Source organism: Enterobacter cloacae complex sp. HYC074_NIDB (assembly GCF_056673345.1).
Window position 1 is genome coordinate 3,833,937 of the sequence record NZ_CP114214.1, and the last position, 230,686, is coordinate 4,064,622.

218 protein-coding genes, 2 tRNA genes, 1 other RNA gene and 6 pseudogenes (2 of these 227 only partly in view) are annotated in these 230,686 nt (G+C 55.2%); 103 read left to right on the top strand and 124 right to left on the bottom strand.

Annotated features, from left to right (window positions below; genetic code table 11):
- A protein-coding gene (gene galR, locus O1724_RS18625) for an HTH-type transcriptional regulator GalR (RefSeq protein ID WP_003862806.1) crosses the window boundary here: on the top strand, window positions 1-722 show its 3' portion. The gene continues 301 nt to the left of window position 1, outside the view; 722 of the gene's 1,023 nt are visible here — the last part of the coding sequence; its start codon lies beyond the left edge, outside the window; its stop codon occupies window positions 720-722.
- Here the strand turns inward: galR and O1724_RS18630 are convergent.
- From O1724_RS18630 to O1724_RS18645, 4 genes are all read right to left on the bottom strand, one after another.
- Complete coding sequence (locus tag O1724_RS18630) at window positions 677-1,153, bottom strand: GNAT family N-acetyltransferase (RefSeq protein ID WP_023306858.1); 477 nt, start codon at window positions 1,151-1,153, stop codon at window positions 677-679. The two genes, galR and O1724_RS18630, sit on opposite strands and share 46 nt — an antisense overlap.
- Window positions 1,150-1,923 (bottom strand): GntR family transcriptional regulator, encoded by a 774-nt coding sequence (locus tag O1724_RS18635; RefSeq protein ID WP_003862809.1) that lies wholly within the window; start codon window positions 1,921-1,923, stop codon window positions 1,150-1,152. The genes O1724_RS18630 and O1724_RS18635 overlap by 4 nt, the downstream gene beginning before the upstream one ends.
- Before the next feature lie 78 nt (window positions 1,924-2,001).
- Complete coding sequence (locus tag O1724_RS18640) at window positions 2,002-3,429, bottom strand: glycoside hydrolase family 1 protein (protein WP_126296843.1); 1,428 nt, start codon at window positions 3,427-3,429, stop codon at window positions 2,002-2,004.
- 7 nt (window positions 3,430-3,436) lie between these two features.
- Window positions 3,437-4,762 (bottom strand): PTS sugar transporter subunit IIC, encoded by a 1,326-nt coding sequence (locus O1724_RS18645; RefSeq protein ID WP_003862812.1) that lies wholly within the window; start codon window positions 4,760-4,762, stop codon window positions 3,437-3,439.
- Between the two features lie 299 nt (window positions 4,763-5,061).
- On the opposite strand from O1724_RS18645, the gene O1724_RS18650 reads away from it, so the two are divergent.
- Window positions 5,062-6,099 (top strand): LacI family DNA-binding transcriptional regulator, encoded by a 1,038-nt coding sequence (locus tag O1724_RS18650; protein ID WP_126296844.1) that lies wholly within the window; start codon window positions 5,062-5,064, stop codon window positions 6,097-6,099.
- Here the strand turns inward: O1724_RS18650 and lysA are convergent.
- Window positions 6,069-7,331, bottom strand: a complete 1,263-nt coding sequence (lysA, locus tag O1724_RS18655) for a diaminopimelate decarboxylase (RefSeq protein ID WP_003862815.1) — start codon at window positions 7,329-7,331, stop codon at window positions 6,069-6,071. The two genes, O1724_RS18650 and lysA, sit on opposite strands and share 31 nt — an antisense overlap.
- Before the next feature lie 120 nt (window positions 7,332-7,451).
- Between lysA and O1724_RS18660 the strand changes: the two genes are divergently transcribed.
- Window positions 7,452-8,378, top strand: a complete 927-nt coding sequence (locus O1724_RS18660) for a LysR family transcriptional regulator (RefSeq protein WP_023323697.1) — start codon at window positions 7,452-7,454, stop codon at window positions 8,376-8,378.
- Here the strand turns inward: O1724_RS18660 and O1724_RS18665 are convergent.
- Window positions 8,373-9,065 (bottom strand): aspartate/glutamate racemase, encoded by a 693-nt coding sequence (locus O1724_RS18665; protein ID WP_023323698.1) that lies wholly within the window; start codon window positions 9,063-9,065, stop codon window positions 8,373-8,375. The two genes, O1724_RS18660 and O1724_RS18665, sit on opposite strands and share 6 nt — an antisense overlap.
- Before the next feature lie 135 nt (window positions 9,066-9,200).
- Here O1724_RS18665 and O1724_RS18670 point away from each other — a divergent pair, with 135 nt between their 5' ends.
- A complete protein-coding gene (locus O1724_RS18670; RefSeq protein WP_003862821.1) occupies window positions 9,201-9,524 on the top strand; it encodes a cupin domain-containing protein in 324 nt (107 codons plus the stop codon).
- A 33-nt stretch (window positions 9,525-9,557) separates the two neighbouring features.
- Here the strand turns inward: O1724_RS18670 and wzz(fepE) are convergent, their stop codons facing one another.
- Window positions 9,558-10,694 carry an LPS O-antigen length regulator Wzz(fepE) gene (gene wzz(fepE) / locus O1724_RS18675; RefSeq protein ID WP_023314779.1) on the bottom strand — a complete coding sequence of 379 codons (1,137 nt, stop codon included), beginning with the start codon at window positions 10,692-10,694 and terminating at the stop codon, window positions 9,558-9,560.
- A gap of 544 nt (window positions 10,695-11,238) precedes the next feature.
- Between wzz(fepE) and O1724_RS18680 the strand changes: the two genes are divergently transcribed.
- The 4 genes from O1724_RS18680 to O1724_RS18695 are packed head-to-tail and all read left to right on the top strand — an operon-like array spanning window position 11,239 to window position 15,464.
- Window positions 11,239-12,129, top strand: a complete 891-nt coding sequence (locus tag O1724_RS18680) for a carbohydrate ABC transporter permease (RefSeq protein WP_003862825.1) — start codon at window positions 11,239-11,241, stop codon at window positions 12,127-12,129.
- Complete coding sequence (locus O1724_RS18685) at window positions 12,122-13,024, top strand: carbohydrate ABC transporter permease (protein WP_003862827.1); 903 nt, start codon at window positions 12,122-12,124, stop codon at window positions 13,022-13,024. Before O1724_RS18680 ends, O1724_RS18685 begins: the two co-directional genes overlap by 8 nt.
- Before the next feature lie 12 nt (window positions 13,025-13,036).
- Complete coding sequence (locus tag O1724_RS18690; protein ID WP_003862829.1) at window positions 13,037-14,164, top strand: ABC transporter ATP-binding protein; 1,128 nt, start codon at window positions 13,037-13,039, stop codon at window positions 14,162-14,164.
- Window positions 14,165-14,177: 13 nt separating this feature from the next.
- Window positions 14,178-15,464: an ABC transporter substrate-binding protein gene (locus tag O1724_RS18695; protein WP_003862832.1), complete on the top strand. Its 1,287-nt coding sequence runs from the start codon at window positions 14,178-14,180 to the stop codon at window positions 15,462-15,464.
- Window positions 15,465-15,546: 82 nt separating this feature from the next.
- On the opposite strand, the gene araE is transcribed toward O1724_RS18695, so the two are convergent.
- The 3 genes from araE to kduI form a co-directional block, all read right to left on the bottom strand.
- Window positions 15,547-16,962 carry an arabinose-proton symporter AraE gene (gene araE / locus O1724_RS18700; RefSeq protein ID WP_003862834.1) on the bottom strand — a complete coding sequence of 472 codons (1,416 nt, stop codon included), beginning with the start codon at window positions 16,960-16,962 and terminating at the stop codon, window positions 15,547-15,549.
- Window positions 16,963-17,274: 312 nt separating this feature from the next.
- Window positions 17,275-18,036, bottom strand: coding sequence for a 2-dehydro-3-deoxy-D-gluconate 5-dehydrogenase KduD (gene kduD, locus O1724_RS18705; RefSeq protein ID WP_003862835.1), 762 nt, complete (start codon window positions 18,034-18,036; stop codon window positions 17,275-17,277).
- A gap of 63 nt (window positions 18,037-18,099) precedes the next feature.
- Window positions 18,100-18,936 (bottom strand): 5-dehydro-4-deoxy-D-glucuronate isomerase, encoded by an 837-nt coding sequence (kduI, locus tag O1724_RS18710; protein WP_003862837.1) that lies wholly within the window; start codon window positions 18,934-18,936, stop codon window positions 18,100-18,102.
- Between the two features lie 300 nt (window positions 18,937-19,236).
- Here kduI and O1724_RS18715 point away from each other — a divergent pair, with 300 nt between their 5' ends.
- Entirely contained in the window at window positions 19,237-20,412 is a 1,176-nt protein-coding gene (locus tag O1724_RS18715) for an oligogalacturonate lyase family protein (RefSeq protein WP_003862840.1), read from the top strand.
- A gap of 187 nt (window positions 20,413-20,599) precedes the next feature.
- On the opposite strand, the gene O1724_RS18720 is transcribed toward O1724_RS18715, so the two are convergent.
- The 3 genes from O1724_RS18720 to O1724_RS18730 all read right to left on the bottom strand — a co-directional run bounded on the left by O1724_RS18720 (window position 20,600) and on the right by O1724_RS18730 (window position 23,739).
- Complete coding sequence (locus O1724_RS18720) at window positions 20,600-21,283, bottom strand: oligogalacturonate-specific porin KdgM family protein (protein ID WP_003862842.1); 684 nt, start codon at window positions 21,281-21,283, stop codon at window positions 20,600-20,602.
- A gap of 318 nt (window positions 21,284-21,601) precedes the next feature.
- A complete protein-coding gene (locus tag O1724_RS18725; RefSeq protein ID WP_003862843.1) occupies window positions 21,602-22,780 on the bottom strand; it encodes an acetyl-CoA C-acetyltransferase in 1,179 nt (392 codons plus the stop codon).
- Between the two features lie 92 nt (window positions 22,781-22,872).
- Complete coding sequence (locus O1724_RS18730) at window positions 22,873-23,739, bottom strand: LysR family transcriptional regulator (RefSeq protein ID WP_003862845.1); 867 nt, start codon at window positions 23,737-23,739, stop codon at window positions 22,873-22,875.
- Between the two features lie 101 nt (window positions 23,740-23,840).
- On the opposite strand from O1724_RS18730, the gene O1724_RS18735 reads away from it, so the two are divergent.
- Together O1724_RS18735 and O1724_RS18740 are read left to right on the top strand one after the other, a co-directional pair.
- Window positions 23,841-24,305 carry a multidrug/biocide efflux PACE transporter gene (locus tag O1724_RS18735; protein ID WP_463726419.1) on the top strand — a complete coding sequence of 155 codons (465 nt, stop codon included), beginning with the start codon at window positions 23,841-23,843 and terminating at the stop codon, window positions 24,303-24,305.
- A 115-nt stretch (window positions 24,306-24,420) separates the two neighbouring features.
- A complete protein-coding gene (locus tag O1724_RS18740) occupies window positions 24,421-25,650 on the top strand; it encodes an amino acid permease (protein ID WP_003862847.1) in 1,230 nt (409 codons plus the stop codon).
- A gap of 33 nt (window positions 25,651-25,683) precedes the next feature.
- Here O1724_RS18740 and O1724_RS18745 read toward each other — a convergent pair whose 3' ends face one another.
- Window positions 25,684-25,956: a GNAT family N-acetyltransferase gene (locus tag O1724_RS18745; protein WP_003862848.1), complete on the bottom strand. Its 273-nt coding sequence runs from the start codon at window positions 25,954-25,956 to the stop codon at window positions 25,684-25,686.
- A gap of 10 nt (window positions 25,957-25,966) precedes the next feature.
- Window positions 25,967-26,197, bottom strand: coding sequence for a 4Fe-4S mono-cluster protein YjdI (gene yjdI, locus O1724_RS18750; RefSeq protein ID WP_003862849.1), 231 nt, complete (start codon window positions 26,195-26,197; stop codon window positions 25,967-25,969).
- Window positions 26,198-26,650: 453 nt separating this feature from the next.
- On the opposite strand from yjdI, the gene O1724_RS18755 reads away from it, so the two are divergent.
- The 7 genes from O1724_RS18755 (at window position 26,651) to O1724_RS18785 (ending at window position 33,004) form a co-directional block, all read left to right on the top strand.
- On the top strand, window positions 26,651-26,839 hold the full coding sequence (locus O1724_RS18755; RefSeq protein WP_022651794.1) for a con-10 family general stress protein: 189 nt from the start codon (window positions 26,651-26,653) through the stop codon (window positions 26,837-26,839).
- A gap of 90 nt (window positions 26,840-26,929) precedes the next feature.
- Complete coding sequence (locus tag O1724_RS18760; RefSeq protein WP_003862851.1) at window positions 26,930-27,427, top strand: YciE/YciF ferroxidase family protein; 498 nt, start codon at window positions 26,930-26,932, stop codon at window positions 27,425-27,427.
- Between the two features lie 62 nt (window positions 27,428-27,489).
- The gene (locus O1724_RS18765; RefSeq protein ID WP_003862853.1) at window positions 27,490-27,996 is read left to right on the top strand and encodes a ferritin-like domain-containing protein; all 507 of its coding nucleotides are present in this window, start codon (window positions 27,490-27,492) and stop codon (window positions 27,994-27,996) included.
- Between the two features lie 17 nt (window positions 27,997-28,013).
- Complete coding sequence (locus O1724_RS18770) at window positions 28,014-28,886, top strand: manganese catalase family protein (protein WP_032610071.1); 873 nt, start codon at window positions 28,014-28,016, stop codon at window positions 28,884-28,886.
- Window positions 28,887-28,956: 70 nt separating this feature from the next.
- A complete protein-coding gene (locus O1724_RS18775; RefSeq protein ID WP_003862857.1) occupies window positions 28,957-30,360 on the top strand; it encodes a cytochrome ubiquinol oxidase subunit I in 1,404 nt (467 codons plus the stop codon).
- Window positions 30,360-31,370: a cytochrome d ubiquinol oxidase subunit II gene (gene cydB / locus O1724_RS18780; protein WP_015571779.1), complete on the top strand. Its 1,011-nt coding sequence runs from the start codon at window positions 30,360-30,362 to the stop codon at window positions 31,368-31,370. The genes O1724_RS18775 and cydB overlap by 1 nt, the downstream gene beginning before the upstream one ends.
- A gap of 8 nt (window positions 31,371-31,378) precedes the next feature.
- Complete coding sequence (locus O1724_RS18785) at window positions 31,379-33,004, top strand: alpha-amylase family protein (RefSeq protein ID WP_126296846.1); 1,626 nt, start codon at window positions 31,379-31,381, stop codon at window positions 33,002-33,004.
- Here O1724_RS18785 and O1724_RS18790 read toward each other — a convergent pair whose 3' ends face one another.
- From O1724_RS18790 to O1724_RS18805, 4 genes are read right to left on the bottom strand one after another with little or no spacing between them, the layout of a single operon-like run.
- The gene (locus tag O1724_RS18790; protein WP_045337143.1) at window positions 33,005-33,991 is read right to left on the bottom strand and encodes an SDR family oxidoreductase; all 987 of its coding nucleotides are present in this window, start codon (window positions 33,989-33,991) and stop codon (window positions 33,005-33,007) included. It lies immediately after the preceding gene.
- Window positions 33,992-34,007: 16 nt separating this feature from the next.
- Window positions 34,008-34,526, bottom strand: a complete 519-nt coding sequence (locus O1724_RS18795) for a 2-oxo-tetronate isomerase (RefSeq protein WP_003862863.1) — start codon at window positions 34,524-34,526, stop codon at window positions 34,008-34,010.
- 10 nt (window positions 34,527-34,536) lie between these two features.
- Complete coding sequence (locus O1724_RS18800) at window positions 34,537-34,983, bottom strand: DUF421 domain-containing protein (RefSeq protein WP_023323704.1); 447 nt, start codon at window positions 34,981-34,983, stop codon at window positions 34,537-34,539.
- A gap of 9 nt (window positions 34,984-34,992) precedes the next feature.
- Window positions 34,993-35,496 (bottom strand): hypothetical protein, encoded by a 504-nt coding sequence (locus O1724_RS18805; RefSeq protein WP_032610074.1) that lies wholly within the window; start codon window positions 35,494-35,496, stop codon window positions 34,993-34,995.
- 139 nt (window positions 35,497-35,635) lie between these two features.
- Here O1724_RS18805 and O1724_RS18810 point away from each other — a divergent pair, with 139 nt between their 5' ends.
- Window positions 35,636-36,025, top strand: a complete 390-nt coding sequence (locus O1724_RS18810) for a YdeI family stress tolerance OB fold protein (RefSeq protein WP_003862868.1) — start codon at window positions 35,636-35,638, stop codon at window positions 36,023-36,025.
- A 61-nt stretch (window positions 36,026-36,086) separates the two neighbouring features.
- Window positions 36,087-36,971 carry an SDR family oxidoreductase gene (locus O1724_RS18815; protein WP_022651800.1) on the top strand — a complete coding sequence of 295 codons (885 nt, stop codon included), beginning with the start codon at window positions 36,087-36,089 and terminating at the stop codon, window positions 36,969-36,971.
- Window positions 36,972-37,004: 33 nt separating this feature from the next.
- Here O1724_RS18815 and O1724_RS18820 read toward each other — a convergent pair whose 3' ends face one another.
- Window positions 37,005-38,987, bottom strand: a complete 1,983-nt coding sequence (locus O1724_RS18820) for an alkyl/aryl-sulfatase (RefSeq protein ID WP_126296847.1) — start codon at window positions 38,985-38,987, stop codon at window positions 37,005-37,007.
- A gap of 171 nt (window positions 38,988-39,158) precedes the next feature.
- On the opposite strand from O1724_RS18820, the gene O1724_RS18825 reads away from it, so the two are divergent.
- The gene (locus O1724_RS18825) at window positions 39,159-39,557 is read left to right on the top strand and encodes a hypothetical protein (protein ID WP_045895020.1); all 399 of its coding nucleotides are present in this window, start codon (window positions 39,159-39,161) and stop codon (window positions 39,555-39,557) included.
- 59 nt (window positions 39,558-39,616) lie between these two features.
- Here the strand turns inward: O1724_RS18825 and O1724_RS18830 are convergent, their stop codons facing one another.
- From O1724_RS18830 to O1724_RS18850, 5 genes are all read right to left on the bottom strand, one after another.
- On the bottom strand, window positions 39,617-40,228 hold the full coding sequence (locus O1724_RS18830; RefSeq protein ID WP_003862873.1) for an outer membrane beta-barrel protein: 612 nt from the start codon (window positions 40,226-40,228) through the stop codon (window positions 39,617-39,619).
- A 100-nt stretch (window positions 40,229-40,328) separates the two neighbouring features.
- The gene (locus tag O1724_RS18835; RefSeq protein ID WP_003862875.1) at window positions 40,329-40,958 is read right to left on the bottom strand and encodes a winged helix-turn-helix transcriptional regulator; all 630 of its coding nucleotides are present in this window, start codon (window positions 40,956-40,958) and stop codon (window positions 40,329-40,331) included.
- A 63-nt stretch (window positions 40,959-41,021) separates the two neighbouring features.
- Window positions 41,022-42,197, bottom strand: a complete 1,176-nt coding sequence (locus O1724_RS18840; protein ID WP_058673066.1) for an OmpP1/FadL family transporter — start codon at window positions 42,195-42,197, stop codon at window positions 41,022-41,024.
- Between the two features lie 223 nt (window positions 42,198-42,420).
- Window positions 42,421-43,089 carry an isochorismatase family protein gene (locus O1724_RS18845; protein WP_017382881.1) on the bottom strand — a complete coding sequence of 223 codons (669 nt, stop codon included), beginning with the start codon at window positions 43,087-43,089 and terminating at the stop codon, window positions 42,421-42,423.
- A 259-nt stretch (window positions 43,090-43,348) separates the two neighbouring features.
- On the bottom strand, window positions 43,349-43,492 hold the full coding sequence (locus O1724_RS18850; protein WP_015571788.1) for a hypothetical protein: 144 nt from the start codon (window positions 43,490-43,492) through the stop codon (window positions 43,349-43,351).
- 375 nt (window positions 43,493-43,867) lie between these two features.
- Here O1724_RS18850 and O1724_RS18855 point away from each other — a divergent pair, with 375 nt between their 5' ends.
- Genes O1724_RS18855 through O1724_RS18865 form a run of 3 tightly spaced genes read left to right on the top strand, consistent with a single transcriptional unit; the run spans window position 43,868 to window position 45,172 of the window.
- Window positions 43,868-44,359 (top strand): Hcp family type VI secretion system effector, encoded by a 492-nt coding sequence (locus tag O1724_RS18855; protein WP_015571789.1) that lies wholly within the window; start codon window positions 43,868-43,870, stop codon window positions 44,357-44,359.
- Window positions 44,356-44,769: a polymorphic toxin type 44 domain-containing protein gene (locus O1724_RS18860; RefSeq protein WP_223825176.1), complete on the top strand. Its 414-nt coding sequence runs from the start codon at window positions 44,356-44,358 to the stop codon at window positions 44,767-44,769. Before O1724_RS18855 ends, O1724_RS18860 begins: the two co-directional genes overlap by 4 nt.
- Window positions 44,747-45,172 carry a hypothetical protein gene (locus O1724_RS18865; RefSeq protein WP_126296848.1) on the top strand — a complete coding sequence of 142 codons (426 nt, stop codon included), beginning with the start codon at window positions 44,747-44,749 and terminating at the stop codon, window positions 45,170-45,172. Before O1724_RS18860 ends, O1724_RS18865 begins: the two co-directional genes overlap by 23 nt.
- A gap of 251 nt (window positions 45,173-45,423) precedes the next feature.
- On the opposite strand, the gene O1724_RS18870 is transcribed toward O1724_RS18865, so the two are convergent.
- Window positions 45,424-45,497 (bottom strand) — tRNA-Gly (locus tag O1724_RS18870).
- Window positions 45,498-45,577: 80 nt separating this feature from the next.
- Window positions 45,578-46,318, bottom strand: coding sequence for an amidase activator ActS (gene actS / locus O1724_RS18875; RefSeq protein ID WP_022651807.1), 741 nt, complete (start codon window positions 46,316-46,318; stop codon window positions 45,578-45,580).
- 163 nt (window positions 46,319-46,481) lie between these two features.
- Between actS and idi the strand changes: the two genes are divergently transcribed.
- Window positions 46,482-47,024 (top strand): isopentenyl-diphosphate Delta-isomerase, encoded by a 543-nt coding sequence (gene idi, locus O1724_RS18880; protein ID WP_003863454.1) that lies wholly within the window; start codon window positions 46,482-46,484, stop codon window positions 47,022-47,024.
- 48 nt (window positions 47,025-47,072) lie between these two features.
- Here the strand turns inward: idi and lysS are convergent, their stop codons facing one another.
- The 5 genes from lysS to xerD form a co-directional block, all read right to left on the bottom strand.
- Window positions 47,073-48,590, bottom strand: a complete 1,518-nt coding sequence (gene lysS, locus O1724_RS18885) for a lysine--tRNA ligase (protein ID WP_003863452.1) — start codon at window positions 48,588-48,590, stop codon at window positions 47,073-47,075.
- A 9-nt stretch (window positions 48,591-48,599) separates the two neighbouring features.
- Window positions 48,600-49,698, bottom strand: a protein-coding gene (gene prfB / locus O1724_RS18890) for a peptide chain release factor 2 (RefSeq protein WP_096147815.1) whose coding sequence is annotated in 2 segments (ribosomal slippage) — window positions 48,600-49,622 and window positions 49,624-49,698 — 1,098 coding nt in all. Because the reading frame shifts where the segments join, the coding sequence is not laid out codon by codon here.
- A 90-nt stretch (window positions 49,699-49,788) separates the two neighbouring features.
- The gene (gene recJ / locus O1724_RS18895; protein ID WP_023314793.1) at window positions 49,789-51,522 is read right to left on the bottom strand and encodes a single-stranded-DNA-specific exonuclease RecJ; all 1,734 of its coding nucleotides are present in this window, start codon (window positions 51,520-51,522) and stop codon (window positions 49,789-49,791) included.
- A 5-nt stretch (window positions 51,523-51,527) separates the two neighbouring features.
- Entirely contained in the window at window positions 51,528-52,241 is a 714-nt protein-coding gene (dsbC, locus tag O1724_RS18900; RefSeq protein WP_003863443.1) for a bifunctional protein-disulfide isomerase/oxidoreductase DsbC, read from the bottom strand.
- 28 nt (window positions 52,242-52,269) lie between these two features.
- The gene (gene xerD / locus O1724_RS18905) at window positions 52,270-53,166 is read right to left on the bottom strand and encodes a site-specific tyrosine recombinase XerD (RefSeq protein ID WP_003863442.1); all 897 of its coding nucleotides are present in this window, start codon (window positions 53,164-53,166) and stop codon (window positions 52,270-52,272) included.
- A gap of 101 nt (window positions 53,167-53,267) precedes the next feature.
- Between xerD and fldB the strand changes: the two genes are divergently transcribed.
- Window positions 53,268-53,789 (top strand): flavodoxin FldB, encoded by a 522-nt coding sequence (fldB, locus tag O1724_RS18910; RefSeq protein WP_003863440.1) that lies wholly within the window; start codon window positions 53,268-53,270, stop codon window positions 53,787-53,789.
- 1 nt (window position 53,790) lies between these two features.
- Here fldB and O1724_RS18915 read toward each other — a convergent pair whose 3' ends face one another.
- Window positions 53,791-54,201, bottom strand: coding sequence for a protein YgfX (locus tag O1724_RS18915; RefSeq protein ID WP_022649305.1), 411 nt, complete (start codon window positions 54,199-54,201; stop codon window positions 53,791-53,793).
- A complete protein-coding gene (gene sdhE / locus O1724_RS18920) occupies window positions 54,182-54,448 on the bottom strand; it encodes an FAD assembly factor SdhE (RefSeq protein WP_003863437.1) in 267 nt (88 codons plus the stop codon). Before sdhE ends, O1724_RS18915 begins: the two co-directional genes overlap by 20 nt.
- Window positions 54,449-54,742: 294 nt before the next feature.
- Between sdhE and ygfZ the strand changes: the two genes are divergently transcribed.
- Window positions 54,743-55,723 (top strand): tRNA-modifying protein YgfZ, encoded by a 981-nt coding sequence (gene ygfZ / locus O1724_RS18925; RefSeq protein WP_126296849.1) that lies wholly within the window; start codon window positions 54,743-54,745, stop codon window positions 55,721-55,723.
- A gap of 85 nt (window positions 55,724-55,808) precedes the next feature.
- On the opposite strand, the gene trhA is transcribed toward ygfZ, so the two are convergent.
- The gene (gene trhA, locus O1724_RS18930; RefSeq protein ID WP_003863433.1) at window positions 55,809-56,468 is read right to left on the bottom strand and encodes a PAQR family membrane homeostasis protein TrhA; all 660 of its coding nucleotides are present in this window, start codon (window positions 56,466-56,468) and stop codon (window positions 55,809-55,811) included.
- Between the two features lie 266 nt (window positions 56,469-56,734).
- Between trhA and O1724_RS18935 the strand changes: the two genes are divergently transcribed.
- From O1724_RS18935 to O1724_RS18960, 6 genes are all read left to right on the top strand, one after another.
- Window positions 56,735-57,466 carry a MurR/RpiR family transcriptional regulator gene (locus tag O1724_RS18935; RefSeq protein WP_003863431.1) on the top strand — a complete coding sequence of 244 codons (732 nt, stop codon included), beginning with the start codon at window positions 56,735-56,737 and terminating at the stop codon, window positions 57,464-57,466.
- Between the two features lie 116 nt (window positions 57,467-57,582).
- Complete coding sequence (gene bglA, locus O1724_RS18940) at window positions 57,583-59,016, top strand: 6-phospho-beta-glucosidase BglA (protein ID WP_003863430.1); 1,434 nt, start codon at window positions 57,583-57,585, stop codon at window positions 59,014-59,016.
- Between the two features lie 124 nt (window positions 59,017-59,140).
- Complete coding sequence (locus O1724_RS18945) at window positions 59,141-59,500, top strand: hypothetical protein (protein ID WP_003863427.1); 360 nt, start codon at window positions 59,141-59,143, stop codon at window positions 59,498-59,500.
- 48 nt (window positions 59,501-59,548) lie between these two features.
- Entirely contained in the window at window positions 59,549-61,558 is a 2,010-nt protein-coding gene (locus tag O1724_RS18950; protein WP_126296850.1) for a protein-disulfide reductase DsbD family protein, read from the top strand.
- Window position 61,559: 1 nt separating this feature from the next.
- Window positions 61,560-62,162, top strand: coding sequence for a DsbA family protein (locus O1724_RS18955; RefSeq protein ID WP_003863423.1), 603 nt, complete (start codon window positions 61,560-61,562; stop codon window positions 62,160-62,162).
- Entirely contained in the window at window positions 62,152-62,652 is a 501-nt protein-coding gene (locus O1724_RS18960) for a protein disulfide oxidoreductase (protein WP_003863422.1), read from the top strand. Before O1724_RS18955 ends, O1724_RS18960 begins: the two co-directional genes overlap by 11 nt.
- Before the next feature lie 2 nt (window positions 62,653-62,654).
- On the opposite strand, the gene O1724_RS18965 is transcribed toward O1724_RS18960, so the two are convergent.
- From O1724_RS18965 to O1724_RS19000, 8 genes are all read right to left on the bottom strand, one after another.
- Window positions 62,655-63,398, bottom strand: a complete 744-nt coding sequence (locus tag O1724_RS18965) for an SDR family oxidoreductase (protein ID WP_126296851.1) — start codon at window positions 63,396-63,398, stop codon at window positions 62,655-62,657.
- 70 nt (window positions 63,399-63,468) lie between these two features.
- A complete protein-coding gene (gene gcvP, locus O1724_RS18970) occupies window positions 63,469-66,342 on the bottom strand; it encodes an aminomethyl-transferring glycine dehydrogenase (protein WP_126296852.1) in 2,874 nt (957 codons plus the stop codon).
- Between the two features lie 124 nt (window positions 66,343-66,466).
- A complete protein-coding gene (gene gcvH / locus O1724_RS18975; RefSeq protein WP_414538841.1) occupies window positions 66,467-66,856 on the bottom strand; it encodes a glycine cleavage system protein GcvH in 390 nt (129 codons plus the stop codon).
- 23 nt (window positions 66,857-66,879) lie between these two features.
- Window positions 66,880-67,974: a glycine cleavage system aminomethyltransferase GcvT gene (gcvT, locus tag O1724_RS18980; protein WP_003860107.1), complete on the bottom strand. Its 1,095-nt coding sequence runs from the start codon at window positions 67,972-67,974 to the stop codon at window positions 66,880-66,882.
- 397 nt (window positions 67,975-68,371) lie between these two features.
- A complete protein-coding gene (gene ubiI, locus O1724_RS18985) occupies window positions 68,372-69,574 on the bottom strand; it encodes an FAD-dependent 2-octaprenylphenol hydroxylase (protein ID WP_023314803.1) in 1,203 nt (400 codons plus the stop codon).
- 12 nt (window positions 69,575-69,586) lie between these two features.
- Window positions 69,587-70,765: a 2-octaprenyl-6-methoxyphenyl hydroxylase gene (gene ubiH, locus O1724_RS18990; RefSeq protein ID WP_003860103.1), complete on the bottom strand. Its 1,179-nt coding sequence runs from the start codon at window positions 70,763-70,765 to the stop codon at window positions 69,587-69,589.
- On the bottom strand, window positions 70,762-72,075 hold the full coding sequence (gene pepP, locus O1724_RS18995; protein WP_086527952.1) for a Xaa-Pro aminopeptidase: 1,314 nt from the start codon (window positions 72,073-72,075) through the stop codon (window positions 70,762-70,764). The genes ubiH and pepP overlap by 4 nt, the downstream gene beginning before the upstream one ends.
- Before the next feature lie 31 nt (window positions 72,076-72,106).
- The gene (locus tag O1724_RS19000; protein ID WP_003860099.1) at window positions 72,107-72,685 is read right to left on the bottom strand and encodes a YecA/YgfB family protein; all 579 of its coding nucleotides are present in this window, start codon (window positions 72,683-72,685) and stop codon (window positions 72,107-72,109) included.
- 167 nt (window positions 72,686-72,852) lie between these two features.
- Here O1724_RS19000 and zapA point away from each other — a divergent pair, with 167 nt between their 5' ends.
- The 3 genes from zapA (at window position 72,853) to O1724_RS19015 (ending at window position 74,028) form a co-directional block, all read left to right on the top strand.
- Window positions 72,853-73,182: a cell division protein ZapA gene (gene zapA / locus O1724_RS19005; RefSeq protein ID WP_003860096.1), complete on the top strand. Its 330-nt coding sequence runs from the start codon at window positions 72,853-72,855 to the stop codon at window positions 73,180-73,182.
- 41 nt (window positions 73,183-73,223) lie between these two features.
- A non-coding RNA gene (gene ssrS, locus O1724_RS19010) (6S RNA) lies at window positions 73,224-73,407 on the top strand.
- Window positions 73,408-73,431: 24 nt separating this feature from the next.
- Window positions 73,432-74,028 (top strand): 5-formyltetrahydrofolate cyclo-ligase, encoded by a 597-nt coding sequence (locus tag O1724_RS19015; RefSeq protein ID WP_126296853.1) that lies wholly within the window; start codon window positions 73,432-73,434, stop codon window positions 74,026-74,028.
- Window positions 74,029-74,130: 102 nt separating this feature from the next.
- Here the strand turns inward: O1724_RS19015 and serA are convergent, their stop codons facing one another.
- Both serA and rpiA read right to left on the bottom strand, forming a co-directional pair.
- On the bottom strand, window positions 74,131-75,363 hold the full coding sequence (serA, locus tag O1724_RS19020) for a phosphoglycerate dehydrogenase (protein ID WP_017692705.1): 1,233 nt from the start codon (window positions 75,361-75,363) through the stop codon (window positions 74,131-74,133).
- Between the two features lie 266 nt (window positions 75,364-75,629).
- Window positions 75,630-76,289: a ribose-5-phosphate isomerase RpiA gene (gene rpiA / locus O1724_RS19025; protein ID WP_003860091.1), complete on the bottom strand. Its 660-nt coding sequence runs from the start codon at window positions 76,287-76,289 to the stop codon at window positions 75,630-75,632.
- A 127-nt stretch (window positions 76,290-76,416) separates the two neighbouring features.
- On the opposite strand from rpiA, the gene argP reads away from it, so the two are divergent.
- The gene (gene argP / locus O1724_RS19030; protein WP_003860089.1) at window positions 76,417-77,310 is read left to right on the top strand and encodes a DNA-binding transcriptional regulator ArgP; all 894 of its coding nucleotides are present in this window, start codon (window positions 76,417-76,419) and stop codon (window positions 77,308-77,310) included.
- A gap of 48 nt (window positions 77,311-77,358) precedes the next feature.
- On the opposite strand, the gene O1724_RS19035 is transcribed toward argP, so the two are convergent.
- From O1724_RS19035 to tkt, 7 genes are all read right to left on the bottom strand, one after another.
- Window positions 77,359-78,099, bottom strand: a complete 741-nt coding sequence (locus tag O1724_RS19035) for an oxidative stress defense protein (RefSeq protein ID WP_003860087.1) — start codon at window positions 78,097-78,099, stop codon at window positions 77,359-77,361.
- A gap of 92 nt (window positions 78,100-78,191) precedes the next feature.
- Window positions 78,192-78,827, bottom strand: a complete 636-nt coding sequence (gene argO, locus O1724_RS19040; protein ID WP_003860085.1) for an arginine exporter ArgO — start codon at window positions 78,825-78,827, stop codon at window positions 78,192-78,194.
- Window positions 78,828-78,972: 145 nt separating this feature from the next.
- Window positions 78,973-79,827 carry a small-conductance mechanosensitive channel MscS gene (locus O1724_RS19045; protein WP_022651818.1) on the bottom strand — a complete coding sequence of 285 codons (855 nt, stop codon included), beginning with the start codon at window positions 79,825-79,827 and terminating at the stop codon, window positions 78,973-78,975.
- Window positions 79,828-80,014: 187 nt separating this feature from the next.
- Window positions 80,015-81,094, bottom strand: coding sequence for a class II fructose-bisphosphate aldolase (gene fbaA / locus O1724_RS19050; RefSeq protein ID WP_003860079.1), 1,080 nt, complete (start codon window positions 81,092-81,094; stop codon window positions 80,015-80,017).
- Between the two features lie 92 nt (window positions 81,095-81,186).
- The gene (gene pgk / locus O1724_RS19055) at window positions 81,187-82,350 is read right to left on the bottom strand and encodes a phosphoglycerate kinase (RefSeq protein WP_003860077.1); all 1,164 of its coding nucleotides are present in this window, start codon (window positions 82,348-82,350) and stop codon (window positions 81,187-81,189) included.
- A 49-nt stretch (window positions 82,351-82,399) separates the two neighbouring features.
- Entirely contained in the window at window positions 82,400-83,419 is a 1,020-nt protein-coding gene (epd, locus tag O1724_RS19060; RefSeq protein WP_003860076.1) for an erythrose-4-phosphate dehydrogenase, read from the bottom strand.
- Between the two features lie 337 nt (window positions 83,420-83,756).
- Window positions 83,757-85,748, bottom strand: coding sequence for a transketolase (gene tkt, locus O1724_RS19065; RefSeq protein ID WP_003860074.1), 1,992 nt, complete (start codon window positions 85,746-85,748; stop codon window positions 83,757-83,759).
- Between the two features lie 272 nt (window positions 85,749-86,020).
- Here tkt and loiP point away from each other — a divergent pair, with 272 nt between their 5' ends.
- Complete coding sequence (loiP, locus tag O1724_RS19070) at window positions 86,021-86,779, top strand: metalloprotease LoiP (protein WP_003860073.1); 759 nt, start codon at window positions 86,021-86,023, stop codon at window positions 86,777-86,779.
- A 45-nt stretch (window positions 86,780-86,824) separates the two neighbouring features.
- On the opposite strand, the gene O1724_RS19075 is transcribed toward loiP, so the two are convergent.
- The 14 genes from O1724_RS19075 to O1724_RS19140 all read right to left on the bottom strand — a co-directional run bounded on the left by O1724_RS19075 (window position 86,825) and on the right by O1724_RS19140 (window position 99,519).
- Entirely contained in the window at window positions 86,825-88,465 is a 1,641-nt protein-coding gene (locus tag O1724_RS19075; protein WP_100154207.1) for a thiamine pyrophosphate-binding protein, read from the bottom strand.
- Window positions 88,466-88,478: 13 nt separating this feature from the next.
- Window positions 88,479-89,948 (bottom strand): aldehyde dehydrogenase, encoded by a 1,470-nt coding sequence (locus tag O1724_RS19080; protein ID WP_414538833.1) that lies wholly within the window; start codon window positions 89,946-89,948, stop codon window positions 88,479-88,481.
- Between the two features lie 9 nt (window positions 89,949-89,957).
- Window positions 89,958-90,728, bottom strand: a complete 771-nt coding sequence (locus O1724_RS19085; protein WP_045337274.1) for an aspartate dehydrogenase — start codon at window positions 90,726-90,728, stop codon at window positions 89,958-89,960.
- Window positions 90,729-90,737: 9 nt separating this feature from the next.
- Window positions 90,738-91,532: an SDR family oxidoreductase gene (locus tag O1724_RS19090; RefSeq protein ID WP_045345620.1), complete on the bottom strand. Its 795-nt coding sequence runs from the start codon at window positions 91,530-91,532 to the stop codon at window positions 90,738-90,740.
- The gene (locus tag O1724_RS19095; RefSeq protein ID WP_058662848.1) at window positions 91,516-92,286 is read right to left on the bottom strand and encodes an alpha/beta fold hydrolase; all 771 of its coding nucleotides are present in this window, start codon (window positions 92,284-92,286) and stop codon (window positions 91,516-91,518) included. The genes O1724_RS19090 and O1724_RS19095 overlap by 17 nt, the downstream gene beginning before the upstream one ends.
- 9 nt (window positions 92,287-92,295) lie before the next feature.
- Entirely contained in the window at window positions 92,296-92,826 is a 531-nt protein-coding gene (locus O1724_RS19100; RefSeq protein ID WP_063944470.1) for a cupin domain-containing protein, read from the bottom strand.
- Window positions 92,827-92,836: 10 nt separating this feature from the next.
- Window positions 92,837-94,093 carry an MFS transporter gene (locus O1724_RS19105; protein ID WP_126296854.1) on the bottom strand — a complete coding sequence of 419 codons (1,257 nt, stop codon included), beginning with the start codon at window positions 94,091-94,093 and terminating at the stop codon, window positions 92,837-92,839.
- Window positions 94,094-94,118: 25 nt separating this feature from the next.
- A complete protein-coding gene (locus tag O1724_RS19110; RefSeq protein ID WP_022651824.1) occupies window positions 94,119-95,306 on the bottom strand; it encodes an NAD(P)/FAD-dependent oxidoreductase in 1,188 nt (395 codons plus the stop codon).
- The gene (locus O1724_RS19115) at window positions 95,303-96,229 is read right to left on the bottom strand and encodes a VOC family protein (RefSeq protein ID WP_003860055.1); all 927 of its coding nucleotides are present in this window, start codon (window positions 96,227-96,229) and stop codon (window positions 95,303-95,305) included. Before O1724_RS19115 ends, O1724_RS19110 begins: the two co-directional genes overlap by 4 nt.
- Window positions 96,230-96,307: 78 nt before the next feature.
- The gene (locus tag O1724_RS19120) at window positions 96,308-97,096 is read right to left on the bottom strand and encodes an IclR family transcriptional regulator (RefSeq protein WP_003860053.1); all 789 of its coding nucleotides are present in this window, start codon (window positions 97,094-97,096) and stop codon (window positions 96,308-96,310) included.
- A gap of 12 nt (window positions 97,097-97,108) precedes the next feature.
- Entirely contained in the window at window positions 97,109-97,858 is a 750-nt protein-coding gene (locus tag O1724_RS19125) for an SDR family oxidoreductase (protein ID WP_003860050.1), read from the bottom strand.
- Window positions 97,858-98,880: an aromatic ring-hydroxylating oxygenase subunit alpha gene (locus O1724_RS19130; RefSeq protein WP_126296855.1), complete on the bottom strand. Its 1,023-nt coding sequence runs from the start codon at window positions 98,878-98,880 to the stop codon at window positions 97,858-97,860. Before O1724_RS19130 ends, O1724_RS19125 begins: the two co-directional genes overlap by 1 nt.
- A gap of 10 nt (window positions 98,881-98,890) precedes the next feature.
- Window positions 98,891-99,199, bottom strand: coding sequence for a recombinase-like helix-turn-helix domain-containing protein (locus O1724_RS19135; RefSeq protein WP_022651826.1), 309 nt, complete (start codon window positions 99,197-99,199; stop codon window positions 98,891-98,893).
- Window positions 99,196-99,519 (bottom strand): Rieske (2Fe-2S) protein, encoded by a 324-nt coding sequence (locus O1724_RS19140; RefSeq protein WP_003860044.1) that lies wholly within the window; start codon window positions 99,517-99,519, stop codon window positions 99,196-99,198. Before O1724_RS19140 ends, O1724_RS19135 begins: the two co-directional genes overlap by 4 nt.
- A gap of 415 nt (window positions 99,520-99,934) precedes the next feature.
- On the opposite strand from O1724_RS19140, the gene O1724_RS19145 reads away from it, so the two are divergent.
- The gene (locus tag O1724_RS19145) at window positions 99,935-101,146 is read left to right on the top strand and encodes an MFS transporter (protein WP_048209713.1); all 1,212 of its coding nucleotides are present in this window, start codon (window positions 99,935-99,937) and stop codon (window positions 101,144-101,146) included.
- 3 nt (window positions 101,147-101,149) lie between these two features.
- Here the strand turns inward: O1724_RS19145 and speB are convergent, their stop codons facing one another.
- The 4 genes from speB to O1724_RS19165 form a co-directional block, all read right to left on the bottom strand.
- Window positions 101,150-102,070, bottom strand: a complete 921-nt coding sequence (speB, locus tag O1724_RS19150) for an agmatinase (protein ID WP_017382921.1) — start codon at window positions 102,068-102,070, stop codon at window positions 101,150-101,152.
- 209 nt (window positions 102,071-102,279) lie between these two features.
- Window positions 102,280-104,256, bottom strand: a complete 1,977-nt coding sequence (gene speA, locus O1724_RS19155) for a biosynthetic arginine decarboxylase (RefSeq protein WP_017382922.1) — start codon at window positions 104,254-104,256, stop codon at window positions 102,280-102,282.
- An 8-nt stretch (window positions 104,257-104,264) separates the two neighbouring features.
- Window positions 104,265-104,396: an acid stress response protein YqgB gene (gene yqgB / locus O1724_RS19160; protein ID WP_057979949.1), complete on the bottom strand. Its 132-nt coding sequence runs from the start codon at window positions 104,394-104,396 to the stop codon at window positions 104,265-104,267.
- A 94-nt stretch (window positions 104,397-104,490) separates the two neighbouring features.
- Window positions 104,491-104,631, bottom strand: coding sequence for a hypothetical protein (locus O1724_RS19165; RefSeq protein WP_418235904.1), 141 nt, complete (start codon window positions 104,629-104,631; stop codon window positions 104,491-104,493).
- A gap of 424 nt (window positions 104,632-105,055) precedes the next feature.
- Between O1724_RS19165 and metK the strand changes: the two genes are divergently transcribed.
- From metK to ruvX, 8 genes are all read left to right on the top strand, one after another.
- On the top strand, window positions 105,056-106,210 hold the full coding sequence (metK, locus tag O1724_RS19170; protein WP_003860037.1) for a methionine adenosyltransferase: 1,155 nt from the start codon (window positions 105,056-105,058) through the stop codon (window positions 106,208-106,210).
- A gap of 417 nt (window positions 106,211-106,627) precedes the next feature.
- Window positions 106,628-108,025, top strand: a complete 1,398-nt coding sequence (gene galP, locus O1724_RS19175) for a galactose/proton symporter (protein ID WP_015571832.1) — start codon at window positions 106,628-106,630, stop codon at window positions 108,023-108,025.
- A 58-nt stretch (window positions 108,026-108,083) separates the two neighbouring features.
- Window positions 108,084-108,581 carry a SprT family zinc-dependent metalloprotease gene (locus tag O1724_RS19180; RefSeq protein WP_003860035.1) on the top strand — a complete coding sequence of 166 codons (498 nt, stop codon included), beginning with the start codon at window positions 108,084-108,086 and terminating at the stop codon, window positions 108,579-108,581.
- 94 nt (window positions 108,582-108,675) lie between these two features.
- The gene (gene endA, locus O1724_RS19185; RefSeq protein WP_003860034.1) at window positions 108,676-109,383 is read left to right on the top strand and encodes a deoxyribonuclease I; all 708 of its coding nucleotides are present in this window, start codon (window positions 108,676-108,678) and stop codon (window positions 109,381-109,383) included.
- A gap of 51 nt (window positions 109,384-109,434) precedes the next feature.
- The gene (rsmE, locus tag O1724_RS19190; RefSeq protein ID WP_003860033.1) at window positions 109,435-110,166 is read left to right on the top strand and encodes a 16S rRNA (uracil(1498)-N(3))-methyltransferase; all 732 of its coding nucleotides are present in this window, start codon (window positions 109,435-109,437) and stop codon (window positions 110,164-110,166) included.
- A gap of 27 nt (window positions 110,167-110,193) precedes the next feature.
- On the top strand, window positions 110,194-111,141 hold the full coding sequence (gene gshB / locus O1724_RS19195; protein WP_003860032.1) for a glutathione synthase: 948 nt from the start codon (window positions 110,194-110,196) through the stop codon (window positions 111,139-111,141).
- A gap of 74 nt (window positions 111,142-111,215) precedes the next feature.
- The gene (locus O1724_RS19200; protein WP_100154209.1) at window positions 111,216-111,776 is read left to right on the top strand and encodes a YqgE/AlgH family protein; all 561 of its coding nucleotides are present in this window, start codon (window positions 111,216-111,218) and stop codon (window positions 111,774-111,776) included.
- On the top strand, window positions 111,776-112,192 hold the full coding sequence (ruvX, locus tag O1724_RS19205) for a Holliday junction resolvase RuvX (protein WP_003860030.1): 417 nt from the start codon (window positions 111,776-111,778) through the stop codon (window positions 112,190-112,192). Before O1724_RS19200 ends, ruvX begins: the two co-directional genes overlap by 1 nt.
- Before the next feature lie 10 nt (window positions 112,193-112,202).
- Here the strand turns inward: ruvX and O1724_RS19210 are convergent, their stop codons facing one another.
- Window positions 112,203-113,183 carry a type IV pilus twitching motility protein PilT gene (locus O1724_RS19210; protein ID WP_126296856.1) on the bottom strand — a complete coding sequence of 327 codons (981 nt, stop codon included), beginning with the start codon at window positions 113,181-113,183 and terminating at the stop codon, window positions 112,203-112,205.
- Between the two features lie 17 nt (window positions 113,184-113,200).
- Here O1724_RS19210 and O1724_RS19215 point away from each other — a divergent pair, with 17 nt between their 5' ends.
- From O1724_RS19215 to O1724_RS19240, 6 genes are read left to right on the top strand one after another with little or no spacing between them, the layout of a single operon-like run.
- Complete coding sequence (locus tag O1724_RS19215) at window positions 113,201-113,902, top strand: YggS family pyridoxal phosphate-dependent enzyme (RefSeq protein WP_032610102.1); 702 nt, start codon at window positions 113,201-113,203, stop codon at window positions 113,900-113,902.
- Window positions 113,903-113,923: 21 nt separating this feature from the next.
- The gene (locus O1724_RS19220; RefSeq protein ID WP_003860024.1) at window positions 113,924-114,490 is read left to right on the top strand and encodes a YggT family protein; all 567 of its coding nucleotides are present in this window, start codon (window positions 113,924-113,926) and stop codon (window positions 114,488-114,490) included.
- Window positions 114,487-114,783: a DUF167 family protein YggU gene (gene yggU / locus O1724_RS19225; RefSeq protein WP_003860023.1), complete on the top strand. Its 297-nt coding sequence runs from the start codon at window positions 114,487-114,489 to the stop codon at window positions 114,781-114,783. The genes O1724_RS19220 and yggU overlap by 4 nt, the downstream gene beginning before the upstream one ends.
- A 3-nt stretch (window positions 114,784-114,786) precedes the next feature.
- Entirely contained in the window at window positions 114,787-115,380 is a 594-nt protein-coding gene (locus O1724_RS19230) for an XTP/dITP diphosphatase (RefSeq protein WP_022651831.1), read from the top strand.
- Window positions 115,373-116,521, top strand: coding sequence for a radical SAM family heme chaperone HemW (hemW, locus tag O1724_RS19235; RefSeq protein WP_045332868.1), 1,149 nt, complete (start codon window positions 115,373-115,375; stop codon window positions 116,519-116,521). Before O1724_RS19230 ends, hemW begins: the two co-directional genes overlap by 8 nt.
- Window positions 116,522-116,577: 56 nt before the next feature.
- The gene (locus O1724_RS19240) at window positions 116,578-116,940 is read left to right on the top strand and encodes an endonuclease domain-containing protein (protein ID WP_023295414.1); all 363 of its coding nucleotides are present in this window, start codon (window positions 116,578-116,580) and stop codon (window positions 116,938-116,940) included.
- Window positions 116,941-117,006: 66 nt separating this feature from the next.
- Here O1724_RS19240 and O1724_RS19245 read toward each other — a convergent pair whose 3' ends face one another.
- Genes O1724_RS19245 through trmB form a run of 3 tightly spaced genes read right to left on the bottom strand, consistent with a single transcriptional unit; the run spans window position 117,007 to window position 118,826 of the window.
- Window positions 117,007-117,723: a YggN family protein gene (locus tag O1724_RS19245; RefSeq protein ID WP_003862419.1), complete on the bottom strand. Its 717-nt coding sequence runs from the start codon at window positions 117,721-117,723 to the stop codon at window positions 117,007-117,009.
- A gap of 57 nt (window positions 117,724-117,780) precedes the next feature.
- A complete protein-coding gene (locus O1724_RS19250; protein WP_003862421.1) occupies window positions 117,781-118,107 on the bottom strand; it encodes a YggL family protein in 327 nt (108 codons plus the stop codon).
- Window positions 118,107-118,826 (bottom strand): tRNA (guanosine(46)-N7)-methyltransferase TrmB, encoded by a 720-nt coding sequence (gene trmB / locus O1724_RS19255; protein ID WP_015571843.1) that lies wholly within the window; start codon window positions 118,824-118,826, stop codon window positions 118,107-118,109. The genes O1724_RS19250 and trmB overlap by 1 nt, the downstream gene beginning before the upstream one ends.
- 144 nt (window positions 118,827-118,970) lie before the next feature.
- On the opposite strand from trmB, the gene mutY reads away from it, so the two are divergent.
- The 4 genes from mutY (at window position 118,971) to O1724_RS19275 (ending at window position 123,072) form a co-directional block, all read left to right on the top strand.
- Entirely contained in the window at window positions 118,971-120,023 is a 1,053-nt protein-coding gene (gene mutY / locus O1724_RS19260) for an A/G-specific adenine glycosylase (RefSeq protein ID WP_176691007.1), read from the top strand.
- A 26-nt stretch (window positions 120,024-120,049) separates the two neighbouring features.
- Window positions 120,050-120,322, top strand: a complete 273-nt coding sequence (locus O1724_RS19265) for an oxidative damage protection protein (RefSeq protein WP_003862425.1) — start codon at window positions 120,050-120,052, stop codon at window positions 120,320-120,322.
- 124 nt (window positions 120,323-120,446) lie between these two features.
- Entirely contained in the window at window positions 120,447-121,523 is a 1,077-nt protein-coding gene (gene mltC / locus O1724_RS19270) for a membrane-bound lytic murein transglycosylase MltC (RefSeq protein WP_003862427.1), read from the top strand.
- Window positions 121,524-121,815: 292 nt separating this feature from the next.
- Complete coding sequence (locus tag O1724_RS19275) at window positions 121,816-123,072, top strand: nucleoside permease (RefSeq protein ID WP_003862429.1); 1,257 nt, start codon at window positions 121,816-121,818, stop codon at window positions 123,070-123,072.
- Between the two features lie 79 nt (window positions 123,073-123,151).
- Here the strand turns inward: O1724_RS19275 and citG are convergent, their stop codons facing one another.
- From citG to O1724_RS19315, 8 genes are read right to left on the bottom strand one after another with little or no spacing between them, the layout of a single operon-like run.
- Window positions 123,152-123,955 carry a triphosphoribosyl-dephospho-CoA synthase CitG gene (citG, locus tag O1724_RS19280; RefSeq protein ID WP_045332870.1) on the bottom strand — a complete coding sequence of 268 codons (804 nt, stop codon included), beginning with the start codon at window positions 123,953-123,955 and terminating at the stop codon, window positions 123,152-123,154.
- A complete protein-coding gene (gene citX, locus O1724_RS19285; RefSeq protein ID WP_023314828.1) occupies window positions 123,933-124,472 on the bottom strand; it encodes a citrate lyase holo-[acyl-carrier protein] synthase in 540 nt (179 codons plus the stop codon). The genes citG and citX overlap by 23 nt, the downstream gene beginning before the upstream one ends.
- Window positions 124,469-125,992, bottom strand: coding sequence for a citrate lyase subunit alpha (citF, locus tag O1724_RS19290; protein ID WP_023314829.1), 1,524 nt, complete (start codon window positions 125,990-125,992; stop codon window positions 124,469-124,471). The genes citX and citF overlap by 4 nt, the downstream gene beginning before the upstream one ends.
- Window positions 125,993-126,002: 10 nt before the next feature.
- Window positions 126,003-126,878 carry a citrate (pro-3S)-lyase subunit beta gene (citE, locus tag O1724_RS19295; RefSeq protein ID WP_003862436.1) on the bottom strand — a complete coding sequence of 292 codons (876 nt, stop codon included), beginning with the start codon at window positions 126,876-126,878 and terminating at the stop codon, window positions 126,003-126,005.
- Complete coding sequence (gene citD, locus O1724_RS19300) at window positions 126,875-127,168, bottom strand: citrate lyase acyl carrier protein (RefSeq protein WP_126296857.1); 294 nt, start codon at window positions 127,166-127,168, stop codon at window positions 126,875-126,877. Before citD ends, citE begins: the two co-directional genes overlap by 4 nt.
- 16 nt (window positions 127,169-127,184) lie before the next feature.
- Window positions 127,185-128,207, bottom strand: a complete 1,023-nt coding sequence (citC, locus tag O1724_RS19305) for a [citrate (pro-3S)-lyase] ligase (protein ID WP_023314831.1) — start codon at window positions 128,205-128,207, stop codon at window positions 127,185-127,187.
- Window positions 128,208-128,220: 13 nt separating this feature from the next.
- On the bottom strand, window positions 128,221-129,084 hold the full coding sequence (locus tag O1724_RS19310) for a fumarylacetoacetate hydrolase family protein (protein WP_126296858.1): 864 nt from the start codon (window positions 129,082-129,084) through the stop codon (window positions 128,221-128,223).
- A gap of 17 nt (window positions 129,085-129,101) precedes the next feature.
- Entirely contained in the window at window positions 129,102-130,463 is a 1,362-nt protein-coding gene (locus tag O1724_RS19315) for a 2-hydroxycarboxylate transporter family protein (RefSeq protein WP_022651841.1), read from the bottom strand.
- Between the two features lie 345 nt (window positions 130,464-130,808).
- Between O1724_RS19315 and O1724_RS19320 the strand changes: the two genes are divergently transcribed.
- Together O1724_RS19320 and O1724_RS19325 are read left to right on the top strand one after the other, a co-directional pair.
- Window positions 130,809-132,446, top strand: a complete 1,638-nt coding sequence (locus tag O1724_RS19320) for an ATP-binding protein (RefSeq protein WP_032660305.1) — start codon at window positions 130,809-130,811, stop codon at window positions 132,444-132,446.
- On the top strand, window positions 132,436-133,128 hold the full coding sequence (locus O1724_RS19325) for a response regulator (RefSeq protein ID WP_003862448.1): 693 nt from the start codon (window positions 132,436-132,438) through the stop codon (window positions 133,126-133,128). The genes O1724_RS19320 and O1724_RS19325 overlap by 11 nt, the downstream gene beginning before the upstream one ends.
- Window positions 133,129-133,227: 99 nt before the next feature.
- On the opposite strand, the gene O1724_RS19330 is transcribed toward O1724_RS19325, so the two are convergent.
- The gene (locus tag O1724_RS19330; RefSeq protein WP_126296859.1) at window positions 133,228-135,363 is read right to left on the bottom strand and encodes an ornithine decarboxylase; all 2,136 of its coding nucleotides are present in this window, start codon (window positions 135,361-135,363) and stop codon (window positions 133,228-133,230) included.
- Between the two features lie 181 nt (window positions 135,364-135,544).
- Between O1724_RS19330 and O1724_RS19335 the strand changes: the two genes are divergently transcribed.
- Together O1724_RS19335 and O1724_RS19340 are read left to right on the top strand one after the other, a co-directional pair.
- Window positions 135,545-136,258, top strand: a complete 714-nt coding sequence (locus O1724_RS19335) for a DUF554 domain-containing protein (RefSeq protein ID WP_003862452.1) — start codon at window positions 135,545-135,547, stop codon at window positions 136,256-136,258.
- 95 nt (window positions 136,259-136,353) lie between these two features.
- Window positions 136,354-136,429, top strand: a tRNA-Phe gene (locus tag O1724_RS19340).
- A gap of 77 nt (window positions 136,430-136,506) precedes the next feature.
- Here the strand turns inward: O1724_RS19340 and O1724_RS19345 are convergent.
- Together O1724_RS19345 and O1724_RS19350 are read right to left on the bottom strand one after the other, a co-directional pair.
- The gene (locus tag O1724_RS19345) at window positions 136,507-138,291 is read right to left on the bottom strand and encodes a hybrid sensor histidine kinase/response regulator (RefSeq protein WP_003862454.1); all 1,785 of its coding nucleotides are present in this window, start codon (window positions 138,289-138,291) and stop codon (window positions 136,507-136,509) included.
- Window positions 138,288-138,920, bottom strand: coding sequence for a response regulator transcription factor (locus O1724_RS19350; protein ID WP_048242078.1), 633 nt, complete (start codon window positions 138,918-138,920; stop codon window positions 138,288-138,290). The genes O1724_RS19345 and O1724_RS19350 overlap by 4 nt, the downstream gene beginning before the upstream one ends.
- Before the next feature lie 175 nt (window positions 138,921-139,095).
- Here O1724_RS19350 and O1724_RS19355 point away from each other — a divergent pair, with 175 nt between their 5' ends.
- Together O1724_RS19355 and O1724_RS19360 are read left to right on the top strand one after the other, a co-directional pair.
- A complete protein-coding gene (locus O1724_RS19355; RefSeq protein WP_003862457.1) occupies window positions 139,096-139,410 on the top strand; it encodes a lipoprotein in 315 nt (104 codons plus the stop codon).
- 116 nt (window positions 139,411-139,526) lie between these two features.
- Window positions 139,527-142,574: an autotransporter family protein gene (locus O1724_RS19360; protein WP_126296860.1), complete on the top strand. Its 3,048-nt coding sequence runs from the start codon at window positions 139,527-139,529 to the stop codon at window positions 142,572-142,574.
- A 61-nt stretch (window positions 142,575-142,635) separates the two neighbouring features.
- Here the strand turns inward: O1724_RS19360 and O1724_RS19365 are convergent, their stop codons facing one another.
- Entirely contained in the window at window positions 142,636-143,163 is a 528-nt protein-coding gene (locus tag O1724_RS19365) for a helix-turn-helix transcriptional regulator (protein WP_003862459.1), read from the bottom strand.
- Window positions 143,164-143,831: 668 nt separating this feature from the next.
- On the opposite strand from O1724_RS19365, the gene pgaA reads away from it, so the two are divergent.
- The 4 genes from pgaA to pgaD are packed head-to-tail and all read left to right on the top strand — an operon-like array spanning window position 143,832 to window position 149,971.
- Complete coding sequence (pgaA, locus tag O1724_RS19370) at window positions 143,832-146,270, top strand: poly-beta-1,6 N-acetyl-D-glucosamine export porin PgaA (protein WP_126296861.1); 2,439 nt, start codon at window positions 143,832-143,834, stop codon at window positions 146,268-146,270.
- Window positions 146,271-146,278: 8 nt separating this feature from the next.
- Window positions 146,279-148,216 carry a poly-beta-1,6-N-acetyl-D-glucosamine N-deacetylase PgaB gene (pgaB, locus tag O1724_RS19375; protein WP_003862461.1) on the top strand — a complete coding sequence of 646 codons (1,938 nt, stop codon included), beginning with the start codon at window positions 146,279-146,281 and terminating at the stop codon, window positions 148,214-148,216.
- On the top strand, window positions 148,209-149,540 hold the full coding sequence (gene pgaC / locus O1724_RS19380; protein ID WP_003862462.1) for a poly-beta-1,6-N-acetyl-D-glucosamine synthase: 1,332 nt from the start codon (window positions 148,209-148,211) through the stop codon (window positions 149,538-149,540). Before pgaB ends, pgaC begins: the two co-directional genes overlap by 8 nt.
- Window positions 149,537-149,971 (top strand): poly-beta-1,6-N-acetyl-D-glucosamine biosynthesis protein PgaD, encoded by a 435-nt coding sequence (gene pgaD, locus O1724_RS19385; protein ID WP_023323741.1) that lies wholly within the window; start codon window positions 149,537-149,539, stop codon window positions 149,969-149,971. Before pgaC ends, pgaD begins: the two co-directional genes overlap by 4 nt.
- A gap of 52 nt (window positions 149,972-150,023) precedes the next feature.
- Here pgaD and gss read toward each other — a convergent pair whose 3' ends face one another.
- Window positions 150,024-151,886: a bifunctional glutathionylspermidine amidase/synthase gene (gss, locus tag O1724_RS19390; protein WP_003862464.1), complete on the bottom strand. Its 1,863-nt coding sequence runs from the start codon at window positions 151,884-151,886 to the stop codon at window positions 150,024-150,026.
- 183 nt (window positions 151,887-152,069) lie between these two features.
- Between gss and yghU the strand changes: the two genes are divergently transcribed.
- Entirely contained in the window at window positions 152,070-152,936 is an 867-nt protein-coding gene (yghU, locus tag O1724_RS19395) for a glutathione-dependent disulfide-bond oxidoreductase (protein WP_003862465.1), read from the top strand.
- Window positions 152,937-153,012: 76 nt separating this feature from the next.
- On the top strand, window positions 153,013-153,762 hold the full coding sequence (gene fucR, locus O1724_RS19400; protein ID WP_023314843.1) for an L-fucose operon activator: 750 nt from the start codon (window positions 153,013-153,015) through the stop codon (window positions 153,760-153,762).
- 2 nt (window positions 153,763-153,764) lie between these two features.
- On the opposite strand, the gene O1724_RS19405 is transcribed toward fucR, so the two are convergent.
- The gene (locus O1724_RS19405; RefSeq protein ID WP_003862469.1) at window positions 153,765-155,312 is read right to left on the bottom strand and encodes a methyl-accepting chemotaxis protein; all 1,548 of its coding nucleotides are present in this window, start codon (window positions 155,310-155,312) and stop codon (window positions 153,765-153,767) included.
- A gap of 152 nt (window positions 155,313-155,464) precedes the next feature.
- Between O1724_RS19405 and O1724_RS19410 the strand changes: the two genes are divergently transcribed.
- Window positions 155,465-156,505, top strand: a complete 1,041-nt coding sequence (locus O1724_RS19410; RefSeq protein ID WP_032610129.1) for an aldo/keto reductase — start codon at window positions 155,465-155,467, stop codon at window positions 156,503-156,505.
- 58 nt (window positions 156,506-156,563) lie between these two features.
- Here O1724_RS19410 and O1724_RS19415 read toward each other — a convergent pair whose 3' ends face one another.
- Both O1724_RS19415 and O1724_RS19420 read right to left on the bottom strand, forming a co-directional pair.
- Window positions 156,564-157,052 (bottom strand): TIGR00645 family protein, encoded by a 489-nt coding sequence (locus O1724_RS19415; protein ID WP_003862473.1) that lies wholly within the window; start codon window positions 157,050-157,052, stop codon window positions 156,564-156,566.
- A 43-nt stretch (window positions 157,053-157,095) separates the two neighbouring features.
- Window positions 157,096-157,599 (bottom strand): ESA_00282 family adhesion-associated protein, encoded by a 504-nt coding sequence (locus O1724_RS19420; protein WP_003862475.1) that lies wholly within the window; start codon window positions 157,597-157,599, stop codon window positions 157,096-157,098.
- A gap of 102 nt (window positions 157,600-157,701) precedes the next feature.
- Here O1724_RS19420 and O1724_RS19425 point away from each other — a divergent pair, with 102 nt between their 5' ends.
- Complete coding sequence (locus tag O1724_RS19425; protein WP_045335726.1) at window positions 157,702-158,106, top strand: hypothetical protein; 405 nt, start codon at window positions 157,702-157,704, stop codon at window positions 158,104-158,106.
- A gap of 1 nt (window position 158,107) precedes the next feature.
- Window positions 158,108-158,533, top strand: coding sequence for a hypothetical protein (locus O1724_RS19430; protein WP_003862479.1), 426 nt, complete (start codon window positions 158,108-158,110; stop codon window positions 158,531-158,533).
- 80 nt (window positions 158,534-158,613) lie between these two features.
- Here the strand turns inward: O1724_RS19430 and exbD are convergent, their stop codons facing one another.
- Together exbD and exbB are read right to left on the bottom strand one after the other, a co-directional pair.
- A complete protein-coding gene (exbD, locus tag O1724_RS19435; protein ID WP_414538809.1) occupies window positions 158,614-159,039 on the bottom strand; it encodes a TonB system transport protein ExbD in 426 nt (141 codons plus the stop codon).
- Window positions 159,040-159,043: 4 nt separating this feature from the next.
- A complete protein-coding gene (gene exbB / locus O1724_RS19440) occupies window positions 159,044-159,775 on the bottom strand; it encodes a tol-pal system-associated acyl-CoA thioesterase (RefSeq protein ID WP_126296862.1) in 732 nt (243 codons plus the stop codon).
- A 251-nt stretch (window positions 159,776-160,026) separates the two neighbouring features.
- Between exbB and metC the strand changes: the two genes are divergently transcribed.
- Window positions 160,027-161,214: a cystathionine beta-lyase gene (gene metC / locus O1724_RS19445; protein ID WP_047053887.1), complete on the top strand. Its 1,188-nt coding sequence runs from the start codon at window positions 160,027-160,029 to the stop codon at window positions 161,212-161,214.
- Between the two features lie 142 nt (window positions 161,215-161,356).
- Window positions 161,357-162,016: a DedA family general envelope maintenance protein YghB gene (gene yghB, locus O1724_RS19450; RefSeq protein ID WP_023323743.1), complete on the top strand. Its 660-nt coding sequence runs from the start codon at window positions 161,357-161,359 to the stop codon at window positions 162,014-162,016.
- A gap of 43 nt (window positions 162,017-162,059) precedes the next feature.
- Here the strand turns inward: yghB and O1724_RS19455 are convergent, their stop codons facing one another.
- The gene (locus O1724_RS19455; RefSeq protein ID WP_003862489.1) at window positions 162,060-162,959 is read right to left on the bottom strand and encodes an AraC family transcriptional regulator; all 900 of its coding nucleotides are present in this window, start codon (window positions 162,957-162,959) and stop codon (window positions 162,060-162,062) included.
- 195 nt (window positions 162,960-163,154) lie between these two features.
- On the opposite strand from O1724_RS19455, the gene yqhD reads away from it, so the two are divergent.
- Together yqhD and dkgA are read left to right on the top strand one after the other, a co-directional pair.
- Window positions 163,155-164,318 carry an alcohol dehydrogenase gene (yqhD, locus tag O1724_RS19460; RefSeq protein WP_003862492.1) on the top strand — a complete coding sequence of 388 codons (1,164 nt, stop codon included), beginning with the start codon at window positions 163,155-163,157 and terminating at the stop codon, window positions 164,316-164,318.
- Between the two features lie 105 nt (window positions 164,319-164,423).
- The gene (gene dkgA / locus O1724_RS19465) at window positions 164,424-165,251 is read left to right on the top strand and encodes a 2,5-didehydrogluconate reductase DkgA (protein ID WP_023314848.1); all 828 of its coding nucleotides are present in this window, start codon (window positions 164,424-164,426) and stop codon (window positions 165,249-165,251) included.
- An 86-nt stretch (window positions 165,252-165,337) separates the two neighbouring features.
- On the opposite strand, the pseudogene O1724_RS19470 reads toward dkgA, so the two are convergent.
- The 3 genes and pseudogenes from O1724_RS19470 to O1724_RS19480 all read right to left on the bottom strand — a co-directional run.
- Window positions 165,338-166,348, bottom strand: a pseudogene (locus O1724_RS19470) (radical SAM protein); the annotation flags it as partial.
- Window positions 166,349-166,462: 114 nt separating this feature from the next.
- The gene (locus O1724_RS19475) at window positions 166,463-166,792 is read right to left on the bottom strand and encodes a hypothetical protein (protein ID WP_230246695.1); all 330 of its coding nucleotides are present in this window, start codon (window positions 166,790-166,792) and stop codon (window positions 166,463-166,465) included.
- A gap of 204 nt (window positions 166,793-166,996) precedes the next feature.
- Window positions 166,997-170,272 carry a P-loop NTPase fold protein gene (locus O1724_RS19480; protein ID WP_023314849.1) on the bottom strand — a complete coding sequence of 1,092 codons (3,276 nt, stop codon included), beginning with the start codon at window positions 170,270-170,272 and terminating at the stop codon, window positions 166,997-166,999.
- 858 nt (window positions 170,273-171,130) lie between these two features.
- Here O1724_RS19480 and O1724_RS19485 point away from each other — a divergent pair.
- Window positions 171,131-171,427, top strand: a complete 297-nt coding sequence (locus O1724_RS19485) for a helix-turn-helix transcriptional regulator (RefSeq protein WP_023314851.1) — start codon at window positions 171,131-171,133, stop codon at window positions 171,425-171,427.
- A gap of 423 nt (window positions 171,428-171,850) precedes the next feature.
- Complete coding sequence (acuR, locus tag O1724_RS19490) at window positions 171,851-172,507, top strand: acrylate utilization transcriptional regulator AcuR (RefSeq protein ID WP_023280966.1); 657 nt, start codon at window positions 171,851-171,853, stop codon at window positions 172,505-172,507.
- Between the two features lie 62 nt (window positions 172,508-172,569).
- On the opposite strand, the gene acuI is transcribed toward acuR, so the two are convergent.
- Window positions 172,570-173,553, bottom strand: a complete 984-nt coding sequence (gene acuI / locus O1724_RS19495) for an acrylyl-CoA reductase (NADPH) (RefSeq protein ID WP_023280857.1) — start codon at window positions 173,551-173,553, stop codon at window positions 172,570-172,572.
- A gap of 400 nt (window positions 173,554-173,953) precedes the next feature.
- On the opposite strand from acuI, the gene O1724_RS19500 reads away from it, so the two are divergent.
- The 5 genes from O1724_RS19500 to fghA all read left to right on the top strand — a co-directional run bounded on the left by O1724_RS19500 (window position 173,954) and on the right by fghA (window position 177,527).
- Window positions 173,954-174,651, top strand: a protein-coding gene (locus tag O1724_RS19500) for an IS1 family transposase (protein WP_223195083.1) whose coding sequence is annotated in 2 segments (ribosomal slippage) — window positions 173,954-174,203 and window positions 174,203-174,651 — 699 coding nt in all. Because the reading frame shifts where the segments join, the coding sequence is not laid out codon by codon here.
- Between the two features lie 113 nt (window positions 174,652-174,764).
- Complete coding sequence (frmR, locus tag O1724_RS19505) at window positions 174,765-175,040, top strand: formaldehyde-responsive transcriptional repressor FrmR (protein ID WP_017384071.1); 276 nt, start codon at window positions 174,765-174,767, stop codon at window positions 175,038-175,040.
- 34 nt (window positions 175,041-175,074) lie between these two features.
- Window positions 175,075-176,184: an S-(hydroxymethyl)glutathione dehydrogenase gene (frmA, locus tag O1724_RS19510; RefSeq protein WP_017384070.1), complete on the top strand. Its 1,110-nt coding sequence runs from the start codon at window positions 175,075-175,077 to the stop codon at window positions 176,182-176,184.
- 43 nt (window positions 176,185-176,227) lie between these two features.
- Entirely contained in the window at window positions 176,228-176,626 is a 399-nt protein-coding gene (locus tag O1724_RS19515) for a VOC family protein (RefSeq protein ID WP_012561111.1), read from the top strand.
- A gap of 64 nt (window positions 176,627-176,690) precedes the next feature.
- Window positions 176,691-177,527 carry an S-formylglutathione hydrolase gene (fghA, locus tag O1724_RS19520; protein WP_012561110.1) on the top strand — a complete coding sequence of 279 codons (837 nt, stop codon included), beginning with the start codon at window positions 176,691-176,693 and terminating at the stop codon, window positions 177,525-177,527.
- Window positions 177,528-177,726: 199 nt separating this feature from the next.
- On the opposite strand, the pseudogene O1724_RS19525 reads toward fghA, so the two are convergent.
- A pseudogene (locus O1724_RS19525) lies at window positions 177,727-178,860 on the bottom strand (IS3 family transposase).
- A gap of 616 nt (window positions 178,861-179,476) precedes the next feature.
- Between O1724_RS19525 and O1724_RS19530 the strand changes: the two are divergent.
- A complete protein-coding gene (locus tag O1724_RS19530; RefSeq protein ID WP_012561117.1) occupies window positions 179,477-182,128 on the top strand; it encodes an excinuclease ABC subunit UvrA in 2,652 nt (883 codons plus the stop codon).
- A 71-nt stretch (window positions 182,129-182,199) separates the two neighbouring features.
- Here the strand turns inward: O1724_RS19530 and O1724_RS19535 are convergent.
- Window positions 182,200-182,499 (bottom strand): annotated as a pseudogene (locus O1724_RS19535) (IS66 family transposase); the annotation flags it as partial.
- 569 nt (window positions 182,500-183,068) lie between these two features.
- Entirely contained in the window at window positions 183,069-184,202 is a 1,134-nt protein-coding gene (locus O1724_RS19540; RefSeq protein ID WP_022651297.1) for a glutathione-independent formaldehyde dehydrogenase, read from the bottom strand.
- Window positions 184,203-184,633: 431 nt separating this feature from the next.
- On the opposite strand from O1724_RS19540, the gene O1724_RS19545 reads away from it, so the two are divergent.
- Together O1724_RS19545 and O1724_RS19550 are read left to right on the top strand one after the other, a co-directional pair.
- Window positions 184,634-184,960 (top strand): four-helix bundle copper-binding protein, encoded by a 327-nt coding sequence (locus O1724_RS19545; RefSeq protein WP_022649401.1) that lies wholly within the window; start codon window positions 184,634-184,636, stop codon window positions 184,958-184,960.
- A gap of 447 nt (window positions 184,961-185,407) precedes the next feature.
- A pseudogene (locus tag O1724_RS19550) lies at window positions 185,408-186,004 on the top strand (LysR substrate-binding domain-containing protein); the annotation flags it as partial.
- 41 nt (window positions 186,005-186,045) lie between these two features.
- Here O1724_RS19550 and O1724_RS19555 read toward each other — a convergent pair.
- The 5 genes from O1724_RS19555 to O1724_RS19575 form a co-directional block, all read right to left on the bottom strand.
- Window positions 186,046-186,705 (bottom strand): SDR family oxidoreductase, encoded by a 660-nt coding sequence (locus O1724_RS19555; protein ID WP_007897903.1) that lies wholly within the window; start codon window positions 186,703-186,705, stop codon window positions 186,046-186,048.
- 294 nt (window positions 186,706-186,999) lie between these two features.
- Complete coding sequence (locus O1724_RS19560) at window positions 187,000-187,836, bottom strand: helix-turn-helix transcriptional regulator (protein ID WP_023279881.1); 837 nt, start codon at window positions 187,834-187,836, stop codon at window positions 187,000-187,002.
- Between the two features lie 75 nt (window positions 187,837-187,911).
- On the bottom strand, window positions 187,912-188,763 hold the full coding sequence (locus tag O1724_RS19565; protein WP_023279882.1) for a DMT family transporter: 852 nt from the start codon (window positions 188,761-188,763) through the stop codon (window positions 187,912-187,914).
- 106 nt (window positions 188,764-188,869) lie between these two features.
- Entirely contained in the window at window positions 188,870-189,745 is an 876-nt protein-coding gene (locus O1724_RS19570; RefSeq protein WP_017384065.1) for an MBL fold metallo-hydrolase, read from the bottom strand.
- 82 nt (window positions 189,746-189,827) lie between these two features.
- Window positions 189,828-190,760: a LysR family transcriptional regulator gene (locus tag O1724_RS19575; RefSeq protein WP_158002126.1), complete on the bottom strand. Its 933-nt coding sequence runs from the start codon at window positions 190,758-190,760 to the stop codon at window positions 189,828-189,830.
- A gap of 260 nt (window positions 190,761-191,020) precedes the next feature.
- Here O1724_RS19575 and O1724_RS19580 point away from each other — a divergent pair, with 260 nt between their 5' ends.
- Complete coding sequence (locus O1724_RS19580; RefSeq protein ID WP_023279877.1) at window positions 191,021-192,145, top strand: alkene reductase; 1,125 nt, start codon at window positions 191,021-191,023, stop codon at window positions 192,143-192,145.
- Window positions 192,146-192,240: 95 nt separating this feature from the next.
- Window positions 192,241-192,549: an ArsR/SmtB family transcription factor gene (locus O1724_RS19585; RefSeq protein WP_032415288.1), complete on the top strand. Its 309-nt coding sequence runs from the start codon at window positions 192,241-192,243 to the stop codon at window positions 192,547-192,549.
- A gap of 546 nt (window positions 192,550-193,095) precedes the next feature.
- On the opposite strand, the pseudogene O1724_RS19590 reads toward O1724_RS19585, so the two are convergent.
- From O1724_RS19590 to O1724_RS19610, 5 genes and pseudogenes are all read right to left on the bottom strand, one after another.
- Window positions 193,096-193,784: pseudogene (locus O1724_RS19590) on the bottom strand (IS3 family transposase); the annotation flags it as partial.
- 90 nt (window positions 193,785-193,874) lie between these two features.
- A complete protein-coding gene (locus O1724_RS19595) occupies window positions 193,875-194,303 on the bottom strand; it encodes a hypothetical protein (RefSeq protein WP_017384060.1) in 429 nt (142 codons plus the stop codon).
- A gap of 3 nt (window positions 194,304-194,306) precedes the next feature.
- On the bottom strand, window positions 194,307-196,424 hold the full coding sequence (locus O1724_RS19600) for a hypothetical protein (protein WP_017384059.1): 2,118 nt from the start codon (window positions 196,422-196,424) through the stop codon (window positions 194,307-194,309).
- Entirely contained in the window at window positions 196,412-198,178 is a 1,767-nt protein-coding gene (locus O1724_RS19605; RefSeq protein ID WP_007897920.1) for a hypothetical protein, read from the bottom strand. Before O1724_RS19605 ends, O1724_RS19600 begins: the two co-directional genes overlap by 13 nt.
- Complete coding sequence (locus O1724_RS19610) at window positions 198,165-199,412, bottom strand: tyrosine-type recombinase/integrase (RefSeq protein ID WP_007897923.1); 1,248 nt, start codon at window positions 199,410-199,412, stop codon at window positions 198,165-198,167. Before O1724_RS19610 ends, O1724_RS19605 begins: the two co-directional genes overlap by 14 nt.
- A 589-nt stretch (window positions 199,413-200,001) precedes the next feature.
- On the opposite strand from O1724_RS19610, the gene O1724_RS19615 reads away from it, so the two are divergent.
- Window positions 200,002-200,661 (top strand): hypothetical protein, encoded by a 660-nt coding sequence (locus O1724_RS19615; RefSeq protein WP_223861955.1) that lies wholly within the window; start codon window positions 200,002-200,004, stop codon window positions 200,659-200,661.
- Window positions 200,662-200,796: 135 nt separating this feature from the next.
- Here the strand turns inward: O1724_RS19615 and O1724_RS19620 are convergent.
- From O1724_RS19620 to O1724_RS19640, 5 genes and pseudogenes are all read right to left on the bottom strand, one after another.
- Window positions 200,797-201,972: pseudogene (locus O1724_RS19620) on the bottom strand (YgiQ family radical SAM protein); the annotation flags it as partial.
- A 130-nt stretch (window positions 201,973-202,102) separates the two neighbouring features.
- Window positions 202,103-203,515 carry a cell division protein FtsP gene (gene ftsP / locus O1724_RS19625; protein WP_003862496.1) on the bottom strand — a complete coding sequence of 471 codons (1,413 nt, stop codon included), beginning with the start codon at window positions 203,513-203,515 and terminating at the stop codon, window positions 202,103-202,105.
- Window positions 203,516-203,576: 61 nt separating this feature from the next.
- A complete protein-coding gene (gene plsC, locus O1724_RS19630; RefSeq protein WP_047654209.1) occupies window positions 203,577-204,314 on the bottom strand; it encodes a 1-acylglycerol-3-phosphate O-acyltransferase in 738 nt (245 codons plus the stop codon).
- Window positions 204,315-204,476: 162 nt separating this feature from the next.
- Window positions 204,477-206,735, bottom strand: a complete 2,259-nt coding sequence (parC, locus tag O1724_RS19635; protein WP_047654211.1) for a DNA topoisomerase IV subunit A — start codon at window positions 206,733-206,735, stop codon at window positions 204,477-204,479.
- 118 nt (window positions 206,736-206,853) lie between these two features.
- Window positions 206,854-207,255 carry a YgiW/YdeI family stress tolerance OB fold protein gene (locus tag O1724_RS19640; RefSeq protein ID WP_003862501.1) on the bottom strand — a complete coding sequence of 134 codons (402 nt, stop codon included), beginning with the start codon at window positions 207,253-207,255 and terminating at the stop codon, window positions 206,854-206,856.
- A gap of 139 nt (window positions 207,256-207,394) precedes the next feature.
- On the opposite strand from O1724_RS19640, the gene qseB reads away from it, so the two are divergent.
- The 6 genes from qseB to O1724_RS19670 all read left to right on the top strand — a co-directional run bounded on the left by qseB (window position 207,395) and on the right by O1724_RS19670 (window position 211,590).
- A complete protein-coding gene (gene qseB, locus O1724_RS19645) occupies window positions 207,395-208,054 on the top strand; it encodes a quorum sensing response regulator transcription factor QseB (protein WP_059294373.1) in 660 nt (219 codons plus the stop codon).
- The gene (gene qseC / locus O1724_RS19650; RefSeq protein WP_045895119.1) at window positions 208,051-209,400 is read left to right on the top strand and encodes a quorum sensing histidine kinase QseC; all 1,350 of its coding nucleotides are present in this window, start codon (window positions 208,051-208,053) and stop codon (window positions 209,398-209,400) included. Before qseB ends, qseC begins: the two co-directional genes overlap by 4 nt.
- A 103-nt stretch (window positions 209,401-209,503) precedes the next feature.
- The gene (locus tag O1724_RS19655) at window positions 209,504-210,085 is read left to right on the top strand and encodes an NAD(P)H-dependent oxidoreductase (protein WP_003862505.1); all 582 of its coding nucleotides are present in this window, start codon (window positions 209,504-209,506) and stop codon (window positions 210,083-210,085) included.
- A gap of 30 nt (window positions 210,086-210,115) precedes the next feature.
- Window positions 210,116-210,430 (top strand): putative quinol monooxygenase, encoded by a 315-nt coding sequence (locus O1724_RS19660; protein ID WP_003862506.1) that lies wholly within the window; start codon window positions 210,116-210,118, stop codon window positions 210,428-210,430.
- Window positions 210,431-210,582: 152 nt separating this feature from the next.
- A complete protein-coding gene (gene lysM / locus O1724_RS19665; RefSeq protein ID WP_003862507.1) occupies window positions 210,583-211,023 on the top strand; it encodes a peptidoglycan-binding protein LysM in 441 nt (146 codons plus the stop codon).
- Between the two features lie 39 nt (window positions 211,024-211,062).
- Window positions 211,063-211,590, top strand: a complete 528-nt coding sequence (locus O1724_RS19670) for a hypothetical protein (protein WP_003862508.1) — start codon at window positions 211,063-211,065, stop codon at window positions 211,588-211,590.
- A gap of 12 nt (window positions 211,591-211,602) precedes the next feature.
- Here O1724_RS19670 and O1724_RS19675 read toward each other — a convergent pair whose 3' ends face one another.
- Genes O1724_RS19675 through O1724_RS19685 form a run of 3 tightly spaced genes read right to left on the bottom strand, consistent with a single transcriptional unit; the run spans window position 211,603 to window position 215,930 of the window.
- Window positions 211,603-212,790: a glycoside hydrolase family 88 protein gene (locus O1724_RS19675; RefSeq protein WP_126297265.1), complete on the bottom strand. Its 1,188-nt coding sequence runs from the start codon at window positions 212,788-212,790 to the stop codon at window positions 211,603-211,605.
- Between the two features lie 28 nt (window positions 212,791-212,818).
- Entirely contained in the window at window positions 212,819-214,084 is a 1,266-nt protein-coding gene (locus O1724_RS19680; protein WP_126297266.1) for an oligosaccharide MFS transporter, read from the bottom strand.
- A 31-nt stretch (window positions 214,085-214,115) separates the two neighbouring features.
- Window positions 214,116-215,930 (bottom strand): DUF2264 domain-containing protein, encoded by a 1,815-nt coding sequence (locus O1724_RS19685; RefSeq protein ID WP_126297267.1) that lies wholly within the window; start codon window positions 215,928-215,930, stop codon window positions 214,116-214,118.
- Window positions 215,931-216,096: 166 nt separating this feature from the next.
- Here O1724_RS19685 and O1724_RS19690 point away from each other — a divergent pair, with 166 nt between their 5' ends.
- Window positions 216,097-216,933 carry an AraC family transcriptional regulator gene (locus O1724_RS19690; RefSeq protein ID WP_045332891.1) on the top strand — a complete coding sequence of 279 codons (837 nt, stop codon included), beginning with the start codon at window positions 216,097-216,099 and terminating at the stop codon, window positions 216,931-216,933.
- A gap of 101 nt (window positions 216,934-217,034) precedes the next feature.
- Here the strand turns inward: O1724_RS19690 and parE are convergent, their stop codons facing one another.
- Genes parE through nudF form a run of 5 tightly spaced genes read right to left on the bottom strand, consistent with a single transcriptional unit; the run spans window position 217,035 to window position 221,443 of the window.
- Window positions 217,035-218,927, bottom strand: a complete 1,893-nt coding sequence (gene parE / locus O1724_RS19695) for a DNA topoisomerase IV subunit B (protein WP_003862513.1) — start codon at window positions 218,925-218,927, stop codon at window positions 217,035-217,037.
- A 28-nt stretch (window positions 218,928-218,955) separates the two neighbouring features.
- Window positions 218,956-219,537 (bottom strand): esterase YqiA, encoded by a 582-nt coding sequence (yqiA, locus tag O1724_RS19700; protein WP_023314863.1) that lies wholly within the window; start codon window positions 219,535-219,537, stop codon window positions 218,956-218,958.
- The gene (gene cpdA, locus O1724_RS19705; protein WP_126297268.1) at window positions 219,537-220,364 is read right to left on the bottom strand and encodes a 3',5'-cyclic-AMP phosphodiesterase; all 828 of its coding nucleotides are present in this window, start codon (window positions 220,362-220,364) and stop codon (window positions 219,537-219,539) included. The genes yqiA and cpdA overlap by 1 nt, the downstream gene beginning before the upstream one ends.
- A gap of 27 nt (window positions 220,365-220,391) precedes the next feature.
- Window positions 220,392-220,814 carry a DUF1249 family protein gene (locus tag O1724_RS19710; protein ID WP_003862516.1) on the bottom strand — a complete coding sequence of 141 codons (423 nt, stop codon included), beginning with the start codon at window positions 220,812-220,814 and terminating at the stop codon, window positions 220,392-220,394.
- Window positions 220,811-221,443: an ADP-ribose diphosphatase gene (nudF, locus tag O1724_RS19715; RefSeq protein WP_003862517.1), complete on the bottom strand. Its 633-nt coding sequence runs from the start codon at window positions 221,441-221,443 to the stop codon at window positions 220,811-220,813. Before nudF ends, O1724_RS19710 begins: the two co-directional genes overlap by 4 nt.
- A 203-nt stretch (window positions 221,444-221,646) precedes the next feature.
- Between nudF and tolC the strand changes: the two genes are divergently transcribed.
- From tolC to O1724_RS19730, 3 genes are all read left to right on the top strand, one after another.
- Entirely contained in the window at window positions 221,647-223,125 is a 1,479-nt protein-coding gene (gene tolC / locus O1724_RS19720; protein ID WP_023314865.1) for an outer membrane channel protein TolC, read from the top strand.
- A gap of 190 nt (window positions 223,126-223,315) precedes the next feature.
- Entirely contained in the window at window positions 223,316-223,981 is a 666-nt protein-coding gene (locus O1724_RS19725; protein ID WP_003862522.1) for a DUF1190 family protein, read from the top strand.
- A 2-nt stretch (window positions 223,982-223,983) separates the two neighbouring features.
- Window positions 223,984-225,144: a glutathionylspermidine synthase family protein gene (locus tag O1724_RS19730; RefSeq protein ID WP_023314866.1), complete on the top strand. Its 1,161-nt coding sequence runs from the start codon at window positions 223,984-223,986 to the stop codon at window positions 225,142-225,144.
- 82 nt (window positions 225,145-225,226) lie between these two features.
- Here the strand turns inward: O1724_RS19730 and ygiD are convergent, their stop codons facing one another.
- Window positions 225,227-226,015 carry a 4,5-DOPA-extradiol-dioxygenase gene (gene ygiD, locus O1724_RS19735; protein WP_023314867.1) on the bottom strand — a complete coding sequence of 263 codons (789 nt, stop codon included), beginning with the start codon at window positions 226,013-226,015 and terminating at the stop codon, window positions 225,227-225,229.
- 130 nt (window positions 226,016-226,145) lie between these two features.
- Here ygiD and zupT point away from each other — a divergent pair, with 130 nt between their 5' ends.
- The 4 genes from zupT to O1724_RS19755 all read left to right on the top strand — a co-directional run.
- Window positions 226,146-226,919, top strand: coding sequence for a zinc transporter ZupT (zupT, locus tag O1724_RS19740; protein WP_023314868.1), 774 nt, complete (start codon window positions 226,146-226,148; stop codon window positions 226,917-226,919).
- A gap of 267 nt (window positions 226,920-227,186) precedes the next feature.
- Window positions 227,187-227,747 carry a fimbrial protein gene (locus O1724_RS19745; RefSeq protein WP_003862529.1) on the top strand — a complete coding sequence of 187 codons (561 nt, stop codon included), beginning with the start codon at window positions 227,187-227,189 and terminating at the stop codon, window positions 227,745-227,747.
- A gap of 76 nt (window positions 227,748-227,823) precedes the next feature.
- Window positions 227,824-230,268 (top strand): fimbria/pilus outer membrane usher protein, encoded by a 2,445-nt coding sequence (locus tag O1724_RS19750; RefSeq protein ID WP_063944488.1) that lies wholly within the window; start codon window positions 227,824-227,826, stop codon window positions 230,266-230,268.
- 9 nt (window positions 230,269-230,277) lie between these two features.
- Window positions 230,278-230,686: the 5' portion of a fimbrial biogenesis chaperone gene (locus tag O1724_RS19755; RefSeq protein WP_023323755.1), read on the top strand. 353 nt of this gene lie beyond the right edge of the window; 409 of the gene's 762 nt are visible here — the first part of the coding sequence; its start codon is at window positions 230,278-230,280; the stop codon falls past the right edge of the window.

The window sequence follows — 230,686 nt, forward strand, 5'->3', positions numbered from 1 at the left end:
AACAGAAAGAGCGCCAGGCCATTGAGCAGCTGATCCGTCATCGCTGTGCGGCACTGGTGGTCCATGCCAAAATGATCCCCGACGCCGAGCTGATCCATCTGATGAAACAGATGCCGGGGATGGTGATTATCAACCGTATTATTCCCGGTTTTGAAACCCGCTGCGTGGCGCTCGACGACCGTTACGGCGCATGGCTCGCAACCCGTCACCTGATCCAGCAGGGCCATACCCGAATTGGTTATCTGTGCTCCAACCACCCAATTTCCGATGCGGAAGATCGCCTTCAGGGCTATTACGACGCGCTGCGCGAAGCCGGCCTGCCCTGCAACGATCGCCTTGTGGCGTACGGAGAACCGGATGAGAGTGGCGGCGAGCAGGCGATGACCGAGCTGCTGGGACGCGGGCGGAATTTCACCGCCGTGGCCAGCTATAACGACTCCATGGCCGCAGGCGCAATGGGCGTGTTAAACGATAACGGGATTGACGTGCCGGCAGAAATTTCGCTGATTGGCTTTGATGATGTGCTGGTGTCGCGCTACGTGCGCCCTCGCCTGACCACCGTGCGTTACCCGATTGTAACCATGGCAACGCAGGCGGCAGAACTGGCGTTAGCGCTGGCCGAGCATCGCCCGCCGCCGGAAATTACCCACCTGTTCAGCCCAACCTTAGTGCGCCGTCACTCGGTGGTATCGCCCGCGGAAGCCGTGAGCGAACAGCGATAGAGATGGACGGTTTTATCCGGGTATTCCAGCGCATCGCCGATGTAGTGCCAGCCGTAACGTTCGTAGAAGTCGCGGCAGGCAGACCAGAGATGAAGCTCGTGATACCCGGCGCGTCGCGCGTAGCCGATAACATGCTGCTGAAGTTTTCCCGCCAGCCCGTTTCCCCGGGCGGCTTCATCGACATACAGCGCAGCCAGCCAGGGGTGGAGATCCTGCCGGGAAATTAAATCGCAACGCCACAGCCCAACGGTGCCCAGCAGCTGGTCATCCTCAACGGCAATAAAGGTGAGCGGTAACTCGCCCGGCGTCAGGCTGTGCTCGACAATGCTCTGGAAAAAGGCACGCGGCATACCTTCACCAAACGCGTTCCAGATCCAGTCGATCACCTGCTGTGTAAACTGCGGCGCAGCGTGAAGCGGCAGTATATTCACACCAGCTTCCCCTGGAAAAGAGGGACCGATTCGAAGAGGTAGCCGTCGAAATCGGGTGCGTCTTCGTCTGACAGCTCAAGCAGGCTCTTTTTGACGTTTTCAAGATGCTGGAACATAGCCTGCCACGCCCCCATCACGTCGCGGCGGCGGAGCGCAGCGAGAATGGTTTGCCTGTCGCCGAGCCATTTCAGCCGCCATGCGCGGCTGGCGATGTGGCCGTTGAATTGCTGCCACAGTGGGCTGCTGTCCATGTGATGCCAGACGCTTTCAACGGTCGCCAGCAGCATCTGGTTTTGTGTGGCCCCCGCCAGTACAAGGTGGAACATTTTGTTGTTGTCCTGGCTGCGATCGTCGGCGGCAATCGCCCGTTGCTCCTGCTCGATGATGCGGCGCAGGTTGTCGATATCCGCCCGCGTCGCCATTTTTGCGGCAAAGGCGGCAATGTTGCTTTCAAGCAGCTGACGCGCCTGGAGAATTTCAAACGGCCCCACGTCACTGTTCAGAAAACGCTCTTCCTCGTTTTCATGCTCCTCCGGAATGCGCATCACGTACACGCCAGACCCCTGGCGAATATCCACCGTCCCCTGAAGCTCAAGCATCAGCAGCGCCTCGCGCACAATAGTGCGGCTCACGCCATACGTCTCGGCGATGTTGCGCTCCGGCGGCAGACGCGATCCCACGGGATAATGCCCCTGGATAATCTGCGCCCGTAAATCCTCGCCAATCTCCTGGTACTGTTTTTTTTCCGGCAGGATGACAGCCTTATCCACGTTTTCACCTGTGTTTTTCAGTTAATGCGCGGGCCGGACGTCCTCCCGGCCAGTTTGTGCACTATTTTACCAGAAGGCTTACTTCCATTCATCGTCAACACTGAGCGTCAGCACACGCTCATCGCGCAGCTGGCGGAACCAGGACGCCGATTTCTTTGCCCGCCGTGTGCGTTGATTTTCAAGGTCGATCTCAATCAGCCCGTAGCGGTTTTTAAACGCGTTCATCGGCGAGACATTGTCGGTGAAGGCCCACAGCATATAGCCGTGACAGTTTGCCCCCGCCTCCCGCGCCAGCAGCGTGTAGTAGAGATGTTCGCTGATAAACGCGATGCGGTACGCGTCATCGATAATGCCGTCGCGATTGCGAAACTGCGCTTCGTTCTCCACACCCATCCCGCTTTCCGCTACAAACCAGTCAATGTTGCGATAGTCGTTTTTAATCCGCATCGCCATGTCGTAAATAATGCGCGGGAAGATCTCCCAGCCGCGGGAGGTGTTCATCCTCCGCCCCGGCAGCTCGAACGGCTCGTAGTAATACGCCGGGTGGAACGGCGTCTCCGGGTGCCAGGCGCGGGACGGGGCTTTGACGCGATGCGGGTAATAGAGGTTAATGCCCAGCTCGTCGACTGTGTTGTCGGCAATCAGCGCCAGCTCGTCAGCCGTGTAGTCCCACTGCACCTGATGCTGCGCCAGCAGGGTAAAGAGCGCCTGCGGATAGCGCCCGTGCACCAGTGGGTCGAGAAAGACGCGGTTGTAGAACAGATCGTACATCTCTGCCGCTCGCACGTCATGCGGTGCGCGCGAGCGTGGATAGGTCACTTCCGGGTTAAGAATACAACCCACTGAGCCGTCATACCCTTTCTCGCGAAACAGCTTCACCACTTTCGCCGTCGCCAGCACTTTATGGTGGTTCCACTGCATCCAGGTGCTGGTGTTCTGCTCATAGGGCCAGCGCAGTGCGTCAAGGTAGACGCGCGTCTGGACCACAATCGGCTCGTTGAAGGTAAACCAGCGGGTGACTTTGCCGTGAAAGCGCTCAAACACTTTTTCCGCATAGCGAACGAACAGCTCGACGACGTGCTTCGACGCCCAGCCGCCATAGGTTTCCAGCAGCACGCCCGGCAATTCGTAGTGTTCCAGGCAGATCATCGGCTCAATGCCCTGACGGTGCATTTCATCGAACAGCGCGTCGTAATAGGCGGCGTACTCTTCATCTACCGTCGCATTTTCATAGTCGGTTAAAAAGCGCGACCAGTTGATCGAGGTGCGATAGTGCGTCAGGCCCGCCTGCTTCATCAGCGCCACATCTTCACGGAAGCGATTAATAAAGTCGGTTGCCACCGCCGGGCCATAGCCGTTGTGCCAGACGTGACGATCGTTCTTGAACCAGAGATCGATCCACGAATCCTGCCCTGGCTTTTTGCCGCTCCAGCCCTCGGTCTGCCAGGCCGATGCCGCCGCGCCCAGCATAAAATCCTGCGGTATAGTTATCTGTTTTATGCTCATCCGGTCCTCATGCGTTATCGGTGGCTTGTTGCAGCGCGGCCTGCTCTGCGCGGCGTGAGGCAATTTTCACAAACGGCAGATAGATAATCACCGCGGTCACGATGCAGATAAACTGGGTGATCACCGCCCCCATGGAGCCCGCGGTTGACAGCCAGGCGTTGATCAGCGGCGGCGTGGTCCAGGGCACCATCACCACGGCTTTCCCGGCAAATCCGGTCACGGTGGCAAAGTAGCCAATCGAGCCCGTCACCAGCGGCGTGATGATGAACGGGATAGCCAGGATCGGGTTGAGCATGATTGGCATCCCGAAGATCACCGGCTCGTTGATATTAAAAATACCCGGGCCGATGGAGAGCTTAGCGATCTCCTTCATCTCTTTACGTTTGGTGGCAATCATGACGGCGATCAGCAGGCCGATGGTCAGGCCGGAGCCGCCGATGCTCATATAGACGTCCCAGAACGGCATGGTGATGATGTTTGGCACCTCTTTGCCCTGCTCGAACGCGCTCATGTTAACGGTGATTGCCCCCAGCAACAGCGGCTCGCGGATCGGCTTGATCATCTGGTTGCCGTGAATACCAATCACCCAGAACAGCTGGGCGACAAACATCAGCAGCAGGATCCCCGGCAGGCTTTGCACCACGCGCTCCAGCGGCTGTTGCACCACCTGGTAAACCGCGTCGTAGAGATACATGCCGGTAATCTGATGAAACACGAAGCCAAAGGTGGCGATGGCGGTGGTGGTGATAATGGCCGGGATCAGCGCAGAGAACGACGCGGCGACGTTCGGCGGCACCGTGTCCGGCATCCTGATTTTCAGCCCCTTGCGGTTTTCCAGCCAGCAGTAAATCTCCACTGACAGGATGGCGATAAACATGCCGAGGAACAGGCTGCGGGTATCGGAGAACTGGCGCAGCAGCACGTCTTTCACCACGTGCATCTCGCCGTCCACCAGCATTTCCACCGTGGTTGGCGTCACGCAGATAAAGCAGATCACCGCCAGCAGGCCGGGGAACAGGGACTTAATGCCGTTAATACGCCCCAGCTCAATGCCGATTAAAAACACCGCACCGATGTTGAGAAAGTTAAGCGTGGCATAGTTGAGCGCGCTGGTGATCGGCTTTAACGCCGCCAGAAACGACAGCGACTGAAAGCTCGCCAGGCCGTTTTTCGGATCCAGCACCATATTGGAGATCAGTACCGAGAACGCCCCCACAATGATGACCGGCATTAAGGTAATAAACGCAGACTTGATCGCCTGGATATAGCGATAGCTGTTGAAGGTGGTGGCAAAACTGCCCAGAGCGTCGATCAGTTTTTCCTGAAATGCCATAGGGTAATACCTCAGTAAAAGGGCTTTTATTGAATAAGATGGACAGCCGGATACTATTGGTATGCCAAAAATAGCGCCCACAGGCGCTTTGTTCTGTGATTAAGCTCTCAATGAGGTAAGAGGTATTCCAGATTGCGATTTATCACCATTTTGGCATGCCAATGACAGGCATTTATCCCGCTGGCGAGGATCGTTACCGAAAAGCGTGATCGTTATGGGGTTTTGCCCTTCCCACGTCGCTTATGCGCCGGATGGTCTGTGTTAAACTGCAAACCATTACGTGGAAACAGGAATTTCGAATGGCAACAATGCTGGATGTCTCACTGCGTGCGGGCGTGTCGAAGGCCACCGTTTCGCGCGTGCTGAACGGCACAGGTCAGGTTAAAGAGAGCACGCGTCAGCAGGTATTTCGCGCGATGGAGGAGCTGGGCTATCGTCCGAACTTTCTCGCGCGTTCGCTGGCTAACCAGACCAGCAACAGCATTGGTCTTGTCGTCTCGACGTTCGACGGTTTTTACTTTGGTCGTTTGCTACAGCAGGCGTCACGGCAGACCGAAAAGCACGGAAAACAGCTGATTGTCACCGACGGTCACGACGCCCCTGAACAGGAAGAACAGGCGGTGCAGATGCTCGCCGACCGCAAGTGCGACGCCATCGTGCTGTACACGCGATACATGAGCGAAAAGACGATCCTGAAGCTGATCAACCGCGTGCAGACGCCGCTGGTGATCATTAACCGTGAAGTGAGCCAGGCGGCGGATCGCTGCGTCTTCTTTGAACAGCAGGACGCGGCCTTCAAAGCGGTGGATTACCTGATAAGCCAGGGTCATCGGGAGATCGCCTGTATCACCGTCCCGATCCACACCCCAACGGGTAAAGCGCGGCTGATGGGCTACCGTAAGGCGCTGGAGAAGCACGGTATTCGTCTCGACGAGCGGCGGATTAAATACGGCGATGCAGGCATGACGCGGGGTTACGAGCTGTGCAAGGAGCTGATTGCGGAAAAGACATCGTTCAGCGCCCTGTTTGCCTGTAATGATGATATGGCCCTGGGCGCCTCCAAAGCATTACACCAGGCCGGGCTGAAGATCCCGCAGGATATTTCGCTGTTTGGTTTTGACGATGCCCCCAGCGCAAAGTGGCTGGAGCCTGCCCTGTCGTCGGTATATTTGCCGATCGACAACATGATCGTCACGGCAATCGACCAGGCGATCCGGCTGGCAAAAAACCAGCCGGTTGAAGCGATCCCGCCGTTCACCGGCACGCTGGTTTTACGCGATTCGGTGACAACAGGGCCGTGGTTTTATCAGACCAGCTCTAACGCCAGCAGCTCCTGAATGGTCTGGCGACGGCGAATCAGCCGCGCCACGCCGTTATCAAACAGCACTTCCGGCAGCAGCGGGCGGCTATTGTAGTTGGAAGACATAGACGCCCCGTACGCACCGGTATCATGCAGCACCAGATAATCTCCCGGTTTTACCTCTGGCAGCGAACGGGTTTCGACTTTCCCGCCTTCCTGCTGAGTAAAGACGTCACCGGATTCACACAGCGGGCCGGCAACAACGGTCTCGATGCGCGGCGCGTTGACCAGATCGCGGCCATCGGCGGCAAGCGCGGTAATGTGATGATAGCTGCCGTACATGGACGGGCGCATCAGGTCGTTGAAGCCAGCATCAATCAGCACAAAGTGACGGCTTCCCATCTCCTTCACGCTCCGCACCTGCGCCACCAGCACGCCAGCTTCGGCGACCAGGAAACGACCCGGCTCAATCTCCAGCTTCACCGCATGGCCCAGATGGGCAGCGATCCTGTCACGCGCGGCGCTCCACAGGCCGTAATAGTGATCCGTGTCGATCGCCTCTTCTCCTTCGCGGTAAGGGATCGAAAGCCCTCCCCCGGCGGAGATCGCCTCCAGATCCTGACCAAAATCGATAACCTGACGCACCATTGCGCCACAGACCTGCTCAAGATGGCCATAATCCACGCCGGACCCGATATGCATGTGAATGCCCACCAGCTTGAGGTTGTAGCGTTGTAAAACCTCCAGCGCCGCAGGCATATCGGCATACCAGATCCCGTGTTTACTGTTTTCGCCCCCGGTGTTGGTTTTCTGACTGTGGCCGTGACCAAAGCCCGGGTTGACGCGCAGCCAGACGCGATGGCCAGGAGAGACCTGCCCAAGCTGTTCCAGCATATCCACCGAACCAGCATTGACCGGGATTTGCAGCTCGTGCACGCGCGCCAGCGTGGCGTCGTCTATCAGGTCAGCGGTGAAGACGATCGCGTCGCTGTCGGCTTTCGGATCAAACCCGGCCGCCAGCGCACGTTCGATCTCACCCAGCGATACGGAGTCAACCTTCACGCCCTGCTCGCGCATCAGGCGCAGAATATGAATATTGGAGCAGGCCTTCTGCGCAAAACGCACCACGTCAAACTGATGCAGCGCGGCGATCTTCTCGCGGACAATCTGCGCATCGTAAACCCACACCGGACAGCCGAATTCGGCAGGCAGGCGCAGCAGGTTATCGGCGTTTAAATCGGTTTCGGTCTGGTTGAGCGGGCGTGGCATGGTCGTCTCCGGAAATCTGTTTTTTATCATTACGCCATAGCCTGAAGAGAATAAAAAATATCGTTTTATCGTGAGTCTATGCAAAAATGATATGGAACACGCTCAGCCATCAGGTGCCCTATGCCCGCCGTTAACCTACGCCATATCGAGATTTTTCATGCGGTGATGACCACCGGCAATCTCACTGAAGCCGCGCACATGCTGCACACCTCGCAGCCGACGGTCAGCCGCGAGCTGGCGCGTTTTGAGAAAGTGCTGGGGCTGAAGCTGTTTGAACGCACCCGCGGCAGGCTGCATCCAACGGTGCAGGGTTTACGTCTGTTTGAGGAGGTTCAGCGCTCCTGGTACGGGCTGGACAGGATCGTGAGCGCGGCAGAGAGCCTGAGGGAGTTCCGCCAGGGCGAACTGTCCATCGTCTGCCTGCCGGTCTTTTCCCAGTCATTCCTGCCGGTACTGTTACAGCCGTTTCTGGCCCGCTATCCGGAGGTCAGCCTGACCATCGTGCCGCAGGAGTCGCCGCTGCTGGAGGAGTGGCTTTCGGCCCAGCGCCACGATATGGGTCTGACCGAAACCCTCGTCACGCCAGCGGGAACGGAACGCACGGAGCTGCTGTCGCTGGATGAGGTCTGCGTGCTGCCTGCCAGCCACCCGCTTGCCCACAAAACGGTGCTGACACCGGCGGATTTTCACGGTGAGAACTATATCAGCCTGTCGCAGACCGACAGCTACCGGCAGCTTCTGGATGGCCTGTTTGCCGAACATCAGGTGAAGCGGCGGATGGTGATGGAAACGCACAGTGCGGCGTCAATTTGCGCGATGGTGCGCGCGGGCGTGGGTATTTCGGTGGTGAACCCGCTCACGGCCATGGACTACGCCAGCAGCGGCGTGGTTCTGCGCCGTTTTAGCGTTTCCGTTCCCTTTACCGTGAGCCTGATCCGCCCGCTGCACCGGCCCGCCTCAGCGCTGGTTGATGCCTTTAGTGAACATCTGATTGCGCACGCGCGTCAGGTGGCGCTTCGCTTACCTGACCTGCAAAAACCTTTATGACAGCATAAACTCCACCGCATCCGCGGCATGGATGGCGGCGGTATCGAAGACCGGTATCGGGCTTCGGTCTGCCGGCACCAGCAGACCGATTTCGGTACAGCCGAAGATGACCCCTTCCGCTCCCTGCTGCGCCAGTTTCTCTATCACGCTGACGTACCAGGCGCGCGAAGCTTCGCTGAAGGTGCCCAGACACAGCTCATCAAAAATAATCTGGTTAATGCGCGCCCGGTCAGCCTCCTCCGGGATCAGGCTTTCAATCCCGAACTGGCTGCTCAGCCGCCCGCGGTAAAAATCCTGTTCCATGGTGTAGCGCGTCCCCAGCAGCGCCACGCGCGTCATGCCGGCGGTACGTATGGCACGCCCGGTGGCATCCGCGATATGTAAGAACGGCAGCGAACAGCGGTCTTCAATGTGCGACGCCACCTTATGCATGGTGTTGGTACACAGCAGAATACCCTGCGCGCCCGCACGCTCCAGCCCGAGCGCGGCGTCCGCCAGTATCTGCCCCGCTTTGTCCCACTCCCCGCTCGACTGGCAGGCTTCTATTTCATGGAAATCCACACTGTGCAGCAGCAGGCTGGCCGAATGCAGACCGCCCATACGCTGTTTAACGCCTTCATTAATCAGGCGGTAGTACGGGATCGTTGATTCCCAGCTCATGCCCCCTAACAGACCGATCGTTTTCATCTTTCCTCCTGTGCGTTTCACCCAGTGAAGCAAACTTGTGATCGCCTTTCCAGTTATTTGGCTAAACGTTTCCTTTTCTCGGCGGGTGAGATAAGTTAATTGAAACAATGTTTCATTACATAACAGGGCGAAAATATGTTTATTTTCCATAAAGAGACCACGCTTGAGGATCTGGGCAACGGCGTGACGCGTCGTATTCTGGCGCACGACGGCAGGATGATGGCGGTGGAAGTGAATTTCGAGGAAGGCGCGATTGGCCCGATGCATAACCACCCGCATGAGCAACTCACCTACGTTCTCTCGGGGGAATTTGAGTTCACCATTGGCGAGGAGAAGCATGTGGTGACCGCGGGCGACACCCTCTATAAAGCGCCGCACGTGATGCACGGCTGCGTTTGCCTGAAACCCGGCACCCTGCTGGATACCTTTACGCCGGTACGCGAAGATTTCCTGAAATAAAAAAAGGCGCTCAGTTGAGCGCCTTTTTTGATGTTATTCCGTTACCGGCTCAGGAAGTTGTTCCGGCAGCGGGTTGCGGGTGCTCATAGCCTCGCGCAGCAGCACGCTGCCACAGGCGAATAGTCCACCCAGAATACACGCCAGCAGCACGATGAGGGCTTTGCCCGGGCCATCTTTTTTCACCGGCATAGAAGGTGAAAGCTGGTATTTGAACGGCTCCAGGCTCACATCTTCGAAGGAGAGTTTTTGCAGCTGTGCCAGATAGTATTCGCGGTTCTGGAAATCGGCGTTCAGCTCAGAAACGTCCTTGAGATTTTTTTCAATCTGCAATTTCTGCGCAATCCCGTCAGCACCGAGTGCGACGGAATAATCCGGATCGTCTTTCACCGCCTGTCCATTGCTGTAAACCGGCTTTTTGATCCCAGCCGCGTTCGCCACTTCCAGCGAGTAGTTCAGGCGTTGCAGGTTGGTATTGTGGATATTGGTCAGACGGACCCGATCCAACTCCAGCTGCTGCTGTACCGTTTTGGTTCTCAGGATCAGCTGATCGCGAATGTTTTGCATGGTCTCCTGCTCGACGATGCGGGAGATGTACTGAATGTAACCATTCAACACTTTCTGCGCATCCTCTGCCGTTGGGGCTGTGAAGCTTAACGTCCAGGAGAGGTATGGTGCTTTATCGGCATTTTTTTCCTGCGTGTTATCAACAGCCTTCATCTTTTCGGCAATATTGACCACCGCGCGGTGCAGCTCCAGCGGGTCAACCTCAGCGCCATCGAGCTGAGCCATCACGTAAGGTGAGCTCTTCATGTACTCTTCAAGCAGAGACTGGGACTGAAACTTTTTGATAAACAGATTAAACACATCCGCACGGGTAATTTTCACGTCGACATCAAGCACCTGGAGCGCCACCATCATCTGGCGCAGCGAACTCCACTGCGTCTGTTCCGCGGGCGTAATGACCGCTTTACTGGTCCATTTTTGCGGTATCAGAAAGGCGATTGCCAGGCCGACCAGTGCAAATGCAAAGACAATGGTGATGATGCGTTTTTTTGCTGCCAGCAGGACGTCCAGCAGACCCAGAAGATCTATTTCTTTAGCGCTGACCGCCGGGGGAGCATAGTGAGGAAAATTGAGATCCGTATGTTTTTTGAAATCCATCGCTGACATAACTGTTCTTCTTTTAAGGATGCAGTGAAATTCTGCCTGACTGGTTCCGGTGTAACAAATCATACAAGAATGTAAGAATTATCTGAATGACGAATTGGTACATCTGTAGACCTGCTATCAGATCTGGTAGTTAGCCACGCTGCGTGACTATTGTTATTCCTGCTCCCCTTTTGCTTCATTATCTCTTCCTCATGGGCCGCGGCGAACGTCCGTGGAAAGTCAAAAATGCCACCTCCCTCACTATATTGAAACAGCGTTTCGACGCTGATCACATTTCCACCATTAAGCGAATGACGCAGAAATAAATCGCAATAATATAAAATAAAACGATGTTTTAGTATCCAAGAACACCGGTTCAGCTCTTTTGAAACCCGAAGCGCTTACACCACGACGAAAGACAAAAAAGCGTTAAAAAACAAACGTAGGTTTTGCCGTTGCCAGACGTTGCACCCTGAATTTCAGCTCCCATGCCGCGCATCGCAGGCCTGGGAAAATGTAACAAAGCAGATTTCGTATTAAACCATTGATTGCCAGGTAGGTATGTATGAATGAAAACAAGCTGCTGGGGCTCGCATGGATATCACCCTATATCATCGGGCTGATACTCTTTACGGCATTCCCCTTCGTCTCATCGTTTTTCCTCAGCTTTACGGATTACGATTTGATGAGTCCGCCGGTGTTTAACGGCATCGAAAACTATCGCTACATGTTTACCGAAGACACGCTCTTCTGGAAATCCATGGGCGTGACCTTTGCCTATGTATTTTTAACCATCCCGCTAAAGCTCGCCTTTGCATTAGGAATTGCCTTTGTCCTGAACTTTAAATTACGCGGCATCGGCTTTTTCCGAACGGCCTACTATATTCCGTCGATCCTCGGCAGCTCCGTCGCCATTGCCGTATTGTGGCGCGCCTTATTTGCCATCGATGGCCTGCTGAACAGCTTTATCGGCGTTTTTGGCTTTGATCCGGTGAACTGGCTGGGCGAGCCGTCGCTGGCGCTGATGTCCGTTACCCTGCTGCGCGTCTGGCAGTTCGGTTCCGCGATGGTCATCTTCCTGGCCGCGCTGCAAAACGTACCGCAGTCCCAGTATGAAGCGGCAATGATCGATGGCGCATCGAAATGGCAGATGTTCATGAAGGTGACCGTGCCACTGATTACGCCGGTGATCTTCTTCAACTTCATCATGCAGACCACGCAGGCGTTCCAGGAATTTACCGGGCCGTACGTGATTACCGGCGGCGGGCCAACCTATTCGACCTATCTGTTCTCGCTCTACATCTACGACACCGCCTTTAAGTATTTCGATATGGGCTATGGCGCGGCGCTGGCGTGGATCCTGTTCCTGGTGGTGGCCGTGTTCGCCGGTATCGCCTTTAAGTCGTCGAAATACTGGGTGTTCTACTCCGCCGATAAAGGAGGCAAAAATGGCTGATATTCAACAACTCTCCACGGCAAGAAGCGTCGCCGAACGCGAAGTGGCCCGCACGCTGCGCAGAGAGAAAATCAACGCCTCCGTTCGCTATGTGATTCTGCTGGTTGTCGGCCTGCTGATGCTTTACCCGCTGGTGTGGATGTTCTCCGCGTCGTTCAAACCGAACCACGAGATCTTCACCACACTGAGCCTGTGGCCTGCCCACGCCACCTGGGATGGTTTCGTAAACGGCTGGAAAACCGGCACCGAGTACAACTTCGGCCATTACATGCTGAACACCTTTAAGTATGTGATCCCGAAAGTGATCCTGACCATTATCTCCTCCACCATCGTGGCGTACGGCTTTGCCCGCTTCGAGATCCCGTGGAAGAAGTTCTGGTTCGCCACGCTCATTACCACCATGCTGCTGCCCAGCACCGTGCTGCTGATCCCGCAGTACCTGATGTTCCGTGAAATGGGCATGCTCAACAGCTATATGCCGCTGTACCTGCCGCTGGCCTTCGCCACTCAGGGGTTCTTCGTCTTCATGCTGATCCAGTTCCTGCGCGGCGTCCCGCGTGACATGGAAGAGGCGGCGCAGATTGACGGCTGTAACTCCATTCAGGTGCTGTGGTACGTGGTAGTGCCGATCCTGAAACCGGCCATTATCTCCGTCGCCCTGTTCCAGTTCATGTGGTCCATGAACGACTTTATCGGGCCGCTGATTTACGTCTACAGCGTGGATAAATACCCCATCGCACTGGCGCTGAAAATGTCCATCGATGTCACCGAAGGCGCGCCGTGGAACGAAATTCTGGCAATGGCGAGCATCTCCATTCTGCCATCCATCATTGTCTTCTTCCTGGCACAGCGCTACTTCGTACAGGGCGTCACCAGCAGCGGAATTAAAGGTTAAGAGGGAAATACCATGGCTGAAGTTATTTTCAACAAGCTGGAAAAGGTCTACTCCAACGGCTTTAAAGCGGTACACGCTATCGATCTTAAAATTGCTGAAGGGGAATTCATGGTGATCGTCGGCCCATCCGGCTGCGCCAAATCCACGACACTGCGCATGCTGGCGGGGCTCGAAACCATCAGCGGCGGCGAGGTGCGCATTGGCGACAAGATCGTGAACAACCTCGCGCCGAAAGAGCGCGGTATTGCAATGGTGTTCCAGAACTATGCCCTCTATCCGCACATGACGGTGCGCGAGAATCTGGCCTTTGGTCTCAAGCTGAGCAAACTGCCGAAAGATCAGATTGAGTCTCAGGTGAATGAAGCTGCCAAAATTCTTGAACTGGAAGAGCTGCTCGACCGCCTGCCGCGCCAGCTTTCCGGCGGCCAGGCGCAGCGCGTGGCGGTAGGCCGTGCGATTGTGAAAAAACCGGATGTATTCCTGTTCGATGAGCCGCTTTCAAACCTCGACGCCAAACTGCGCGCTTCGATGCGTATTCGTATTTCCGACCTGCACAAGCAGCTGAAGAAATCCGGAAAACCGGCGACCACCGTTTACGTGACACACGACCAGACCGAAGCGATGACCATGGGCGACCGCATCTGCGTGATGAAGCTCGGCCATATCATGCAGGTGGATACGCCGGACAACCTCTACCACAGGCCGAGGAACATGTTCGTGGCGGGCTTTATCGGCGCGCCGGAGATGAATATACGCAAAAGCGTGCTGGTCGAAAAAGCGGGCCAGCTGCACATCGCCATTGGCGATGAAACCATGCCGCTGAACGCGGAGAAGCAGGAGAAAGTCGCGGCCTACGCGGGTCAGGAGATTTACTACGGCGTGCGTCCGGAATTTGTGTCGCTCTCTGATGAGCCCTTCCCGAACGGCGGCTGTAGCGGGGAGATGGTGCGCGTTGAGAACATGGGCCACGAATTCTTTGTGTACCTGAAGGTCGCGGACTACGAACTGACCGCCCGAATCCCGTCCGATGAAGCTAAACCAATGATTGATAAGGGGCTTCATCGTAAGGTGTATTTCACGTTTGAGATGAACAAGTGTCATATTTTTGACGCAAAAACTGAACAGAACCTCTCTCTCTGATGGAGTGATAAAAATGAAAAAAGTGCTTTTAAGCGCAGCAATCTCCGCGACCCTGGGTCTTACCGCTTTGCCATCGATGGCGCAGAATGTGGATTTACGGATGTCCTGGTGGGGCGGCAACGGCCGTCACCAGGTCACCCTGAAAGCGCTGGAAGAGTTCCATAAGCAGAACCCGGACATCAACGTGAAAGCGGAATACACCGGCTGGGATGGTCACCTCTCCCGTCTGACCACCCAGATTGCGGGCGGCACCGAGCCGGACGTAATGCAGACGAACTGGAACTGGCTGCCGATCTTCTCGAAAACCGGTGACGGCTTCTACGATCTGAACAAGATGAAGGACGTGATTGACCTGTCGCAGTTCGATCCCAAAGAGCTGCAAACCACCACCGTGGACGGCAAGCTGAACGGCATTCCGATCTCGGTGACGGCGCGCGTGTTCTACTTCAATGACGAAACCTGGAAAAAAGCGGGTATTGCGTACCCGAAAACCTGGGACGAGCTGATGGCGGCCGGTAAAACCTTCGAGAGCAAGCTCGGCAAGCAATACTATCCGGTGATCCTGGAGCATCAGGATACGCTGGCGCTGCTGAATTCGTACATGATCCAGAAGTACAACATTCCTGCGGTGGATGAGAAAACCAAAAAGTTCAGCTACACAAAGGAACAGTGGGTAGAGTTTTTCCAGACCTACAAAAAGCTGATCGACAGCCACGTCATGCCAGACACCAAATACTATGCCTCGTTCGGTAAGAGCAACATGTATGAAATGAAGCCGTGGATCCAGGGTGAATGGGGCGGCACCTACATGTGGAACTCGACCATCAACAAATATTCCGACAACCTGAAGCCACCGGCGAAACTGGAGCTGGGCAACTACCCAATGCTGCCGGGCGCCACCGACGCAGGTCTGTTCTTCAAACCGGCGCAGATGCTGTCGATTGGTAAGACGACCAAAAACCCGGAGGCGGCAGCGAAGCTGATTAACTTCCTGCTCAACAGCAAAGAAGGGGTCGATACGCTGGGTCTTGAGCGCGGCGTGCCGCTGAGCAAAGTGGCGGTGCAGTATTTGACCGAAGACGGCACCATTAAAGAGGACGATCCTTCCGTGGCAGGCCTGCGTCTGGCGCAGTCGTTGCCGGCGAAACTCACCGTCTCGCCATACTTTGACGACCCACAGATTGTGGCGCAGTTCGGTACCTCTTTGCAGTATATCGACTACGGGCAGAAAACCGTGGAAGAGACGGCCGCTGACTTCCAGCGTCAGGCGGAGCGTATTTTGAGACGTGCGATGCGGTAAAAACAAAGCCGGGTGGCGCTTCGCTTACCCGGCCTACACGGTATCGTAGGCCCGGTAAGCGAAGCGCCACCGGGCAATGACATTACACGCCGATATTACGTAGTTTCTCCCCTTTCATCAGCTTGCGTTCAATATGCTCCAGGGTCACGCCTTTGGTTTCCGGGATCAGCCAGAATGTCACGCCGATAAACGCCACGTTCAGCACCGTATAGAGCCAGAAGGTGCCTGCCGCGCCAATCGCATCCAGCAGCGTCAGGAAGGTCGCGCCAATGATCATATTCGACACCCAGTTGGTGGTGGTGGAACAGGTGATACCAAAGTCGCGGCATTTCAGCGGCTGAATTTCAGAGCACAGGATCCACACCACCGGTGCGGCGCTCATCGCGTAACCGGCGATGCACATCATGGTCATGCCAACGGAGAGCCAGGAGAGGCCGCTTGACGCCGTGCCGTTATCGAACTGCATCAGGCAGTAACCAAGGATCAAGGTGCCGAGCGCCATTACGCTAAAGCCAATTTTCAGGGCCGGTTTACGTCCGGCCTTATCGACGGTGAACACCGCGATAAAGGTGGCGAACATAAAGGTTAGCCCCACCACCAGCGTGGCGATCATCTGCTGTTCGGTGGTGGTAAAACCAGCCATTTTAAAGATGCGTGGGGCATAATACATGATGATGTTCATCCCCGTGAACTGCTGCATCGCCTGTAACAGCATGCCGAGGAACACCGCGCGGCGCACGTTGCGGTTCGCCTTAAACAGGGACCAGCCGCCCTGCTTCAGCTTCAGGCTTTCGCGGATTTCGTTCAGCTCTTCACGCGCTTTTTCGGACGTGTCGCGCAGCATGCGCAGCACCTCTTCCGCCTCCACGTGACGCCCTTTTTGCGCCAGCCAGCGCGGGCTGTTCGGCAGGAAAATGACTAACACAATCAGCAGCACCGCAGGCAGCGCCAGCACGCCAAGCATTGCCCGCCAGTTGCCGCTGTAGCTGAAGTACGTATCCGACAGGAACGCCAGCACGATACCGAGCGTCACCATCAGCTGGTACATGCTGATCATCTTCCCGCGCACGTTTTCGCTCGCCATTTCGGAGAGGTAAAGCGGCGCGGTGTAGGACGCGATACCTACCGCCACGCCCAGCAGCACGCGGGAAAGCAGCAACACTTCAACGTTGGTGGCAAACGCCGAACCAAGAGAGCCAGCAACAAACAGGATCGCCCCGACCATCAGGCTGTATTTGCGCCCTAGACGGAACGACAGCCAGCCGTTAAACAGTGCGCCGATGGCCGCACCCAGCATCATGCTGCTCACCACCCACTCTTGCAGGCGGTTGCTTAACGTAAAGTGGTCGGTAATAAAGGGCAGTGCGCCCGCGATAACGCCGATATCCAGACCAAACAGTAAACCGGCTACGGCGGCCGCAACAGAAACAAACTGGTTCATGCGTCGGGTATCGCGCAGCGCAGCGGGCATAAGGGTAGAGTCATTTACAGATGTCATTGTTTCCTGCCTCAACAGCGAAATTCGTTAAGTGAAATTACGAGATACCGGAAGAAAGTGTCAGGCCGGAAATGGTGAAGATATGGATTATTTCGCTACGACACACCGATCTGTGATGGACATTACAATTTCAAATCTGGATGGTTTAACCTTATTTTTGATTAATTAGTTAATATTTAAGCAATAAATGTGTGACACCCGTCATTTATTCCTTTTCAGTATGGATTTTTCATCTTTAAGGATATGGATTAAGCCAATTTTGACGCAAAAAAAACCTCTACCCGAGGGCAGAGGTTCTTTATTCGGGCTGACTTAACGTGCCAGCCAGCCGCCGTCTACGGCAACGGTGTAGCCGTTAATGTAGTCCGAAGCCGGGGACGCCAGGAATACAACCGGGCCCATCAGATCGCTCGGCAGACCCCAGCGACCCGCTGGAATACGCTCCAGGATTGCCGCGCTGCGCTCTTCATCCGCACGCAGCTGCTGGGTATTGTTGGTGGCCATGTAGCCCGGCGCAATCGCGTTGACGTTGATGTTGTGCTGCGCCCACTCGTTCGCCAGCAGGCGGGTCACGCCCATCACGGCACTCTTCGATGCGGTGTAAGACGGCACGCGGATGCCGCCCTGGAAAGAGAGCATGGAGGCAATATTAATGATCTTGCCACCTTTCCCCTGAGCAATGAAGTGCTTCGCAGCCGCCTGGGACATAAAGAACACGCTCTTGATGTTCAGATTCATCACGTCGTCCCAGTCCGTTTCGCTGAAGTTAATCGCGTCTTCACGACGGATCAGGCCGGCGTTGTTGACCAGAATATCGATATGCCCAAACTCCGCCACCGCGCGATCCAGCAGCTCAGGGATCGCATCGATTTTGCGCAGGTCCGCGGTCAGGCTCAGGAAACGGCGGCCCAGCGCGGTGACGCGCTCGATGGTTTCCGTTGGCTCAACGATGTTAATCCCGACGATATCGCAGCCCGCTTCCGCCAGACCTAACGCCATACCCTGCCCCAGCCCGGTGTCACAACCGGAAACCACAGCCACTTTACCTTGCAGAGAAAATGCATCCAGAATCATGTTTGTTCCTTAATCGTTCAGCGCCTGTCAGCAACAGGCAGATGTATGCTTAACTGCCTGCGACTAGCGCAGATCCTTAACAGCGACGTGGTCCATGTCATCAAAGACCTGGTTTTCACCGACCATCCCCCAGATAAAGGTATAGGCTTTCGTTCCCACGCCAGAGTGGATGGACCAGCTCGGCGAAATGACTGCCTGCTCGTTGTGCATAACGATATGGCGCGTCTCCTGCGGCTGTCCCATCATGTGGAACACGCAGGCGTCTTCATCCATGTTGAAATAGAAGTAGACTTCCATGCGGCGCTCGTGGGTATGGCACGGCATGGTGTTCCACAGGTTGCCCGGCGCAAGCTCGGTCAGCCCCATGCTGAGCTGGCAGGTTTCCAGCACATCCGGAACAAAATATTTGTTGATGGTGCGACGGTTGCTGGTGAGGTTATCGCCAAGGGTCACCGGGGCAACATCCGCTGGCGTGACTTTTTTGGTTGGATAAGTCGTATGAGCCGGGGCGCAGTTGTAGTAAAACTTCGCCGGTTTGCTGGCATCAATGCTGGCGAACACCACCTCTTTCGCGCCTTTGCCGACGTACAGCGCGTCGCGGTGACCAATTTCGTAGCACTGGCCATCGACGGTAATGGTGCCCGGCCCGCCGATGTTAATCACGCCCAGTTCACGGCGTTCGAGGAAGTAGCTCACGCCCAGCTGTTTGCCCACTTCACCGCCCACGGAGACGGTTTTCGCCACCGGCATAATCCCGCCCACAATAATGCGGTCAATATGGCTGTAGACCATGGTGTACTTGTCGGCTTCGAACACTTGCTCGACTAAAAACTCACTGCGCAGCCCCTGAGTATCCAGCATTTTAGCGTGCGCACTGTGGATGCTTTGTCTGACGTCCACGTAAACCTCCAGAATTGATCGTGCCCGAAGGCAAAGATAAATAACGAAACAACGTTCAGTTTTCGTGATGAACACATATTATCCCCTGACAACGGGGTTTTCAATTGCATTTAAAACAACGTTTCATTTTTTCTGCCTGTTTATGCCAGAAATGGAGTTTCGATCACGATAAATCTTTAAGACCCTCAATCTGGTTAATGAAAATGAGAAAGTGCGCTGTCAGTCACACATAATGAAACAACGTTTTGATAATTTATCACCTAGTTTTCAACCTACATTACGCGTTCAAAGGAGTGCATTATGGCTAAAGGTATGCGGGTCAAGCTGAACTATGAGGTCAGCCGCGATCCGGATACAGGCGTGGAAGTCACCCGCCTGACCCCACCGGAAGTAACCTGTCATCGCAACTACTTTTACCAGAAGTGCTTCTTTAACGATGGCAGCCACCTGCTGTTCGCCGGGGAGTTCGACGGTCACTGGAACTATTACCTGTTGGATCTGAAAAACGCCGAAGCGGTACAGTTGACCGAAGGCGCGGGCGATAATACCTTTGGCGGGTTCCTCTCTCCGGACGATAAATCCCTCTACTATGTGAAGAACGATCGCACCCTGCTGGAGGTGGATTTACAGACGCTGGCAGAGCGCGAAGTGTACCGCGTTCCGGAAGAGTGGGTCGGCTACGGCACCTGGGTCGCGAACAGCGACTGCACCAAACTGGTGGGTATTGAGATTGCCAGATGTGACTGGACGCCACTCAACGACTGGAAAATTTTCCACGACTTCTTCCACAAAGGGCCGCACTGCCGCCTGCTGCGCGTTGATCTGAAAACGGGTGAAAGCACCACCATTCATGACGAGAAGATCTGGCTGGGACATCCGATTTATCGCCCGTTCGATGACAATACCGTGGCCTTCTGTCATGAAGGGCCGCACGACCTGGTCGACGCCCGCATGTGGCTGGTCAACGAAGATGGCAGCAACGTGCGGAAAGTGAAAACGCACGCGGAAGGTGAAAGCTGTACACATGAATTTTGGGTGCCGGACGGGTCCGCGCTGATCTACGTCTCTTATCTGAAAGGTCAGCAAGGGCGTACCATCTCCCGCTTCAACCCGGACACCGGCGTGAATGAAGCGGTAATGAACATGCCCGCCTGTTCGCATCTGATGAGCAACGTTGACGGCAGCATGCTGGTTGGCGACGGTTCCGGTACGCCTGTTGACGTGAAAGACACCGGCGGCTACACCATTGATAACGATCCTTATCTGTATGCCTTTGACGTGGCGAAGAAAGCTTATTACCGCATCGCCCGTCATGACACCTCATGGGCTACGGTGGCGAACAGCCGCCAGGTAACCCACCCGCATCCGTCCTTCACGCCGGACGAAAAAGCGGTGCTGTACAGTTCCGATAAAGACGGCAAACCGGCCCTCTATATCGCGAAACTCCCCGAGCAACCTGAAATGTTGCATGCCTGAATGAGTTAGTGTTTCTGTAACTGGCCTTGCCCTCCGATTCGGAGGGCTTTTTTTTGGGTGATTGCGCGGCGCTTTTTGCCGGGTGGCGCTTCGCTTACCCGGCCTACGAAAAAATGGATTGGAAAGAATGTGTAGGCCGGGTAAGCGTTAGCGCCACCCGGCGGTTTTTAGCGAAGGAACTGAATTATCAGAAGGAGTACGCCACACCTAAACGGAAACGGGTCTGGCGTTCGTCCGTGTCTTTAACCCCCACGTTCCCCACCTCCACATACGGTGCCCAGTTTTTATCCCATTTGTAGGCCAGCTTGGCGTTATATTCGTTGGAATAATCTTTATTATTATTTCGGGCCACGCCTTCAGAACTTTTCGCGTAAACATAGTTCAGCTCGGTACGCCAGTCACCTAATACCCAACCGACCCACGCATCGCCACGGTTAACTTTATCATCGTCCTTATTTGAGCTTGACGGGTAGCGAGTATATTCGTAACGGTAACGCGCAGCCACGTAGAAGCCATTATCGAAGCTATATTGCACATGCAGATTCGGTTTATAAATGGTGCGACTGTCTGTGCTTTCAATCGTAAACGCAGGGGTCAGGGCGATATTGTCTGTCGCTTTCCAGCGCCAGCTAATCTGATCTTCGTGACCGTTCCCCACTACATCCGCGAATGGCTGATCTGCCTTGTCCCCGCCTGATTTCCACTTCGCCTCGACTGAAAAACCAAAGCCATTATCAAAGCGGTGCGAGACGGCAACACGGTCGGCATTCGAGCCGCTGTCAATATATTCGTGACGCAGATCGACGGTAACGGCGCTAGCCGCAAAAGAGGCACTAATAAGGGAAGCAAGGAGCAGAGATTTCTTAAACATGAAAAAACCCTCAATTAAAATAACGTTTCGTTTTTATGAAACTTGAGTTTATTTTTTATGCACCGTTATTTTAGTGACAAGGATCGAAATTATTTGTTTCATTTTTTTTGGCAAAGATCGACGTGAACCCCATCAACAAAAAAAGGGCATTAACCGTAAATTTCAGGGTGGAGATCACATTAAGCACTTCACAAAGCAAATAATTAACCGCGCAATAATTATTGCGGGCTTCAGAAAGAACGCAGAAGTGTTAAAAAAGGATTCTGGGGACACAAAAAAACCTCCCGTGGGAGGTTTTCTGTGCACAGAGAGGGGAAACTACCGTTCGATAGCCAGGGCCACCCCCTGCCCTCCGCCAATACAGAGCGTTGCGATCCCTTTTCGGGCGTTACGCTTTTTCATTTCGTGGACCAGCGACACCAGAATGCGGCAGCCGGAGGCGCCAATGGGATGACCCAGCGCAATTGCACCGCCGTTGACGTTGACCCGCAGCGGATCCCATTCCAGCATTTTCCCGACCGAGATCGCCTGTGCAGCAAAGGCTTCGTTGACCTCAATCAGATCCACATCGCTCAGCTCCCAGCCCGCCCGCTCCAGGCAGCGGCGCGTGGCATAGACCGGGGCGATCCCCATTAACGCAGGATCAACACCCACGCTGGCAAACGCTTTGATGCGCGCCAGCACCGGCAGCGCCAGCTCCTGGGCTTTGCTTTCACTCATCATCATCACCGCCGCCGCACCGTCGTTAATGGATGAGGCGTTGCCTGCCGTTACAGAACCGAGCGTTTCAAAGGCCGGATCGAGTTTTGCCAGCCCTTCTGCGCTGGCATCGGTGCGCGGCTGCTCGTCGGTATCGACGATGAGCGCTTCGCCGTTCTGGCGCTGGGTACTGACCGGGACAATTTCATCGCGAAAACGCCCGGAGTCGATCGCTGCACGCGCTTTTTGTTGTGAGCTGAGGGCATATGCATCCTGAAGCTCGCGGCTGATACCGTATTCCCGCGCCAGGTTTTCCGCCGTTACGCCCATATGGTAGTCGTTGAAGGCGTCCCACAGCCCGTCGTGAACCAGACTGTCAAGCAGCTGACTGTTCCCGAGCTGCGCGCCGGTCCGGCTGTCGGTCAGGACGTGCGGGGCGCGGCTCATATTCTCCTGCCCGCCGGCAATAACCACGTCCGCTTCACCGCACTGGATGGCCTGCGTCGCAAGATGGAGCGCTTTCAAACCTGAACCACAGACGTCGTTGATGGTAATTGCCGAAACTGTATTGGGCAGGCCGCCCTTCAGCGCTGCCTGGCGCGCAGGGTTTTGTCCCGCGCCAGCGGTCAGCACCTGGCCAAGGATCACCTCATCAATTTCATGTGCGGCAATCCCGCTGCGTTCCACCAGCGCTCTTACCACCACGCTGCCGAGATCAACCGCAGAGTGACGCGCAAGCGCTCCCTGAAAACAGCCGATAGCCGTACGTAACGCACCCACTATAACGACATCTTTCATCACGACCTCTGTGCAAAATGACATGACGATAGTAGAGGATTGTTATCAACAATTGACGCAAATGTTTAAAATTAGTGAGTTTAGTCACAGGATTATCGTGCGTCCTGCAAGTACTGGCGCAGCCAGCTTCCGGCGACGCCGGGCGGGGTTCGTTTGTTCCATACCAGATCGATGGCAATCGACCTCGGCCAGCCCGGCACGTTCAGCTGCACCAGCGATTTCGACGCGGCAAATTCGTCGACCAGCGCGCAGGGTAACGCGCACCAGCCAAAGCCCTGTACCGCCATACTCAGCAGTAACAGGTAATTCGGCGCAGACCAGACCGGCCCGCGCGCAAGGGGCGCTTCCCGTTCAAGATAGGTACTCAGCCGCAGCTCGCGCCAGCCATGCAGCTCGTCCGCCTGCGTCTCATGTTGCCCTGCCAGAGGATGTCCGGCAGAAACGTAAATAGCCATCCTTGTCTGCATAGGCAGACGGGTCGCGCCAATATCGGTCGGGTAGCTGTCGCGCGCTTCCGTCAGGCCAATTTGCGCCCGCTCCTTTTGCAGCAGATCGATCACGTCCTCCTCTTCCCCAATCAGGCACTCAAATTCCGTGTGCGGAAAACGCTGGTCGAACTGGCTCATCATCTGTTCCAGCACGGCCGGGTTAAGCGTATCGGAGAGAACAAAGGTAAAACGCGCCTCCGTTTGCGCCGTTAAGGATACGGCCAGCTCATCCAGGCGCGCGCTGGCGGCGAGTATCGACTGGACATAGCCCAGCACCTGTTCACCCTGGGCGGTCAACACCGGGTGACGCGCCGAGCGATCGAACAGCTCAAAGCCAAGGTCAGCTTCAAGGTTGGCGATGGAGGTGCTGATGGTGGACTGGCTTTTACGCAGCCGCCGTGCCGCAGCAGAAAACGAACCTGCGGCGACAGTTTCAACAAACGCGGTCAGTGCTTCGGGAGAATAACGCATGATGTATCTACTTTATCGATGGATACCATCTTTTATATATCACCTTAAACGATAAGAATAGACCGCATCAACGCCCATACTGGCGTCAATATGAGGTAAATATGCAACATCAGGATGCACTCCAACGTAAATTGCCGGAGCGGATCTTCCATGCCGTCTGTTTTGAAGGCATTGCTACGGCGATCCTCGCCCCGACGGCCGCGTGGCTAATGCAGCGCTCGGTGGTTGAAATGGGGGGTCTCACCATAATTCTGGCGACCACGGCAATGCTCTGGAACATTATCTATAACTTTGGCTTCGACCGTTTCTGGCCCGTCCAGCGGGTGAAGCGCACGGCGAAAGTGCGCGCCCTGCATGCGCTGGGTTTTGAATGCGGTTTTATTGTGATTGGCGTAACCATCGTTGCCGCCGTGCTGGGCGTGACGCTGCTCCAGGCCTTTACGCTGGAAATTGGTTTCTTCCTGTTCTTCCTGCCGTACACCATGCTCTACAACTGGGCGTACGACACCCTGCGGGAGAAAATCATCAAGCGCCGCCAGCAACGCAGCGCCCTGGCAAGCGAATAACCTTCCGGCCGGAGACCTGATCCGGCCCACCCCTGCGAAGCAACGGCGACCTCAACGCATAATTATGGTAAATTGCACTCCTTTTTGTTCGTTTTATAGTTGATACGTTGCTCTAATGTCGAAAATTTGGTCAAAAGAAGAGACTCTCTGGAGTTTCGCCCTCTACGGCACTGCCGTGGGCGCAGGAACCCTGTTCTTGCCCATTCAGCTCGGCTCTGCTGGCGCGATTGTCCTGCTGATCACCGCCCTTGTGGCGTATCCCTTAACCTACTGGCCGCATAAAGCGCTGGCGCAATTTATTCTGTCGTCGAAGACGAAAGGCAACGAAGGGATCACCGGTGCCGTTTCCCATTACTACGGCAAAAAGATCGGCAACCTGATCACCACGCTCTATTTTGTGGCTTTCTTTGTGGTGGTTCTGATTTATGCGGTGGCGATAACTAACTCACTCACTGAACAGCTGGCGAAACGGATGACGGTGGATACCGGCATGCGGATGCTGGTGAGTTTTGGCGTGGTGCTGATTTTGAATCTGATCTTCCTGATGGGGCGGCACATCACCATTAAGGTGATGGGTTTCCTTGTCTTTCCGCTGATCGCCTATTTCCTGTTTGTCTCGCTGTATCTGACGGGCAGCTGGCAGCCGTCGCTTCTGACGAGCCAGATGGCCTTCGACCAGCATACGTTGCACCAGGTGTGGATTTCGATCCCGGTGATGGTTTTCGCTTTTAGCCATACTCCGATCATCTCGACTTTCGCCGTGGACCGTCGCGAGAAATACGGTGAAGAGGCGATGGGTAAATGCAAAAAAATCATGAAAGTGGCGTATCTGATCATCTGCCTCAGCGTGCTGTTCTTTGTGTTCAGCTGCCTGCTTTCGATTCCACCGTCGTATATCGTGGCGGCAAAAGAGGAAGGGGTGACGATCCTGTCCGCGCTGTCGATGATGCCTTCGTCCCCGGCATGGCTGGGCATTTCCGGCATTATCGTGGCGATTATTGCGATGTCGAAATCGTTCCTCGGCACCTATTTTGGCGTGATTGAAGGTGCAACGGAAATTGTGAAATCGTCTCTGAATCAGGTGGGTGTGAAAAAAAGTCGCGCTTTTAACCGCGCGGTTTCGATTCTCGGCGTGTCGCTGATTACCTTTGCGGTCTGCTGCATCAACCCGAATGCGATCTCGATGATTTACGCAATCAGCGGTCCGCTTATCGCCATGATCCTGTTCATCATGCCGACGCTGTCGACGTACCTGATCCCGTCGTTAAAACCGTACCGCTCCATCGGTAACCTGCTGACGCTGATTGTAGGTGTGCTGTGTGTGTCGGTGATGTTTGTCGGTTGAGTATGCTGCCCGGCGCAATGCCGGGCATCTGTTTTACGCCCGAATATCGTCATACTCCCGCGTATTATCAAACTCATGCTTCGCAAACGGACACAGCGGGATAATTTTACGGTTCTCCCCGCGCATCTTCTCTACCACCTTCGCCACCAGCTGCTTACCCACACCCTGCCCTTTCAGGCTTGGATCCACATCGGTGTGCTCAATGATGCTCAGATGCTCGCCGGTCGGGACAAAGACAATCTCCGCTACCTGATTGCCTTCGGCGTCGTTGACGTAAAACTTGTTATGGCCTTCAAGAATTTCCATGGTTCCTCACTTATTTTTGGCGGTACTTCAGCGCACCGCTCGGGCAGGTATCAATTACGCGCACAACCGTTTCTGCATCTACTTCATCCGGCGCGATCCATGGTTTACGCTTCAGGTCGAACAGCGCCGCGCTGCCGCGCACGCAGTTGCCCGAGTGTTTGCAGATCCCGGTGTTGAAGTAAACATCAATTTTCTCACCGGTGTAGGCCCGGTACCCCGCATCCAGTAGCTCCTGATCCATGATATTGCCTCTGTAATTATTGTGGTGACAAAAGAAGCATACCCTCAGCCGATCCGCCTGACCACGTCAAAAACGAGGTTTGGCCACCCTCTTTTCAACACGTTATTTCGCCAGGCACTTAAGATTATTCCCAATACAGAGGCACCCGTTGCGACGATATATTTTTGCGTTGTGTCAACTCTTGTAATAATTCACGCCACGTTCACATTAGGATTATTAGCTATGCGAACGCCCAACATCCAGATTTATTTCGCCCTAACCAGTGGATTTACCGTCCGTTTTTAAAGTTCGTAACGAAGCGGTATTTCCTGAACACCTGCAAAATCACCGCAAAACAACCCAGACATGAAATTTGACTCTTCTCACATAACGACTAATGTTAATTCCTGAACGACAACTGATACGAATTACTTATCGTATCTCCTGACATAAACGCAACATGAGGGTTGATATATGGCAGAGCAACATCGTGGTGGTTCCGGTAATTTCGCTGAAGACCGTGAAAAGGCATCAGAAGCTGGACGTAAAGGCGGCCAGCACAGCGGCGGTAATTTCAAAAACGATCCGCAACGCGCATCTGAAGCGGGTAAGAAAGGGGGCCAGAACAGTCACGGCGGAGGCCGTAAATCTGATAACTCCTGATCTTATTTAAAGCTCTTATAAATATACCGAGAGCATGCTGCGGGCCCGTCGGCTCGCAGTACCTTCCCTTTATTTCACTGGAGCGAAAATATGAATATGAAAACTGTTGAAGATGTATTTATTCACCTGTTATCCGACACCTACAGCGCTGAGAAGCAGCTGACCCGCGCTCTAAGCAAGTTAGCTCGCGCCGCATCCAGCGAGAAGCTGAGTGCCGCGTTCACGGCCCACCTCGAAGAGACTCAGGGACAAATCGAGCGTATCGATCAGATTATTGAGCAGGAATCCGGCCTCAAACTGAAGCGCATGAAATGCGTTGCGATGGAAGGCTTAATTGAAGAAGCCAACGAAGTTATTGAGAGCACTGAGAAAAATGAAGTGCGTGACGCTGCATTAATTGCCGCAGCACAAAAAGTCGAGCATTACGAGATTGCCAGCTACGGCACCCTGGCCACCCTGGCTGAACAATTAGGCTATAAAAAAGCCGTTAAACTTCTTGCCGAAACGCTGGAAGAAGAAAAAGAAACCGATCTCAAATTAACCGATCTGGCTGTCGGCAATATTAATCAAAAAGCCCAGAAAGGATAAATATTAATTTGATGAGCATCAGCAACAAAAATTAACCAGATAATAAATCACAGGAGTTAATTATGAATCATGTAGAACACTACCATGATTGGCTACGCGATGCCCATGCGATGGAAAAGCAAGCCGAATCCATGCTGGAATCTATGGCCAGCCGTATTGATAATTATCCCGACTTACGTGCAAGAATTGAACAACACGTTAATGAGACTAAACACCAAATTACCGTGCTGGAAGAAATTCTCGACCGTAATGATATTTCCCGTTCGGTCATAAAAGATTCCATGAGCAAAATGGCGGCGCTCGGCCAGTCCATTGGCGGCATGTTCCCTTCCGACGAAATTGTTAAAGGTTCCATCAGCGGCTACGTTTTTGAGCAGTTTGAAATTGCCTGCTACACCTCTCTGCTGGCTGCGGCCAAACAAGCGGGCGATACCGCCTCCATTCCTGCCATTGAGTCCATTCTGGAAGAAGAGCGCCAGATGGCTGACTGGCTGCTCCAGCATATTCCACAGACGACGGAACAGTTCCTGCTGCGCTCCGATGCGGACGGTGTTGAAGCGAAAAAATAACGAAAGAGGGAGAAACTATGTTTCGACACGTAAAACAGCTGCAATACACGGTACGCGTAGCCGAACCGAATCCGGGCCTGGCCAATCTTCTGCTTGAGCAGTTTGGCGGGCCACAGGGCGAACTTGCCGCGGCATGTCGTTACTTTACGCAAGGATTGAGCGACGACGATCCCGGTCGTAAAGATATGCTGATGGATATCGCGACCGAGGAGTTAAGTCACCTGGAAATTATCGGCACCCTGGTGGGTATGCTGAATAAGGGTGCGAAAGGTGAACTGGCGGAAGGCGTTGAAAATGAAGCGGAACTGTACCGCTCCATGACCGAGAACGGCAACGACAGTCATATCACCTCCCTGCTCTACGGCGGCGGTACGCCACTGACCAACTCCGGGGGCGTACCGTGGACGGCGGCATATGTGGATACCATTGGCGAACCTACCGCCGATCTGCGCTCTAACATAGCGGCCGAGGCGCGCGCCAAAATTATCTACGAACGGCTTATTAACGTAACGGACGATCCGGGTGTTAAAGATGCGCTGGCGTTTTTAATGACGCGTGAGGCAGCACACCAGCTCTCGTTTGAGAAGGCGCTCCAGTCGATCCGTAACAATTTCCCACCGGGTAAATTGCCACCAATCGAAGAGTACACCAACAAGTACTACAATATGTCTGAGGGGGGAGAAGTTCGCGGCAGCTGGAACAGCGATAAGCACTTCGACTACGTGGAATCTCCTCAGCCAGCGGTCGATGGCGGTGACGGCGGCGCAAGCGTAACGCTCACGACAGAGCAGGAAACGCTGGTCAAAGCGATGTGCGCACGTACGAAATCCGACCCTAACGCCGATCCGCTTACCGGTGCCGAGCTTGGCGCAGGTAAGAAAAAACCGTAACCGGTTTTGCCAGGCAGCCTGAGGCTGTCTGGCAATGCCTTGTGCGCTATCAGTTCCAGAGGTACGGAGCATGTTCGAGCTTGATGCGTTTCATCTGGCCAGGATACAGTTCGCCTTTACCGTCTCTTTTCATATTCTCTTCCCGGCGATCACCATCGGGCTTGCGAGCTATCTGGTGGTTCTCGAAGGCATGTGGCTTCGCACAAAAAATGATGTCTGGCGCTCGCTATACCATTTCTGGCTAAAAATTTTCGCCGTCAACTTTGGTATGGGCGTGGTTTCCGGGCTGGTGATGGCTTACCAGTTTGGGACTAACTGGAGCGGCTTTTCCCAGTTCGCGGGCAGCATAACCGGCCCTTTGCTCACCTATGAAGTCTTAACTGCCTTCTTCCTGGAAGCTGGTTTCTTAGGCGTGATGCTGTTCGGCTGGAACAAGGTTGGCCCCGGCCTGCACTTCTTTGCCACCTGCATGGTGGCGCTGGGCACGCTGATGTCCACCTTCTGGATCCTCGCCTCTAACAGCTGGATGCACACCCCGCAGGGCTTCAGTATTCAGAACGGTCAGGTCATTCCCGAAGACTGGCTGGCCATTATCTTTAACCCCTCATTCCCTTACCGCCTGATCCATATGTCCATCGCCGCCTTCCTGTGCAGCGCCTTGTTTGTGGGCGCGTCCGGGGCATGGCATCTGCTGCGCGGTAACGATACGCCCGCGATCCGCAAGATGTTCTCCATGGCCATGTGGATGGCGCTGCTGGTCGCGCCCATTCAGGCCGTGGTTGGGGATATGCACGGCCTGAATACGCTTGAGCATCAGCCTGCCAAAATCGCCGCGATTGAAGGCCACTGGGAAAACCCGCCCGGCGAGGCCACCCCGCTGCTGTTGTTTGGCGTACCGGATATGGAAGAGGAACGCACCAAATACGGGCTTGAAATTCCCGCGCTCGGCAGCCTGATCCTGACGCACAGCCTGGATAAACAGGTCCCGGCGCTGAAGGATTTCCCGAAAGAGGACCGCCCTAACTCGCTCATCGTCTTCTGGTCCTTCCGCATTATGGTCGGCATGGGGCTGCTGATGATTACCCTTGGCGTACTGAGCGTCTGGCTGCGCTATCGCCGTCGACTCTATCACTCACGGCCATTCCACTGGTTTGCCCTGTGCATGGGGCCTGCCGGACTACTCGCGCTGCTCGCCGGGTGGGTCACCACCGAAGTGGGCCGCCAGCCGTGGGTCGTTTACGGCTATCTGCGCACGATAGATGCGGTGTCTCTGCACAGCACGTTGCAGATGAGCATCAGCCTGCTGGCCTTTATCGTGGTCTACTGTTCGGTATTTGGCGTGGGATATGTGTATCTCGCCCGGTTGATTAAGAAAGGTCCGCAGCCTGTGGGCACGCTAACGTCTAATACATCGGGCACCCCTGCCCGTCCGCTGTCCGCCGCCGAGTCTGTTCCGGAAGAGGAGAAGATCTGATGGGCGTCGATATCCCGGTCATCTGGTTTGCCATTATTGTCTTCGCCACGCTGATGTACATCATCATGGACGGTTTCGATCTCGGTATCGGCATGCTGTTCAGCTTTGTGGGTGATGCCAAAGAGCGCGACGTGATGGTGAACAGCGTCGCCCCGGTCTGGGACGGAAATGAAACCTGGCTGGTTCTCGGCGGCGCAGGGTTGTTCGGCGCGTTTCCGCTGGCCTACGCGGTAATAATCGATGCCCTGACCATCCCGCTGACGGCCATGCTGATCGGGCTTATTTTCCGCGGCGTGGCATTTGAGTTTCGCTTTAAGGCGACCCCTTCCCACCGCAAATTCTGGGACTATTCTTTTGCTGGCGGTTCCCTGCTCGCAACCTTCAGCCAGGGGATCGTGGTTGGCGCGATGATCAACGGCTTTGACGTGGAAGGGCGTCGCTTTGTGGGCTCCTCGCTGGACTGGTTCACCCCGTTTAACCTGTTCTGCGGGCTGGGCTTAATTGTCGCCTATACCCTGCTGGCCACCACGTGGCTGATCATGAAAAGCGAAGGCGCGCTGCAAAACCGGATGCGCGAGCTGACCCGCCACGTTCTGCTGGCGCTGATTGCCGTCATTGCGGTGGTAAGTATCTGGACCCCGCTCGGCTGGCAGTTTGTCGCCGAGCGCTGGTTTACTCTGCCTAACTTCTTCTGGTTCCTGCCGGTTCCGGTTCTGGTGGCGGTATTCAGCCTGTGGATCTGGCGGCTGACGCGTAATCCCGACAGCCATGCCCGTCCGTTCCTGTTAACGCTGGGCCTGATCTTCCTCGGCTTTAGCGGCCTGGGCATCAGCCTGTGGCCACACATTATTCCGCCGCACATCACCCTGTGGGAAGCCGCCGCGCCGCCTGCCAGCCAGCTGTTTATGCTGATCGGCACGCTGTTAATCATCCCGGTGATCCTGGTTTATACTGCCTGGAGCTACTACGTCTTCCGGGGCAAAGTGTCTGATACCGAAGGTTATCACTAAGGATTACTATGGCAGGCTGGCATACACGCGCCATTATTTACCAGATAGATACTGCCCTGTTTTACGATCTGAACGGCGATGGCTGTGGCGACATCGCCGGAATCGCCGCGAAGCTACGCTACATCCGCCGGATGGGCGCGACGGTTATCTGGATCACTCCGTTTTACCTCACGCCTTTTCTCGATGAAGGCTATGACGTGAGCGACCATTTGCAGGTCGATCCCCGCTTCGGCAAGCTCAACGATATCATCGCCTTTATTGAACAGGCGCGGGAGCTGGGAATGCAGGTCATTATTGAGCTGCTGATCCAGCATACCTCGGATGCGCATCCCTGGTTTCAACAGGCCCGCCGCAACCCTCAGTCACCCTATCGTGACTATTACCTGTGGTCCGACACGGACGACGATGATACGCCGCCGATGTTCCCCGGCGTGGAGAAGAGTATCTGGACATGGGACGACGAGGCGGGGCAATACTATCGGCATATGTTTTATCACCACGAGCCGGATCTCAATCTGGCCTCCCCTGCGGTGCTGAAGGAGGTTGAGAACATCATCATCTTCTGGCTAAAGCTCGGGGTGTCGGGCTTTCGCCTGGATGCGGCGTCGCACCTGATAAAACAGGCCGGACGTGGGGATGAAAAACGCGGCCTGTGGATCCTGGAGCATCTGCGCCGTCTTATCGAGCAGCGTAACCCGGATGCGATCCTGCTCGGCGAAGTCGACGTGGAGGTCGAGGCCTACAAAGATTATTTTGGTCAGAACGACCGGCTCAACCTGGTGCTGAATTTCTGGCTCAATAAGTACTTCTACGTCAGCCTTGCGGAGAAAAGCGCACGACCGCTGCGCAACGCGGTGAAGAAGATGATTGTGCCGCCTGACTCCTGCTGCTTCGCCAACTGGCTGCGCAATCATGATGAGCTGGATCTGGAAGGGATAGGAAAAAAAGCGAAGCAGACCGTCATTGATGCCTTTGCCCCTGACGAAGAAATGAGTGTGTATCAGCGAGGTATCCGCCGCCGTCTGGCGCCGATGCTTAATGGCGATCGTAAGCGGCTGGCCTTTTGCCATGCGGTCTTGTTTTCGCTGCCGGGCGTACCGGTCATGCGCTACGGGGATGAGATTGGCATGGGAGATGATTTGGAACTGGAGGAGCGTTACGCCGTACGCACCCCGATGCAGTGGGCCGGATCGCAAGGCGGCGGTTTCTCAGACGCCGACCCGGAAACTTTTATCGCCCCGATGATTGACCGCGGCCCGTACCGCTATCAAAAAATCAACGTGGCGGATTCGCTGTTGCACCGCAACTCACTCCTGCACTGCATTATCGATATCGCCAATACGCGCTCGGAGTTCCCTGAGATCGGCGTCGCGCCGTTTCGTCTTATTAATATCGACAGCGATGCGGTGCTGGGGATCTATTACGAAACCGACACGCGCAGCATTCTGACCTTCGTTAACTTTAGCGATAAGCCCGTTAATTTTACCGCCAGAGGGATCCGGCATGCGACCTGGACCGCCTGCCTGGCGGACAAACGCTACAACGACGCGCTGGTGTGCGGCAAAACCGTCGCGCTTAACCTCAGCGGCTATGGCTACCGCTGGTTCTGGACCGATCGTACCGCACTGCGCTGATTATCGTCTCCGCGAGAGCAGAAGACGCGCCACGATCGCACCCGTGACGGCGAGGGAGCCGAGCAGCACTTTCCCCGGCATGCCGGAGGTAACGCTGGTGGCGCGCTCTTTTGCTTCGTCGGTGAAGTGCCCGTGGATTTTATGCAGATCGTTAACCGGCTGATCCAGATAGTCCTGACGGTCATCCGCATTTAGCGTATCGGTCATCTGCCCTTCCCAGGCCTTTTTAACCATCAGCCGATCCAGAAAGCCGGGAAAAAGAAATTGCCCGACAATCGACTGGACGGTGCTGCTGCCCACCCACAGCTCCCGCACCGGTTTTTGCGCTACCTTGAAAATCGCGCTGGCAGCCACTTCCGGCTGAAACACGGGAGGAACCGGACGCATCGCCCAGGAAAATTTATTCCTCGCCCACTCGAACTGCGGCGTGTTGAGGCCCGGCATCTGTACCATGGCGATCTGCACCCGGCTGTTTTCATGCATCAGCTCGGTGCGCACGGCGTCGGTAAACCCGCGGATCGCGGCCTTCGCCCCACAGTAGGCTGACTGCAAGGGAATGGAGCGGTAGGCCAGCGCGGAGCCAACCTGAATAATCGTTCCGCGATCGCGTGGGGTCATTAACTCCAGCGCGGCGCGGGTACCGTTAACATAGCCCAGATAGGTCACCTCGGTGACGCGGCGAAACTCCTCAGGCGACATGGTGCGAAACGGCGCCAGCATCCCGCCCATGGCGTTATTCACCCACACATCGATGGCCCCAAGCCGGTATTCAATCTCGTTAGCAGCATCGGTCACCGCCTTGCTGTCCGCCACGTCGGCCTGAACGGCACAGGCGTTGATCCCGAAACGGCGCAACTCCTCTTCTGTGGAGCGCAGGCTCTGCTCATCGCGGGCAATGATGCCCACATCGTAGCCCGCTTTGGCAAAGTGCAGCGCCGTGGCCTTCCCCACGCCCGCCGTACCGCCGGTAATAACGATGACAGCCATAGCCTTTCCCCTTGTTTCAGACGTTATCCCAACCGGAAAGTATTTCGATCAGTTCAGACAGGGAATAACGCACCGCTTTATCCACCACATCCTGACATTCACCGGAAAACAGCACGGTGCGGGTTTCCGTCTGTCCGCGAATATTCCAGCCGAAGCAGACCGTACCGGCTGCGGTGCCATCGTCTCCGCCTTCCGGTCCCGCATAGCCGCTGATGGCAAGGCCAATATCCGCCTCGGCAATTTCGCGAATTTTAGCGGCCATCTCGGTCACCGTTTGTTCACTGACGGCGGTGAAGCGCTCAATGGTTTCGTGCCGCACGCCGAGGATCCTCTCCTTCGCCGCATCGCTGAACACCACCATGCCAACGTCATAAAATTCCGCCGTGTTCTCTTCGGCACAAAGCGCAACCGCAAGATTGCCGCCGGTACAGGACTCTGCGGTAGTTAACCGCAAACCTCTGTCCGTAAGCTGAGTGGCGAGCTTTTTCGTCAGCTCGCTGATGGTGCTGTTACTGTCGTGAATAAGATTGCTCATCGCGTTGCCCTTAATTTTCGTCAGGAATAATAGAAATATGACCATTACGCTCAAGAATAGCGTATTTTATCTCCTTCAATTCTGTAATACCGTGATTCTGGCGGGCTGATACCAATATATCATCACAGGATACATCGACCTTTTTCAGTTTATCGGCAAGGGGGACACCGTTCTCCACCAATATCACCGGCGTGCCATCAAGAATATTCTCAACAGTGGAAAAATATTTTTTCAGGAGGCCAAATATAATATCCACCACCACCAGCGTTGTTATTGTAATCATCGCACCGGTGATGGAAAAATCTTCGCCAAGCAGCGCCTGCTGTGTCGCCTCACTGATAATTAAGAGCAAAATAAGGTCAAAACTGGTCATTTGTAGCAGGGCGCGCCGCCCGGCAACTTTAAACACAATGACCAGAAACAGGTAAATTGCCAGGGCACGAAAAACCATGTCCATATTCGACTCCTAGGGGTAAATAAACTGCCAGAAACGGATATCTGGCTCGTTGTTTACGCGGATGCTGTTTGTCCACTTCCCTGCTTTTGACGGCGTGATGAATAATAGAACGGTAAATTTATCGGTCTGTTGTAAACGATCGTAGACAAGAAACAGGGTATTCCCCCGGCTGTACATGCTGTCCGGCTGTGGCCAGACGCTGCCGGGCTCATACGCGTCGCTGCTTTCGCTGGTCAGGCTGAGGGTATATTTCCCCTCAGACGTCACCGGAAACGTCAGCGCCATCCGCGATTCGGTCTGGCGGCGACCGAAGCGCTCATAGCTCAGGGCCAGGGTTTTTGCATCGTTTGTTTTCTCCACGTCGCTGACCACACCGCTTGAAAACAGCCCGGCAATTGCCGCCACGATAATAGCTAACAGCACAATAAAACCCACCTGACGAAATGCGTACTCAAACGTCAGTAAACGATAACTCTCTTTTATCCCAGGCACTTTTTCATTTTTTGGTTCCATGGCAGTCGTCACCGTTTCGCTTAATTGCCGAAATTTTTGATTTCTCTGTGAAAATGCTTTTAAGACTTATCACATTTGCCACATAAAGAAATAGCAACAATACTTAATAAGTCAAGACATCCAAAATGAAGGATATCAGATGAAATTATCAGTGATTTCAGCCTTGTTAATATTAATTATCCCTACTGCCTGGGCAGATAATAACGGCGGGTTACAAAAGGGTGACGCGCCGCCACCGCCGCATGCGCTGGACAGCGGTTATCGTGGTACCGATGATGCGCGCATTATGACCATTACTCAGGCGAAAGAGATGCATGATGGCGCCTCTATTTCACTGCGCGGCAATCTTATTGATGGCAATGGCGATAAATACGTATTCCAGGATAAAACCGGGAAAATCGACGTTATTATCCCGAAAGCCGTATTTGACGACAGAACCGTGGAACCTGACAACATGATCAGTATTAGCGGCTCGCTCGATAAAAAATCATCCCCACCCGTAGTCCGGGTCAGCCACTTGCAAAAATAATTCAGCGAAGCGTTAACGCTGTAACTATCCATCAAATCTCACCCCTAACAAGGAGTTAGCTATGAGTGATAATGAACAACGTACGAACGCTTACCCAACGCCACCTTTCCCGGAGCAACCCCAGACGCCGCCGGGCCTGTCCTCAGAAATGGAACCCGTACCCGACCACGGCGAGAAGAGCTACAAAGGGCATGGACGTCTTGCCGGTAAGAAGGCGCTAATTACCGGGGGCGATTCCGGCATCGGACGCGCGGTAGCCATTGCCTATGCCCGCGAAGGGGCAGATGTCGCCATTAACTATTTGCCGGAAGAGGAAGAAGACGCAGCGGAAGTCATCGCCCTGATTAAAGCGGAAGGACGGAACGCCGTCGCGCTTCCGGGCGATGTGCGCGACGAAACTTTTTGTCAGAACCTGGTGGAGCAGGCCGTCTCAAAACTGGGCGGGCTGGATATCCTGGTGAATAACGCAGGCCGCCAGCAGTATCGTGAGTCGCTGGAAGAACTGACTACGGAAGATTTTGACGCGACCTTTAAGACCAACGTCTATGCGCCTTTCTGGATCACAAAGGCGGCGTTGCGCCACATGAAAGCCCCTGCATCCATTATTAACACCTCCTCCGTTCAGGCGGTTAAACCGAGCGCCGTACTGCTTGACTATGCGCAGACCAAAGCCTGTCTCGCGGTGTTTACCAAAGCGCTGGCGAAACAGCTGGGTCCGAAAGGGATCCGCGTGAACGCGGTAGCGCCCGGACCTTACTGGACCGTGCTTCAGCCCAGCGGTGGGCAGCCACAGGAAAAAGTGAAACATTTTGGCGAGAGTACCCCTCTGGGACGCCCGGGACAGCCCGTGGAGATCGCACCGCTGTATGTCACTCTGGCCTCGGATGAGTGTTCATACACCTCCGGCCAGGTCTGGTGTTCAGACGGCGGCGACGGCGTCATTTGACGAAAAAGGCTGCGAAAGCAGCCTTTTTTACTTTTAAGGGGTGACGACAGGAAACCAGAAACTGAAGCTCTCCATGCAGCGCAGCATTTCGTCTACCTTCGCGGCGTTGCCGACGATCGTCACCTCTCCTGCCTGTTGCGCCTTTTTCAGCGTGGTTTCCTTAAGGATGATTTTGTTCAGCGTTTCGCGGCTGAGCGTAATGGTTGCATCCGGATCTTCTGCCTGGATATTGGCACTATGGTTCAGCACGCCATTCTCCAGCTCCAGCTTATACCTGCCGCCCTCGCGGCCTAAATCAACGTTAAAAATACCTCTGGCATTCGCCGCTCTGACGCCGTTAAGGTGAACGCCGAAGTAGTCAAAAATCATCTCAGTCGACATGGCACGGACCGCATCCGGGCTGGCGGTTTTGGGCGTCGGCTTTATCTTCACGCCGTTACGCAACTCTTGCGCACCGGTGAGGTAGGCGTTACGCCACGGCCCTGACTCCGCATGGTATCCCAGCTGTTCAAACGCATCGGCTTCGAGTTCGCGCGCCGCCTTATTATTCGGATCGGCAAAAACGACTTTACTGACCACCTGAGCCACCCAGCGATAATTCCCCCGGGCATAATCGACACGGGCTTTTTCAAGGATCGCGCGGGCTCCGCCCATGTAATCGACATACTTTTTCGCCGCCTCGACCGGAGGCAGTTCATCGAGCGTCGCCGGATTGCCGTCGAACCAGCCAAGATAGTAGACATAGGTGGCTTTGACGTTGTTGCTTACCGAGCCGTAATAGCCACGGCCTGCCCAGGATTTAGCCAGTCCGTAAGGCAGGGCGAAATTTGCGGCTATTTCATCCCTCGTCAGCCCCTTATTCGCCAGTCTGAGCGTCTGGTCGTTGATATAGCGGTAGATATCACGCTGGCTTTTCATCAGCTTCACCACTTTCTTATTACCCCATGTGGGCCAGTGGTGCTGCGCGATAATAATTTCCGCTTTATCCCCCCAACGATCGAGAGCGTTATTGATGTATTTTGACCATGCCAGCGGATCGTGTATCTTCGCCCCGCGCAGCGAGTAGGTATTGTGCAGGGTGTGAGTGACGTTCTCTGCTGCTTCGATCAGCTTTTTCTCTTCCACATACCAGAGCATTTCAGACGGCGCTTCCGACCCCGGCGCCAGCATAAAATCATAGGTGAGACCGTCGATGATCTCTTTCTGCCCGTCTTTGGTAATGGCGTGAGTGGGCGCGATAAGCGTGACCGTCCCCGCTGAGGTGGTCGTCCCCAGACCCGCTCCTATCTGACCTTTTACATTGGCCTTTAACAGGTTTCCGTAGATATAACTGGCACGGCGGCTCATGGCATTTCCGGCCATGATATTTTCCGATACCGCCTCTTCCATAAAACCTGCTGGAGCATAGACTTTCACTTTGCCGGTCATCACTCCCGCTTCATCGACCACGCCACGCACGCCGCCATAATGATCGACGTGGCTATGGGTATAAATAACGGCAACAACCGGACGTTTGCCGCGATGCTTAACGTAAAGATCCATGCCCGCTTTAGCCGTTTCCGCAGACTGCAGCGGATCGATAACCGTGATCCCCTCTTTGCCCTCTATAATCGTCATATTCGACAGATCGAGGTTGCGGATCTGGTAGACGCCTTCCGTGACCTCAAACAGACCGCCAATATTATTCAGCTGCGCCTGACGCCACAGGCTCGGGTTGACGGTATCCGGCGCTTTTTGCCCTTCTTTGATAAAAGCGTATTTCTGGGGGTTCCAGATAACGGCGCCTTTTTCGTCTTTAATCACCGCGGGTGGCAGCGAGGCAATAAAGCCTTTGTGCGCATTTCGGAAATCGGTCTTATCAAAGAAGGGCAGTTGACCATAAAGTGCATCATTCATCTCTTTCGTATGGGCAGTGGCTCCCTTCCCTTCCTTTTGTGCCAGGACAGGCAATGAGGTCAACGAGACTAATAGCAGACCAGCAACGGCCATCGCACTAACGAGCGTTTTAAATTTCATACTTCCTCGAGGAGTTATATTCACGCTGGCGGTACATGGGGGGAAAGGAGGCTATCACCAGGCTTATCTTTAACCTATGAAATTAACGTTTATAAATAAATAAGTTAATTCTTTCGTCGCTGCGGCCTTCAGGGATAATGCTGAGTCCAGTTATTTCCCCGGAGTGATTCGATGAAGAGCCTGCCGTTCTTTTTCGCTGTATTAACCCTCAGCACATTAACAGCCTGTAGTTCTCCCCAACCAGACAATGTTGAAAAAATTAATCATCTGCAAATTCCACTGGTGTTGCCGGGGGAAAAACCGCCGCAGGCACAGATATCGCATATCGCGTCTCTTTATCAGGAAAATAAACAGCAGATCGAGACCCTAACGCGCAGCGTAAAATCACAGTATCTACAGGACACCACCGCAAAAGAAATTTTTGTTGCGGACAGTGCCGTTCAACGCGTCTATGCCTCGCTGACCAAGCTGGAACAGCTAGATATGGTTAACCAGCAATACCTGAAAGATAATAATGTCACGGGCCTGCAAAATATTCATATCGTTCTTGAACCATTATTCACCAGCTGAAAACAAAAAACCCGGCAACTTAAGCAGCCGGGTTTTTATTAATGGGCATATCACGGGCATCAGTCGTACTGACCAAAGCGATAGCTAAGCCCTGCGGTGACGGAACTCAGGTCGCTGCTCACGCCGATCTGGTTAACATTGCCCACGTTGCTTACCCACTGATACTCCAGGCGGCCCGCCCAGTTTTTATTGAAGGCGTATTCAGTACCCACGGCTGCAAGCGGGCGTACACCGGTTTCAAAACGATTGTGACCACTTACATCGGATTCAGCGCGATAGCCCATTGCGCCGGCACGGCCGTAAATATCCCAGTCATTGGTCAGGGCATAACTGGCCTTCAGAGACAGTTGCAGGCCCTGCGTCTTCATTTGCGCCCCTGCGCCATGCTGGCCTTTAATCTGCATGTTGCCTAAATAATCATAACCACCTTCTACCGCAAGCCATGGGGTAATCTGATAACCCGTATAAACACCCCCGCCGACATTATCATGGTCAAAATCGAAGTGATCGGAATGCGTGTTCTCAAACGCTTTTGAACCCATATTGGTATCAAAATAGTGAGACCAGCCGAATTTCGCCCCGCTATACCAGGTGCCCGCATCCGCGGCGGCGAAGGCGGAAGTGGCGGTAAATACATTAGCCACAATCAATGCGATAACTGTCTTTTTCATAAAAATACCGTTTACTTGATAAAGTTAAATCTGAGAAAGCAAACGATATAGAAAATTGACGGCAGCGTTAATTCCATTTCTGTTTAATTTTAAACTTCCGCTAGAATGATTCGGGTAAATGTCTGACTTCAAGCAGGTATCCGCCGCGCTTAAAGGAGATATATTCTCCCTGCTTAAGGGCGGATAATACATTGAGTATACTGCTGCGAGAGAGCAGTGTACGATCCTGAATATATTCCAGAATCGTGGTACGCAGACGCGTCTCTTCCGGGAGCAAAATCATTTCCTGAAGGTGATTACGAATAACGGAATAGGTACGCTGCTGGAGTACCTGTGCATCACGAAATATTAAATAGGCCGTATGGTATGAAAGCAGCGCGGCGACATCCTCCCAGACGCCCTCGGCGCGAAACAACTCAGCCGCCTTGTCCGCATCGAGACGTAAAATAGTCGACTCCCTTTCCGCACGGAGAAGATGCCCCTGCGTAGGCTGGATCATCTCTGCAATACCAAACAAATGCGGCTCGTAAACGGTCACTACCACCAGTCCATCCGAAGCCCGCAGCAGGGATAACTCCCCTTCCAGAAAGAGGTACATCTGCTGTTTCCCCTTCCGTAACCAGGTGAGTCGCTTACGCGGAACAACGTGCACTTTCTCCGCTATCGGCTCAAGGATGGCGGTCAGTCGTTCGATGGATTTTTCGGGTCGAACAGGCGGTAAAATATGCATGGTACAACCTTCTGACATTCAATATCTGCCATTATAGACCATATATTTTAAGCGGTTAGCCGATCAAAACTGATAGCTGTAGTTGACGCTGGCAAACCAAAGATAAGGATGGTCGTAACTTCCGGCAAACGCCACCGGCGATTTCACATGCGACGACTGCATATGAAGATACGACACGGCAATACCAATATTGCTGGCCGGGGTGATCTGATACTGGGCTCCCGTACCAAATCGCCACTCATCGCCGGTAGGTAAGGTTAAGGCCACATCGCTCTGGCTTTCATACGGCGAGCTGTCGAACGCCACACCGGCATTCAGTCGCCACTGAGGCGTTGGACGATACTGCACGCCCACCGCACCGTGCCACGTGTCCTTCAGGCGGCTGACGTTGTTCAGCTGCTGGTCCCCGACGACGATTTGCGGCGCGCCGAACTGGCTCCAGTCCTGCCAGCCGAGATCGCCCATAACCGACCACCGCGGGTTAATATCATGCACCAGACTGAGCATGATTTGCTGCGGCGCGCTGATCTGTGCCGACACCGGCAGGTCGTAGGTGCCGTTCTGTAGACGCGCGTTGCCGTCAATATTGAAGCTGTAGTCCGTTTCGCTGTTCCAGGTAATACCGGCTCGGGTCTGGTCAGTTAGCTGCATCAGCAGCCCAAGCCGATAGCTCATGGCCAGGTCTTCATCGCGTCGCTGGTAGTCATCATCGTTAACGCTGCGAGTCAGCGAGAAGTAACCGTAGTTAACGTTGGCGGACGCGCCAATCGAAAGACGGTCGTTAAGCTTATAGGCCAGCGAGGGGCTGAGCGTCATGGCTACCATGGTACTCTTTTTAATCAGCCTGTCGCCCGCCCAGCTGCCGTAGTCGATCCCCAGGCCGTAATTACCGTAAAGCCCGATCCCGGCATAAAGATCATCGTTTATCTTCTGGCTATAAAAGGCGCTGGCATTCGGGATGGTTTTCATCACATCGCCGGGGCTTTGATGGGCATCGTTATCCAGCTGGTTGTCGATGGAGCCATCCATAACCTGTAACCCACCGGTGACCATATGATCCGGTAAGCGCGTCATGCCAGCCGGGTTGGTCATGATTGTCGAGGCGTCCTGCGCACGAGCCGCCTGCCCTGCTCCGGCAAGCGCGGTATCTTCGGTGCCGGCTTCATAAAAATAGAGGGCGCTGGCATGGGCACTGGAGGCAGCTAATACGCCAGCGCACAGGAGGAGTCGTGTTTTCATCTGTGGTCCGGGAAATAAAAAATTTGCCGACAGATATAACAGGGGCGATTGATTACGTAAAAAGAAAGAGGGTTTAATTTTAAATTATGCGCGGTTCAGCCCCTCTTAATATCTCTGACAATTCATCGACGTCCGGAATACGACGCCGCTACGTCCTGCACCTGTAATACGCTCAGGTACAGGACGATAAAATCCAGCAACTTTTATACAGGTTTATTAGGACTTACTTATAATGCTCCAGATTGGTTTCCGGGCCCGTTCTGGCAATTTCCTGAGCTTTGCCGAAACTTTCAATCAGGCACTTATATTCCGGACAGACATGCTCTGCCAGGATCTCAGCAAAGCGAGAACCTTCCTCGCGGTTCCAGGTTCTCATTAATTCAGCGACAATGGCAAACGTATCGGTAGGGATCGCCCCCGCCTGAGCCACGCGCGCGATGGTGGTATCGGTCGCGATTTTGGACCAGTTCCCCGAGGCATCCACAACACAGTAAACCTTATACCCCTCCTGGACAGCGCTAACCGCAGGGAACGCCATGCAGACGCTGGTGAGCGTGCCGGCAATAATCAGGGTCTTTCTGCCCGTCTTTTCCACTTCCTTCACAAACGCCGGATTATCCCAGGTATTAATCTGCCCGGTGCGTGGAACATACACGGCATGGGGTGCATATTTGTGAATTTCCGGGATGAGCGGGCCATTGGGACCGTCAGGAACAGAGGCCGTGGTGATCACCGGGATATTTAAAAGCGTGGCAACTTTGGCTATCGCTGTCACATAATTACGAAGGTCTGGTACAGGCACATCACGTACCGTGTTGAATAAGCCACTCTGATGGTCGATGAGTAAAATTACAGCGTCATCAGTATCAATCATACCGTTTGTAGCAGCCATATTTCTTTCCTCATGATTTCTTTTACATTGCCGTCAACTCTCCCGGCTCCGCGATTTTACATGCACATGGTCAGGGTATAATGCATTGATAAATCATAATGAATAGTAGTTCGATCCGGTCTGAATACCGCATCATTTCAGGACAATTTCTGGCACGGTACGCTGAGCCATCGACGCTGACGGAAAGCCCTCGTGAGGAGAAAAGATCTTTACAATGCCGTTATGCGGCCATTCGTATTCGTTCGGCTGAAGGCAAGCGTTACTCACTACTGGGATCGCCCTTATCCTCCCGCATGGATTCGATAAACTCCCGTTGCTCCTCTGTGAGTTCAAGCTCATCCAGCAAGCGATCTAACTCTTCTTCAGGTGATTCCTTTTGGTTCTTTCTCTTCCCGGTAGCCATACTCACCCTTGAGTTATTAGGATTAATCTCAGGGTATCCAGGGTACAGGAAATGTGCAACTTAGCGTGTTATGCCGACAACCGATCATAACAATGAACGAAAGGGGGAAGCAGGTACGCCAGTACAGGAAAGACTGATAGGGGTATTCCTGTTCCGGCGATGAAAGATAGCCAATTGAAAGCCTTGCCAGATTACATACGGGCTTTGCAATAATCGAGAGGGTGCAATACCTACCTTCCCTTTAGTTTAACTTAACTCAAATTTAATCACATTTAAATTAATGATTTTGTTAGATTTAATCGTTTATTGCCCTCTCACATATAGATACACTTTCTCTATGGTTTTTTTTTATAACAGCATGAGGAAAAAGTGAAAATGGCTATTCCAGCTTACCTATGGCTTAAAGATGACGGTGGCGCAGATATTAAAGGGTCTGTAGATGTTCAGGATCGTGAGGGCAGCATTGAGATCACCGGATTTTCCCATAATCTCAGCATTCCAACGGACTTAATGACTGGAAAGATCACAGGAACCCGCAAGCACTCTGCCGTGCTAATTCAAAAAGAGTTTGATAGCTCCTCCCCTTATCTTTATAAAGCTGTTGCTACTGGTCAGACGCTTAAATCTGCTGAGTTCAAATGGTATAAGATCAACGACGCAGGACAGGAAGCGGAATACTTCAACATCCTGCTTGAAAGTGTGAGAGTTGTCGGCGTTTCTCCAGTGATGCACGACACCAAAGATCCGACCAAAGAGAAGCACAACCACCTCGAGTGTGTAGAACTTCGCTATGAAAAAATCACGTGGAAATACTGCGATGGCAACGTTCAGTTTACCGATGCATGGAATGAGAGAGCGCAAGCGTGAGATACCCAACATTAGCAGCATCACCTCATCCGCCTTTTGATGTGTCATCTTTCGCCCCGCCAGGTGTGAATATCGTCAATAATATGATGATGGCTCGCTTTCACCGCGGCCCGTCAGCCCTTACCTATGCATGGTTTTATCAGCAGGTAAGAGGCCATGGTCCGTGGGATTACAAACAGCACGGGAGACAGTTCGAGAGCTTCGGAAACTTCCATTATGGTGCTGTTGGCCACGCTGCGGGGATTTCCGGCGAAGTATTACTTAGAGGCGCAGGATGGGCGCAAAGCCGCGCAGGAACAACGGATCCGGCTTTTGGTGATTGGTTTGGCTCAACGCCTTACGGTGATGATCCTAACGACCAGTACTGGATAAGAGCGGGTATCGACTATGCAAAACGCACAGGTTTTTAAGAAGCGGTATCTACTTCTGATCCTGTTGGCTGTTGTCGCCTATGGGATATACAACTTGCTGCACTTCTCACCACTTGAGCAAGTGATTATTAAGAAGGTGAAAGTTAACAATCTGGCTAATCTTTACATCACAGAAGCGAGTGCAGGAGCCACCACAGGCTTTTCCTACCGTTTCTATCTCTATGATGTAACCAAAGATGATAAAGCGTTTATGGCGAGTCTGGAGAACGATCACCAGCCTTTCATGATCACCACGGACAAAGATGCATTGAAGAAGGTCGAGAATAACGCGATCTACCTTTCCGTGAAGGGAACCAATTACACCTTTCACAGCCCTGCGGATTATCTGGCAGGTGGCTCGATCTACTCCGTCCCTGTCTATTTAACCGCATCACCATACTAAAAACATAGCCAGCTGCCACGCTGGCTCTTTCTCTTCTGGTTTTAGACAACAGAAACCATTAAGCCCCTTAGAGGTTAGAAGACAAGCGAAGCACAGCGATTTCATAAGACTGTCAGAGGGTTACCTGCATTTCGTGTGCAGGGAGGACGTCAATGCTCTACAGGACATAACGCCTAAACAAGTTAGTCAGCGCTACTGAGCAACCTACTGAAATAAAGAAAGTTTTTGAACGGTTCTACTTGGGGAAATTCTGGAGCGGGCGAAGGGAATCGAACCCTCGTATAGAGCTTGGGAAGCTCTCGTTCTACCATTGAACTACGCCCGCTTTGAGGTGCGTAAGGCATTATAGACCTTACGCCTCTTCATACAAGCCTTTACCCCACTAAGTGGCGATTAAATAATCACTTAGCACTTCGGCTTACTGCCCTGCGCCGGAAGATAACGCTGCGGATCGATGGCTGTAGCCTTATAGCGGATCTGGAAGTGCAGCTTCACCGTATCCGTCCCGGTACTGCCCATGGTCGCAATCTTCTGCCCCGCCTTCACGTTCTGCCCGTTATTGACCAGCATCGTGTCGTTATGCGCATACGCCGTAATGTAGTCCTCACCATGCTTAATCATGATCAGGTTACCGTATCCACGAAGCTGGTTACCGACATAGACCACCTTCCCGGCCCCTGAAGCGTAAACCGGCGTGCCGCGTGCGGCAGCGATATCAATACCTTTATTGCCACCTTCCGAGAGCGAGTACGGCGCAACCACTTTTCCGCTTGCAGGCCAGATCCAGCAGCGCTGACCGACCGGCGGCCAGGATGATTTAGGCACCTGATAGGATGGCGTGACTTTGGCTGTTTTACGCGTTGAGGACTTTTTCCCTGAGGAAGAACCGCCGTTAACCTTGAGCTTCTGCCCTACCTCAATAGTATACGGTGGAGAAATATTATTCAGGCGCGCCAGCTCCTTCACGCTGGTTCCCGTGGCGCGTGAGATGCGGTAGAGCGTGTCCCCGCGCTTAACGGTATAGACTGCACCGGAATAACTGCCCATATCCGAAGATTTACTCCCCGAGCATCCTGCTACAAGTAGCGTCAGCGTCAGGCAGAAAACGGCAATGATCGGGTTTCTCGTCAGGCTTCCTGCAAACAAAACAGCTCCTCGGTCAGCGTGAATGGCGCACTATGATAGCAGCCCAAACTGATGCGGGTCATGCCCTTTTCCGCTCTGTGGGCCAAACCGTTCGCATAAGAATGCAGTATAATAATTCCGCTGATGGTGCTGAACCATTAAGCATTTTGGCACTGGAGCATCAATGAGTATTCAAGAACACGTTATTTTGGTAAATGACCAGGGAAAAGTGATTGGCACTCAGGAGAAGTACGCCGCGCACACGTCACACACCCCGCTACACCTGGCCTTCTCTTCATGGCTGTTTAACGCTAACGGAGAATGTCTGATCACCCGTCGCGCCTTAAGTAAAAAAGCCTGGCCCGGCGTATGGACCAACTCCGTTTGCGGTCATCCACAGGCCGACGAAGCGACAGAGCAGGCGATTATCCGCCGCTGCCGCTTTGAAGTCGGCGCCGAAATCACAGACATCACCCCCATTGCCCCGGAGTTCCGCTACCGTGAAGCCGACCCGTCAGGGATCGTTGAAAACGAAATCTGCCCGGTCTATGCCGCCCGCGTAACGAATACCCTCGCAATCAATGACGATGAAGTGATGGAGTATCAGTGGGTGGAGCTGGACGCGCTATTCCGCGCGCTGGACGCCACACCGTGGGCATTTAGCCCGTGGATGGTGCAAGAAGCGAACACTGCGCGTGAAAAACTCAGCGCCTTCGCGGCGCAATAAAAAAGCCCCGGCGATAAACGCACGGGGCTTTTTTTACGTCTTAACGGCTTATTTCACCGGACGCATCGCCGGGAACAGGATCACGTCGCGAATGGTGTGGCTGTTGGTGAACAGCATCACCATACGGTCGATACCAATACCCAGGCCAGCCGTCGGCGGCAGGCCGTGCTCCAGCGCGGTCACGTAGTCTTCGTCGAAGAACATCGCTTCGTCATCGCCTGCCGCTTTCGCGTTAACCTGATCCTGGAAGCGCTGCGCCTGATCTTCTGCATCGTTCAGCTCGCTAAAGCCGTTACCGATTTCGCGGCCCCCGATGAAGAATTCGAAGCGGTCAGTGATTTCCGGGTTCTCGTCATTACGACGCGCCAGCGGAGACACTTCCGCCGGGTATTCGGTGATGAAGGTAGGCTGAATCAGGTGCGCTTCGGCCACTTCTTCGAAGATCTCGGTCACGATACGGCCCAGACCCCAGCTCTTCTCAACCTTAATACCGATGCTTTCAGCGATCGCTTTCGCAGAGTCGAAGTTATCCAGATCCGCCATATTGGTTTCAGGACGGTATTTCTTGATCGCTTCGCGCATGGTCAGTTTTTCGAACGGCTTGCCGAAGTCGAACACCTCTTCACCGTAAGGTACCTGGGTGGTGCCCAGAATGTCCTGCGCCAGGGTGCGGAACAGGGATTCGGTCAGCTCGATCAGATCTTTGTAATCCGCATAGGCCATATAGAGTTCCATCATGGTGAACTCTGGGTTATGACGTACGGAGATACCTTCGTTACGGAAGTTACGGTTGATCTCAAACACGCGGTCAAAACCGCCGACCACCAGACGCTTCAGGTACAGTTCCGGCGCGATACGCAGGTACATGTCCAGGTCCAGGGCGTTGTGATGGGTGATGAACGGACGAGCGGAGGCTCCGCCTGGGATCACCTGCATCATCGGGGTTTCTACTTCCATAAAGTCGCGGTTAACCATGAACTGGCGAATGCCGGCCATGATCTGGGAGCGAATTTTGAAGGTCTTACGGGATTCATCGTTAGAGATGAGATCCAGGTAACGCTGACGATAGCGCGCTTCCTGATCCTGCAAACCGTGGAACTTGTCCGGCAGCGGGCGCAGGGCTTTGGTCAGAAGACGCAGCTCGGTGCAGTGGATAGACAGTTCACCGGTCTTGGTTTTGAACAGTTTACCTTTAGCGCCCAGGATGTCGCCCAGGTCCCACTTCTTGAACTGCTCGTTGTAGATGCCTTCCGGCAGGTCGTCACGAGAGACGTACAGCTGAATGCGGCCGCCAACGTCCTGTAAGGTCACGAAGGACGCTTTACCCATGATACGACGGGTCATCATGCGGCCCGCCACGGACACTTCAACGTTCAGCGCTTCCAGCTCTTCGTTCTCTTTACCGTCGAAGTCTGCGTGCAGTTGGTCTGAGGTGTGGTCACGACGAAAATCGTTCGGGAACGGCACGCCCTGCTCGCGCAGCGCTGCCAGCTTCTCGCGGCGGGTTTTCAGTTCGTTGTTAAGATCGACTACCGCGTCAGCGCCCTGTGCTTGTTGTTCAGACATGTTGGTTCCTCATAACCCTGCTTTCAAACTTGCTTCGATAAATTGGTCCAGGCTGCCGTCCAGCACCGCCTGCGTGTTACGGGTTTCAACCCCGGTGCGCAGGTCTTTGATGCGGGAGTCATCAAGGACGTAAGAACGGATCTGGCTGCCCCAGCCGATATCGGACTTGTTGTCTTCCATCGCCTGCTTCTCAGCATTTTTCTTCTGCATCTCCAGCTCATAAAGCTTCGCTTTCATCTGCTTCATGGCCTGGTCTTTGTTCTTATGCTGGGAACGGTCGTTCTGGCACTGTGTTACCAGCCCGGTTGGAATGTGGGTAATACGCACCGCAGATTCCGTACGGTTAACGTGCTGACCACCCGCGCCGGATGCGCGGTAAACGTCGATACGCAGGTCCGCCGGGTTGATGTCGATATCGATATCTTCATCCACTTCCGGGTAGACAAACGCGGAGCTGAAGGAGGTGTGACGACGGCCGCCGGAATCGAACGGGCTCTTACGCACCAGGCGGTGAACGCCGGTTTCAGTACGTAGCCAGCCGTAGGCGTAATCGCCAATAATCTTGATAGTGACGGATTTGATACCCGCCACTTCACCTTCGGATTCTTCGATAATCTCGGTTTTGAAACCGCGCGCTTCCGCCCAGCGCAGGTACATGCGCATCAGCATGCTTGCCCAGTCCTGTGCTTCGGTACCGCCAGAACCTGCCTGAATATCGAGATAGCAGTCAGCGCTATCGTATTCGCCGGAGAACATGCGACGGAATTCCAGCTGCGCCAGCTTCTCTTCCAGCACGTCGAGCTCTGCCACGGCTTCGTTAAAGGTTTCTTCGTCGTCGGCTTCGACAGCCAGCTCCAGCAGCCCAGAAACATCTTCCAGACCCTGCGCCATTTGATCCAGCGTATCTACGATGGCTTCGAGGGAAGAACGCTCTTTACCCAGCGCCTGCGCGCGCTCAGGTTCGTTCCAGACGTCCGGCTGTTCCAGCTCGGCGTTTACTTCTTCGAGACGCTCTTTCTTGGCATCGTAGTCAAAGATACCCCCTAAGAACGTCAGAGCGCTCCGTGAGGTCCTGAATGCGGTTTTTTACCGGATTAATTTCAAACATGGTCTGTTTTCTTTTATGAGCTTGTCAAAATGCGGTGATAAGAGCGGGATTGTACCGAATCCACGCCCTTTTTTATAGAGATTACTGACGCTAAATTGGCCAGATATTGTCGATGATGAGCTGAAGGGAGCGGTTACCACGGAACTCGTTAATATCCAGCTTATAGGCCAGCTCAACCTCGCGCACGCCGTTGTCCGGCCAGATGGAGGTATCAACGTTAAAGGCGATGCCGTCGAGCAGCGGTCCGCCGCCGACCGGTTCCACCATCACTTTGAGATGGCGTTCGCCCACGATGCGCTGTTGCAACAAACGAAAACGTCCGTCGAAAAGCGGCTCCGGAAACATCTGCCCCCACGGGCCGGCATCGCGCAGCATCTGCGCCACCTCCATGGTCATTTCAGCCGGTGAAAGCTCACCGTCAGAAACCACTTCACCCTGCAACAGAGCCGGATCGATCCACTCGGTGACCAGTTCGCCAAACAGACGCTGGAACTCGTCGAACTTCGCCTCTTCCAGCGACAGGCCTGCCGCCATCGCGTGACCGCCGAACTTAATCATCAGGTTCGGATGCAGCGTATCCAGACGCTCCAGCGCATCGCGCATATGCAGCCCCTGAATGGAACGACCGGAGCCTTTCAGCGTGCCGTCCCCGGCGGGGGCGAACGCGATCACCGGGCGGTGGAAACGCTCTTTAATACGCGACGCCAGAATGCCCACCACGCCCTGGTGCCATTCGGGGTGATACATCGCCAGCCCGCCCGGCAGGGTGTCACCGCTGCGCTCCAGCTTTTCGCACAGGGTCAGTGCTTCGGCCTGCATCCCCTGCTCAATCTCTTTACGGGTCTGGTTGAGTGCGTCCAGCTCACTGGCCAGCACGCGCGCTTCGCCGATGTTGTCACACAGCAGCAGCGCGACGCCAACCGACATATCGTCCAGCCGCCCCGCCGCGTTCAGGCGCGGGCCGAGGGCAAAGCCTAAATCGCTTGCCGCGAGCTTCAGCGGATCGCGGTTGGCAATTTCCAGCAGCGCCTTAATCCCCGGACGGCATTTACCTGCCCGAATGCGGCTCAAGCCCTGCCAGGTGAGAATACGGTTATTGGTATCAAGCGGCACCACGTCCGCCACGGTTCCCAGCGCCACCAGATCGAGATACTCCGCGAGGTTCGGCACGGCAATCCCGCGCGATTCGAACCAGCCCTTATCACGCAGCAACGTGCGTAACGCCAGCATCAGATAAAACGCCACCCCTACTCCGGCCAGCGATTTCGACGGGAAATCGCAGTCGCGCAGGTTCGGGTTAATGATGGCTTCGGCGGCAGGCAGAGTTTCGCCTGGCAGGTGGTGATCGGTGACCAGTACCGGGATCCCCAGCGCATGGGCATGATCGACCCCCGCATGAGAAGAGATCCCGTTATCCACGGTCATGATCATCTGTGCGCCACGGGCATGGGCCTGATCGACCACTTCCGGGCTGAGGCCGTAGCCGTCTTCAAACCGGTTCGGCACCAGGTAAGCCACGTTATCGCAGCCCAGCGCACGCAGGCTGAGTACGCTCAGCGCGGTACTGGTTGCGCCGTCGGCATCGAAATCGCCCACCACGACAATCCGCGTGCCTTCCCGGAACGCGTTGTAGAGCATTTCAGTCGCTTGTTCGATGCCACTCAGCGCTTGCCAGGGCAGCATGCCTTTGACGCTGCGCTCAAGATCGCTTGCCGTACGCACGCCACGGCTGGCGTACAGCCGCTTGAGCAGCAGCGGAAGCGTGTCTGGTAAATCCGCGGTTTCACCCGCATCGCGGCGGCGCAGTTTTATCGGGGCTTTCACGCGAATTATTTACCACCCATCTGTTTCTGGTGCTCGTCGAGGAACGCTTTCATCTCTTTTGGCCCCTGGTAGCCCGGCACCACATAGCCGTTACTCAGCACAATGGCTGGCGTACCGCTCACGCCAAACTGTACGCCCAGCGCGTAATGGTTAGCGATGTCGATATCGCAGGACGCGGGCTTCACGCCTTTGCCGTTCATCGCGTCATCAAAGGCCTTGTTGCGGTCTTTCGCACACCAGATCGCTTTCATATCCTGCTCAGGCTGGCTCTGCACGCCAGCGCGTGGGAAAGCCAGGTAACGCACGGTAATGCCCAGCGCGTTGTAGTCTTTCATCTCTTCATGCAGCTTGTGGCAGTAGCCGCAGGTGATGTCGGTGAAGACGGTAATAACGTGCTTTTCCTGCGCCGCTTTGTAGACAATCATCTCTTTTTCGAGCGCGTTCAGGTTTTTCATCAGCAGCTGGTTGGTGACGTTCACCGGCTGCGCGCCGCTCACGTCGTACATGGGTCCCTGAATGATGTGCTTACCGTCTTCGGTCACGTACAGCACGCCGCTGTTGGTCAGCACCGTTTTCATGCCAGCCACCGGCGCTGGCTGGATCTCGCTGCTGGCGACGCCGAGTTTCGTCAGAGACTGTTTAATGGCGGCATCATCCGCATGGGCAAAACCGGAAACCGAAGCTGCCAGCAGGGTGAACAGCGCTAAAGACTTTTTCATATATGTTCCTGTAACAATTCGTCGGCACTCACGCGCGAGGGTGGTGCTGTTGGTGTAGCTGCCGCAGGCGTTCCGTCGCGACATGGGTGTATATTTGCGTCGTTGAAAGATCGCTGTGTCCAAGCAACATCTGCACCACGCGTAAATCAGCGCCGTGGTTTAACAGATGCGTCGCGAAGGCGTGACGCAAAACGTGCGGCGACAGCTTCTCACTGTCAATACCCGCCAGTGTGGCGTAATGTTTAATGCGATGCCAGAACGTTTGTCGCGTCATCTGCTGCGCGCGCTGGCTCGGGAACAATACATCTATGGAGACGCCGTTCAGCAGCCACGGACGCCCGTGTTCCAGATACGTCTCCAGCCAGTAGACCGCCTCTTCACCCAGCGGCACCAGCCGTTCTTTGTTCCCTTTACCGATAACGCGCACCACGCCCTGACGCAGGCTGATATCGCTCATCGTCAGGCCCACCAGCTCGGAAACGCGCAAGCCCGTGGCATACAATAGTTCAAGCATGGCTTTATCGCGTAACTCCAGCGGAAGGTCAACTGCGGGCGACTGTAATAATCTCTCAACTTGTGCTTCGCTGAGATCTTTTGGCAGCCGCTGAGGCAGTTTAGGCGATGCCAGCAGTGCGCTGGGGTCATCCGCGCGGATCTTCTCGCGGTACAGGTGCTGGAACAGGCGGCGCATGGCGCTCAGCAGACGCGCGGAGCTGGTGGCTTTGTACCCCCCTTCCATCCGCTCAGCCAGCAACCCTTGCAGGTCATCGCTTTGCGCGCTTTCAAGCGTCAGCCCCCGATGCGCCAGCCACTCGACCAGCAGCGTGAGATCCCGACGATAGGCGCTGAGCGTATTTTCAGCGAGGTTTTTCTCCAGCCACAGCGCGTCGAGAAACTGTTCGATGAGTGCGAGATCCTTTTCCACATCAGCCCCTTTGGTTCTGCAATCTGGCCATTATGCCTGATTGCCATCGGTTTCTGGTACACTACGCGCAAAGTCATAGCAAGAATTGAGATAGTTACGCGATGAATATTGGTCTGTTCTATGGTTCCAGCACCTGCTACACCGAAATGGCGGCGGAGAAAATTCGTGACATCATTGGCCCGGAACTGGTGACGTTGCATAACCTGAAAGATGACGCGGTTGCCTTGATGGAGCAGTACGATGTGCTGATTCTGGGTATCCCTACCTGGGACTTTGGTGAGATTCAGGAAGACTGGGAAGCCATCTGGGATCAGCTCGATTCAGTCAATTTTGAAGGCAAAATCATTGCGATGTACGGCATGGGCGACCAGCTGGGCTACGGGGAGTGGTTCCTCGACGCGCTCGGCATGCTGCATGACAAACTGGCGCCAAAGGGCGCGACGTTTATCGGCTACTGGCCTACGGAAGGCTATGAGTTCACCAGCCCAAAACCCGTCATTGCCGACGGCCAGCTGTTTGTCGGGCTCGCGCTGGATGAAACCAACCAGTACGATCTCAGCGACGAGCGCCTCCAGACCTGGTGCGAACAAATTCTGGGTGAGATGGCCGAGCAGTTTAGCTGATTTATTCCTGCGTTGGCTGTTGCACGATTAGCCGGCGCAGATCCCGCCACTCCGCGGGATCCATACTGTCTGCGGCCAGCCACAGGTGCTGGCGACGGTTATCCTCGACCCGACGCAGCCGTAGCATCATCCCGGTGTTGAGCATCCACGGCGTCCCTATCATTTCCCACTCTTTTCCCTGCCAGCGCAGGCGAGAATCCATCAGCAGCTTAATTTCACCCTGACGGGCGTTGATTCGACGCTGGCTGCGCACGCTATCAAACACCACAAACGACAGCAAAAGCAGCCACAGAGGGGTATAGCTTAGCGGCCACGGCACCAATAACACCATTGCCGCGACCAGACCGTGGAGCAGTAAGGACATCCACTGTGAGCGCCACGAGACGCGAAGATCAGATTGCCACAGGACCACGTTCCTGATTCCGTGTTTGAATTAATTGCACCATCCGTTGCAACTCGGTGTCGGCGGGCTTGCCGTGATTCATCAGCCAGTTGAATAAATCCGGATCGTCAGACTCAAGCAGACGGACAAACAGGCGCTTATCGTCATCGCTTAAGCTGTCGTACTCATACTCGAAGAAAGGCATGATGGAGATATCAAGTTCACGCATGCCGCGACGGCACGCCCAGTGAATACGGGCCTTGTTGTTAATATCCATGTTCTGTTTCCTGCATTACGTTTGGCACAGTCGGTATCCCGTTTGGTATTCATTATTGCTCTCCGGGTACACCTGCTAGTGTAACGTGTTTTTGACCGTTTCTTTACTGGAATATTGCGAACCTCGAGCAGGCTTCCTGAATAATCCTTATAAAGACAGCGGATTACACTATTTTGCGTAGCGCCACGCATAACCGCGTAATGGCACGAATGGCCTGCTGAAAGCGCTTGCATTGAATACAGTCTCTTTTACCATTAGGTATTATCAAAGCGTTAAGCAATTCAGGACATCACTATGGCATTTACACCATTTTCTCCTCGCCAGCCCGCCGCCTCTGCGCGTCTGCCGCTGACGCTGATTACTCTTGATGACTGGGCACTGGCGACACTGACCGGTGCGGACAGCGAAAAATACCTGCAAGGCCAGGTCACGGCGGACGTGGCGCAGTTGACTGAGCACCAGCATCTGCTGGCCGCGCATTGCGATCCAAAAGGCAAAATGTGGAGCAACCTGCGTCTGTTCCGCCGTCAGGACGGATTCGCCTTTATTGAGCGCCGCAGCCTGCGTGACGCCCAGCTTAAAGAGCTAAAAAAATACGCGGTCTTTTCTAAAGTCACCATCGCCCCGGACGATGAACACGTTCTGCTGGGGGTCGCGGGTTTCCAGGCGCGTGCAGCGCTGAAAAACCTGTTTGCCGAGCTACCGGATGCTGAAAAACAGCTGGTCAGCGAGGGAGCGACCTCCATTCTGTGGTTCGAACACCCGGCGGAGCGCTTCCTGCTGGTAACCAACGAAGCAACGGCGGAACGCGTCACTGACGCCCTGCGCGGTGAAGCACAGCTCAACAACAGCCAGCAGTGGCTGGCGCTGAACATCGAAGCGGGCCTGCCGGTCATTGACGCGGCAAACAGCGCGCAGTTTATCCCGCAGGCGACAAACATCCAGGCGCTGGGTGGTATCAGCTTTAAGAAGGGCTGCTACACCGGTCAGGAAATGGTGGCGCGTGCGAAATTCCGCGGCGCGAACAAACGCGCCCTGTGGACGCTGGCTGGTCACGCCAGCCGTGTGCCGGAAGCGGGTGAAGATCTTGAGATGAAGATGGGCGAAAACTGGCGCCGTACCGGCACCGTGTTAGCCGCCGTCCAGCTCGATGATGGCCGCCTGCTGGTGCAGGTTGTCATGAATAATGATATGGAGCCCGACAGCGTGTTCCGCGTGCGTGATGATGCAAACACGCTCAGCATTGAGCCGCTGCCGTATTCACTGGAAGATTGATGCTGTATCGCCCGGTGTTGATATTCACCCTCTCCCTGTGGGAGAGGGTCGGGGTGAGGGCATCAGACCGCACCTTACAAAAAAACTACACCTGCCCAACATACAGATAAATTGCCAGGAAGTGACACACGCTGCCGCCCAGCACAAAGCCGTGCCAGATGGCATGGTTGTACGGAATACGCTTGCAGACGTAGAAAATCACGCCCAGCGAGTAGACCACACCGCCCACCGCCAGAAGCGTCACGCCCCCCACCGCCAGCTTAATGGCTAACTGATACACCACAATCAGCGACAGCCAGCCCATTGTCAGATAGGTAACCAGCGACAACACTTTAAACCGGTGCGCAATGGTCAGCTTAAACAAGATCCCCAGCAGCGCCAGGCTCCAGATCACAATCATCAGGCCACGCGACAGCGGTGAGTTGAGCCCCACCAGCAAAAACGGCGTATAGGTACCCGCAATAAGAAGATAGATAGCGCAGTGGTCAAATTTCTTGAGCCATATCTTCGCCCGTTGATGCGGAATCGCGTGATACAGCGTTGAGGCAAGGAAAAGCAGGATCATACTCCCGCCATACAGGCTGTAGCTGGTAATGGCCATCGCGCTGGCGTTGGTATCCACTGCCTGTACCAGCAATAACACTAAGCCGACAATCCCAAAAACCAGGCCAATGCCATGGCTTATACTGTTGGCTACTTCCTCAGCCAGCGAATATCCCTGTGCGATTAATGGTCTGCTCACCATACTTAACTCCGGGAAAACAAAAGATGATTATTCATCGCCAGTCTATGCTAACTGAGAATGATTCCAGTGAACACCTGTTAGCTAAAATAAATCCATAATCAAGATTTATTCTTATAAATCAGTACAATGCAAAAGCAATCCACCGCACAGGTGTAAATGATTTTATTAGCACCTGAGTAATCAAGGAGATAAATCCGTCTCCCGCCCTTCGTCATCATGGTATGCTTCAGGAATAGTGTCCGACAGCGAGTTTAGCCATTGTGAGTATGTTCAGCCATTCCGCCATTGCCAGCCTCAACAATCTGGAAATGATGGTCTACAACTATGTCATTAAGAACCGCGATAAAGTGATGTACATGACCATCCGCGAGCTGGCGGATGCGGTGGGCGTTTCCACTACCACTATCCTGCGCTTCTGCCGCAAGCTCAACTGCGATGGTTACTCGGAATTTCGGGTGCGCTTTAAACTCTATCTGGAGCAGAACGAGCCGCAGCAGGCGAATTTTGGTGCCAGTGAAATTATCAGCTTCTTTAAAAGCGTAAATAACGAAGAGTTTGATGCGCTATTAGATAAAGCCGTCGATATTATTTTATCATCTGAACGAATTATTTTTGTCGGTGCGGGCACCTCCGGATCGCTGGCAAAATATGGCGCACGTTTCTTTTCAAATATCGGCAAATTCAGTAACCATATCGACGATCCTTATTTCCCGGTCACTAACGACATGGCTAAAAATGCGCTGGCCATTGTACTCTCCGTCTCCGGCGAAACCGAGGAGATCCTGCGCTTCGCCAGCCAGTTCAGCCTGCACCACTGCAAGGTGCTCTCCGTCACCAGCCATGAACATTCTCGTCTCGCAAAGCTGGCGGACTTTAACCTCTCCTGGCATGTCCCGCAAACGCGTATTGGCGGCGTTTACGATATCACCACGCAAATTCCCGTCATCTATATTCTGGAATCATTAGGCCGAAAACTGGCGAAGAAATTAACAGAATAAAACATCCTGTTTTTTTGATGTGACAAATTACAATTTCCACAAATTGTTATATCGTGACATTTAATTCCGCTTTGCTAGACTCGAAATCAATAAGTCCTGAATTGAGAATAGCAAAGATGAAAAAACTCACCTTACCGAAAGATTTTTTATGGGGCGGCGCGGTGGCGGCGCACCAGGTTGAAGGCGGCTGGAACAAAGGCGGCAAAGGGCCAAGCATCTGCGACGTGCTCACCGGCGGCGCACACGGCGTTCCGCGTGAAATCACGCAGGAAGTGATTGAAGGCAAATATTACCCGAACCACGAAGCCGTCGACTTCTATGGCCATTACAAAGAAGACATTAAGCTGTTTGCCGAGATGGGCTTCAAATGTTTCCGTACCTCCATCGCCTGGACGCGCATCTTCCCGAAAGGCGACGAAACTCAGCCAAACGAAGAGGGGCTGAAGTTTTACGACGACATGTTCGATGAACTGCTGAAGTACAACATCGAGCCGGTGATCACCCTCTCCCACTTTGAAATGCCGCTGCATCTCGTTCAGGAATATGGCGGATGGACCAACCGTAAAGTGGTCGATTTCTTTGTGCGCTTCTCGGAAGTGGTATTTGAGCGCTACAAAAATAAGGTCAAATACTGGATGACCTTCAACGAAATCAACAACCAGCGCAACTGGCGTGCGCCGCTGTTCGGCTACTGCTGCTCTGGCGTGGTCTATACCGAGCACGACAACCCGGAAGAGACCATGTACCAGGTGCTGCACCACCAGTTCGTGGCCAGCGCGCTGGCAGTGAAAGCCGCACGCCGCATTAACCCGGAGATGAAAGTCGGCTGCATGCTGGCGATGGTGGCGCTCTATCCTTACTCCTGCAAGCCAGAGGACGTCATGTTTGCTCAGGAATCCATGCGCGAGCGCTACGTCTTTACCGACGTGCAGCTGCGCGGCTACTACCCGTCTTACGTGCTGAACGAGTGGGAGCGCCGTGGGTTCTCCATCAGGATGGAAGCGGGCGACGAGCAGATCCTGCGTGAGGGCACCTGCGACTACTTAGGTTTCAGCTACTACATGACCAACGCGGTCAAAGCGGAAGGCGGCACCGGTGACGCCATTTCCGGCTTCGAGGGCAGCGTGCCGAACCCGCACGTCAAGGCGTCCGACTGGGGCTGGCAGATTGATCCGGTAGGCCTGCGCTATTCGCTTTGTGAACTGTACGAACGTTATCAGAAGCCGCTGTTTATCGTCGAAAATGGTTTCGGCGCCTACGACAAAGTGGAAGAGGACGGCAGCATCAATGATGACTACCGCATCGACTACCTGCGCGCCCACGTGGAAGAGATGATGAAGGCCGTGACCTGGGACGGCGTGGATCTGATGGGCTATACCCCGTGGGGCTGCATCGACTGCGTCTCCTTCACCACCGGCCAGTACAGTAAGCGCTACGGCTTTATCTACGTCAACAAGCACGACGACGGCACCGGCGACATGTCCCGCTCCCGTAAGAAAAGCTTTGAGTGGTACAAAACCGTGATTGCCAGCAACGGCGAAACGCTGTAACGGCTCGCCCTCTCTGCAAGCGGAGAGGGCAAACCGCTTATCTTCCAGACACTTCTTTACAGCTTTTGCGTTGCCAAAATATGTTCGCCCGATAATATAGGCGTCCTGAATATTTGAGGCGAACATGATCAAGCGACAACGCAACGCTATCCTGCTTGTAGCCCTGGCCTGCCTGGTGGTGCTGATATGCACCGCCCAGCGGATGGCCGGGATGCACGCGCTTGTCATGAACGTCACCGCCACGAGCCAGTCTGTCCAGCAGGGGCAGGAGAGTACCGACGCACCGGTAACCCCGTGTGAGCTTAGCGCCAAGTCGCTGATGTCGGTCCCGCCTGTTTTGTTTGAAGGCGCCCTGATTGCCGTCACCCTGCTGCTGGCGTTGCTGGCAGCCAGCCCGCCGCGCCGCGAACGGCAGTGGCCTCCCCGCGTTATCTCCCCGCCCCGGTTAAGGGTGCATCTGCGATTATGCGTCTTCCGTGAATGAGCCTTCGCCTGTTACTTCAGGTTAATTCATCATTTACGGAGATAATTTATGTTTACTGTATTCAGGCGACTGCTGGTCTGCCTGCTTTGGCTATGGCTGCCCCTCAGCCAGGCTGCCGACAGCGGCTGGCTGCGCGCCGCCGATAATCAGCACGCCAGCGTCAGGCTGCGTGCGCAACCCGAAAGCACTGGCGAAACCCGCCTGCTGCTGGACGTCGCCCTGCAAAAAGGCTGGAAAACCTACTGGCGCTCGCCGGGCGAAGGGGGCGTCGCACCCGCGATTAAATGGCATCAGCCCGTCGAGGCGAAATGGCGCTGGCCTGCGCCGCAGCGTTTCGACGTCGCGGGTATCACCACGCAGGGCTATCACGGCGATGTCAGCTTTCCCATCACCCTGCGGGGCGACGTCCCGAAGATCCTGAGCGGCGTGCTTACGCTCTCCACCTGTAGCAACGTCTGTATTCTTACCGACTACCCGTTTTCACTGAACATGACCGCATCCGCAGACGCCGGTTTTGATTACGATTTCAGTCGGGCCATGGGCACCCTTCCGCTCAGCGGCGGGTTGACCTCAACGCTTAACGCCACCTATGCCCCCGGCAAGCTGACCGTAACGGCGCAGCGTGACGCAGGCTGGCAGGCGCCGTCCCTGTTTATCGACGGTATGGATGATGTTGATTTCGGCAAACCGGCCCTCACCGTGCGCGGTGATTCGCTGGTCGCCACCGTGCCCGTGACGGACAGCTGGGGCGAGGCAGCGCCCAACCTCAGCGGCAAAACCCTGTCGCTGGTTCTGGCCGATAGCGGGCAGGCGCAGGAGTCCAGCCTGAGCATTCAGCCGGGGAACGCCGCGCCGACGCTCTCGTTAGGCTGGGTGCTGCTGATGGCGCTGGCTGGCGGTCTGATCCTTAACGTCATGCCCTGCGTACTGCCCGTGCTGGCCATGAAGCTGGGCACGCTGATGCAAACCGAACGGCAGGCGCGGGGTCAGGTACGCCGACAGTTTCTTGCGTCGGTAGCCGGGATCGTGATCTCGTTCCTCGCGCTGGCGCTGATGATGACGGTTTTACGCTTAGGCAATCAGGCACTCGGCTGGGGGATCCAGTTCCAGAACCCGTGGTTTATTGGTGCGATGGCGATGGTGATGGTGCTTTTCAGCGCCAGCCTGCTGGGGTTGCTTGAAATCCGTCTCCCTTCCGGCGCCAGCACCTTCCTCGCCACGCGCGGCGGTAACGGGCTTGCGGGTCATTTCTGGCAAGGCGCGTTTGCCACGCTGCTGGCGACACCCTGCACCGCGCCGTTCCTGGGTACGGCGGTCTCGGTCGCGCTGGCGGCGCCGCTTCCCCTGCTGTGGGGGATCTTCCTGGCGATGGGTATCGGCATGAGCCTGCCGTGGCTGCTGGTGGCGGCCTGGCCGGGGCTGGCCCAGCGCTTGCCGCGTCCGGGACGCTGGATGAACGTCGTACGCGTAGTGCTGGGGATAATGATGCTCGGCTCATCGCTGTGGCTGCTGAGCCTGCTGACGGTGCACATTGGCAGCCTGCCCGTCATCACGCTGGGCGTGCTCCTGATCCTTACGCTGCTGCTGGTCACCGCCTGGCGCTACCGCTGGCAAACGGCACTGCGCGCCGGGGTATTAGCTGTAGTAGTGGCCGGAGCAGTCGCGTTTGTATCCGGCTCCGGCGGCGAGGGTTCCCGCCGCGATCGTATCCACTGGCAACCGCTCAGCGAGCAGGCCATTGCCCGCGCGCTGGCGGAGAACAAACGGGTGTTCGTCGACGTGACCGCCGACTGGTGCGTGACCTGTAAAGCCAATAAATACAACGTGCTGCTGCGCGACGACGTGCAGGATGCGCTCTCCGCCCCGGACGTTGTCGCCCTGCGCGGCGACTGGAGCCGCCCCTCAGATACCATCAGCCAGTTCTTAACCACGCGCGGCAGCGCCGCCGTGCCGTTTAACCAGATCTACGGACCGGGATTACCGCAGGGCCACGTGCTGCCTGCGTTGTTAAGCCGCGAAGCGGTGCTGAGCACCCTGTCCGATGCAAAAGGAAAATAACATGAGAGCCTTAATAGCCTTACTTCTGCTGTCGTTATCAACGTTCGGTTTCGCCGCACCGTCAGATGACGCTTCCAGCGACCAGCTGGCAAAACTGCTGTTTAACGACACCAACAGCCCGCGAACCGGCGCGGCATCGCCGAAGCTGACCATCGTCTCCTTCACGGACTACAACTGCCCGTATTGCAAGCAGTTCGACCCAATGCTGGAGAAAATCGTGCAGGAAAATCCCGACGTGCAGCTCATCGTCAAACTGCTGCCGTTTAAGGGACAAAGCTCGGTAAATGCCGCGAAAGCGGCGCTCTCGACGTGGCAGCAGGCGCCGGATAAATTCTGGGCGCTGCACCAGCGGTTGATGATGAAAAAGGGCTATCACGATGACGCCAGCATCGCCGCCGCGAAGGTCAAGACCGGAACGGACGGCATTAAAACGGATGATAAAACCATGGACAGCTTAAAGATGAACCTCATCCTGGCGCAGGTGCTGAATATTCAGGGTACCCCGGCGACCATTATCGGCGACCAGATGGTGGCGGGCGCCATTCCGTATGACGATCTGGAGGGGCTGGTCAAAGAACAGCTGGCAAACGTCCGTGGCAAGTAAGCTTCCGCGCCTGCTGCGCGAACTGGGAGTGTGGCTGCTGATTGGCATAGCCGTGAGCCTGGCGGTGGACTATTTCCGCCAGCCCGCGCTGCCGCAGAATTTCTCCGCGACGGCACTGCACACCCTCGACGGTCAGCCCGTCGATCTTATCGCCATGAGTAAGGAGCGACCGCTGCTGGTCTACGTCTGGGCGACATGGTGCGGCGTTTGCCGCTACACCACGCCGTCGGTGGCGGCGCTTGCCGCGGACGGGGGTAACGTGATGTCGGTTGCGCTGCGCTCGGGCGATAACGCGACGCTCGAAACATGGATGAGGAAGAAGAAGGCGATGATGCCCACGGTCAACGACGCCAGCGGAGAACTGGCGCGTGAGTGGGACGTTAAGGTGACGCCAACGCTGGTGGTGATCTCTCACGGTGAGGTGAAGTCGATCACCACCGGCTGGACCAGCGGCTGGGGAATGCGCCTGCGGCTGTGGCTGGCGTCGTAGCGTTACTTCCCGCCAGCCAGCTCCAGGAAGCTACCGGTAACATAGGAGGCTTTGTCGCTCAGCAGCCAGGCAATGGCCTGGGCGACCTCCTCCGGCTGACCGCCACGCTGCATCGGTAACATCGACTTCACCCGATCCACACGCCCCGGCTCGCCGCCGGAGGCGTGAATATCGGTATAAATCAGGCCTGGCCGCACGCAGTTAACGCGAATGCCCTGTGCCGCCACCTCCAGCGCGAGGCCGGTAGTCAGGGAATCCACCGCCCCTTTTGAGGCGGCATAATCCACATATTCCCCCGGCGCGCCCAGCCGTGACGCCGCCGAGGAGACATTCACAATCGCGCCGCCCTTGCCGCCGTGTTTATGCGACATGCGCTTAACCGTTTCACGGCAGCAGAGAAAATAGCCGGTGACGTTGGTAGCCAGCACGCGGTTAATACGTTCAGCGGAGAGGTGTTTGATGGTGGATTGTTCAAACAAAATCCCGGCGTTGTTCACCAGCGCGGCGAGCGGCTCACCTTCGCGATCGATGCTGGCGAACATCGCCATCACCTGCGCCTCATCGCTGATGTCCGCGCGCACGGCAAAGGCTTTACCGCCCGCGTCCACGATCTGATTAATGACCTCTGTCGCGGCTTTGATGTTGTGATGAAAATTCACCGCAACGGTGTAGCCTTCGCTTGCCAGCTGTAGCGCGGTGGCTTTACCAATACCCCGGCTGGCGCCGGTGACCAGTGCAATTGCCATTCTTTTCTCCCAATAAAAAAGCCGGGTAGCGGCTTCGCTTTACCCGGCCTACGTTACTACAGGAACAACGTTACTGGTATTCGCTCATCGGTACGCAGGAGCAGAACAGGTTACGGTCGCCGTAAACATCATCAAGACGTTTCACGGTTGGCCAGTATTTGTTTACCACACCTGCCGGGAAGACAGCCAGTTCGCGGGTATAACCGTGGTTCCACTCTGCCACCAGTTCGTTCTGGGTATGCGGCGCGTTAACCAGCGGGTTATCTTCCAGCGTCCACTCCCCGCCTTTCACGCGGTCGATTTCGCTGCGGATCGCCAGCATGGCGTTGATAAAGCGATCCAGTTCCACCTTGCTTTCAGACTCGGTCGGCTCAACCATCAGCGTTCCCGCAACCGGGAAGGACATGGTTGGCGCGTGGAATCCGTAGTCGATCAGGCGCTTGGCAATATCCAGCTCGCTGATGCCCGTCTCTTCTTTCAGAGGACGAATATCGAGGATGCATTCGTGCGCCACGCGACCGTCGCGGCCGGTATAGAGCACCGGATAGGCGTCCTTCAGACGCGTTGCGATGTAGTTGGCGTTAAGGATCGCTACCTGGCTGGCCTGCTTCAGCCCTTCCGCGCCCATCATGCGGATATACATCCAGCTGATTGGCAGGATAGAGGCGCTGCCGAACGGTGCCGCGGAGACCGCGCCCTGACGGGTCAGCATGCCTTCAATCTGCACCACGCTGTGGCCCGGCACAAACGGTGCCAGGTGCGCCTTCACGCCGATTGGGCCCATCCCCGGGCCGCCACCGCCGTGCGGAATGCAGAACGTTTTGTGCAGGTTCAGGTGCGACACATCCGCGCCAATAAAGCCCGGAGAGGTGATGCCCACCTGGGCGTTCATGTTTGCGCCGTCGAGGTAAACCTGGCCGCCGAACTGATGCACCACTTCACACACTTCACGGATAGTTTCTTCGTACACGCCATGGGTGGATGGGTAGGTCACCATGATGCAGGAGAGTTTGTCGCCCGCCTGCTCGGCTTTGGCGCGCAGGTCGGCCAGATCGATGTTGCCGTTTTTGTCGCACGCCACAACCACCACTTCCATTCCTGCCATCTGGGCAGAAGCCGGGTTGGTACCGTGGGCGGAGCTTGGGATCAGGCAGATATCGCGATGGCCTTCGTTGCGGCTTTCGTGATAGTGACGGATTGCCAGCAGACCGGCGTATTCACCCTGCGCGCCGGAGTTCGGCTGCATGCAGAGCGCGTCATAACCGGTCAGCTTCACCAGCCAGTCGGAGAGCTGGTTGATCATCATGTGATACCCTTCCGCCTGCTCAGCCGGGCAGAACGGGTGCAGCTCAGAGAATTCAGGCCAGGTAATTGGGATCATCTCAGCCGCGGCGTTCAGCTTCATGGTGCAGGAGCCCAGCGGGATCATCGCCTGGTTCAGCGCCAGATCTTTACGTTCCAGCGAGTGCATGTAACGCATCATCTCGGTTTCGCTGTGATAGCGGTTGAACACCGGATGAGTCAGGATCGCGTCGTCGCGCAGCATGCTTTCCTGAATGGAGCGGCTGTCGAGCGCAACCTCTTTGTCGAGCGTATCAACGTCCAGACCGTGTGCGTCACCCAGCAATACGTTGAACAGGGTCAGGATATCGTCACGGGTGGTGCTTTCGTCCAGCGTAATGCCGACCGCATTGTGAATGTCGCTGCGCAGGTTGATTTGCGCTGCCTCGGCGCGCGCCAGCACGGCCGCTTTGTCTGCCACCTCGACGCACAGGGTGTCGAAATAGTGTTCATGACGCAGTCTGAGACCTTTCTGTTGCAGACCGCAGGCCAGGATATCGGCCAGACGGTGGATGCGGCTGGCAATGCGCTTCAGGCCAGCCGGACCGTGGAACACCGCGTACAGGCTGGCAATGTTAGCCAGCAGTACCTGCGAGGTACAGATGTTGGAGTTCGCTTTCTCGCGGCGGATATGCTGCTCGCGGGTCTGCATCGCCATGCGCAGCGCGGTGTTACCGGCGGCATCTTTCGATACGCCGATAATACGGCCTGGCATGGAGCGTTTAAATTCATCTTTCGCGCCAAAGAACGCCGCGTGCGGGCCGCCGTAGCCCATCGGCACGCCGAAACGCTGGGCTGAGCCGAAGACAATATCCGCGCCCTGTTTACCTGGCGCCGTCAGCAACACCAGCGCCATAAAATCAGCGGCGACGCTAACAATAACCTTACGGGATTTCAGCTCGGCGATCAGTGCGCCGTAGTCGTGTACTTCCCCGGTGGTGCCCACCTGCTGCAACAGCACGCCGAAGACGTCCTGGTGATCCAGCACTTTTTCAGCGTCGTCGACAATCACCTCAAAGCCGAAGGTTTCCGCACGGGTGCGCACCACGTCCAGCGTCTGGGGATGCACGTCCGCCGCGACGAAGAAACGGTTGGCGTTTTTCAGTTTGCTCACGCGCTTCGCCATCGCCATCGCTTCGGCGGCGGCGGTGGCTTCATCCAGCAGCGAGGCAGAGGCGATATCCATACCGGTCAGATCCAGCGTCACCTGCTGGAAGTTCAGCAGCGTTTCCAGACGGCCCTGGGAGACTTCTGGCTGATATGGGGTATAAGCGGTGTACCAGCCCGGGTTTTCCAGCATGTTACGCAGGATCACCGGCGGTAACTGCACGTTGGTGTAGCCCATGCCAATGTAAGACTTATAGCGCTTGTTAAGGCTGGCGATGGCCTTAAGCTCCGCCAGCGCGGCGAACTCCGTCGTGGACTCGCCTACCTGCGGCGGCGTGGCAAGCTGGATGTCCTTTGGCACGATCTGGCCGATCAGTGCGTTTAATGAATCCGCGCCAACTGTCTTCAGCATCTCCTGCTGTTGCTGAGCATCCGGCCCAATGTGACGTTCAATGAAGGCGCCACGGTTTTCAAGCTGGCTTAAAGTCTGTGTCATGAGCGATGATTCCTGAAACGTGCAGTGAATGTGTTTTCTCCCTCTCCCTAAGGGAGAGGGCTGGGGTGAGGGTATCGTCTGTTCCCCTCACCCTACCCTCTCCCTTAGGGGAGAGGGAAATGGCTTATTCGTCTTCTAACAGTGCTTCGTACGCGGTCGCATCCAGCAGCGCGGCAACCTGCGCTTCGTCGCTGGCTTTGATCTTGAAGATCCAGCCGCCTTCATACGGTTCGCTGTTCACCAGCTCCGGGGAGTCGCGGAGCGCGTCGTTCACGGCAACAATTTCACCGCTTACCGGGGCGTAGATGTCAGAGGCCGCTTTAACGGATTCCGCCACCGCACAGTCATCGCCTGCGCTCACGGTTGCGCCCACTTCCGGCAGGTCAACAAACACCATGTCGCCCAGCAGCTCCTGCGCGTGCTCGGTGATCCCAACGGTGTAAGTGCCGTCCGCCTCTTTGCGCAGCCACTCGTGTTCTTTGCTGTATTTCAGTTCTGCTGGCACATTGCTCATTGAAGTTCTCCTGATAAAAATAGTTAGGCGACCGGCTTACCGGCGCGAACAAAAATCGGTTTGGTCACGTTGACCGGCATTTCGCGGTTGCGGATCTGCACCACCGCCGTTTCGCCAATCCCCGCCGGCACGCGTGCCAGGGCAATACTGTAGCCGAGCGTCGGGGAGAACGTTCCGCTGGTGATCACGCCTTCGCGATGATTGCCATCGGCATCGGTGAAGCGCACCGGCAGCTCGCCGCGCAGCACGCCTTTTTCTTTCATCACCAGGCCTACCAGCTGTTCAGTGCCCTTCTCGCGCTGCATCTCCAGCGCTTCACGACCAATAAAATCACGGTCAGCCGGTTCCCATGCGATGGTCCAGCCCATGTTGGCGGCCAGCGGAGAGACGCCTTCGTCCATCTCCTGACCGTAGAGGTTCATCCCCGCTTCCAGACGCAGCGTATCGCGCGCGCCCAGGCCCGCAGGCTTCACACCTGCCTCCACCAGCGCACGCCAGAAATCAGCGGCCTTCTCGTTTGGCATGGCAATTTCATAGCCCGCTTCACCGGTGTAGCCGGTGGTGGCGATAAACAGATCCCCCGCCTGCACGCCGAAGAATGGCTTCATGCCTTCGGTGGCTTTGCGCTGCTCGTCGCTGAACAGAGACGCGGCTTTCGCCTGGGCGTTTGGCCCCTGTACGGCAATCAGCGACAGATCGTCACGGACGGTGATGTCAATGGCGTAAGGTTCAGCGTGTTGGGAAATCCAGGAGAGGTCTTTTTCGCGGGTGGCGGAGTTTACAACGAGGCGGAAGAAATCTTCGGTGAAGTAGTAGACGATGAGGTCGTCAATCACGCCGCCAGAGGCATTGAGCATACCGGTATAGAGCGCTTTGCCCGGCGTCTTCAGTTTGGCGACGTCGTTTGCCAGCAGATAACGCAAAAACTCCCGGGTGCGGCTACCGCGCAGGTCGACAATCGTCATATGAGACACGTCGAACATACCGGCATCGGTGCGCACCGCGTGGTGCTCATCAATCTGCGAGCCGTAGTGCAGCGGCATCATCCAGCCGTGGAAGTCCACCATGCGGGCACCGCATAACACGTGCTGTTCGTACAAAGGAGTCTGTTGAGCCATCTTTTCCTCGTTGAAAAATTCACCGTGAAACCCGGTGTCGGCCTCGCGATCGGGGGCCGACGCAAACGTTCTCTTTTACCTGAACTTACCACCGAAACCGGCGGTTAACCATAAGGTAAAACGGGTCATCACATTAGCTTATGACCAAAAATCGCTGAAAAGCCTACAGAGTTATTCACTGGGAAAATGCGATTAAACCCGCATAAAATTAACAATGATCTAACAGGATTTAGCAGATGCTGATATTTCATGCGGAAAAATGGGCCGAATTTCCGTAACATAAAAATAGTAAGATTAGATTTTCTAATGCGAAAAATGACGTGAAATTAGATTATTTCAAACGAGGGAATTTCCCCGGCGCGCAGGCCGGGAAAATAAAGTGTGACGGGGATCGAGATTAACGTAACCAGTCGGGAAGATCGTTGAGGCCCATTGCCTGACGAAGAAGCTGCGGTTTTACGCCGGGAAGGGTGTCGGCCAGTTTGAGGCCAATATCGCGCAGCAGTTTTTTCGCCGGGTTCGCTCCGGCAAACAGCTCGCGGAAGCCCTGCATACCCGCCAACATCATAGCCGCACTGTGTTTGCGGCTGCGCTCGTAGCGACGCAGATACAGATGCTGACCAATATCTTTGCCTTCCCGATGCAGGCGACGCAGCTCTTCAACCAGCTCAGCCGCGTCCATAAAGCCGAGGTTCACTCCCTGCCCGGCCAGCGGATGAATGGTATGCGCCGCATCCCCCACCAGCGCCAGACGGTGCGCGGCAAACTGACGCGCGTAGCGACCGGTTAACGGAAACGTCTGGCGTTCGCTTTCAAGCCCGCACAGGCCCAGACGGTTATCAAACGCCACGCATAGCGCCTGACTGAAGGCATCCGGCGTCGTCTCCTGCATCTGCTGCGCTTTCTCCGGCTCTAAGGACCAGACGATGGAGCAGAGATGCGGATCGGCAAGCGGCAGGAAGGCCAGAATGCCGTCATTATGGAAAATCTGGCGCGCCACGCCGCCGTGCGGCTCTTCGGTGCGGATTGTGGCCACCAACGCGTGATGACGGTAATCCCAGAAGGTCAGCGGAATATCCGCTTTGTTACGGAGCCAGGAATTGGCGCCGTCGGCACCCACTACCAGACGCGCAGTCAGCATATCGCCACTTTCAAGAGTGATAAACGCGTCGTTTTCGCCCCACGCCACCTGCTGAAGTTTCGCCGGTGCGATCAGCGTGACGTCGCTGCACTGCTGCGCTTTCTGCCACAGCACGTGGTGGATCACCGCGTTTTCAACGATATGTCCAAGGTGGCTGTAACCCATGCTTTCATCGTCAAACGCGATACGGCCAAAGCTGTCTTTGTCCCACACTTCCATCCCGTGATAGCAACTGGCACGGAGCGCCACGATTTCAGACCAGACGCCAAGGTGCGTCAGTAGCTTTTCGCTGGCGGCATTGATCGCCGAGACGCGAAGCTCTGGCGGTGCATCCTGCGCCACAGGCTGCGGCGCTTTTTGCTCAAGCACGGCCACGCGCAGGCCGCTGCCCTGTAAACCACAAGCCAGCGCCAGTCCTACCATTCCGCCGCCCACAATGGCGACATCAACATTTTGCACGGTCAATACTCCTTAACGCGCGACCCAACCCAGGGTCCGCTGCGCCAGCACGTCACGTGCCGGAATGAACAGTTCCATCGCCATAAGCCCAAGGTTGCGACCCGCAACCAGCGGTGCCCAGCGATTGGCAAACAGGTGGACTAAACCGTCGGTGACGCCAATGGTCGCCGCTTTGTCCGCCTGGCGTCGTTTCTGGTAATGGCTCAGCACTGAGTATGCGCCACAATCCTGTTGTTCGCTCCACGTCCGGGCCAGGAGCTCGGCCAGGCTCATCACGTCACGGAGGCCAAGGTTGAAGCCTTGCCCGGCGATGGGGTGTAGCGTCTGCGCGGCGTTGCCGACCAGGGCGACGCGATGGGAGACAGTCTGCGATGCGGTCGTCAGCGCAAGCGGATAGGCCACGCGTTTTCCGGCGTGGGTGATGCGCCCAAGCCGCCAGCCGAAGGCCTTTTGCAGCTCGGAACAAAAACGTTCGTCGGACCAGGAGAGAACCTCATCGGCCCGATCCTGCGCATGGCACCATACCAGCGAGCAGCGCCCGTTCGACATCGGCAGCATGGCCAGCGGGCCGTGCTCCGTGAAGCGCTCAAATGCCCTGCCGTTATGCGCGCCAGCCGTAGAGACATTAGCGATGACCGCCGCCTGTCCATAGGGTTCAGAGCGCCATTCGACGCCGCACTGCGTGGCGATCGCGGAGCGTGAACCATCTGCCGCCACCAGCAGTTGCCCCTCCAGCGTGGTGCCGTTGTCCAGCGTCACGCTGACGGCCTCGTCACGGCGGCTGAAGCTGGCGACGCGCGCCGGACAGTGCAGCGTGACGCCAGGGGCATCCTGTAACAGACGGAACAGCCGCAGCCCCACGTCATGCAGCTCGACGACCTGCCCCAGTGCCTCAATTCGGTAATCGTGGGCATCCAGCGTCACAAACCCGGCGTGGCCGCGATCGCTGACGTGAACGGTGCCGATGGCCGTCGCGCAGTCCGCTATCGCCTGCCAGATGCCAATGCGCGCAAGCTGCTGGCAGGTTCCCTGGGCCAGCGCGATGGCGCGGGCATCGAAGCCGGGATGATCGGCCGCCTGCGGCGCAACCGCCTCAACAAGATGCACCGGAAGCTGGCCTTTGGTTAACTGCGAAATGGCCAGCGCCAGAGTAGCGCCGGTCATGCCTCCGCCAACGATGATCACGCTCATACGCGTGCCGCCGCCATCAGCGCCTCGATGTCGTCGGCTTTTTTCACCACGGTCGCGGTCAGGTTTTCGTTACCGGTTTCGGTGATGACGATGTCATCTTCAATGCGAATGCCGATCCCGCGGTACTGTTCTGGCACGTCGGCATCCGGCGCGATGTACAGCCCAGGCTCAACGGTCAGCACCATGCCTGGCTCCAGCACGCGCGAACGTTCCGGACCGTATGCCCCGACGTCATGCACATCCAGCCCCAGCCAGTGGCTCAGGCCGTGCATAAAGTACGGACGATGGGCGTTTTCGGTTATAAGGGTGTCCACATCGCCTTTCAAAATGCCGAGCTTCACCAGCCCGGTAATCATGATGCGCACCACCTCGCCCGTAACCTCCTGGATGGAGGTGCCAGGGCGGAACAGCGTCAGCGCGGTCTCCAGAGACTCAAGCACGATGTCATAGATTTCACGCTGCGCGGTGGTGAATTTACCGTTCACCGGGAAGGTACGGGTGATGTCGCCCGCGTAACCCTGATATTCACAGCCCGCGTCAATCAGCACCAGATCGCCGTCGCGCAGTTCACTTTCGTTTTCGGTGTAGTGCAGAATGCAGCCGTTTTCACCGCCGCCTACGATGGTGTTATAGGACGGGAAGCGCGCGCCGTGACGGTTAAATTCATGGTGAATTTCGCCTTCAAGCTGGTACTCGAACATACCGGGACGGCACTTTTCCATGGCGCGGGTATGCGCCAGGGCGCTGATTTCGCCCGCGCGGCGCATCACGTTCAGCTCTTCTTCAGACTTAAACAGACGCATCTCATGCACCATCGGACGCCAGTCCGTCAGGGTGGCGGGTGCAGACAAATTCTGACGTGAGCCTTTACGCAGCTTATCCAGCGCGGTGAAGACAATGTCATCCGCATACGCGTATTCGCCCTGCGCGTGATAGAGCACGTCCAGGCCATTCAGCAGTTGGTAAAGCTGCTGGTTGATTTCGCTGTAGGCCAGCGCACGGTCCACGCCCAGTTTTTCCGGCGCCGCCTCCTGCCCTAAGCGGCGGCCAAACCAGATTTCCGCGGTCAGATCGCGCACGCGGTTAAAAATCACGCTGTGGTTGTGGGTGTCATTGCTTTTAATCAGCACCAGTACCGCTTCCGGCTCGTTAAACCCGGTGAAGTACCAGAAATCACTGCTCTGGCGATAGGGGTATTCGCTGTCGGCGCTGCGCGTCACTTCCGGCGCGGCGAAAATCAGGGCAGCGCTTCCCGGCTGCATTTTTGCCAGCAGCGCCTGACGACGGCGAGAATACTCTTGACTGGAGATAACCATGACACCCTCCTGTGCGTTATTTTTCTTAGTGTAATGTTGGCTTGCGAACTTCCGGCGCGGTCGGCTGCGAGCGCGTAAAGTTGTCGTGGCACAGCAGAGACGCCACGCGCACGTACTCGATAATCTCTTCGAGAGACATTTCCAGCTCTTCCTGGTCTTCGTCTTCATCGTAGCCGAGCTGGGCGATATTACGCAGATCGTCGATCGCTTCACCCGCTTCGCCGGTCACTTTATCCAGTTTAGGCTGGGTTACGCCCAGGCCAAGAAGATAGTGGTTTACCCAACCCGCGAGCGCATCGGCGCGATCGAAGACGCTGACATCGTCGCCTTCAGGCAGATAAAGCTGAAAAAGAAAGCCATCGTCTTCCAGGGAATCGCTGGTTGCGGCGTGCATTTTACGCAGCGCTTCCGCCAGTTCGTGGCCAAACGCCAGCCCTTCGTTGGTGAGGTCGTGGATCAGCGGCTGCCATGAGCTGTCGCTGTTTCCGCCGCACAGTATGCCGCTGATCAGACCGTGCATTTCGGCAGGGGTCAGACCGACTCCCTGCTGGTTCAGTAACTGGTTTAAATCCTTGTAACCAGGCATTTCGTTCTGTATAGACATACGCATTCGTCATCAAAGGGAGGATATTCATGATATGCTACCACTTTGGACCCTGGTGATACCAGAAAAGGGCTTGTATCTTCACATCAGGGTAGCTATAGTGTCGCCCCTTCGCAGCCCCCGGGGCAGTAAGCGAAGGCAGCGCAGTCAATCAGCAGGAAGGTGGCATGTCTGCACAACCCGTCGATCTCCAGATTTTTGGCCGTTCACTGCGAGTGAATTGTCCGCCTGAACAAAGGGATGCCTTGAATCAGGCTGCGGACGATTTGAATCAGCGGTTGCAAGATCTAAAAGAACGCACTAGAGTCACAAATACTGAGCAGCTGGTTTTCATCGCCGCGTTGAACATCAGCTATGAACTGACTCAGGAAAAAGCGAAGACCCGCGATTACGCGGCAAGCATGGAGCAGCGCATTAAAATGCTCCAGCAGACCATAGAACAGGCATTGCTTGATCAAGGTCGCAGTCCCGAAAGACCGGGACCAAAGTTTGAATAACACTTCTCAGTTGACTATGGTAGAGTAACTGTGAAGACAAAATTTCTCTGAGATGTTCGCAAGCGGGCCAGTCCCCTGAGCCGATATTTCATACCACAAGAATGTGGCGCTCCATGGTTGGTGAGCATGCTCGGTCCGTCCGAGAAGCCTTAAAACTATGACGACACATTCACCTTGAACCAAGGGTTCAAGGGTTACAGCCTGCGGCGGCATCTCGGAGATTCCCTCTCTTTTCTTCTACCGACTACCATGACTCAACTCCCTGAAGTTTCTGCTTCACGCCAGGACATCCGTCAGCTTATTCGCCAGCGTCGTCGCGCCTTAAGCGCCGAGCAACAGGCACATTTTGCCCAGCAGGCCGCCGCCCGCATGATGGCCTATCCGCCTGTGGTGATGGCAAACACCGTCGCCCTGTTTCTCTCGTTTGATGGTGAGCTGGATACCCAACCGCTTATCGACCAGCTCTGGCGCGCCGGGAAAAAAGTTTATCTGCCGGTGCTACATCCCTTTAGCCGAGGCAATCTGCTGTTTCTGCACTACCATCCGCACAGCGAGCTGGTGGTAAATCGTCTGAAAATCACCGAACCCAAACTCGACGTGCGCGACGTGCTGCCGCTATCTGAACTGGATGTGCTGATTACGCCGCTGGTGGCGTTTGACGAGCAGGGCCAGCGATTAGGCATGGGCGGGGGGTTCTATGACAGGACGCTGCAAAACTGGCAGCAGTACGGATTGCAGCCGGTGGGGTATGCGCATGATTGCCAGGGCGTGGAGGTATTACCCGTACAGAAATGGGATGTGCCGTTGCCGGCGGTGGTGACGCCCAGTAAAACCTGGACCTGGTAGAATAAAGCCGGGTGGCGGCTACGCCTTACCCGGCCTACATAAATCCTCGAACATTGTAGGTCGGGTAAGCGTAAGCGCCACCCGACACCACAGACCGCACCATCAGTACAGCAGACGCGCGCGAATCGTCCCCGGAATGGCCTTCATGCTCTGCAATGCTTTCTCGGCGATGTCTTCATCCGCTTCAATATCAATAACCACATAACCCATCTGCGAGTTAGTTTGCAGATACTGCGCAGCAATGTTAACGCCCTGCTCGGCAAAGATCTGGTTGATGGCGGTCAGCACGCCAGGACGGTTTTCGTGGATGTGCAGCAGACGACGCCCACCGTGCAGCGGCAGAGACACCTCCGGGAAGTTCACCGCAGAGAGCGTTGAACCGTTATCGGAATATTTGCTCAGTTTACCCGCCACTTCCAGGCCGATATTCTCCTGCGCTTCCTGAGTAGAACCGCCGATGTGCGGCGTCAGGATCACGTTGTCGAACTCGCACAACGGAGAGGTGAACGGATCGCTGTTGGTGGCCGGTTCCGTCGGGAACACGTCAATCGCCGCACCCGCCAGATGTTTACGCTTCAGCGCGTCGCACAGTGCAGGAATGTCAACCACGGTGCCGCGCGCGGCGTTGATCAGCAGAGAGCCCGGCTTCATCAGCGCCAGCTCTTCCGCCCCCATCATGTTTTTGGTGGACGCATTTTCCGGCACGTGCAGGCTGACCACGTCGCTCATGTTCAGCAGGTCAGAAAGATGCTGCACCTGCGTCGCGTTACCCAGCGGCAGCTTGCTTTCGATATCGTAGAAAAACACGTGCATGCCGAGAGATTCCGCCAGAATACCGAGCTGCGTACCGATATGGCCGTAACCGATAATCCCGAGCTTTTTCCCACGGGCTTCGTAGGAGCCCGCAGCCAGCTTATTCCACACGCCGCGGTGCGCTTTGGCGTTAGCCTCCGGAATGCCGCGAAGCAGCAGCAGCAGCTCGCCAATTACCAGCTCCGCCACGGAACGGGTGTTAGAGAACGGCGCGTTAAAGACCGGGATACCGCGTTTTGCGGCGGCATTCAGATCAACCTGGTTGGTGCCGATGCAGAAACAGCCAATCGCCACCAGCTTTTCCGCCGCAGCAATAACGTCTTCAGTCAGTTGGGTACGGGATCGCAGGCCAATGAAATGGGCATCACGGATGGACGCTTTCAGCTCTTCAGTGTCCAGCGCGCCTTTGTGAAATTCGATGTTGGTGTAGCCTGCTGCGCGAAGGCTATCGAGCGCTTTCTGGTGCACGCCTTCAACCAGCAGGAATTTAATCTTGTCTTTCTCCAGTGATACCTTTGCCATTTACCCGACCCTGTTTTTATCTGAACTGATGTTGTGCTGGATATAAATCCCGTGCAGCCAACATATCAAAAAAAACTATTGCAGCAATATGAACGTTTGCGTCGGCACTCTGAAGAAAAGTCATACAGAGCAAAATGGCAGAGGAAAATGCTGCGGAAAATTACGAACGTGGCAGGATCGGCAAAAGAGGCGGAAAAACGTGACACAAGTCACCGAATTTAGCTTTTCAAAATTTTTTTAGCGGGGGGAGCGTTCCCCCCGTCAGATCATTTTACGATGGTTTTTACACCGTCAGCCGTGCCGATCAGCGCCACATCCGCGCCACGGTTGGCAAATAACCCTACGGTAACAACGCCTGGAATGCCGTTGATCGCATTTTCCAGCGCAATGGCATCGAGGATCTCAAGGCCGTGAACGTCGAGGATCACGTTGCCGTTGTCGGTCACCACACCCTGACGGTATTCCGGACGACCGCCCAGCTTCACAAGTTGACGGGCAACCGCGCTGCGCGCCATCGGGATCACTTCGACCGGCAGCGGGAAATTCCCCAGAATGTCGACCTGCTTGGAGGCGTCCGCGATGCAGATGAACTTATCCGCCACGGAAGCGATGATTTTTTCGCGGGTCAGCGCCGCGCCACCGCCTTTGATCATCTGCATGTGGCCGTTGATTTCATCCGCGCCATCAACGTAAATGCCCAGACGGTCCACTTCGTTGAGGTCGAAAACGGTGATGCCGAGGCTTTTCAGCTTTTCCGTGGAAGCATCGGAGCTGGAAACCGCGCCCTCGATCTGCCCCTTCATCGTGCCCAGCGCATCGATAAAGTGCGCCGCCGTCGACCCCGTACCAACACCGACAATGGTACCCGGCTGTACGTACTGGAGAGCGGCCCATCCTACTGCTTTTTTCAGTTCATCCTGCGTCATGATCGTTTTGCCTGTGGTGTGAAAACTCAGGGCGCATTATAGAACACGTCGAATGGATTTCGTCTGCCACGAAGGGAAAATTGTGTCATAGTGCAGATTAAGCAAAATTAAGGAGTCAGCCAGAGCAATGAAACGTCCGGACTACAGAACACTACAGGCACTTGATGCAGTTATTCGTGAACGCGGTTTTGAGCGCGCGGCGCAAAAGCTGTGCATCACCCAGTCCGCCGTATCACAGCGTATCAAACAGCTTGAAAACATGTTCGGGCAGCCGCTGCTGGTGCGTACCGTACCGCCGCGTCCGACAGAGCAAGGACAAAAGCTCCTCGCCCTGCTGCGTCAGGTTGAACTGCTGGAAGATGAATGGCTGGGCGATGAACAAACCGGCTCCACGCCGCTGCTGCTGTCGCTGGCGGTGAACGCCGACAGTCTGGCAACCTGGCTGCTGCCGGCCCTTGCGCCGGTGCTGGCCGACTCCCCAATCCGCCTGAACCTTCAGGTTGAAGACGAGACCCGCACTCAGGAACGCCTGCGCCGTGGCGAAGTGGTTGGGGCGGTCAGTATTCAGCCGCAGGCGCTGCCAAGCTGTCTGGTGGATCAGCTGGGCGCGCTGGATTACCTGTTTGTCGGTTCAAAAGCCTTTGCCGAGCGCTACTTCCCGAACGGCGTGACTCGCGCCGCGCTGCTGAAAGCCCCTGCCGTCGCGTTCGACCATCTGGACGATATGCATCAGGCCTTCCTGCAACAAAACTTCGATTTGCCGCCGGGCAGCGTGCCGTGTCATATCGTTAACTCGTCCGAAGCCTTCGTACAGCTCGCGCGTCAGGGCACGACCTGCTGCATGATCCCGCATTTGCAGATTGAGAAAGAGTTGAAAAGTGGTGAGCTGATTGATTTAACCCCGGGGCTGTATCAGCGCCGGATGCTCTACTGGCACCGTTTTGCCCCGGAAAGCCGCATGATGCGCAACGTCACCGACGCGCTACTGGCGTTTGGGCATAAGGTGTTGAGACAGGATTAATCGCTTGAATTCCCTCTCCCTGTGGGAGAGGGTTAGGGTGAGGGCAAACTACTGCGCCTTAGCCGCCTCAGTTTGCTGAGTTTGAGTTGGCTCCAGCTGGAACACCACATCAACCTGATCGTCGAACTGAATGGTTGGCTGCTCGTAGGTTTCCTGAGCAGAAACCGGCGCGGCGTCCGCCTTCATCATCCGCACCATCGGGCTTGGCTGGTAGTTTGAAACGTGGTAACGGACGCTGTAAACCGGACCGAGCTTGCTCTTGAAGCCGGATGCCAGCTGCTGCGCCTGATGAATGGCATCATCAATTGCCGCTTTACGCGCTTCGTCTTTATATTTTTCCGGTTGCGCAACGCCCAGCGAGACGGAACGAATTTCGTTCAGCCCTGCCTTCAGCGCACCATCCAGCAATCCGTTGAGCTTATCAAGCTGGCGCACGGTCACTTCCACAGTACGCACGGCGCGATAGCCTTTCAGGATGCTTTTGCCGTTCTGGTAGTCGTAATCCGGTTGGGTACGCAGGTTCGCAGAGCTGATGTCTTTTTTCGCGACACCGTTCTGTTCCAGGAAAGAGAGGTATTGCGCAACACGATCGTCTGCCTGTTTCTTGGCGGAAGCAGCATCTTTCGCCGCCACGTTCACTTCAATTGCCAGGGTTGCAACATCCGGTACCGCATCCACACTTGCCGTGCCTGAAGTGACAATGTGCGGGCCGTTTGGCAGTTCATTCGCCTGCACCGACACCGCACCTAAACTTACTAATGCCGCCAGGGCCATCACCTTAAACTTCACTGTCATTCCTCCATGTTGCGAAGAGTGCCCTGTTAACAGGGCTCATGCCAGCAAGCTTAGCGGGTCTTGTTCAGATGTCCATAAGACAACGCTTAGTTGAACAATCCCTGTACGTGATGAATGCCCTCTTTCGCCAGCTGGAAGGCAATAAACCACATCACCAGCCCCACCAGGGTATTGATAATGCGCTGCGCTTTGGCGGTACGCAGTCGTGGCGCCAGCCACGCCGCCAGGATCGCAAGACCGAAGAACCAGAGGAAGGAGGCGCTGACCGTACCGAGCGCAAACCAGCGTTTCGGCTCAACGTCCAGCTGTCCGCCCAGGCTGCCCAGTACCACAAAGGTATCAAGGTAGACGTGCGGGTTAAGCCACGTCACGGCGAGCATGGTGACGATAATCTTCCAGCGCCCCTGCTTCATCACTTCGGCGCTAGCCAGCTCAAGATTGCTGCTCATGGCCGTTTTCAGGGCACCAAACCCGTACCACAGCAGAAACGCTACGCCGCCCCAGGTAACCAGCGCCAGCAGCCACGGCGACTGCATCAACAGGGCGCTGCCGCCAAAAATCCCGGCGCAAATCAGCAGCAGATCGCTCACCGCACACAGCAGGGCAATCATCAGATGGTACTGACGGCGAATGCCCTGGTTCATCACGAACGCATTTTGTGGACCAAGGGGAAGGATCATGGCCGCACCTAACGCAAGCCCCTGAAAATAATAAGATAACATGACGTAATTCTCGCAGAGTTGTCCTGGAGGCAGACTATACTGCGGGAACGTCATTAGAGGAAATGGATAATATTAATTGGGGATTAGCCGGGCTAATAAAAGAAAAGCCCGGTGTCGCTGACGCTTACCGGGCCTACGGGAGACGTTACTCTGCTTCTTTGACTTTTTTGACGTTTACGTCCATCTGCGGGTACGGGAAGCTGATGCCGTTGGCATCGAAATCACGCTTGATGCGCTCCAGCACATCCCAGTAAACGTTTTGAAGATCGCTGCTTTTGCTCCAGATGCGCACCACAAAATTAATAGATGACGCGCCCAGCTCATTCAGACGAACGGTCTGCTCGCGGTCCTTCAGAATACGGTCATCTGAAGCAATGATGTTGGTAATCAGCGACTTAACCTGATCGATATCGGAGTCGTACGCCACGCTGATGATCAGCTCGTTACGACGCACCGGCTCGCGGGAGAAGTTAATGATATTGCCCGCAATGATTTTCCCGTTCGGGACTACCACAATGCGACCATCCACGGTACGCAGGGTCGTGGAGAAAATCTGAACCTGCAACACGGTACCGGCAATACCGCCCAGATCCACATACTCACCGGAACGGAACGGACGGAAGGTCACCAGCAATACGCCCGCCGCCAGGTTAGACAGCGAACCCTGCAATGCCAGACCAATGGCCAGACCGGCAGCACCGAGCACAGCGATGACGGATGCCGTCTGCACGCCGACACGCCCCAGCGCCGCAATCAGCGTAAAGGCGATAATGCCGTAACGGACCAGCGCGGAGAGGAAATCGGCGACTGTGGCATCAATGTGTCGTGCGACCATCACCCGGTTGACAGCGTTCGAAACGATACGCGCCACGATCATCCCGACAATGATGATGGCAATAGCGGCAACAATATTCACGGCGTAGCTCAGCAGTAGCGCCTGGTTGCGCACCAGCCAGTTACCCGCGTTATTGATGCTGTCTACAACATCAAGTTGTTCCATTTATTCTTCCTTTTGTTAAACCAAAACACAAAATCCATCCCCCATGGAGACAGGCAGGTCAGTAAAGGGTAAACAAAAAGCACCGGCTTTGCCAAACAGATCACAAAATCAGGTATTGCAGGATATTGAAAAAGCTTAAAAAAAGGCCCGCATATGCGGACCTTCTTGACGCTATGAACAGCTCAAATTACAGAACGTCAACCGCGTTCAGTTCTTTGAATGCCTGCTCCAGACGAGTAATCATAGAAGTCTGGGCAGCGCGCAGCCATACGCGTGGATCGTAGTATTTCTTGTTCGGCTGGTCTTCGCCTTTCGGGTTGCCCAGCTGACCTTGCAGGTAAGCTTCGTTGGTTTTGTAGTATTGCAGGATACCGTCCCAGGTTGCCCATTGGGTGTCAGTATCGATGTTCATTTTCACTACGCCGTAGCTTACGGAGTCTTTGATTTCCTGAGCAGAAGAACCGGAACCGCCGTGGAAGACGAAGTTCAGGCTGTTGTGCGGCAGGTTGTGTTTTTTGGACACGTATTCCTGAGAATCACGCAGGATGGTCGGGGTCAGAACCACGTTACCTGGTTTGTATACGCCGTGTACGTTACCGAAGGACGCTGCGATGGTGAAGCGTGGGCTGATTTTGCTCAGCTCGGTGTAAGCGTAATCAACGTCTTCTGGCTGAGTGTACAGTGCAGAAGCGTCCATGTGGCTGTTGTCCACACCGTCTTCTTCACCGCCGGTGCAACCCAGTTCGATTTCCAGGGTCATGCCCATTTTGGACATACGAGCCAGGTACTTAGAGCAGATCTCGATGTTTTCTTCCAGAGACTCTTCGGACAGGTCGATCATGTGAGAAGAGAACAGTGGCTTACCGGTTGCTGCGAAGTGTTTTTCACCTGCGTCCAGCAGACCGTCGATCCATGGCAGCAGTTTTTTCGCGCAGTGGTCAGTGTGCAGGATAACCGGAACACCGTAGTGCTCAGCCATCTGGTGAACGTGATGTGCGCCAGAGATAGCGCCCAGGATTGCAGCACCCTGAGGAATGTCAGTTTTCACGCCTTTACCTGCGATGAACGCAGCGCCGCCGTTAGAGAACTGAACGATAACTGGAGCTTTAACTTTAGCAGCAGTTTCCAGTACGGCGTTGATGGAGTCGGTACCCACGCAGTTAACTGCTGGCAGAGCGAAGTTGTTTTCTTTAGCTACCTGGAACACTTTCTGTACGTCATCACCAGTGATAACGCCAGGTTTTACGAAATCAAAAATTTTAGACATGTTGCTTAGTCCTGTATCTTCGGCCGTTAGAAATGGTGCGAGCTCTGATAAGCGCGCTGAAAATTGGGCAGGTTTCCCTGCCCCTGAATGGCTTACTTCTTAGCGCGCTCTTCGAGCATTGCTACTGCTGGCAGAACTTTACCTTCCACGAATTCGAGGAATGCGCCGCCACCAGTGGAGATGTAGGAGATCTTGTCAGCGATACCGAACAGGTCGATAGCTGCCAGGGTGTCACCACCGCCTGCGATAGAGAACGCTTCGCTGTCTGCGATAGCGTTAGCCACGATCTCAGTCCCTTTGCGGAAGTTCGGGAATTCGAACACGCCGACAGGACCGTTCCACAGGATAGTTTTTGCGTTTTTCAGGATTTCAGCCAGTTTCTGTGCAGAAACGTCGCCCAGGTCCAGAATCTGCTCTTCATCTTTGATGTCGTTAACAGATTTCAGGGTTGCGGTAGCAGTTTCGGAGAACTCGGTTGCCACGCGAACGTCAGTTGGAACCGGGATATCACAGGTACCCAGCAGACGTTTGGCTTCGTCAACCAGATCCGCTTCGTACAGGGATTTACCCACGTTGTGGCCTTGCGCAGCAACGAAGGTGTTCGCGATACCACCGCCAACGATCAGCTGGTCAGCGATTTTGGACAGAGAATCCAGTACGGTCAGTTTGGTAGAAACTTTAGAACCACCAACGATAGCGACCATTGGACGAGCAGGTTCTTTCAGTGCTTTACCCAGCGCTTCCAGTTCGTCAGCCAGCAGCGGACCTGCACAGGCGACGTCTGCGAATTTACCGATACCGTGGGTAGATGCCTGCGCACGGTGAGCCGTACCGAATGCATCCATCACGAATACGTCGCACAGCGCAGCGTATTTTTTGGACAGGGTTTCGTCGTCTTTCTTTTCGCCTTTGTTGAAGCGAACGTTTTCCAGAACAACCAGCTCACCTTCGGCAACTTCCACGCCGTCCAGGTAATCTTTCACCAGGCGAACCGGGCTGGACAGTTTGTCTTTCAGGTAATTAACAACCGGCAGCAGAGAGAACTCTTCGTTGTACTCGCCTTCAGTTGGACGGCCCAGGTGGGAGGTGACCATCACTTTAGCGCCCTGCTTCAGAGCCAGTTCAATGGTTGGCAGAGATGCACGGATACGCGCGTCGCTGGTCACTTTGCCATCTTTAACCGGTACGTTCAGATCGGCACGGATGAAAACGCGTTTACCTGCCAGATCCAGATCGGTCATCTTAATTACAGACATGGTGAATCCTCTCGTTGATTCTTAAAGTTTTGCAAGCGCAAGGTGCGCTCTACCTGAAACCTTTCGCGGCCATGGCTAACGTGGTGTCGAGCATTCGGTTAGCAAAGCCCCATTCGTTATCACACCAGACCAGCGTCTTGATGAGGTGCGCACCACTGACTCGCGTCTGCGTGCCATCCACGATGGCGCTATGCGGGTCGTGGTTAAAATCTACTGAGACCAACGGTAATTCCGTATAGTCAACTATACCATGAAATGCTCCCTGTGCCGCTTTTTGCAGCAACAGGTTGACTTCACAGGCTTTTACCGGTTTTTTCACCGTCACGCTAAGATCGATTGCGGTGACGTTTATCGTCGGAACGCGCACGGCAATCGCTTCAAAACGGTCGTTAAACTGCGGGAAAATACGGGTGATCCCGGCAGCCAGTTTCGTATCCACCGGAATGATTGACTGGCTCGCCGCGCGAGTGCGTCGTAAATCCGGATGGTAGGCGTCGATTACCTGCTGATCGTGCATGGCGGAGTGAATCGTGGTCACGGTGCCGGATTCAATGCCATAAGCATCGTCTAACAGTTTAATGACCGGAATAATGCAGTTGGTGGTGCAGGAGGCGTTGGAGACAATGCGGTGTTCAGCGTGCAGCTCGTGCTGGTTAACACCAAACACGACGGTGGCGTCGAGGTCGTTACTGCCGGGATGGGAGAACAGCACTTTTTTCGCGCCAGCATTCAGATGCGCTTCGCCATGTTCACGGTTACCGTACACGCCGGTACAGTCCAGCACCACATCCACACCCAGTTCGCGCCAGGGCAGCCCTTCAATACTGTTCTCATGCAGCACGCGGATGGCATCGTCACCGACGAACAGCTGTTCCCTTTCCTGGCGAACGTCCCAGGCAAAGCGACCGTGGCTGGTGTCATATTTCAACAAATGTGCCATGCCCGCAGCATCCGCCAGTTCATTGATTGCCACCACGGTGATTTCCGCACGACGCCCGGATTCATATAAAGCACGAACCACGTTGCGCCCGATGCGACCGAAGCCATTAATCGCTACGCGTACGGTCATAGATCTCCTGCAAAGCTATCCCTGAGTTTGAGGTGGCTGAAAGAGTAATCCAGCGACGCCCGAAGGGGAATCCTTGCTGTCACAAACTGCGATTGATTGGTCAATTGTCGAACATTTAATCGACTGAAACGCTTCAGCAAGAATAAGCGAATCGGGGAATAAAAGGAATGTCTGTCCAGATGAATAAGCGAGCTATATGACTTGCGTCACATTTTGGGTGGAATAATGCTAACAAAAAAGCCGGGTGGCGCGTTAGCGCTTACCCGGCCTACTTTATTCTCCCTCTCCCCGTGGGTGAGAGCCAGGGTGAGGGCATCAGCCCGCACCGGACAAACAATTACAGCAGTTCTTTCGCCTTAGCGACAACGTTTTCAACGGTGAAGCCGAACTCTTCAAACAGCTGTTCAGCTGGCGCAGACTCACCAAACGTGGTCATCCCGACGATAGCGCCGTTCAGACCCACGTATTTGAACCAGTAGTCTGCGATACCCGCTTCCACTGCCACGCGAGCGGAGACCGCTTTAGGCAGTACGGATTCGCGGTACGCGGCATCCTGCTTGTCGAACGCATCGGTAGACGGCATGGAAACCACACGCGCCTTCACGCCTTCGGCAGTCAGTTTTTCCCATGCTGCTACAGCCAGTTCAACTTCTGAACCGGTGGCGATGAAGATCAGCTCAGGCTGGCCCGCGCAATCTTTCAGCACGTAACCACCGCGTGCGATGTTCGCCAGCTGCTCTGGAGTACGCTCCTGCTGCGCCAGGTTCTGACGGGAGAGGATCAGCGCGGTTGGACCGTCCTGACGCTCAACGCCGTATTTCCACGCCACCGCAGATTCAACCTGGTCACATGGACGCCATGTGCTCATGTTCGGGGTCACGCGCAGGGAAGCCACCTGCTCTACTGGCTGGTGAGTTGGACCATCTTCGCCCAGACCGATGGAGTCGTGGGTGTAGACCATCACCTGACGCTGTTTCATCAGCGCAGCCATACGCACGGCGTTACGTGCATATTCCACAAACATCAGGAAGGTAGAAGTGTACGGCAGGAAACCACCGTGCAGAGCGATACCGTTGGCAATCGCAGTCATACCGAACTCACGTACACCGTAATGGATGTAGTTACCGGCAGTATCTTCGTTGATTGGCTTAGATCCGGACCACAGGGTCAGGTTTGATGGCGCCAGGTCAGCGGAGCCGCCGAGGAATTCTGGAAGCAGAGGGCCAAACGCTTCGATCGCATTCTGAGATGCTTTACGGCTGGCGATCTTGGCTGGGTTCGCCTGCAACTTCGCGATGAACTCGTTCGCTTTGGCGTCGAAGTCAGACGGCATGTCACCTTTCATACGACGGGTGAACTCAGCCGCTTCCTGTGGGAAGGCTTTCGCGTAAGCCGCGAACTTCTCGTTCCAGGCCGCTTCTTTCGCCTGACCCACTTCTTTCGCATCCCACTGAGCGTAGATTTCAGACGGGATTTCGAAGGCAGGGTGTTTCCAGCCCAGCGCTTCACGGGTCAGTGCAATTTCCGCGTCGCCCAGCGGTGCGCCGTGGGAGTCGTGAGTGCCCGCTTTGTTCGGAGAACCGAAGCCGATGATGGTTTTGCACATCAGCAGGGACGGTTTGTCGGTCACGGCGCGCGCTTCTTCTACGGCACGTTTAATCGAGTCAGCATCGTGGCCATCAACGCCGCGCACAACGTGCCAGCCGTAGGCTTCGAAACGTGCTGCGGTGTCGTCAGTGAACCAGCCTTCAACATGACCGTCGATGGAGATACCGTTGTCGTCGTAGAACGCAACCAGTTTACCCAGCTTCAGGGTGCCTGCCAGGGAGCACACTTCGTGAGAAATGCCTTCCATCATGCAGCCGTCGCCCAGGAAGGCGTAGGTGAAGTGGTCAACGATATCGTGGCCAGGACGGTTAAACTGCGCCGCCAGGGTCTTCTCTGCAATCGCCATACCTACGGCGTTAGCGATGCCCTGACCCAGCGGACCGGTAGTGGTTTCAACGCCAGCGGTGTAGCCCACTTCCGGGTGGCCTGGAGTTTTGGAGTGCAGCTGACGGAAGTTTTTCAGCTCTTCGATTGGCAGATCGTAGCCAGTGAGGTGCAGCAGGCTGTAGATCAGCATAGAGCCGTGGCCGTTAGACAGCACGAAACGGTCGCGGTCTGCCCATGCCGGGTTCTGCGGGTTGTGGTTAAGGAAATCACGCCACAGGACTTCGGCGATGTCAGCCATGCCCATAGGGGCGCCCGGGTGGCCGGATTTGGCTTTCTGTACTGCGTCCATGCTCAGCGCACGAATAGCATTAGCAAGCTCTTTACGTGAGGACATTTTAACTCCAGATCGGACTGTTAAAGGCCATGCCCTTGACGACAGCGCGTTTTGGGCTACGCCGGAAAAAAGTGCCAACAATGTAACCCAAGCCGCAGGGCATGTACATGGACCATTCTTTGGCAGCTTAAGAAATCTCTGGATCATGCTCGCATGTTGCGCAATCTGCTCGCCCGCCCCTGTAGATATTCCTTATACTTAGCCCGACACCGGCTTCGTTGACGGTGCATTTTTCGGAATTAATTCAGATTAACGAGTACGGAAGCAACATCATGAAAATGCGTGCAATCGGGCTGGCTGTGGGAACAACGCTCCTGCTAAGCGGCTGTCAGAATATGGATTCTAACGGCCTGATGACCTCAGGCGCAGAAGCTTTTCAGGCCTACTCACTGAGCGATGCGCAGGTGAAAGCGCTGAGCGACGAGGCCTGTAAGGATATGGATGGAAAAGCTACGCTTGCCCCGGCAAACAGCACCTACACGCAGCGTCTGAACAAGATTGCTTCCGCGCTGGGCGACAACATTAACGGTCAGCCGGTGAACTACAAGGTGTATATGGCGAAAGACGTCAACGCCTTCGCGATGGCTAACGGCTGTATCCGCGTATACAGCGGCCTGATGGACATGATGACCGACAACGAAGTGGAAGCGGTCATCGGCCATGAAATGGGTCACGTTGCTCTGGGTCACGTGAAGAAAGGGATGCAGGTTGCGCTGGGCACCAATGCCGTGCGTGCAGCGGCGGCCTCTGCGGGCGGCATTGTCGGCAGCCTGTCCCAGTCGCAGCTGGGCGACGTGGGTGAGAAACTGGTTAACTCCCAGTTCTCCCAGCGTCAGGAGTCGGAAGCGGATGACTATTCTTACGATCTGTTGCGCAAGCGCGGCATCAACCCATCAGGTTTAGCCACCAGCTTCGAAAAACTGGCGAAACTGGAGGAAGGCCGTCAAAGCTCCATGTTTGACGATCACCCGGCCTCCGTTGAACGCGCGCAGCATATCCGTGACCGCATGGCGGCAGACGGTATTAAATAATACTCCGGCCCGGTGCGCGCCGCGCTACCGGGCAACAAGACTCAATCAGTACAGCGTTTTCTGTGGCGGCCCGGCAAACTTAAGGGCGCCAATCTGCCCCATCCGCACCTCTACCACCGACGGCCCCGGCATCGCTAACGCTTCCATCATCACCGCGTCAAAATCCTCGGCCTGCTCAACGCTCCAGGCCTGTAGACCAATCGCCTGCGCCAGCAGGGTAAAATCCGGCGTATGCAGCGCGTTATAATACTGACGCCCGCCAAAATATTTATCCTGAATACCACGCATTACGCCGTAGCCCCCGTCGTTCATGATCAGCAGCGTCACGTTGGCTTTCTCCTGCGCCAGCGTCGCCAGTTCGCCTAAATTGAGGCTCAGGCCGCCGTCGCCCACCAGCCCCACCACCTTGCGCTGTGGGTTGGCAATCGCGGTGCCGATAGCCATCGGCAGGCCCATGCCAATCGCCCCGGCGAGGGAGTGAATATTCATCAGCGGACCGTTAGCCCTGAACAGGCGGCTACCCCACAGGCTGCCGGACACGGTGATATCGCGCACCAGCAGGCCGTCTTTCGGCAGGGCTTTCTCAATGGCGTCGTTAAGCTTCGCATAGGCGCCGCACTGCTCGCGCAGCCCCTGCTCAGCTTGCCCGACAGCCTGCTGTACCTGCGTATCCCACTGGGCGTTGCCCCACTCGCGGCCCTGCACTTTTTCAGCCAGCGCGCCAAGCAGCGCGGAACAATCGGCTATCAACGTGCTATCCATCAGATAGTTACGGCTTGCTGCCGCCGGGTCGATATCGAGCTGCACCCGCGGGGAAGGCAGCTCAAGCGTCCAGGATCGGGTTTCGTTGCTGCGCAGGCGAGAACCGGCCACCAACGTAAAATCACACTGCGCAATCAGCGCCTCAACCGGCGGCGAATTATGGAACGCGCGAAGGCTGGCGCGGTGGCTGTCCGGCAGCACGCCGCGCGCGTGGGTGCTGGAAATCACGGTGATGCCCGCATCCGCCAGTTTTTTCACTGCCTCAGCGCTACCCAGCGCCCCGCCCCCCAGCCACAGCAGCGGCTGTTTCGCCTGTTTGAGCTGCGCCCACAGCGCGTCAACCATTCCGGTATCCACGGCCGGAGCCGACACCGGTTTGATCGGAGCGGTTACCAGCGACAGCGGAATTTTGGCGCTCTGAATATCAATCGGGATTTCCACCGAGACCGGTCCACACGGCGGGGTCTGCGCGTCCTGGATGGCTTTATGCAGAATGGCTATCGCCTGATTCGCATTGCTGACGCGGTACGCCCGTTTTGAGCTGGCCTTCAGGAAGGTCAGCTGGTCACGGGTTTCATGGATAAACCCGGTGTCGGCGTCCAGCCAGGCTTTCTCAACCTGCCCAGTTAAATGCAGCAGCGGCGTGCAGGCATTCATGGCTTCCACCAGCGCGCCTACCGCGTTCCCGGCCCCCGCGCCGGTGCTGGTCAGCGCCACGCCGAGGCCGGAAAAGCGCCCGTGAGCATCGGCCATGGTGACGGAACCGGCTTCACCGCGCGCGGGCACAAAGCGGATATTGCCCCGCTGCCCAACCGCATCCGCGATCGGCAGGTTGTGAATGGAGATGACGCCGTAGATGGCCTCAACCTGATACTGCTCCAGCGTTCTGGCGATGGCGTCGCCGACGGTTATCATTTCGCTCATTGCTCACCCTTTCTCAGTCGCACCAGTGGTTGACGCTGTTACCCGTCGCCAGATAAATGCTCTTTTGTTGCATCCAGGCTTTCAGCCCCTGGATACCCTTCTCGCGGCCCAGACCGCTCTCTTTAAAGCCCCCGAACGGGGTCGAAATCGCAAAAACCTTGTAGGTGTTGATCCACACCGTGCCTGCCTCCAGCTGCTCGCTGAGACGCAGGGCGCGACCGGTATCGCGCGTCCAGATCCCCGCCGCCAGGCCGTACACCGAGTCGTTCGCCTCGTGGATAAGCGTGGCTTCATCGCCAAACGGCATCGCCACCAGCACCGGGCCGAAGATCTCTTCCTGACAGGCGCAGGCGCTGTTGCTCAGCCCTTCGATAATGGTTGGCAGAAAGAAGCTGCCGTTTACCAGAGCGGGATCGGCGGGGATCTCGCCGCCGCACAGCACGCGGCCCCCTTCACGCTTCGCCAGTTCGACGTACTGGATCACGCTCTGGCGATGTTTTTCGTTGATCAGCGGTCCTACATGGACGCCGTCGGTAAACGGATGTCCGACGCGCAGCCCGCGTGTTAATTCCAGCAGCCTCGCCATCAGCGGGGCGTAAATACTCTCGTGGATAAACAGCCGCGACCCGGCGATACACGCCTGCCCCGCCGAGCTGAAAATGCCGTAGCAGATCCCGCGCGCGGCCTGTTCGATATCGGCATCCTCCAGCACGATGGTCGGCGATTTGCCGCCCAGTTCCAGCGAGGCCGGGATCAGTTTTTCCGCCGCCACGTGCGCCAGATGACGGCCCGTGGTGCCGCCGCCGGTAAAGGATATTTTCCGCACGCGAGGATGACGCGCCAGCGCATCGCCAATCACCGAGCCTTTGCCCGGCAGGACGCTCAGCAGCCCGGCGGGCAGCCCGGCCTGTTCAAAAATCCGCGCCAGCTCCAGCGCCATCAGCGGCGTGGCTTCGGCGGGCTTGAGGATCACCGCGTTCCCGGCGGCAATCGCCGGTGCGACCTTCTGCATTTCGCTGGCAATCGGCGAGTTCCACGGCGTGATGGCCGCCACCACGCCAAGGGGCTCGTAGCAGCTCAGCGTCAGCAGATCCGGCTGGCGCGGCGTCGGAAGTTCCCCTTCCAGCAGCTCGCAGGCGGCGGCAAAGTAGCGCGCCGTTCCCGCCGCGCTCATCACCAGCCCGCGTGCTTCCGCCAGCGGCTTGCCGTTATCACGGCTCTGCATCTGCGCCAGCGCATCGACGCGGGATTCAATAAGATCGGCAACTTTATGCAGGATCTTCGCGCGCATGTGCGGCAGACTGTTACGCCATGCGGGATCGCGCCAGGCGCGCTCTCCGGCGGCTACCGCCTCCTCCAGGTCATCCAGACTGGCGGCATTCAGCGTCGCGTTGATCGACCCGTCTGCCGGAAAGTGGCTCTGCATCGGGTTGCCGCCGCCGCGTCGCCACTGGCCGCCGATAAAAATCTTCAGATCGTCCATCGTCACTCCTCAGCTCAGGGCCAGCTCGCGGCAGGCGCGCACCGCGCTCAGTGCCGCCAGGGTGGAGGTTTTAGGATTAGAAGCCAGCGGCAGTCCGCTCAGTTCCAGATGGAACTCGCCGAATAATCCTTCGACATGCAGCGTGTGGGTGTTACGTTTCGTTGCCGGGTCAACCATCAGTTGCACGCGGGTGTCGTCCATCCCGACGCCGCCGAGCGCCACGGTCGCCGCCACGTTGGCGTTCGCCGGGAACAGGCGCGCCGCCTCGCGGGCGCTGCCCTCGAAGAAAACCTTTGCCTCTGACACCGCATTCAGATCGATAAGCTGCTCGGCATAGCTGCCGCGCCAGCTGGCCGGGCTTTTGCGCGACTGATAGGTAACGCGCTCAAGCCCGCCCTCTTTCGCCGCCGCCAGCCCGTCGATACCGGCCACCGCACCGGAAAGCAGGATCAGTTTTCCGCCCGCGGCGAGCAGACGCTGCTCCAGCGCGCTGTCCGCCAGCGCGCCGGTGGAAATGATGGCCAGATGCCAGCCGCGACGCAGGATCTCTTCCCCGTACTGGGCCACCGCCTGCTGGCTGGCGCATTCCAGCACCAGATCCGGCGTTTGTGCGCACGCCATCGGCGACGTCAGCGCCTCGACCGCATTGCCAAACTGGTCGTGAATGGCGGGATGGTGAGACGCGCGCGCCACGATCCAGCCGATAGCCACGCCGGCGGGCAGGCGCTCAATCACCGCCTGCGCCATGGCGCCATAACCAATTAACATTACCTTTTTCATGATGCGTCCTTACAGATGGCGGCAAAAGCCGCCGGAAACGTCCAGCGCCGCGCCGGTGGTAAACGAGGCCAGCGGCGAGGCGAGGAACAGCAGCGCCTGCGCGGGCTCCTGCGGCTTGCCGAGGCGCGCCATCGGAATGCCGCGCTTGCGCGCGATCTCCGCCGTCCACTCCGGCCAGCTCTGGCTTTTATCCGCCCGGCTTTCAAAGCGGCGCTGCCACTGGCCGGACTCGACCATACCGAGCAGTATGGAATTGACGCGAATCCCTTTGCCCACCAGCTCTTTCGAGAGCGTCAGCGTCATGTTCAACAGCGCGGCGCGGGCTGCCGACGTGGCGATCATGTGCTCTTCCGGCTGAAGCGCCAGCAGGGAGTTCACGCAGGTGATGGAGGCGATGTCGGACAGTTCCAGCAGCGGCTGAAACGCCTGCACCGGGTTAATCACCCCGAACAGTTTGAGTTCGGCTTCGTGCAGCCACGCCTCGCGCGGCGTGTCATGGAAGTGCGCCACGTAGCCCTGCCCGGCGTTGTTGATCAGCATATCCGCCGCGCCAAAACGCGCCTGCACCACATCCGCGAAGGCCTGAACTTCGTCGGCATTCAGCACGTCGCAGCGGTAAGCGAAAATCTCCCCGTGAGGAAATTCGTTTTGCAGCGTCGCATGGGCGCTGGCGAGCCGGTCCGCGTCACGGCCGCAGAAGGCGACTTTCGCCCCTTCTCCCAGCAGCAGGCGCAGCGTTTCAAAGCCAATGCCGGAAGAACCGCCGGTGACTACCGCTACGCGCCCGTCAATTTGTGCATTCATCGCGCACCTCTTCGTTAATGCGTAAAAGCTGTTGGTTGAAAAACGCGCCGTTATCGAGATAGCTGGCGTGCCCGGCCTGCGGAATGGCGATAAACGGCATGCCGTAGCGCAGCGCCAGACCCTGAACCAGCTCCGGCTGGGTGATGGCATCCTGCTCGCCGCACCAGACTTCAAAACTGCCGGAATAACGCTTCAGCCAGCCGTGGATGTCGTCATGCGCCAGCATCCACGAGGCGGCAAGGTAGCCTTCCGGGCGCAGCACCCGCATGCCCGCCGCGACGGTGGCGATATCTTCCGCGCGCGCGCCGGGGCGCAGCAGCTTCGGGGCGCGGGTCTGGGCGAGGATTTCGCCCCCCAGCGCCATCTGCTGCTCGCGGTTGCGCCAGACCTGCTCCCGCTGCTCCGGCGCGGCATTGCCGTACCCCTGCGCCGCGTCGGCCAGCACCAGATGAATGACGCGATCCGGGAACTTTGCCGCAAAGGCGCTGGCCACCAGCGCCCCCAGGGAATGGCCGACCAGCACTGTCTGCCAGACACCGGCGCGATCCAGCATGGCCGCCAGCGCGTCGGCGTAATCCCCCGCGTTTGCCCGCGCTACGGCCAGCATCGGGCTTTCGCCATAGCCCGGCATGTCCCACGCCAGCACGCGAAAACCGTTCAGCGCCATCTGCTTGTGCCAGGAGGCGGCGCCGGAGCTGATCCCGTGCAGCAGCATCAGCGGAATGCCGCTTCCCTGTTCACGAAAACCCGTCATCATGCCCCCTTAGTTCCGCTTCACTTTGGAAAGTGGATGGTCGGACGGATAGGTCGGGATTTCCGGCTTATTGGCCCCCAGCATGACGCACATCAGCGCTTCTTCTTCGCCGTGGTTAAACAGGCCGCGATAGATGCCCGGCGGAACGGAGATCAGGTCACGCTCGCGCAGCACGGTTTCGGTGTAGTTGTCGCCGTCCTGGATCATCAGCGTGATCTGCCCCTTGAGCATGAAGAACACCTCTTCCACGTCGTCGTGCAGGTGCAGCGGTCCTTCGCACTTCGACGGCAGCACCATGGTGGAGAAGGTAAAATGGTCCGCCTGCACGGTGTTGGTGTCGTTCGCCACGCCGGTTGCGCCGGTGCCGATGTAGCGCATCTGCGCCCGGCGATATTTCGGATCAAAATCGGCCTGGAACTTCAGCGCGTTCCAGTCGTATTTACGGCCTTCGAAGCGCGCGATGCGCGACTCGACCCACTCTTCCATCGTCAGATGGTCAGGTTTGATGCCTGTTTTGTTGGTTACGATTGAATCAGTCATGACACTCTCCTCAGTAACGTCTCAGCAGCGGCAGTAACAGGACGCAGCCCACCGCCGCCATCACCGCCAGAAAAATCAGCCCGGAATCCATGCTGTGGGTAAAGGCGATAAGCGCGCCCATCACCGCCGGCGACAGCGCGCCCGCAAAGTTTCCCAGCCCGTTGAAGATACCGCCCGCCGTGGCGCTCACCCGGGGATGGGTGGCCTTCGCCAGCAGGGCGAAAATGTTGGGCGCGCCGGTGCCCCACATAAAGGTGCTGAAGCTCATCGCCGCGATGATGGCAAGCGGGGTGTCGAGGTGCATCACCGCCGCCAGCCCGACGGCCGCCCCCGCCATCGAGATAAAGCAGGCCGCCGCGCGCTTATCGACCCGGTCAGACAGCCACGCGCCAATCACTTCCCCTGCCAGCATGGCGATGAACGGCATCGACGACAGCCAGCCCGCATGCTCCAGGTGGATGCCTTTGCCCTTAATTAAGTAGCCAGGCAACCAGCCGTTGATGCCCCACAGGTAGGTCAGGAAAGCGATGTTAAAGATGCAGATGATCCAGAAGTGCGGGCTGACAAACAGCTCACGCCGCGCCGCGCGCCGCTCGTCCCGGGACGCCTGCGAGGTGCCGGGTTTTGCCTCCAGGCGGATACCGCGCAGACCAATGCGCACAAAGATAAGCACCGGCACGGTAAGCATGGCCATCACAAAGAAAGTGCTCTGCCAGCCAAAGGTGTTCAGCAGCCAGAGGGAGAGCGGGAAACCAATCGCCGCGCCCACCGGGGTGCCCAGCAGCCACAGCATGGTGGCGCGCGCCTGCAAATACTGCGGGAAGTTGTGGCGTACAATGGCGAAGGCCAGCGGGAACAGCGGTCCTTCCGCCACGCCCAGCAGAATACGCAGGACGATCATCAGCGTGTAGTTATGGGTAAAGCCCATCGCCACCATCAGCACGCACCACACTGCCATCATCCCGGTGAGCAGGCGCAGCGGCGCGATTTTGTCGCCTAAACCGCTTAAAAACACCGATGAGAAGCCATAGCTCAGCAGGAAAGCGCTCATCAGAATGCCGAGACGCGTGGTGTCGAAATCAATGCCCATCGCCTGCTGGAAATGGATATCCGAAAAGAGCGCCGCGATGCTGATTTTGTCGAAAAAGGCCAGCAGCACGCAGGCCAGCAGCGACAGCGGGATGGCCCAGCGCACCGCTTTTTCGGGCGTGCGGGTCCCCTCACCGCTCGCCTCAACCGGCGCGGTGTTAGTCTCTAGTGTGGTCATTTCTCCCCCTACGGGTGCGGGTTAGCTATCGCAGTGACATCAGTGAAAATGTCGGGTCGGCAAGCGGTACGTCCGACAGATCCCGCCCTGCCGCCATCCAGCGCTTCGCCAGCTTGACGGTGCGCGCATCGTTGAACGCCACAAGCTGCGTTAGCCGCCCGTTGTCGTCCAGCGAGAAGTACAGCGCCTCTTCACGCAATATCGTTCGGCAGCCTGCCTGCGGAATGCCGAGGATCTGAATGTTGTGCTGGTATTGATCCGACCACAGCCACGGCGCGTCGTCATAACCTGGCGCATCGGGATTGAGCATCGCTTTCGCCGTCGCCACCGCCTGATTCTGGGCGAAGGCCCAGGACTGGATGCACAAGCCGTAGTGATGGTGCTGGGCGACATCTCCTGCGGCAAAGATGAACGGATCCGAGGTGCGTCCCTGGGCATCCACCACGATCCCGCGCCCGGTTTTCAGCCCCGCGTCACGCGCCAGCTCCAGATTGAGATCGACGCCGATCCCCACCACCACTGCATCAAAGGTTTCACGGTTGCCGTCGCAGTGGACGACCGGCAGGCCGCCGTCGTCCTCCAGCTCCAGCGCGCCGCAGCCGGTACGGATCTCCACCCCCTGCTCGCGGTGGATGGCCTCCAGGCGCTGGGACACCTCGCCGCTCACCGAGCGCATGCAGAGCGCAGGCTGCTGCTCGAACAGCGTGACCGCCACGCCGCTTTTCCGCGCGGAAGCGGCAATCTCAAGGCCAATCCAGCCGCCGCCGATAATCGCCAGTTTGTGACTTTCCGACAGGCGACTTTTCAGGCGCTGCGCGTCCTGCCAGTGGCGCAGGGTATAGACCTGCGGATGGCTGGCCCACGCCTGCGAAGGCAGGCGCGCCCGACCGCCGGTAGCGATTAAAAGGATGTTGTAACTAAGCTGCTCGCCGTTGCTAAGAAGGACTTTTTTTTCATCGCGATCGACAGATTCAGCGCGCAGCGGTCGGTACCAGGTCAGGTCCAGCGCCTGCTGCACCTCGTCGGTAAACAGCCTTGGGAGCGCCGCGTCCGGTTCCAGCAGAGACGCTTTTGACAGCGGCGGCCGCTCGTAGAAATCCCATTCCTCTTCCGCTACCACGCAAATCTCGCCGTCGAAGCCCTCGTCACGCAGGGTTTTCGCCGCCCAGCCGCCTGACTGGCCGCCGCCGATAATGACAATGCGCGATGTCATACCGCCTCCGGCTTTTTCTGCTGACGGCGCGTGTCGTGGTCAATCCCGCCTTCCACCGCCCACTCGGTGAAGGAGACCAGGGAATGCTCCAGCTCGCGCGGCTGCCAGTTTTCCGTCAGGTAATCATCGTTGGTGTAATACTCAAACGCGCCGCCGGTCGGGCTGTTGACGTACCAGAAGTACGCCGACGACACCGGATGACGTCCCGGCCCGATAAAGGTGCTCCAGTCATGTTTATTCATCGCGATACCGCCGCCGATCACCTCGTGGATATCGCGCACGGTGAAGGCCACGTGGTTAAGGCCGCGCTTGCGGTTCGGCAGTTGCAGCAGGAACAGGTTGTGATGGCCGCCACGCACGCCGCAGCGCAGGAACACGGCGCGGTTGATATAGCGATCCGAGACCTGGAAGCCGAGCACCTCGCGGTAGAATTTTTCCACCGCCGCCAGCTCCTCCACGAAGAACACCACATGCCCCACGTTGATCGGCTGGGCGCGATCGTAAACCGGGCTGGGCGTGTCGATACGGCGGGCATCGCCCCACTGGTTTATTGGCTCGACGTTAAGCTCCACGTCGGTCTGCTGGGTCACCTGCACGCGCAGCGTCATGCCGTTCGGATCGAGGCATTCCAGCGCGTCGCCCACTTCGCGAAAGCCGGGCTGCTGCGCCAGCTTCGGGCGCAGCGCGTCGAGATCGGACTGTGCGGCAACCGCCCAGGTCATGCGGCGCAGGGTGTTGCCCGCTTCAAACGCGGGCGGCAGGTCGGGGCTGTCGATCGGGTTAAGCTCCACGCGCGCGCCGCTCAGGGTGGTGAAACGCTGGCCGCTGGCATCGCCCGTCAGGCCAAAATCACGCATAAATTTGGCGCAGTGCGTCAGGTCTTCCACACCAAATTCCAGCTTTTCAATTCCGGTTACACTCATCGTTCGTTGCCTCATCTGGCCCAGATTGGGCGTAAAACATGCCCGACGCAGTCAAGCGCCTGACGTTAACTCACTGATTTAACTGGCCTGTGATAGATACCCTAAGAAGCCAGAAATTTTATCCGCCGCAAGGCGAACCTCGTTTTGCAGGCGCTCGCGGTCGCTCTGCGGGATCTCCTCCGACGGCACCAGAATGCTGACTACCGCCGCCACGCGGCCGCTTCGGTCATACACCGGGTAGACGATGGAAGAGATGCCGTGGCGGAAGAAGGATTCGCCGATGACATACCCGCGGGCTTTGTCCTGCTGCACCATCTGCCACAGGGCTTCACGGTCGTGAAGCTGCCCCGGCGTGTTGCCCGGCAGACGCTCATGCGGGAACAGCTGTTCGAAATCAGCGCGGGAAATATCGGTCAACAGCATGCGGCCCAGCGAGGTACAGTGCACCGGCAGACGGGTACCAATGCTGACCTGGTTGATACGCGACCCGGCGGCGCTGACGCGGGCGATGTAGATAATGTCGCGCCCGTCGCGGATCGCCAGATGGCTGCTGCACTGGCTCACGTCGCGCAGTTGCTCGATCACCGGCTGGCCGACCTGCGCCACGTCCAGCGAGGCGATGTACTCAAAGCCAAGACGCAGCACGTTCATGCCCAGCGAAAAGGTATTGGTGCGCGTGTTGCGCTCCAGAAAGCCCATGTACTCCAGCGTCTGCACCACGCGATAGGCGGTCGCCTTCGGCATATCCACCAGCCGGTGCAGCTCGGCAAAAGTCAGATCGCGATGCTGCTCGCCAAAGGCCAACAGCAGCTGTAAACCGCGCTCCAGCCCCGGCACCAGATACTTCACTTCCTGATCGTTTGCCATCATCGCCCTACCTTAGTTAAAGACAAAACCGCCGTTGACCGGGATCAGCTGTCCGGTGATGAACCGAGACAGATCGCTTAGCAGCCAGACCACGCTGCCGGTGACATCTTCCGGCTGCTGCGCGCCGGTTAACGCGCGTCCGTTTTCGTAGAGCTGATGCCGTTCGGCGGGGACATATTCCGTCGCCTCGACGCGGGTTAACCCCGGCGCGATGGCATTAATGCGTATACGCTTTTCACCCAGTTCGCGCGCCATTGATCGGGTCATGGCAATGACGGCCCCCTTGCTGGCGACGTAGGCCATCAGGCGCGGCGCGCCCCACAGCGCGGTGTCGGACGCCACGTTCACAATGCCCGCCCCTTCACGCAGCAGCGGCACGGCGGCGCGCGTCACCAGCCAGGTGCCTTTGACATTGACGCTCATCACCCGATCCCAGAGATCCGGATCGTAATCGAGCATGTTTTTGCCGCCGACGCCCGTCGCCATCGCCGCGTTGTTCACCAGGCCATCGATCTGACCCTGCTCGCCAATGGCGCTGAACACCTGCTCAATGGACTGTGGATCGGCCAGATCGATAACGTGCGGTTCGATCGCATAGCCCCGCTCGCTCAGGGCGTGGGCGCTTTCGGCCAGCTCGCCCTTCAGGATGTCGCACATCACCACCGCCGCGCCCTGCTCCGCGCAGGCTTTGGCAAAGTGAAAGCCCAGCCCGCGCGCGGCGCCGGTTATGACGATGCGCTTGCCGCTCAGCAGCCCGTTCATCAGGCGGCTCCCTGCTGTGCTTCACGCATCGCCAGCTGCTCTTTGGCGGCCTTTTGCATCATGCGGCGCAGGCGCGAAAGACCGACGTCGTGCTGATACAGGTACTCATGATCGCGCGCGTTTGGCGCCAGGCTTTCCAGCACCACGCGGTCCTGCTCCAGCACTTCCCAGTGCAGTTTTTCCAGACGGTTGCGGTACATGAAACGCCACATATCGCGCTGCCAGCCCTGCACCCGGCGAATGCGCCAGAAGAAGACGCGGCAGTTGTCGTTATCTTCCGGCACCACCATGCCGACGATAAAGAAGTGGCCGCCCGGCCCCAAGCGCTTCTTGTACGGAATGGAGAGGCGCATCCAGCAGGTGCCGCTGTTGCCCAGCTCCACCCAGTCAAAATTGACGCCGCTCTGCCCTTTCTTCTCGAAAATAAAACCGGTTTTGGTCGGCTGGAGCACCATGTCGGCCTTGCGATCCCCTTCCGCCATCGAGTGCGACGAGGAGTGCAGATAGGTGCCGTGCATCGGGTCCATCACGTTTTCCAGCGCGTACTGGTAATTGCATTTCCACGCGGCGGTGCAGAGGAAGTTGCTGAAGCTGTCCGTATCGGCGAGCTCGTCCGGGAAGGTCAGCTCGTCCGGCTGCTGGTCCGCGGTGACGCCAAACCAGAGGAAGATGGCGCCGTGCGCCTCCTGCACGTTATAGCTGCGTACGCACTGCTGGCCGACCAGCGGACATTTATCTACGGCGGGCACGTCTTTCACTTCGCCGTTGCCCGCCACCTCTACGCCGTGATACCAGCAGGCAATGCGGTCCCCGAGGTTCCAGCCCATCGACAGGCGCGCGCCGCGGTGCGGGCAGCGGTCCTCCAGCGCCTGCACCTGGCCATCTTTATTGCGCCAGACCACAATCTGCTCGCCCAGGCGGGTGATGCCCACCGGCGCAGACTGCACTTCCCAGCTCGCCAGCACCGGATACCAGAGGCCACGCAGGCCTTTATCCAGATAATGTTGTACGGTCGTCGTCATCGCGTTGCCCTCAGTAGCCGTTAACCTGTAAGAATGCCTGGAAGCTGGCGTCGCTCCACGGCTCGCCCTGCTGGTCGTGCATGCGCACCGCGTTCAGCCCGCTTACCAGCTCCGGCAAGGTTTCAACGCCCTGCTCGAAGAGATCTTCCAGCGTCGCAATCAGCTTCACTTCCCAGCTTTCCGGCTCGCGGCTGCGGGTTTGCCAGATCAGGTTGGTGTAATCACCCGGCTTATGAATGGCGCCATTACCGCCCTCTGCCGGTGGGGTAAACTGGCGGCTTTCCGGCAGCGCCGGGTTGAAGTTCAGGGTGTCGCTCATGCCACGGTCTCCTCGACGAAGGTAATCTGAATCTGGTTTTCAAAGACCCGAACCGGGTAGCGGTTGAGGTTGCGCCCGCCGGGGCCGTGCAGGCACTGACCGGTTTTGACGTCGAATACCGCCTCGTGCAGCGGGCATTCCACCTTGCCGTCTTCCACGAAGCCCTGACTCAGCAGGGCATAGGCGTGCGGGCATACGTCCTCCAGCGCGTAATATTCACCGTCGATCAGGTAAACGCCGATCTCTTTACCGTCGACGTTGCCGCTAAAAGGGAAATCTTCCTGTACTTGCTCTGCGTCACATACGCCTATCCAGCTCATCACGATCCTCCAGGCTTTTGTTTCATATATGAAACTCTGTTTCTTATTTAATACGGTCAATATAAAAGCGATGAATGTTTCGTCAAGCGACAATGTGACTAATTTGTTAATCGACCAGCAATTAATTAACTAAGTGTGCAAGGGATCACGAAAAAATGCAGCGATATGAAATTTTCATTATTGCAGCGTGAGAAATACGTTTTTTTAATGGCCTCTTATTTTGAATAAAAGATATTGACTTCCTTTCTTTTTACTCTTTAAAAATAAATGAACGTCACCTCTTTCGCGTTTCACCTGTGAAACTCATTTTTAATTTATCTTTAATAAACAAAGAGTTTCACAGGTGAACCATTTTAGCTCCGTGACAATCACATTGATGAAAAATATAAGTTACAAAAAACGTAAGGCGGACATGATGACGGCAAGATGGCAAGGCACGATTGCGCTTTTATTACTCATTATTATTTCGTACGTCGATCGGGTAAATATCTCGGTAATGATTTTAAACCCGGAATTTGCCGAACATTTTCAGTTAAATGAAAACAGAATGTTACAGGGCCTGCTCATGACCTGCTTTCTTCTGGGTTATGGTTTTTCCGCTCTATTATTAACGCCGGTTATTGAAAGCAAACTTCATTATCGGCAGGGATTATTAAGCAGCATTGCGATTTGGGCCGCGGTCTGCGCGGCTTCACCTTTGCTCGGCTCGCTGACGGGAATGCTCATCGCCCGCGTGATTCTGGGGATCGCGGAGGGTCCGCTATTTTCGCTGAAAACGCGCTTTATCAGCGATAACTTTAGCGCGCAAGAGATCGGTAAACCCAACGCCGTGACCGCGCTGGGCGTCTCGCTCGGGCTGGCCGTGGGCTTTCCGCTGGTGACCTGGCTGATGTCGCATCTGGGCTGGGCCGGATCGTTTTATGCACTGGCGGCAATCAACCTTCTCCTCGGGGGCAGCTTAATCTGGCGTTTTCTGCCCGCGCCGCGCAAGCTCCCGACCGCGAAAAAACCGGGGTTTGTCCACACCTTCACGCTGGCCTGGCAGACGCCGCTGCTGGGCTGGATCATGGTGGTTGAAATCGCCACCCTGAGCTATCTCTGGGGGAGCAGCGCCTGGCTGCCCGCGTGGCTGCGTGACGAGCATCATTTCTCGCTGCATGCCACGGGCTGGCTTGCGGCGATCCCCTTCCTGCTCAGCCTGGGGTCAAAGTTTCTGGGCGGCGTGCTGCTCGACAAAATGCGTCCGGAACAGGCACCGATGCTGTTTGTGGTGGGCGGGGCGATGACGGCGCTGTCCGTGGTCGCGCTGATGCTCAGCCATCAGCCTGCCTGGCTGGCGCTGTTTATGCTTTCGGCTAATGTCTTCTGGGGGCTACAGGGGGCGGCTATTCCGGCGGTGATCCAGCATCACGCCGCGCGGGAAGCGGTGGGCAGCGCTTACGGCATAATCAATGGGATCGGCAATATCTGCGCGGCGTTTATTCCGCTGCTGATGGGGATGGTGATGAGATCGGTGGGGTCGGTCAGTTCAGGCTTTTCGGTGCTGGTCGTCTCGCAGGTTGTCACCCTGCTTGCCGGGGGAATGTTGCTGCTGCGCATGCGGCGCGCAGCAGCAATCAGCGCGTAAGGCTTATTCGCCTTTTTTCGCCGCCTGGATATAGAGCATTTCCAGCGCCAGGGTCGCCGCGGCCAGCGCGGTGATCTCGGACTGGTCATAGGCCGGAGCCACTTCCACCACGTCCATCCCGACGATGTTCAGATCCTTCAGGCCGCGCACCAGCTTGATGGCGCGGTCTGATGTCAGGCCGCCGATCACCGGCGTACCGGTACCCGGTGCGAATGCCGGATCCAGGCAGTCGATGTCGAAGGTCAGATAGACAGGCATGTCGCCGACGATCTGCTTAACCTGAGCCAGAATATCGTCCACGCCGCGATCGTTCACCTGGCCCGCGTCGAGTACGGTGAAGCCGTTGTCTTTGTCAAACTCGGTGCGGATGCCGATCTGCACCGAGTGGTTCGGATCGATCAGGCCTTCCTTCGGCGCGGTGTAGAACATGGTGCCGTGGTCGAACTCGCAGCCGTTCGCGTAGGTGTCGGTGTGCGCATCGAAATGCACCAGCGCCATTTTACCGAAGTGCTTCGCGTGGGCGCGCAGCAGCGGCAGGGTCACGAAGTGGTCACCGCCGAAGGAGAGCATGCGTTTACCGGCCGCCAGCAGCTTCTCGGCGTGTGCCTGCAATTTTTCGCTCATCTCACGCGCGTCGCCGAAGGCGTACACCAGATCGCCGCAGTCCACCACGTTCAGGCGCTCGCGCATGTCGAAGTTCCACGGGAAGCGGTTGTGCTCCCAGGCCAGGTTAGTGGAAACCTGACGGATCGCCGCCGGACCATGACGACCACCCGCGCGACCGGACGTTGCCATGTCGAACGGTACGCCGGTGATCACCCAGTCCGCATCGCTGTCGTACGGCTGGAAGTTCATCGGAAGGCGTAAAAAACCAAACGCGTTAGATACCAGAGAGTTATCGTACTGATGACCTAAAGTGCTCATGTCCTGACCTCTTATAAAGTCGATACATTAAAAACAGATGAAAAAAAATCCCCTCCGCGTCGTTAAACCCGACGAGGAAGGGATTGATTCGTAAATCGCTAATTGGGGCGAATTATCGCCGTTAATTCATACGGGTTCAAGTGAGTATAGGGCATTGTGCGGTCTGTTGCCCTCACCCCGCCCCTCTCCCACCGGGAGAGGGAGTATACCTACTCATCTTCCAGGTAGGTGTACCCGTACAGACCCGCTTCAAACTCTTCCAGGAACTGCTGCTGTAACGCGTCGTCCAGACCGGTGTTTTTCACCTGATCGCGGAACTGGGTGAGCAGTTTTTTCGGATCCAGCTGAACGTATTCGAGCATGTCCGCCACGGTGTCCCCTTCGTCGGACAGCTCAACCTCCACGCTGCCGTCAGGGAAGACAAACACGTCAACCGCTTCGGTATCACCGAACAGGTTGTGCATGTTGCCGAGGATCTCCTGATACGCCCCCACCATAAAGAAGCCCAGCATTGGTGGGTTCTCCGGATCGTACTCCGGCATTGGCATAGTGGTCGCAATACCGTCGCCGTCGACGTAATGGTCAATCGCGCCGTCAGAGTCACAGGTGATGTCCAGCAGCACGGCGCGGCGTTCCGGGGCGTGGTTCAGCCCTTCCAGCGGCAGAACCGGGAACAGCTGGTCGATACCCCAGGCATCCGGCATCGACTGGAACAGGGAGAAGTTGACGTACATTTTGTCCGCCATACGCTCCTGCAACTCGTCGATAATCGGACGGTGCGCGCGGTTGCTCGGGTCGAGCTGTTTCTGCACTTCGTGGCACATATTCAGGTAGAGCTGCTCGGCCCACGCGCGCTCTTGCAGGCTGAATGTGCCTGACGAGTAGCCGACGTGAATATCGTGCAGGTCCATCTGGCTGTCGTGCAGCCATTCGCGCAGGGAACGACGCGTGCCCGGCTCGTGCATCTCCTGCCAGGTTTCCCACATGCTTTGCAGGGAACGTGGGGCATCGTCTGCCGGAGGCGTGGCTTCGGTGATTTCGCTACGCTCAACGCCAATGATGTTAGAGACCAGTACCGTATGGTGCGCCGTGACCGCGCGGCCGGATTCGGTGATCACCGTCGGGTGCGGCAGGCCGTGCTCTTCGCAGGCATCGCCAATCGCCCAGATGATGTTGTTGGCATATTCGTTCAGGCCATAGTTTACCGAACAGTCAGACTGCGAGCGGGTCCCTTCGTAGTCCACGCCCAGGCCGCCGCCCACGTCAAAGCACTGAATATTCACGCCGAGCTTATGCAGCTCAACGTAGAAACGTGCCGATTCACGCACGCCGGTGGCGATGTCGCGAATGTTGGCCATCTGCGAGCCGAGGTGGAAGTGCAGCAGCTGAATGCTGTCCAGACGACCGCGCTCGCGCAGAATTTCCACCAGCTGAAGCACCTGGTTCGCCGCGAGGCCGAACTTGGATTTTTCACCGCCGGAAGACTGCCATTTACCGGAACCCTGCGACGCCAGTCGCGCACGCACGCCAAGGCGCGGGATCACGTTCAGACGCTCGGCCTCTTCCAGCACGATCGCGATTTCGGTCATCTTCTCGATCACCAGATAGACCTTGTGGCCCATCTTCTCGCCAATCAGCGCCAGACGAATGTATTCGCGATCTTTATAGCCGTTACAGACGATCACCGACCGGGTCATGCCCGCGTGCGCCAGAACCGCCATCAGCTCCGCTTTAGAGCCTGCTTCCAGGCCCAGCGGCTCGCCGGAGTGGATCAGGGACTCAATCACGCGACGGTGCTGGTTGACCTTGATCGGGTAAACGAGGAAATAGTCGCCGTTATAACCATACGATTCCCGCGCGCGTTTGAACGCGGCGTTAATAGAACGCAGGCGATGTTGCAGGATCTGCGGGAAGCAGAACAGTGCAGGCAAGCGCTGACCCTGCGCTTCACGGGTTTTCACCAGTTTAGCGAGATCCACGCGCGCTTCCGGGACGTCCGGATCCGGGCAGACACTGATGTGGCCCAGCTCGTTAACGTCGTAGTAGTTATTGCCCCACCAGGCAATATTGTAAGTGCGCAGCATCTTGCTGGCTTCCTGGGAGCTCATCGCAACCTCCTGCATAGAACGTAGTACACCCTGTTCGCCTGCTGACGAAGGCGAAAGCGAAGACATGTCGTCAGACATAGCGAACCTCAACTCTTTGTATTAAGTGTAAAACAGTTGACTACTATCGCAGCGTTATACGGCGATAACAACCCATTAACGGCTCCATTTCCCAGCAGAGTATGCTGAAATCCAGACCGTGCGACCGGTTTCTTATTCATATCATTGTAAAACACGTATCCGAACTCTGTATGACAAGGTTCGGCGAAACCACGAGAAAACTCCTGTATTAACAAGAGCGCCCTTGTTCAGTTTTCACAAAGCGTGACCGGCTCTGGAATCCTGAGAAGCACCGAGATGGGTATAACATCGGCAGGTGTTTAGACCAGAAGTGCGGGTGGGAATCAAATGCGCGCCAGAACGGCTGCGCTGAATGAGCGGAAAACGATGGTTCATTATCTGGTATCACCTCCACGGCCGCCTCTGCTGAAACGGACCACAAGCCAAAGCTAAAAGTTCACTGCTTAACCCGGCTGGAAGTGGCGACACGATGTGTTCATCGAGCGCTTATTTTATATGAGCCGCGCGCCGCGTTTTATACCGAGAAGGTCGCTAAAAAGCAAAACAAAAATGCGCAGGTTGCCAGCGTCGTCAGAAAAAATTCCAGCAGCGTTTTCAACGCAATGAGAGGTGAGTCAAAAAAAACTGGAAATCGGGTGAAGAAGTGACCTAAAATAGACGTCCAGATGTTAATCCATCCATACCGATTAACACTCAGACTGCCAGTGTCAAAATCCTGTAGGCCTTGGTAGAATTATCTCCTATGGCTATTCCACACAGCAGCTTGAGCTAACCAAATTCCTCTTAGGTGAAATAAAACATGGCAAAACACCTGTTTACGTCCGAGTCCGTATCAGAAGGACATCCTGATAAAATTGCTGACCAAATCTCCGATGCGGTGCTGGATGCGATCCTCGCGCAGGATCCAAAGGCGCGCGTAGCGTGTGAAACCTATGTCAAAACCGGCATGGTTCTGGTTGGCGGTGAGATCACCACCAGCGCATGGGTTGATATCGAAGAGATCACCCGTAACACGGTGCGTGAGATCGGCTATGTACATTCTGATATGGGCTTTGATGCCAACTCCTGCGCCGTACTGAGCGCGATTGGCAAACAGTCTCCGGACATCAACCAGGGCGTTGACCGTGCCGATCCGCTGGAACAGGGCGCGGGCGACCAGGGCCTGATGTTCGGCTACGCAACCAACGAAACCGACGTGCTGATGCCAGCGCCGGTGACCTACGCACACCGTCTGGTGCAGCGTCAGGCTGAAGTACGTAAAAACGGCACCCTGCCGTGGCTGCGTCCGGATGCGAAAAGCCAGGTGACCTTCCAGTATGACGACGGGAAAATCGTCGGTATCGATGCCGTGGTTCTTTCCACGCAGCATGCTGAAGAGATTGACCAGAAATCCCTGCAAGAAGCGGTGATGGAAGAGATCATCAAGCCGGTTCTGCCAACTGAATGGCTGAGCTCTGCGACCAAATTCTTCATCAACCCAACCGGACGCTTTGTTATCGGCGGCCCAATGGGTGACTGCGGTCTGACCGGTCGTAAAATCATCGTAGATACCTACGGCGGCATGGCACGTCACGGCGGCGGCGCATTCTCCGGTAAAGATCCGTCTAAAGTTGACCGTTCTGCCGCGTACGCTGCACGTTATGTGGCGAAAAACATCGTTGCTGCCGGTCTGGCTGACCGCTGTGAAATTCAGGTTTCCTACGCCATCGGCGTGGCTGAGCCAACCTCCATCATGGTGGAAACCTTCGGTACTGAAAAAGTGCCTTCTGAACAGCTGACCCTGCTGGTGCGTGAGTTCTTCGACCTGCGTCCATACGGTCTGATTCAGATGCTGGATCTGCTGCACCCAATCTACCAGGAAACTGCAGCGTACGGTCACTTTGGTCGCGAACATTTCCCATGGGAAAAAACCGACAAAGCCGCCCTGCTGCGTGATGCTGCCGGTCTGAAATAATCGACTGCCAGCAGCTTAAAAAGGCCAGCCTTTGTGCTGGCCTTTTTTATGTCGGGTGGCGGCTATGCCTTACCCGACCTACGGGTAGTGAGTTTTTGTAGGCCGGGTAAGGCGCTAGTAGCCACCCGGCAATGTTTGGAACCGTTTACACCTCACTCTCTATACCCCGCTTTCAGAATATTCTCTTTGCATGATCGCATTTCTTCTGCTGTTACATTCCCTTTCAGTTAAGTCTGAAATTTGTGCAAACGCGATGCACATCAATTAATTTACCTCTATATTTTCAAGGCTTTAATTATTTTTACGGTTACAAGCCAGTGTAACCGATTACACCGTTGTGATTTGACTCACATATTTTTATGAGCCGCTCACCTACTCTTTATATCGTAAAAACTGATAACCCAACTGGAGGGCATAATGCCTGACAATAATAAACAGGGGCGTACGTCCAATAAGGCAATGACGTTCTTCGTCTGCTTCCTCGCCGCTCTGGCAGGATTACTCTTTGGCCTGGATATTGGCGTAATTGCCGGTGCATTACCTTTCATCACCGATGAGTTCCAGATTAGCGCACACACTCAGGAATGGGTGGTTAGCTCCATGATGTTCGGTGCCGCCGTCGGCGCGGTCGGCAGCGGCTGGCTCTCCTTTAAGCTCGGGCGTAAAAAGAGCCTGATGATTGGCGCGATCCTGTTCGTTGCCGGCTCACTGTTCTCTGCCGCTGCGCCTAATGTTGAAGTGCTGATCATCTCCCGCGTGCTGCTCGGTCTGGCAGTGGGCGTGGCGTCTTATACTGCCCCGCTGTACCTGTCTGAAATCGCTCCGGAAAAAATCCGCGGCAGCATGATTTCCATGTATCAGCTGATGATCACTATCGGTATTCTGGGGGCTTATCTCTCCGATACCGCATTCAGCTACAGCGGCGCATGGCGCTGGATGCTGGGCGTCATCATCATTCCTGCCATCCTGCTGCTGATTGGCGTCTTCTTCCTGCCGGACAGTCCGCGCTGGTTCGCCGCCAAACGCCGCTTCCATGATGCCGAACGCGTGCTCTTACGCCTGCGTGATACCAGCGCCGAAGCCAAAAACGAGCTGGAAGAGATCCGCGAAAGCCTGAAGGTCAAACAGTCCGGCTGGGCGCTGTTCAAAGAGAACAGCAACTTCCGCCGCGCGGTGTTCCTCGGCGTGCTGTTACAGATCATGCAACAGTTCACCGGGATGAACGTCATCATGTATTACGCGCCGAAAATCTTCGAACTGGCGGGCTACACCAACACCACCGAGCAGATGTGGGGCACCGTGATCGTCGGCCTGACCAACGTGCTGGCGACCTTTATCGCTATCGGCCTGGTGGACCGCTGGGGACGTAAGCCAACCCTGACGCTGGGCTTCCTGGTGATGGCCGTCGGGATGGGCGTGCTGGGTACCATGATGCACATGGGCATTCACTCCCCAACGGCACAGTACTTCGCCGTGGCGATGCTGCTGATGTTTATCATTGGGTTTGCGATGAGCGCCGGTCCGCTGATTTGGGTGCTGTGCTCTGAGATCCAGCCGCTGAAAGGACGTGATTTTGGCATCACCTGCTCTACCGCGACCAACTGGATTGCCAACATGATCGTCGGCGCAACGTTCCTGACCATGCTTAATACTCTGGGTAATGCCAACACCTTCTGGGTCTACGCCGGTCTGAACCTGTTCTTTATTGTTCTCACTATCTGGCTGGTTCCTGAAACCAAACATGTTTCACTGGAACACATTGAACGTAACCTGATGAAAGGTCGTCCTCTGCGCGAAATCGGCGCACACGACTGATCCTCCTGCGGGAGGCGCCTCTTGCGCCTCCCCGCTTCCCGCTTTATGCTCTGCCCCTATGAAAGCACCCCGTCTCCCCATCGCCATTCAGCAAGCCGTTATGCGCAGCCTGCGGGAAAAACTCGCCCAGGCCAACCTGAAGCTCGGCCGCAATTATCCTGAACCGAAGCTGGTCTATCAGCAGCGTGGCACCGCGGCAGGTACCGCCTGGCTGGAATCGTATGAGATCCGCCTCAACCCGGTGTTGATGATGGAAAATCAGCAGGCGTTTATCGAAGAAGTGGTGCCGCACGAGCTGGCGCATCTGCTGGTGTGGAAGCACTTTGGCCGCGTCGCGCCGCACGGCAAAGAGTGGAAGTGGATGATGGAGGCGGTGCTCGGCGTTCCGGCCCGTCGCACCCATCAGTTCGAGCTGGAATCGGTACGCCGCAATACCTTCCCCTACCGCTGCCAGTGCCAGCAGCACCAGCTTACCGTCCGCCGCCATAACCGCGTAGTGCGGGGCGAGGCGACCTACCGCTGCGTTAAATGCGGCGAACCGCTGGTTGCGGAATAATCACGCGAACTTTCAGGAACTTTCCTGATCTGACTGATTGCATACGGGAACAACATTCGTTACGTTGCGGGCTCGTTTTGACACGGAGTGTAAGATGTCCCGTAATGTTTCTCTCGCGGTCGCTTTTCTGGCGACAGCGCTCTCCGGCCATGCTCTGGCCGACGGTATTCACAGTTTCTCTCAGGCAAAAACCGCAGGCGTAAAGATTAACGCCGACGTACCGGGTGATTTCTACTGCGGCTGTAAAATTAACTGGCAGGGTAAGAAAGGGGTCGTGGATCTGGGATCCTGCGGCTATAAGGTGCGCAAGAACGAGAACCGCGCCAGCCGAATCGAATGGGAACACGTCGTTCCGGCCTGGCAGTTTGGCCACCAGCGCCAGTGCTGGCAGGACGGTGGACGTAAAAATTGCGCAAAAGATCCGGTCTACCGCCAGATGGAAAGCGATATGCACAACCTGCAACCCGCCGTGGGTGAGGTCAATGGCGACCGCGGAAACTTCATGTACAGCCAGTGGAACGGTGGCGAAGGCCAGTACGGTCAGTGCGCCATGAAGGTCGATTTCAAAGAGAAAGTCGCCGAACCGCCTGCCCGCGCGCGCGGTAGCATCGCCCGCACTTATTTCTATATGCGCGACCGCTACGATCTCAATCTTTCCCGCCAGCAGACGCAGCTCTTCAATGCCTGGGACAAGCTCTACCCGGTGACGGACTGGGAATGCCAGCGCGACGAACGTATCGCCAAAGTCCAGGGGAATCACAACCCTTACGTCCAGCGGGCTTGCCAGGCGCAAAAGAGCTAACCTACACTACGGCAATTCGCTTATATCGCATGACACATGGAATTTCTGACTATGCGCATCCCTCGCATCTATCACCCTGAACTGATTACCCCAGGCGGCGAAATCGCCCTGTCTGATGATGCCGCAAACCATGTAGGCCGCGTGCTGCGCATGGGTGCAGGCCAGGCGATTCAGCTCTTTGACGGCTCTAATCAGATTTTCGACGCTGAAATTACGCGCGCCGATAAAAAAAGCGTGCACGTGAAGGTGCTGCGTGGCGACGTGGATGACCGGGAATCGCCGCTGCACATTCACCTGGGCCAGGTGATGTCGCGTGGGGAAAAGATGGAGTTCACCATTCAGAAATCCATTGAACTGGGTGTAAGCCTCATTACGCCACTTTTTTCTGAGCGCTGCGGCGTTAAACTGGATGCGGAACGTCTGAACAAAAAGATCCAGCAGTGGCAAAAAATTGCCATTGCGGCCTGCGAACAGAGCGGCCGCAATCGTATCCCGGAGATCCGCCCGGCGATGGATCTGGAGGACTGGTGTGCAGAAGAGGAAAGCGGGCTTAAGCTCAATCTTCATCCGCGCGCCAGCGCCAGCATCAATACGCTGCCGCTGCCCGTTGAGCGTGTACGCCTGCTGATTGGCCCGGAAGGCGGCCTGTCGGCTGACGAAATTGCCATGACGGCGCGTTACCAGTTTACTGATATTCTGTTGGGACCTCGCGTTCTGCGCACTGAGACAACGGCACTCACCGCCATTACCGCGCTACAGGTGCGATTTGGCGATCTGGGTTGAAGCAAAGACCCATAACCGGAGAAGAAGATGATTAAGCTCGGCATCGTGATGGACCCCATCGCAAACATTAACATCAAGAAAGACTCCAGCTTCGCTATGCTGCTGGAAGCGCAGCGTCGCGGCTATGAACTCCACTACATGGAGATGAACGATCTTTACCTGATCAACGGTGAAGCCCGCGCACGCACCCGCATCGTTAACGTCGAGCAGAACTACGAAAAATGGTACGAATTCGGTACCGAGCAGGATATTGCCCTGGCCGACCTCAACGTCATCCTGATGCGTAAAGATCCGCCGTTCGACACCGAATACATTTATTCCACCTATATCCTTGAGCGTGCCGAAGAGAAAGGCACGCTGATCGTCAACAAGCCGCAGAGCCTGCGCGACTGCAACGAGAAGCTCTATACCGCATGGTTCTCTGACCTGACGCCGGAAACGCTCGTCACCCGCAGCAAAACGCAGCTGAAAGAATTCTGGCAGAAGCACGGCGACATCATCATGAAACCCCTGGACGGCATGGGCGGCGCGTCGATCTTCCGGGTGAAAGAGGGCGATCCGAACATTGGCGTGATTGCCGAAACGCTGACCGAGCTGGGAACCCGCTACTGTATGGCACAGAACTATCTGCCGGCCATTAAAGACGGCGACAAGCGTGTGCTGGTCGTAGACGGCGAGCCGGTGCCTTACTGCCTGGCGCGTATTCCGCAGGGAGGGGAAACCCGTGGCAACCTGGCGGCTGGCGGCCGTGGCGAACCGCGTCCGTTAAGCGAAAGCGACTGGGAAATTGCCCGCCGCGTCGGCCCTACGCTTAAAGCCAAAGGCCTGATCTTCGTTGGCCTCGATATCATCGGCGATCGTCTGACCGAAGTGAACGTCACCAGCCCAACCTGCATTCGTGAAATCGAAGCGGAATTCCCGATCTCGATCACCGGAATGCTGATGGACGCTATCGAAAAACGTTTACAGAAATAACCTGTGACAGCGCCTGTGTTTATCCCCATACTGGGCGCTGTCGCTTTTTAAACCAGGAAACAGTACCTCTGACAATGAATTTACAGCATCACTTTCTTATTGCCATGCCTGCTCTCCAGGATCCGATTTTCCGCCGCGCCGTGGTCTATATTTGTGAATACAACGAAGACGGCGCGATGGGGATTATCATCAATAAGCCGCTGGAAAACCTTCAGGTTGAAGGGATTCTGGACAAGCTGAAAATCCCTTCTGAAGCGCGGCTGCCGGAAATCCGTCTTGATAAACCGGTGATGCTTGGCGGCCCGCTTGCAGAAGATCGTGGTTTTATCCTGCATACCCCGCCGGTTTTCTCGTCCAGCATTCGTATCTCCGATAACACCGTCGTCACCACCTCTCGCGATGTGCTTGAAACGCTGGGCACTGCCAGTCAGCCTTCTGAGGTGCTGGTTGCGCTCGGTTACGCCTCCTGGGAAAAAGGGCAGCTGGAACAAGAAATTCTGGACAACGCCTGGCTGACGGCCCCTGCGGATATGAATATCCTGTTTAAAACCCCTATCGCCGATCGCTGGCGTGACGCGGCAAAACTGATTGGCATTGATATTCTGACCATGCCTGGCGTTGCGGGGCACGCGTAATGAGCGGCACCCTTCTCGCCTTCGACTTCGGCACCAAAAGCATCGGCGTCGCTGTGGGTCAACGGATCACCGGCACCGCTCGCCCGCTCACTGCGCTGAAAGCTAACGACGGCACGCCGGACTGGAACCTTATTGAGCGCTTGCTCAAAGAGTGGCAGCCGGACGACGTGATTGTCGGTCTGCCGCTGAACATGGACGGCACCGAGCAGCCGCTTACCGCCCGCGCGCGCAAGTTCGCGAACAAAATCCATGGCCGCTTTGGTGTCTCCGTTAAGCTGCACGATGAACGTTTGAGCACCGTCGAGGCACGCGCTGGCCTGTTCGAGCACGGTGGCTTCCGGGCGTTGAACAAAGGCAGCGTGGATTCAGCTTCAGCCGTCATTATCCTCGAAAGCTATTTCGACCAGGGTTACTGAGCGCCGGGGTCTACAGCCGCCCCTGCGCCCGTCGCTCCGCCAGACTCTGCTCAAAGTTCTGCATTCCCGCCTGCTGCCCCGTTTGAATAATGCCCGGCAGTTGCCAGGTTTTGCCTTCGCGGATCAGGTTTGCCGCCGCCGAGGTATTCACCAGTAGCTCATACAGCGCCACGCGCCCGCCCTGGACATCCTGACGCAGCTTCTGCGCCAGAACCGCACGCAGGCTTCCCGCCAGCTGATTACGCACCGGATCTTTCTCCTGCGCCGGAAAGGTATCGACCAGGCGCTCGATCGCCTGCGCCGCACCGCGCGTGTGCAGCGTGGCCAACACCAGATGGCCGGTTTCCGCCGCCGTCAGCGCCAGGCGTATCGTCTCGCTGTCGCGCAGCTCACCAAGCAGAATCACATCCGGATCTTCACGCAGCGCGCTGCGCAGGGCCTCGGCAAAGGACGGGCTGTGCAGGCCTATCTCCCGCTGCTGGATCAGGCAACGTTCACTCTGGTACATAAACTCCACCGGATCTTCCAGGGTCAGAATATGCCCGTCCGTCTGGTGATTGAGGAAATCGACCATCGCGGCCAGGGTGGTCGATTTCCCACTGCCGGTGGCGCCGGTGACCAGAATCAGGCCATTGTCATTGGACAAAAGCTCCGGGATCGCTCGCGGCACACCTAACGCAGAGAGCTGCGGGCACGTCAGCGGCATCAGGCGCAGCGCGATCGAAACGCCGTGCATATGCTTAAACGCACTGCCGCGCAGGCGCTGACGGTCTGCGAGGGTAACGGCAAAATCCACCTGCCCATTTGCCCACCATGCGCCCTGCTGTTCATCGTTGAGCCACGATTTTAATAACGCCTCCACATCCGGGGGCGGAAACGGCGCAGGTTCAAGACGGCCTGACCTGCGCCAGCGCGGTGGTGAATCACTGCACAGGTGTAGATCGGAGACGTTATGCTTTACACTAAGGGCCACAATTTCTTCCACATCCATAGACAACTCCTCGGAAAATGAACGACATTGCGCATAACCTGGCACAGGTCCGGGACAAAATCTCAGCCGCGGCAACGCGTTGCGGCCGTGCTCCAGAAGAAATTACATTGCTTGCAGTCAGCAAAACCAAGCCTGCGAGCGCCATCGCAGAAGCGATAGCCGCCGGTCATCGTGCCTTTGGTGAAAACTATGTGCAGGAAGGCGTAGATAAGATTCTCGCTTTCCGGGAACGGGGAAATGCAGACCTGCAATGGCACTTTATCGGTCCGCTACAGTCGAACAAAAGCCGTCTGGTAGCAGAGCACTTCGACTGGTGTCACACCATCGATCGTCTGCGTATCGCTACCCGTTTGAGCGACCAGCGCCCTATTGAGATGCCAGCGCTTAACGTGCTAATTCAAATCAACATCAGCGATGAAAACAGCAAGTCCGGCATTACGCTGAGCGAACTGGATGCGCTGGCGGCGGACGTGGCGGCGCTGCCGCGCTTAACCCTGCGCGGGCTGATGGCTATCCCGGCGCCAGAGTCAAGTTATGAAAGGCAGTTTGCCGTAGCACAGCAAATGGCTGTAGCATTTGAGGCGCTTAAAGCGCGCTATGACACGGTAGACACGCTTTCTCTGGGCATGTCGGATGATATGGAAGCCGCCATCGCGGCAGGCAGCACCATGGTGCGCATCGGCACGGCAATTTTCGGTGCGCGCGATTACCCCCAATAATAAGGAAACCTGAGGAACGCCATGAAGACGTTGACTTTCCTGCTTTCAACGGTCATTGAACTGTATACGATGGCGCTGCTGTTGCGCGTCTGGATGCAGTGGGCCCGTTGTGATTTTTACAATCCATTCTCACAATTTATCGTGAAAATCACGCAGCCCATTGTGGGGCCGCTTCGCCGCATCATTCCGGCAATGGGGCCGATTGACAGTTCATCTCTGCTGATGGCGTTTATTCTGAGCGTTATCAAAGCGATCGTGCTGTTTATGGTCATCACTTTCCAGCCGATTATCTGGATTTCAGCCGTTCTGATCCTGGTTAAAACCGTCGGCTCGCTGATCTTCTGGGTCCTGCTGGTGATGGCGATCATGAGCTGGGTAAGCCGGGGCCGTAGCCCGGTGGAGTACGCGTTGATTCAGCTGACGGAACCGTTGCTGCGTCCAATTCGTAGCCTGCTGCCTGCGATGGGCGGAATCGACTTCTCGCCGATGCTTCTCGTTCTGCTGCTGTACGTGCTGAATATGGGTATCGCGGAACTGTTACAGGCGACGGGTAATATGCTGCTGCCGGGGCTGTGGATGGCGTTATGAGTGCAGTTAGCCCCTGCGCCGACGGGCTGGTTTTACGGCTGTACATTCAGCCGAAAGCCAGCCGCGACAGTATTGTTGGGCTGCATGGCGACGAGCTAAAAGTCGCCATCACGGCCCCGCCGGTTGACGGCCAGGCGAATGCGCATCTGACCAAATATCTGGCTAAACAGTTTCGCGTCGCTAAAAGCCAGGTCATCATTGAGAAAGGTGAACTTGGCCGGCATAAACAGGTAAAAATCCTTAACCCGCAATCTATCCCGACGGAAGTCGCGGCTCTGACAGAACAGGACTAAACCATGCAGAAAGTTGTTCTCGCCACCGGTAACGCCGGTAAAGTGCGCGAGCTGGCCTCGCTATTAAATGATTTTGGGCTGGACGTGGTGGCTCAGACCGAACTGGGCGTGGACTCCGCCGAAGAGACCGGCCTGACGTTTATCGAAAACGCCATTCTGAAAGCGCGCCATGCGGCGCAGGTAACCGGCCTGCCCGCGATTGCCGATGATTCCGGTCTGGCCGTGGATTTTCTGGGCGGTGCGCCGGGGATTTACTCCGCCCGCTATTCCGGGCCGGACGCCACCGACCAGCAGAACCTGGAAAAGCTGCTTGTGGCCCTGAAAGACGTTCCTGACGAACAGCGTACCGCGCAGTTCCACTGCGTGCTGGTCTACATGCGTCACGCGGAAGATCCCACGCCGATTGTCTGCCACGGCAGCTGGCCGGGCGTGATCACCCGTGAAGCGGCGGGCAACGGCGGCTTTGGTTACGACCCGATTTTCTTTGTCCCGACCGAGGGCAAAACCGCTGCGGAACTCACCCGCGAAGAGAAAAGCGCGATCTCCCACCGTGGACGCGCCCTGAAACTGTTACTGGAAGCACTGCGTAATGGCTAATTTGCCGCCTCTGAGTCTTTATATTCACATCCCATGGTGCGTGCAGAAATGTCCGTACTGTGATTTCAACTCGCACGCGCTGAAGGGTGAAGTGCCGCACGATGATTACGTCGCGCATCTGCTGGCCGATCTGGATGCCGATGTACCGTACGCACAGGGACGTGAAGTGAAGACCATTTTTATTGGTGGCGGTACGCCGAGCCTGCTTTCAGGCCCGGCGATGCAGACGCTGCTGGACGGTGTGCGCGCACGCCTGAACCTGGCAGCGGATGCTGAAATTACGATGGAAGCCAACCCCGGCACCGTTGAGGCCGACCGTTTTGTCGAGTACCAGCGTGCGGGCGTGAACCGTATCTCTATCGGCGTGCAGAGCTTTAGCGAGCCAAAGCTGAAGCGTCTGGGGCGCATTCACGGCCCGGAAGAGGCAAAGCGCGCGGCAAACCTGGCAACGGGGCTTGGGCTGCGCAGCTTTAACCTCGACCTGATGCACGGCCTGCCGGATCAGTCGCTCGAAGAAGCGCTGGACGATTTGCGTCAGGCGATTGAACTGAACCCGCCGCATCTGTCGTGGTATCAGTTGACCATTGAACCGAACACCCTGTTTGGTTCGCGCCCGCCGGTGCTGCCGGACGACGACGCGCTGTGGGATATCTTCGAGCAGGGCCACCAGCTTTTGACCGCGGCGGGATATCAGCAATACGAAACGTCGGCGTATGCGAAGCCGGGCTATCAGTGTCAGCACAATCTGAACTACTGGCGTTTTGGCGACTATCTCGGAATTGGCTGCGGTGCGCACGGCAAGGTGACCTTCCCGGACGGACGCATTCTGCGTACCGCCAAAACGCGTCATCCACGCGGGTATATGGAAGGCCGCTACCTGGAGCGTCAGCACGACGTCGAGGCGGTGGATAAGCCGTTTGAGTTCTTTATGAACCGCTTCCGTCTGCTGGAAGCCGCTCCGCGCGCGGAATTTACGCGTTATACCGGGCTGCCGGAGTCAGTGATTCGCCCGCAGATTGACGAGGCGCTGGCGCAGGGGTACCTGACCGAGTGTGATGTGTCCTGGCAGATCACCGAGCACGGCAAGCTGTTCCTGAACTCCCTTCTTGAGTTGTTCCTCGCTGAAAATCCTGAAGGCTGATTCAGGATTTTACATCCCGTTCTGCTGGCTGAGGGAAAGGCTGGCAGAGTGTGGGGATGGAAATTACTCGTTCTTATGCAAAACAGCTCAGACGCGAGCTGACACAGGAAGAAAGGCGGCTTTGGTATTTACTGCGCAGCCGCCGTTTCGAAAATTATAAATTTCGCCGACAGCACCCGGTAGGTCACTACATTCTGGATTTCGCCTGTTGCGCGGCTCGGCTGGCCGTTGAGCTAGATGGCGGACAACATGATGAAAAGCTGGAATACGATCGACAAAGGACATTGTGGTTAAACCATAAGGGCTGGCACGTTATTCGATTCTGGAACAACGAACTCTGGAATAACGAAGAGGCGGTGTTAGAAAGGATCCTTGAAACGCTGCAAGCGCTGCAACCCTCACCCCGGCCCTCTCCCTGAAAGGGAGAGGGGGCAAACATTCCCTCGCCCCTTTGGGGAGAGGGTTAGGGTGAGGGGCTAAGTGAATTACTTCAGCGTCCCCACCAGCGCCTTCCGGCTGTCTTCCAGCGACACCACGCGCTTACACACGTCTTTGCCGAACTGCTGGAAATCGGCTTCCTGATTCTTCCACTCGTTCTGAATCGAGGTTTGCAGTCCGCCCAGACTACCCAGTACACCCTGCAAAGGATTACCGCCACCCTTCAGCACCGCTTTGGCGCCCATCTCGTTGATGCTGTCCTGGAGAATGCCGCCCATCGCCTGGTTCACCAGCTGCTGACCGTCGGCACGCACCTGATCGATCGCCTTATAGTGGAACGTCAGGCCATCAGAGCGCGTCTCGATAATACGGTTCATCTGCTCTTTCAGCTGTTTATCCAGCTTCGTCAGGCGGGTGCGCATATTGCTGCTCTCCCCCACCTCTTTGGTGATGATTTTATCCAGCGCCACGCGGCTCTTTTCAACGCGGGTCAGCGCGCCATCGTTGATCCAGGGCAGCGCGGTACGCAACTCGGCCTGGTAGTCCATCGCCTGCTCGCGCTGGGCGGCCGTCAGGTTTTGCGGTTTGCCGTTAAAGGTCACGTTGCCATCCGGCGTAATCACCAGATTGCCATTCTCGCCCTTAACCTGCACGGTTTGCGGACTCAGCACCACGTCATCACGCGGGGTGACGCTACATTTATACTCCGCATGGGCGGTGGATCCGATTGCCAGTAAAGCAACAGCCAGCAACGTTTTGCGCATCTTAAACACTCCCTCAGACAAAATGGGCCAGCTAATGCTGGCCCCGTTCTTGCTTTATTAGTCCCACCAAACGTCGAAAAGTTCGCTAACGCGGACATCTTCCAGTTTGTGGTCTTCAAGCCATTTGCGTACCAGCGCCTGATGCTCTTCGGTGCATTTCCCCACTTCCTGGGTGCAAATCAGACCTTCCCACGCCAGATAGCCGCTACCGTCGAAGGCCAGCTTGTTTGGCTCGATCACCTCGTTGATGAACGCATCAACGTCCTGATCGATCTGCTCAACGCTGGTGCCTTCCGGGAAACGCCAGGCAACGGAGAAACCCACTTCCTGGAATTCTTCGATGTGCATCTTTTTACGCAGACGACGGCTACGATTCTTTGCCATTATTTCACCCTCTCGAACATTAAGTCCCATACGCCGTGACCAAGACGATGGCCACGCTGTTCAAATTTTGTCACCGGACGTGAATCCGGACGCGGTACGTAGTCGTTGCTTTCAGACTGATTTTTATACCCGTCCAGGGACGACATCACTTCCAGCATATGTTCCGCATAAGGTTCCCAGTCGGTTGCCATGTGGAAAACGCCGCCCAGCTTGAGCTTACTTTTCACCAGCTCGGCAAACGGTGCCTGAACGATACGGCGTTTATTATGACGCGCTTTGTGCCATGGGTCAGGGAAAAAGAGCTGAACCATGTTCAAAGAATTGTCAGGAATCATTTTGTGCAGCACTTCCACCGCGTCGTGACACATCACGCGCAGGTTCTCAACGCCCTCTTCGTGGGCCGTTGCCAGGCACGCGCCGACGCCCGGCGAATGTACTTCAATACCGAGGAAGTTCTGCTCCGGGCGCGCTTTCGCCATAGTGACCAGCGAGGTGCCCATACCAAAGCCGATCTCCAGGGTCACTGGCGCGTCGCGGCCAAACAGGTCGGTGAAGTCGAGCGGTTGCTCGCTGAACTCAACGCCCATCACCGGCCAGTAGTTGTCCAGCGCGTGTTGCTGCCCTTTTGTCAGGCGCCCCTGACGGCGGACAAAGCTGCGAATACGGCGCAGCGGGCGACCGTTTTCATCAAATTCCGGTGAAATGACGTCGTTTTTCATAAAAGAGTTGTCTGCTTGTGAGAATGTTCGGGAAACGGGCATTATCCAAAGTTAAGGCTTCTATGCAAGCATGGGAAAGATCCGGTTTACAGCAGATTGACGCTGTGCTGCAATCTGCGTCCCTGATTAAGCGAATCGATGACCATGCAAGCCTCTCAATTTTCAGCCCTGGTGCTGGACTGGTACGACAAATACGGGCGTAAAACCCTGCCCTGGCAAATTGAAAAAACGCCGTACAAAGTATGGCTCTCCGAGGTGATGTTGCAACAAACGCAGGTCGCGACGGTCATTCCTTACTTCGAGCGTTTTATGGCGCGCTTCCCGACAGTCACCGATCTGGCGAACGCCCCGTTGGACGAGGTGCTGCACCTGTGGACCGGGCTTGGCTATTACGCCCGCGCGCGCAACCTGCACAAGGCCGCACAGCAGGTCGCGACGCGCCACAACGGTAAATTCCCGGAAACCTTCGACGAGGTGGCGGATTTGCCCGGCGTCGGGCGTTCGACCGCAGGCGCAATCCTCTCCCTCTCTTTAGGCAAACATTTCCCTATTCTCGACGGCAACGTCAAGCGCGTGCTCGCACGCTGCTACGCCGTAGATGGCTGGCCGGGTAAGAAAGAGGTTGAGAAACGCCTGTGGGAGATCAGTGAAGCGGTCACTCCGGCGAAAGGGGTGGAGCGTTTTAACCAGGCGATGATGGATCTGGGCGCGATGGTCTGTACCCGTTCAAAACCGAAGTGCGAACTCTGCCCGGTAAACAACCTCTGCGTGGCCTATGCGAACCACACCTGGGCGCAGTATCCGGGGAAAAAACCGAAGCAGACGCTGCCTGAACGCACCGGGTACATGCTGCTGATGCAGCATGGCGACGAGGTGTTTCTCGCTCAGCGTCCGCCGAGTGGCCTGTGGGGTGGTCTATACTGCTTCCCACAGTTTGAGGATGAAGCCTCGCTTCGGGCATGGCTTGAACAGCGCGGCATTGCGGCCGAAACCCTGACGCAACTCAACGCGTTCCGTCATACCTTCAGCCATTTCCATCTGGACATTGTGCCGATGTGGCTTCCCGTGTCCTCATTCACGTCGTGCATGGATGAAGGCACCGCTCTCTGGTATAACTTAGCGCAACCGCCATCAGTCGGGCTGGCGGCTCCCGTGGAGCGCCTGTTACAGCAATTACGTGTCGGTGCAATGGTTTAGCATCGGCAAGACAAAGAGGAATGAGTATGGCCAGAACCATTTTTTGTACTTTCCTACAGCGCGACGCTGAAGGCCAGGATTTCCAGCTCTACCCGGGCGACCTGGGTAAGCGCATTTACAACGAGATCTCCAAAGAAGCCTGGGGACAGTGGCAGAAAAAACAGACCATGCTGATCAACGAGAAAAAGCTCAGCATGATGAACCCGGAACACCGCAAACTGCTGGAACAGGAGATGGTGAACTTCCTGTTCGAGGGTAAAGACGTCCACATCGAAGGCTATACGCCACCGGAAAAATAATAACGCGCAGCTGCTGCCCGGCGGCGCTGCGCTTGCACGGGCCTACGGTTTTGTAGGTCGGGTAAGCGCAGCGCCACCCGGCAACAGCAACCCCAAAGCAAACACAACACGCACTCCCGGAATGATGAAAAAACTTTTAGCGCTAGCCCTTGTTGCGCCGTTGCTTGTGTCTTGTTCTTCCAAAAAAGGCGATGAATACAACGAAGCCTGGGTCAAGGACACCAACGGTTTTGACATTTTGATGGGGCAGTTTGCCCACAACATCGAGAACATATGGGGATTTAACGAAGTTCTTATTGCCGGACCGAAGGACTACGTTAAGTATACCGACGCCTATCAGACCCGTAGCCACATCAACTTTGATGACGGTACGATTACGGTTGAAACCATCGCGGGGACTGAACCTGCGGCGCATTTACGTCAGGCCATCATTAAAACCCTGCTGATGGGCGACGATCCGGGGTCTATCGACCTCTACTCTGATGCCGATGACATCACCATCTCCAAAGAGCCGTTCCTGTATGGCCAGGTCGTTGACCAGACCGGTCAGCCGATCCGCTGGGAAGGCCGCGCCACGAAATTTGCCGACTATCTGCTGCAAACGCGCCTGAAAAGCCGTACCAACGGCCTGAAAGTGATCTACAGCGTCACCATCAACCTGGTGCCGAACCACCTCGACAAGCGTGCGCATAAGTATCTGGGCATGGTGCGTCAGGCGTCGCGTAAGTATGGCGTGGATGAGTCGCTTATCCTGGCGATTATGCAGACCGAGTCCTCGTTCAACCCCTACGCGGTAAGCCGTTCCGACGCGCTGGGGCTGATGCAGGTTGTGCAGCACAGCGCCGGTAAAGACGTGTTCCGCGCGCAGGGGAAATCCGGCACGCCGAGCCGCAGCTACCTGTTTGACCCGCAGAGCAACATTGATACCGGCACGGCCTATCTGGCGATGCTGAACAATGTCTATCTCGGCGGGATTGATAACCCAACTTCACGTCGCTATGCGGTGATCACCGCCTACAACGGCGGGGCGGGCAGCGTGCTGCGCGTCTTCTCGAATGACAAAGTGCAGGCCGCGAACATCATCAACAGCATGGCGCCGGGGGATGTGTACGCTACCCTCACCACCCGCCACCCGTCTGCGGAATCCCGCCGCTATCTGTATAAGGTGAATACGGCGCAGAAGAACTATCGTCGCCGCTAAAAACCAACACCACCCCTCACCCTGCCCTCTTCCCTTTGGGGAGAGGGTGTTCAAGTTCCCTCTCCCCTTTGGGGAGAGGGTTAGGGTGAGGGGGCATCAGGCCGCACTCACTCCACCCCACCCATACGAAAATGCTATTTGCATCACAATCCAGACTGCAAATTAATGTGGATTGCATTTTTTTGCGGGAGGTAACAAAACATAACGTTGCCAACTGATAGAATTGCATCAAATAACAACCCTGAATGTTCCTATAACAACATATCTCCCGCTCACTTGTGAGGAAAGTAACATGAACCTTAAGCTGCAGCTTAAAATCTTGTCGTTTCTGCAGTTCTGCCTGTGGGGTAGCTGGCTGACTACACTCGGCTCCTATATGTTTGTGACGCTCAAGTTCGATGGTGCGTCGATCGGTGCCGTTTACAGCTCGCTGGGCATTGCGGCTGTTTTCATGCCAACGCTGCTCGGTATCGTGGCGGATAAATGGTTAAGTGCGAAATGGCTATACATGCTTTGCCATCTGGTGGGTGCGGGGACGCTGTTTATGGCGGCCGAAGTGACCACGCCGGGGGCGATGTTTATGGTGATCCTGCTTAACTCGCTGGCGTATATGCCAACGCTTGGCCTGATCAACACCATCTCCTACTACCGCCTGAAATCTGCCGGACTGGATATCGTCACCGACTTCCCGCCTATCCGTATCTGGGGCACCATCGGCTTTATCATGGCGATGTGGGGCGTGAGCTTCGCGGGCTTCGAGCTGAGCCATATGCAGCTGTATATTGGTGCCGCGCTCTCCGTGCTGCTGGCGCTGTTCACCCTGACGCTGCCCACCATTCCGGTGTCTAACCAGCAGAAAAACCAGAGCTGGAGCACCATGCTTGGCCTGGACGCTTTCGCACTGTTCAAAAACAAGCGCATGGCGATCTTCTTTATCTTCTCCATGCTGCTGGGCGCGGAACTGCAAATCACCAACATGTTCGGTAATACCTTCCTGCACAGCTTCGATAACGATCCGCTGTTTGCCGGGAGCTTTATCGTCGAACACGCGTCGGTGATGATGTCCATCTCGCAGATCTCCGAGACGCTGTTCATCCTGACCATCCCGTTCTTCCTGAGCCGCTACGGCATCAAGAACGTCATGCTGATCAGTATCGCCGCCTGGATGTTGCGCTTCGGTCTGTTCGCCTATGGCGACCCAAGCGCGTTCGGCACCGTGCTGCTGGTTCTGTCGATGATTGTTTACGGCTGTGCCTTCGACTTCTTCAACATCTCCGGCTCGGTGTTTGTGGAAAAAGAGGTGAAGCCTGAAATCCGCGCCAGTGCGCAGGGCATGTTCCTGATGATGACCAACGGCTTCGGTTGTATTCTGGGCGGCGTGGTAAGCGGTAAAGTGGTTGAGATGTACACCACCAACGGCATTACAGACTGGCAGCCGGTGTGGCTGATCTTCGCCGGGTACTCGCTGGTGCTGTTCTTCGCGTTCATCGCGCTGTTCAAGTACAAGCATGTTCGCGTGCCGAATGGTGCGCAGCCGATCGCGCATTGATTGTTGTGCCCGGTGGCGCTGCGCTTACCGGGCCTACAAAACCAGACCGTAGGCCGGGTAAGGCGTAGCCGCCACCCGGCTATTTTATAGCAGACAGCACCCACCCCACCGACAGCAAATCCGCGCTGCCGCCCGGACTCAGGTTTCGTTCAATCAGTGCCTTATCCATCTTAAGCAACGCCTCGCGATCCCAGCCGTTAGCCAGCAGTTCCCGCGCGTAGCCCTGAACATAGCGCAGCCCCTGAATGCCGCCGCGTGACACGAGATTACTGTCCTGATTGACCGCCATCAGGCGCAACAGCAGGTCGTGAAGCAACTGTCCGTTCCACTGCCCCAGCGCCTTACGCACCGTCGCAAAGCCGCTCTCCGCCTCGCCTCGCGCCCCGGTTAAGCCGTAATGCTGAAACTGCCGCTCCCCCGCCGTTGCCTGCCCGCTGCGCCCGGCCAGCTCCCGCGCCACCAGCCCGCGACAGATGTTACTTACCTCACAACAGAGGCTATCCGCAGAGTTATTTTTCACACGACCGGCGGCGAAGCAGAGCAAACCAAGAGCAAAAATACCGCCCTTGTGGGTATTTACCCCGCCCGTGGCGGCGTACATTGCCTGCTCGCAGGCCATTCCCATTGGGCGGAGAATCCGCAACTGCCGATCGGCAGGTTTGGCCGCATGTGCTTCACCCAGTTCCGCAAACCGGGCAAACCACGGCGTAATCGCCATAATGCTGCGGACAAACAAGGCATGGTCCATATCCCGATGCGAGCCGTTATTGAGCCTGTCCACCAGCCCCGGCTTGGGCGTCAGCTCCAGCTCCTGCCACAGCGCCGCTTCGGCAAGCGCAGGCACGTCAACCGGGCGCGGTTTAGTCGCGAGCAAACCAGTCATCGATCATCTTCTCCACGCGGGAAACCACCTGCTCAACGGGATGGTGGCGCGAACGGGAACAGGCGTGGGCGGGCTCGTCGCAAATCAGACAGCGTCTGAGGTGTGAACCCAGCGACTGACGGCCCACGAGGCCGTTTTCAGGGCAGATCACGTCCAGATCCCACAGTCTGCCGAGCGGGTGCGTCTGCTCCAGTTCTGCACAGTGCGCCTTAATTTCCGCCGCCGGATGCGCGACGCACCACAGCGCTTCAGGTCCGGTGGGTAGCCAGAGCACCTGGCGGTCCAGCACCTGCCAGCGGTTTTCCCACAGCAGCTGGTCGCACATCTGTAACGCCACCCCCATGGTGTTGCGGTAGCGCAGGCTGTCTTTGATTTCCCCGGGCGTGACCAGCGTGAGGGAGATCACCGGTTGTTGATAGTGCGTAAGCCAGTCAGCCTGGCGGGCTGCGCGGCGCTCTTTCGCCGCCAGCAGTTCCTCCAGGCTGACACCCGCCCGCACGGGTGTCGCAAAAGTCATACTTCCTCCTTCACCTGTCGCACAGTGTCGATCACGCTGCCGTCGCGGTAGCGGATCACCCCGACGATTTTGTCGGTGAACTCAATCGGTTTCGGTACGCCTGTCAACGAAATCGCTCGCTCATACAGCGCGTTGATATCTACAACCTTCATCCCTGCTTCCATGAGTCGTTCGCGGATCTCCGGGCGCGCCGGGTTGACCGCAATACCGTGGTCGGTGACCAGCACGTCAATGCTCTCCCCCGGCGTGAGGCGAGTGGTAACGCGCTTCACGACGGTCGGGATGCGGCTTCGCAGCAGCGGCGCGACCACAATGGTCAGGTTGGCTGCCGCCGCCACGTCGCAGTGTCCGCCGGATGCGCCACGCATCACGCCGTCGGAGCCGGTGATGACATTGACGTTAAAGTCGACGTCGATTTCCAGGGCGCTGAGGATCACCACGTCGAGCTGGTCGCAGCTTGCCGCCTTGCTGCCGGGGTTGGCGTAGACGTTGGTGGAGATCTCCACGTGGTTCGGGTTGCGCGCCAGCGAGGCCGCCGCCTGGCCGTCAAAGCACTGGGTGTCGAGCAGCTTTTCGATGAGCCCCTTCTCGTGCAGATCCACCAGGCTGCCGGTGATGCCGCCGAGCGCAAAGCGCGCTTTCACGCCGCTGCGCTCCATCTTCTCTTCCATAAAGCGGGTGCAGGCGGTGGCCGCCGCGCCGGAGCCGGTCTGCATCGAGAAGCCCGGTTTGAAGTAGCCGGAGTGTTCAATCACGTCCGCCGCATAGCGGGCAATCATCAGCTCGCGCGGGTTGCTGGTGACGCGCGCTGCGCCGACGCTGATTTTCGCCGGGTCGCCCACGCTCTCCACCTGCACGATGTAGTCCACCTGATCCTGCACCAGGCTGGCGGGCATATTGGGGAACGGCACCAGCGCTTCGGTCAGCAGCACCACCTTACGGGCAAACTGCGCGTCCACCATCGCGTAGCCCAGCGAGCCGCAGCACGATTTGCCGTGCGTGCCGTTGGCGTTGCCAAACTCATCGCTGCACGGCACGCCGAGAAACGCCACGTCGATGTTCAGTTCGCCGTCCTGGAGTAGCTTCACGCGCCCGCCGTGGGAGTGAATTTGTACCGGCTCCTCCATCAGCCCGTGAGAGATGGCATCCGCCAGCCTGCCGCGCATGCCGGAGGTGTAAATCCGGGTGATGACGCCGCTTTCGATATGCTCGATCAGCGCGTCGTTGCAGGTCATCAGCGAGCTGGAAGCCAGGGTCAGATTTTTGAAGCCCATCCGCGCCAGCAGCGCCACGACGGTGTTGATCACCCGGTCGCCTTCGCGAAAGGCGTGGTGGAAGGAGATGGTCATCCCGTCCTGCAAGCCGCAGCGCTTAACCGCCTCTTCAATAGAGGCGCAGAGCTTGCGACTGTGCTTCGCCTCGCTGTCAGCCAGCCACGGCGTCGCGCTGTGGGCGGTATCAAAGGGTTTCAGATCCCGCAGATGGGGGAAATTCATATGGAGAAGTTCTGTCTGATTCATTATGTCATCCTTACCGACGCACGCCGGAGGCCGCCGCGCGCTCCAGCACCACCTGCGCGTGGTTAATAATCGGTGCATCCACCATTTTGCCGTTGAGCGACACCACGCCCAGGCCGTTACGCTCGCCCTCTTCTGCCGCCTCAATCACCCGTTTCGCGTGTTCCACTTCTTCCCGTGTCGGGGCGTAGGCGTTGTGCAGCAGGTCTATCTGGCGCGGGTTAATCAGCGATTTGCCGTTAAAGCCCATCTTGCGGATCAGGTCGACCTCGCGCAGGAACCCGGCTTCATCGTTAACGTCTGACCACACCACGTCGAAGGCGTCGATGCCTGCCGCGCGGGCGGCGTGCAGTACGGCGCAGCGGGCGTAGAACAGCTCGGTGCCGTCGCCGCGCTCGGTCTGCATGTCCATCACGTAGTCAAAGGCGGCCAGCGCAATGCCGATGAGGCGCGGAGAGCTGCGGGCAATCGCCACGGCGTTGATGACGCCAATGGCCGATTCAATCGCCGCCATCACGCGGGTGGAACCCACCTCGCGGCCGCACGCCTGCTCAATGCGCTCGAGGTGGCCTTCCAGCTCGTAGATGTCGTCCGGGGTGTCGGTTTTTGGCAGGCGGATCACGTCCACGCCTGCCCGCACGGCGGCCTCCAGATCCAGCAGGCCAAACGGCGTGCTCAGCGGGTTAATACGCACCACGGTTTCAATATCCTGATACATCGGGTGCTGCAACGCGTGGAACACCAGCATGCGTGCGGTGTCTTTCTCGCGCAGGGCCACGGCGTCCTCAAGGTCAAACATGATGGAGTCGGGGCGGTAGATAAAGGCGGTAGAGAGCATGGCGGCATTGGCGCCCGGCAGGAACAGCATACTGCGGCGGAGTTTGCTCATTTCAGCGCCTCCCAGTTGATGGCCTGTTCATCGGCGGCACGCAGAAGCGCGCTTTGCAGGCGGGCGCGAATAACACAGTCCAGCGCCCCTTTGTCTTCAATAATGATTAATCCCTGGTGCACGTTCATGGCGCGCAATGTGTCGTTGACCACCTGGCGAATCTGCTCGCCAAACTGCTTAATCACTTCGCTGTGGATGACGATCTCCAGCTCACCGTGAGCGGGGGCGATTTTCACCATCAGGTCGCTGGACTCCTGCGTTCCGGCCAGCGCCTCCCTTACAATATTCATGATAAATTCCTGATAGTTATGCGACTTCCGCACTCGCACGATAATGTGCTTCGAGGTGCGCGAAGGTGGAGTCCGGGACAATCTCCCGGATCCGGGAAAACTGCTGTGTCTTGAGTAAACGGCGCACTTCCGAGGCCGAAATGGCGTTGCCGGTGGCCTTGATGCGCGGCATCTCCACCACGTCAATATGCGAGGCCAGCAGGTCGTGCAGCGTCTGGTTGTACTGGCGGGTGATATCGCAGAACGGCTCCGAGCCGATGAAGCGGTGCGTGATGCCCAGCGCCGGGGCGATAAAGTCCCGGAAGATCAGCACGTCGATCTCGCTCCACGCCTGCTGCACTTTGCCGGTCTCCTTCAGGAAGTAGGCCGGAAACGTGGCGCGGGAGATGATGTACTGCGAGCCTTCATGCACCACCACGTTCGGCAGATGCGCCACGCCCGCGCGCACCATCTCAAGGCGCGCGCTGAACGGGAAGAACGAGGCGTCTTCACGCACCACAAACAGATGCAGGGCATCGCACTGCGCCGCCGCCTGCTCCACCAGATGACGGTGGCCGAGGGTGAATGGGTTGGCGTTCATCACAATGGCACCAATTTTTTCCCCGCCCCTTCGCATCCGGCTTAAGGTACGGCAGTAGCGCGCGATCCCCTGCGGGGTGTTCTCCATTAGCACCGCGTTGTTCCCGCTCTGGGCAATCGGCCAGAAACCGCTGCGGCCAAAGCGCTCCTTATTGCACGGACGGGTGCAGAGGAAGAGGTGAAAATGGCCGCGCTCCAGCGCCGCATTTTCCACCTCTGCCAGCAGACGCGCGCTGAGGTTTTCCCCACGAAGCTGCTCGTTGACCGCCACGCATTTGATGACGTTGGCAGCCAGCCCGGCGCAACCCACCAGCTGCGCGCCGGACCAGGCTTCGACAAACAGCGTGATGTCGTTGTCCAGGCCAAGGCCGCTGTCTGCCAGCAGGTAGCGGATCTGGCTTAAGCGTTCCGGGTGTTTCGCCACCAGCGTGTGGCGAAAATCGATGGGTTGCGATTGCATGCTGCTGCCTTACTCAGTGTGCCGCCGCGAGCCCGACGGCTGGCGCTTCCACGATCACGTTGCTCAGATGACCGATATGCTCGATCTCCACCTCAATGCGATCCCCTTCCTTCATAAACAGCGGCGGGTTGCGCTTTTTACCCACGCCGCCAGGTGAGCCGGTAATGATCACGTCGCCAGGACTTAAGCGGGTGAAGGTGCTGATGTACTCGATCAGCTCCGCCACCTTGTGGATCATGCTGCTGGTGTTGTCTTCCTGCACCATGCGGCCGTTCAGCCAGGTGCGGATTGCCAGTTGGTGCGGATCGGGGATCTCATCCGCCGTCGCCATCCACGGGCCGAACGCCCCGGTCTGCCGCCAGTTTTTCCCGGCGGTGAACCAGGTGTGCTGCCAGTCGCGGGCGGAGCCGTCCATGTAACAGCTGTAGCCCGCCACGTGGCGCAGGGCGTCGTCGCGGCTGATGTTCTCCCCGCCTTTGCCGATGATCACCGCCAGCTCGCCTTCGTAGTCGAACTCGCTGGAGTGGCGCGGCTTCAGCACCGGCTCGTTGTGGCCGGTCTGTGAGTCCGGGAAGCGGACAAACAGCGTCGGGGCCGGGTTGTGCTGGTCAAACTCCTTGCGCTTGTCGGCATAGTTCATGCCCACGCAGAGGATTTTTTCCGGCTGTACAATCACCGGTAAGAAGGTGATGGCGTTCAGCGGCACGTCCACCGCGTCGTTCAGGAATCGGGTGGCCTGCGCCAGCCCGTTCCCCTGCAACAGCGCTTTAAGGTCGCCATAGCGTTCGCCGAGGCGGCGGCCTAAATCAATCACGCCGTCGGCCTGAACGATGCCGTAGCTGCGTTTTCCCTGGTATAAAAAGCTTGCGAGTTTCATTGTTCTTTCCTGAAAACTTAAACGAGGAAGTTGCCCAGAATCAGCAGAGAGATGGAGACGTTAATCGCCCCGCCGATACGGGTAGCAATCTGGGCGAACGGCATCAGGCTCATGCGGTTGCCTGCGGTCAGGATCGCCACGTCACCAGTACCGCCCTGGCCGCTCTGGCAGCAGGAGACGATGGCGACATCAATCGGGTGCATACCAATCTTTTTGCCGACGAAGAACCCGGTTGCCACCAGCGCGGAGACGGTGCTGATAATCACCAGCAGGTTGGTCAGCGTGAAGGCGGCCACCAGTTCATGCCATGGGGTGATGGCCACGCCAACGGCAAAGAGAATCGGGTAGGTCACAGAGGTCTGGAAGAATTTGTACACCACCTGGGAACCCTCCAGCAGACGCGGAGAGGCACCGTTGCAGAGCTTCACCAGCACCGCCATAAACAGCATGCCGACCGGCGCAGGCAGGCCGATCAGCTTGTGGCCGAGCATGCCCAGCATGTAGAGCAGCACCGCCAGCAGCGCGCCGGAGGCGATCGTGGTCACGTCCGCCTTGCCGGAGAACGCAGGCTGAGAAACGGTGGCATCGGCATTGGCGCGGTTAGGCATCAGCTGGCCTTCACCGGTCAGGTGCGGGTAGCGTTTCCCGAGCTGGTTGAGGCAACCGGAGATAATGATCGCCGTCAGGCCGCCGAGCATCACCATCGGCAGTACGCGGCCGAGCGCCACGCCCTGATCCATATGCAACAGGGTGGCATAGCCGATAGAGAGCGGGATCGCCCCTTCCCCGACGCCGCCCGCCATGATCGGCAGAATGATAAAGAAGAAGATCTGGAACGGCTCGAGGCCCAGCGCCAGCCCAACACCCATGCCGACAATCATGCCGACGATTTCACCGCACAGCATCGGGAAGAAGATGCGCAGGAAGCCCTGGATCAGCACGGTGCGGTTCATACTCATGATGCTGCCGACGATAATGCAGCAGATATAGAGATAAAGAATGTTGGTGGATTTATAGAACTTAGTGGTGGATTCCACTACTACATCCGGCAGCAGGCCGTAATAGACCAGCGCGGAAGGGATAAAGGTGGCGCAAATTGCCGCCGCGCCGAGCTTGCCGACAATCGGCAGGCGTTTGCCGAATTCACCGCAGGCAAAGCCGAAGAAGGCCAGCGTGGCCACCATGACCACAATGTCGCTCGGTAGTTTTCCGCCCAGGCAATCAATCGCAATCAGCGCGCCCGCCAGAACGAACAGCGGCAGAGGTATAATGCCGATTTTCCAGGTATCCATAATATGCCACCAGCGCTCTTTGAGCGATGGCCGCTGAATATCAATCGGGTCGTGGGTAACAGAGAATGAATCGTCAGTTGTGCTCATAATAAGCCCCTTAGTTATTTTGTGCGTTCAGCTTAGAGTCACAAAGGCTTACTTTATGTGAGGGATGGCATATTAAAAGCGAAGTTTTAATGGACGCTATGGTTTTAATGGTTTCTTTTATTTAATGTGATTTATGCCTTATTTATTGCCGTGGTTTTTATGGTTTCTTTTCTTAACTGAACAAAGAATTAACATTTATTCATTTAACCTTAAGAGGATGAGACTTTTGGAAAAATCTTTTACAGGCTGCGCTGTGCAAGGGATCACAAGTTTTCGGCAAAGCCGGCATCCTGGCCTTAAAAGATGATATATTCAGCCGACCTGTTGATATCTCGCGTGATAGTTATGAAAGTATCGTTTCAGATCAAGCTGTTTATTTCGCTGGTCGCCTTTTTCTCAGTGCTGTTCGCATTACTGGGCGGATATTATTATGTCGATGTCGGCAGGCAGCTTTATCAGGAAATGAGCGCGCGCGCAAAAATACAGGCTGAAGAAATTGCGCTTATTCCAACCCTGCGAAAAGAAGTCGAACAAAAGGATATCCAGGGCATCCATGACTTTATGCAGAAAATAGCCGCCCGCAGCGACGCCAGTTTTATTGTGATTGGTGACAATAAGGGGCTGCATCTTTTCCACTCCGTGTTTGCCGACCGGGTAGGCAAAACGCTGGTTGGCGGAGATAACGACGAGGTATTACACGGCAAAAGCACCATCACCATCCGCAAGGGCGGGTTAGGCATTTCACTGCGCAGCAAAGCGCCCATTTTTAATGATGCCGGGCAGGTGGTGGGGATTGTTTCGGTAGGCTATCTCACAAGCTATCTGGACACCATCACCGTCAGCAAGGTGGTTAATATCCTGATTGCCGCCGTGCTGCTGCTTATCGCCCTGTTTATTTTCTCCTGGTTCTTCACCCGCAGCATCAAGAAGCAGATATTCTCTCTGGAGCCGCGCGAAATCGGCCTGCTGGTGCGCCAGCAAAAGGCAATGATGGAATCCATTTATGAAGGGGTGATTGCCATCGATGACGATCTCCGCATTGAGGTGATCAACCAGGCGGCGCGTAAATTATTAGGCTTACGCCAGCCCGCCCGCGAACTGCGGGGTCAACTCATCAGCCAGGTGATCGCGCCCGTCCCGTTCTTCAACGCGCAAACCATGCTTGCGAAAGACACCCACGATGAGATCTGTCGCTTTAACGATCTCACGGTCATTGCCAGCCGGGTGCGGATAATGCTGGAAGATGCATTGCAGGGCTGGGTGATCACCTTTCGCGATCGCAACGAGATCGACTCGCTCAGCGCCCAGCTCAGCCAGGTGAAGCGCTACGTTGATAACCTGCGCATCATGCGCCATGAACAGCTGAACCGCATGACTACGCTGTCCGGCCTGCTGCATATGGGCCGTTATGACGAGGCAATTCGCTATATACAGGCGCAGTCGGAACACGCTCAGGAGCTGCTGGACTTTATCTCGTCCCGCTTTAGCTCTCCGACGCTGTGTGGTTTGCTGCTTGGAAAGGCCGCCCGCGCGCGTGAAAAAGGCGTTGAGCTGAGTTTCGATCCGGCCTGCCGGGTGGATAAACCGTTCCTGCCGCTGCTCGAATCGGAACTTATCTCGATCATCGGGAACTTGCTGGATAACGCCATTGAAGCGACCCAGCGTGCACCGCTCCCGCATGCCCCGGTGGACGTGCTGATAAAGCTGAACGAGCAGGAACTGATTATTGAAGTCGCCGACCAGGGCGTCGGCATCACACCGGAGATCCGCGACCGGATCTTTGAGCGCGGCATCACCACCAAAACGCGCGGCGATCATGGCATTGGCCTGTATCTGATTGAAAGCTATGTCACACAGGCTCGCGGTGCAATTGAAGTTGCCGATAACACCCCACGCGGTGCCATTTTCTCACTGTTTATTCCCGCCACGGGAACGGCCCGGCACCCCGTACAGGAACTGGAAGATACCGACTATGCAACATGAACTTATCGACGTACTGATTGTTGAAGACGAGAACGAACTGGCGCAACTGCACGCGGAGCTTATCGGTAAACATCCGCGTCTGAGGCTGGTGGGGATTGCCGCGTCGCTGGCCGACGCGCAGGTACAACTGGAGAGCAAACAGCCGAAGCTGATGCTGCTGGATAACTACCTGCCGGACGGCAAAGGCATCACCCTTATCAGCAACCCGATGCTCACCCGCGCCAACTGTTCGGTGATTTTCATCACCGCCGCCAGCGATATGGACACCTGTAGCCAGGCCATTCGTAACGGCGCGTTTGACTATATCCTTAAGCCGGTTTCCTGGAAGCGGCTCAGCCAGTCGCTGGAGCGTTTTGTGCAGTTTGCCGAACAGCAGCGCGTCTGGAAGATTGTCGACCAGCAGAACGTGGATTCACTCTATCAGTTACAGGCGAAAAACTATCGCCTGGACAACGGCAGCAAAGGGATAGAGGAGAACACGCTGGCGCGGGTGCAAATGCTGTTTAACAACAAGGCGGCGCACTGTTTTACGGTGGATGAGGTGGTGAGCGAGACGGGCCTGAGTAAAACCACCACCCGGCGCTATCTGGAACACTGCGTGGAGGTGGGTTTTCTGACGGTGGAGATGCTGTACGGTAAGATTGGACATCCGAGAAGGATGTACAGGCGTAGTGCGACTTAACTCCCCTCACCCCGGCCCTCTCCCCAAAGGGGCGAGGGTGAAAAGACGGCTCCGTGCAATACCCTCTCCCCTTTGGGGAGAGGGTTAGGGTGAGGGTCCCTACTTTAATACGTACCCATACAGCCGCTTGATCCCGTCCGCATCCTTCTCGCTGTAAACGCCCTGCAACTCTGGGGAGAAACCCGGCAGCATATTAATGCCCTCTTCCAGTGCCAGGAAGTAGCGCTGTACTGCTCCACCCCAGACTTCCCCCGGCACCACGCACAGAACGCCCGGCGGGTATGGCAGCGCACCTTCGGCGGCAATGCGTCCTTCGGCGTCACGAATACGCACCAGTTCGACGTTCCCGCGAATGTACTCCTGGTTGGCATCCTGGGGGTTCATCACCACGGCAGGCAGGCTCTCCTGACGGAACATCGCCTTCTGTAAATCCTTCACGTTAAAGCTGACGTAGAGATCGTGCATCTCCTGGCATAGCTGACGGATCGTATAGTCGCGGTAACGCACCGGGTATTTCTGATAGATGGTCGGAAGCACATCCGCGAGCGGTGTGTCGTCTTCAATATGCTGTTCAAACTGCCCCAGCATCGCCACCAGCTGCATCAGCTTCTCCGCGCTCTCGGCTGGCGTCAGCAGGAACAGGATGGAGTTGAGATCGCACTTCTCCGGCACAATGCCGTTCTCGCGCAGGTAGTGGGCGAGAATGGTCGCCGGAATGCCGAAATCGGTATAGTGCCCTGTTTCAGCATCAATGCCCGGCGTGGTCAGCAGCAGCTTGCACGGATCGACGAAATACTGCTCGCGGGCATAGCCTTCAAAACCGTGCCATTTTGCATCCGGTTCAAAACTAAAGAAGCGACGTTCGCTGGCGATGGCCTGCGTGGGGTGATCCTGCCATGGCCGCCCCGCCACCACCGGTGGGATAAACGGTTTGATCATATGGCAGTTAGCGATGATGGCCTTGCGCGCTTCAATGCCCAACTCGACACACTCCGCCCAAAGCCTGCGTCCGCTTTCGCCCTCGTGGATCTTGGCGTTCACGTCCAGCGCCGCAAACAGCGGGTAAAACGGGCTGGTGGAGGCATGCAGCATGAACGCGTTGTTCAGCCGCTTGTGTGGGCAGAAGCGCGACTGACCGCGAATATGGTTATCCTTTTTATGGATCTGCGACGTTTGTGAGAACCCGGCCTGCTGCTTGTGGACCGACTGGGTCACGAAAATTCCCGGATCGTTCTCGTTCAGTTCCAGCAGAAGCGGAGACGTTTCCGCCATCATCGGGATAAATTGCTCGTAGCCGACCCAGGCGGAGTCAAAGAGGATGTAGTCGCAAAGGTGCCCGATCTTGTCGATCACCTGACGGGCGTTGTAGATCGTGCCATCGTAGGTGCCGAGCTGAATGATCGCCAGACGGAACGGGCGCGCCTCGGCGGCTTTCTGCGGCGCGACGTCACGGATCAGTTCCCGCAGCCAGGCCTCATCAAAGCAGTGCTCATCAATCCCGCCGATAAAACCAAACGGATTACGGGCTGCCTCAAGATAGACAGGCGTTGCCCCGGCCTGGATCAGCGCCCCATGATGGTTGGACTTGTGGTTGTTACGATCGAACAGCACCAGATCGCCACGAGTCAGCAGCGCATTGGTCACCACTTTATTGGCCGCCGACGTGCCGTTCAGCACGAAGTAGGTTTTATCCGCGTTGAACACTTTCGCCGCGAACTTTTGCGCGTGCTTGGCAGAACCTTCGTGGATCAGCAAATCACCGAGCTTCACGTCGGCATTGCACATATCGGCACGAAACACGTTTTCACCGAAGAAGTCGTAAAACTGCCGCCCCGCCGGGTGTTTTTTGAAAAAGGCGCCGTGCTGGTGACCCGGACAGGCAAAGGTGCTGTTTCCCATCGCCACATACTGGCTCAGGGTGCCAAAAAAGGGTGGCAGCAGGTTCTCTTCATACCGGCAGGCGGCAGATTCCAGTTCCAGCAATTCCTGTGCTTTACCCGAGATGATCGCCGTGACACCCTCTGGCACCTCTCCTGGCTCTGTTGAGAACATAAATACCGGTAGCTGAAAGCCCGTACGCTTCAGCAACGCGAGAATGCCGCTGTAGCTTTCAACAACCGTAATGACGACTGCCGCCACATCGGTGAAATCAGTGTTATCCAGCATAACCTTTTCGCGATGCGTAGAAACTTTGGATACCAGCTCGCGGCTGACGGCAATTTTCATGGTTTTCATAGGCGCAAATACCCTCACCGAACGGTGAGACAGGAAGGAGAAAATTCGCGCAATCATGTCACCTTTTATTTTCAGGTGCAAGAAGGAATCAGTATGCGTTACGCCTCCCAAAGCTAAGCGTAATCAGGGACGAACATGCCATAATGATGCAATGCCAGTGCTTAAATAACAGGAGTTAAACGTGGTAATTGGACCCTTTATCAATGCGGGAGCCGTATTGCTGGGCGGTGTACTTGGGGCAGTATTAAGCCAGCGGTTGCCGGAGCGTATTCGCGTCTCCATGCCCTCCATTTTTGGCCTGGCGTCGTTAGGGATTGGTATCCTTTTAGTGGTGAAATGCGCCAACTTGCCGGTGATGGTACTGGCGACGCTGCTCGGCGCACTGATCGGCGAATTTTGCTATCTGGAAAAGGGCATCAATCACGCGGTAGGCAAAGCCAAAAATCTGATTGCCCGACCGGGCAAGGCGAAGCACGGCACGCACGAGTCGTTTATTCAGAACTACGTTGCGATCATTATTCTGTTCTGCGCCAGCGGCACGGGGATATTCGGTTCGATGCAGGAAGGGATGACCGGCGATCCCAGCATATTGATTGCGAAAGCGTTTCTGGATTTCTTTACTGCCACCATCTTTGCCACCACCCTCGGCATCGCCGTCGCCGCGATTTGCGTGCCGATGTTGCTTATTCAACTGGCGCTGGCCACCTGCGCCACGCTGATCCTGCCGCTGACAACACCAGCGATGATGGCAGACTTTACCGCCGTCGGCGGCCTGTTGCTGCTGGCGACAGGGCTGCGAATCTGTGGCATTAAGATGTTTGCAGTGGTGAACATGCTCCCTGCCCTCCTGCTCGCGATGCCGCTATCCGCGCTCTGGACGCACTTTTTCGCTTAAGTTTGCGACGAAATGGTGAGAGAGTGTGCAGTCTGCACCGAAAGCAACAAATTTCGTTGACGCCGGAGGGAGGATCGGGTTTAATGCGCCCCGTTGCCCGGATAGCTCAGTCGGTAGAGCAGGGGATTGAAAATCCCCGTGTCCTTGGTTCGATTCCGAGTCCGGGCACCAAATTTCATATTAACGGACCTCCACGGAGGTCCGTTTTTGCATTCTGAGCCCGCCAGAACCATTACTTCTGCATTCCCTTAACGACATCCCAACCACTGCGTCAGCAGCGCATGCAGTTTAGCTGGCTCCAGAGGCTTGCGGAGTACCAGGTACCCCTCCTGCTCCGCCTCCAGCAGAACCGGTGAATTAAATTCGCCGCTAACTATCGCGCCGCTCATATCCGGCAGACGTTCAAAAAGCGCTTTCAGGATATCGAAGCCGCTTTCGCCGGATCGCAGGCGCTGGTCGCACAGCACGGCGAACGGCGTAAAGCCGTCGTCGATTATGGCAAACGCTTCTTCAGCGGAGGCCGCACAGCGTACGTCGATTCCCCAGACGCTCATCAGGCTCTCCCAGGCAGACGTCACCAGCGGGTCGTCATCGACGACCAGGCAGGAACCGTGCAGCGGCGCATAGCGTACCGGCGTGGCGGTGTTATCAGCGGCGGGCGGGGTATCCAGCACGCTATCTTCGCCAGCATATTGGGTAAAGCGCATCCAGAAGCGTGAGCCTTTCCCTTCAATGGATTGCATCCCGTATTTCACCTTCATCAGCTTGGCACAACGGGCAACGACGGCCAGTCCCAGCCCGTGTCCGGCGCTGTCGATCTTCCATGCCAGCTCGGGGCGGTAGTAAGGTGAGAAGATTTTGCCCTTCTCTTCATCGGCGATACCGACTCCCGTGTCCCACACCTCCACCATACACTCGTCACCGCGCGGTCGGATGGCGACCAGCACCCCGCCCTGGAGCGTGTAGCGAAGGGCGTTTTGAATCAGGTTGATCAGGGACTGTCGCACCAGTAGCGGATCGCCCATCACGTAGATATGGCGTTTAGGCCGCCGGATGCACAGCCTAAGCGCGCGGCTGTTGGCCTCTTCACGAAACAGCGTGATGACCGAGTCGAGCAGAGCACCGATATCCACTTTGGTCGGGGCAGAGAGGACATTCCCGGATTCTATTTTGCTGAGATCGAGCAGAGAGTTGAGCATTAAATGTACCGAGCGAACGCTCTGCTGAAGGTCAAGAAGCTGTGGCGTCAGGCTGCCGTCCCGGTTTCGGTGGAGGATAGCTTCGATCAGAAAGCCCATAGCATGCACAGGCTGGCGCAGATCGTGGCTGGCGGTGGTCAGAAACTGGTTTTTATCCAGCAGTGCCTGCTCCGCGTCCTCTTTGGCCTGACGAAACTGTTCCGCCAGCCGTGAGCTTTTTTCCTCAAGCAGTGCCTGCTGAATAAAGAACGCATGGGAAGTTAACGCATGGCGGTAAATTGCGAAGCCGTAAAGCAGATTCAGCATGAGCACGATGAACATCAACTCATCCAGCCGCCAGATAATACCGAGGTTCAGCACCCCCCAGGAGGCGAAGAAAAAACGCGTGAAGGTACTGATGACAGGCGTCAGATGTGTCGCATTGGCGGCGACGATGGCGGCGATGCTGATATTAAGTAACAGGAAAAAGTCAAAATTCTGCGTCTGTGGCGTAATTAAATAGAGTGAAGAAATTCCCAGCCCGTGAATAAAGGCAATATTATTAATACGCGGAAGCCAGCGTCGCAGGACGTCCCTCTCACCGTTTTCTTTCGCTTCACGCTGATAGCATCGGTGCAATAGTCGTATCGCCACGGCACATAGCAGATAAATAATTATCCAGATAATCGTTGGGCCGAGGTCGTCCCCAAGCATATAAATCCAGATGGCGAAAGGAATACCCACAAAGGGCACAGCACTAAAGCTAAATACCAGCCGCAGAAAGGTGTTGTTTAGCAAACGGATCTGCGCCGGAGCAGAGATACCATCATTTTGTAAGCTCTGGAAAAACCTCATTCCGACGGATCCTGCTTGCCATGCAGAAGCGTGATGGCTTCAACCCGGCTGTTAACGCCTATCTTTTTCAATATATTGCTGATGTGTTCTTTGACCGTGGGCTCAGAAATTGAAAGCTGTGCGGCGATTCGTTTATTCGGCAGGCCGCGCATAATCATATTTAACACGTCTATTTGTCGCGGCGTTAAGTTAAATTTACTTAACTTCTCATTATTGGCCTTAACGGAAATTTCGTTTCCCTCAGGAAACCAGGTCTGATTATCAGTGAGTGCGAAAACGGCCCGCGAGAACATCTCAGGTGGCTCGCTTTTCAATACAAAACCGTGTCCCCCGGCGGCATTAACTTTGCGCCAGATATCATTATTGTCATCCCCGCTGACCACCAGGAGTCGTACCTGTGGGTAAAGTTGTTTTACTTCTTTGAGTAATTTCAGGGCCGTTCCGGAAGAGAGCCAAAAATCGATTACCAGCAAACGTGGCGGGCCATGATCTCTAATTTGTCGGTAGCAATCATCCTCATTCGTCACCACACACGCCTGTTTAAACTGGCAATGTGTAATCAGAAAATTGGCGATGCCGCTTGCTACCAATGGATGGTCATCAACGACTAACGCATAATTCTGTCCCAAAGGAGCCTCCTTTTACCTTCGCATATCTTAGAGTACAGATGAATTATTATCTACCCACCCTACTTTAGGAGGGTTTTTTCGATTAGGAAAGAGAAATATATTATTCGCTGATTTGGGTAAAAGAAAACATAAATACAATCAGTGAAATTAACTGGTTGGATATCAAGGATAATTTATGAAAAAACCACTAATCGTTTTAACCGTTACGTTGATGTTAGCCGGTTGTTCCACGTTGAAAACCGATCAGGCTATTCCACTCCTCCAGGCGGAGACCGCTAAAATGCTGGGACTGGGCTCATCGGATGAAATAACTGTGACCAACGTTAATGGCGCCCAGCCGGACGCACTGGGAGGACAAAAACTCTCTTATCGCGCCACGACAGAAAAAGGGCGTATTTTCGATTGTTCATCGATGATGATGCCGGGAATTTTAGGATCCGCACCGACGCTGAGCGCGCCAACCTGTACACCTGTTGTCACACATAAATAATTAACGCCGCATCAAAAGGCGTACATAAATAACGCCTTTTACATTATCTGGCGTATCTGAGTTTTCATAAAAAAACGATGTTCCTGACATCATGCTAATGTGTACGGAGATAGCCCGTGAATAACTCTACATCGCATTCTTTAGCGGTTAAGACACCGCTTTCCAGACTTTACCTCGCTCTATTTTCCGCGCCGCTGTTACTGTTTTTACCTGCCGATATCGCGCGTGCAGCCGATGCCTTTTTTGATGGCGACTCGCGTATTACCGAAACGCTGGGTTACACCGGTGATGTTTATGTTGGACGTAATCAACGCGGAAATCTGTTGATCGATAATGGCAAAATCACCGCCTATAACATCAATATCGGTCGGCTGTTCGACGGCAAAATTTATGAAAGCGTGGTCACGGTCCGTGGGCCAGACGCTGAGCTTAACGCGGTGAACGATCGGTACGTCCTGCGCGGCGACCTGAATCTTGGCCTCGGCACCCTGCGAGTCGAAGAGGGCGCGCTGGCGAGTGCAAAGGAGATTGTTGTCGGCACCACCCGCGGCTACGACAGCCACCTTATCGCCACGGGTGCTGGCTCTCGTGTGACCAGTAATTTTCTCAGCGTAGGCACCGATCTGGGCGCACGCTCCACGCTTGCGATTGAAGACGGCGCTGCGCTCAATACCGCTTACGATGCACGCATCGGCAACGGTACCGGACCGGGTGAAACCGACACGCTGAGCCCGAAAGCCACCGTCACTGGGAGCGGCTCACAGTGGAACGTTGGCCGTACGTTGACGCTTTATGGCGACCTGGACGTGCTGAACGGCGGAACGGTTAACGTTGGCGGCGTGCAGGTGGCAGGCGTCTCCGGGGCAGGGAAAACCGCCGAGCTGGTTATTGCGGGCGAGGACTCACGCTTTACCAGCGGCAGCAGCGTGAGCGTGGGCGATTACGGCAATGGCGTGCTGTCTGTGATTGACGGCGGTTCATTTTCCGCTGGCAGCAATGCGCTGATCGTGGGGACATCGGGTTCCGGCTCGAACCGGGGTGCGCTCATCATCGGCAGCCGCGGCAATATGGACACCGGCACGGGTTTAACTGAGCCAACGCTTGGCACGGCGGGCGGCGCAGGTACCCTCGATGCGAAGACGGCAATAAGCCTGCGTGGCGGACTGTTCGGCAGCTATGTCTACTTCAACCATACCGACGGAAATTACATCTTCAGCAACACGATGAGCGGTGAAGGTGATGTGATCAACACCTCCGGGCAGACGACGCTGAACGGCGATCTTTCCGCACTCAAGGCGAACGTCACCGCGCGGGGCGGTAAAGTCATTATTGCCAGCAATATTAATACCCAACCAGAAGACGATATTTTTGACGTCCAGACGCTTAGCGCGGAGAACGGCGGCACGCTGATCCTCAATGCGACGGCGGGTTCAGACGTCAGCAACGGGGTGGGTTACAGCAGCGCCGCGTCAATCAAGTCCGGCGGCACGCTGGGCGGCAACGGGACGCTGGGCCAGACCGAGATCCTGTCCGGCGGACATATCTCGCCCGGCGACGGCACTATCGGTACGTTGACGCTGAAACGCTATCTGAACTTTATCGGCGAATCCTTCTATGACGTCGATATCGCAGGAGATGGCCGCAGCGACCAGCTACTGGTATCGGGCAAAACCACCATCAGCAATCAGGCTAAGGTACAGGTCACCGCGCTGGATCCGCAAACCAGCTATAAAACGGGCCAAAGCTACCGCATTTTGACCTCCGACGGGGGAATTGACGGTGAGTTCGCCGGCGCGATCTCCAAATCCGCCTTCCTCGACGTGGCGCTTAAGCAAAGCACCAACGCCGTCGATCTGACCATCGCGCAGAAAGAGACCGGAGGCGAAAACCCTGGCGGTGAGAATCCTGGTGGTGAAAACCCCGGAGGCGAAAACCCGGGCGGTGAGAATCCTAGCGGTGAAAACCCCGGAGGTGAAAATCCTGGCGGTGAGAATCCTGGTGGTGAAAACCCCGGAGGTGAAAACCCGGGCAGCGGCAAGCCGGGCATTTTCCAGACCGTGGCCCAAAGCAGCAACCAGTGGAATACCGCTGGCGCGCTCTCCACGCTGACGCAAAGCGGCCAGTCTCTGGCGCTGTATAACTCGCTGCTTCTGCTAAGCGCGCCGGAAGCGCGCGAGGCGTTCAACCAGCTTTCTGGTGAAGTTTATCCGTCAATGCAGTCCAACCTGATCGCTGGCAGCACGCAGGTGTTTAACGTGTTAAACCAGCGCATGCAGCGCGCGTTTGATAACGACAGCCTGCCGATACCACCGTTAGCGATGTCGCTGGTGCAGCAGCCGGAGCCGCAAAACAATGGCGTCTGGGGCCAGACCTTCAGCTCCTGGAGCCGAAACAGCGGCGACGGTAACGTGGGCAAGCTGGACGGCAACACCACCGGCTTCCTGCTGGGGGCAGATCGCAAGCTGGCGGACCATAACGTGCGTGTCGGCGGCTACTTCGGCTACAGCCGGGGTGATTACGACGTCGACAGCCGTCGCTCCTCAACGGATACCGACAACTATCACCTTGGCCTGTATGCGGCGGGTCAACAGGATGCGTTCTCCCTTCGCGGCGCGCTGGGGTACACCTGGCACAAGATTGAAGGCGAGCGCAATGTTGATTTCAGCGGTTTCTCGGATCGGCTGAAGTCAGATTACGACGCCAACTCCCTGCTGGCGTTCACCGAAGCGGGCTACCGTTTCGGCCAGCCAGACAGGAATATTGAGCCGTTCGTCAATTTATCGTACATCCGGCTACATACCGACAGCTTCAGGGAAGACGGCGGTGCCGCTGCGCTGAGCGTCCGTAACGAAACGATGAACACCTTCTACACGACACTCGGGTTGCGCGGTGTGACCGAGCTGCCGAAGCACGTTAACCTCTACGGTTCATTGGGCTGGCAGCACGCCTATGGCGATAAGAATACCTCTTCGCGCATGGCGTTTGCGGGCAGCGACGCGTTCATTACTCAGGGACAGGCCGTGGATGAGGATGTGATGGTCGGTGATATCGGCGTGAGCGTACAGCTGTCGCGTGCTGCGACGCTGGATGTGGGTTACCAGGGACAATATGGTGCGGATACCCGCGTCAACTCGGTTAACGCCAATCTGCGCTGGTCGTTCTGAATTATTTCCATTAAAAGAACCCGCCCTCGTGGCGGGTTACTGCTTTTGGCTTCTGACGAAGCTAGGGATCGTTCCCAACCGCGTCCAGCAGTTTGTTTTTAAAGATAAACAAACACGCCTCGTTGAAATTCCCTGCCCCTAACCGCTCCGACAGCACCGTTCGCTTGCGATAGAGGCTTTTAACCGACATATTCAGCTTATCTGCAATCTCTTCCATTGACCTCCCTGCCTTCAGCAACCGGATCATTATCGCTTCGTGTCGACTCAGCCGTAAGTTAAGCAGCCATTTGGTTGTCAGACGCCTGCCTTTCATATCAAGCACCAGATTGAATAACGACGCCATATCCGGAGCCGTAAGCGACGTGTTCATAAACAGCTTCATACTGAGAAGATCCTCCTCTCGAGGACGCATATCCAGCATAACGCAGCAGATCGTTTTTCTCGTTCTGGCCGGATGGCGTATCAGGTAATCATATAAACGGAGCGGCGTACGGCTATCAATCAGTACAGTATATTCATTTGCGTCGGTATCAAATATGTTTCTGTCTATCGAACTGAGGCAAATTATATCCGGGAAAAATAGCCGCATCCCCCTGACAAGGAAACAATCCTGAGTCACTAACACTATTGAAGTCGCCACTAACCATCCCTTTTAGATTAAAGCAAGCCCGCCTCTTAAGAAACAAGAACGCTTTCGTTTATAGCGCTTTACATTAACGGCAAATGTTTTCTGGCTTTGATCATCCCTCAATATGACATTGGTGAGCTAGACTTTTTGCAGACTATCACTCAATGCCTGGCGTTAATTATAAATAAAAAAGAATTTCAGAAAAGTCACTTCTCTGAACATTAAGAATTTTTGTCATGAAACTTCCCAAACATGCACCAGAAAGTACTTTAATTAACTCAGAAGAACTTCATTTTGAATATAACAAAACAGGAAGCAGAGAAAGAAAAATCATTTAATATCAATCAACTAAAAACACCAACCCTGCACTGAATTATCTAAAAAACTTACTTCTCCCAGAATTATCTCAAAACCTCCCAGCCGCTTTTCAACTTATTTATCCCCCAACACATCGGGTGTACATTAAGCCCAATCAGACCACTGAGATGAGGGCTCATAATTACCTTTAAGTAAGTACCCCATAACGTAGCATCATTCAGATTTAATGTTCTCCTTTATGCCCTTTAACGCAGAGTTAAAAGGCGGCCGTGTTATGCAATGGATTCACAATAAACAAATGGCAAATAGATATGGAAAGATCGCTTAGCTTCACTACGTTATTCTTTTATCGCACCACAATATTATTGTTCCTGCTTTTACTCTTTCCTGTTCTGGTTCAGGCTGATGAATCCGTTTATGAGCATCAGATACAACAGGCACGTAACGGTAATTACGCTCTGTTTCTTGATTACCTACAGCGCTATGAGCAACAACATGCTTTAACACCCGGACAGGTTGCGGACTGGTTACAGGTAGCCTCCTGGGCAGGACGCGATGACGAAGTTATCCGGGTCTGGCAGCGTTATGGTATTTATATGCCGCTTCCCGCTCGCGCCATCGCTGCCGTCGCCCAGTCCAGAAGAAACCAAAAAGCCTGGCCATCCGCCTTATCGCTGTGGAAAGAGGCGCTCAGCCTTGCGCCGGATAACGACGATTACCGCATCGGCTATGTGAAGACTCTGGCCGATGCCCGCAAAGATCGCCTCGCGCTTTCGGAAGCCCGGCAGCTGGTTAAAGACAATCCTTCTCCCGCGCACCTTGAGACACTCTCCTATGTCTGGATGCGCCAGGGAAAAAACAGGGATCGGCTGCTGGCTGACATGCGCGCGCTGAGCGCCGCGCCAGGGAATGAGGCCCTTCTTCGCGAGACGATCGATGCGCTAACGGATAACCGGGTAAGCACGCCCGCACTCTGGCTGTCACAAAACGCGGCGCTCTCTCCTGCGGAGCGCCGCCGCCTTGAGCGTAACGCCGCGGCTGAACGGGTACGCCTGGCGGATGTGCCTGGCAGAACGGAGAAAGAGCGCCTGCGGCTGGCACAAAACGCATTAGATCGCTATCACGCCCTGCTTTCCCGCTGGCAAAACGACCCGCAGGCGGCTGAAGACGTCATCCTTGCCCGTATCGATCGGCTTGGCGCCCTGTATGCGCAGGGTAATTACCGGCAGGTCATTAGCGAATATGAGTCGCTGACGGCCGCACAGCATCCGGTGCCGGACTGGGCCATCGGCTGGGTGATCTCTGCATATTTGCAGGAGAAAAACACCGTTGCCGCCTTCTCGCTTGTGCAACGCTATCCACACTACGCCTCCGATCCGCAGGATGAGGAGCATGCGCTTTTCTACGCCTGGCTGGATACGGGGCAATATCAGGCCGCCCGCCGCTACGTTGAGCGCGAGACCCGCAGCGTTCCCTGGACCCGCTACGATTTCGGGTCCCCCACCGCCCAGCCAAACGATCGGTGGCTTACCGGGCAGTCACTCAAATTTAACTATTTGCTGGCAACCAACGCCCTGCCGGAGGCCGAAAAGCTGTCGTATCGTCTGGCGTCAACGGCGCCGGGAAATCAGGGATTACAGATTGATTATGCCGCCCTGCTTCAGGCCAGAGGCCTGCCGCGCGCGGCCGAGCAAAAGCTTAAACGAGCAGAGGCGCTCGAACCCACGAATCTGGAGCTTGAAAAACAGCAGGCTTACGTCGCAATGGACCTTCAGGAGTGGCGCCAGATGGATTTACTGGCTAATAACGTAATTGCTCGCGCCCCCGCCGATCGCAGCGCCCGTCGCCTGGACAGACTCAGAATGGTCCACCATATGTCTGAGCTGCGTCTGAACGCGGCTAAAGGATTGCACTCAGATAACCCCGTCAGCGGTAGCCACGACATGAACTGGGACGCCACGCTCTATGGCCCGCCCGTGGCGGATAACTGGCGGCTGTTTGCCGGCACCCGCTATGCCCAGGGGAATTTCGACGAAGGTAAAGGCATCAGCCGCCACCTGTTGGGCGGCGTTGAGTGGCGCCCCCGTGACCTCACGCTCGAAGCCGAGCTCTCCGGCAACCACTATCACGGCAAAAACAGGCCGGGCGCACGGCTCTCAACAACTTACAGCCTGAGTGATAACTGGCAGGTCAGTGGTAACCTCGAGCGCTTGTCACGCGCCACACCCTTACGGGCATTACGCAATGGGATTAGCGCCAACCGGGGTGAAGGTGGGGTGCGCTGGTATCAAAACGAGCGACGTGAATACCAGTTCAACGCCGCAATCAGCCGCTTCTCAGACCACAACCGCCGTCAGGAATACACCCTCTCTGGGAAAGAGCGTCTCTGGCAGACCCCGGCCCTGACGCTGGAGCTCGAACCGGGGATCGCCACCAGTAAAAACAGCCTGCGGAATACGCTCTATTACAACCCGGCACGGGATCTGTCCGTGACGGCTGCCCTGTCCGTTGACCATGAGATGTACCGCCACTACGACACTCTCTGGAGCCAGCAGTTCGTGGCAGGCGGGGGCAGCTACTGGCAGAAAAATCAGTCACCTGGCGCCGTTACCCTGCTGGGTTACGGGCAACGCATCCAGTGGAACAACGTTGTCGATACTGGCGTGATGCTGAACTGGGATAAGCGCCCTTACGACGGCAAACGCGAGAGCAATCTCTCCGTCACGTTAGATGCGACTTTACGCTTTTAAGGATGAATATGCTGAACACACGTTTTTCTGTAAGCCTGATCGTCATCGGCTGGCTCTGCCTCAGCGCGAGCCTCTGCGCGCAGCCGCTCTCCTTTATGGCCCCTGAAGAGAGGCCGCAGCTGGAGGCCAGCAAACCCTGGCCGGAGAATCAGTTTTTGGTCCTGGCCTACCACGACGTCGAAGATGATGCCGCCGATCAGCGCTACCTCTCCGTTCGCACCAGCGCGTTAAACGAGCAGATAAGCTGGCTTTTGCACAACGGCTATCACGCCATTAGCGTGCAGGACATTCTGGATGCGCATGAAGGAAAAAAAGCGCTGCCGCCGAAAGCCGTTTTGCTCAGCTTCGACGACGGTTATAGCAGTTTTTACACCCGGGTCTGGCCCCTGCTTCAGGCCTGGAACGTTCCTGCGCTGTGGGCACCGGTGGGCAGCTGGGTGGATACGCCGGCAAATCAAAAAGTTAACTTCGGCGGTCTGATGACGCCCCGCGATCGCTTTGCCACCTGGGATATGGTTCGCGAGCTCAGCCAGTCCCCGCTGATTGAGATTGGCTCGCATACCTGGGCCTCGCATTACGGCATTCCGGCCAACCCGCAGGGAAGCCGTGAACCCGCCATCGCTAACCGTTTTTTTGATAACGCGACGGGGCATTACGAAACCGATGAACACTTCAATCAGCGGATCGCCGCAGACGTACGGAAAGTCACCGATAAAATCACCCAGGTGACGGGAAAAGCGCCGCGTGCCTGGGTGTGGCCCTATGGGGCTGCCAACGGTACATCGCTCGCTATCGCCCAGAAACAGGGCTATCAGCTGGCCTTTACCCTGGAGGACGGGCTGGCAAACGTGCGCGACCTCGGCAACATCCCGCGCCTGCTGATTGCCGGAAATCCGTCGATAAAAACCTTTGCCAACACGGTTAGCCGCGTTCAGGAGTTTGAACCGGTGCGCGTCATGCATGTTGATCTTGATTACGTCTACGATCCCGATCCGGCCCAGCAGACGAAAAACATCAACAAACTCGTCCAGCGGGTCTACGACATGAAAATCAGCCATGTGTTTCTCCAGGCGTTTTCGGATCCGCGGGGCGACGGCAGGATCAGCGCGCTCTATTTCCCCAACCGTCGTCTTCCGGTCCGGGCCGATCTCTTTAATTTTGTCGCCTGGCAGCTACAAACCCGCGCGGGAGTGAAAGTCTTCGCGTGGATGCCGGTTCTCTCTTTCGATCTCAGTCCAGCCTTGCCGCGCGTGCAGCGCCGTGAGCGTCAAACGGGAGAGTTGACCGTGGCCGCCGAGCCCTATATCCGGCTCTCCCCCTGGAGTCCGCAGGTTCGCCAGCAGGTGACGGAGATCTATGAAGATCTGGCCCGCTATGCCAGCTTCAACGGGATCTTGTTCCATGACGACGCAGTGCTGACGGACGTTGACGATGCCGGACAGGATACGACCCGGCAGAAGAGCCAGCGGCTTATCGGCTTTACCCGCACCCTGAGCCAGGCGGTGAAAAACATCCGTGGCCCGCAGATCAAAACCGCGCGGAACATGTTCGCGTTACCCATTCTCGAGCCGGAAAGCGAGGCATGGTTTGCGCAAAATCTGGATGATTTTCTGGCGGCCTACGACTGGACGGTGCCGATGGCAATGCCGCTGATGGAGTCCGTCCCGGCAGAAGAGAGCAATGCCTGGCTGACGCGTTTAGTCAAAGCCGTCGCCGCACGCCCCGGCGCGCTAAATAAAACGATTTTTGAGCTACAGGCCAGGGACTGGGCGCAGAAACCGCAGCGTGCCGTAGCCGATGAACGTCTGGTGGAGTGGATGCGGGTGCTCCAGCTGAACGGCATCAAAAATTACGGTTATTACCCCGACGACTTCCTCAACAACCAACCTGATATTTCACGTATCAGACCTGAATTTTCTTCGTACTGGTATCCTGACAATGACTGATCGCATTATCGCCTTCTCTATTTTGTGTCTGGTATTCGGGTTGCCGTTAGGCGTAGCCGCGCTGTTTACTGGCGAACTGATTCTGGACTTTGTCTTTTTCTGGCCGCTGTTTATGTCCGTGCTCTGGGTAACCGGCGGCCTCTATTTCTGGTTTCAGCTTGAACGGCACTGGTCGTGGGATAACGCAACACCCGCCCCCGCCTTAGCCGGTGAGCCGTTAATCTCGATTCTTATTCCCTGCTTCAATGAGGAACGCAACGCACGGGAGACCATTAGTGCCGCGCTGGATCAGCGGTACTGGAATGTAGAAGTTATCGCCATCAACGACGGTTCTTCTGATAACACGGCGGAGGTACTGCAACAGCTGGCGCGGGAGCAGCCGCGCCTGCGGGTGATTAATCTCGCGGAGAACCAGGGGAAAGCCGTGGCGCTCAAGGCCGGCGCTGCGGCGGCCCGGGGCGATCTGTTGGTCTGCATTGACGGCGACGCCCTGCTCGACCGCGACACCGCGGCGTATCTGGTGGCACCGCTGATTCAGTATCCCCACGTTGGGGCCGTCACCGGAAATCCGCGTATTCGCACGCGCTCAACGCTGATTGGTCGTATTCAGGTGGGCGAGTTTTCTTCCATTATTGGCCTCATCAAGCGAACGCAGCGGATCTATGGCCGGGTCTTTACCGTCTCCGGCGTCATCGCCGCCTTTCGCCGACAGGCGCTGGCGGATGTCGGGTACTGGAGCCCGGATATGATCACAGAGGATATCGACATAAGCTGGAAGCTTCAGCTTCGCCACTGGGATATCTTTTTCGAGCCACGGGCACTGTGCTGGATCCTGATGCCGGAGACGCTAAAGGGACTGTGGAAGCAGCGTCTGCGCTGGGCGCAGGGGGGGGCAGAGGTGTTTCTGGTTAACCTGCGCAAGATGGCCCGCTGGGAGCATCATCGCATGTGGCCCCTGTTTCTCGAGTACGCCCTATCAACGCTGTGGGCATTTGCCTATGGGGCGACCGTGGTGTTGTTCATTCTCAGCCATATTATCCCTCTTCCCGCGAACCTGGCCGTTGCGAGCCTGTTTCCCCCGGCGTTTACCGGGCTGCTGCTGGGCGTAATGTGCCTGCTGCAATTCCTCGTCAGTTTGTATATCGAGCGGCGCTACGAGCGGAATGTGGCAGGCTCGCTGTTCTGGGTAATCTGGTTCCCGATGGTGTACTGGATGATTGGCCTGTTTACCACCCTCGTGGCATTTCCGAAAGTCATGCTTAAACGTAAACGCGCCCGCGCGCGCTGGATCAGTCCGGACCGGGGTAAAGGGAGCATTCAATGAACGAGAGTACGTTAATTTTGACTGAACATCGGCTGGCACCGCGTCTTTTCGATGCTGCATTAACGCTGATAGCCTGGGGAGGATTCCTGTTTTTCCTGTACGCCAGGCTGTGGATGCAGTTAACCGAGGAGGGCGATCACCGCTGGAACGTAATTATCGCCTCGTTTAATACAGTGCTGGTTTATCTGCTGATTGCCGCGTTCAACGGCTGGCTGCTGATCCTGTGGTATCAGTACAATCGCCGCCGCGCGCATGTGAGGCGGCGTCATCCGGAAATGTTGCGCCATGACGAGCTTGCCCAAAGTTTTAACGTCACGCCGCAAATTATGTCCGAGATGAGCCAGTACAACCTGCTGACGGTTTACCATGACCAGATTGGCCGGATCATTGATTTGAAGATCAGCGAGCAGCAGGACGAGAAAGAAGAGTAAGAAAAAGCCCCCGCAGGTTATCCGGCGGGGGCTTTTTTGTCGCGGGTATGAATTAGTTATCCTTCACCACAATCAGCGGTTCAATATCGCTCTCTTTCTTCACCACCAGCGAGTTATCCCCACGCAGGCAGGTTCCGCCATAATTCCCGCCCACGGTAAAGGTGCAGACCTGAATGTATCTGCCGTCAACCTTCGGCAGGCACCATAGCTGCTGGTAGATATTCTTGCGGTCAACAAACTTGCCGCTGGACTGGTCCAGCAGTTCGTCCTGGGCGCCGATCAGATCGATATTGCTCCCGCAGCGTCCGGCGATCGGTTTAACGGCATAACCGGTCCGTTTGAGCAGATCGTTGACCTCAAAATCGGTATCCAGCAGGTAACGGTGGTTCGGGAAGAGCTGCCACAGCACCGGCAGGATCGCCTTGTTACCTGGGATCACCGTCCACAGCGGTTCAAAGACCAGCACTTCCGGGCGCAGCAGGACGTCAATCAGGCGCACTTCACCTTGCGGGTGACCGGTGCGGATAGGCACGGCGGCGTACTCGGTTTCGCTCACCTCGCGGATCTGCTCAATCGCCGTTTCCCATGCCCAGGTTTTCCATACGCAGTTAACGTGACGGCCTTCATCATCAATCAGTTGCCCGGCGGCATCCCAGCTCAGCGCGCCCAGTCCATGCAGGATTTTGGTTTCAAACCCGGCCTGGATCAGCGAGCGCTGAATAAAGAGCGCGTGGTAATCCTCTTCAATATCGTTGTCCTGCATGATATGGACGAACGGCCGCGCGTGGCTGTGCTTCCATGCGCCGGTCAGCTCCTCCAGCAAGCCTTCCGCCGGATTGTGGCCGGTGCCGCGATAGCCGTTTTTCACCCATTCTTCAAGAATCAGCCCGCCCTCGGTATGGCAGGAGGCGGAATCCGCGTTGTACTCGTAAACCTTGATGCCGCGCTCATCCATGCAGAAATCCATACGACCGGTGATCATATGGTGACGACGCCACTGCCAGGAGAGGCGCAGACGCGGCCAGAGGATTTTTGGGATGTCGAAAAGCGCGAGTAAGCTGTCGTCTTTCAGCACCTTGTCGGTGGCATGAAGGTACATCAGGTGCAGTTCGTTGGTGGCTTTGATCAGCTCCTGCTCGGCGCTTTCGGTAATGGTGAAGTACTGGCAGGGATCGTTGTTGATAACGTGGCCGTTGGCGCGAACGTACGCCTGTTGCAGGGCGTCGTTTTCATTGAGCCATTTCCCGTCGAACTGGCGGTTGTTCTTCAACCGCGCGCCGCTGATTTTCAGCAGTTCACCGTCGATCTCCGGCTGAGGAATACTGTGTTCCGTCTCCTCCGTCTGGATCATCCAGCCGAGGATCTCGGTATCGTTGAACGTGTCATGAAGCGTATAGCAACCGTCCTCCACGCTCAGACGCAGCTCGCGCGTCCACTGCTGCCCCATCGGCAGCGGGGAGTGAATAACGTTCTGCTCGGCAATGCGTACTCTGTCATCCAGCAGTTGGGTAATGACGGCGACGTGGCCGGTCTCATGAAACTCACCGCCCTTTTGCCAGATGAGCAGCGCACCGGCCTGCGGCGCACGTTTTGAGCCATTGGCAAAGGCCTGTAGCGGCAGAATATTGTCGTTTACCACCTGGCGCAAAAAACGCAGGGAGAAGATCTCCCACGCCATCCCGACGTCGGTAAAGACAAACCCGTGATTGAGAAACAGGAAACGGCGCGCAAACTCAACGCACTGCCATTTATGGCCCATGTACTCGTTGCCGATATAGCTGCGGAATTCCGCATCTTCCGGGTAGTGACGCGGATCGAGACTGCCGTAATTTGAAGAGTAAATCGCCACGCCACCCGGCGCATAACCTAATAACGTCCCGAAGGGGGCGTCACTGCTTAACGTTCCTTTACGCATGTGTCCAACCTAAAACAGGCAGGCGGCAATTTTTTTGTGGGGTTGTCGTCGTCTGCACGTTGTAATTAACTGACAGAGGTGGCGTTATCATACACCCGCCCTGCCCATTACGCTCGCATCGTTAAACGGTTCCTGCATCTCCTGCTACACTGCCTCAACACAACACCAAAGAGGCAGGCCAACATGTCAGATAACACCTATCAGCCACCGAAAGTGTGGGAATGGAAACAGAATAACGGCGGCGCGTTCGCCAATATCAACCGTCCCGTCTCGGGCGCGACGCACGAGAAAGAGCTACCTGTGGGCGCGCACCCGCTCCAGCTGTACTCTCTCGGTACGCCGAATGGACAGAAAGTTACCATCATGCTGGAAGAGCTGCTGGCGCTGGGCGTGACGGGCGCGGAATACGACGCATGGTTGATCCGCATTGGCGAGGGCGATCAGTTCTCCAGCGGTTTTGTCGACGTGAACCCGAACTCGAAGATCCCGGCCCTGCGTGACCACTCCACCACCCCGCCGACGCGCGTCTTTGAATCCGGCAATATCCTGCTCTATCTGGCCGAGAAATTTGGTCACTTCCTGCCAAAAGATCCGGCAGGACGAACGGAAACCCTGAACTGGCTGTTCTGGTTACAGGGCGCGGCCCCGTTCCTCGGCGGCGGTTTTGGCCACTTCTATAACTACGCGCCAGTGAAGATTGAGTACGCTATCGATCGCTTCACCATGGAAGCTAAACGCCTGTTCGACGTGCTGGACAAACAGCTGGCGCGCGGTCGTTACGTAGCGGGTGAGGAATATACCATTGCGGATATGGCAGTCTGGCCATGGTTTGGCTGCGTGGCGCTGGGCAGCGTCTATAACGCCGCCGAGTTCCTGGATGCCGGGAAGTACACCAACGTGCAGCGCTGGGCAAAAGATGTGGCGAATCGTCCGGCCGTGAAACGCGGGCGCATTGTTAACCGTACCAACGGCGAGCTGAACGAGCAGTTGCATGAGCGTCATTCAGCAAGCGACTTCGATACCCAGACGGAAGATAAACGTCAGGGTTGATCCATGACCGGGCGGTTCGCCGCCCTTCTTCCGCGATGAGAAAAATGCGTCAGCACGCGTGCGCAAGGAGCCTCGTATGTCAGACCAGACGCTAAAAGCGACCCGACAGCAGAGCCTTATCACCCTGCTGAGTCAAAGCGACTGGCTGACTACCGAGGTGCTGGCTGAAAAGCTCTCCGTCAGCAAAGAGACGATCCGCCGGGATCTGAAGTCGTTGCAGCAGCAGGGGAAGCTTCTGCGCCAGCACGGGCGCGCGCGTCTGATTCACCCGGACAGCCGCGACAGCGGTGAACCCTTTGGCGCACGCCTGAAAAGCCATTATGCCGACAAAGCCGATATTGCCCGCCACGCGCTGGGCTGGATCAGCGAAGGGATGACCATCGCCCTCGACGCCAGCTCAACCTGCTTTCATCTGGCGCGCCAGTTGCCGGACATCGACCTCACCGTATTTACCAACAGCCTGCCTGTCTGCCACGAGATGGCAAAGCGCGAGCGGATCACGCTTATCTGCTCCGGCGGAACGCTTGAGCGTAAGTATCGCTGCTATGTTAATCCGGCGCTGGTGACGCAGCTAAAAGGGCTGGAGATCGATCTGTTTATCTTCTCGTGTGAAGGGGTCGATGAGCATGGCGTTCTCTGGGATCCGTCCGAGCACAACGCGGGCTTTAAGGCGCTGCTGTTAAACCGCGCCAGCCAGTCGCTGCTACTGATCGACAAAAGTAAATTTATGCGGGCAAGCGAAGTGAAAATTGGTCAGCTGTCGCAGGTAACACAGATTATTCAGAGCGATAAACGTCAGGCCGCCAGAGACGGCCTGACACGATGAGGTTACGCGGTGAGACGGAATTTCTGCACTGAGCGCTGGAGTTCTTCGGTCTGCCGTTCCAGTGCGGCGGCGGCGGCGGAAACCTGCTCCACCAGCGAGGCGTTCTGCTGGGTCACGCCGTCCATCTGCGTGATGGCAACGCCGACCTGAGAAATTCCTTTGCTCTGCTCCTCTGACGCGGTGGCGATCTGCTTCATAATGACGGTCACTTCCGTCACGTCGCGCAGGATTGCTTCCATCGTGGTGCCGGTATCGTTCACCAGCTGCGCCCCCTGCTCCACGCGGGCAACGGAATCCGCAATCAGCCCTTCGATCTCTTTGGCCGCATTCGCGCTGCGGCTGGCCAGATTACGTACCTCACCCGCCACGACCGCAAAGCCTCGCCCCTGCTCCCCGGCCCGGGCGGCTTCCACCGCGGCGTTCAGCGCCAGAATATTAGTCTGGAAAGCGATGCTGTTGATAACGGTGGTGATTTCAGCGATTTTTTTCGAGCTGTCCGAAATGCCGCTCATGGTCGTAACCACATCTTCCACCAGCGACCCGCCGCGGCTGGCCGTGCTGGAGGCGACATCCGCAAGCTGGCTGGCCTGGCGCGCGCTTTCGGCGTTCAGCTTCACCGTTGCGGTAAGCTGCTCCATGCTGGCCGCGGTCTCTTCCAGCGCGGCGGCCTGCTCTTCGGTACGCGAAGAAAGATCGTTATTCCCGCTGGAGATCTCCGTTGCCCCGCGCCAGATATTCTCGCTGCCGGAACGAATCGTGCTGACCGCCTCCCGCAGGCTGTCCTGCATTGCACTCAGCAGCGGTACCAGTTGCCCCACGCAGTTGCGGCCCAAAGATTCAATCGGCTGGCTGAGGTCGCCCTGCGCAATCTGGCGGAACTGCTGACGGATACGATCCAGCGGTTTTACCAGTATCGCCACCAGGTAGCGGTCGGTGAAAAGCAGGATCAGCAGACCCACGATCGTGGCGGTGATAATTACCGTCCGGGTCATGCTGGTGAGGCCGTCGACCACCACGCGCGTGCTGTCGAGCGCCTTCGCCGCGGTATTGTTAAAGTTCTCAGCCGCTGACCCGAATGCACGGCTTAGCGGCGGCGTGACGTTGTTGGCATGCTGACGATAGCCTTCGAGCGTCGCCTGCTTCGCCTGCGCCATCTGCGGTGTAACGCCCTGATCGAGCAGCGCCTGCCAGGTGGAAATCACCTGCGCAGACACCTTTTCATCCATCGGGCCCGGGGAGATAGCTTTCATCTCTGCCAGCTTTTTACTCATGTTATCCAGCGCCTGCTGAGCAGGAGCCAGGTCCGGCGTGCCGCCCGCCGCTTTAACTTCCATTGCCCGGCTCAGGCGGGTGACGAAACGGAAATACTGATCGTTGCCCTGGCTCAGCACCGTCATTTGCCGGACCAGCTGGCGGTCAACGTCATTACCATCAGAAACACGAGACAGAGACCAGGTGCTGTAAAGCCCCACGCCTGCCCACATGACACAAAAGATCCCCAGTATCGTCAGCATGACGAAACGGATGGTGAAATTACGAAGCATCTTCATTGAGTATTCCTTGCCGTGAGGGTGAATTCGCCCAGAGGCGAGTACTCCCCTCGTTATCGGCAGATACTGTAGAAAATATACTTTTTTCGTTATCGAGTCGGCATAGAATGAAAACGTTGTTTCGAAAATTCACCGACAAGAAAGGAGACATCATGTCCTGGCACCCTTACACCGGCCGATACGAAAACATGCAGTACCGATACTGCGGCAAAAGCGGCCTGCGCTTACCGGCACTGTCGCTGGGCCTGTGGCACAGCTTCGGTCACGTTCAGCCGCTCGATTCCCAGCGTGCGCTGCTGCGTAAGGCCTTCGATCTCGGCATTACCCACTTTGACCTTGCCAACAACTACGGCCCCCCTCCGGGCAGCGCTGAAGAGAATTTTGGCCGTCTGCTGCGGGAGGATTTTGCCGGGTATCGTGACGAGCTGATCATCTCCACCAAAGCGGGCTACGACATGTGGCCAGGACCGTATGGTTCGGGCGGTTCACGTAAGTACCTGCTCGCCAGCCTCGACCAGAGCCTGAACCGCATGGGTGTGGAGTATGTGGATATTTTCTATTCTCACCGCGTAGACGAAAACACGCCGATGGAAGAGACCGCCGCCGCGCTGGCACACGCGGTGCAGAGCGGAAAAGCGCTGTATGTCGGCATTTCGTCTTACTCCACGGAACGCACGGCGGCGATGACCAAATTGCTGCGCGAGTGGAAGATCCCGCTTTTGATCCACCAGCCGTCTTACAACCTGCTTAACCGCTGGGTCGACAAGACCGGCCTGCTGGACGCGCTGGAGAAAAACGGAACAGGCTGTATCGCCTTTACCCCGCTGGCACAGGGCCTGCTCACCGGAAAATACCTGAACGGCATTCCGGACGGTTCACGTATGCAGCGCGAAGGGAAAAAAGTGCGCGGCCTGACGGAGAAAATGCTGACGGAAGCCAACCTGAGCAGCCTTCGTCTGCTGAACGAGATGGCGCACGCGCGCGGGCAGACGATGGCGCAGATGGCGCTAAGCTGGTTGTTGAAAGATGAGCGTGTAACGTCGGTACTGATTGGCGCGAGCCGCCCGGAGCAGCTGGAAGAGAACGTTCAGGCGCTGAATAACCTGCGCTTTAGCGAAGATGAACTGATGCGGATTGACCAGCACGTTGCGGATGGTGAGCTGAATTTGTGGCAGGCGTCGTCGGATAAATAGTGCGGCCTGCTGCCCTTACCACGCCCCCTCTCCCACAGGGAGAGGGGGCGTGGTGAATTTATTTCTTACTGATCTTATCCAGATACCCCATCACAAACGCCGACAGCACAAACGTCAGGTGGATAATCACATACCACATCAGCTTATTATCCGGGACGTTTTTCGCGTCCATAAAGACGCGTAACAGGTGAATAGACGAAATTGCAACAATCGACGCCGCGACTTTATTCTTCAGCGATGAGGCGTCCATTTTCCCCAGCCAGCTGAGCTTTTCTTTGTGCTCGGCGATATCAAGCTGAGAGACGAAATTCTCATAACCGGAGAACATCACCATCACCAGTAATCCTCCCACCAACGTCATATCTACCAGCGACAGTAGAACCAGAATCAAATCGGCTTCTGCCACGGAGAAAATGTTTGGCAGGACGTGGAATATCTCCTGAAAGAACTTAATCGTCAGGGCGACCAGCGCCAGGGAGAGACCAAAATAGACGGGTGCGAGCAGCCAGCGAGAGGCATACATTGCGTTTTCAAAGAAGCGTTCCATAAAATCCTGTCTGCAAACGAAACCAGCGCTGAGTATATCTCAACTATACCTCGTTGGGATCTACATCCGGACGCGCATACTCCGGCCAGACCAGCGCGACCAGTTCCGGGTAGGCTTCCAGGCTAAACTCACGAAAACACTGGCGCAGATTTAATACATCTAAATCGGAGTACGACACCTTCTCGCCATTCAGACAGCGCTTTTTGATATTGTCGTAATATTTATAGACCGCCGAATTAAGGTCGCTACAGCGGCGCTGCGCGTCGAACAGGCCGGGCGTATCATTAATTTCGGCCATTTTCATTCGCTTAATTGTCGCATGGAGGAAATCGATATATTCGTGATTTACTCGCCAGTACCAGACCGGTGTCACGGCGTTCATCAATACGGAGAAATGATCTTCCCCCTCCTCTTTCGACATCAATTCAGGCTGCGGCGGTTCACTGACGTCTTTTGACACTTTCGTTTTATTGAACTCTTGCATCAATAAAAGCACGCCAGCGGTCAGTAATAGTAACGTTATGACCGTGAAGAAAATGCTGTTCATGGGTAGGCTCCATTTTTTTTGATTTTAAAATTGCCTCATGATATTGTCAACGAATCTCACCCTTTTTCCAATCCCACCCTTTTGAAATTAAAGGAAATTAAAATGCTGCCCGACAATCTTGTCCCGGCAAAGTACCACATTACGCCTGTGGAACAGCCTTCGACGGAAGCAGATAAAGAGGCGAATTTCACTCAAGGAAAAAGAAAACTCTCCGACTATGAAGCCGACATATTAATTGGTGTTTCACGCACCGGCAAATCCCGTAATATGGTGCTGGAAGAGCACGATCGCCATTTAAAAGAGCGTTTATTTCGCGCGATCAAGATTGAAGCCTTAGTTCATCTGCTGAATGATTTACAGGCCGAAGGGGAAATAGACGCCCAGACGCTAAGTCAAATAATGGTCGAGAAAACGCAGCAAATAAATGAAGCCGGCAATGAAATTTGGCTTAATTTAATTACGCGTGAAAAAAACAATCCCATCTTTTATAACCTGGGGGAAGATTAACGTGAATGATGATAGCGGTAATAACGTTTATTTGACTTTAGATGATAAAAAAAGCGATGAATTTATCTTAAAGCAGAATCTCGACGCCCTGAAAAAGATAAAAAATGACGAGATGACGCGAATTACGCAGGATTTGGTTTCGATTCCGGCCACGCTGGTACGCCTGAAATGGCAGAACCGTCGGGAGATTTACGCCTTGCAGGCCAAGGAGGAGATTTACGGCGCGGTGATGAACGCCATTATTGAACAGCGTCCTGAGCTTAAAGAGAAGATCCTCGGGCGACTGGAGGCGAACTATCAGTACTTGCTGGCACGCGAGACAGCCACCCTGCGCCTGACCCGTAAACTCTCGGAAGGCAATTACCGTACATCAAACGTGACCTGTGTGGCGCTTGATGAAGAGGCGCCGACGGCGCCTTCAGAGTGAGACAACAATGATTGTTGCGGAATGCAGGCCGGGTAAGGCGACGCCGCCACCCGGCAGGCAAGGCTGCAAGAGCCTTCGTTTTACTTCGCGGCCGCTTTCTCTTCGCCGACCAGACCAATCTTCAGGTAGCCCGCCTGATGCAGCGTGTCCATTACCTTCATCATGGTTTCATAATCGACGGTTTTATCCGCGCGGAAGAAGACGGTGGTGTCTTTCTTGCCGCCGGTGAGCTGGTCCAGCGCCGGAATAACCGAGGCATCCGTTACCGGATCGTTGCCCAGGAACATGGACTTATCGGCCTTCACGGACAGGTAGATAGGCTTTTCCGGACGCGGCTGCGGCTGGCTGGAGGACGCAGGCAGATTCAGCTTCACGTCCACCGTCGCCAGCGGTGCGGCAACCATAAAGATAATCAGCAGAACCAGCATGACGTCGATAAACGGCGTCACGTTGATCTCATGCATTTCACCGTTATCGTCCAGATTTTCATTAAGACGCATTGCCATACAATCAACCTACGCGCAGTTTGGACGCCGCATGAACCGGTTTAACGGCGCTGGCGTTCAGGTCCAGATCGCGGCTTTGCAGCAGCAGAACCTGCGCGGCAACGTCACCCAGTGTGGCTTTGTAACTGCCAATCATGCGCGCGAAGATGTTATAGATAACAACCGCCGGGATAGCGGCAACCAGACCGATAGCCGTTGCCAGCAGCGCTTCTGCGATACCCGGCGCGACGACCGCAAGGTTAGTGGTCTGCGTCTGGGCGATACCGATAAAGCTGTTCATGATGCCCCAGACGGTACCGAACAGGCCGACGAACGGGGAGATAGCGCCGATAGTCGCCAGGTAGCCGTTACCGCGGCCCATATGACGACCCACGGCCGCAACGCGACGCTCCAGACGGAAGCCGGTACGCTCTTTAATGCCTTCGTTATCTTCACTGCCTGCGGAGAGTTCCAGCTCGTTCTGCGCTTCGTTCACTAACAGGGTAGTCAGGCTTTTCGCATGGAAGGATAAGGTGATATCAGAAGCCTGATCCAGAGAACGGGCTTCCGCCAGCTGCTTCTGCTCACGCTTGAGGCGGCGTTTTTGTGAAAGAAGTTCGGCGCTCTTGCTGAAGAAGATAGCCCAGGTGATCACGGACGCCAGAATCAGGCCGATCATCACAATCTTAACTACGATGTCAGCATGTTGATACATGCCCCAAACGGAGAGATCCGTCTGCATCAAATTATTACCCACTCTGTATCTCCAGGACGCAAATCACAAAATCTGAACGTAATAATATCAAAACGTCGTCGAATTGATAGTAGTTCTCATTAGTATTTACATAGTGCCGTAATTTTCGCTCACTTTCCTTGCGCTTACGCAGTAAAAATTTCTTATGCGAATTTTTGATAATATTTTCTGCTTATTCGATAAGCATCCGGATGCACATTCTGACAATCGTGGTAGTCTGGACGTCCAGACGTATAAAAATAGGGTTAGCGAACATGACTAAAAAGCAGCTTGAGACCACGCTGGTGCAGGCAGGACGCAGTAAGAAATACACTCAGGGCTCGGTCAACAGCGTGATCCAGCGCGCCTCCTCGCTGGTGTTTGATACCGTTGAAGATAAAAAAATCGCTACGCGTAATCGCGCGAAGGGCGGGCTGTTTTACGGTCGTCGTGGCACGTTAACCCATTTCTCGTTGCAGGAAGCCATGTGCGAACTGGAGGGCGGCGCGGGCTGCGCGCTGTTCCCGTGCGGCGCGGCGGCGGTCGCCAATACCATTCTGGCGTTTGTGGAACAGGGTGACCACGTCCTGATGACCAATACCGCTTACGAGCCAAGCCAGGACTTCTGCACCAAAATACTCAGCAAGCTCGGCGTCACCACCAGCTGGTTCGATCCGCTGATTGGGGCCGGTATTGCCGGGCTTATTCAGCCCAACACGCGCGTTGTGTTCCTGGAATCTCCCGGTTCCATCACCATGGAAGTGCATGACGTCCCGGCCATCGTGAAGGCGGTGCGCAGCATAGCGCCGGAAGCGATCATCATGATCGACAACACCTGGGCGGCAGGTGTGCTGTTTAAAGCCCTGAAATTTGACATCGATATCTCGATTCAGGCGGCGACCAAATACCTGATTGGCCATTCCGACGGCATGATCGGTACGGCGGTGTCTAACGCCCGCTGCTGGGATCAATTGCGTGAAAACGCCTACCTGATGGGCCAGATGGTGGATGCCGATACCGCCTACATGACCAGCCGGGGCATCCGTACGCTCGGCGTGCGTCTGCGTCAGCATCACGAAAGCAGCCTGCAAATTGCACAGTGGCTGGCGCTGCATCCGCAGGTGGAGCGCGTTAACCATCCGGCGCTGCCGGGCAGCAAAGGCCATGAATACTGGCAACGTGACTTTACGGGCAGCAGCGGGTTGTTCTCATTTGTACTTAAAAAGCGCCTGAATGACGCCGAACTGGCAAGCTATCTGGATAACTTTACCCTCTTCAGCATGGCCTATTCATGGGGTGGGTTTGAATCGCTGATCCTGCCCAACCAGCCGGAGCAGATTGCGGCCCTGCGCCCGGGCGGCGAGGTGGACTTCGAAGGGACCTTAATCCGCCTGCATATCGGGCTGGAAAATGTGGACGATTTAATTGCGGATTTATCGGCAGGATTTGAGCGCATCGTGTAAAGTGCTGACTGAAATGTACTCCCCGGACGCAATTCTGAACACCGCAAGCAGAAAAGTCTGTATGAGATGCGCCTGCGATCAACCCCGACAGGCAAAATTGGGAGTACAATAGCGTTATATCTGCTGTTCCACAGGAAAGTCCATGGCTGTTATTCAAAATATCATCACGGCGCTCTGGCAACACGATTTTGCCGCGCTGGCGGACCCGCATGTCGTCGGGATTGTCTATTTCGTGATGTTCGCGACGCTGTTTCTGGAAAATGGACTACTGCCAGCCTCATTTTTACCCGGCGACAGCCTGCTCCTGCTCGCAGGGGCGTTGATCGGCAAGGGCGTGATGGACTTCGCACCGACAATGGTGATCCTCACCTCTGCGGCCAGTCTCGGCTGTTGGCTGAGCTACCTGCAAGGGCGCTGGCTTGGAAACACCCGCGTGGTGAAAGGCTGGCTGGCGCAGCTGCCGCATAAATATCACCAGCGCGCCACCTGCATGTTTGACCGCCACGGCCTGCTGGCGCTGCTCGCCGGGCGTTTTCTGGCGTTTGTTCGCACCCTGTTGCCTACCATGGCGGGCATATCGGGCCTGTCCAACCGCCGCTTCCAGTTCTTCAACTGGCTGAGCGCCCTGCTCTGGGTGGGCGTGGTCACCACGCTCGGCTACGCGCTGAACATGATCCCGTTTGTTAAGCGCCATGAAGACCAGGTGATGACGTTCCTGATGGTGCTGCCGATATTCCTGCTGGTTGCGGGCCTGGTCGGCACAATCGCGGTGGTGATTAAGAAGAAGTATTGCAGCGCCTGATACCCCATCCTGATTCTCTTCCCGCGGGGAGAGAATCAAAAGCCTAAGCGCCCTGCATCGTTCTGATGCGCGACGCATCTTCCCCCGGCGTGACGCCGAAGTAGCGCTTAAACTCCCGACTAAACTGCGACGCGCTTTCATACCCAACCCGCATCGCCGCGGCGCTGGCCTTCATGCCATCGTGGATCATCAGCATCCGCGCCTTATGTAGACGGTAGGTTTTGAGGTACTGCAACGGCGACGTGCTGGTGACGGATTTAAAGTTATGGTGAAACGCCGAGACGCTCATGTTGGCTTCCGCCGCCAGCTGGTCAACGCTGAGGTTTTCCGTGTACTGGCTCTCAATGCGCTTGAGCACGCGGCTAATCAGGCTAAAGTGCGTCTGGCGGCTTACCAGCGCCAGCAGCGCCCCGCCGCCCGGCCCGAGCAGCACATGGTAAAGAATTTCGCGGATAATCTGCTTCCCGAGAATACGCGCATCCAGCGGCCTTTCCATCACGTCTAACAGGCGTTCAATCGCGCAGAGAATTTCCTCCGATAGGGTCGCGGAGTTGATACCGCTTGCCGCCATCGACGGCCGGAAAAGTTCGTCCTCCCCAATATCCATCAGCAGCTCCTGCAACTGGAGGATGTCGACGTTGACGCGGATCCCGGCCAGCGGCACCTCCTCTGTCGCGAAAGTTTCACATTCGAAGGGTAAAGGTACTGTCAGAAGCAGATATTCATTGGTGTCGTAACGGAACACGCGCTCATTGATATAGCCAATCTTATGGCCAGAAAAGAGAAACACGATGCCGGGCTGATACATCACCGGGGTGCGCGTTCCGGGCTGGGTACCGTACAGCAATCGAATATCCGGCAACAGCTCAGCCGAATCATTTCCGTTATCAATCAGTGTTTTAATCTGCGACGTTAGCTGGCGGCAGATGGCATCACGGTTCATTTTCAGTTACTCCGGGTACGGTTTCCGACGCCGACAGTGTGCGCATTTTCTTACCGTTTCTCCAGCGCGCTGTAGAAATGGGCAAGACATCGGCAGGAATGTGCATTGAGAGGATAGCGCCTGCCCGCCACAATGAGCAGCATCAGGTTGCCTTCTGCGCCACCACGATTTTTTACCCACTACAGGGAACAAGCCATGAACAACTTTAATCTTCATACCCCAACCCGCATTCTGTTTGGTAAAAACGCTATCGCTGACCTGCGCGCGCAAATCCCGACGGACGCCCGCGTCCTGATTACCTACGGCGGCGGCAGCGTGAAAAAAACCGGCGTACTGGATCAGGTGTACAGCGCTCTGGAAGGTCTGGACGTGCGCGAGTTCGGCGGTATCGAGCCTAACCCGTCTTATGAAACGCTGATGAACGCGGTAAAAATCGCCCGCGAGGAGCAGATCACCTTCCTGCTGGCGGTGGGCGGCGGTTCCGTGCTGGACGGCACCAAATTCATCGCGGCGGCGGCCCATTACGCTGACGGCATCGACCCGTGGCATATTCTGGAAACGGGCGGCAGCGACATCAGCAGTGCGATCCCGATGGGCTCCGTGCTGACGCTGCCGGCCACCGGATCAGAGTCCAACAAAGGCGCGGTCATCTCCCGTAAAACCACCGGTGACAAGCAGGCCTTTATGAACGAACACGTTCAGCCCGTGTTCGCGATCCTCGATCCGGTTTACACCTATACCCTGCCTGCGCGTCAGGTGGCGAACGGCGTGGTCGACGCCTTTGTTCACACCGTTGAGCAGTACGTTACTTACCCGGTAAACGCCAAAATTCAGGATCGTTTCGCGGAAGGCATTCTGCTGACGCTGATTGAAGAAGGTCCGAAAGCGCTGAAAGAGCCTGAAAACTACGACGTGCGTGCCAACGTGATGTGGGCAGCCACCCAGGCGCTGAACGGCCTGATCGGCGCAGGCGTGCCGCAGGACTGGGCTACCCACATGCTCGGCCACGAGCTGACGGCGATGCACGGCCTGGATCACGCCCAGACGCTGGCGGTGGTTCTGCCTGCGCTGTGGAACGAAAAACGTGACGCTAAACGCGCCAAACTGCTCCAGTACGCCGAACGCGTGTGGAACATCACCGACGGTTCCGACGATGCGCGTATCGATGCCGCGATTGAAGCCACCCGTCACTTCTTTGAAAGCCTGGGCGTGCCAACGCGTCTCTCTGGCTACGGCCTGGACGGCAGCTCCATCCCTGCCCTGCTGGCGAAACTGGAAGCACACGGTATGACGCAGATCGGCGAGCATGGCGACATCACCCTTGACGTCAGCCGTCGTATTTACGAAGCGGCACGCTAAGCGTTTTTAGGATCCTGACTTTCGTTTTTTGACATTTCGTCCAGACTTAATGCACATCACATCGTCGGAGGTTCCCTCCGGCGATGAGCACCTGAAGGAGGAAAAATGGCAAACCAAACCGTAATCAAGCTACAGGACGGCAACGTGATGCCCCAGCTGGGGCTAGGTGTATGGAAAGCCGGTAACGACGAGGTCGTCTCCGCCATTCATAAAGCCCTGGAAGTCGGCTATCGGTCCATCGATACCGCCGCCGCCTATAAAAACGAGGACGGCGTGGGAAAAGCGCTTGCCAGCGCCGGCGTTCCCCGGGATGAGCTTTTCATCACCACCAAGCTGTGGAACGACGATCAAAAGCGTCCCCGCGAAGCGTTGCAGGAGAGTCTGGAGAAACTCCAGCTCGATTTCGTCGATCTTTATCTCATGCACTGGCCGGTACCGGCTATCGACCATTACGTTGATGCCTGGAAAGGGATGATTGAACTGCAAAAAGAGGGGCTGATAAAAAGCATCGGCGTCTGTAATTTCCAGGTTCATCATCTGCAACGCCTGATTGATGAAACGGGCGTCGCGCCGGTGATTAACCAGATTGAGCTGCACCCGCTGATGCAGCAGCGCCAGCTTCATTCATGGAACGCCACGCACAAGATCCAGACTGAATCCTGGAGCCCGCTGGCCCAGGGCGGCGAAGGGGTGTTTGACCAGCAAATCATCCGTGAACTGGCGGATAAGTACGGTAAAACCCCGGCGCAGATCGTCATTCGCTGGCATCTGGATAGCGGTCTGGTGGTGATCCCGAAATCGGTCACGCCATCGCGTATCGCCGAGAACTTCGACGTCTGGGATTTCCGCCTGGATAAAGACGAGCTGGGTGAAATTGCGAAGCTGGATCAGGGCAAGCGGCTTGGGCCGGACCCGGATCAGTTTGGCGGGTAATCCCCTCACCCTGCCCTCTCCCCGGAGGGGAGAGGGTTAGACCTGTAGACCCGGTAAGCGCAGCGCCACCGGGTATTGTTACAGGTTTAACCGGTCTTACGTTTTACGTTCTTCTTCGTTCCCGCAACACCATTCGAACGCTGATGCGCAATCGGGGTATGTTTGGTCAGCGCCGGGCGCGTGTTGCGGTTCTGGCGGCGCGCTTCGCGCATCTCTTCCAGCGTTGGCGCAGGCACCAGGCAATCACGACGCGAGCCGATCAGGTGCTTTTTCCCCATCTCTTCCAGCGCCTGACGGATCAGCGGCCAGTTTTTCGGATCGTGATAGCGCAGCAGCGCTTTATGCAGACGGCGCTGTTTATCCCCTTTCGGCACCACCACGTCTTCGCTCTTATAACCAATCTTACTCAGCGGGTTTTTGCCGGTGTAATACATGGTCGTCGAGTTGGCGAGCGGCGACGGGTAGAAGTTCTGCACCTGATCCAGACGGAATCGACGCTGCTTCAGCCACAGCGCCAGATTCACCATGTCTTCATCACGGGTGCCGGGGTGTGCGGAGATGAAGTATGGGATCAGATACTGCTCTTTCCCCGCCTGTTTTGAGTAGGTGTCGAAGAGCTGTTTAAAGCGGTCGTAGCTGCCCATGCCCGGCTTCATCATTTTGGACAGCGGGCCTTCTTCGGTGTGCTCCGGGGCGATCTTCAGATACCCGCCCACGTGGTGCGTCGCCAGCTCTTTAATGTAGCGCGGATCTTCCACAGCGATGTCGTAACGCACGCCAGAGGCGATCAGGATCTTCTTGATGCCTTTCAGGTCACGGGCGCGACGGTAAAGGTTGATCGTCGGCTCGTGGTTGGTGTCCATATGCTCGCAAATGCTCGGATAGACGCAGGAGAGACGACGGCAGGTCTGCTCGGCGCGCGGCGATTTACAGCGCAGCATGTACATGTTGGCCGTTGGACCGCCCAGATCGGAGATCACACCGGTAAAGCCCGGCACCGTGTCGCGAATGGCTTCGATCTCGTTAACAATCGACTCTTCGGAACGGCTCTGAATAATACGGCCTTCGTGTTCGGTGATCGAACAGAGCGAGCACCCTATAATTCTGATCATTTAGAAATTTTTTTGCGTTTAAAATCAATGAATTGAAAGATTTCATTTTTCTAAGTCTGATAAAACAGATGAAAACCCAACTGACTATACTCATAAAACTCAATCTTTGCGCTGCTGTACGATACCAGTAATTACAGGCGCCGAGTTTAACATCATGAAAAGTAGCCCAATAATGAATGACGCAACGCCAGCTGCGGTGCCTAACTTCTGACTGAACACCATTGAAACAAAGTACATATTTGGGATAAAAACGGACATAGCAATCACGAAAAGTAACTTATTCAGATAATTATTTATTCGGGTCTTAACCTCAACTCTATCATAAAAAGCCATCGAAACGTAAGCAGTTATCAGTGAATAAAAAGACCATGTCATATAGTTAGCCGATTCATTAAATGCCTCTCGCAAAAGCAAAGCACTTTCTGTCATTCCCTACCTCATTAAATCAATAGAAAATAAATCTGAATAATTTATTTTTAAAAGAAAAGAACACAACATAACTTCAGTAGTTATGATTAATCCCTGAATGATTATTTCTTAGCAAGATATAACATGCTTAATGTATATCAGGCAATAAAAAAACTCCCAAAGACCACCGCTGTGGTCTTCAGGTATAGGATTTAAAGAACGAACTCAGTCCGGAAACGTATCACTATCTTCTGTAACGTCCGCTTTCTCTGGTAACATTCTGTTTTTAATATACTGTGAATTCCTGCAGATGAGAGGAAAAATCTCCGAGTTATTCATTATACAACTCGTTGCCGTACGGGCGTCCTCCGGAGACCATGATGAAAATGAAAACGTCTGACGGTCAAGCCATTGAGACAATAATACATTATCAACAGAAGCGCTAAACAGCGCCGCAATAGCCCTGCGTTCAACGGCCTTCTCAGGTTCAATAAACGACAACTCATTATGAAAACGGGTAATAATCGCAATACGGCTGTCAATACGAATATGTCTTTCAAGTAAGACATCGTGCAACTCATCAAGTACAGTCTCTCTCTGGGTATCGTCGAGGCAAGACCACAGGAAATGAATGTTCTCGGCATTTGTGACAACGTCTGGCTCTGCATCACGGAACCATGATGCAAAGATACCCACACTACCTTCCATCCGGATATGCTGCCCCTGAAGTTGCATTTGTTCAAGGATAAAGCGCATGTTCACAGGAAGAACCGTAAAACACTCAATAAGCCTTTCAGAAGAACTAAATACTCCACATGCCAGGGCGTTCAGCTTTTTCTTCAAAATATCAAACTGCTCACCTGACTGATATACGTCATGGAGAAATACTGGACCCATAGCATTCACATCAGACTCAATTATTTTCTCTGACAGTGCTTTTTGACGCTCTCGCACAAATATTAAAAGAGAGGTTGCATTTGTAGCTTCTTTGATGACGTCATACTGACCTTTAACAAAGCTCAGGACAGGTATATTCACCAGAAGACCTAAATCAACAATCCTGCCAACAGCATTTTTGATGTACGGCAGAACATTTTTATCCTTAAGTGCTATAAAGATACTCTCGGCAGTACGTAGATAACGAAGATATGCAGCCAAAGCCAGGTCAAACCGTTCCTCACCAATATGTTCACTGTACGACTCGATACCGGCATAGTTACCATGGAGCACCATGTGAGCAACAGCCTGTGCAGCAAATTCCGCAGGGAAGAGATTCCTCGTCGCCGTATTATTAAGATAATATTGATTTAAAACATTATTATTCCAGTCCGGGCTCAGAACAATTTTTCTGAAATGGATAACGTCCTCAACAACCTGACGATTTTTAAGCGTCATTATTGCAGAGCTAACCTGAGCCCCACCTGTACCATCATTCTTTCCAATTACGTTCTGTACCGCCTTCGATGCAATATTGATATGCCGGATAATTCCCGGATTAAAAAGGTCTATCTGAGGTTGCTCAGCTCCATAGCGTAACATCTCCTCCCGACCGTGATTTCCGATATCTAGTGTGCCAATTTTCAGGTTTGACAAGGTCTCTTCATTATTGACAAGGTATTCCACATAAAATACGCCATCTACAAAATTCTCCATTTTATTCAGTAGTGATTCACCGGCCAGAACAGAGTATGAATCAGCTTCCTGCAGCAACGTCTGCGTGGATTCAGCCTCCAATTTTTCTGAATCCTGAATTTCATCAAGTTTACTCACAATAAACGATATTTGCCTTTCGACGAAAGGCTCTAGGCTTATCCGCCCGTCAGCCATCAGTTTCTGCAGACTCAATACGAAACCTTCATCATTCTTTTCTCTGAGTGAAACAGCATAACTCTGATTCAGCATTTGCACTGCGACTTTGAGTTGCGGTTCGGCGAGAGCCTGACACTTCTCATCCATCCGGCTATAAGAAACCAGCCAGTCTCGCATCTGAATATGTGGTGCCACTCGCTGCCATGCTTCAGCGAAACCCCACAAGGCCGTCAGTTCTTCAAGCCGTGGGATATTTATAGCACCAATCGCGTCTTTAAGAGGCGTATCAAGCAACTCGCTCCTGGCAAGCTCCACCGTGGACTGATAGTGGATGCTCATCAGAAATTCGCTCCATCTTTCTGTATCGTTATTAAAAATTCGGGATATTTGTTGATAAGTTAGCGAGAGCATCTCGTCAAAATCATCCGGAGCAATACCGGGTTCGGTCTGACTAGCTTTGGGATCGCGAAGTAATACTTTAATATCTCGCTCCCCGTATCTGACCACCAGTAAGTAGAGAGCAATAAGAATATGGCGATGATCTTCTGTTGCAGGAACGGTAAGGTTCAGAATATGAATATCATTAACAAACTTCTTCATTAATCGCGGTGTGATACGAGGATACTCAGAGGGTTTCCAGCGCTCAAGCAACACCGTTGCTTCCCGGCACGCTATCCCTGCATCCTCATTTACTGTTTCTTTCCAGTACTGCCTTAACGCTTCCTGCCATCCTGCCGAAATAAGAGGAGGAACCTGAAAACTTACAGGAATCCGCTTTGCAATAAACTCACGCCCGCTGAAACCCGCCACAGAAAGTGAGGCTGAAACCTGTCTTGCCGAATAGGGCACCACTATCCTGAAGTGTTCATGAGTGGCTCCGGCAATAAGCTCCATATCACTCCAGAGCTCTTTCACTTTGTCTGCACTGATTCGGTCCAGATTATCAATGATAAGGATGAAGCGATCTCCATGGGAAATGACCTCTTTGGAGGTAAATCCCTGCAGAGCTTCAGCCAGCTCAATAGCTCCGACCTCCTTATTAACTAGCCAAGTCTCTTCAATCCTGTCAGTACTGTTGCGTTTGAACAAATCACCAATACTCGAATACCCTTTCTTTCTGTACCATTCCATGTTCTGCAGGCATGCCAGTCCTGCGACCATAATGGCAGGAGAAAGAAACGCGGCCACCTCAACATAAAAAAGCCACCCTAATAATGACTCCTTGTTAGTAAAATATTGATTAAGGTCTGTTAGCACATAACGAAGCATCTGCACGGAAAGCAATGACAGTAAAATAAAAACGACGGTCAACCAGCTTAGCCTGCTGCTGACCCTCTTGTCGTATTCAACGATGTTACCCAGAGCCAGATTTTTATACTTATCCAACACATCCCGGGAGCCCGGACATTGTAGGCTGACCCCGTGGTGGATGACATCGATAAGCGCTTTTTTAGTTGAGCCATGATGGTAACGTTCTGCATCAAAGTTAATGAACGTAAAATCATCTTTAAGCTTTTTCTGCAGGAACTTCAATATTGTTGACTTACCTGAACCCAGCTCACCTTCCAGACCAATAATATTGACATCAGGTGTCCTGATGATCTGAGCCACATTCTCTGCAACTTTTTCATGACTGCTGCCTCTAAACATATCCTGGTCAGCGGGTGATTCCGTCTGCAATCGTAGAGTCATTCAGCAATTTCCTTCGTTATAACGTAAGATTCTTTCACTATTAGACACAGTACAGAGCCCACAGCAACCAAATGACTGCAGCCGGGGCAGTTTAGTTTTAAGCATGCATAAGCCGATTTCGATGGAATCCCTTTCACACAATAATATTGAATTGAAGCAATGAAAACATTAATGTGTTTGTTGTGACTAGCTGCAGGGGCCTGGAAGAAATTCCAAAGCCTGACAAACCGGAACAGGGCTTGCTCTGCTCCGGTTTTATCCAGTTCATCTTGAAGCCCTTGTTTTTGTTACATATCCCTGCTCACTCTTTCAGCCATTGTTAAGCTTCTTGTGTGTAATCTGCGAATAATACGGATGCAAAATTGATGCAATGGATTATACATACCTACAGCGCACGTTACGCTGAGCTGAATCGAATTTCAGAGAACGTTCTTCGCTATTACCCTGCCCAGCCAGTTGAACACATTTTATCATCCGGCCCCGAGAGTGACATGTTCTCTGCCTGGTACAGCCTTCATCAGAGTCAAACTAGACGTTATTTACAGGCAAAAGAAGACAGCTACAGAGTTTAAGTCTGACATTATTCGTGGCTGTGTCTGCCTTCGGAGTTTTCAGCTTATCCCGATAACAGCGGTTTTGAAAAATTGACGTTTTTTACACCGGTACATTGCCCGAACGCAATCTCCCCCGTAGCGAAATACCGCCCCGCAGAAAATCGTCCATGCTCGGCATGCCCCTGGAACATCAGCATCTTTTCAATAAAGGTTTTACAGCCTATAGTCTGTATAACACAAAATACACCTTACCTGCTGTATTACAGGGCGGTACTCCCTACTCAGTCTGCGAGGCAGGTCACTTATGAATAATCAGTTCCCGATAAAAACGCTGAACCAGCTCAGACCTGTGCTAATCGGGTTTCGCAAAATCAAGGGCTTCACGCAAAAAGATGTGTCTGAGAGGCTTGCCGTAACGCAGCAAACCTATGCCCGCCTGGAAGCAAACCCTGCTAGCGCCAGTATTGATCGTCTGTACAAGGTATTCAGTATTCTGGGCGTAGAAATAACGCTGTCATCTATTTCCCCTTCACCCTTCATTTCCCACACAGAGATGAGGGGGGCATTTGACAGCACTCCCGCCAGACGGGAGAAATGGTGACTATTAGAAGTTTGCTAGTTTTGTCGAATGACGCCAACTACATGTCCGCATCCATCGAGTAGTGGCTTCAAGCCACGATTGTCACTGCCTCCGCTGCCTTTTTCCAGTAACTCTCTCCTTTTAATTCTAATATTTAGGGGTGTCAACGCAAAGCAGAAACGGCACCTTCTTTGCGAGACAGAAATGACCTGTGATTGCCTGGCCGATTTATGGCAGCTAAGTGCGAGAAGCGGATATAGCGAATTCGCCATTGTACGGGATTAGCAGGTTTACTGAAGCAACCTGCGATGGCGTTATGGCAATAGTCAGTCCCCTGTCCAGTCGGCATAGGTGGCCACCTCGTCACCGCCGGGGATAAACTGATTGAAGCCTCCGCGCAAAATCACTTATTCTTTTCCGTTAATAAAATGCAGGAGCAAAGTCATGACTGGCGAAATTCGTGGGCGAGGCAGGCCACGAAAAACAGAGAGTACCTATACAGATACCCGTAATGACCTGATCCGAAGCGGGCTTGAACTGCTCACGCAGAATGGTTTTCTTTCAACGGGAGTCGATGCCATTGTCAAAAATGCCAGTGTTCCTAAAGGCTCATTTTATTACTATTTCAAGAGCAAAGAAGAGTATGCCCAGACTGTTCTGAGCGCCTATGACAGTTTCTTTGTGCATAAACTCCAAAAACATCTGTATGAATCATCCTTCACACCAATGATGCGTCTGGAAAATTTCATCGACGATGCCTGCGACGGCATTAAAAAGTACAATTTCACCCGGGGCTGTCTGGTTGGCAATATGATGCAGGAGAGTCCGGGTCTTCCACTGTCCTTTATCAAACAGCTCCACGAAATACTTGAGCGCTGGCAGGCGCTTGTGGCGTGCTGTCTGTCCGACGCGTTATCTTCGGGCGAAATCCGTTCCGATATGAATAATACGCAACTGGCGGCCATTTTCTGGAGCAGTTGGGAGGGTGCCGTAATGCGTGCCAAACTTTATTGCTCAACCCAGCCTGTGTACGACTTCTGGAGCTATTTCAAAAAGTCAGTACGCTATCAGCCCTCTAAGGACACGGCTGTTGAAAAGTAAAAAAGGGGCCGCAGCCCCTGATAATAATTATCAAACCCAGGCTGAGCCTGGCTTCCACTTCATTAGCTACACTGAATTACTGCCCGGCCACGAATTCCGCCACTCAGAAGTTTTTCGGCCACATTGATGGCATCACTCAGCGGATAAACGGTGGTCAGGCTATCCAGTCTGGACTCCGGTAAATACTGTACCGCCTGCTGCCAGATCGCCGCTCTTTTTTCCTTCGCGAACATGACACTGTCAATCCCTTTCAGCGTGACGCCACGCAGGATAAACGGAGCCACATTCCCCATTAGTTCCATCCCCTGTGCCATGCCGCAGGCTGCAACAATACTGCCATAACGCACCCCGGCGCATACATTGCAGAGCGTATGGCTACCGACTGTATCAATGGCGGCAGCCCAGCGTTCTTTCTGTAACGGTTTTCCGGGACAGGAGAGCTCGGAACGGTTAATAATCTCGTCCACACCGACCGTTTTATAGAGCCAGGCAGCCTCTTCCGGGCGTCCAGTAGACGCCGTAACGCGGTACCCCATTGATGCAAGGATCATGGCCGCAATGCTCCCGACGCCGCCGCTGGCACCGGTAACAAGTACCGGACCATCTTCAGGCTTAATACCATGATTCAGAAGTGCGTCTACGCACAGCATCGCGGTAAACCCAGCTGTTCCGATTGCCATTACGTGTTTGCCGTTAGCGCCAGCCGGGAGCGGCGTCAGCCAGTCTCCATTTACCCGTGCTTTTTCGGATAGTCCGCCCCAGTGTTTTTCCCCAACACCCCAGCCGGTCAGGAGAACCTTATCTCCGGCCTGATATTCGGGATGTGAACTGGCGGACACTGTACCGGTAAAATCAATGCCGGGCACCATGGGAAAGCGTCGGACGATTGGGCCCCGGCCCGTAATGGCCAGTGCGTCTTTGTAGTTGATGGATGAATAGTCAACATTGACCTCCACATCCCCCTGCGGTAGTTCACTTTCAGCGATTTCAGCAAGTTGCGCACTATAGCGTCCATCTGTTTTGTTGATTAATAAAGATTTAAACACGTTCACCTCGTTTGTCCGGGCGTTTACCGTTCAGTCATTAAGTCGTCAATAAATAATATTGACCGATCGTCTAATAATCAACACTACGATCCCAGTGCTTTGCCAGCATTCAAGAAACATTATTCATTTCATGCACTTAAAGCTGTCTTTTTTGACCGACATCAAACTGTATTCTGGTTTATCTGGTGCAGAGGGAAAATCAGCATCCCTGAAGATACATAGCTAATGCTTCAGAACACGGCTGATGATGCGATAAAACAACCAGGCTTTAATGAGTTAGTCTGAGCGGACCTTCGGCTCAGTAAATAGGTCCGCTCCGTGCCAAGAGCAGACGCTGGTAATTCGGGTAATGGTGCCAACTTACTGATTTAGTGTATGATGGTGTTTTTGAGGTGCTCCAGTGGCTTCTGTTTCTATCAGCTGTCCCTCCTGTTCAGCTACTGAAGGCGTGGTGCGTAACGGTAAAAGTACTGCCGGACATCAGCGCTATCTCTGCTCTCACTGCCGTAAAACATGGCAGCTACAGTTCACTTACACCGTCTCTCAGCCCGGTACACACCAGAAAATTATTGATATGGCCATGAATGGCGTCGGATGTCGCGCCAGTGCACGCATTATGGGCGTTGGCCTCAACACGATTTTACGACACTTAAAAAACTCAGGCCGCAGTCGGTAAACTCACGCATACAACCGGGCAGTGACGTCATTGTTTGCGCGGAAATGGACGAACAGTGGGGTTACGTCGGCGCTAAATCACGCCAGCGCTGGTTGTTTTACGCGTATGACAGGATACGGAGGACGGTTGTGGCGCACGTATTCGGTGAACGCACGTTGGTCACGCTGGAGCGTCTTCTGGGCCTGCTGTCGGCCTTTGAGGTCGTGGTATGGATGACGGATGGCTGGCCGCTTTATGAATCACGCCTGAAGGGAGAACTGCACGTTATCAGCAAGCGATATACGCAGCGCATTGAGCGGCATAACCTGAATCTGAGGCAGCATCTGGCAAGGCTGGGCAGGAAGTCACTGTCGTTCTCAAAATCGGTGGAGCTGCATGACAAAGTCATCGGGCATTATCTGAACATAAAACACTATCAGTAAGTTGGAGTCATTACCGGTGCTCTGATATATTTATTATACTATAGTGGGGTATGTGTTGATCTTAATGTAATACTCCCCTATAGTATAAGAAATACAGAGCAGTGAGGTAAGCAATGCCCAGTACTCCTGAAGAGAAAAAAAAGGTCCTAACCCGGGTTCGCCGTATCCGGGGTCAGATTGATGCTCTGGAAAGAGCACTTGAAAGTGGCGCTGAATGCCGTTCCGTTCTCCAGCAAATCGCCGCCGTCCGGGGCGCCGCTAACGGACTGATGGCAGAGGTGCTGGAGAGCCACATACGGGAAACCTTTGACCAGAATGACAGCTACAGTCATGAAGTCAGTAAATCAGTTGACGATACGATTGAGCTGGTTCGTGCCTATCTTAAATAGGTGAGGCCATTATTACATTGAGGATATATTACGTATGAAATCACGTGCCGCTGTTGCATTTGCACCAGGGAAGCCCCTGGAGATTGTTGAAATTGATGTTGCTCCGCCTAAAAAAGGCGAGGTGCTGATTAAAAACACCCACACAGGTGTCTGCCATACCGATGCCTTTACCCTCTCAGGGAATGACCCTGAGGGCGTTTTCCCGGTGGTTCTCGGCCACGAGGGAGCCGGTATCGTCGTTGAAGTTGGTGAAGGCGTCACCAGTGTGAAGCCGGGTGACCATGTTATTCCGCTCTACACCGCTGAATGCGGGGAGTGTGAATTCTGCCAGTCCGGTAAAACGAACCTCTGTGTATCGGTTCGCGAGACTCAGGGCAAAGGACTGATGCCTGACGGGACCACTCGCTTTTCATACAACGGTCAGCCTCTTTACCACTACATGGGATGTTCCACATTCAGTGAATACACCGTTGTGGCCGAGGTTTCTCTGGCAAAAATTAACCCGGAGGCGAACCATGAACACGTCTGCCTGTTGGGTTGTGGCGTGACTACCGGTATTGGCGCCGTCCATAACACGGCTAAAGTGCAGCCGGGCGATTCAGTTGCCATTTTTGGTCTGGGGGCAATTGGTCTGGCTGCGGTACAGGGGGCCCGTCAGGCAAAAGCGGGACGTATTATCGCTATCGATACTAATCCGACAAAATTTGACCTGGCCCGTCAGTTCGGGGCCACTGACTGCATTAACCCGAATGATTATGACAAACCGATTAAAGATGTTCTGCTGGATATCAACAAGTGGGGTATTGACCATACCTTTGAATGTATCGGTAACGTTAACGTCATGCGTGCAGCGCTGGAAAGTGCTCACCGTGGGTGGGGGCAGTCCGTTGTCATTGGTGTCGCAGGGGCCGGACAGGAGATTTCCACCCGTCCTTTCCAGCTGGTCACCGGGCGCGTATGGAAAGGTTCCGCGTTTGGCGGAGTAAAAGGCCGCACTCAGCTCCCCGGTATGGTCGAGGATGCCATGAAGGGGGATATTGACCTTGAGCCATTTGTAACCCATACGATGACACTGGATGAAATCAATGACGCCTTCGAGCTTATGCATGAAGGCAAATCTATCCGGACAGTGATTCATTACTGATCCCATCAGAATTTTAATCAACTCAAACTGAAGGAAGTGGAAAATGACAACTCCGGTAATTTCTGGTGACGGCATCTTTTCTCATGTGTTCATTGGCGCAGCCGATGTCGAGAAATCCTCCGCATTTTACGATGTCGTCCTGGGCACGCTTGGTATCAATAACCTCGGCCCGTTTGGCAACGGCTGGGTACTCTATGGCCGCGAAAAGCCGGCATTTATCATTGCCCGTCCGGGCAACGGTGAAGCACCTTCCGCTAACGGGGTGACTGTCGGCTTCGCTGCTGCCACCCCGGAAGAGGTTGATGCTTTCCATGCTGCCGGCCTTGCCGCCGGTGGAGCTGATGAAGGTCAACCTGGCCCGCGTGGTCACCTTCCCGGGGCCTATGCTGCCTACCTGCGGGATCCGGCGGGTAACAAAATCACGGCGTATACGTTTATCTGACGTCCGGATTTAAAGATACTTCCCCTGGCTTCGGTCAGGGGAAATAACCATGAGATAACGGCTGATGGAACTCATTGAGCAGCATGCCAGCTCTGGCGGCTGGCAAAACGTGTACCGGCATTATTCACAATCCCTTAATTGTGAAATGAATTTCGGTGTGTATCTTCCTCCCAAAGCAGTAACAGAAAAACTGCCGGTACTATACTGGTTGTCGGGCCTGACCTGTACTGAGCAGAATTTCATCACCAAATCAGGTATGCAGCATTATGCAGCCCGGCATAACGTCATCGTTGTTGTCCCGGATACCAGTCCCCGGGGTAATAATGTCCCGGATGCCGACAGTTACGATCTTGGCCAGGGGGCCGGTTTTTATCTGAACGCGACGGAACAGCCGTGGAATGTTCATTACAGGATGTATGACTATATTCTCAGAGAGCTTCCGGATGTCGTCATGAATCATTTTCCTGCAACGGCAAGAAAATCTATATCCGGTCATTCTATGGGAGGGCTGGGTGCTCTGGTGCTGGCTCTGCGAAATCCTGGTGAATATGTGAGCGTATCAGCATTTTCCCCGATAGTATCGCCTTCTCAGGTGCCATGGGGGCAACAGGCATTTAGCGCTTACCTGGGTGAAAACAGAAAAACGTGGGAAGCCTACGATCCAGTCAGCCTCATTTTACAGGGTGAAAAATTACCAGAAATCTTCATTGATCAGGGGCTGAGTGACGCCTTTTATGAAGAGCAACTGCGCACCAAAATCCTTGAGAGAGTATGCAATGAGATGAACCTCAATGCGTCGTTCCGATATCATACTGGATACGACCACAGCTATTATTTCATTTCCAGCTTTATTGGTGAGCACATTGCTTACCATGCCAACAGGCTCAGGCTGTCAGCATGAGTTGATTTCCAGCCTCAGAAAATGTGCTTAATTTTCAGGCCTGAACAGGGCCTGAACCCTGCAGACCTGAGATGTACTGTAACTGAATCGCCACGGATAATCTAGACACTTCCGAGCCGTTGATGGACTGACCCCGCCCCGGTAGACGATCCTGCCCTATAGTTTGGACTGACCCCACGCCTGTAGACAAATCCTGTCCTCACGACGAGGCCTGTTCGAAGGCCTCCGGACTGACGTCGCCGAGGTGGCTGTGGCGCCGGGACCGGTTATAGAAGACTTCAATGTAATCGAAGATCCGCCCGGGCCAGATCCCTGGTTTTATATATGCGTTTTCTGATCCGTTCTTTTTTCAGCGAACTGAAGAACGATTCGGCCACCGCATTATCCCAGCAGTTGCCACGCCGGCTCATGCTCGGCGCCAGGTTATTGGCCCGGTAGAAGCGCTGCCAGTCGTCACTGCCGTACTGGCTGCCCTGATCGCTATGTACGATAACCTCGCTGTCTGGTTTTCGGCGCCAGACCGCCATCATCAGCGCGTCGAGCGCCAGTTCGCGTGAGAGAGTGGGTTTCATCGACCAGCCGACCACATTACGGGCGAAGAGATCGATAACCACCGCCAGATACAGCCAGCCCTGCCAGGTGCGGATATAAGTAATATCGGTGACCCAGACCTGGGTGGCCCGGACAACGGTGAACTGCCGCTGCACGAGATTAGGAGCAACGACTGAAGGCCTGCCAGCGATACGACGTGGCGCTTTATAGCCGCGCACAGCTTTAATCCGGTCCAGTTGCATGATCCGACCCACCCGGTTTCTACCACAGGTTTCCCCGATTTCGTTCAGATCGCCATGAACCCGCCGGTAACCGTATACGCCTCCGCTCAGGGAATATGAGTCGCGGATAAGCATCAGCAGGCGCTGGTTATCTTTATCACGCGCCGAGACAGGGTTATGCAGCCACGCATAGAACCCGGCCCGGGCGACATTCAGTACCCGACACATCGTCATCACACCCCATACAGTTCGGTGCTCATTGATAAAGCGGTACTTCAGTCGGGCTCCTTTGCAAAGTACCGCGCGGCCTTTTTCAGGATATCCCGTTCTTCTTCGGTGCGTTTTAGCTGCGCCCGGAGTTTCAGGATCTCGCTTTTAGCTTCCAGTAAATCCCGGGCATGCTGCTCGCTGTTATCAGGTTTGATAGCCCGTAGCCACTTGTAGAGGCGGTGTGCAGAGACGCCCAGACGCTCAGATACTTAGGCGACGGAATAACCGCGTTCCGTTATCTGACGGACGGCTTCTTCCTTAAATTCAGGTGTAAATCGTGGTGTGCCCATACGCTCCTCCTATACTCAAACTATAGGGCAGGATCGTCTACCGGGGCGGGGTCAGTCCAGGGAGCCGTTAACGACCTGATGGCGGTTGTTCTGGAAAGCTATCTTCGGGAGGAATTCCCCGATACGGGCAAACGAAATGAGTCGCAGAAGAGGTCAATCGACGACACCATTTCGATAGTCCGCTCCTATCTCCGTTAACTCTGCCAGGCAGATGTCTGATGGGGTCTAAAACTGTAATGAAAGGAAATGACATATGAAATCACGTGCATTATTCATCTGTATTTTTTAATTGGTACCCGAAACCGCCTGAGTGTCGCCATCAGCTGGGTCTGGAACCACAGCGTCGCGTACCGGGGAGCCCGCATTATCACGGGAGCCAAATCTCCGGTCCCGGGTACGCCGCCAGCCAGTTCTCATACAGAAGGCGGATCCGCAGGGTACCGCTGAAACTTCAGCGGTGTCCCACATGGTACCACCGGGCCCAGCTTCAGCAATCTGTTTCCAGTCACACAAACGCTTTTTTCGACGGGCTTTCTGATCGAGCGGTCCGGCACACCAGATACCGTCACAAGAGGTGGCCTTATTAAGAGCGGACACACCTAGCACAGGAAATTCTATGGCAAAGAAACTTTTCGGTTATCATCCCATCCTGACTGACGACAACAATTCAGTTGTGATTCGCGGTGCTCGCGAGAACAACCTTAAAGAGGTGGATGTTTCCATTCCGCGCAACGCATTGGTTGTTTTTTCGGGTGTGTCAGGCTCGGGTAAGTCTTCACTGGCCTTTGGCACCATTTATGCTGAGGCGCAACGGCGCTACTTTGAATCGGTTGCCCCCTACGCTCGTCGCCTCATTGATCAGGTCGGGGTTCCGGATGTGGATGCCATTGACGGACTGCCGCCAGCCGTTGCGCTTCAGCAACAACGCGGTGCCAGTAACGCGCGCTCCTCTGTCGGCAGCGTGACCACCTTATCCAGTCTGGTGCGAATGATGTACTCACGGGCGGGCGCTTATCCTGCCGGACAACCGATGCTGTATGCCGAGGATTTTTCTCCCAACACGCCGCAGGGGGCATGCCCTTCTTGCCATGGTCTGGGCCATATCTATGAGGTAACTGAAACACTGATGGTGCCCGATCCCTCACTTAGTATCCGTGAAAAGGCTATTGCTTCCTGGCCCCCGGCCTGGCACGGACAGAATCTGCGGGATATTCTGGTGACGCTGGGGTATGACATCGACACTCCCTGGAAAAATCTGCCAGCGGAAGACCGTCAGTGGATCCTTTTTACCGAAGACACCCCCACTGTACCGGTTTTCCCGGGACTGAGTCCGGAAGATACGCGCGAAGCCGTCAGGAAAAAAATGACGCCGGGTTATATGGGGACCTTCACCGGGGCACGTCGTTATGTGCTACATACCTTCGCCAGCACGCAAAGCGCGTTGATGAGAAAACGAGTCTCCCGTTTTATGGAAGGCAAGCTGTGTCCGGTCTGTCACGGGAAAAGACTGAAGTCAGAATCATTGTCCGTCACCTTTGCCGGTGTGGACATTGGTGAATTTATGCAGATGCCCTTAGACCAGCTGGCGGAATTGCTCCTTCCAATCTCCCGGGGGGATTTCAGTGCCCACCACGCCGGCGCAGATGCCGACAGGGATATCACCCGTCGGGATCTGACAGAGCGTGCTGCATCCGGAAAAGCGGTCCATTCCGATAACGCCGATGTCTGCCGGACATCGGCGTTATCGGAAGAGAAACGACTGGCGGCACAACGGCTGACCGGTGGTGTCATGGCCCGGTTGTATCAGTTGCAGAAGCTGGGGCTGGGTTATCTTACGCTGGACAGAGCAACCCCAACTCTATCTGCAGGAGAGCTTCAGCGACTGCGTCTTGCCACGCAACTCAGTTCGATGCTGTTTGGTGTGGTCTATGTTCTTGATGAACCGTCTGCGGGTCTGCACCCCTCAGACAGTAAAGCGCTTTACGATGCGCTTGAGAACCTTCGTGATGCCGGCAACTCGGTGTTTGTCGTTGAACATGATCTTAACCTGATGCGACGGGCGCAATGGCTTGTTGATGTGGGACCGTCGGCTGGTGAACAGGGAGGACATGTTCTCTACAGTGGTATTCCTGAAGATCTGAAAGCCGTCACCCAATCTCGTACCGCGCGTTATTTATTTGATGAAGTCCGGCCACCACAATCTTTTGCCCGTATCCCATCCGGGTGGCTGAAACTGCAGGGGATCCATCGCCACAATCTTAAGTGGATCGATGTTGATATTCCTCTGGGTGTGCTGACAGCCGTGACGGGAGTCTCTGGCTCCGGTAAATCCAGTCTGATTGCCCAGGCCTTACCGGAACTGGTGCTTTCTTCACTTGGCGGTGAGCCAGAAGACGTGCTTTCCGAAGCCAGCGACGCTGAGGGGCCATCCGTAACGGAGAAAACGTACGGTACCCTGACCGGTGATACCGGACTGGTAAAGCGTCTGGTTCAGGTTGACCAGAAACCGATAGGCAGGACCCCCCGTTCAAACCTGGCGACATATACCGGGTTGTTTGATCCTGTTCGTAAGCTCTTTGCCGGAACGACTGACGCCAAACTCCATCATTACGATGCGGGTCAATTCTCTTTCAATGTGGCAAAAGGCCGCTGTGCAACCTGTGAAGGTGAAGGATTCGTCAGCGTGGAGCTGTTGTTTATGCCGAGCGTGTATGCACCGTGCCCGACCTGCCATGGCGCGCGGTATAACCGGGATACTCTCAGGATCTGCTGGCAGGACAAAAATATCGCGGAGGTCCTGCATATGACGGTGGATGAAGCCAGTCAGTTCTTTGCGACTGAAGAACCAGTGGCTCGTCCCCTCCGTCTGCTGAGTGAAATTGGTCTGGGCTACCTGCGTCTGGGACAACCAGCAACCGAGTTATCCGGAGGGGAGGCGCAAAGGATCAAGCTGGCAACCGAACTACAACGTAGCCAACGTGGCCACACGTTGTATATCCTAGATGAACCGACAACCGGCCTGCATGCTTCAGACGCCGACCGCCTCCTTGTGCAGCTGCAGCGGCTTGTTGATGCAGAAAATACGGTGATAATGATTGAACACGATATGCGGGCGGTTACTCAGGCAGACCAGGTTATCGACATCGGTCCTGGAGCGGGACATGAGGGAGGACGCCTGGTTGCCGCAGGAACTCCCGAACAGGTATCGCAGGTCAAAGAAAGCCGTACCGCACAGTATATTGCCAGGGAACTCTCACGGAACGGTTAAAAAGGGCTGTGTCGTCATTGCGTCAATGGCGGCACATTCCCGGCGTGTTCTGTATCAGTAATCTCCCGCAGGTATAATTTCAGCGCATCCCACTGGTTCAGCGCGTACGCGAACGCCTTCGACAGCTCCGAGTGCCGTGACAGCGTTTTCTGCTTTTCACGCAGCCAGCCCTCCAGCGCGGTCAGCAGCGGTACCGCTTTTTCCTGCCGAATGGCCAGCCGTTCCGCCGCGCTTTTGCCCCGGATGCCCGCCTCGATGCCATACAGCTCGCCGATACGGCACAGCGCTTCGGTCGTGGTGTCAGAGGGCGTCCGCACGTGCACGTCCGCCTGCAACACCCCGCTGAACCCCGCAAGATGCGACTGCGGATGTGTAACGCTGGCGTGATAGAAATTTTAAGTCAGTCATCAGGTGTCCACCTAATTAGGGGTCAGTTTGGATATCGAAAATTATTGTACGTCAAGGTTATTTTTTGACCTCTCTACTTTAGCGGGCCTCAGCCGACGAAACTTATCGGAAGCCGGTACCGGCCAGTCTGACTGAAGATGGAAGCAAAATTAATGCTGTGGGCTACCATACCTTCTTTAACAGGTGATTTGTGAACTGCAACTTCTCGGAACGGGAGTTTGCGCAAGGACCGGAAGTCCGCTTTTCGCTCATAGCGGACCGTTCCTGCGCACATGTCTGCTATGTGGTAGAGGCAGACAATACTTACAGCACAGGGCGTTAATAAATACGGAACAGATCAACCGCAGATGCCTCCTCCTGAATGTATTAATTTTGCTATCTCGTCGGCAAAATCAGGGAACAAGTCTGGATATGGAAGCGCCTGGCAGCTGAAAGTATGAATAATAACGCCCTGACAGGATATTTTATTGCACCCTGTCAAAAGTCATACATTCTTTCCCGGTTTTTGCTTTCTCATACCGGATAACTCTATTTAAGGCTTAAGGATAACCTTCGTCCATCCTTCATCCCGCTCATCGAAGTGCTTATATCCGGCAGGAGCCTCTTCAAGCGAAAGACGATGAGAAATTATTTTGCCCGGACTGGCTTTATCGTGATGGATGAGGCGAGACAGCTGACGGTTATAGGCCTTAACGTTCGCCTGGCCGGTACGGATTGCCTGTCCTTTAAACCAGAAACTCCCAAAATCAAATGGCATCTTACCCTCTCTGGCAAGCTCCGATTCAGCCCCCGGATCCTGAGGAATAAAGACGCCAACCACACCAATTCCCCCGGTTGCTTTCGTCGACGCAACAAGACTGTTCATGGTAACAGAGTTATCTTCATGGCCATGTTTGTTACAGCACTGATAGCCAACACATTCGCAGCCACAATCCGTACCGCGTCCATCCGTCAGGTCGAGAATTTTTTGTACAGCTTCATCGCCAGTAGCATTGATGCCCGTCGCCCCCATTTTTTCAGCCAGAGCCAACCGGTCTGTGTGCGTATCAACCACAAACACCTGTGAAGCACCTTTAATGATCGCCGAATGAGCTGCCATCAAACCGACCGGCCCCGCGCCATAAATGGCCACGCTTTCACCAGGCTTCAATCCGGCAAGTTCTGTTGCATGCCAGCCGGTAGGAAAAATGTCAGAGAGCATCACATAATCATCTTCTTTTTCTGCCGCATCAGGGGGAAGAACAAGGCAGTTAAAGTCGGCAAATGGCACCCGAAGCAGTTCCGCCTGACCTCCCTCCCAGGGACCCATTTCAGCAAAACCATAAGCTGCGCCTGCCGTACCCGGATTGGTAGTGAGACAAAAGCCGGTCAGACCTTTTTCACAGTTTTCGCAAAAACCACATCCCACGTTAAACGGCAGACAAACATAGTCGCCCACCTTAATACGTTCAACGCCTGAGCCAATTTCGACCACTTCACCCAGGTTTTCGTGACCCAGAATCCGTCCCTGTTCAAAGCTGGTCCGGCCCTCATACATGTGCAAGTCCGACCCACAAATGTTGGTGGTGGTGATGCGGACGAGTACATCCGTGGGGCGGACAATTTTCGCATCCGGTACGTCTTTTACTTTTACATCATAAGGACCGTTGTAAATTACTGCTTTCATGATCTTCTCCTTCTTGCGTGCGGAAAGGAAATGCTGCCCCGCGGATTGGGGTATCAATCGAGTTTAGCTGCCATAACAGATCTCGCGATCGGCGAAAGGACGATTAGGATGTTTCTTAACTAAGTGCATTGAAGTCTGTAAGACAGGTACTTACCGATGAAGGCTGCCTGGAAAACGTAAAAACATCACACGTTAATCCGGTTTTTTTAAGCAGGCAAGGGATTACGGACAGCTTTGAGCGAGAAGCGGATAAAGTAAATCTATCTCATTTCTGCATTGTGCCAGAAGTAGACATAGGTGAATTAGGTAACCCTAGAGATGCACTTTGAATCAATGATATGAAATGCTGAAAAGGTAATTAACTAATTCAAAATTTGAATAATCAGTTATCTCTTCCATGCTTAATACGTAACCTTAGCTAAGGAGAAATTATGTTAGACGAATACAAAAAATGCATCGAAGCCTGTTATCTATGTGCAACGGCATGTGATAACTGTGCGGCTTCGTGTCTCGACGAAGAGAATCTGGAGATGATGCGCGAGTGCATAAAACTGGATATGCAGTGTGCAAATATCTGCCGTCTTGCAGCTCAATTCATGACACTAAATAGCGGGTCTGCCCAGGATCTTTGCCGTCTTTGCGCTGATGTTTGTCAGAAGTGCGGTGACGAGTGTGGAAAGCATGAACATGACCATTGTCAGGATTGCTCAAGCGCTTGTCATCACTGCGCCGAACAATGCAGAAAGATGGCCGCCTGAGAAAAACTCAAATTACCAAACCCGCTTCGGCGGGGTTTTATATTCCCGGTAATAAGTCGTAGAAGGATGAGATAGATGAGTTTAAGAGTACGGGCGGGAAATAGATCTACTCGAAAGTACTAGCCTCAATGACAAATTCTGGCACAGATTATTTGATTGGCTCAATGTCCGTTTTCGCTGACAGCGGACTGCACCCCGCCGGGGTGACCGCTTCGTGCCAGAATTGGACGTTTCCAAAATCTGCATGCACTAATCGGTGGAGAGCAGATCTCACTGCATAGCCATGCAGACGCGCAGAAATCATCAGGGGCGTTTGAAAGGTGCCGGAAACAGGCGGGAGGCCGCAGAAACGTGCTGAGGGCGCCTGCGGCGGTGCGCCCAAGGGTTGTTATGTTTAATATGGCAGAACTTTCCTGTCGCTATCATTTTGACGCCCGCTATTCGCTCATAGATATGCCTGTCGCGTTTGCGGCTTTACTTGTTATACCCAACCTGCCTGATTTTTATCGCCAGCATCCCGGAATTGAAATTATCCTGAGCAGCTCAGACCGCCGACGGAATATGCTGCATGATGGCCTGGACTGCATACTGAGGGTGGGGGAGCTGGACGATGGCGACTATATCGCAAAGGAGGTGGGAACCGTTAAAATGACGACCTGCGCCAGTCCTGCGTATCTTGATCAACACGGCACCCCGGAAACAATGGACGAGTTGCAGCAGCATCAGGCCGTCAACTGGATTAACAGCAGCAACAGACAAGTTATGCCCTGGACATTCGGGACGTCAGAGGGCTCCACCGAAATTGAACTTCCAGGCAGGCTTGTCGTGGATAACTCAGAAGCCTACATTGCAGCAGGCCTGGCGGGGCTGGGAATACTACAGGGCATGAATATTTTTTTGCAGCCTTATCTCGATCGCGGGCTGTTGGTAGAGGTTCTGCCAGATAATACGTCCCCGAATCGCAAACTGTAACTTCTGTATCCGCACCGCCATCTCTCCCGAAAAGTACGGGCGTTTACCGACTGGCTGGAAAGTTTATTGTAAACGCCTGGGGGCCTGCAGCCTGCTGGTACGTGCGCTGCCTTTTATCGGCCCGCCAGCTTCTGTATGGCTTCACGGACAGGAGCATCGCCAGACGTCAGCTCAATGATGACGCGGCTGACGGCAGGTTGCTCAATGAGTTCAGCCAGCGTAGCCGCCACGTCATCACGGGGCACGTTACCATACGGGATGGCCAGGCCGGCACGTACATAACCCGTACCAGTCTTATCCTGCAGCGCGCCGGGGCGCAGGATCACCCAGTCAAGCTCGCTTTGTGCTAGTTCCACATCGGCCATTTTTTTAACACGCATATAATTTTCGAATGATTCAGAAGTGGTTTCTCCCCGTGCGGACTCCGGGAATGCAGAAACGAGCAGAAAGCGAGACACACCGGCACTGAGGGCGGCAGCTACCGACTTTTTCAGCCCTTCGCCGTCGACCGCATTGGTCATCTCCTGTCCCCCCTTACCGCCGGCACCGGCAGTAAACACCACTGTATCACTACCTGCAAAGTGCATCGCCAGCGCAGCTGCATCCAGCTCTGTCAGGCTCCCACTGACGGGCTCAGCACCCAGCTCGCCTAGCAATGCCTGCTGCTCTGGCTTACGGTAGAGGGCACGAACAGCATGCCCCCTACCTGAAAGGATCCTGCACAGACGCTGGCCGATTTTGCCTGCACCACCGATAATGAAAACATGAACCACAGTTGTCTCCTTCTGGGGTTATGATGTGTCCGAAATTATAACCTGACATCAGGTCAGTTCCTTTGAGCCTGACCGATTGCACTGCATGCTGCTGCCAGCACCAGACAGCTGGTCAGATACTCAGTTGTTCTTATAGCTGAGAACAACAGCCGTACCGATTTAGCTCTCCCGTCACGATGAGAACTCCTGAACCGGTTACACGCAATGCCGGCCAATATCTTCCGTTATATTCGAAAGATCCACGCAAGTTACTGAAGTGCGAGGGACGCAATGTGTACCTTGAACGAACTGAAGTCAGCGGAACCCTGAAGGTTCGATTCCATAGCGTTCAGAAAACTGCTTGCTGAAGCTCGATAGTGAATTGTAACCCACCCGCCCCGCGACCGTTTTTACCGGCAGCGTCGATGTCATCAGCAGGCGGAGAGCCTCCGCGATACGTGCATCGGCGATAACTGAGCGTAAGCTGGTTGACTCACTGGCCAGGTGGCGCCGAAGCGTGGGGCCACTGAGTCCCGTCAGATCTTCAATTTCAGCAGCACTCCAGGGATGAGCCGGTTTGTCCGCTACCATCTGACGGATTTTCATGGCCAGACTTGGCTGCCGGGCTCGCAGCAAAGCATGGTATCCCATGCCATAAAGCCAGAGCACCACTTCAACCATGGCGTGCAGGGAAAGCGGACGCTTCCCTTCCCGCATTGCGGCTGTCCAGCGGTTAAGGGGTGAAAGAAGAGCTGATACGGAAATGGCTGCGATGCTGCCGGTGTCCTGTGGTGGTGGTGCGGCAAGTAACAGCCTGGCTGCTTCAAGCTGTTCCTCCGCGAGCACCACGCTCAGGGCAACAAACTCACCACTTTGTTCTGAAGGGGCATATTCTATATCGATGCTACGGGCATTCGGGACGACCATAATCTCGCCCGGGATCACCCGGTGCCATTTCTCATTTTCACGATACCGGAATTCTCCTTCCAGCGGGAAGGAAAGGGTCGCACCTTCCACCTCGAACTTCTTTACCTGATGCGTCTGTTCTGCGCGAAGGCAATCGCAGGGAAGTGGAAAACGGGAGCGTGCCAGGGTAAGAAGCTCAGCGAGGAGATCATCAACGGGAGAATCGGAAAAGCTGACTGTTTGCATATTCATCCGGAATTTGACTTTGACCGCTATTATACGTCGCCATATACAAAAGCATACAGCGACGCGTGCGGTTGTCTATTCCCGGATGACAAAAATCAGGCCGATTATAGTTATTGCCATACCCACAAGCATGGGCAATGTAATGGCCTCTCCAAACAGCAACCACGCTTCAGCTGCCGTGAGAATGGGAACCAGGTAAAAGTAAGTAGCGACTTTGGTTGCTTCACCGCTTCGTATCATAAAAATCAGCAACATAATCGCCAGAACCGATACGCCAATAACCAGCCAGCCCAGACCCAGCGCAAATGATAAGCTCCACTGCGTCGGAGCAGATTCGAACATCAGGCTAATTGCACCCATCGATATTGTCAAAGTGACGTACTGTAAAAACGTGTTCGCAAAGATATGTCCATCTCCCTGAGCACGGCGCTGATAAAGCGCTCCGATCGTTACGCCAAATAACCCCAGCATGACCGACCCAAAAGCCACAGGATCCAGTGCAAAACTATGCTGGCCTGGCGAGAGCACCAGGAAAACGCCCGCAAAGCCAATCGCAATACCCAGCCATTTCCGGGGATGCAGGGACTGACGGTGCATGAGTGAAACCAGTATTGCAGTCAGTACCGGCTGCAGGCCGGTGATGAGCGCCACAATGCCTGACGGCATGCCACGATGGATGGCATAAAAGCATCCGCCCAGAAAGAAGCTCTGCAGGAAAAGTCCGACAATCAGGTTGCGAACCATTCCTCTGCCGGACGGAAAACGGGCCCTGAACCCCAGTGTAAGCAGCAGAAGGACCAGACAGGAAAATGCGCCACGCAGGAATAAAAGATGAAACGGCGCGCTGTACTGCACGGTAAATTTGGCTGCGACAAACCCTGACTCCAGAGGAATACAAAAAGCCAGGGCGCAAGAGTAATGAGCCATTTTTTTGTGAGGCAGTGATATTCATAGTATTGCAGGTGGGTTCTTGTCGGGCGATATGAAAGGGGATCTTCCCGGTCACTATTGTGTGCACCGGGAAGGAAGGTGATCAGACTGCGGGTGACCACAGGTCGTAATTCAGTGCGAAGCTGTTACCTTCACGGATAACCTTACCGGTAGTAGGCAGGTTGAAGTGCATACCACTGACAGCCAGGTTATCGCTCGCTGCGCGGTCAAGCACTTTGCTACGGATGGCCGCCGCCGCCGCAGGATCGCTGTCGAACGCGATAGTAACGTCAGGCTGAGCAACCTGAATGTGCGGGAAGTGAACAATATCACCCCAGATGAGCAGCGACTCTTTTTCATCACCCAGCAGATAACCGGTATGTCCTGGTGTATGGCCGAACAGCGGTACAGTCTGAATACCTGGTAAAATCGCTTCCTCGCGGAATGGCACCAGTTTGTCGTCATAAGCGCTGAAGGCGTTCCTTGCTACTTCAAAGAACGGCTTGAATGCGTCAGGCGCGCCAGCGGAAATGGTTTCATCACGCCAGAAAGCGAGTTCTTTCTCATGCACAAACAACTGCTGAACATTGCGGAAAACGGGAGTCTGCAGGGGGCCTGCAAGCCCGCCGATATGGTCAGGATGCGCGTGAGTCAGGAGAAGGGTATCAATCTGAAGCGGGTCAATGCCTGCCGCGGCCAGGGCTACCTGAAGCCGACCGCCCCAGCCATTGATACCTCCGGCACCACTGTCAATCAGGATGGTTCGCTCAGGCGTCTGGATAACGTAGACGTTGATATTAATACGGGGTACTGCTGGCACACCGCGCTTCTGCAGTAAATCCTCGGCACGTGAGCCGTCAATACCAGACAGCAGCTCAAAAGATACGTCCAGATAGCCATCACTCAGCATGGTCACAGTCATGTCACCTACTTTTTTGCGATTGATAGCCGGGGCCTGCCAGTTCAGTTGTGAAGTCATATTGGTCTCCGTTACGATTAGAGGTCATCAGGTTTTACTTTAGCAATAGTAACGAAATTTCTGGTTCGAACTGCTCATCCTGCTACGTAAACCGCTCATTCTTAAAATCCGGAGCACAGCAGGTTATATTGCTTTTGCCTTTCTCATGTAAGGTGTCGGTATTATCTTTACCGGAGCCTGTAATGGACATTATTGGAATTATCATGTCGGCGGGAAAAGCCTCTGACCAGTCCTCAAGCACCCGACAATAGTGTCCCGCCTCAATCCCCGCCAGGGCAGAAGACTCCGGCAGGTAGGCCAGGCCGTAGCCATCTTTTACTGCCTGAAGCATTGGATAAATGCTTGAAAAAGTAAGCTGCCCGTCCACTTTTTTCACAATCTCCCCCTGCCTGACAAATTCCCAGCCATACAGCGGGCCTGTGGGTGACAGACGTATATTGATGCAGTCATGTTTTTCCAGCTGAGAGGGATGTAGCGGCAGACCTCTTTCTGCAAGATAGGTGGACGATCCAATGACGACAAACCGTATGTCCGGTGCGATTCGGACGGCCACCATATCCTTTAATATGTCATCACCAATTCGGACTCCGGCATCAAAATTGCCCTCAACAATGTCGACAAAACCGTTCTGCTGCGACATTTCCACCTTGATATCCGAATATTTTTTTAGTAACGGTGACAATCGTGGCCAGAGACATTCATGAATCATGTGATCTGATACCGTAAGTCTGACCAGCCCAGCCGGTGTATGGCGCAGTCTCTGAAGAGCTGTCACGCCCGCTTCAATGCGCGCAAGACCGGGTTCAAGCGTCAGTAATAATTGTTTACCGGCTTCGGTGACAGCCACCCGCCTGGTTGTACGCATAAGTAACGGCATGCCAACGCGCTCCTCGAGACGACGTATCGTGTGTGAAAGCGTGGATGCCGAGATCCCGAGGCGGACAGCAGCCCGTGAAAAACTGCACTCCTGTGCTACTGCCATGAATGCAACATAGTCATTAAAATCGTGACGCATACCGTTCCCGTTCAGGATCTCCGATAACATTATCAGAACCATTTAGGTTCATGATGCCGATTCTGTGAGCCATCAGGCAACCCCCCCGTTCCGCTCATCCGATCATAATTTTTATAAATCTAGATATTGGTAAATCTCAATATGTGGAATAAAGTGTCGTGGTTCTGCGGCTACATCGGCCGAACGACGACATGCCAGGTCGTAAATGCTGAGACATGGCGTTTCAGTGATATTGAAAATTCGCTATATCAGGATATGTAATGAAGACGAAAAACCTGTTCTCTCCCACCAGACTAGGTCCCTACACCCTGAAGAATCGTGTTGTACTTCCGCCTTTAACCCGCTCACGGAGCTCACAACCGGGTGATATTCCGAACGAACTGATGGCTGAATATTACGCACAGCGCAGCAGTGCCGGGTTTATGGTGACCGAAGGAACACAAATCGAACCTCGTGGGCAGGGTTATGCGTGGACCCCGGGGATCTACAGCTCACGGCAAGTGGAAGGCTGGAAGAAAGTGACGCGGGCAGTGCATGAAAAAGAAGGCATCATTTTTGCCCAGCTCTGGCATGTCGGAAGAGTATCCCATAACTCCCTGCAGCCATGTAACGCCTCGCCTGTCGCTCCGTCGGCGATACCGGCAGGGGAAAACGTTAAGGTATTCATCGAAACCGGGCCGGGAGAGGGTGCGCTGGCTACCGCTTCCTGCCCCCGCGCACTGGAAAAAGAGGAAATTAGTGAGATTGTCAGGATGTACGCCGGGGCAGCTCAGAACGCCCTTGATGCCGGTTTTGACGGTGTGGAAATTCACTGTGCAAATGGATACCTGGTTAACCAGTTCATGTCATCCCATAGCAACAAAAGAGAGGATGAATATGGTGGCTCATTACATAACCGGCTGCGGTTTCTGCGCGAAGTGACGCAGGCTGTCGCTGATGTGGTCGGTAAAGACCGTGTGGGAGTCCGTTTTGCTCCGCTCTTTCAGACCACGGATGAAGTAAGGGTCTATCTTGGCCTGGTGGAAGATGATCCCCATGAAACCTATACCGAAGCCGTTAAAATTCTTGAAGAAATCGGAATAGCCTATATTTCTCTTGCTGAAGCCGACTGGGATGATGCTCCCGAATTGCCTGAAGCATTCAGAGCTGAAGTCCGTAAGTTATTCAGCGGTGTAATTATGTATGCCGGGCGATATACGCAAGAAAAAGCCGAACGGATTATCGGTGCTGGCTGGGGAGACATTATCGGATTTGGCCGCCCGTTCATAGCTAATCCGGATTTACCGCAGCGCCTTTATCATGAATGGCCACTGAATCCGGTCGATCCAACAACCATGTATGGTGGAACGGCAAAAGGCTACACAGATTATCCCGCCTTTGGCTAACCATTCTTATGAGCATCAGCTTTTCAAAAGCTGATGCTTAACGTAGAGAAGTATCGTAACATTGCAATTCCTCAATGCGACAAGTGACAGAGTTTATGCCTGATATTGATTTGAATGACGTGATTAAGGCGCTGGGAAACCCTGTTAGAAGAAAAATTCTGCATATGCTCAAGGAACCGAAAATACACTTCCATCAGCCTTATGCTGATGCGGACGAGTTCGGTGTGTGTGTCAGTATCATTCAGGAAAAGGTCGGGCTCTCACAGTCTACCGTTTCTCTTTACCTCTCAGCTCTTCAACGGGCACAACTTGTTACTTCTCAGCGCATCGGTCCCTGGACGTACTACAAACGTGACAATGATAAAATAAGGGTTGTTCTTGAGTTGCTGAAAAATACAATCTGATACAGGACTGAGCACATTCAGTGTAACAGTACCGGGGGTTCGTACTTGCGATCCCGGCAGGCATTCCATGAAAGCGCACTAATTCCTCAATATCAGGCTGCAGACCGGTCATAAGAGGCTAATAGTTTTGCAAAATATCCACCAGTTTGGGTCAAATCACTCTGTCGGTTGGTGTGCATACTCGGTGCAAGGACCTGCAGATATTTAAGATGGCGGATAGCTTGTTACAGTGCCGCTGATGACATTCCGACCCTGTTGCCGTCCGGGTAAGATAATACCTCTGACAGCGGTCATAAAAGCCCAACATAATTGTCTTTCGAGCCATATATTAATCGCTCATCGCGCTCTCTTTTTCGAAGAGGTGTCACTTAATCATGATCGGTCAGTACAAAAAGACAGTGCTTTTCCAAATTCCGGACGGTTGTATGCGAAAACGGTGAAGCTCAACAAATGGTGTCATCGCTGTGCAATGCTCTGCGGGCTCATTCTTTCAGTTAACTGTTTGGTTACAGCTTCAATGAAGTATTTCAGTTAATTCACAGCGAGGGTTTGAGGAAACCACGCTGTGATTACCCAACGCTCATCCGGAGCATCCGGATTGAACTGTCGCTGGAGCTTGTTGGGCGACACGATACTGGCCTCGCCTTTACATGCCCTCGGGCTCCGGTATCCGACCTGAGCCTTTATCCCGACACGTTTCATCAGTCGCCAGACTCTGTTCACTCCGCACTGTTGCCCGCTGTCCCGCAGATCCAGATGGATTTTGCGATAACCATAGACGCATCCCGATTCCAGCCAGAACTGTTTAATCTGTCCTGTCAGTCTCAGGTCTGCCTGATGGCGTTGTGAATGCGGCTGCTGAAGCCAGGCGTAAAAACCACTGGGATGTTCATCCAGCACCCGACAGAGCAGGCGAACAGGCCAGCAATAGGTGTTGTCACGAATAAAGGCGTACCTCAGTCGGACAGCTTTGCGAAGTACGCCGCGGCTTTTTTTAATATGTCCCGTTCGTCGGTAACCCGCTTCAGCTCTTTCTGAAGACGGCGGATCTCGGCCTGAGCATCTGACTGTTCTTTATTAGTGGAAGAATCCGGACCGTAGTTCTTTATCCAGGCGTAAAGGCTGTGGGTGGTGATATCGAGACGCGTTGCAACGCTGGCAACAGAATAACCGCGATCAACAACCTGTTTGACTGCTTCAATTTTAAACTCTTCAGGATAACGCTTACCGCTCATGGGCACCTCTCTTTAAGTCATCTTAAATGACTCTGAGGTGTCTGTTAAACCTGTGGCGATTCACCTCGCGTCCTTCCGTTCAGTATAGCCTCAGTCCCTGACACCACCCGAGAACGGAATGACGTCCCCTTTCTCCCTCCCGGTGTTGCGTTCAAGCTCCCTGACATACTGCTGTAAAAGTATAAGGTTATGTAACAGCTCTACATTTTCAGCCATCATCTTTTTGATTTCTTCCCTCAGCTCATTTCTCTGACGGCGATACTTTTCTTTCAGCTTGATCTGCTGCTCAATGCCCTGCTCATCAACCGGCGCGGTGCCCTGGCACGTTTTTTTCAGACTGCGGATAGCCTCCCTGACCTGCCTGTACTCAGGACAGTTATAATTCAGGGTGCCGTTTGCCAGCCCCGCTCGTTTTTCCACAGCATACTGGCTGATACGCTCCCCTGATAACATCAGTTCCCTCAGGGCCTGCTCTGCTCTTGCCTGTGTTTTTTTAACCCCCGACTGTTCGTTCGTCATGCTCTATTCATCCTTTTCAAAAAAACGGACAGCATCTGCATAAAAATCTCTCTCAAGCATCAGAAAATCCCTGTCAGCCTGAGGAGCATTATTTCGCACGGCAATCTCCAGAAGGTTGTCATAATGAGCCATCCTGCGTTTCCACACGGGAACAGAATCAGCTCCGGCCAGCATGTTCTCACATCCCGGATTGCAGGACGCTGACTGAACAACCGCCTTAAACTCGCAGTCATGGCCATTCATGCAATAAAAACCGTTTCCAAGAGATACCAGTTTTTGCCCGCCTCGTTTAGCCATGCTCATCGCTTTTTTCAGTGTAGGAAACGTCATCTGATGTAAGTGCCCACCTCTCTGGGACATCAGTAACTTCCCGCCTTCGCCATAAAGCAGGCCTTCATGCTGATAAGAAACAGCCCTGGAAGCTGAGAGTTCGGTATCAACCCTCTCAATCTCGGCAGCGAATGCCTGAGGGATCGCCCGGCTAAAATGCGAAGCGTTGAGTGCACCGGACATATACCACTCCGTCATGCCTCTGATTAAGTGCTTAAACTGCCGGATAAGATCATTAGTAGAAATCAGATCAAGACGCCTGAGGTGTACAGCAAGTGAACGGCGAAACTGATGGGTTCGCAATGGCCAGAAAGCCCCCTCCCGAATCTCCATCGCAACGCGTTCATCATCACGTATGTTTGGATTTAAAAGCCTGAACTCATCAATATGGTCACGTCGGATGAACAGATGGTGTCTTTTCACAAATTTCTTTGCCCACTCAGTCTGGCGCTGCGTCCCCATAAAAGAGAGTTTTTGCTCCGAGAACCACGACCTGATATTTAAAGACAATGGAACATTGTCCAGCGTCTTCCCGTCCAGGCCTGTCATGATTTGATTAATTCTGCGTAAATGCTGAAAAGGCTTTTCCACATAGCGACAAACAACCCAGTCTTCGTGACTTCCACCTTCCGGGGCGAACTTATGCAACACCGAACGAAGTCCCAGGATATCACCATCATAAATCAGTGAACCGTGCATCACGCCAAGCACTTCGCTGTGTCTCATCCCCGACATGGCCTGTATCACATTCATGACTTTTAACGTCAGCTCAAAATGCCAGGTGTTCAGCTTTATGTGATCAACGCCAATAAAATCAGATCTCCAGCGCTTATTTTTATGTACCGAGAACCAGCCCTGCATCCCGGGGCCAAGTGTCGCGAAAAGCGCCCGAATTTCCCCGGCAACAATATTGTAGTAATACGCGGCCCGGTAATCCGGTATGCTTTTTGCTGTCCCTCTTTTACGGGCTTCCAGCATCGACGTATAGTAAGGCGAATCATAAAAACCGTTTATGATAGCGCACAGCCGGGAAAACCCGTCAAAATCGAAATCACTGATTTCAGCATCCAGTTCAGTAATCAGCCCTTCCCAGACAGACATCATAAGACTGAAAGGCATACAATATGTCTGGTTTGAATCATCCACACTGTTGTAACTGTCGAAGCTAATATCAGGAAAGTAACCGTATTTTCGAAGACGGGTATGACCTGTCAGCGAGATATCCGCCAGGTCCATAAAGTAATTACGTAATGTTCTTTCAGAACGCTTCCTGCCGTGCTCATCCTCCTCCTTCATCTTTACAATGAAAGCATTCCGGACAAGCGGAAAACGAAGCTGAAACAGACTGCGATACCCCATAGACTCAATAATACGGGCTCCCGCCACAATGTTTGCACATTTCCGGATCAGGGACTGCGTCTTCGCGGTCCTGCCGACAATCCAGAGCAGGCTGGCTGAGATGATTTTGGCTTCAAGACGCAGTTCAGGATCCCGTATGCCTGAAAAATTAACGGTTCTTAACGTTTCACCAATATGGGTTCTGACATAGCGATTGGTCCAGACATCATCCCTGAAATAAATATTCAGCGTCTCCTCATTGATAAAACGCATATCATGTTCATCTGAGCTGGCGATAACCAGGCAGTTATTCAGACGTTCAAAGCTTTTGTTTTCTAGTGCCTCACAGATGATATCCTCAGTCGGAAACTCATCCCCTGAACGAAGCGGCGTTCCGGCAGGAAACTCCGCCATTCGACTACGGCTTACCTCTTTTTTCTTCAAATCTGCCATACCGGAGCCACACCTTCTCGCTGAAGTTTAACGCGCGCTTTTTTCAGGGTCGCCTCATCTACCAGCCCAAGCCGTAAATCAATCTTCAGGAGTAACGTTTCATAACGCTCCACAGCATTGACCGAACCGATGTACAACGGTTTTCCATACTCGATAGCATGCCTGAATGACAGCAGGAGCCATACAGACTCCAGCGTTTCCACAACGCAACTTTTTGAACATTCGACACAATGAGAAAAATCCGCACAAGCCTTTGGTGTCCGGCCAAATCGTTTTTGCTTTTTTATAAAGCGCAATTCAATATCTGTAGGCGGCTCCTGCGATCGACATCCCAGGCCATTCAATAAAAGATCCACACCCTCATCGCTTCCACGCAGATCGATCCCCAGCTCATCAGCAACTTTTACCCGCTCGGATAACGCACGTGTCGCAATCCCCTGATTCATAAGCGTATCAAGTGCAGCACTGAAGTTTTCCTTCGCCCCCTGTGGGTTACCTGCAGCATAATTCCGCCTGTAAGTGCCCCAGTTATGCTGTGCTTTTTCCGCCGTAATCAGACCATTCTTTAATGTTCTGTCCGTATACTGCTCAGACGTTTTGCGCAAGCCAGAAACGGTAATTGATGGAAGCGAGGGATTAAGCTGCCGCATCGTGGCCCACGCCCCCTCAGAGTTAGAAAATTTAGTCAGATGACTGGGATTAAGAGAATAAAGCTTACGGAATTTCACCTGCGGCTCACTCAGAAACAGCGCCTGTACCGGAGGGAAGTTATCTGCGGAAACCAGATAGTTAACGATGTCGTCCCTGAGCCTGATAAAAGACAGAAACCAGTAATAGCCCGCACGTTTGGTCACATACTCCGATTTACCTATCGTCAGACGTATATACTTATTCGCTCTCCCCTTATAAACATAATCAGTGCTGATACCCTTTTCATCCAGATGTATATCATCCCGCGTCAGACCCAGAACCTGAGAGGTGTTTCCCCATGTGTGGTAACAGAACAGAAAAAAAGAAGTAAGAAAGTAATTTTCCAGAACGTCCCTGATGATGATCTCTGCCCTGCTGACCCCGTTCTCTCCCGGATACCGGAAATACGCTTCATAAACAGGTGCCAGCAAAGACGGTGAGAAATGCCGCACCCCTTTTTCCGATTTAGCGATATGCTCCCGGATACATCCCGCAAGGAACTCATTCATGGATGACAACTGCCTCAGGATCTCGGAAAGTTCATTCCTGGTATAGCTATCCCTTCCCTGCTGCTGATACGTTCCTTTCGGTAAGAATTCATATTCATACCGCCTCTGAATCTGCCCGCCCGTAAGCAAAAACCGGTTGACCACGGACAAGTAGTGTCTTGCCATCCTGACTGAAATTTTTCGCCGACGAATATCGTTCATGAGATGTTTAATATACATTTCAACGCCTTCAGCCGTGCCATAGTCATACTGATTGACTGACTGCCATATAAAAAACATATTGAGATAACGGAAAATGGTTAACCTTCCGGCGGGACGGTAAGACAGAAGAAATCGTTTCAGAGAGGCAATAAAATCGCGTTTTTCAGGGCGGGCAAGATGCGAATGTTCACTAAACCATCCGGGGAGCAACACATAATCTGAAAAATGAGCCTGAAGATAAACGTCAAGTAAATAATATCGGTTCAGATCCCGCTGAGTGATGTGTCCGCTGACCGTCTCCCATGACAGCACATTTTCGGCCATCCACGTTATCTGCGTTTCACTCCGGCTCATATATGGCTCCATCGCGACCTGCAGCACCGTCAATCAATGCGTCCATGACCCCGGCGACTGCATCAGAAATCTGGTTTTGCTGAAGAAAGACGATGTATTTCATCGTCGTATTTTCGCTTTTATGGCCCATCCAGTATTTTACTGTACCCAGCGCATTTGCGGCCTGATCGGGATAGCAACTCAGTGCCGAGCGTAAAAAATGGGTCGCAAACGTTGCCCGCAAATCATGGGGTTTATGTCTGAACACATTTCCCGGAGCAGACCGGGCCAGGCGATGGCGAAAACTGTACCAGCGGGAGTAAAAGGCTTTTTCAGACATCCGTTTCCCGTTTGCCATTAAAAATAAAGGCTCGTGCCGCCCTTCCCCACCCTGTCGTGCACGCCATTTTTGGATCTTCTTTTCATACTCCTCATCCGCCAGATAATCCAGAACCTGCTCGTACAATCGTCTGGTGATGAAGAGTTCTCGCGTCATCCCAAACTTCGTATGAACTCCGCATCTCGGACCAATATGAAGCCCCCTGATGGTCAACTCAGATACAGGGACACTGGCAAGGTACTCTTCAGTAAAGAGTGACGACGGCAGGGTCAGCATTTCATCCAGCCGTAACCCACAATTTTTCATCAGCACAATCATTAAACTGAACAACCCGGACTCAGATTTCAGTGCCTCATCCAGGATATGAACCTCTGCATCATTCAGTGGGTTGATTGTCCTTTTTGTTGTGCTGGTTATCCTGATGGCAAGATCCGAACTTATCACCTTGCGTCGCCCGTCAACGACTTTTTCGACCAACGTAAAAAATGAGCTGGCAGCCAGCTCACCACACTTGCCCAGAAATACGTAAAACCGTCGGATAACGCTGATGTACACCGCCGCGGTGGATGAGGCGATGCGCCCCTGCCTTACGGCCCCCAGAAGATACTCCCTGAAGCCATATGTAGGGCTTTGGTATTTCAACGTTCCCGGGGTGAAAGGGTCAAGTCCGTTATCCTCCAGCCACCTTATCCAGCGTAAAAATGCCCGGGCTAAAGGCTTTAAATCCCTGGCCTGCAGGATAGCTTTATCCATAAGATAAAAGTGTACATATCGGCTCAGTTTTCGATTCTGGATGCCGCTAATATAAGGTATTTCAGCATACAGAAATCCGGGTTCAAATTTCAGTTTCGGCTCTGTTGCATCCAGTTTGCTGACACGCCCATAACGCGCATGAATGTTAGTGATTATCCTCACAGTCTGTCGCCCTGAAACGCCACCTCATGCCTACACTATAAATCCGGAAGAAGAAAAAACAAACAACCAGGTTGCCGGGAGTGAATATGCAAATCAGGAGGAAAGTAAAAGATGTAACGACACCATCACGATGCAATACATTGACCTCAACACGTTACCCGGACCATACGTGATAAACATCACAAATCCTTTGAGTGAAGAACTTAAGATGTGATTTTCATTTCCCGGCACAAACCGTGCCCTTAAAAAACAGGCAACGGATACATCTTAATGCCAGAAGTAAACCTTAATTGATTGAATACAGCCTGAGTCCATTGCAAAAATAACACACAGGGTAAATTCGCATATACAGAACCCAACGAAAAGCAAAAGAAACCTGTAACACATTTCGTTTACCTGTCACTTTCAATTGTAAAAGCCAGCAGAAAAAGCGCATATAACTATATTTATCCCTGCGGGGACTTTTGTTTGTGCTATATATTTTTTACAGAGAACCGCAACGCGTCCAAACACAAGAATATATTTACCTCTGGAAAATGGTCTGACTCCCTTTCACGTGGTTGTAGTGACCTGTTCTGTGATTCATGTAATGTCTTTTCTGGATGAGGAAAATATGTCATCACTGATATTTTATACAGACGAAGCACAAGCACTGATTGTAACAGATACCCTTGCCGTCACCGATAATGGGGAGCCGTTATCTTTTGTTTCCAAAGCAGGTTACATCCCCCAGCTAAGAACCATCATAGCAGGTACGGGGGCAGGTGGATTTTCTAACACCTGGTTGCTTGAAGCATCAACCAGAATGGTCGTATCAGGTATACAAAATCTCAATTATCATACATCGGCCTGTCTAAGGAGGCTGTGGAAACAATACAAGCATGACCATGCAATTCCCTCTTCTTCAACGGTGACAACCAGTGTTTATCAGTTCGCAATTTGCGAGGAAACAGGAAATATCGTTTCGTTCGCCTATCGCTCAGTCCATGATTTCGAATCAGAGCAATTACAATACGGAACAGGAGTAAAACCTGAGTGCCAAATCCTGGATGGGGATTTGTTGCAGACAATTCCTGTAATGATGAATGAACAAAGGGCTATACAGGCGACATACTCACACCCGGAACGGATCCATATTGGCGGTGAGATGATTGCGCATTATCTGACATCATCTATGTATCAATGCTTTAAGATTGGGGAATTTGAGGATTTCAGAACTCAGGGAGAGTATATATTGAGCAGGATTTAGGCAAAACGCGGTTCAGATAAAGTGCTTTTAACAGGCTTGCTGAACATTAAAAGGATATCTCTCAATTACGATGAATAGCTTGAATTCTAAAAATAGAAAAGTAGAGTTTAACTCTAAATACATAAAAACAAGAGTAAAGGAGCACCCGCCGAAGCAGCCGCGCATGATGTTGATCGAGAAACGAATCATCTCGTACGCCGGAATGCGGCTGCTGCCATATGACGGATGCGGTACACGCTTGTACGGCAGAGCAAACACGCTGTCCATCTCTTCGGTAGAGAGCGGGATCGCCGGCGGGTTAACCCAGATATAGCGCTCGCCGTGCTTTTGCATCAGCGCTCGCGCGCAGCCGGGGTTGGTTTCATGGTGTAAGATGCGCGACGCGTGGGCGTAGAGTACTTTATCGCTTTTTACTTTTTCGTAGGACGGCAGCAGCACATAGGTTTTTTCCCACGGCTTCGGACGCGGCGGCTGCACCACCACGGCTTTTGCTTCCGCTTTCTTCGGCTCAACCGGTTTGTTATCCGCGCACGGCAGATCGTCACCGTACGGATGCGGGATAGGATCGATTTTGCCCGGCATATCGATAATGCGGGAATCCACCCCGCTCCAGCCCGGCAGCGCCTCTTTCACCATGATCGCGGTGTTGCGCACGTCGCGGATCTCGCTGACCGCTTCGCCCTGCGCCAGACGGTGTGCCACCTCTACCAGCGGACGCTCACCGTTACCGAAGATCAGCATGTCGGCTTTCGAATCCACCAGCACCGAACGGCGCACGGTGTCGGACCAGTAGTCATAGTGTGCGGTACGGCGCAGGCTCGCTTCGATGCCGCCCAGGATCACCGGCACGTCTTTCCATGCTTCTTTGCATCGCTGGGTGTAGACGAGGGTTGCGCGGTCGGGACGTTTACCCGCCACGTTGTCAGCCGTATAAGCGTCGTCATGGCGCAGCTTACGGTCGGCGGTATAGCGGTTGATCATCGAGTCCATGTTGCCTGCAGTCACGCCGAAGAACAGGTTCGGCTTGCCCAGACGCATAAAGTCGTCTTTGCTGTTCCAGTCAGGCTGGGAGATGATCCCCACGCGGAAGCCCTGGGCTTCAAGCATACGGCCGCAGATCGCCATGCCAAAGCTCGGGTGATCGACATACGCATCGCCCGTCACCAGAATAATATCGCAGCTGTCCCAGCCCAGCTGGTCCATCTCTTCACGGGACATCGGCAGGAAAGGCGCCGGTCCAAAGCAGGCTGCCCAGTACTGGGGCCAGGAGAAGAGGTCGCGATCCGGCTGGATCAGGGAAATAGCGCTCATAATGCTTCCGAAGAAAAAATAGACAAAAGGAGCGGGATTATACGCTGGTTTACCGGGGGAAATGAAGGGGTATTGTGCGGGCTGTTGCCCTCACCCCAACCCTCTCCCACAGGGAGAGGGAGAAAGTGTTTTACGGTGCCGGATTCACCAGCATCTGCCCTACCGATCCCCTGTCCATCATCTCCAGGGTCTGGCTGTGGAACAGGAACGGGAAGTGCGGCCAGGAAGGCTGGCCGTAGTAGACGAGCAGTTCGACCTGGCCATCCACCCAGACGGTATCTTTCCAGCCCCTGTCTTCCGGGAACGGCATCGCCCCGTTGACGTTGCGGATCAGGAATGACACCCCTTCAATATGGAACGACTGCGGCATCTCCGAGCGGACGGTCCAGCGCTCCCAGGTTCCCTGCTGGGCGGTGATATCAATACGGTTTACGTCCCACAGCGCGCCGTTGATGCCCGGATCGTCGCCAAGGCTGATATCGCGACTGCGTACTGCCGGGCCGGTCACAATTTCCTGCGGCAGCAGGCGCATCGGCAGGCTGTCGGTCACCAGCGGCAACAGGCCGGTCGGGCGCAGCGTCAGCACCAGCGTGGAGACCAGCACGCTCGACGGTTCAAAGAAGCCGCGAATACGGTCAACAATGCTTGCCGCTTCGCCGCAGGTCACGGACACTTCATCCCCGTTGGTCATATCCACGAGGATTTCACGACGTTCGCCTGGCGCCAGCGCCAGCTGCTTCACCGACACCGGCGCAGGTAATAACCCCTGATCGCCTGAAATCACGTGCAGCGCGCGGCCGTCGCTCATCTGCAACTGGTAGCGGCGCGAGTTAGAGGCATTCAGCAGACGCAGGCGCACCCAGCCACGAGACACTTCGACATACGGGCTTTGCGCGCCGTTAACCAGCAGCGTATCGCCCACAAAGCCACCGCTGCCAGGCTCGCTGTACTCCGGGGTACCAAAGTTATCCAGTCGCTTATCCTGAATAATGATCGGGAAATCATCGACGCCGTAGTGATTCGGGATCGGCAGCGTTTTACTGACCTCATCTTCAATCAGCCACATTCCGGCCAGGCCGTTGTAGACCTGCTGGGCGGTGCGGTTCGGGGTATTGGCGTGATACCACAATGTCGCCGCGCTCTGACGAATCGGGAGGACGGGCGCCCAGTCGGCATTCGGCGACATCATGCGTGCCGCGCCGCCAATCAGCGGCCCCGGCACCTGCAAACCACTGACGGTCATCGCGACATTTTCCGTCGTACGGTTACTGTAGATGAGCTTAACGTCATCGCCATTCCACACGCGAATGGTCGGCCCGAGGTAGCGTCCGTTAATGCCCCATACCTGCGCGCGCGTTCCCTGGGTAAAGGACCAGTGGCTACGCTGAAGCGTGAGGAATAGCGGCTGCCCGCGACGGGATTCAATCAACGGCGGAATAGGCAGCGGCTGTTGCTGCCCGGCGGCGCTGGCTGTCCGCGGTATCGCACCCGCACAAAGGGCGATACCCGAAGCCTGAATAAACTGACGCCGACTGAGTGACATATAAGCTCCATCTGAAACGACTAACAACGCGGGAATTCGTTTTCCCTTACACGACACCGGGTTAAATCTTACCGGCGGCTTCTCGCTCTGCAACTTCTTTATCGAGCTGCGCAATATGCTGAGCCATCAGCTCGCGGCAGTGCGTGGCCAGCTCGCGCACCTGGTCTTTACCGTATTTAGAGGTATCTACCGGCGGCAGCATTTCGACAATGACCAGTCCGTTATTCAGACGGTTAAGATTAATCTTATTCGATGTATTGGAAACACACACGGGAATAATTGGAACGCCAGCCGCAATTGCAGCATGAAACGCGCCGGTCTTGAACGGCAGCAGGCCGCGACCACGGCTGCGCGTCCCTTCCGGGAACATCCAGATGGAAATCCGGCGCTTTTTAAACTGATCCACCACTTCCGCAATAGTGCCATGCGCTTTGGCGCGGTTGTTGCGGTCAATCAGCAAGTTACCGGTGAGCCAGTACAGCTGGCCGAAAAAGGGGATCCACAGCAGGCTTTTTTTGCCCACGGTTACGGTCGGCGGAAGAACAATATTTGAGGCCGTCACCATATCGTAGTTGTTCTGATGGTTAGCGATATAGATGGCGTTACCGAAATTCTCCGCCCCTTCAGGCAGACGCTTTTCAACCTTCAGGCCAAACAGCGGCGCAAGACGACCAAACATGTGGCCAAACGTCGCGACATGCTTTGGGTTACGCGGGCTGAACAGGCAATAAATCGATCCGAAAATACAGACCAGAATGCAATAAATAACGGTAAGAATGAGACGAATAATGTATAGCATAGCGACCTCTGAAGCCCTGACAGCTGACAATTATACTTCACCTGTGGCCAGGTAAGGACTTTATTACGAGCGCGTATTGTTAATCGCAACGCACGAATTAACAACGTTTTTACGGGAAATTTTATGGTAATTCCCCCTCCGGAAAGAGGGGGATGAAACAGGTTACTCTTCGCTGTCGTCCGCTTTGCTGCGCGCCGGCGAGTCAATCTCCACGCGGTCGATTCGCTGGAGGCCGCGCATCAGTGAGCCGCGACGTCCGCGCTCACCCACCACCTTCTGCAACTCTTCCGGACGCAGTTTGATTTTACGCTTGCCGACATGAATGGTCAGCGTGCTCTGCGGCGGCAGCAGGAAAAGATGCGCGAGGCTATCTTCGCCTTTTGCCGCTTCCGCTGACGGGATACTGATGATCTTGTTGCCCTTGCCTTTCGACAGCTCTGGCAAATCGCTGACCGGGAACATCAGCATACGTCCGGCAGCGGTGATCGCCAGCAGCATGTCGCTTTCGTTCTCGATGATCAGCGGCGGCATGACGTGTGCGTTATCCGGCAGGCTAATCAGCGCTTTACCGGCACGGTTACGCGACACCAGATCGTTGAAGGTACAGATAAAGCCGTAGCCCGCATCAGACGCCATCAGCAGTTTTTGATCGTCGGCTTCCATCAGCATATGCTCAACCGTGGCACCCGGCGGCAGCGTCAGCTTACCGGTTAGCGGTTCGCCCTGGCCGCGCGCAGACGGCAGCGTGATCGGGTCAATGGCGTAGCTGCGGCCCGTGGAGTCGATAAACGCCACCGGCTGGTTACTCTTGCCCTTCACCGCCGCCTTGAAGCTGTCACCGGATTTGTAGCTCAGACCCGGCGCGTCGATATCGTGGCCTTTGGCGCTACGCACCCAGCCGCTCTGGGAAAGCACGATGGTTACCGGCTCGGACGGCAGCATGTCGTGCTCGTTCATCGCCTTCGCCTCTTCGCGCTCGTGCAGCGGAGAACGACGGTCGTCGCCAAAGGCGTCGGCATCGGCCTGCAACTCTTTCTTCAGCAGAGTGTTCATCTTGCGCTCGGACGCCAGAATCGCCTGAAGCTGATCGCGCTCTTTTTCCAGCTCGTTCTGCTCGCCTCGGATCTTCATCTCTTCCAGTCTGGCGAGATGGCGCAATTTCAGTTCGAGGATCGCTTCGGCCTGGGTTTCGCTGATGCCAAAGCGCGACATCAGGGCAGGCTTAGGTTCGTCCTCGGTACGAATGATCTCGATCACTTCGTCAATGTTGAGGAACGCCACCAGCAAACCTTCGAGGATATGCAGGCGCTTAAGCACTTTTTCCAGGCGATGGTTCAGACGACGGCGCACCGTATCGCGGCGGAAGGCCAGCCATTCGGTAAGGATCTCCAGCAGGTTTTTCACCGCCGGACGACCGTCCAGACCAATCATGTTCAGGTTGATGCGGTAGCTTTTTTCCAGATCGGTAGTGGCGAACAGGTGGTTCATCACCTGCTCCATGTCCACGCGGTTAGAGCGCGGCACGATCACCAGACGGGTCGGGTTTTCGTGGTCCGACTCGTCGCGCAGGTCGTCCACCATCGGCAGCTTTTTATTGCGCATCTGGGTGGCGATCTGTTCCAGCACTTTGGCACCCGATACCTGGTGCGGCAGCGCGGTGATCACCACGGCACCATCCTCTTTATTCCACACCGCGCGCATGCGCACGGAGCCGCGACCGTTCTGGTAGATTTTGCGGATTTCCGCACGCGAGGTGATGATCTCGGCTTCGGTCGGATAGTCCGGCCCCTGCACGATATCCAGCAGATCGTCCAGCGAGGTTTTTGGCTGCTCAATCAGGGTGATGGCCGCTTTTGCCACTTCACGCAGGTTGTGCGGCGGAATGTCCGTCGCCATGCCCACGGCGATACCGGTCGTGCCGTTCAGCAGGATGTTCGGCAGACGCGCAGGCAGCATTTTCGGCTCCTGCATCGTACCGTCGAAGTTTGGCACCCAGTCGACCGTGCCCTGCCCCAGCTCGCCCAACAGCACTTCGGCATATTTAGACAGGCGAGATTCGGTATAACGCATTGCCGCGAAGGATTTCGGATCGTCCGGCGCCCCCCAGTTCCCCTGGCCATCCACCAGCGGATAGCGATAAGAGAACGGCTGGGCCATCAGCACCATCGCTTCATAGCAGGCGCTGTCGCCGTGCGGATGGTATTTACCCAGCACGTCGCCGACGGTACGGGCGGATTTCTTGAACTTGGCGGTAGCATTCAGCCCCAGTTCGGACATCGCATAGACGATGCGGCGCTGAACGGGCTTCAGGCCATCCCCGATAAACGGCAACGCCCTGTCCATGATGACGTACATGGAGTAGTTCAGGTAGGCGTTTTCCGTGAATTCATGTAGCGCGAGGCGCTCTGCCATATCGCTCATTACGTGTGATTCCTCAACTCAGAAACCGATGGGTTTCAGGCAATATTGCCGCAGATACTACCTCATCTGGCGAGTTGAGTCACAAAGAAAAAGGGCCGCTCATGCGGCCCTTTCCGGGTTATTTGTTCAGCTTGATAACCTGTTTCACGTCGATTTCAAACTCGTTCCAGTCTTTATCGATTTTACCCTGGAGTTCGACTTTATCCTGCGGCGTCACCGTCACGCCGTTCCAGCGCTTGTGGTCGATCTCCACCACCACCGTGCCGCTTTCATCGCGGAAGGTGTAACGGTCATCGGACAGGCGCTCGGTAATGTTCCCGCGCAGCTTCACCCAGGCATCGTCCTTCAGGTCTTTCACTTTAGCCGCGGTGGTGAGGTTGGCGTTGTTATCGACAAAGCCACCCTGCTGGGTTTGCGTCTGATTCTGTGTCGCAGATGGGCCAGAGAAGCCACCCTGTGCAGCAAAGACAGGGGCCGTGGTCATCATCATGATGGCAGCAATTGCAGCGAATTTTTTCATCTTTATCTCTCCCTTTAATGTCGTTTCACAATCCATTAAACAGGGTAAACCTTAACAACTTCTTAAGGGGAAAATTTATTTATTTTTACTGTACAGCAGGCGCTTGCAGAAGGTTTACTGACGGCATCAAGGAGGAAATATGCGCATTTTACTTGTAGAAGACGACAAGCTCATTGGCGACGGCATCAAAGCGGGCTTAAGCAAAATGGGCTTTAACGTGGACTGGTTTACCGACGGGAAAACCGGGCAGGCGGCCCTGTACACCGCGCCGTATGATGCCGTGGTGCTTGATCTGACGCTGCCGGAAATCGACGGGCTTGAGATCCTGCGCGCCTGGCGCGAAAGCGGAAAGAGCGAACCGGTGCTGATCCTGACCGCGCGGGATGCGCTGAATCAGCGCGTCGAAGGGTTACGCCTGGGGGCGGATGATTACCTGTGTAAGCCGTTCGCGCTGATTGAAGTGGCGGCCCGCCTCGAAGCGCTGGTACGCCGCAGCCACGGTCAGGCGCGCAGCGAGCTGCGTCACGGTAAGGTCACGCTCGATCCGGCAAGCCTTGTCGCCACGCTGGAGGACGAACCGCTGGTGCTCAAACCCAAAGAGTTCGCCCTGCTGGAGCTGCTGATGCGTAACGCGGGCCGCGTGCTGCCGCGCAAGGCCATCGAGGAGAAGCTCTACAACTGGGACGATGACGTCTCCAGCAACGCCGTCGAAGTCCATGTCCATCATTTACGCCGCAAGCTCGGCAGCGACTTTATCCGCACCGTGCACGGCATCGGTTATACCCTGGGTGACGCATGAAACTGACCCAACGCCTGAGCCTGAAGCTGCGCCTGACGCTCCTCTTTTTGCTGCTGTCCCTGGCGGCCTGGTTTGCCGCAAGCGTGGTGGCCTGGCACCAGACGACCGACAAGCTCGATAAGCTGTTCGATACCCAGCAGATGCTGTTTGCCAAACGGCTGCTGACGATGGACGTGGACGAACTTCGCGCCCCGGAACGCATGCGCGAGGTGCCGAAAAAAGCCAAACACGGCCATCTTGACGACGATGCGCTGGCCTTCGCAATCTTCACCGCCGACGGCAGCATGGTGCTTAACGACGGCGAAAACGGGCGCGACATACCTTACCTCTACCGCCGGGACGGGTTTGATGACGGTCGGTTGCAGGATGACAATGACGAATGGCGTTTCCTGTGGCTGACTTCTCCGGACGGGAAATACCGCGTGGTGGTTGGCCAGGAGTGGGAGTACCGACAGGATATGGCGCTGGACGTGGTCAGCTCGCAGCTGACGCCGTGGCTGGTGGCGCTGCCCATAATGCTGCTGTTGCTGATTGTTCTGCTGAGCCGGGAACTGAAACCGCTGAAAAAGCTGGCGCAGACCCTGCGCTCGCGCTCCCCGGATGCGACCGATACGCTGCCCACCCACAGCGTGCCGACGGAGGTTCGTCCCTTGCTTGATGCGCTTAACCATCTGTTTGCCCGTACGCAGGAGATGATGGCCCGCGAGCGCCGCTTCACCTCGGATGCCGCCCATGAGTTACGCAGCCCGCTGGCCGCGCTGAAGGTGCAAACCGACGTGGCGCAGCTTTCCCTTGACGATCCCGGGGCGCAGTCTAAAGCGCTGGGGCAATTGCATGCAGGCATCGACCGCGCCTCCCGGCTGGTGGACCAGCTTCTCACCCTGTCGCGCCTGGATTCACTGGATAATCTTGATGACGTCGAACCCGTGATGATGGCTGATTTGCTGCAATCCGCGGTGCTGGATATCTGGCATCCGGCGCAGCAGGCGGGCATTGATGTTCGGCTCAACGTTAATGCGCCCGAGGTGATGCGTCACGGACAGCCGCTACTGCTGAGTCTGCTGGCGCGAAACCTGCTGGACAACGCCGTTCGTTACAGCCCGCGCGGCAGCGTGGTGGACGTGACGCTGAACACCCAAAGCTTTACCGTGCGCGACAACGGCCCGGGCATTTCAACCGATGCGCTGACGCGTCTCGGCGAGCGCTTTTATCGTCCACCGGGCCAGGACGCCACCGGCAGCGGTCTGGGGTTGTCTATCGTCAAGCGTATCGCGGCGTTGCACGGGATGCGCGTCTCGCTGGGCAATGCGCCGGAAGGGGGCTTTGCGGTGACCGTCAGCTGGTAAGATTATTGCGCTGAGCGCAAAAGACTTTGCACATTTTGCTTATTTTTCCGCTCCGTCCTCGCGCGTAGAATACCCGGCATACTCTCATCATCGAGGACAAATAATGAGCAACATTCTGATTATCAACGGCGCGAAAGAATTTGCGCACTCTAAAGGCCAGCTCAATGACACCCTGACCGAGGTCGCGGATGGTTTCCTGCGCGACGCCGGACATGATGTTAAGGTCGTGCGCGCGGACAGCGATTATGACGTGAAGGCCGAAGTGCAGAACTTCCTGTGGGCCGACGTGGTGATCTGGCAGATGCCGGGCTGGTGGATGGGCGCACCGTGGACCGTGAAAAAATACATGGACGATGTGTTTACCGAAGGTCACGGTTCGCTGTATGCCAGCGACGGTCGTACCCGTTCAGATGCGTCTAAAAAATACGGTTCCGGCGGTCTGATTCAGGGCAAAAAATATATGCTCTCCCTGACCTGGAACGCGCCGCTGGAAGCCTTCACCGAGAACGATCAGTTCTTCGAAGGCGTGGGCGTAGACGGCGCGTATCTGCCGTTCCACAAGGCGAATCAGTTCCTGGGAATGGAGCCGCTGCCGACCTTTATCGTCAACGACGTAATTAAAATGCCGGACGTCCCGCGCTATATCGCAGAATATCGCAAGCATCTCGCGGAAATTTTTGCTTAACTGGTAGCCTGGAATTAGAAGGAGTTAATTATGCTTACCGTTATTGCTGAAATCCGTACGCGTCCTGGCCAACATCACCGCCAGGCAGTACTGGATGAGTTCGCGAAGATCATCCCGACCGTACTGAAAGAAGAAGGCTGCCACGGCTACGCGCCGATGGTAGACGCCGCCACCAGCGCAAGCTTCCAGGCGACCGCGCCAGACTCTATCATCATGGTGGAGCAGTGGGAAACCGTCGCGCACCTTGAAGCCCATTTGCAGACCGCGCATATGAAAGCGTGGAGCGACGCGGTGAAAGGGGACGTTCTGGAAACCCACATCCGTATTCTGGAGCAAGGGGTTTAAGTTCTGTGAAATTTGCCGGGTGGCACTACGTTTACCCGGCCTACAACTTTCCCCCGCAGGCCCGGTAAGCGTTAACGCCACCGGGCTTTTTTTATCACCTTACCGCTCAACTGCTATGCTTATTCTGACTTCATGTTTAACAGGAGGATGGAATGGGTCTTTTTAACTTCGTGAAAGAAGCAGGCGAAAAGCTTTGGGACAACCTGACCGATCATAAGGGTCAGAGCGACAAAATCACCGAGCACCTCAAGAAACTCAACATTCCCGGTTCCGATAAAGTTCAGGTTAACGTCACCGATGGCAAGGCCAGCGTAACGGGCGACGGGCTAACGCAGGAGCAGAAAGAAAAAATCCAGGTCGCCGTCGGCAACATCGCGGGCGTCAGCGAGGTGGAGAACAATATCACCGCGACAGACGCCAAAGATGAAGCAACCTACTATACGGTGAAATCCGGCGATACCCTGAGCGCCATCTCTAAAACCGTGTACGGCGATGCCAATCAGTACAACAAGATCTTTGAGGCGAACCGCCCGATGCTCTCCAGCCCGGATAAAATTTATCCCGGCCAGACGCTGCGTATTCCTAAGGCATAACGTCTGAGGCTATTGGTTCACGTCGCGCAGAGGAACAGCATGAAAATCGCTTGTCTTGGCTGGGGCTCGTTAATCTGGAAAAGCGGCGCGCTACCGGTAGCCGGTGAGTGGCAAACCGACGGGCCTTCTTTGCCCGTCGAGTTCTGTCGGGTCAGTGATGGCGGTGAACTGGCGACCGCCATCTGTATGAACGCGCCCGCCCTGCCTGTGCTTTGGGTATGGCTGAATGCGACTTCGCTGAGCGTGGCCACTCAGGCCCTGCGCGAGCGGGAGGCCATTCCTGACGATCGTTGCGATGGTATCGGCTCGCTGCTGATAGCCGGACGCAACGCGGGAGCGATCTCGACATGGGCGAGGGAGAGAGGAATTGAGGCGCTCATCTGGACCGGGCTTCCGCCGAGAAGCGCGTCGCAGGAAGGCAGGGTTCCTGCCGTGGACGAGGCCATCGCTTATCTCGACAGCCTCAGCGGACAGACCCGCAGCCATGCGCGGGACTATATTTGCCGCGTGCCTGCGCAGCTTGATACGCCCTACCGGCGCGCCATTAAAGAGGTGCTTGGGTGGTGATACCGCTGCCCGTTACCAGTACAGCTTCCAGCTCTGGGTGAAGCGCACCAGCGCCTCGACGTAGAAGTAATCGCCCCAGCTCGCGCACTCATCCACGCCTTTATTGCTCGCCAGGTGATACACCGAGTGCTTAAGCAGCCCGTTGCCCTTCTCTTCTTTGCCCATCAGATAGTGCTTTGTCAGCGTGGACATAATCCCTTTCGCCCATTCGAGGTAACGTTCGCGATCCGGATCTGTGACCGGCAGTTGTTTCACCAGCTCCAGCAGTCCACACACCGCAATTGCCGCCGAGGAAGAGTCACGCAGTGCGTCGGTGCCCACCAGCGCCAGATCCCAGTGGCAGACGTAGTCTTCCGGCAGGCGATTGAGGAAGTAGTTCGCCAGCCGTTTTGACAGAGCGATCATCGTTTCATCGCCGGTATAGATATAGCTCAGCAGGAAACCGTAAATGCCCCACGCCTGCCCGCGCGACCAGCAGGAGTCGTCGGCGTAGCCCTGCTGGGTGTTGCCGTAGCGTGGTGCGCCGGTTGCCACATCCATATAGTAGGTGTGGAAGGTGGAGGCATCGTCACGAATGAGATACGTCGCCGCCTGCATGACGTGCGCTTTTGCGGCGTCGGCAAAGCGCGGATCGCCCGTCTGCTCCGTTGCCCAGTAGAGCAGCGGCAGGTTCATGTTGCAGTCGATGATCATTCGCCCGGCCTGCTCCGGATCGGAGAGATCGCCCCACGCCTGGATGATCTTCGCCTTCTCGTGGAAGCGTTCCAGCAGGGCTTCCGCCGCCAGCAGCGAGAAGCCGCGCGCCTCGCGGTTTCCGGTCAGCCGCCACGCGGCTACGCAGGAGAGCGTGTAAAGGAAGCCTAAATCGTGGGTATTGGTGTCGTTGCGCCCGGCGATGCGCAGGCCAAACGAGCGCACGTGTTTTTCCGCCATCGCACGGAATTTTTCCTCGCCGCTCATCTCCCACGCCAGCCACAGCTGCCCGGTCCAGAAGCTGGTGGTCCACTCCTCGTTGTCAGTCAGCGGATAAAAACCGTTCTGGCAGGTTTCCGCCGGGAATTTGTCGCCGAACTCCGTTAAATGACGGCTAATCAGGTCCAGAACGTGGCTGCGCGCCGAATTCAGTTCATCGCTGAATGCGCGAGAGTCAACGGGCGCAGCGATAACAGGCAGACGTTCTTCTTTGATACGACTTAACATATTTCGGTTCCTTCTTTGACGGCGTAATTTATCGTGTTGACGTTTCTGCTACGTTCAGCGCACGAGCCCCGCGCCATTTGCTCTGACAGGCGGATAACGTAAAAGCAGAAATAAGGGTAAAGGTCAGCGCCGTTGCGCCCATGATGATATAGGTGTGTTCAAAGCCAATACGGTCATACATATAGCCGGCAGGGGAAGAGACCACCACGTTGCCAACGTAGAGCATCGCCTGATAGCCGAGTAAATACATGGTGGCATTGACGCGCTTGTCGAAATGCTCGGCGATATATTTAAATACCGACACCAGCAGGAGACAAATTTCCAGACCGTACAGCGGCTTAAGCACTGAAATTAACAGGTGAGAATCACACATGCCGGAAATAATCAGACGCGCCCCGACCACCAGCCCGACAATTAATAGCCCGCGTTTGGCGCCAATAAAGTTCACAAACAGCGGGACCACCATATACATGACAAATTCCATGCCCGACTGCACGGTCCCGAGATAACCGAATACCGCGTTGCCCTGGTGAATATCGTCGAAGAAGGTGACGAAATAGCGCGAGAACTGCTGCTCGGCGATAAACATCATCCACGCCACGCCCGCCACGTACAGGCAGAAGGCCCAGAATTTGCGGTTACGCAGCAGGGCGTAAACGTCGGACGGGGCAATTTTCTCTTTCGTCAGCACCTCGCCTGCGTGAGCGGAGTTAGTGTTCACTTTCAGGCTCAGCAGGACAATCAGCATCACCACTGACGCCACGCTGCCGAGAATAAAGTTATACGCCGGTGAGAGGTTGAACAGCAGGCCGGAGAAAGATGACGCCACCGCCCAGCCGAGCGATCCCCACATACGGATCTGCCCGAACTCCATGCCGTTTAAGCGGCTAAAGCGGTCAGAATAGGATTCGCACGCCGCCACACCCGCGTACCAGGCAAAGCTTAAATAGAGCGCGCCGATAATAATCCCCAGCAGGGTATTAGACATTAACAGCGGCTGGTATACGTAAATAAAGAACGGCGCCATCAGGGCCGACATGATCACCACAAAATAGAGCAGGTATTTGCTCATGCCGATCTTATCGAGAATATAGCCGTAGATCGGTTTAAGAATTACGGAGAATATCCCGTTCACCGCAAAAACGGTTCCAATCACCGAGCCGCTGAGATTGGCTTTCTGGCCAAGCCAGATCGCCAGCAGTCCAATACTGGCAGACCAGGTAAAGAAATAGAGAAAGATAAAGCTGCTGATTTTGTAATATTCAGTTCTGTTAGTTGTCGATGTGCTTTTCATATCATCCTCGCCGACGTGTAGGGCCAGATTTTTATAATGTGAACGACAGCTTACGTTCGCTTCCGGGTTCGCTAATGACGACCCGGCTATGGGTTATATTCAGCTGCGGCGTCGCCGCAGCGAGCTGTCTTCCGCCAGCCAGGACGGCGCAACAGAGCCAGCTTTCCCCTTGCGGGAGGTCAGCTTTTAACAGCGGAATGGAGGCGCACTCCGCAAACATAATGCTGCTGTTCGGCGGCGTGACGATGCTGTCTGGCTGGCGCTGAATGATCGGCGAAAGATCGACAATGACGCTGCTGCCGTTTTCAGCCAACAGATAACAACCGCGTTCGCGCACCTGGTAGGCGGTTTTCATCACCGCAAAGCCGCCCTCGACGGTTTGCAGAGTGCGCGTGCTGTTGATACGGTGCAGGCGCAGGTGCCACTCCCCGAACGGGATCTGCCAGGTCGCAATCTGCACGTCGCGCCACGGCGACCAGCGCGAGAAAATGTAATTTTCATCCACCCGAACCTCTTCGCACTCGCGACGACCGCGGAAATAGTCATCTCCGTCCGCCAGCAGCAGCATGGAATCGCAGGCGGCATGCTTCAGGCCAAAACGCCCGCGCTCAAGGGTGAATCCGAAGCGGCTGGAGTAGGCAAATTTGGTGTATTTCGCTTCGGTGTTGACGTAGTTGTTCAGCTCCAGCTGACCAGCGGTAAGCATGACGACGTGCTGCGAATCTTTCGAATGCATCAGGATCTGCTGCGCATGCGGGATCACATGTTTTTCAGCAAGCGCGGGCAGCGGTTGTTCTTCCGCCTGCCAGAACGGGTGTGCTTCCGGCAGCGCCAGGATCAGATAGGTTTTCAGCGCCCAGTACGGTGAACCGGGGGAGTTGTAATCCTCGCACATCGCCAGGTTCGGATACGCAAACCCCAGGGTGAGAATGCGGTCGCGATCGACAATCGACTGCTGCTGCCACCAGCGCAGATGCCGCAGCACAATGCCTTTCACGATGCCCGGGGTGAAGACGTCCAGCTGGGAAAAAGCCACCGCGCTCCAGAAGGCAACCATGGCAAAGCGGTAGGTCAGGCTGCGGCCAAACGGCACCGAGGCGCCATCGGCGGCGGACCAGTAGATAAAGTCTTCCGCGAACAGACGCGAGCGCTCGCGCAGCACATTCGCCCTCGCCTCGTCGTCACTCAGGGTGGCGTAAATCAGGCCGTAGAAATGGAAAGCCATGGAGATGTAGTAATCTTTCGGGCGGCCGGGACCGTCGGAATACCAGCCGTCGCCGAGGTAGTAGGCGTCCATCAGCGCAAAGCGGTGGTCAATGGCGGCCTGATCGTACGGCAGGCCGGCGCGCTTAAAGCCGAGCTGGACCATAATGGCAAAATAGTTCCAGTTGCTGTCCGGCATCTGCGCGTCGGTGATTTGGTTGAGCCACGCGTGCAGGTTCATCACTTCGCGACCGGTAAAGCGCGCGGTGAGCGTCTCCCCCATCAGAGCGAGCCCCAGACCGTAGGCCGCCATCTCCACCAGACGCTGATCGTACGGGCCGGTTTCACCCCAGTAGCCGCTGCTTTGCGGGTCGGTACCAAGCTTAATGGCAGTAAGGTACTTCTCGCTGAACGGCGTGCTTTCGCCGGACGCCATCAGCGGAAACAGCCCCCACAGCGCGCGGGAAAGTCCCTCCATCTGCGCAATATCTGCTGTGTAATGGGCGCAGGTGTCGCCCAGCGGGAATCGTGAACGGTTCGCCGGAAATTGCATGTCCAGCGCCTGTAAAAGTGCATTCAACGACGCCACTACCTCCTGGCGTGAAGACAACGGATTTGATTTTTCTTTGTTTGCCGCCCACATAGGTTCGCCCTCGTAATCAACTGCGGCAAAGCATAGTGAATCCGCAAGGTGCAGAAATGTTAGCCATGTCACAGGCATGAACGATGAATAAACCTCCAGTTGAGAAAATTTAAAAAGGTGGTTTATAAAGACGATCAGACAGGAAAAAGTTGAGTTTTATTGCACTATGCGCGACACGCCGACAACCGACCTTCTGGAACTGATCGCCCTGAACGATACCGTGGCCTCGTTCAGCCGCCTGTTTGCCAATACGGTGCGCTACCATCACTGGCATCAGTGTCTGGAGATCCTCTATGTGGAAGAGGGCTTTGGCGTGGCGATTGTCGATAATCGTCACTACACCATGCGCCCCGGACGACTGTTTTTCTTCCCGCCTTTTACGCTGCACAAGGTCATGGTGGACGAACAGGCGGAGGCAATTTACCGCCGCACCATTATTCATCTCGACCAGCACGCGGTGCTGAAGATCCTGCGGGATTTTCCCCAGACCCGGCAGCGCCTGGAGCGGCTGTCACGCCGTGGCGGCGAAGCGTGGGTCGCCGATTTAGCCCACTGTCACCACCATATCGACCATCTGTTTAGCTGCTATAAACCGCCGATGAACGGCGAGAGCATCGCCAGCCTGTTGATCGGCCTGTTCGCGATGCTGCCCGACGATCGCGACGGCGAGCCGGGCAACAGCCAGGGGATCGCCAGCCAGGTCATGTTCTGGCTCGACGAGCATTATCAGGAGAAATTTCGTCTGGATGCGCTGGCCGCAGAGCTGGGTAAATCGCGCAGTTACGTATCGCGAAGATTCCATGCGGAAACAGGCGAAAAAATTCACGACTACCTGAACACGCTAAGGTTGCGTAAGGCGTGCGAGTGTTTACTCCACACTGATTCGAGCGTGCGTGACATTGCCGCACAGGCGGGATTTTCCGACGTGACGTGGTTTATCAGCGCGTTTAAAAAGGGGATTGGCGAGACGCCGTTGCAGTACCGGAAAAACCATTCATCGTGATGAGCTGCATTTCTTGTCCGGCGGCGCTACGCTTGCACGGGCCTACGGGTTAAGTAGGCCGGGTAAGGCGCAGCCGCCACCCGGCAAAAAGACAGCGTGTATCAGGCCTCTATATCCGCCATGTCGCCTTTCTCCTGTAGCCAGTTACGTCGATCTTCAGAACGTTTCTTGGCCAGCAGCATGTCCATCACGGCGTTAGTTTGCTGTTCATCTTCATCGCTGATGGTCAGCTGCACCAGACGGCGGGTATTCGGATCCAGCGTGGTTTCACGCAGCTGCATCGGGTTCATCTCACCCAGCCCCTTAAAGCGCTGAACGTTCGGTTTGCCCTTCTTGCGCTTAAGCTGTTCCAGCACGCCCGCTTTCTCTTCTTCCGTCAGTGCATAGTAAACTTCTTTGCCGAGGTCGATTCGGTACAGCGGCGGCAGCGCCACGTGGACGTGACCGTTTTTCACCAGCGCGCGGAAATGCTTCACAAACAGCGCACAGAGCAGCGTGGCGATGTGCAGGCCATCGGAGTCCGCATCCGCGAGAATGCAGATCTTGCCGTAGCGCAACTGGCTCAGATCGTCGCTGTCCGGATCGATACCGATCGCAACCGAGATGTCGTGTACTTCCTGCGAGGCCAGCACTTCATCAGACGAGACCTCCCAGGTGTTGAGGATCTTACCCTTGAGCGGCATGATCGCCTGATATTCACGATCCCGCGCCTGCTTGGCCGATCCGCCTGCCGAGTCTCCTTCCACCAGGAACAGCTCGGTGCGGTTGAGATCCTGCGCGGTACAGTCCGCCAGCTTGCCGGGCAGCGCGGGGCCGCTGGTCAGCTTTTTACGCACCACTTTCTTCGCCGCGCGCAGACGACGCTGGGCGCTGGAGATCGCCATTTCAGCCAGCATTTCTGCGGCCTGAACGTTCTGGTTCAGCCACAGGGTAAATGCATCTTTCACCACGCCGGAGACGAACGCCGCACACTGGCGTGACGACAGGCGCTCTTTAGTCTGACCGGCAAACTGCGGATCCTGCATTTTCACGGAAAGCACGTAGGCGCAGCGATCCCAGATATCTTCCGCCGACAGCTTCACGCCGCGCGGCAGAATGTTGCGGTATTCGCAGAACTCGCGCATCGCATCCAGCAGCCCCTGACGCAGGCCGTTGACGTGGGTCCCGCCGAGCATAGTGGGGATCAGGTTAACGTAGCTTTCGGTCAGCAGCTCGCCGCCTTCCGGCAGCCATAGCAGCGCCCAGTCCACCGCTTCAGTATCGCCTTCGAAATTCCCGACGAACGGTTTTTCCGGCAGGGTTGGCAGGCCGTTAACCGCTTCGCACAGGTAGTCGTTCAGACCATCGGCGTAGCACCAGGTTTGTTCGGTATTATTAACGTGGTCTTTAAAGGTGATTTCCACGCCCGGGCACAGCACCGCTTTGGCTTTCAGCAGGTGCGTCAGGCGGGAAACAGAAAAGCGTGGGCTGTCGAAGAAGCTTTCGTCAGGCCAGAAATGGACGCTGGTGCCGGTGTTGCGTTTACCGCACGTCCCGACGACCTGCAAATCCTGCACTTTTTCGCCGTTTTCAAACGCGATGTTATACACCTGGCCGTCGCGACGGACGTTCACTTCCACGCGCTTTGACAGGGCGTTAACCACGGAGATCCCCACGCCGTGCAAGCCGCCGGAGAACTGGTAGTTTTTGTTGGAGAACTTACCGCCCGCGTGCAGACGACAGAGGATCAGCTCAACGGCGGGAACACCCTCTTCCGGGTGGATATCTACCGGCATGCCGCGGCCGTCGTCGATGACTTCCAGCGACTGATCGGCGTGCAGGATAACGTCCACGCGTTTGGCATGGCCTGCCAGCGCTTCGTCCACACTGTTATCAATTACTTCCTGGCCCAGGTGGTTTGGGCGCGTCGTATCGGTGTACATCCCCGGGCGGCGGCGAACCGGCTCAAGCCCGGTGAGTACCTCAATGGCATCAGCGTTATAGGTTTGCGTCATGATTTAAGCTAGCAATTCGCATTGATTGTCAGTGGCTGTGCAGTCCAAGAAAATCGACAATCTGGGTGAAATGATCTTCAAAGCCCGTGAAAGCATGGTTACCGCCCTCTTCTACAGTCTGGCGGCAGGATGCGTAATACGCCACTGCCTGGCGGTAATCCAGCACTTCATCTCCCGTCTGTTGCAGCAGCCAGATAAGATCGGGCGCTTCAAGCGGGTCGACCTGCATAACTTTGAGATCGTAAATATGGCGTGACTCTAGCACATATTGTTGGCCGGTGTAGGGGTTCTCGTTTTCGCCAAGAAAGTCCCTTAACAGCTCAAATGGCCGGACCGCCGGGTTGACGACGACAGCGGGCAACATAAAGCACTGCGACAGCCAGGTGGCGTAGTAGCCGCCGAGCGACGACCCGACAACGCCAAACGATTCGCCGCCGTGTTCCAGCACTAGCGATTCCAGCATCTCTGCCGCATCCGCCGGATAAGGGGGCAACTGCGGAATAATCATCTCCACGTGGGGATGATGCGCGCTCAGCCACTGGCGAAGCTGCGTCGCTTTCGCCGAACGCGGTGAGCTGTTAAACCCATGCAGATAGAGAAGCGTCGACATCAATAGCCTTCCGAAGCGGTATCCGGGCGGAATTGTGCCCCGGCCAGACGGCAAACTTCGGTGGTCAGCGAGCCATCGGCATGCAGCTCCAGCCAGCGCCAGCCCGGTGCGATGGTATCCAGCGTAAAGTTGGCGCAGTGCGGCTTAAACTGCACGCAGGTAGAGGGCGTCGCGAGCAGACGTCGACCGTTCCAGTCGAGATCCTGTTCCTGGTGAATATGACCGCACAGCAAATTTTTTACGCGCGGGAATTTCGCCAGCACGCCGTCCAGCGCCGCAGAGTTGCGTAAGCTGTGCTGATCGAGCCAGCTACAGCCCGCCGGCAGCGGGTGATGATGCAGTAACAGCAGCGTATTGCGATTCGGTTCGGCGGCCAGTTTTGTCTCCAGCCAGTCAAGCTGATAGTCGCTCAACTCACCGTGCGGAACGCCAAACACCTGACTGTCGAGGAGCAGAATTTGCCACTGGTCCCCCGCAAAGACACATTTTGCCGGTGAAATCCCCGCATCCTGAAGCGAACTGTACATCGCGGGCTGAAAATCGTGATTGCCCGGCAGCCAGACGCAAGGCACGCTAAAGCTCGCAATCCCTTCAGCAAAATGCTGATAGGCTGCGGAGGATTGATCCTGCGCCAGATCGCCCGTCGCGACGATCAGATCGCATGGCCGCTTTTCAGCATGGATCGCGTCAAGAACCGCCTGATAACTCTCCCAGGTGTTCACGCCCAGAAGCGTCTCATGCTTTTCGGCAAAAAGGTGGGTGTCGGTGATTTGTAATATCCTGACTTGCGCCCCACCAGCAACAGTCAGGTTCAACAGGCTTTCCAAATGGTGTCCTTAGGTAGGTTTATGACGCTAACAAACCGGAATCGCCATTGCTCCATGTGCTAAACAATATCTTAGCCAGTCGGCTAAAAACTGGTTAATTTGATGCTTTTCGTCGCGTTGATGCAACTTTTTATTCGGATAATCATACCGCGCTTTAAAGCGAAAGATCTGCTGGCTTGAACACACTTCAGCGACCATCGCGTCATGATAAAGACGTACCGTCATCGACGGCAGGCTCCAGTAGCTGATGCTCGGCGCCGTTTGCTCAATCTCCACCAGCGTAGTGTAGCGCGTTGATTCTGTTATCGTTAACCGATACTGCGCGTTGCTCACCTGATAGCTCACCGTTTCGCCGGGCGCGTCGTTTCGCGGCAGCAGGCGGCGCAGCTGGGCGAAATTTGTTTCGCACAGGCGCATCATTTCTGGGAAGTCAGGTGTATAACGCTTCATTTTTTCCACTCGTGTCGTAATGTCTGATAATGCAGCTGTAGCCATTGCAGAGCGATGACAGACGCTGCGTTGTCGATTTTCCCCTCTTCTACCCACTGGTAAGCCAGCTCCCGACTCACCACATGAACCCGAATATCTTCGTTTTCATCTGCCAGACCATGGATCCCTTCCGCTGTCGTGGCGTCCACTTCGCCCACCATAATAGATGAACGTTCCGTTGTCCCACCCGGGCTTGCCAGGTAGCTCAACACCGGCTTCGTCCGGCCAACCACCAGGCCCGCCTCTTCCAGCGCCTCGCGGCGAGCGACGTCTTCGACCGACTCACCTTCTTCGATCATCCCGGCCACCATCTCCAGCAACCACGGCGTTTCGCTGGTATCATAAGCCGCAATACGCACCTGCTCGACCAGCACAACTTCGTCACGCACTGGGTCATAGGGTAGCAACACAGCCGCATGCCCGCGCTCAAAAATTTCGCGTTTGATTTCACCGCTCATCTCACCGTTAAACAGACGATGCCTGAAACGGTAAAGTTCCATTGAAAAAAAACCGCTATAAAGCGTTTCTCGTGCAATAATTTCTACATCGTTTTTGGCGAAGGTGACAGGCACGTTTTCTGGTTTTTGCATCGGTCGAGTCCTGGTAGCAATGGTGATGAAATTGTGAATTTCAAGGCTGTTTGGCTGCCGTTTGTATGGCTATATGGTAGATTGGAGCAAATTACCGCCAGATGGCACGTTACGCCAACCTTTTGGTGTGGATGATTCTGTTAGAATCGGCAATTATTTTTAATTAGATCAGCGCTAATACTGCTTCACAACAAGGAATGCAAATGAAGAAATTGCTCCCCATCCTTATCGGCCTGAGCCTGACGGGCTTCAGTGCAATGAGCCAGGCAGAGAACCTGTTACAGGTCTACCAGCAGGCACGTCTGGGCAACCCTGATTTACGTAAATCAGCGGCCGATCGTGATGCTGCGTTTGAAAAGATTAACGAAGCACGTAGTCCACTGCTGCCGCAGTTAGGCTTAGGTGCAGATTATACCTACACTAACGGTTTTCGCGATAATAACGGCATCAACTCGAATGCCACCAGCGCCTCTTTACAGTTAACGCAAACCCTGTTCGACATGTCCAAATGGCGTGAGCTGAGCTTGCAGGAAAAGAGCGCGGGCATCCAGGATGTGACCTATCAGACCGATCAGCAAACGCTGATCCTGAATACCGCGACCGCCTACTTCAACGTACTGAGCGCGATTGACGCCCTCTCCTACACCGAAGCGCAGAAACAGGCGATTTATCGTCAGTTAGATCAAACCACCCAGCGCTTCAACGTGGGCCTGGTCGCCATCACTGACGTACAGAACGCCCGTTCACAGTACGACACCGTACTGGCAAACGAAGTGACCGCACGTAACAACCTCGACAACGCGCTGGAAGCACTGCGTCAGGTCACCGGTAACTACTATCCTGAGCTGGCCTCTCTGAACGTGGACAGCTTCAAAACAGACAAGCCGCAGGCGGTTAACGCCCTGCTGAAAGAAGCGGAAAACCGCAACCTGACCTTGCTGCAGGCACGCCTGAGCCAGGACCTGGCGCGCGAGCAGATCCGTCTTGCACAGGATGGTCACCTGCCAACCCTGAGCCTGAGCGCCTCTACCGGCGTATCGGATACCAGCTACAGCGGTTCTAAAACCAACACTGCCCAGTATGACGACAACAATATGGGCCAGAACAAAGTTGGCCTGAGCTTCTCTCTGCCGCTGTACCAGGGCGGGATGGTTAACTCTCAGGTTAAGCAGGCGCAGTACAACTTCGTAGGCGCGAGCGAGCAGCTTGAAAGCGCGCACCGCAACGTGGTCCAGACCGTGCGTTCTTCCTTCAACAACGTGAACGCGTCCATCAGCAGCATCAACGCCTATAAACAGGCCGTTGTCTCTGCGCAAAGCTCTCTGGACGCGATGGAAGCGGGTTACTCCGTCGGTACGCGTACTATCGTTGATGTGTTAGACGCAACGACCACGCTGTACAACGCGAAACAGCAGCTCTCCAGTGCGCGTTACCAGTACTTGATCAACCAGCTGAACATCAAGCAGGCGCTGGGTACGCTGAACGAGCAGGATCTGCAAATGCTGAACAGCACGCTGGGCAAACCGGTTTCCACGTCGCCTGACAGCGTCGCGCCGGAAAATCCACAGCAGGATGCCGCCGTGGATAATTTCACCGCTAACAGCAGCACCCCGGTTGCACAGCCAGCGGCAGCGCGTAGCACCTCACCTGCCAGCAGCGGCACGAATCCGTTCCGCAATTAAGCGTGTCATCAGGCCCACTGCGGCCTGATGCCCTCACCTCAGCCCTCTCCCACAGGGAGAGGGAGCACATTAATCCCCCCCGAACGTAAGCCAACGTAAAGATCCCCCGGATTTCGCCCCTCGTCGCTTCATTTTCAACCACTCATCCTCTATCCTGAGCGTTATTACCACTGGGTCCTGGAAGACAAATATGAAACGGACAAAAACGATGAATCACGCGTCGTTCCGCAAAAGCTGGAACGCACGCCACCTGACACCTGTCGCGCTGGCGGTCACCGCCGTCTTTATGCTGGCAGGCTGTGAGCAAAACGACGAAACGGTTTCGCTGTATCAAAACGCCGACGACTGCGCGAGCGCAACCGGTAAAGCCGCTGAGTGTACGACGGCGTATAACAACGCCCTGAAAGAAGCGGAACGTACCGCGCCGAAATATGCCTCACGCGAAGACTGTGTAGCCGAATTCGGTGAAGGCCAGTGCCAGCAGGCACCTGCTCAGGCGGGTATGGCACCGGAAAACCAGGCGCAGGCACAGTCCAGCGGCAGCTTCTGGATGCCGCTGATGGCGGGTTATATGATGGGCCGTTTGATGAGCGGCGGTGCGGGCTACCAGCAGCAGCCGCTGTTTAGCTCCAAAAACCCGAACAGCCCGGCCTACGGGAAATACACCGATGCCACCGGCAAGGGTTACGGTGCTGCAACGCCTGGCCGTACGATGACCGTACCGAAAACCGCAATGGCGCCGAAACCAGCCACCACCAGCACCATTACCCGTGGCGGCTTCGGTGAGTCTGTTGCCAAACAAACCACCATGCAGCGTAGTGCGACCGGCTCCTCAACTCGCTCAATGGGCGGCTGATCATGGAACGAGTCAGTATTGCCGAGCGCCCGGACTGGCGCGAAAAAGCCACCGAATACGGTTTCAACTTTCACACCATGTACGGCGAGCCGTACTGGTGTGAAGATGCTTACTATAAGCTCACGCTTGCTCAGGTCGAAAAGCTTGAAGAAGTGACCGCAGAGCTGCACCAGATGTGCCTGAAGGTGGTTGAGAAAGTCATCGACAGCGATGAGCTGATGACCAAATTCCGCATTCCGAAGCACACCTGGAGCTTTGTTCGTCAGTCCTGGAAAACGAACCAGCCTTCGCTCTACTCTCGCCTCGATCTGGCATGGGATGGCGTGGGTGAACCGAAGCTTTTAGAAAATAACGCAGATACGCCAACCTCCCTGTACGAAGCCGCGTTCTTCCAGTGGATCTGGCTGGAAGATCAGGCGAATGCCGGAAACTTGCCGGAAGGCAGCGATCAGTTCAACAGCCTTCAGGAAAAGCTGATTGAACGTTTCGTCGAACTGCGTGAACAGCACGGTTTCAACCTGTTGCACCTCGCCTGCTGCCGCGATACCGAAGAAGACCGCGGTACGGTTCAGTATTTGCAGGACTGCGCAGCCGAAGCGGAAGTGGCGACGGAATTTCTCTATATCGAAGATATCGGTTTAGGTGAAAAAGGTCAGTTTACGGACATGCAGGATCAGGTGATCAGCAACCTGTTCAAGCTCTATCCGTGGGAATACATGCTGCGGGAAATGTTCTCTACCAAACTGGAAGACGCTGGCGTGCGCTGGCTGGAACCAGCCTGGAAGAGCATTATCTCCAATAAAGCCCTGCTGCCGATGCTGTGGGAGATGTTCCCGAATCACCCGAACCTGCTGCCTGCTTATTTTGCCGAAGATGATTTCCCACCGATGGAGAAATACGTCGTTAAGCCAATCTTCTCCCGTGAAGGGGCAAACGTCTCGATTATCGAAAACGGTAAAACGCTGGAAGCAGTTGAAGGGCCGTACGGTGAAGAAGGGATGATCGTCCAGGCGTTTTATCAACTGCCGAAGTTTGGCGACAGCTATACGCTGATCGGCAGCTGGCTTATTAACGATCAGCCTGCCGGGATTGGCATTCGCGAAGATCGCGCGCTGATTACGCAGGATCTGTCGCGTTTCTACCCGCATATTTTCGTCGAGTAAGACTTGCCGGGTGGCGGCTTCACCTTACCCGGCCTACATGTCGAGCGTAGGCCCGGTAAGCGCAGCGTCACCGGGCATGTGTTTACCCCACCTGCACCGACAGCATACTCAAACTCCCCATCTCAATGCCGTCGACCGGGGTTGTAATAACCTCCTGACCGTCCCATGCGCCTAATACATACAGCAATGGCAAGAAGTGTTCCGGCGTCGGGTTAGAGAGCGAACCGCCATCGTGCTCCAGATAGTTCACCAAAGGGTGCCGTTCGACCGGCCCTTGCCAGGCCAGGTTGTCTTTTACATAGTCATTAAAGGCTGTTGCCCAGGGGTACGGCGTATTTTCACCGTGCCAGCGTACCGTACGCAGATTGTGTACCACGTTGCCACTGGCTATCAGCATGATGCCCTCATCACGAAGCGAAGCCAGCTTACGCCCCATCTCCATGTGCCAGGCAGCTGGTTTGGTGCTGTCGATACTCAGTTGTACCATCGGAATATCGGCATCCGGATACATTTTGATCAACACCCCCCATGAGCCATGGTCAAAGCCCCAGGCTTCTTTGTCCAGCGCAACCGGAACAGGGGCAAGCAGATCAACCAGCCGCTGCGCCAGCTCAGGGGAGCCCGGCGCAGGATAATGCGTGTCATACAGCGCCTGCGGAAAGCCGCCAAAATCATGAATCGTTTTTGGCGTTTCCATGGCCGTCACGCCGGTACCCCGGGTAAACCAGTGCGCAGAGACCACCACAATTGCCTTCGGACGCGGTAACGTCTCACCCAACTGACGCCAGGCGCGGGTATAGACGTTATCTTCCAGGACGTTCATTGGGCTGCCATGGCCTAAAAACAGTGCTGGCATACGAGAAGAAGACATGGTGATATCCTTAGAGGAGGTGTCAATGTGATAGGCCTACATTACGCGCATTCAGGTGAAGATGAACGCAGATAACCGTGAAGATCATCATCAGGAAATTTGAATGCCAGATATCGCTTAAGGAGAATGCATGTCAGTACCGTTGATTTTGACCATACTTGCGGGCGCCGCAACCTTTATCGGTGCGTTCCTCGGGGTACTCGGGCAAAAACCCTCTAATCGCCTGCTGGCCTTCTCGCTGGGTTTCGCCGCCGGGATCATGCTGCTTATCTCGCTGATGGAGATGCTGCCCGCCGCGCTTCACACCGAAGGGATGTCGCCTGTTCTGGGCTATGGCATGTTTATCATTGGCCTGCTGGGTTATTTTGCACTCGACCGTATTCTTCCTCACGCGCACCCGCAGGATTTAATGCAAAAAAGCGTTACCCCCATTCCGGGAAATATCAAACGCACGGCCATTCTGCTGACGCTGGGTATCAGCCTGCATAACTTTCCGGAAGGTATCGCCACCTATGTCACGGCCAGCAGCAACCTGGAAATAGGTTTTGGTGTGGCGCTGGCCGTGGCTTTGCACAATATTCCTGAAGGACTTGCCGTTGCCGGGCCCGTTTATGCCGCCACGGGTTCAAAACGTACAGCTGTCTTTTGGGCAGGTATCTCCGGCATGGCTGAAATTCTCGGCGGCGTGCTGGCGTGGCTGATCCTCGGTAGCCTCGTATCCCCGGTTGTAATGGCTGCAATTATGGCTGCCGTGGCCGGGATTATGGTCGCGCTCTCTGTCGATGAGCTGATGCCGCTGGCAAAAGAGATCGATCCCAACAATAACCCAAGCTACGGCGTGCTGTGTGGAATGTCAGTGATGGGGATGAGCCTGGTTCTGCTGCAAACGGCAGGTATTGGCTAAGAATTAATGCCTCCGTTTTTATACGGAGGCTTTATATTATTCAAAAAAACAATTCTATATATTTTACCTATAATAACCCACAAAATATAAATCTATTAAAACCCCGAAAAAAGAAGCCTCTTCAGATAGCCTGAAAATATTAATTAAAACCATCTAAAAATATATTTAAGTCACGTTAATCGCGTCTCCCCGCCCCAATCCGTATACTTTGCGAGTATTCTGAAATTAATATTCACATTACGAATCAATCTGAAAAAGGATATTTTCATGTATATGGGTAAAAAATTGCTGTTAGCGGCAGCTATGGCTGCCATTGTATCGGGTTCTGCGTTTGCTGATGATCAAGGCTCAGGCAAAATCAAATTCAAAGGCGTGGTTATTGACGCACCATGCAGCATCGCTCCAGACAGCGTTGATAAAGAAGTCGACCTGGGTGAAGTGACTACGGCCGTTATCAACGCCAACAAAAAATCCACGCCGGTTCCGGTCGATATCAATCTGGAAAACTGCCAGCTTGACGATCCGGCAGACGAAACCGACACGCCAATTACTAAAGTGGAAGTGACCTTTACCAGCGCAGCGACAGATGCGACGGATACCAGCCTGATGAGCAACACCTTTGCAAACGGTGCGCAGAACGTGGGCGTCCGTCTGCTGGATAACGCGGAAGGCAACATCACGCTTGGTCAGCCAAACGTGCTTGATCTGCTGGCGGGTTCAACCACCCAGACGCTGCATTTCAAAGCGGTTATGGAAGTCCCAACAGGTAAAACTGCGACGGCAGGCCAGGTTGAAGCCACGGCTAACTACGTCCTGATGTACAAATAATTCCGTTACGTCACGGTATCAGCCGACTGGCAATCCATGCCGGTCGGCACTCTTTATTTATTCGAGTAACAGGATGATGACATACAAAGTACAATGGATAATCATCATTGCGTCCCTGTTAATGACGATAGTTGCCTCTGCCACTGAATTTAATATAAACGCCATCGATAAAGATCAGCGCGGCAGCGTCGATTTATCACGTTTTAAAGATCAAATATCGGTTACGCCGGGAAGCTATTTCGTTACGGTTTCAGTTAATGATATTCCGCTGGCAAATGGCTGGCAGCTTCGCTGGCGAGAAATAAATAACGCAGTTCAGGTCTGTATTCCCCCCGAGCTGGCCGATACATTCGCATTGCAGGATGACGTTCGTCACGCTTTGCCGGAAAAAGAGGGATGCGTTGATTTCGCCGCCAGACCAGACATCAAATTTACTTTTGAGCAAGGCAGCCAGACCCTGAAAGTAACGATCCCCCAGGCGTGGCTGCAATACCGTGCGGTTGACTGGATGCCGCCATCCACCTGGGACAACGGCGTGCCAGGCGTACTGCTGGATTACAATCTTTTTGCCAGCCATTATCAGCCCAATAGCAGCGGCAGCAATGACAACGCCAATACCTATGGTACCGCCGGTGCGAACATGGGCGCGTGGCGCCTGCGAAGCGATTACCAGTACACGCGAAGCGATACTGAAGCAGGCTCAGAGCAGGATGGCCGTTTTTCACGCGTGTATATGTTCCGCCCTCTGCCCTCGATCGGTGCGAAACTGACGCTGGGTGAAACGGATTTCCAGTCCTCCATTTTTGACGCCTTCACCTACACCGGCGCATCGCTAATCAGCGATGAACGTATGCTGCCATGGTCGCTGCGCGGCTATGCCCCACAGATTACCGGAATAGCACAAACCAACGCCACCGTGACCGTAAGCCTTGCCGATCGCGTGATTTACCAGAGTAAAGTGCCACCAGGACCCTTTGTTATTCAGGATCTTAACCAGTCGGTTCAGGGCACGCTGGACGTCAAAGTCACGGAAGAAGACGGACGCGTCAACACCTTTCAGGTCTCGGCTGAATCCGTGCCGTTTTTAACGCGCAAGGGCCAGGTGCGCTATAAGCTCGCGGCGGGTAAAGCGCGCCAGGGCGCCTCGCATGATGTTGAAGATAATGCCTTCATGAGCGGCGAATTTTCCTGGGGCATGCTGTCGCACACCTCTCTGTATGGCGGCACGCTGGCCGATGGCGACCGTTATCGTTCCGTCGCTGCCGGGATCGGCCAGAATATGGCCTGGCTGGGGGCGCTCTCTTTTGACGTCACGCAGGCTACCAGCCAGCTGCCACACCAGCGCAGCCAGACGGGTTACAGCTATCGCATCAACTACAGCAAGCGTTTCGATACCACCGGCAGTCAGCTTACGCTCGCCAGCTACCGCTACTCAGACCCACAGTTTTTGAGCTACGCCCGCTACCTGGATTATGACAACGGTGACCGCCAGTCGGAAAAACAAACCCTGAGCGTGACGGCAAGCCAGTACATTTCAGCGTTATCCCTGAACCTGTACGTCAATATGCTGCGTCAGACATGGTGGAATGATTCATCCTCCACGACCGGCAGCATCACGGCGGGCTACAACTTTGATATAGGTCGCTGGAAGAATCTTGGCGTAACCCTGTCCTGGAGTAAAACGCATTACGAGGAGGAAGACGAAAATGACGATACTCAGTTTTATCTCTCGCTCAGCGTACCGCTCGATCCCGATCATCGACTTAACTATGACCTGCGTAACAGCGACACGCTGAGCCATAACGTGTCGTGGTATGACACGTCGGATCGCAATAATACCTGGGGCGTTTCCGCAGGTACGGAGAGCGGGAAGCCAGATTCCGGCGCGCAGGTCAGCGGGAATTATCAGCATTATTCTGCGTACGGCGATCTCAATCTCTCCGGCAGCTATAAAGCTAACGAATATAACTCCCTCAGCGCGAGCTGGAGCGGTTCCTTCACCTCAACGGCGAAAGGCGCCGCGCTGCACCGGCGCAGTTACGGTAATGAACCCCGCGTAATGGTCAGCACCGACGGGGTAGGCCATATCCCGCTGAACATGTCGCGCGATGAAACTAACCGTTTTGGCATCGGCGTTTTACCGTCATTCTCCAGCTATTCCCCCTCCAGCGTGCAGGTCAATATGAACAACCTTCCGGATGGCGTGGACGTGGACAACCGCGTCGTGACCTCAACCTGGACTGAGGGGGCCATTGGTTATCGTCAGATTGCCACGCGCGCAGGTCAGGACGTAACAGGCGTTTTGCGGATGTCGTCAGGAACACCACCACTCGGGGCGATTGTTCGCCTGGATGAAAGCAATTTACAGGTTGGGATGGTGGCCGATGAAGGCCGCGTCTGGCTCGGCGCCGTTGAGCCAGAACAGCAGTTTCGCGTGACATGGGGCGACAACCAACAGTGTCGCTTCTCGTTACCTTCTCACTTAGAAAACAGTATGCAGTTGATACTGCCGTGCCAGTAAGAAATCATCATGAAATTAACGCCGATTAAAAGCCTGTGCCTGATGCTGATCAGCACAACATTTACCGCCCACGCGGCCATTAACCTGGACCGCACGCGCATTGTTTTTCCAGAAAGCGACAAGGCCAGCAGCCTGAAAGTGGACAACCAGAGCAAGGCGCTGCCTTATCTGGCGCTCTCCTGGATTGAAGATGAAAAGGGGCAAAAAGAAGATGTGCACTTTATGGCGCTTCCCCCCATTCAACGTATCGAAGCGGGCGCCTCGTCGCAGGTAAGAATTGTTAAACAAGCCGCTACCCGCCAGTTGCCAAAAGACAGGGAATCGCTGTTTTATTTCAACCTGCGTGAAGTACCGCCTAAAAGCACCAGCGCCAGCGAGGAGCGCAGCGTGATGCAGGTTGCCATGCAGAGCCGAATTA

Coding starts and splice junctions, on each gene's coding strand:
- O1724_RS18640 (WP_126296843.1), bottom strand. CDS start 3,429: ATGAGCATAAAACAGATAACTATACCGCAGGATTTTATGCTGGGCGCG.
- O1724_RS18645 (WP_003862812.1), bottom strand. CDS start 4,762: ATGGCATTTCAGGAAAAACTGATCGACGCTCTGGGCAGTTTTGCCACC.
- O1724_RS18650 (WP_126296844.1), top strand. CDS start 5,062: ATGGCAACAATGCTGGATGTCTCACTGCGTGCGGGCGTGTCGAAGGCC.
- lysA (WP_003862815.1), bottom strand. CDS start 7,331: ATGCCACGCCCGCTCAACCAGACCGAAACCGATTTAAACGCCGATAAC.
- O1724_RS18660 (WP_023323697.1), top strand. CDS start 7,452: ATGCCCGCCGTTAACCTACGCCATATCGAGATTTTTCATGCGGTGATG.
- O1724_RS18665 (WP_023323698.1), bottom strand. CDS start 9,065: ATGAAAACGATCGGTCTGTTAGGGGGCATGAGCTGGGAATCAACGATC.
- O1724_RS18670 (WP_003862821.1), top strand. CDS start 9,201: ATGTTTATTTTCCATAAAGAGACCACGCTTGAGGATCTGGGCAACGGC.
- O1724_RS18680 (WP_003862825.1), top strand. CDS start 11,239: ATGAATGAAAACAAGCTGCTGGGGCTCGCATGGATATCACCCTATATC.
- O1724_RS18685 (WP_003862827.1), top strand. CDS start 12,122: ATGGCTGATATTCAACAACTCTCCACGGCAAGAAGCGTCGCCGAACGC.
- O1724_RS18690 (WP_003862829.1), top strand. CDS start 13,037: ATGGCTGAAGTTATTTTCAACAAGCTGGAAAAGGTCTACTCCAACGGC.
- O1724_RS18695 (WP_003862832.1), top strand. CDS start 14,178: ATGAAAAAAGTGCTTTTAAGCGCAGCAATCTCCGCGACCCTGGGTCTT.
- araE (WP_003862834.1), bottom strand. CDS start 16,962: ATGACATCTGTAAATGACTCTACCCTTATGCCCGCTGCGCTGCGCGAT.
- kduD (WP_003862835.1), bottom strand. CDS start 18,036: ATGATTCTGGATGCATTTTCTCTGCAAGGTAAAGTGGCTGTGGTTTCC.
- O1724_RS18715 (WP_003862840.1), top strand. CDS start 19,237: ATGGCTAAAGGTATGCGGGTCAAGCTGAACTATGAGGTCAGCCGCGAT.
- O1724_RS18720 (WP_003862842.1), bottom strand. CDS start 21,283: ATGTTTAAGAAATCTCTGCTCCTTGCTTCCCTTATTAGTGCCTCTTTT.
- O1724_RS18725 (WP_003862843.1), bottom strand. CDS start 22,780: ATGAAAGATGTCGTTATAGTGGGTGCGTTACGTACGGCTATCGGCTGT.
- O1724_RS18730 (WP_003862845.1), bottom strand. CDS start 23,739: ATGCGTTATTCTCCCGAAGCACTGACCGCGTTTGTTGAAACTGTCGCC.
- O1724_RS18735 (WP_463726419.1), top strand. CDS start 23,841: ATGCAACATCAGGATGCACTCCAACGTAAATTGCCGGAGCGGATCTTC.
- O1724_RS18740 (WP_003862847.1), top strand. CDS start 24,421: ATGTCGAAAATTTGGTCAAAAGAAGAGACTCTCTGGAGTTTCGCCCTC.
- O1724_RS18745 (WP_003862848.1), bottom strand. CDS start 25,956: ATGGAAATTCTTGAAGGCCATAACAAGTTTTACGTCAACGACGCCGAA.
- yjdI (WP_003862849.1), bottom strand. CDS start 26,197: ATGGATCAGGAGCTACTGGATGCGGGGTACCGGGCCTACACCGGTGAG.
- O1724_RS18755 (WP_022651794.1), top strand. CDS start 26,651: ATGGCAGAGCAACATCGTGGTGGTTCCGGTAATTTCGCTGAAGACCGT.
- O1724_RS18760 (WP_003862851.1), top strand. CDS start 26,930: ATGAATATGAAAACTGTTGAAGATGTATTTATTCACCTGTTATCCGAC.
- O1724_RS18765 (WP_003862853.1), top strand. CDS start 27,490: ATGAATCATGTAGAACACTACCATGATTGGCTACGCGATGCCCATGCG.
- O1724_RS18770 (WP_032610071.1), top strand. CDS start 28,014: ATGTTTCGACACGTAAAACAGCTGCAATACACGGTACGCGTAGCCGAA.
- O1724_RS18775 (WP_003862857.1), top strand. CDS start 28,957: ATGTTCGAGCTTGATGCGTTTCATCTGGCCAGGATACAGTTCGCCTTT.
- cydB (WP_015571779.1), top strand. CDS start 30,360: ATGGGCGTCGATATCCCGGTCATCTGGTTTGCCATTATTGTCTTCGCC.
- O1724_RS18785 (WP_126296846.1), top strand. CDS start 31,379: ATGGCAGGCTGGCATACACGCGCCATTATTTACCAGATAGATACTGCC.
- O1724_RS18790 (WP_045337143.1), bottom strand. CDS start 33,991: ATGGCTGTCATCGTTATTACCGGCGGTACGGCGGGCGTGGGGAAGGCC.
- O1724_RS18795 (WP_003862863.1), bottom strand. CDS start 34,526: ATGAGCAATCTTATTCACGACAGTAACAGCACCATCAGCGAGCTGACG.
- O1724_RS18800 (WP_023323704.1), bottom strand. CDS start 34,983: ATGGACATGGTTTTTCGTGCCCTGGCAATTTACCTGTTTCTGGTCATT.
- O1724_RS18805 (WP_032610074.1), bottom strand. CDS start 35,496: ATGGAACCAAAAAATGAAAAAGTGCCTGGGATAAAAGAGAGTTATCGT.
- O1724_RS18810 (WP_003862868.1), top strand. CDS start 35,636: ATGAAATTATCAGTGATTTCAGCCTTGTTAATATTAATTATCCCTACT.
- O1724_RS18815 (WP_022651800.1), top strand. CDS start 36,087: ATGAGTGATAATGAACAACGTACGAACGCTTACCCAACGCCACCTTTC.
- O1724_RS18820 (WP_126296847.1), bottom strand. CDS start 38,987: ATGAAATTTAAAACGCTCGTTAGTGCGATGGCCGTTGCTGGTCTGCTA.
- O1724_RS18825 (WP_045895020.1), top strand. CDS start 39,159: ATGAAGAGCCTGCCGTTCTTTTTCGCTGTATTAACCCTCAGCACATTA.
- O1724_RS18830 (WP_003862873.1), bottom strand. CDS start 40,228: ATGAAAAAGACAGTTATCGCATTGATTGTGGCTAATGTATTTACCGCC.
- O1724_RS18835 (WP_003862875.1), bottom strand. CDS start 40,958: ATGCATATTTTACCGCCTGTTCGACCCGAAAAATCCATCGAACGACTG.
- O1724_RS18840 (WP_058673066.1), bottom strand. CDS start 42,197: ATGAAAACACGACTCCTCCTGTGCGCTGGCGTATTAGCTGCCTCCAGT.
- O1724_RS18845 (WP_017382881.1), bottom strand. CDS start 43,089: ATGGCTGCTACAAACGGTATGATTGATACTGATGACGCTGTAATTTTA.
- O1724_RS18850 (WP_015571788.1), bottom strand. CDS start 43,492: ATGGCTACCGGGAAGAGAAAGAACCAAAAGGAATCACCTGAAGAAGAG.
- O1724_RS18855 (WP_015571789.1), top strand. CDS start 43,868: ATGGCTATTCCAGCTTACCTATGGCTTAAAGATGACGGTGGCGCAGAT.
- O1724_RS18865 (WP_126296848.1), top strand. CDS start 44,747: ATGCAAAACGCACAGGTTTTTAAGAAGCGGTATCTACTTCTGATCCTG.
- idi (WP_003863454.1), top strand. CDS start 46,482: ATGAGTATTCAAGAACACGTTATTTTGGTAAATGACCAGGGAAAAGTG.
- lysS (WP_003863452.1), bottom strand. CDS start 48,590: ATGTCTGAACAACAAGCACAGGGCGCTGACGCGGTAGTCGATCTTAAC.
- dsbC (WP_003863443.1), bottom strand. CDS start 52,241: ATGAAAAAGTCTTTAGCGCTGTTCACCCTGCTGGCAGCTTCGGTTTCC.
- fldB (WP_003863440.1), top strand. CDS start 53,268: ATGAATATTGGTCTGTTCTATGGTTCCAGCACCTGCTACACCGAAATG.
- sdhE (WP_003863437.1), bottom strand. CDS start 54,448: ATGGATATTAACAACAAGGCCCGTATTCACTGGGCGTGCCGTCGCGGC.
- ygfZ (WP_126296849.1), top strand. CDS start 54,743: ATGGCATTTACACCATTTTCTCCTCGCCAGCCCGCCGCCTCTGCGCGT.
- trhA (WP_003863433.1), bottom strand. CDS start 56,468: ATGGTGAGCAGACCATTAATCGCACAGGGATATTCGCTGGCTGAGGAA.
- O1724_RS18935 (WP_003863431.1), top strand. CDS start 56,735: ATGTTCAGCCATTCCGCCATTGCCAGCCTCAACAATCTGGAAATGATG.
- bglA (WP_003863430.1), top strand. CDS start 57,583: ATGAAAAAACTCACCTTACCGAAAGATTTTTTATGGGGCGGCGCGGTG.
- O1724_RS18945 (WP_003863427.1), top strand. CDS start 59,141: ATGATCAAGCGACAACGCAACGCTATCCTGCTTGTAGCCCTGGCCTGC.
- O1724_RS18950 (WP_126296850.1), top strand. CDS start 59,549: ATGTTTACTGTATTCAGGCGACTGCTGGTCTGCCTGCTTTGGCTATGG.
- O1724_RS18955 (WP_003863423.1), top strand. CDS start 61,560: ATGAGAGCCTTAATAGCCTTACTTCTGCTGTCGTTATCAACGTTCGGT.
- O1724_RS18965 (WP_126296851.1), bottom strand. CDS start 63,398: ATGGCAATTGCACTGGTCACCGGCGCCAGCCGGGGTATTGGTAAAGCC.
- gcvP (WP_126296852.1), bottom strand. CDS start 66,342: ATGACACAGACTTTAAGCCAGCTTGAAAACCGTGGCGCCTTCATTGAA.
- gcvH (WP_414538841.1), bottom strand. CDS start 66,856: ATGAGCAATGTGCCAGCAGAACTGAAATACAGCAAAGAACACGAGTGG.
- gcvT (WP_003860107.1), bottom strand. CDS start 67,974: ATGGCTCAACAGACTCCTTTGTACGAACAGCACGTGTTATGCGGTGCC.
- ubiH (WP_003860103.1), bottom strand. CDS start 70,765: ATGAGCGTGATCATCGTTGGCGGAGGCATGACCGGCGCTACTCTGGCG.
- O1724_RS19000 (WP_003860099.1), bottom strand. CDS start 72,685: ATGTCTATACAGAACGAAATGCCTGGTTACAAGGATTTAAACCAGTTA.
- zapA (WP_003860096.1), top strand. CDS start 72,853: ATGTCTGCACAACCCGTCGATCTCCAGATTTTTGGCCGTTCACTGCGA.
- O1724_RS19015 (WP_126296853.1), top strand. CDS start 73,432: ATGACTCAACTCCCTGAAGTTTCTGCTTCACGCCAGGACATCCGTCAG.
- serA (WP_017692705.1), bottom strand. CDS start 75,363: ATGGCAAAGGTATCACTGGAGAAAGACAAGATTAAATTCCTGCTGGTT.
- rpiA (WP_003860091.1), bottom strand. CDS start 76,289: ATGACGCAGGATGAACTGAAAAAAGCAGTAGGATGGGCCGCTCTCCAG.
- argP (WP_003860089.1), top strand. CDS start 76,417: ATGAAACGTCCGGACTACAGAACACTACAGGCACTTGATGCAGTTATT.
- argO (WP_003860085.1), bottom strand. CDS start 78,827: ATGTTATCTTATTATTTTCAGGGGCTTGCGTTAGGTGCGGCCATGATC.
- O1724_RS19045 (WP_022651818.1), bottom strand. CDS start 79,827: ATGGAACAACTTGATGTTGTAGACAGCATCAATAACGCGGGTAACTGG.
- fbaA (WP_003860079.1), bottom strand. CDS start 81,094: ATGTCTAAAATTTTTGATTTCGTAAAACCTGGCGTTATCACTGGTGAT.
- pgk (WP_003860077.1), bottom strand. CDS start 82,350: ATGTCTGTAATTAAGATGACCGATCTGGATCTGGCAGGTAAACGCGTT.
- epd (WP_003860076.1), bottom strand. CDS start 83,419: ATGACCGTACGCGTAGCGATTAATGGCTTCGGTCGCATCGGGCGCAAC.
- tkt (WP_003860074.1), bottom strand. CDS start 85,748: ATGTCCTCACGTAAAGAGCTTGCTAATGCTATTCGTGCGCTGAGCATG.
- loiP (WP_003860073.1), top strand. CDS start 86,021: ATGAAAATGCGTGCAATCGGGCTGGCTGTGGGAACAACGCTCCTGCTA.
- O1724_RS19075 (WP_100154207.1), bottom strand. CDS start 88,465: ATGAGCGAAATGATAACCGTCGGCGACGCCATCGCCAGAACGCTGGAG.
- O1724_RS19080 (WP_414538833.1), bottom strand. CDS start 89,948: ATGGACGATCTGAAGATTTTTATCGGCGGCCAGTGGCGACGCGGCGGC.
- O1724_RS19085 (WP_045337274.1), bottom strand. CDS start 90,728: ATGAAAAAGGTAATGTTAATTGGTTATGGCGCCATGGCGCAGGCGGTG.
- O1724_RS19090 (WP_045345620.1), bottom strand. CDS start 91,532: ATGAATGCACAAATTGACGGGCGCGTAGCGGTAGTCACCGGCGGTTCT.
- O1724_RS19095 (WP_058662848.1), bottom strand. CDS start 92,286: ATGACGGGTTTTCGTGAACAGGGAAGCGGCATTCCGCTGATGCTGCTG.
- O1724_RS19100 (WP_063944470.1), bottom strand. CDS start 92,826: ATGACTGATTCAATCGTAACCAACAAAACAGGCATCAAACCTGACCAT.
- O1724_RS19105 (WP_126296854.1), bottom strand. CDS start 94,093: ATGACCACACTAGAGACTAACACCGCGCCGGTTGAGGCGAGCGGTGAG.
- O1724_RS19110 (WP_022651824.1), bottom strand. CDS start 95,306: ATGACATCGCGCATTGTCATTATCGGCGGCGGCCAGTCAGGCGGCTGG.
- O1724_RS19115 (WP_003860055.1), bottom strand. CDS start 96,229: ATGAGTGTAACCGGAATTGAAAAGCTGGAATTTGGTGTGGAAGACCTG.
- O1724_RS19120 (WP_003860053.1), bottom strand. CDS start 97,096: ATGGCAAACGATCAGGAAGTGAAGTATCTGGTGCCGGGGCTGGAGCGC.
- O1724_RS19125 (WP_003860050.1), bottom strand. CDS start 97,858: ATGAACGGGCTGCTGAGCGGCAAGCGCATCGTCATAACCGGCGCCGCG.
- O1724_RS19130 (WP_126296855.1), bottom strand. CDS start 98,880: ATGACGACGACCGTACAACATTATCTGGATAAAGGCCTGCGTGGCCTC.
- O1724_RS19135 (WP_022651826.1), bottom strand. CDS start 99,199: ATGAGCGACACCCTGAACTTCAACCCGGCGCTGCCGGAAAGCCGCCAG.
- O1724_RS19140 (WP_003860044.1), bottom strand. CDS start 99,519: ATGAGCTGGATAGGCGTATGTGACGCAGAGCAAGTACAGGAAGATTTC.
- O1724_RS19145 (WP_048209713.1), top strand. CDS start 99,935: ATGACGGCAAGATGGCAAGGCACGATTGCGCTTTTATTACTCATTATT.
- speB (WP_017382921.1), bottom strand. CDS start 102,070: ATGAGCACTTTAGGTCATCAGTACGATAACTCTCTGGTATCTAACGCG.
- speA (WP_017382922.1), bottom strand. CDS start 104,256: ATGTCTGACGACATGTCTTCGCTTTCGCCTTCGTCAGCAGGCGAACAG.
- yqgB (WP_057979949.1), bottom strand. CDS start 104,396: ATGAATAAGAAACCGGTCGCACGGTCTGGATTTCAGCATACTCTGCTG.
- O1724_RS19165 (WP_418235904.1), bottom strand. CDS start 104,631: ATGAACCATCGTTTTCCGCTCATTCAGCGCAGCCGTTCTGGCGCGCAT.
- metK (WP_003860037.1), top strand. CDS start 105,056: ATGGCAAAACACCTGTTTACGTCCGAGTCCGTATCAGAAGGACATCCT.
- galP (WP_015571832.1), top strand. CDS start 106,628: ATGCCTGACAATAATAAACAGGGGCGTACGTCCAATAAGGCAATGACG.
- O1724_RS19180 (WP_003860035.1), top strand. CDS start 108,084: ATGAAAGCACCCCGTCTCCCCATCGCCATTCAGCAAGCCGTTATGCGC.
- endA (WP_003860034.1), top strand. CDS start 108,676: ATGTCCCGTAATGTTTCTCTCGCGGTCGCTTTTCTGGCGACAGCGCTC.
- rsmE (WP_003860033.1), top strand. CDS start 109,435: ATGCGCATCCCTCGCATCTATCACCCTGAACTGATTACCCCAGGCGGC.
- gshB (WP_003860032.1), top strand. CDS start 110,194: ATGATTAAGCTCGGCATCGTGATGGACCCCATCGCAAACATTAACATC.
- O1724_RS19200 (WP_100154209.1), top strand. CDS start 111,216: ATGAATTTACAGCATCACTTTCTTATTGCCATGCCTGCTCTCCAGGAT.
- ruvX (WP_003860030.1), top strand. CDS start 111,776: ATGAGCGGCACCCTTCTCGCCTTCGACTTCGGCACCAAAAGCATCGGC.
- O1724_RS19210 (WP_126296856.1), bottom strand. CDS start 113,183: ATGGATGTGGAAGAAATTGTGGCCCTTAGTGTAAAGCATAACGTCTCC.
- O1724_RS19215 (WP_032610102.1), top strand. CDS start 113,201: ATGAACGACATTGCGCATAACCTGGCACAGGTCCGGGACAAAATCTCA.
- O1724_RS19220 (WP_003860024.1), top strand. CDS start 113,924: ATGAAGACGTTGACTTTCCTGCTTTCAACGGTCATTGAACTGTATACG.
- yggU (WP_003860023.1), top strand. CDS start 114,487: ATGAGTGCAGTTAGCCCCTGCGCCGACGGGCTGGTTTTACGGCTGTAC.
- O1724_RS19230 (WP_022651831.1), top strand. CDS start 114,787: ATGCAGAAAGTTGTTCTCGCCACCGGTAACGCCGGTAAAGTGCGCGAG.
- hemW (WP_045332868.1), top strand. CDS start 115,373: ATGGCTAATTTGCCGCCTCTGAGTCTTTATATTCACATCCCATGGTGC.
- O1724_RS19240 (WP_023295414.1), top strand. CDS start 116,578: ATGGAAATTACTCGTTCTTATGCAAAACAGCTCAGACGCGAGCTGACA.
- O1724_RS19245 (WP_003862419.1), bottom strand. CDS start 117,723: ATGCGCAAAACGTTGCTGGCTGTTGCTTTACTGGCAATCGGATCCACC.
- O1724_RS19250 (WP_003862421.1), bottom strand. CDS start 118,107: ATGGCAAAGAATCGTAGCCGTCGTCTGCGTAAAAAGATGCACATCGAA.
- trmB (WP_015571843.1), bottom strand. CDS start 118,826: ATGAAAAACGACGTCATTTCACCGGAATTTGATGAAAACGGTCGCCCG.
- mutY (WP_176691007.1), top strand. CDS start 118,971: ATGCAAGCCTCTCAATTTTCAGCCCTGGTGCTGGACTGGTACGACAAA.
- O1724_RS19265 (WP_003862425.1), top strand. CDS start 120,050: ATGGCCAGAACCATTTTTTGTACTTTCCTACAGCGCGACGCTGAAGGC.
- mltC (WP_003862427.1), top strand. CDS start 120,447: ATGAAAAAACTTTTAGCGCTAGCCCTTGTTGCGCCGTTGCTTGTGTCT.
- O1724_RS19275 (WP_003862429.1), top strand. CDS start 121,816: ATGAACCTTAAGCTGCAGCTTAAAATCTTGTCGTTTCTGCAGTTCTGC.
- citG (WP_045332870.1), bottom strand. CDS start 123,955: ATGACTGGTTTGCTCGCGACTAAACCGCGCCCGGTTGACGTGCCTGCG.
- citX (WP_023314828.1), bottom strand. CDS start 124,472: ATGACTTTTGCGACACCCGTGCGGGCGGGTGTCAGCCTGGAGGAACTG.
- citF (WP_023314829.1), bottom strand. CDS start 125,992: ATGAATCAGACAGAACTTCTCCATATGAATTTCCCCCATCTGCGGGAT.
- citE (WP_003862436.1), bottom strand. CDS start 126,878: ATGAGCAAACTCCGCCGCAGTATGCTGTTCCTGCCGGGCGCCAATGCC.
- citD (WP_126296857.1), bottom strand. CDS start 127,168: ATGAATATTGTAAGGGAGGCGCTGGCCGGAACGCAGGAGTCCAGCGAC.
- citC (WP_023314831.1), bottom strand. CDS start 128,207: ATGCAATCGCAACCCATCGATTTTCGCCACACGCTGGTGGCGAAACAC.
- O1724_RS19310 (WP_126296858.1), bottom strand. CDS start 129,084: ATGAAACTCGCAAGCTTTTTATACCAGGGAAAACGCAGCTACGGCATC.
- O1724_RS19315 (WP_022651841.1), bottom strand. CDS start 130,463: ATGAGCACAACTGACGATTCATTCTCTGTTACCCACGACCCGATTGAT.
- O1724_RS19320 (WP_032660305.1), top strand. CDS start 130,809: ATGAAAGTATCGTTTCAGATCAAGCTGTTTATTTCGCTGGTCGCCTTT.
- O1724_RS19325 (WP_003862448.1), top strand. CDS start 132,436: ATGCAACATGAACTTATCGACGTACTGATTGTTGAAGACGAGAACGAA.
- O1724_RS19330 (WP_126296859.1), bottom strand. CDS start 135,363: ATGAAAACCATGAAAATTGCCGTCAGCCGCGAGCTGGTATCCAAAGTT.
- O1724_RS19345 (WP_003862454.1), bottom strand. CDS start 138,291: ATGAGGTTTTTCCAGAGCTTACAAAATGATGGTATCTCTGCTCCGGCG.
- O1724_RS19355 (WP_003862457.1), top strand. CDS start 139,096: ATGAAAAAACCACTAATCGTTTTAACCGTTACGTTGATGTTAGCCGGT.
- O1724_RS19365 (WP_003862459.1), bottom strand. CDS start 143,163: ATGCGGCTATTTTTCCCGGATATAATTTGCCTCAGTTCGATAGACAGA.
- pgaA (WP_126296861.1), top strand. CDS start 143,832: ATGGAAAGATCGCTTAGCTTCACTACGTTATTCTTTTATCGCACCACA.
- pgaB (WP_003862461.1), top strand. CDS start 146,279: ATGCTGAACACACGTTTTTCTGTAAGCCTGATCGTCATCGGCTGGCTC.
- pgaC (WP_003862462.1), top strand. CDS start 148,209: ATGACTGATCGCATTATCGCCTTCTCTATTTTGTGTCTGGTATTCGGG.
- pgaD (WP_023323741.1), top strand. CDS start 149,537: ATGAACGAGAGTACGTTAATTTTGACTGAACATCGGCTGGCACCGCGT.
- gss (WP_003862464.1), bottom strand. CDS start 151,886: ATGCGTAAAGGAACGTTAAGCAGTGACGCCCCCTTCGGGACGTTATTA.
- yghU (WP_003862465.1), top strand. CDS start 152,070: ATGTCAGATAACACCTATCAGCCACCGAAAGTGTGGGAATGGAAACAG.
- fucR (WP_023314843.1), top strand. CDS start 153,013: ATGTCAGACCAGACGCTAAAAGCGACCCGACAGCAGAGCCTTATCACC.
- O1724_RS19405 (WP_003862469.1), bottom strand. CDS start 155,312: ATGAAGATGCTTCGTAATTTCACCATCCGTTTCGTCATGCTGACGATA.
- O1724_RS19410 (WP_032610129.1), top strand. CDS start 155,465: ATGTCCTGGCACCCTTACACCGGCCGATACGAAAACATGCAGTACCGA.
- O1724_RS19415 (WP_003862473.1), bottom strand. CDS start 157,052: ATGGAACGCTTCTTTGAAAACGCAATGTATGCCTCTCGCTGGCTGCTC.
- O1724_RS19420 (WP_003862475.1), bottom strand. CDS start 157,599: ATGAACAGCATTTTCTTCACGGTCATAACGTTACTATTACTGACCGCT.
- O1724_RS19425 (WP_045335726.1), top strand. CDS start 157,702: ATGCTGCCCGACAATCTTGTCCCGGCAAAGTACCACATTACGCCTGTG.
- exbD (WP_414538809.1), bottom strand. CDS start 159,039: ATGGCAATGCGTCTTAATGAAAATCTGGACGATAACGGTGAAATGCAT.
- metC (WP_047053887.1), top strand. CDS start 160,027: ATGACTAAAAAGCAGCTTGAGACCACGCTGGTGCAGGCAGGACGCAGT.
- yghB (WP_023323743.1), top strand. CDS start 161,357: ATGGCTGTTATTCAAAATATCATCACGGCGCTCTGGCAACACGATTTT.
- O1724_RS19455 (WP_003862489.1), bottom strand. CDS start 162,959: ATGAACCGTGATGCCATCTGCCGCCAGCTAACGTCGCAGATTAAAACA.
- yqhD (WP_003862492.1), top strand. CDS start 163,155: ATGAACAACTTTAATCTTCATACCCCAACCCGCATTCTGTTTGGTAAA.
- dkgA (WP_023314848.1), top strand. CDS start 164,424: ATGGCAAACCAAACCGTAATCAAGCTACAGGACGGCAACGTGATGCCC.
- O1724_RS19475 (WP_230246695.1), bottom strand. CDS start 166,792: ATGACAGAAAGTGCTTTGCTTTTGCGAGAGGCATTTAATGAATCGGCT.
- O1724_RS19480 (WP_023314849.1), bottom strand. CDS start 170,272: ATGACTCTACGATTGCAGACGGAATCACCCGCTGACCAGGATATGTTT.
- O1724_RS19485 (WP_023314851.1), top strand. CDS start 171,131: ATGAATAATCAGTTCCCGATAAAAACGCTGAACCAGCTCAGACCTGTG.
- acuR (WP_023280966.1), top strand. CDS start 171,851: ATGACTGGCGAAATTCGTGGGCGAGGCAGGCCACGAAAAACAGAGAGT.
- frmR (WP_017384071.1), top strand. CDS start 174,765: ATGCCCAGTACTCCTGAAGAGAAAAAAAAGGTCCTAACCCGGGTTCGC.
- frmA (WP_017384070.1), top strand. CDS start 175,075: ATGAAATCACGTGCCGCTGTTGCATTTGCACCAGGGAAGCCCCTGGAG.
- O1724_RS19515 (WP_012561111.1), top strand. CDS start 176,228: ATGACAACTCCGGTAATTTCTGGTGACGGCATCTTTTCTCATGTGTTC.
- fghA (WP_012561110.1), top strand. CDS start 176,691: ATGGAACTCATTGAGCAGCATGCCAGCTCTGGCGGCTGGCAAAACGTG.
- O1724_RS19530 (WP_012561117.1), top strand. CDS start 179,477: ATGGCAAAGAAACTTTTCGGTTATCATCCCATCCTGACTGACGACAAC.
- O1724_RS19540 (WP_022651297.1), bottom strand. CDS start 184,202: ATGAAAGCAGTAATTTACAACGGTCCTTATGATGTAAAAGTAAAAGAC.
- O1724_RS19545 (WP_022649401.1), top strand. CDS start 184,634: ATGTTAGACGAATACAAAAAATGCATCGAAGCCTGTTATCTATGTGCA.
- O1724_RS19560 (WP_023279881.1), bottom strand. CDS start 187,836: ATGCAAACAGTCAGCTTTTCCGATTCTCCCGTTGATGATCTCCTCGCT.
- O1724_RS19565 (WP_023279882.1), bottom strand. CDS start 188,763: ATGGCTCATTACTCTTGCGCCCTGGCTTTTTGTATTCCTCTGGAGTCA.
- O1724_RS19570 (WP_017384065.1), bottom strand. CDS start 189,745: ATGACTTCACAACTGAACTGGCAGGCCCCGGCTATCAATCGCAAAAAA.
- O1724_RS19575 (WP_158002126.1), bottom strand. CDS start 190,760: ATGCGTCACGATTTTAATGACTATGTTGCATTCATGGCAGTAGCACAG.
- O1724_RS19580 (WP_023279877.1), top strand. CDS start 191,021: ATGAAGACGAAAAACCTGTTCTCTCCCACCAGACTAGGTCCCTACACC.
- O1724_RS19585 (WP_032415288.1), top strand. CDS start 192,241: ATGCCTGATATTGATTTGAATGACGTGATTAAGGCGCTGGGAAACCCT.
- O1724_RS19595 (WP_017384060.1), bottom strand. CDS start 194,303: ATGACGAACGAACAGTCGGGGGTTAAAAAAACACAGGCAAGAGCAGAG.
- O1724_RS19600 (WP_017384059.1), bottom strand. CDS start 196,424: ATGGCAGATTTGAAGAAAAAAGAGGTAAGCCGTAGTCGAATGGCGGAG.
- O1724_RS19605 (WP_007897920.1), bottom strand. CDS start 198,178: ATGAGCCGGAGTGAAACGCAGATAACGTGGATGGCCGAAAATGTGCTG.
- O1724_RS19615 (WP_223861955.1), top strand. CDS start 200,002: ATGTCTTTTCTGGATGAGGAAAATATGTCATCACTGATATTTTATACA.
- ftsP (WP_003862496.1), bottom strand. CDS start 203,515: ATGTCACTCAGTCGGCGTCAGTTTATTCAGGCTTCGGGTATCGCCCTT.
- plsC (WP_047654209.1), bottom strand. CDS start 204,314: ATGCTATACATTATTCGTCTCATTCTTACCGTTATTTATTGCATTCTG.
- parC (WP_047654211.1), bottom strand. CDS start 206,735: ATGAGCGATATGGCAGAGCGCCTCGCGCTACATGAATTCACGGAAAAC.
- O1724_RS19640 (WP_003862501.1), bottom strand. CDS start 207,255: ATGAAAAAATTCGCTGCAATTGCTGCCATCATGATGATGACCACGGCC.
- qseB (WP_059294373.1), top strand. CDS start 207,395: ATGCGCATTTTACTTGTAGAAGACGACAAGCTCATTGGCGACGGCATC.
- qseC (WP_045895119.1), top strand. CDS start 208,051: ATGAAACTGACCCAACGCCTGAGCCTGAAGCTGCGCCTGACGCTCCTC.
- O1724_RS19655 (WP_003862505.1), top strand. CDS start 209,504: ATGAGCAACATTCTGATTATCAACGGCGCGAAAGAATTTGCGCACTCT.
- O1724_RS19660 (WP_003862506.1), top strand. CDS start 210,116: ATGCTTACCGTTATTGCTGAAATCCGTACGCGTCCTGGCCAACATCAC.
- lysM (WP_003862507.1), top strand. CDS start 210,583: ATGGGTCTTTTTAACTTCGTGAAAGAAGCAGGCGAAAAGCTTTGGGAC.
- O1724_RS19670 (WP_003862508.1), top strand. CDS start 211,063: ATGAAAATCGCTTGTCTTGGCTGGGGCTCGTTAATCTGGAAAAGCGGC.
- O1724_RS19675 (WP_126297265.1), bottom strand. CDS start 212,790: ATGTTAAGTCGTATCAAAGAAGAACGTCTGCCTGTTATCGCTGCGCCC.
- O1724_RS19680 (WP_126297266.1), bottom strand. CDS start 214,084: ATGAAAAGCACATCGACAACTAACAGAACTGAATATTACAAAATCAGC.
- O1724_RS19685 (WP_126297267.1), bottom strand. CDS start 215,930: ATGTGGGCGGCAAACAAAGAAAAATCAAATCCGTTGTCTTCACGCCAG.
- O1724_RS19690 (WP_045332891.1), top strand. CDS start 216,097: ATGCGCGACACGCCGACAACCGACCTTCTGGAACTGATCGCCCTGAAC.
- parE (WP_003862513.1), bottom strand. CDS start 218,927: ATGACGCAAACCTATAACGCTGATGCCATTGAGGTACTCACCGGGCTT.
- yqiA (WP_023314863.1), bottom strand. CDS start 219,537: ATGTCGACGCTTCTCTATCTGCATGGGTTTAACAGCTCACCGCGTTCG.
- O1724_RS19710 (WP_003862516.1), bottom strand. CDS start 220,814: ATGAAGCGTTATACACCTGACTTCCCAGAAATGATGCGCCTGTGCGAA.
- nudF (WP_003862517.1), bottom strand. CDS start 221,443: ATGCAAAAACCAGAAAACGTGCCTGTCACCTTCGCCAAAAACGATGTA.
- tolC (WP_023314865.1), top strand. CDS start 221,647: ATGAAGAAATTGCTCCCCATCCTTATCGGCCTGAGCCTGACGGGCTTC.
- O1724_RS19725 (WP_003862522.1), top strand. CDS start 223,316: ATGAAACGGACAAAAACGATGAATCACGCGTCGTTCCGCAAAAGCTGG.
- O1724_RS19730 (WP_023314866.1), top strand. CDS start 223,984: ATGGAACGAGTCAGTATTGCCGAGCGCCCGGACTGGCGCGAAAAAGCC.
- ygiD (WP_023314867.1), bottom strand. CDS start 226,015: ATGTCTTCTTCTCGTATGCCAGCACTGTTTTTAGGCCATGGCAGCCCA.
- zupT (WP_023314868.1), top strand. CDS start 226,146: ATGTCAGTACCGTTGATTTTGACCATACTTGCGGGCGCCGCAACCTTT.
- O1724_RS19745 (WP_003862529.1), top strand. CDS start 227,187: ATGTATATGGGTAAAAAATTGCTGTTAGCGGCAGCTATGGCTGCCATT.
- O1724_RS19750 (WP_063944488.1), top strand. CDS start 227,824: ATGACATACAAAGTACAATGGATAATCATCATTGCGTCCCTGTTAATG.